This window comes from Microbacterium phyllosphaerae (genome assembly GCF_017876435.1).
In the GTDB taxonomy this organism is placed as follows: Bacteria; Actinomycetota; Actinomycetes; order Actinomycetales; family Microbacteriaceae; genus Microbacterium; species Microbacterium phyllosphaerae.
Genome location: NZ_JAGIOA010000001.1, coordinates 2,727,845 through 2,958,530, shown reverse-complemented (window position 1 = coordinate 2,958,530; position 230,686 = coordinate 2,727,845). Strand labels below are relative to the sequence as shown.

The 230,686-nt window shown below is 67.7% G+C and carries 212 protein-coding genes, 4 tRNA genes and 2 rRNA genes (1 of these 218 only partly in view); 164 read left to right on the top strand and 54 right to left on the bottom strand.

The features are described 5' to 3' along the window. The 19 genes from JOF42_RS13950 to JOF42_RS13860 form a co-directional block, all read left to right on the top strand. Nucleotides 1-2,339, top strand: a 23S ribosomal RNA gene (locus tag JOF42_RS13950); it begins 764 nt to the left of the window's first position. 105 nt (nt 2,340-2,444) lie between these two features. Next, nucleotides 2,445-2,561 (top strand): 5S ribosomal RNA (gene rrf, locus JOF42_RS13945). A gap of 72 nt (nt 2,562-2,633) precedes the next feature. Continuing rightward, on the top strand, nt 2,634-5,009 hold the full coding sequence (locus JOF42_RS17965; RefSeq protein WP_245340810.1) for a hypothetical protein: 2,376 nt from the start codon (nt 2,634-2,636) through the stop codon (nt 5,007-5,009). Beyond that, on the top strand, nt 5,009-6,046 hold the full coding sequence (locus JOF42_RS13935) for an HAD-IIA family hydrolase (RefSeq protein WP_210098383.1): 1,038 nt from the start codon (nt 5,009-5,011) through the stop codon (nt 6,044-6,046). Before JOF42_RS17965 ends, JOF42_RS13935 begins: the two co-directional genes overlap by 1 nt. 63 nt (nt 6,047-6,109) lie before the next feature. Then, nucleotides 6,110-6,286 carry a hypothetical protein gene (locus JOF42_RS13930; protein ID WP_210098382.1) on the top strand — a complete coding sequence of 59 codons (177 nt, stop codon included), beginning with the start codon at nt 6,110-6,112 and terminating at the stop codon, nt 6,284-6,286. After that, nucleotides 6,283-7,080 carry a TlyA family RNA methyltransferase gene (locus JOF42_RS13925; protein WP_210098381.1) on the top strand — a complete coding sequence of 266 codons (798 nt, stop codon included), beginning with the start codon at nt 6,283-6,285 and terminating at the stop codon, nt 7,078-7,080. Before JOF42_RS13930 ends, JOF42_RS13925 begins: the two co-directional genes overlap by 4 nt. Beyond that, nucleotides 7,077-7,991 (top strand): NAD kinase, encoded by a 915-nt coding sequence (locus JOF42_RS13920; protein WP_210098380.1) that lies wholly within the window; start codon nt 7,077-7,079, stop codon nt 7,989-7,991. Before JOF42_RS13925 ends, JOF42_RS13920 begins: the two co-directional genes overlap by 4 nt. Then, entirely contained in the window at nt 7,988-9,679 is a 1,692-nt protein-coding gene (gene recN, locus JOF42_RS13915; RefSeq protein WP_210098379.1) for a DNA repair protein RecN, read from the top strand. Before JOF42_RS13920 ends, recN begins: the two co-directional genes overlap by 4 nt. A gap of 17 nt (nt 9,680-9,696) precedes the next feature. After that, nucleotides 9,697-11,394, top strand: coding sequence for a CTP synthase (gene pyrG / locus JOF42_RS13910; RefSeq protein WP_210098378.1), 1,698 nt, complete (start codon nt 9,697-9,699; stop codon nt 11,392-11,394). Further along, nucleotides 11,387-11,965, top strand: coding sequence for an NUDIX domain-containing protein (locus JOF42_RS13905; RefSeq protein WP_210098377.1), 579 nt, complete (start codon nt 11,387-11,389; stop codon nt 11,963-11,965). Before pyrG ends, JOF42_RS13905 begins: the two co-directional genes overlap by 8 nt. Nucleotides 11,966-11,967: 2 nt before the next feature. Continuing rightward, nucleotides 11,968-12,870 (top strand): site-specific tyrosine recombinase XerD, encoded by a 903-nt coding sequence (gene xerD, locus JOF42_RS13900; RefSeq protein ID WP_210098376.1) that lies wholly within the window; start codon nt 11,968-11,970, stop codon nt 12,868-12,870. A 182-nt stretch (nt 12,871-13,052) separates the two neighbouring features. Beyond that, entirely contained in the window at nt 13,053-13,886 is an 834-nt protein-coding gene (locus tag JOF42_RS13895) for a ParA family protein (protein WP_167948901.1), read from the top strand. Then, complete coding sequence (locus tag JOF42_RS13890) at nt 13,870-14,748, top strand: segregation and condensation protein A (RefSeq protein ID WP_210098375.1); 879 nt, start codon at nt 13,870-13,872, stop codon at nt 14,746-14,748. Before JOF42_RS13895 ends, JOF42_RS13890 begins: the two co-directional genes overlap by 17 nt. Then, nucleotides 14,738-15,340, top strand: coding sequence for an SMC-Scp complex subunit ScpB (gene scpB / locus JOF42_RS13885; protein WP_210098374.1), 603 nt, complete (start codon nt 14,738-14,740; stop codon nt 15,338-15,340). The genes JOF42_RS13890 and scpB overlap by 11 nt, the downstream gene beginning before the upstream one ends. Before the next feature lie 55 nt (nt 15,341-15,395). Further along, a complete protein-coding gene (locus JOF42_RS13880) occupies nt 15,396-16,184 on the top strand; it encodes a pseudouridine synthase (RefSeq protein WP_210098373.1) in 789 nt (262 codons plus the stop codon). Continuing rightward, nucleotides 16,181-17,326 carry a prephenate dehydrogenase gene (locus tag JOF42_RS13875; protein ID WP_210098372.1) on the top strand — a complete coding sequence of 382 codons (1,146 nt, stop codon included), beginning with the start codon at nt 16,181-16,183 and terminating at the stop codon, nt 17,324-17,326. The genes JOF42_RS13880 and JOF42_RS13875 overlap by 4 nt, the downstream gene beginning before the upstream one ends. Next, nucleotides 17,319-17,993 (top strand): (d)CMP kinase, encoded by a 675-nt coding sequence (cmk, locus tag JOF42_RS13870; protein WP_210098371.1) that lies wholly within the window; start codon nt 17,319-17,321, stop codon nt 17,991-17,993. The genes JOF42_RS13875 and cmk overlap by 8 nt, the downstream gene beginning before the upstream one ends. Beyond that, a complete protein-coding gene (gene der / locus JOF42_RS13865) occupies nt 17,986-19,506 on the top strand; it encodes a ribosome biogenesis GTPase Der (protein ID WP_056306901.1) in 1,521 nt (506 codons plus the stop codon). The genes cmk and der overlap by 8 nt, the downstream gene beginning before the upstream one ends. Before the next feature lie 390 nt (nt 19,507-19,896). Then, nucleotides 19,897-20,835, top strand: coding sequence for an NUDIX domain-containing protein (locus JOF42_RS13860; protein WP_210098370.1), 939 nt, complete (start codon nt 19,897-19,899; stop codon nt 20,833-20,835). A 116-nt stretch (nt 20,836-20,951) separates the two neighbouring features. Here the strand turns inward: JOF42_RS13860 and JOF42_RS13855 are convergent, their stop codons facing one another. From JOF42_RS13855 to JOF42_RS13835, 5 genes are read right to left on the bottom strand one after another with little or no spacing between them, the layout of a single operon-like run. Next, nucleotides 20,952-22,406, bottom strand: coding sequence for an HNH endonuclease signature motif containing protein (locus tag JOF42_RS13855; RefSeq protein ID WP_210098369.1), 1,455 nt, complete (start codon nt 22,404-22,406; stop codon nt 20,952-20,954). 38 nt (nt 22,407-22,444) lie between these two features. Next, on the bottom strand, nt 22,445-22,831 hold the full coding sequence (locus JOF42_RS13850; RefSeq protein WP_056516383.1) for an RNA-binding S4 domain-containing protein: 387 nt from the start codon (nt 22,829-22,831) through the stop codon (nt 22,445-22,447). Then, nucleotides 22,831-23,496 carry a lysoplasmalogenase family protein gene (locus tag JOF42_RS13845; RefSeq protein WP_210098368.1) on the bottom strand — a complete coding sequence of 222 codons (666 nt, stop codon included), beginning with the start codon at nt 23,494-23,496 and terminating at the stop codon, nt 22,831-22,833. Before JOF42_RS13845 ends, JOF42_RS13850 begins: the two co-directional genes overlap by 1 nt. A 38-nt stretch (nt 23,497-23,534) precedes the next feature. Next, entirely contained in the window at nt 23,535-23,990 is a 456-nt protein-coding gene (locus JOF42_RS13840) for a hypothetical protein (RefSeq protein ID WP_210098367.1), read from the bottom strand. A 21-nt stretch (nt 23,991-24,011) separates the two neighbouring features. Continuing rightward, nucleotides 24,012-24,596, bottom strand: a complete 585-nt coding sequence (locus JOF42_RS13835; protein WP_210098366.1) for a GNAT family N-acetyltransferase — start codon at nt 24,594-24,596, stop codon at nt 24,012-24,014. Nucleotides 24,597-24,714: 118 nt separating this feature from the next. Here JOF42_RS13835 and JOF42_RS13830 point away from each other — a divergent pair. After that, nucleotides 24,715-24,791: transfer RNA gene (locus JOF42_RS13830), tRNA-Pro, on the top strand. Between the two features lie 75 nt (nt 24,792-24,866). On the opposite strand, the gene JOF42_RS13825 is transcribed toward JOF42_RS13830, so the two are convergent. Further along, nucleotides 24,867-25,142 carry a hypothetical protein gene (locus JOF42_RS13825; protein WP_210098365.1) on the bottom strand — a complete coding sequence of 92 codons (276 nt, stop codon included), beginning with the start codon at nt 25,140-25,142 and terminating at the stop codon, nt 24,867-24,869. 283 nt (nt 25,143-25,425) lie between these two features. Here JOF42_RS13825 and JOF42_RS13820 point away from each other — a divergent pair, with 283 nt between their 5' ends. The 4 genes from JOF42_RS13820 (at nt 25,426) to JOF42_RS13805 (ending at nt 28,415) form a co-directional block, all read left to right on the top strand. Next, nucleotides 25,426-26,214 (top strand): ABC transporter ATP-binding protein, encoded by a 789-nt coding sequence (locus JOF42_RS13820; protein ID WP_210098364.1) that lies wholly within the window; start codon nt 25,426-25,428, stop codon nt 26,212-26,214. Then, nucleotides 26,211-27,494 (top strand): hypothetical protein, encoded by a 1,284-nt coding sequence (locus JOF42_RS13815; protein ID WP_210098363.1) that lies wholly within the window; start codon nt 26,211-26,213, stop codon nt 27,492-27,494. The genes JOF42_RS13820 and JOF42_RS13815 overlap by 4 nt, the downstream gene beginning before the upstream one ends. Beyond that, a complete protein-coding gene (locus tag JOF42_RS13810) occupies nt 27,491-28,153 on the top strand; it encodes a hypothetical protein (protein ID WP_210098362.1) in 663 nt (220 codons plus the stop codon). The genes JOF42_RS13815 and JOF42_RS13810 overlap by 4 nt, the downstream gene beginning before the upstream one ends. Nucleotides 28,154-28,247: 94 nt before the next feature. Next, entirely contained in the window at nt 28,248-28,415 is a 168-nt protein-coding gene (locus tag JOF42_RS13805) for a hypothetical protein (protein ID WP_210098361.1), read from the top strand. A gap of 98 nt (nt 28,416-28,513) precedes the next feature. On the opposite strand, the gene JOF42_RS13800 is transcribed toward JOF42_RS13805, so the two are convergent. Beyond that, nucleotides 28,514-28,978: a MarR family winged helix-turn-helix transcriptional regulator gene (locus JOF42_RS13800; protein ID WP_210098360.1), complete on the bottom strand. Its 465-nt coding sequence runs from the start codon at nt 28,976-28,978 to the stop codon at nt 28,514-28,516. A gap of 95 nt (nt 28,979-29,073) precedes the next feature. Here JOF42_RS13800 and JOF42_RS13795 point away from each other — a divergent pair, with 95 nt between their 5' ends. Continuing rightward, on the top strand, nt 29,074-29,973 hold the full coding sequence (locus tag JOF42_RS13795) for a VOC family protein (protein ID WP_210098359.1): 900 nt from the start codon (nt 29,074-29,076) through the stop codon (nt 29,971-29,973). A 67-nt stretch (nt 29,974-30,040) separates the two neighbouring features. On the opposite strand, the gene JOF42_RS13790 is transcribed toward JOF42_RS13795, so the two are convergent. Together JOF42_RS13790 and JOF42_RS13785 are read right to left on the bottom strand one after the other, a co-directional pair. Further along, on the bottom strand, nt 30,041-31,630 hold the full coding sequence (locus JOF42_RS13790; RefSeq protein ID WP_210098358.1) for an amidohydrolase: 1,590 nt from the start codon (nt 31,628-31,630) through the stop codon (nt 30,041-30,043). After that, on the bottom strand, nt 31,630-32,865 hold the full coding sequence (locus JOF42_RS13785; RefSeq protein WP_210098357.1) for an MFS transporter: 1,236 nt from the start codon (nt 32,863-32,865) through the stop codon (nt 31,630-31,632). Before JOF42_RS13785 ends, JOF42_RS13790 begins: the two co-directional genes overlap by 1 nt. A gap of 183 nt (nt 32,866-33,048) precedes the next feature. Here JOF42_RS13785 and JOF42_RS13780 point away from each other — a divergent pair, with 183 nt between their 5' ends. The 5 genes from JOF42_RS13780 (at nt 33,049) to JOF42_RS13760 (ending at nt 38,195) form a co-directional block, all read left to right on the top strand. Continuing rightward, on the top strand, nt 33,049-33,651 hold the full coding sequence (locus tag JOF42_RS13780; protein ID WP_210098356.1) for a TetR/AcrR family transcriptional regulator C-terminal domain-containing protein: 603 nt from the start codon (nt 33,049-33,051) through the stop codon (nt 33,649-33,651). 254 nt (nt 33,652-33,905) lie between these two features. Further along, a complete protein-coding gene (locus JOF42_RS13775) occupies nt 33,906-35,045 on the top strand; it encodes a glycosyltransferase (protein ID WP_210098355.1) in 1,140 nt (379 codons plus the stop codon). After that, nucleotides 35,042-36,076, top strand: coding sequence for a glycosyltransferase (locus JOF42_RS13770; RefSeq protein ID WP_245340809.1), 1,035 nt, complete (start codon nt 35,042-35,044; stop codon nt 36,074-36,076). The genes JOF42_RS13775 and JOF42_RS13770 overlap by 4 nt, the downstream gene beginning before the upstream one ends. Beyond that, nucleotides 36,064-37,533, top strand: coding sequence for a glycoside hydrolase family 130 protein (locus JOF42_RS13765; RefSeq protein WP_210098354.1), 1,470 nt, complete (start codon nt 36,064-36,066; stop codon nt 37,531-37,533). The genes JOF42_RS13770 and JOF42_RS13765 overlap by 13 nt, the downstream gene beginning before the upstream one ends. Nucleotides 37,534-37,805: 272 nt before the next feature. Next, a complete protein-coding gene (locus JOF42_RS13760; RefSeq protein ID WP_210098353.1) occupies nt 37,806-38,195 on the top strand; it encodes a hypothetical protein in 390 nt (129 codons plus the stop codon). A 27-nt stretch (nt 38,196-38,222) separates the two neighbouring features. On the opposite strand, the gene JOF42_RS13755 is transcribed toward JOF42_RS13760, so the two are convergent. The 3 genes from JOF42_RS13755 to imuA' are packed head-to-tail and all read right to left on the bottom strand — an operon-like array spanning nt 38,223 to nt 44,025. After that, nucleotides 38,223-41,696, bottom strand: coding sequence for an error-prone DNA polymerase (locus JOF42_RS13755; protein WP_210098352.1), 3,474 nt, complete (start codon nt 41,694-41,696; stop codon nt 38,223-38,225). Further along, a complete protein-coding gene (locus JOF42_RS13750) occupies nt 41,696-43,234 on the bottom strand; it encodes a DNA polymerase Y family protein (protein WP_210098351.1) in 1,539 nt (512 codons plus the stop codon). The genes JOF42_RS13755 and JOF42_RS13750 overlap by 1 nt, the downstream gene beginning before the upstream one ends. After that, nucleotides 43,231-44,025, bottom strand: a complete 795-nt coding sequence (gene imuA' / locus JOF42_RS13745) for a DnaE2-dependent mutagenesis accessory factor ImuA' (RefSeq protein ID WP_210098350.1) — start codon at nt 44,023-44,025, stop codon at nt 43,231-43,233. Before imuA' ends, JOF42_RS13750 begins: the two co-directional genes overlap by 4 nt. A 132-nt stretch (nt 44,026-44,157) precedes the next feature. On the opposite strand from imuA', the gene JOF42_RS13740 reads away from it, so the two are divergent. The 5 genes from JOF42_RS13740 to JOF42_RS13720 are packed head-to-tail and all read left to right on the top strand — an operon-like array spanning nt 44,158 to nt 47,438. After that, a complete protein-coding gene (locus tag JOF42_RS13740; RefSeq protein WP_210098349.1) occupies nt 44,158-44,628 on the top strand; it encodes a prepilin peptidase in 471 nt (156 codons plus the stop codon). A 35-nt stretch (nt 44,629-44,663) separates the two neighbouring features. Next, nucleotides 44,664-44,876 carry a hypothetical protein gene (locus tag JOF42_RS13735; RefSeq protein WP_056516419.1) on the top strand — a complete coding sequence of 71 codons (213 nt, stop codon included), beginning with the start codon at nt 44,664-44,666 and terminating at the stop codon, nt 44,874-44,876. Further along, nucleotides 44,869-45,513: a CYTH domain-containing protein gene (locus JOF42_RS13730; protein WP_210098348.1), complete on the top strand. Its 645-nt coding sequence runs from the start codon at nt 44,869-44,871 to the stop codon at nt 45,511-45,513. The genes JOF42_RS13735 and JOF42_RS13730 overlap by 8 nt, the downstream gene beginning before the upstream one ends. A gap of 54 nt (nt 45,514-45,567) precedes the next feature. Next, on the top strand, nt 45,568-46,722 hold the full coding sequence (locus tag JOF42_RS13725) for a type III polyketide synthase (protein WP_210098347.1): 1,155 nt from the start codon (nt 45,568-45,570) through the stop codon (nt 46,720-46,722). Continuing rightward, nucleotides 46,719-47,438 carry a methyltransferase domain-containing protein gene (locus JOF42_RS13720; protein WP_210098346.1) on the top strand — a complete coding sequence of 240 codons (720 nt, stop codon included), beginning with the start codon at nt 46,719-46,721 and terminating at the stop codon, nt 47,436-47,438. Before JOF42_RS13725 ends, JOF42_RS13720 begins: the two co-directional genes overlap by 4 nt. Nucleotides 47,439-47,495: 57 nt before the next feature. Here the strand turns inward: JOF42_RS13720 and lpdA are convergent, their stop codons facing one another. Both lpdA and JOF42_RS13710 read right to left on the bottom strand, forming a co-directional pair. Beyond that, nucleotides 47,496-48,893, bottom strand: coding sequence for a dihydrolipoyl dehydrogenase (gene lpdA, locus JOF42_RS13715; protein WP_210098345.1), 1,398 nt, complete (start codon nt 48,891-48,893; stop codon nt 47,496-47,498). 9 nt (nt 48,894-48,902) lie between these two features. Further along, a complete protein-coding gene (locus JOF42_RS13710) occupies nt 48,903-49,553 on the bottom strand; it encodes a copper resistance CopC family protein (protein ID WP_210098344.1) in 651 nt (216 codons plus the stop codon). 100 nt (nt 49,554-49,653) lie between these two features. On the opposite strand from JOF42_RS13710, the gene JOF42_RS13705 reads away from it, so the two are divergent. The 3 genes from JOF42_RS13705 to JOF42_RS13695 all read left to right on the top strand — a co-directional run bounded on the left by JOF42_RS13705 (nt 49,654) and on the right by JOF42_RS13695 (nt 51,470). Further along, complete coding sequence (locus JOF42_RS13705; RefSeq protein ID WP_210098343.1) at nt 49,654-50,139, top strand: FHA domain-containing protein; 486 nt, start codon at nt 49,654-49,656, stop codon at nt 50,137-50,139. Then, nucleotides 50,139-50,825 (top strand): transcriptional regulator FtsR, encoded by a 687-nt coding sequence (gene ftsR / locus JOF42_RS13700; protein ID WP_210098342.1) that lies wholly within the window; start codon nt 50,139-50,141, stop codon nt 50,823-50,825. The genes JOF42_RS13705 and ftsR overlap by 1 nt, the downstream gene beginning before the upstream one ends. 99 nt (nt 50,826-50,924) lie before the next feature. After that, complete coding sequence (locus tag JOF42_RS13695) at nt 50,925-51,470, top strand: MerR family transcriptional regulator (protein ID WP_210098341.1); 546 nt, start codon at nt 50,925-50,927, stop codon at nt 51,468-51,470. 90 nt (nt 51,471-51,560) lie between these two features. On the opposite strand, the gene JOF42_RS13690 is transcribed toward JOF42_RS13695, so the two are convergent. Next, the gene (locus tag JOF42_RS13690) at nt 51,561-52,373 is read right to left on the bottom strand and encodes a ParA family protein (protein ID WP_210099212.1); all 813 of its coding nucleotides are present in this window, start codon (nt 52,371-52,373) and stop codon (nt 51,561-51,563) included. Nucleotides 52,374-52,466: 93 nt separating this feature from the next. On the opposite strand from JOF42_RS13690, the gene JOF42_RS13685 reads away from it, so the two are divergent. The 3 genes from JOF42_RS13685 (at nt 52,467) to def (ending at nt 58,588) form a co-directional block, all read left to right on the top strand. Next, nucleotides 52,467-55,874, top strand: a complete 3,408-nt coding sequence (locus tag JOF42_RS13685; RefSeq protein ID WP_210098340.1) for a pyruvate carboxylase — start codon at nt 52,467-52,469, stop codon at nt 55,872-55,874. Nucleotides 55,875-55,940: 66 nt separating this feature from the next. Further along, nucleotides 55,941-58,097 carry a nucleotide-binding protein gene (locus tag JOF42_RS13680; RefSeq protein ID WP_210098339.1) on the top strand — a complete coding sequence of 719 codons (2,157 nt, stop codon included), beginning with the start codon at nt 55,941-55,943 and terminating at the stop codon, nt 58,095-58,097. After that, nucleotides 58,097-58,588 carry a peptide deformylase gene (gene def / locus JOF42_RS13675; protein ID WP_210098338.1) on the top strand — a complete coding sequence of 164 codons (492 nt, stop codon included), beginning with the start codon at nt 58,097-58,099 and terminating at the stop codon, nt 58,586-58,588. The genes JOF42_RS13680 and def overlap by 1 nt, the downstream gene beginning before the upstream one ends. A gap of 60 nt (nt 58,589-58,648) precedes the next feature. Here def and JOF42_RS13670 read toward each other — a convergent pair whose 3' ends face one another. Then, nucleotides 58,649-60,481 (bottom strand): AMP-dependent synthetase/ligase, encoded by a 1,833-nt coding sequence (locus JOF42_RS13670; protein WP_210098337.1) that lies wholly within the window; start codon nt 60,479-60,481, stop codon nt 58,649-58,651. 151 nt (nt 60,482-60,632) lie between these two features. On the opposite strand from JOF42_RS13670, the gene JOF42_RS13665 reads away from it, so the two are divergent. Together JOF42_RS13665 and JOF42_RS13660 are read left to right on the top strand one after the other, a co-directional pair. Further along, nucleotides 60,633-61,331: a lysophospholipid acyltransferase family protein gene (locus tag JOF42_RS13665; protein WP_210098336.1), complete on the top strand. Its 699-nt coding sequence runs from the start codon at nt 60,633-60,635 to the stop codon at nt 61,329-61,331. A gap of 37 nt (nt 61,332-61,368) precedes the next feature. Continuing rightward, nucleotides 61,369-62,709, top strand: a complete 1,341-nt coding sequence (locus JOF42_RS13660; protein ID WP_210098335.1) for a class II 3-deoxy-7-phosphoheptulonate synthase — start codon at nt 61,369-61,371, stop codon at nt 62,707-62,709. Nucleotides 62,710-62,828: 119 nt separating this feature from the next. Here JOF42_RS13660 and pknB read toward each other — a convergent pair whose 3' ends face one another. Together pknB and JOF42_RS13650 are read right to left on the bottom strand one after the other, a co-directional pair. Beyond that, nucleotides 62,829-64,775: a Stk1 family PASTA domain-containing Ser/Thr kinase gene (pknB, locus tag JOF42_RS13655; protein WP_210098334.1), complete on the bottom strand. Its 1,947-nt coding sequence runs from the start codon at nt 64,773-64,775 to the stop codon at nt 62,829-62,831. 79 nt (nt 64,776-64,854) lie between these two features. Beyond that, a complete protein-coding gene (locus JOF42_RS13650) occupies nt 64,855-66,042 on the bottom strand; it encodes a LysM peptidoglycan-binding domain-containing protein (RefSeq protein ID WP_210098333.1) in 1,188 nt (395 codons plus the stop codon). 202 nt (nt 66,043-66,244) lie between these two features. Here JOF42_RS13650 and JOF42_RS13645 point away from each other — a divergent pair, with 202 nt between their 5' ends. Continuing rightward, the gene (locus JOF42_RS13645; protein ID WP_343849589.1) at nt 66,245-66,574 is read left to right on the top strand and encodes an Rv2175c family DNA-binding protein; all 330 of its coding nucleotides are present in this window, start codon (nt 66,245-66,247) and stop codon (nt 66,572-66,574) included. Between the two features lie 68 nt (nt 66,575-66,642). Here JOF42_RS13645 and JOF42_RS13640 read toward each other — a convergent pair whose 3' ends face one another. Then, a complete protein-coding gene (locus JOF42_RS13640) occupies nt 66,643-67,743 on the bottom strand; it encodes a polyprenyl synthetase family protein (RefSeq protein ID WP_210098332.1) in 1,101 nt (366 codons plus the stop codon). A gap of 85 nt (nt 67,744-67,828) precedes the next feature. On the opposite strand from JOF42_RS13640, the gene JOF42_RS13635 reads away from it, so the two are divergent. From JOF42_RS13635 to JOF42_RS13515, 25 genes are all read left to right on the top strand, one after another. Continuing rightward, entirely contained in the window at nt 67,829-68,200 is a 372-nt protein-coding gene (locus tag JOF42_RS13635) for a DUF3040 domain-containing protein (RefSeq protein WP_210098331.1), read from the top strand. A 298-nt stretch (nt 68,201-68,498) separates the two neighbouring features. Next, nucleotides 68,499-68,930: a division/cell wall cluster transcriptional repressor MraZ gene (gene mraZ, locus JOF42_RS13630; RefSeq protein WP_210098330.1), complete on the top strand. Its 432-nt coding sequence runs from the start codon at nt 68,499-68,501 to the stop codon at nt 68,928-68,930. A 117-nt stretch (nt 68,931-69,047) separates the two neighbouring features. Further along, complete coding sequence (rsmH, locus tag JOF42_RS13625; RefSeq protein ID WP_210098329.1) at nt 69,048-69,986, top strand: 16S rRNA (cytosine(1402)-N(4))-methyltransferase RsmH; 939 nt, start codon at nt 69,048-69,050, stop codon at nt 69,984-69,986. Further along, nucleotides 69,983-70,558, top strand: coding sequence for a cell division protein FtsL (ftsL, locus tag JOF42_RS13620; protein ID WP_210098328.1), 576 nt, complete (start codon nt 69,983-69,985; stop codon nt 70,556-70,558). Before rsmH ends, ftsL begins: the two co-directional genes overlap by 4 nt. 40 nt (nt 70,559-70,598) lie before the next feature. Next, entirely contained in the window at nt 70,599-72,380 is a 1,782-nt protein-coding gene (locus JOF42_RS13615) for a peptidoglycan D,D-transpeptidase FtsI family protein (protein WP_210098327.1), read from the top strand. A gap of 28 nt (nt 72,381-72,408) precedes the next feature. Next, complete coding sequence (locus JOF42_RS13610; protein ID WP_210098326.1) at nt 72,409-73,821, top strand: UDP-N-acetylmuramoyl-tripeptide--D-alanyl-D-alanine ligase; 1,413 nt, start codon at nt 72,409-72,411, stop codon at nt 73,819-73,821. After that, entirely contained in the window at nt 73,818-74,930 is a 1,113-nt protein-coding gene (gene mraY / locus JOF42_RS13605) for a phospho-N-acetylmuramoyl-pentapeptide-transferase (protein ID WP_210098325.1), read from the top strand. Before JOF42_RS13610 ends, mraY begins: the two co-directional genes overlap by 4 nt. Beyond that, nucleotides 74,920-76,458 carry a UDP-N-acetylmuramoyl-L-alanine--D-glutamate ligase gene (gene murD / locus JOF42_RS13600; protein ID WP_210098324.1) on the top strand — a complete coding sequence of 513 codons (1,539 nt, stop codon included), beginning with the start codon at nt 74,920-74,922 and terminating at the stop codon, nt 76,456-76,458. Before mraY ends, murD begins: the two co-directional genes overlap by 11 nt. Continuing rightward, nucleotides 76,427-77,665, top strand: a complete 1,239-nt coding sequence (gene ftsW, locus JOF42_RS13595; RefSeq protein ID WP_210098323.1) for a putative lipid II flippase FtsW — start codon at nt 76,427-76,429, stop codon at nt 77,663-77,665. Before murD ends, ftsW begins: the two co-directional genes overlap by 32 nt. Continuing rightward, nucleotides 77,662-78,738 carry a UDP-N-acetylglucosamine--N-acetylmuramyl-(pentapeptide) pyrophosphoryl-undecaprenol N-acetylglucosamine transferase gene (locus tag JOF42_RS13590; protein WP_210098322.1) on the top strand — a complete coding sequence of 359 codons (1,077 nt, stop codon included), beginning with the start codon at nt 77,662-77,664 and terminating at the stop codon, nt 78,736-78,738. The genes ftsW and JOF42_RS13590 overlap by 4 nt, the downstream gene beginning before the upstream one ends. 64 nt (nt 78,739-78,802) lie before the next feature. Beyond that, complete coding sequence (murC, locus tag JOF42_RS13585) at nt 78,803-80,200, top strand: UDP-N-acetylmuramate--L-alanine ligase (RefSeq protein ID WP_210098321.1); 1,398 nt, start codon at nt 78,803-78,805, stop codon at nt 80,198-80,200. Nucleotides 80,201-80,524: 324 nt separating this feature from the next. Further along, nucleotides 80,525-81,151: a cell division protein FtsQ/DivIB gene (locus JOF42_RS13580; protein ID WP_307803607.1), complete on the top strand. Its 627-nt coding sequence runs from the start codon at nt 80,525-80,527 to the stop codon at nt 81,149-81,151. 176 nt (nt 81,152-81,327) lie between these two features. Further along, nucleotides 81,328-82,482, top strand: a complete 1,155-nt coding sequence (gene ftsZ, locus JOF42_RS13575) for a cell division protein FtsZ (protein ID WP_210098320.1) — start codon at nt 81,328-81,330, stop codon at nt 82,480-82,482. Then, a complete protein-coding gene (locus JOF42_RS13570) occupies nt 82,479-83,183 on the top strand; it encodes a YggS family pyridoxal phosphate-dependent enzyme (protein ID WP_210098319.1) in 705 nt (234 codons plus the stop codon). The genes ftsZ and JOF42_RS13570 overlap by 4 nt, the downstream gene beginning before the upstream one ends. A 43-nt stretch (nt 83,184-83,226) precedes the next feature. Beyond that, nucleotides 83,227-83,700: a cell division protein SepF gene (locus JOF42_RS13565; RefSeq protein WP_210098318.1), complete on the top strand. Its 474-nt coding sequence runs from the start codon at nt 83,227-83,229 to the stop codon at nt 83,698-83,700. A 3-nt stretch (nt 83,701-83,703) separates the two neighbouring features. Beyond that, complete coding sequence (locus JOF42_RS13560; RefSeq protein WP_259162873.1) at nt 83,704-84,003, top strand: YggT family protein; 300 nt, start codon at nt 83,704-83,706, stop codon at nt 84,001-84,003. 154 nt (nt 84,004-84,157) lie between these two features. After that, nucleotides 84,158-84,754 (top strand): DivIVA domain-containing protein, encoded by a 597-nt coding sequence (locus JOF42_RS13555; RefSeq protein ID WP_210098317.1) that lies wholly within the window; start codon nt 84,158-84,160, stop codon nt 84,752-84,754. Nucleotides 84,755-84,850: 96 nt separating this feature from the next. Beyond that, the gene (gene lspA / locus JOF42_RS13550; protein WP_372443558.1) at nt 84,851-85,405 is read left to right on the top strand and encodes a signal peptidase II; all 555 of its coding nucleotides are present in this window, start codon (nt 84,851-84,853) and stop codon (nt 85,403-85,405) included. Nucleotides 85,406-85,407: 2 nt separating this feature from the next. Further along, nucleotides 85,408-86,328 (top strand): RluA family pseudouridine synthase, encoded by a 921-nt coding sequence (locus JOF42_RS13545; RefSeq protein ID WP_210098316.1) that lies wholly within the window; start codon nt 85,408-85,410, stop codon nt 86,326-86,328. 43 nt (nt 86,329-86,371) lie between these two features. Next, entirely contained in the window at nt 86,372-86,944 is a 573-nt protein-coding gene (locus JOF42_RS13540; RefSeq protein ID WP_210098315.1) for a GNAT family N-acetyltransferase, read from the top strand. A gap of 54 nt (nt 86,945-86,998) precedes the next feature. Next, complete coding sequence (gene dnaE / locus JOF42_RS13535; RefSeq protein ID WP_210098314.1) at nt 86,999-90,517, top strand: DNA polymerase III subunit alpha; 3,519 nt, start codon at nt 86,999-87,001, stop codon at nt 90,515-90,517. A gap of 113 nt (nt 90,518-90,630) precedes the next feature. Beyond that, complete coding sequence (locus JOF42_RS13530; protein ID WP_245340807.1) at nt 90,631-91,953, top strand: hypothetical protein; 1,323 nt, start codon at nt 90,631-90,633, stop codon at nt 91,951-91,953. Then, complete coding sequence (hisD, locus tag JOF42_RS13525; RefSeq protein WP_210099207.1) at nt 91,953-93,260, top strand: histidinol dehydrogenase; 1,308 nt, start codon at nt 91,953-91,955, stop codon at nt 93,258-93,260. Before JOF42_RS13530 ends, hisD begins: the two co-directional genes overlap by 1 nt. Before the next feature lie 10 nt (nt 93,261-93,270). Next, nucleotides 93,271-93,741, top strand: a complete 471-nt coding sequence (nrdR, locus tag JOF42_RS13520; RefSeq protein ID WP_053096729.1) for a transcriptional regulator NrdR — start codon at nt 93,271-93,273, stop codon at nt 93,739-93,741. A 10-nt stretch (nt 93,742-93,751) separates the two neighbouring features. After that, a complete protein-coding gene (locus JOF42_RS13515; protein WP_210098313.1) occupies nt 93,752-94,774 on the top strand; it encodes a quinone-dependent dihydroorotate dehydrogenase in 1,023 nt (340 codons plus the stop codon). A gap of 73 nt (nt 94,775-94,847) precedes the next feature. Here the strand turns inward: JOF42_RS13515 and JOF42_RS13510 are convergent, their stop codons facing one another. Then, nucleotides 94,848-95,435, bottom strand: coding sequence for a DUF3043 domain-containing protein (locus JOF42_RS13510; RefSeq protein WP_210098312.1), 588 nt, complete (start codon nt 95,433-95,435; stop codon nt 94,848-94,850). A 47-nt stretch (nt 95,436-95,482) separates the two neighbouring features. Between JOF42_RS13510 and JOF42_RS13505 the strand changes: the two genes are divergently transcribed. The 5 genes from JOF42_RS13505 (at nt 95,483) to JOF42_RS13485 (ending at nt 100,515) form a co-directional block, all read left to right on the top strand. After that, entirely contained in the window at nt 95,483-96,904 is a 1,422-nt protein-coding gene (locus JOF42_RS13505) for a dipeptidase (protein WP_210098311.1), read from the top strand. 71 nt (nt 96,905-96,975) lie between these two features. Continuing rightward, entirely contained in the window at nt 96,976-97,341 is a 366-nt protein-coding gene (gene erpA / locus JOF42_RS13500; protein ID WP_210098310.1) for an iron-sulfur cluster insertion protein ErpA, read from the top strand. Nucleotides 97,342-97,437: 96 nt separating this feature from the next. Continuing rightward, nucleotides 97,438-98,340: an aa3-type cytochrome oxidase subunit II gene (gene ctaC, locus JOF42_RS13495; protein WP_210098309.1), complete on the top strand. Its 903-nt coding sequence runs from the start codon at nt 97,438-97,440 to the stop codon at nt 98,338-98,340. 3 nt (nt 98,341-98,343) lie between these two features. Further along, entirely contained in the window at nt 98,344-100,077 is a 1,734-nt protein-coding gene (gene ctaD, locus JOF42_RS13490; RefSeq protein ID WP_210098308.1) for an aa3-type cytochrome oxidase subunit I, read from the top strand. A gap of 3 nt (nt 100,078-100,080) precedes the next feature. Continuing rightward, nucleotides 100,081-100,515 carry a cytochrome c oxidase subunit 4 gene (locus JOF42_RS13485; RefSeq protein ID WP_210098307.1) on the top strand — a complete coding sequence of 145 codons (435 nt, stop codon included), beginning with the start codon at nt 100,081-100,083 and terminating at the stop codon, nt 100,513-100,515. Nucleotides 100,516-100,593: 78 nt separating this feature from the next. Here JOF42_RS13485 and JOF42_RS13480 read toward each other — a convergent pair whose 3' ends face one another. The 7 genes from JOF42_RS13480 to ctaE form a co-directional block, all read right to left on the bottom strand. Continuing rightward, nucleotides 100,594-101,013: a rhodanese-like domain-containing protein gene (locus JOF42_RS13480; RefSeq protein ID WP_210098306.1), complete on the bottom strand. Its 420-nt coding sequence runs from the start codon at nt 101,011-101,013 to the stop codon at nt 100,594-100,596. A gap of 81 nt (nt 101,014-101,094) precedes the next feature. Then, nucleotides 101,095-101,601, bottom strand: a complete 507-nt coding sequence (locus tag JOF42_RS13475) for a GNAT family N-acetyltransferase (protein WP_210098305.1) — start codon at nt 101,599-101,601, stop codon at nt 101,095-101,097. Continuing rightward, nucleotides 101,598-102,011, bottom strand: a complete 414-nt coding sequence (locus JOF42_RS13470) for a RidA family protein (RefSeq protein WP_210098304.1) — start codon at nt 102,009-102,011, stop codon at nt 101,598-101,600. Before JOF42_RS13470 ends, JOF42_RS13475 begins: the two co-directional genes overlap by 4 nt. A 97-nt stretch (nt 102,012-102,108) precedes the next feature. After that, complete coding sequence (qcrB, locus tag JOF42_RS13465; RefSeq protein ID WP_210098303.1) at nt 102,109-103,923, bottom strand: cytochrome bc1 complex cytochrome b subunit; 1,815 nt, start codon at nt 103,921-103,923, stop codon at nt 102,109-102,111. Next, nucleotides 103,920-104,996 (bottom strand): cytochrome bc1 complex Rieske iron-sulfur subunit, encoded by a 1,077-nt coding sequence (qcrA, locus tag JOF42_RS13460; RefSeq protein ID WP_210098302.1) that lies wholly within the window; start codon nt 104,994-104,996, stop codon nt 103,920-103,922. The genes qcrB and qcrA overlap by 4 nt, the downstream gene beginning before the upstream one ends. Before the next feature lie 36 nt (nt 104,997-105,032). Next, nucleotides 105,033-105,836: a cytochrome bc1 complex diheme cytochrome c subunit gene (gene qcrC, locus JOF42_RS13455; protein ID WP_210098301.1), complete on the bottom strand. Its 804-nt coding sequence runs from the start codon at nt 105,834-105,836 to the stop codon at nt 105,033-105,035. 20 nt (nt 105,837-105,856) lie between these two features. Further along, a complete protein-coding gene (gene ctaE, locus JOF42_RS13450; protein ID WP_210098300.1) occupies nt 105,857-106,510 on the bottom strand; it encodes an aa3-type cytochrome oxidase subunit III in 654 nt (217 codons plus the stop codon). Nucleotides 106,511-106,702: 192 nt separating this feature from the next. Between ctaE and trpD the strand changes: the two genes are divergently transcribed. Both trpD and JOF42_RS13440 read left to right on the top strand, forming a co-directional pair. After that, a complete protein-coding gene (trpD, locus tag JOF42_RS13445) occupies nt 106,703-107,776 on the top strand; it encodes an anthranilate phosphoribosyltransferase (RefSeq protein WP_210098299.1) in 1,074 nt (357 codons plus the stop codon). Further along, nucleotides 107,776-108,762: a PHP domain-containing protein gene (locus tag JOF42_RS13440; protein WP_210098298.1), complete on the top strand. Its 987-nt coding sequence runs from the start codon at nt 107,776-107,778 to the stop codon at nt 108,760-108,762. The genes trpD and JOF42_RS13440 overlap by 1 nt, the downstream gene beginning before the upstream one ends. 1 nt (nt 108,763) lies before the next feature. Here the strand turns inward: JOF42_RS13440 and JOF42_RS13435 are convergent, their stop codons facing one another. Then, nucleotides 108,764-109,699 (bottom strand): 5'-3' exonuclease, encoded by a 936-nt coding sequence (locus tag JOF42_RS13435; protein WP_210098297.1) that lies wholly within the window; start codon nt 109,697-109,699, stop codon nt 108,764-108,766. A 204-nt stretch (nt 109,700-109,903) separates the two neighbouring features. On the opposite strand from JOF42_RS13435, the gene rpsA reads away from it, so the two are divergent. From rpsA to JOF42_RS13385, 10 genes are all read left to right on the top strand, one after another. Further along, nucleotides 109,904-111,358, top strand: a complete 1,455-nt coding sequence (gene rpsA / locus JOF42_RS13430) for a 30S ribosomal protein S1 (protein WP_053096692.1) — start codon at nt 109,904-109,906, stop codon at nt 111,356-111,358. Between the two features lie 148 nt (nt 111,359-111,506). Then, the gene (locus tag JOF42_RS13425) at nt 111,507-112,361 is read left to right on the top strand and encodes an ABC transporter ATP-binding protein (RefSeq protein ID WP_210098296.1); all 855 of its coding nucleotides are present in this window, start codon (nt 111,507-111,509) and stop codon (nt 112,359-112,361) included. After that, a complete protein-coding gene (locus JOF42_RS13420) occupies nt 112,358-113,401 on the top strand; it encodes an aliphatic sulfonate ABC transporter substrate-binding protein (protein WP_210098295.1) in 1,044 nt (347 codons plus the stop codon). Before JOF42_RS13425 ends, JOF42_RS13420 begins: the two co-directional genes overlap by 4 nt. Continuing rightward, complete coding sequence (locus JOF42_RS13415; RefSeq protein ID WP_210098294.1) at nt 113,398-114,249, top strand: ABC transporter permease; 852 nt, start codon at nt 113,398-113,400, stop codon at nt 114,247-114,249. The genes JOF42_RS13420 and JOF42_RS13415 overlap by 4 nt, the downstream gene beginning before the upstream one ends. Nucleotides 114,250-114,251: 2 nt before the next feature. After that, entirely contained in the window at nt 114,252-116,249 is a 1,998-nt protein-coding gene (gene acs, locus JOF42_RS13410; RefSeq protein ID WP_210098293.1) for an acetate--CoA ligase, read from the top strand. Beyond that, nucleotides 116,249-117,553 carry an O-acetylhomoserine aminocarboxypropyltransferase/cysteine synthase family protein gene (locus tag JOF42_RS13405; protein WP_210098292.1) on the top strand — a complete coding sequence of 435 codons (1,305 nt, stop codon included), beginning with the start codon at nt 116,249-116,251 and terminating at the stop codon, nt 117,551-117,553. Before acs ends, JOF42_RS13405 begins: the two co-directional genes overlap by 1 nt. Further along, nucleotides 117,550-118,134 (top strand): CoA-binding protein, encoded by a 585-nt coding sequence (locus JOF42_RS13400; protein WP_210098291.1) that lies wholly within the window; start codon nt 117,550-117,552, stop codon nt 118,132-118,134. The genes JOF42_RS13405 and JOF42_RS13400 overlap by 4 nt, the downstream gene beginning before the upstream one ends. A gap of 30 nt (nt 118,135-118,164) precedes the next feature. Further along, nucleotides 118,165-118,764 (top strand): dephospho-CoA kinase, encoded by a 600-nt coding sequence (gene coaE / locus JOF42_RS13395; RefSeq protein ID WP_210098290.1) that lies wholly within the window; start codon nt 118,165-118,167, stop codon nt 118,762-118,764. Further along, complete coding sequence (locus tag JOF42_RS13390; protein WP_210098289.1) at nt 118,761-119,975, top strand: MFS transporter; 1,215 nt, start codon at nt 118,761-118,763, stop codon at nt 119,973-119,975. The genes coaE and JOF42_RS13390 overlap by 4 nt, the downstream gene beginning before the upstream one ends. Nucleotides 119,976-120,021: 46 nt before the next feature. Beyond that, nucleotides 120,022-120,813, top strand: coding sequence for a GNAT family N-acetyltransferase (locus tag JOF42_RS13385; RefSeq protein WP_210098288.1), 792 nt, complete (start codon nt 120,022-120,024; stop codon nt 120,811-120,813). On the opposite strand, the gene JOF42_RS13380 is transcribed toward JOF42_RS13385, so the two are convergent. Beyond that, on the bottom strand, nt 120,786-121,406 hold the full coding sequence (locus JOF42_RS13380; RefSeq protein WP_210098287.1) for a DUF4126 domain-containing protein: 621 nt from the start codon (nt 121,404-121,406) through the stop codon (nt 120,786-120,788). The genes JOF42_RS13385 and JOF42_RS13380 overlap by 28 nt on opposite strands. Before the next feature lie 67 nt (nt 121,407-121,473). Here JOF42_RS13380 and uvrB point away from each other — a divergent pair, with 67 nt between their 5' ends. Both uvrB and JOF42_RS13370 read left to right on the top strand, forming a co-directional pair. Next, on the top strand, nt 121,474-123,546 hold the full coding sequence (uvrB, locus tag JOF42_RS13375; RefSeq protein WP_210098286.1) for an excinuclease ABC subunit UvrB: 2,073 nt from the start codon (nt 121,474-121,476) through the stop codon (nt 123,544-123,546). 18 nt (nt 123,547-123,564) lie between these two features. Then, nucleotides 123,565-123,897 carry a TfoX/Sxy family protein gene (locus tag JOF42_RS13370; RefSeq protein ID WP_210098285.1) on the top strand — a complete coding sequence of 111 codons (333 nt, stop codon included), beginning with the start codon at nt 123,565-123,567 and terminating at the stop codon, nt 123,895-123,897. Nucleotides 123,898-123,920: 23 nt separating this feature from the next. Here the strand turns inward: JOF42_RS13370 and JOF42_RS13365 are convergent, their stop codons facing one another. After that, nucleotides 123,921-124,163 carry a hypothetical protein gene (locus JOF42_RS13365; RefSeq protein ID WP_210098284.1) on the bottom strand — a complete coding sequence of 81 codons (243 nt, stop codon included), beginning with the start codon at nt 124,161-124,163 and terminating at the stop codon, nt 123,921-123,923. 44 nt (nt 124,164-124,207) lie between these two features. Between JOF42_RS13365 and JOF42_RS13360 the strand changes: the two genes are divergently transcribed. From JOF42_RS13360 to JOF42_RS13285, 16 genes are all read left to right on the top strand, one after another. Beyond that, nucleotides 124,208-124,651 carry a MarR family winged helix-turn-helix transcriptional regulator gene (locus JOF42_RS13360; protein WP_210098283.1) on the top strand — a complete coding sequence of 148 codons (444 nt, stop codon included), beginning with the start codon at nt 124,208-124,210 and terminating at the stop codon, nt 124,649-124,651. 77 nt (nt 124,652-124,728) lie between these two features. After that, nucleotides 124,729-125,403, top strand: coding sequence for a DUF4129 domain-containing protein (locus JOF42_RS13355; protein ID WP_210098282.1), 675 nt, complete (start codon nt 124,729-124,731; stop codon nt 125,401-125,403). Beyond that, nucleotides 125,400-125,936 carry a hypothetical protein gene (locus JOF42_RS13350; protein ID WP_210098281.1) on the top strand — a complete coding sequence of 179 codons (537 nt, stop codon included), beginning with the start codon at nt 125,400-125,402 and terminating at the stop codon, nt 125,934-125,936. Before JOF42_RS13355 ends, JOF42_RS13350 begins: the two co-directional genes overlap by 4 nt. Before the next feature lies 1 nt (nt 125,937). Then, nucleotides 125,938-126,903 (top strand): AAA family ATPase, encoded by a 966-nt coding sequence (locus tag JOF42_RS13345; protein WP_210098280.1) that lies wholly within the window; start codon nt 125,938-125,940, stop codon nt 126,901-126,903. Further along, entirely contained in the window at nt 126,900-128,159 is a 1,260-nt protein-coding gene (locus JOF42_RS13340; protein ID WP_245340804.1) for a DUF58 domain-containing protein, read from the top strand. Before JOF42_RS13345 ends, JOF42_RS13340 begins: the two co-directional genes overlap by 4 nt. Further along, nucleotides 128,156-128,683 carry a hypothetical protein gene (locus tag JOF42_RS13335; RefSeq protein WP_210098279.1) on the top strand — a complete coding sequence of 176 codons (528 nt, stop codon included), beginning with the start codon at nt 128,156-128,158 and terminating at the stop codon, nt 128,681-128,683. Before JOF42_RS13340 ends, JOF42_RS13335 begins: the two co-directional genes overlap by 4 nt. Nucleotides 128,684-128,747: 64 nt before the next feature. After that, a complete protein-coding gene (gene uvrA, locus JOF42_RS13330) occupies nt 128,748-131,636 on the top strand; it encodes an excinuclease ABC subunit UvrA (protein ID WP_210098278.1) in 2,889 nt (962 codons plus the stop codon). After that, on the top strand, nt 131,636-133,552 hold the full coding sequence (gene uvrC, locus JOF42_RS13325) for an excinuclease ABC subunit UvrC (protein ID WP_210098277.1): 1,917 nt from the start codon (nt 131,636-131,638) through the stop codon (nt 133,550-133,552). Before uvrA ends, uvrC begins: the two co-directional genes overlap by 1 nt. A 30-nt stretch (nt 133,553-133,582) precedes the next feature. Then, the gene (rapZ, locus tag JOF42_RS13320) at nt 133,583-134,455 is read left to right on the top strand and encodes an RNase adapter RapZ (protein WP_210098276.1); all 873 of its coding nucleotides are present in this window, start codon (nt 133,583-133,585) and stop codon (nt 134,453-134,455) included. Nucleotides 134,456-134,523: 68 nt separating this feature from the next. Further along, complete coding sequence (gene whiA / locus JOF42_RS13315; RefSeq protein ID WP_210098275.1) at nt 134,524-135,501, top strand: DNA-binding protein WhiA; 978 nt, start codon at nt 134,524-134,526, stop codon at nt 135,499-135,501. Between the two features lie 186 nt (nt 135,502-135,687). Continuing rightward, nucleotides 135,688-136,314 carry a superoxide dismutase gene (locus JOF42_RS13310; protein WP_056307086.1) on the top strand — a complete coding sequence of 209 codons (627 nt, stop codon included), beginning with the start codon at nt 135,688-135,690 and terminating at the stop codon, nt 136,312-136,314. Nucleotides 136,315-136,429: 115 nt separating this feature from the next. Beyond that, nucleotides 136,430-137,440 carry a type I glyceraldehyde-3-phosphate dehydrogenase gene (gap, locus tag JOF42_RS13305; protein ID WP_053096657.1) on the top strand — a complete coding sequence of 337 codons (1,011 nt, stop codon included), beginning with the start codon at nt 136,430-136,432 and terminating at the stop codon, nt 137,438-137,440. A gap of 10 nt (nt 137,441-137,450) precedes the next feature. Beyond that, the gene (locus JOF42_RS13300) at nt 137,451-138,665 is read left to right on the top strand and encodes a phosphoglycerate kinase (RefSeq protein WP_210098274.1); all 1,215 of its coding nucleotides are present in this window, start codon (nt 137,451-137,453) and stop codon (nt 138,663-138,665) included. Continuing rightward, nucleotides 138,656-139,447, top strand: a complete 792-nt coding sequence (gene tpiA / locus JOF42_RS13295) for a triose-phosphate isomerase (protein WP_210098273.1) — start codon at nt 138,656-138,658, stop codon at nt 139,445-139,447. The genes JOF42_RS13300 and tpiA overlap by 10 nt, the downstream gene beginning before the upstream one ends. A gap of 81 nt (nt 139,448-139,528) precedes the next feature. Further along, nucleotides 139,529-139,777, top strand: a complete 249-nt coding sequence (gene secG, locus JOF42_RS13290; protein ID WP_210098272.1) for a preprotein translocase subunit SecG — start codon at nt 139,529-139,531, stop codon at nt 139,775-139,777. Then, the gene (locus JOF42_RS13285) at nt 139,777-140,130 is read left to right on the top strand and encodes an RNA polymerase-binding protein RbpA (protein ID WP_056307093.1); all 354 of its coding nucleotides are present in this window, start codon (nt 139,777-139,779) and stop codon (nt 140,128-140,130) included. The genes secG and JOF42_RS13285 overlap by 1 nt, the downstream gene beginning before the upstream one ends. A 70-nt stretch (nt 140,131-140,200) precedes the next feature. Here JOF42_RS13285 and JOF42_RS13280 read toward each other — a convergent pair whose 3' ends face one another. Both JOF42_RS13280 and JOF42_RS13275 read right to left on the bottom strand, forming a co-directional pair. Continuing rightward, nucleotides 140,201-141,403 carry a hypothetical protein gene (locus JOF42_RS13280; RefSeq protein ID WP_210098271.1) on the bottom strand — a complete coding sequence of 401 codons (1,203 nt, stop codon included), beginning with the start codon at nt 141,401-141,403 and terminating at the stop codon, nt 140,201-140,203. A 105-nt stretch (nt 141,404-141,508) separates the two neighbouring features. Continuing rightward, nucleotides 141,509-141,579 (bottom strand) — tRNA-Gly (locus tag JOF42_RS13275). A gap of 109 nt (nt 141,580-141,688) precedes the next feature. Between JOF42_RS13275 and JOF42_RS13270 the strand changes: the two genes are divergently transcribed. The 11 genes from JOF42_RS13270 to JOF42_RS13220 all read left to right on the top strand — a co-directional run bounded on the left by JOF42_RS13270 (nt 141,689) and on the right by JOF42_RS13220 (nt 151,622). Further along, nucleotides 141,689-141,762 (top strand) — tRNA-Pro (locus JOF42_RS13270). 62 nt (nt 141,763-141,824) lie between these two features. Beyond that, nucleotides 141,825-143,345 carry a trigger factor gene (gene tig, locus JOF42_RS13265; protein ID WP_210098270.1) on the top strand — a complete coding sequence of 507 codons (1,521 nt, stop codon included), beginning with the start codon at nt 141,825-141,827 and terminating at the stop codon, nt 143,343-143,345. An 81-nt stretch (nt 143,346-143,426) separates the two neighbouring features. Further along, nucleotides 143,427-143,924 (top strand): tetratricopeptide repeat protein, encoded by a 498-nt coding sequence (locus tag JOF42_RS13260; RefSeq protein WP_210098269.1) that lies wholly within the window; start codon nt 143,427-143,429, stop codon nt 143,922-143,924. An 81-nt stretch (nt 143,925-144,005) separates the two neighbouring features. Then, nucleotides 144,006-144,602, top strand: coding sequence for an ATP-dependent Clp protease proteolytic subunit (locus tag JOF42_RS13255; RefSeq protein ID WP_194763381.1), 597 nt, complete (start codon nt 144,006-144,008; stop codon nt 144,600-144,602). 20 nt (nt 144,603-144,622) lie between these two features. After that, on the top strand, nt 144,623-145,264 hold the full coding sequence (locus JOF42_RS13250; protein ID WP_210098268.1) for an ATP-dependent Clp protease proteolytic subunit: 642 nt from the start codon (nt 144,623-144,625) through the stop codon (nt 145,262-145,264). Between the two features lie 157 nt (nt 145,265-145,421). Further along, nucleotides 145,422-146,357, top strand: coding sequence for a sugar-binding transcriptional regulator (locus JOF42_RS13245; protein ID WP_210098267.1), 936 nt, complete (start codon nt 145,422-145,424; stop codon nt 146,355-146,357). Beyond that, entirely contained in the window at nt 146,354-147,355 is a 1,002-nt protein-coding gene (gene deoC / locus JOF42_RS13240; RefSeq protein ID WP_210098266.1) for a deoxyribose-phosphate aldolase, read from the top strand. Before JOF42_RS13245 ends, deoC begins: the two co-directional genes overlap by 4 nt. An 11-nt stretch (nt 147,356-147,366) precedes the next feature. Beyond that, nucleotides 147,367-148,809 carry an aldehyde dehydrogenase family protein gene (locus tag JOF42_RS13235; RefSeq protein WP_210098265.1) on the top strand — a complete coding sequence of 481 codons (1,443 nt, stop codon included), beginning with the start codon at nt 147,367-147,369 and terminating at the stop codon, nt 148,807-148,809. Continuing rightward, nucleotides 148,806-149,657, top strand: a complete 852-nt coding sequence (locus tag JOF42_RS13230) for an aldehyde dehydrogenase family protein (protein WP_210098264.1) — start codon at nt 148,806-148,808, stop codon at nt 149,655-149,657. The genes JOF42_RS13235 and JOF42_RS13230 overlap by 4 nt, the downstream gene beginning before the upstream one ends. 163 nt (nt 149,658-149,820) lie before the next feature. Further along, nucleotides 149,821-151,089, top strand: a complete 1,269-nt coding sequence (gene clpX, locus JOF42_RS13225; protein WP_210098263.1) for an ATP-dependent Clp protease ATP-binding subunit ClpX — start codon at nt 149,821-149,823, stop codon at nt 151,087-151,089. Continuing rightward, nucleotides 151,086-151,622, top strand: a complete 537-nt coding sequence (locus JOF42_RS13220) for an NUDIX hydrolase (RefSeq protein WP_210098262.1) — start codon at nt 151,086-151,088, stop codon at nt 151,620-151,622. Before clpX ends, JOF42_RS13220 begins: the two co-directional genes overlap by 4 nt. Before the next feature lie 26 nt (nt 151,623-151,648). Here JOF42_RS13220 and JOF42_RS13215 read toward each other — a convergent pair whose 3' ends face one another. After that, nucleotides 151,649-153,700, bottom strand: a complete 2,052-nt coding sequence (locus tag JOF42_RS13215) for a M3 family metallopeptidase (protein ID WP_210098261.1) — start codon at nt 153,698-153,700, stop codon at nt 151,649-151,651. Then, nucleotides 153,697-154,605, bottom strand: coding sequence for a LysR family transcriptional regulator (locus JOF42_RS13210; protein WP_210098260.1), 909 nt, complete (start codon nt 154,603-154,605; stop codon nt 153,697-153,699). Before JOF42_RS13210 ends, JOF42_RS13215 begins: the two co-directional genes overlap by 4 nt. 81 nt (nt 154,606-154,686) lie before the next feature. Here JOF42_RS13210 and tdh point away from each other — a divergent pair, with 81 nt between their 5' ends. The 4 genes from tdh (at nt 154,687) to JOF42_RS13190 (ending at nt 157,820) form a co-directional block, all read left to right on the top strand. Further along, on the top strand, nt 154,687-155,730 hold the full coding sequence (gene tdh, locus JOF42_RS13205) for an L-threonine 3-dehydrogenase (RefSeq protein ID WP_210098259.1): 1,044 nt from the start codon (nt 154,687-154,689) through the stop codon (nt 155,728-155,730). Then, nucleotides 155,730-156,908, top strand: coding sequence for a glycine C-acetyltransferase (locus tag JOF42_RS13200; RefSeq protein WP_210098258.1), 1,179 nt, complete (start codon nt 155,730-155,732; stop codon nt 156,906-156,908). The genes tdh and JOF42_RS13200 overlap by 1 nt, the downstream gene beginning before the upstream one ends. Before the next feature lie 73 nt (nt 156,909-156,981). After that, the gene (locus tag JOF42_RS13195) at nt 156,982-157,605 is read left to right on the top strand and encodes an ArsR/SmtB family transcription factor (protein ID WP_210098257.1); all 624 of its coding nucleotides are present in this window, start codon (nt 156,982-156,984) and stop codon (nt 157,603-157,605) included. Further along, nucleotides 157,602-157,820, top strand: a complete 219-nt coding sequence (locus tag JOF42_RS13190; protein WP_210098256.1) for a hypothetical protein — start codon at nt 157,602-157,604, stop codon at nt 157,818-157,820. The genes JOF42_RS13195 and JOF42_RS13190 overlap by 4 nt, the downstream gene beginning before the upstream one ends. Nucleotides 157,821-157,895: 75 nt before the next feature. On the opposite strand, the gene JOF42_RS13185 is transcribed toward JOF42_RS13190, so the two are convergent. After that, complete coding sequence (locus JOF42_RS13185) at nt 157,896-158,111, bottom strand: hypothetical protein (protein WP_210098255.1); 216 nt, start codon at nt 158,109-158,111, stop codon at nt 157,896-157,898. After that, nucleotides 158,111-160,705 (bottom strand): valine--tRNA ligase, encoded by a 2,595-nt coding sequence (gene valS, locus JOF42_RS13180; RefSeq protein ID WP_210098254.1) that lies wholly within the window; start codon nt 160,703-160,705, stop codon nt 158,111-158,113. The genes JOF42_RS13185 and valS overlap by 1 nt, the downstream gene beginning before the upstream one ends. 205 nt (nt 160,706-160,910) lie before the next feature. On the opposite strand from valS, the gene JOF42_RS13175 reads away from it, so the two are divergent. The 4 genes from JOF42_RS13175 (at nt 160,911) to JOF42_RS13160 (ending at nt 165,886) form a co-directional block, all read left to right on the top strand. Further along, the gene (locus JOF42_RS13175) at nt 160,911-162,527 is read left to right on the top strand and encodes an ABC transporter substrate-binding protein (protein WP_210098253.1); all 1,617 of its coding nucleotides are present in this window, start codon (nt 160,911-160,913) and stop codon (nt 162,525-162,527) included. Between the two features lie 103 nt (nt 162,528-162,630). Beyond that, a complete protein-coding gene (locus tag JOF42_RS13170) occupies nt 162,631-163,572 on the top strand; it encodes an ABC transporter permease (protein ID WP_210098252.1) in 942 nt (313 codons plus the stop codon). Next, on the top strand, nt 163,569-164,381 hold the full coding sequence (locus JOF42_RS13165; RefSeq protein ID WP_210098251.1) for an ABC transporter permease: 813 nt from the start codon (nt 163,569-163,571) through the stop codon (nt 164,379-164,381). The genes JOF42_RS13170 and JOF42_RS13165 overlap by 4 nt, the downstream gene beginning before the upstream one ends. Then, a complete protein-coding gene (locus JOF42_RS13160; RefSeq protein WP_210098250.1) occupies nt 164,378-165,886 on the top strand; it encodes a dipeptide ABC transporter ATP-binding protein in 1,509 nt (502 codons plus the stop codon). The genes JOF42_RS13165 and JOF42_RS13160 overlap by 4 nt, the downstream gene beginning before the upstream one ends. Here the strand turns inward: JOF42_RS13160 and JOF42_RS13155 are convergent. Beyond that, entirely contained in the window at nt 165,876-166,526 is a 651-nt protein-coding gene (locus JOF42_RS13155) for a pentapeptide repeat-containing protein (protein ID WP_210098249.1), read from the bottom strand. The two genes, JOF42_RS13160 and JOF42_RS13155, sit on opposite strands and share 11 nt — an antisense overlap. Before the next feature lie 272 nt (nt 166,527-166,798). On the opposite strand from JOF42_RS13155, the gene JOF42_RS13150 reads away from it, so the two are divergent. The 8 genes from JOF42_RS13150 to ndk all read left to right on the top strand — a co-directional run bounded on the left by JOF42_RS13150 (nt 166,799) and on the right by ndk (nt 177,648). Next, entirely contained in the window at nt 166,799-168,034 is a 1,236-nt protein-coding gene (locus JOF42_RS13150) for a DUF1611 domain-containing protein (RefSeq protein WP_210098248.1), read from the top strand. Continuing rightward, nucleotides 168,031-169,803 (top strand): ABC transporter transmembrane domain-containing protein, encoded by a 1,773-nt coding sequence (locus tag JOF42_RS13145; RefSeq protein WP_210098247.1) that lies wholly within the window; start codon nt 168,031-168,033, stop codon nt 169,801-169,803. The genes JOF42_RS13150 and JOF42_RS13145 overlap by 4 nt, the downstream gene beginning before the upstream one ends. Next, nucleotides 169,782-170,936 (top strand): CapA family protein, encoded by a 1,155-nt coding sequence (locus JOF42_RS13140; protein ID WP_210098246.1) that lies wholly within the window; start codon nt 169,782-169,784, stop codon nt 170,934-170,936. Before JOF42_RS13145 ends, JOF42_RS13140 begins: the two co-directional genes overlap by 22 nt. A gap of 29 nt (nt 170,937-170,965) precedes the next feature. Beyond that, nucleotides 170,966-171,835 carry a hypothetical protein gene (locus JOF42_RS13135; RefSeq protein ID WP_210098245.1) on the top strand — a complete coding sequence of 290 codons (870 nt, stop codon included), beginning with the start codon at nt 170,966-170,968 and terminating at the stop codon, nt 171,833-171,835. Between the two features lie 261 nt (nt 171,836-172,096). Continuing rightward, a complete protein-coding gene (gene ileS / locus JOF42_RS13130) occupies nt 172,097-175,462 on the top strand; it encodes an isoleucine--tRNA ligase (RefSeq protein ID WP_210098244.1) in 3,366 nt (1,121 codons plus the stop codon). Continuing rightward, nucleotides 175,459-176,811 carry a bifunctional folylpolyglutamate synthase/dihydrofolate synthase gene (locus tag JOF42_RS13125; protein ID WP_210098243.1) on the top strand — a complete coding sequence of 451 codons (1,353 nt, stop codon included), beginning with the start codon at nt 175,459-175,461 and terminating at the stop codon, nt 176,809-176,811. Before ileS ends, JOF42_RS13125 begins: the two co-directional genes overlap by 4 nt. Further along, the gene (locus tag JOF42_RS13120; RefSeq protein ID WP_210098242.1) at nt 176,799-177,230 is read left to right on the top strand and encodes a DUF4233 domain-containing protein; all 432 of its coding nucleotides are present in this window, start codon (nt 176,799-176,801) and stop codon (nt 177,228-177,230) included. The genes JOF42_RS13125 and JOF42_RS13120 overlap by 13 nt, the downstream gene beginning before the upstream one ends. A 1-nt stretch (nt 177,231) precedes the next feature. Next, complete coding sequence (gene ndk / locus JOF42_RS13115) at nt 177,232-177,648, top strand: nucleoside-diphosphate kinase (protein WP_045254652.1); 417 nt, start codon at nt 177,232-177,234, stop codon at nt 177,646-177,648. A gap of 70 nt (nt 177,649-177,718) precedes the next feature. On the opposite strand, the gene JOF42_RS13110 is transcribed toward ndk, so the two are convergent. Continuing rightward, nucleotides 177,719-178,336 carry a vitamin K epoxide reductase family protein gene (locus JOF42_RS13110; protein WP_210098241.1) on the bottom strand — a complete coding sequence of 206 codons (618 nt, stop codon included), beginning with the start codon at nt 178,334-178,336 and terminating at the stop codon, nt 177,719-177,721. A 283-nt stretch (nt 178,337-178,619) separates the two neighbouring features. On the opposite strand from JOF42_RS13110, the gene JOF42_RS13105 reads away from it, so the two are divergent. Next, complete coding sequence (locus JOF42_RS13105) at nt 178,620-181,181, top strand: Rne/Rng family ribonuclease (protein ID WP_210098240.1); 2,562 nt, start codon at nt 178,620-178,622, stop codon at nt 181,179-181,181. Here JOF42_RS13105 and JOF42_RS13100 read toward each other — a convergent pair. Beyond that, nucleotides 181,146-181,412, bottom strand: coding sequence for a DUF4031 domain-containing protein (locus tag JOF42_RS13100; protein WP_210098239.1), 267 nt, complete (start codon nt 181,410-181,412; stop codon nt 181,146-181,148). The two genes, JOF42_RS13105 and JOF42_RS13100, sit on opposite strands and share 36 nt — an antisense overlap. 213 nt (nt 181,413-181,625) lie before the next feature. On the opposite strand from JOF42_RS13100, the gene rplU reads away from it, so the two are divergent. The 11 genes from rplU (at nt 181,626) to JOF42_RS13045 (ending at nt 189,533) form a co-directional block, all read left to right on the top strand. Then, nucleotides 181,626-181,934, top strand: coding sequence for a 50S ribosomal protein L21 (gene rplU, locus JOF42_RS13095; protein WP_028501602.1), 309 nt, complete (start codon nt 181,626-181,628; stop codon nt 181,932-181,934). Between the two features lie 19 nt (nt 181,935-181,953). Next, a complete protein-coding gene (rpmA, locus tag JOF42_RS13090) occupies nt 181,954-182,211 on the top strand; it encodes a 50S ribosomal protein L27 (RefSeq protein WP_028501603.1) in 258 nt (85 codons plus the stop codon). A 110-nt stretch (nt 182,212-182,321) separates the two neighbouring features. After that, complete coding sequence (gene obgE / locus JOF42_RS13085; protein ID WP_210098238.1) at nt 182,322-183,824, top strand: GTPase ObgE; 1,503 nt, start codon at nt 182,322-182,324, stop codon at nt 183,822-183,824. After that, a complete protein-coding gene (gene proB, locus JOF42_RS13080) occupies nt 183,821-184,606 on the top strand; it encodes a glutamate 5-kinase (RefSeq protein WP_210098237.1) in 786 nt (261 codons plus the stop codon). The genes obgE and proB overlap by 4 nt, the downstream gene beginning before the upstream one ends. A gap of 9 nt (nt 184,607-184,615) precedes the next feature. Next, the gene (locus JOF42_RS13075) at nt 184,616-185,869 is read left to right on the top strand and encodes a glutamate-5-semialdehyde dehydrogenase (protein ID WP_210098236.1); all 1,254 of its coding nucleotides are present in this window, start codon (nt 184,616-184,618) and stop codon (nt 185,867-185,869) included. Nucleotides 185,870-185,935: 66 nt separating this feature from the next. Beyond that, nucleotides 185,936-186,160 carry a hypothetical protein gene (locus JOF42_RS13070; protein WP_210098235.1) on the top strand — a complete coding sequence of 75 codons (225 nt, stop codon included), beginning with the start codon at nt 185,936-185,938 and terminating at the stop codon, nt 186,158-186,160. Between the two features lie 6 nt (nt 186,161-186,166). Beyond that, nucleotides 186,167-186,769 carry a nicotinate-nucleotide adenylyltransferase gene (gene nadD, locus JOF42_RS13065; RefSeq protein ID WP_210098234.1) on the top strand — a complete coding sequence of 201 codons (603 nt, stop codon included), beginning with the start codon at nt 186,167-186,169 and terminating at the stop codon, nt 186,767-186,769. Continuing rightward, a complete protein-coding gene (locus JOF42_RS13060; protein ID WP_210098233.1) occupies nt 186,766-188,070 on the top strand; it encodes a hypothetical protein in 1,305 nt (434 codons plus the stop codon). Before nadD ends, JOF42_RS13060 begins: the two co-directional genes overlap by 4 nt. 5 nt (nt 188,071-188,075) lie before the next feature. Beyond that, nucleotides 188,076-188,456: a ribosome silencing factor gene (gene rsfS / locus JOF42_RS13055; RefSeq protein WP_210098232.1), complete on the top strand. Its 381-nt coding sequence runs from the start codon at nt 188,076-188,078 to the stop codon at nt 188,454-188,456. A 1-nt stretch (nt 188,457) separates the two neighbouring features. Further along, entirely contained in the window at nt 188,458-189,150 is a 693-nt protein-coding gene (locus tag JOF42_RS13050) for an SDR family oxidoreductase (RefSeq protein ID WP_210098231.1), read from the top strand. A gap of 101 nt (nt 189,151-189,251) precedes the next feature. Then, the gene (locus tag JOF42_RS13045; RefSeq protein WP_210098230.1) at nt 189,252-189,533 is read left to right on the top strand and encodes a hypothetical protein; all 282 of its coding nucleotides are present in this window, start codon (nt 189,252-189,254) and stop codon (nt 189,531-189,533) included. A gap of 48 nt (nt 189,534-189,581) precedes the next feature. On the opposite strand, the gene JOF42_RS13040 is transcribed toward JOF42_RS13045, so the two are convergent. Further along, nucleotides 189,582-189,761: a hypothetical protein gene (locus JOF42_RS13040; protein WP_210098229.1), complete on the bottom strand. Its 180-nt coding sequence runs from the start codon at nt 189,759-189,761 to the stop codon at nt 189,582-189,584. Between the two features lie 362 nt (nt 189,762-190,123). On the opposite strand from JOF42_RS13040, the gene JOF42_RS13035 reads away from it, so the two are divergent. Then, entirely contained in the window at nt 190,124-192,280 is a 2,157-nt protein-coding gene (locus JOF42_RS13035) for a hypothetical protein (RefSeq protein WP_210098228.1), read from the top strand. 37 nt (nt 192,281-192,317) lie between these two features. Here JOF42_RS13035 and JOF42_RS13030 read toward each other — a convergent pair whose 3' ends face one another. Further along, entirely contained in the window at nt 192,318-193,451 is a 1,134-nt protein-coding gene (locus JOF42_RS13030) for an AI-2E family transporter (protein ID WP_210098227.1), read from the bottom strand. A gap of 293 nt (nt 193,452-193,744) precedes the next feature. Here JOF42_RS13030 and JOF42_RS13025 point away from each other — a divergent pair, with 293 nt between their 5' ends. Beyond that, a complete protein-coding gene (locus JOF42_RS13025) occupies nt 193,745-194,128 on the top strand; it encodes a hypothetical protein (protein WP_210098226.1) in 384 nt (127 codons plus the stop codon). Nucleotides 194,129-194,193: 65 nt separating this feature from the next. Here JOF42_RS13025 and JOF42_RS13020 read toward each other — a convergent pair. Further along, a tRNA-Ala gene (locus JOF42_RS13020) sits at nt 194,194-194,266 on the bottom strand. Nucleotides 194,267-194,404: 138 nt separating this feature from the next. On the opposite strand from JOF42_RS13020, the gene JOF42_RS13015 reads away from it, so the two are divergent. From JOF42_RS13015 to JOF42_RS12995, 5 genes are read left to right on the top strand one after another with little or no spacing between them, the layout of a single operon-like run. Next, complete coding sequence (locus tag JOF42_RS13015) at nt 194,405-195,475, top strand: NAD(P)-binding domain-containing protein (protein ID WP_210098225.1); 1,071 nt, start codon at nt 194,405-194,407, stop codon at nt 195,473-195,475. Nucleotides 195,476-195,528: 53 nt separating this feature from the next. Beyond that, the gene (locus tag JOF42_RS13010; protein ID WP_210098224.1) at nt 195,529-196,320 is read left to right on the top strand and encodes a hypothetical protein; all 792 of its coding nucleotides are present in this window, start codon (nt 195,529-195,531) and stop codon (nt 196,318-196,320) included. Beyond that, nucleotides 196,317-196,844: a hypothetical protein gene (locus JOF42_RS13005; protein ID WP_210098223.1), complete on the top strand. Its 528-nt coding sequence runs from the start codon at nt 196,317-196,319 to the stop codon at nt 196,842-196,844. The genes JOF42_RS13010 and JOF42_RS13005 overlap by 4 nt, the downstream gene beginning before the upstream one ends. Before the next feature lie 44 nt (nt 196,845-196,888). Next, nucleotides 196,889-197,545: an SDR family oxidoreductase gene (locus JOF42_RS13000; protein ID WP_210098222.1), complete on the top strand. Its 657-nt coding sequence runs from the start codon at nt 196,889-196,891 to the stop codon at nt 197,543-197,545. A gap of 4 nt (nt 197,546-197,549) precedes the next feature. Beyond that, a complete protein-coding gene (locus JOF42_RS12995) occupies nt 197,550-198,737 on the top strand; it encodes a glycoside hydrolase family 3 N-terminal domain-containing protein (RefSeq protein ID WP_307803605.1) in 1,188 nt (395 codons plus the stop codon). A gap of 4 nt (nt 198,738-198,741) precedes the next feature. On the opposite strand, the gene JOF42_RS12990 is transcribed toward JOF42_RS12995, so the two are convergent. The 3 genes from JOF42_RS12990 to JOF42_RS12980 are packed head-to-tail and all read right to left on the bottom strand — an operon-like array spanning nt 198,742 to nt 201,320. After that, on the bottom strand, nt 198,742-199,617 hold the full coding sequence (locus tag JOF42_RS12990) for a 3-methyladenine DNA glycosylase (RefSeq protein ID WP_210098221.1): 876 nt from the start codon (nt 199,615-199,617) through the stop codon (nt 198,742-198,744). Nucleotide 199,618: 1 nt separating this feature from the next. Then, nucleotides 199,619-200,644: an App1 family protein phosphatidate phosphatase gene (locus JOF42_RS12985; RefSeq protein WP_210098220.1), complete on the bottom strand. Its 1,026-nt coding sequence runs from the start codon at nt 200,642-200,644 to the stop codon at nt 199,619-199,621. 4 nt (nt 200,645-200,648) lie between these two features. Further along, the gene (locus JOF42_RS12980; protein ID WP_210098219.1) at nt 200,649-201,320 is read right to left on the bottom strand and encodes a DedA family protein; all 672 of its coding nucleotides are present in this window, start codon (nt 201,318-201,320) and stop codon (nt 200,649-200,651) included. A 41-nt stretch (nt 201,321-201,361) separates the two neighbouring features. Here JOF42_RS12980 and JOF42_RS12975 point away from each other — a divergent pair, with 41 nt between their 5' ends. From JOF42_RS12975 to JOF42_RS12965, 3 genes are all read left to right on the top strand, one after another. Continuing rightward, a complete protein-coding gene (locus tag JOF42_RS12975; protein ID WP_210098218.1) occupies nt 201,362-202,684 on the top strand; it encodes an anthranilate synthase component I family protein in 1,323 nt (440 codons plus the stop codon). 32 nt (nt 202,685-202,716) lie between these two features. Beyond that, complete coding sequence (gene leuS, locus JOF42_RS12970) at nt 202,717-205,293, top strand: leucine--tRNA ligase (RefSeq protein ID WP_245341249.1); 2,577 nt, start codon at nt 202,717-202,719, stop codon at nt 205,291-205,293. Nucleotides 205,294-205,413: 120 nt separating this feature from the next. Continuing rightward, nucleotides 205,414-206,019, top strand: a complete 606-nt coding sequence (locus JOF42_RS12965) for a ComEA family DNA-binding protein (RefSeq protein ID WP_210098216.1) — start codon at nt 205,414-205,416, stop codon at nt 206,017-206,019. Nucleotides 206,020-206,068: 49 nt separating this feature from the next. On the opposite strand, the gene JOF42_RS12960 is transcribed toward JOF42_RS12965, so the two are convergent. Both JOF42_RS12960 and JOF42_RS12955 read right to left on the bottom strand, forming a co-directional pair. After that, nucleotides 206,069-207,343 (bottom strand): FAD-dependent oxidoreductase, encoded by a 1,275-nt coding sequence (locus tag JOF42_RS12960; RefSeq protein WP_210098215.1) that lies wholly within the window; start codon nt 207,341-207,343, stop codon nt 206,069-206,071. 134 nt (nt 207,344-207,477) lie between these two features. Beyond that, nucleotides 207,478-208,521 (bottom strand): class I SAM-dependent methyltransferase, encoded by a 1,044-nt coding sequence (locus JOF42_RS12955; protein ID WP_210098214.1) that lies wholly within the window; start codon nt 208,519-208,521, stop codon nt 207,478-207,480. Nucleotides 208,522-208,806: 285 nt separating this feature from the next. Between JOF42_RS12955 and JOF42_RS12950 the strand changes: the two genes are divergently transcribed. Next, nucleotides 208,807-211,098, top strand: coding sequence for a ComEC/Rec2 family competence protein (locus JOF42_RS12950; protein ID WP_210098213.1), 2,292 nt, complete (start codon nt 208,807-208,809; stop codon nt 211,096-211,098). A 40-nt stretch (nt 211,099-211,138) separates the two neighbouring features. After that, entirely contained in the window at nt 211,139-212,176 is a 1,038-nt protein-coding gene (gene holA, locus JOF42_RS12945) for a DNA polymerase III subunit delta (RefSeq protein ID WP_210098212.1), read from the top strand. A 176-nt stretch (nt 212,177-212,352) separates the two neighbouring features. On the opposite strand, the gene rpsT is transcribed toward holA, so the two are convergent. Next, nucleotides 212,353-212,613: a 30S ribosomal protein S20 gene (gene rpsT, locus JOF42_RS12940; RefSeq protein ID WP_053096545.1), complete on the bottom strand. Its 261-nt coding sequence runs from the start codon at nt 212,611-212,613 to the stop codon at nt 212,353-212,355. 145 nt (nt 212,614-212,758) lie between these two features. On the opposite strand from rpsT, the gene JOF42_RS12935 reads away from it, so the two are divergent. Continuing rightward, entirely contained in the window at nt 212,759-214,228 is a 1,470-nt protein-coding gene (locus tag JOF42_RS12935; protein ID WP_307803604.1) for an MFS transporter, read from the top strand. On the opposite strand, the gene JOF42_RS12930 is transcribed toward JOF42_RS12935, so the two are convergent. The 5 genes from JOF42_RS12930 to JOF42_RS12910 all read right to left on the bottom strand — a co-directional run bounded on the left by JOF42_RS12930 (nt 214,146) and on the right by JOF42_RS12910 (nt 220,693). After that, nucleotides 214,146-214,946 carry an alpha/beta fold hydrolase gene (locus tag JOF42_RS12930; protein ID WP_210098211.1) on the bottom strand — a complete coding sequence of 267 codons (801 nt, stop codon included), beginning with the start codon at nt 214,944-214,946 and terminating at the stop codon, nt 214,146-214,148. The two genes, JOF42_RS12935 and JOF42_RS12930, sit on opposite strands and share 83 nt — an antisense overlap. A gap of 85 nt (nt 214,947-215,031) precedes the next feature. Further along, a complete protein-coding gene (locus JOF42_RS12925; protein WP_210098210.1) occupies nt 215,032-216,741 on the bottom strand; it encodes an ABC transporter family substrate-binding protein in 1,710 nt (569 codons plus the stop codon). Nucleotides 216,742-216,858: 117 nt separating this feature from the next. Next, entirely contained in the window at nt 216,859-218,790 is a 1,932-nt protein-coding gene (locus JOF42_RS12920) for an ABC transporter ATP-binding protein (protein ID WP_210098209.1), read from the bottom strand. Beyond that, nucleotides 218,787-219,710, bottom strand: a complete 924-nt coding sequence (locus JOF42_RS12915) for an ABC transporter permease (RefSeq protein WP_210098208.1) — start codon at nt 219,708-219,710, stop codon at nt 218,787-218,789. The genes JOF42_RS12920 and JOF42_RS12915 overlap by 4 nt, the downstream gene beginning before the upstream one ends. Continuing rightward, on the bottom strand, nt 219,710-220,693 hold the full coding sequence (locus tag JOF42_RS12910) for an ABC transporter permease (RefSeq protein WP_210098207.1): 984 nt from the start codon (nt 220,691-220,693) through the stop codon (nt 219,710-219,712). Before JOF42_RS12910 ends, JOF42_RS12915 begins: the two co-directional genes overlap by 1 nt. A 240-nt stretch (nt 220,694-220,933) precedes the next feature. Between JOF42_RS12910 and lepA the strand changes: the two genes are divergently transcribed. The 3 genes from lepA (at nt 220,934) to hemW (ending at nt 224,747) form a co-directional block, all read left to right on the top strand. Continuing rightward, a complete protein-coding gene (lepA, locus tag JOF42_RS12905) occupies nt 220,934-222,787 on the top strand; it encodes a translation elongation factor 4 (protein WP_210098206.1) in 1,854 nt (617 codons plus the stop codon). A gap of 72 nt (nt 222,788-222,859) precedes the next feature. Then, entirely contained in the window at nt 222,860-223,513 is a 654-nt protein-coding gene (locus JOF42_RS12900; RefSeq protein WP_210098205.1) for a DUF1990 domain-containing protein, read from the top strand. A gap of 16 nt (nt 223,514-223,529) precedes the next feature. Beyond that, a complete protein-coding gene (gene hemW / locus JOF42_RS12895; protein WP_210098204.1) occupies nt 223,530-224,747 on the top strand; it encodes a radical SAM family heme chaperone HemW in 1,218 nt (405 codons plus the stop codon). Between the two features lie 13 nt (nt 224,748-224,760). Here hemW and JOF42_RS12890 read toward each other — a convergent pair whose 3' ends face one another. Next, nucleotides 224,761-226,176 (bottom strand): carboxylesterase/lipase family protein, encoded by a 1,416-nt coding sequence (locus JOF42_RS12890; protein ID WP_245340803.1) that lies wholly within the window; start codon nt 226,174-226,176, stop codon nt 224,761-224,763. Between the two features lie 91 nt (nt 226,177-226,267). Here JOF42_RS12890 and hrcA point away from each other — a divergent pair, with 91 nt between their 5' ends. The 5 genes from hrcA to JOF42_RS12865 are packed head-to-tail and all read left to right on the top strand — an operon-like array spanning nt 226,268 to nt 230,681. Next, nucleotides 226,268-227,299, top strand: a complete 1,032-nt coding sequence (gene hrcA, locus JOF42_RS12885) for a heat-inducible transcriptional repressor HrcA (RefSeq protein WP_210098202.1) — start codon at nt 226,268-226,270, stop codon at nt 227,297-227,299. Between the two features lie 40 nt (nt 227,300-227,339). Beyond that, nucleotides 227,340-228,455, top strand: a complete 1,116-nt coding sequence (gene dnaJ / locus JOF42_RS12880) for a molecular chaperone DnaJ (protein WP_210098201.1) — start codon at nt 227,340-227,342, stop codon at nt 228,453-228,455. Nucleotides 228,456-228,469: 14 nt separating this feature from the next. Further along, nucleotides 228,470-229,198 carry a 16S rRNA (uracil(1498)-N(3))-methyltransferase gene (locus JOF42_RS12875; protein ID WP_210098200.1) on the top strand — a complete coding sequence of 243 codons (729 nt, stop codon included), beginning with the start codon at nt 228,470-228,472 and terminating at the stop codon, nt 229,196-229,198. A 45-nt stretch (nt 229,199-229,243) separates the two neighbouring features. Beyond that, entirely contained in the window at nt 229,244-229,591 is a 348-nt protein-coding gene (locus tag JOF42_RS12870) for an HIT domain-containing protein (protein ID WP_210098199.1), read from the top strand. Next, a complete protein-coding gene (locus JOF42_RS12865; protein WP_210098198.1) occupies nt 229,581-230,681 on the top strand; it encodes a PhoH family protein in 1,101 nt (366 codons plus the stop codon). The genes JOF42_RS12870 and JOF42_RS12865 overlap by 11 nt, the downstream gene beginning before the upstream one ends. Nucleotides 230,682-230,686: the final 5 nt, after the last annotated feature.

Below are 230,686 nucleotides of genomic sequence, written 5' to 3'. Positions count from 1 at the left end.
AGCGAAGTGATCTATCCATGGCCAGGTTGAAGCGACGGTAAGACGTCGTGGAGGACCGAACCCACTTAGGTTGAAAACTGAGGGGATGAGCTGTGGATAGGGGTGAAAGGCCAATCAAACTTCGTGATAGCTGGTTCTCTCCGAAATGCATTTAGGTGCAGCGTTGCGTGTTTCTTGCCGGAGGTAGAGCTACTGGATGGCCGATGGGCCCTACAAGGTTACTGACGTCAGCCAAACTCCGAATGCCGGTAAGTGAGAGCGCAGCAGTGAGACTGTGGGGGATAAGCTTCATAGTCGAGAGGGAAACAACCCAGACCACCAACTAAGGTCCCAAAGCGCGTGCTAAGTGGGAAAGGATGTGGAGTTGCCTTGACAACCAGGAGGTTGGCTTAGAAGCAGCCACCCTTGAAAGAGTGCGTAATAGCTCACTGGTCAAGTGATTCCGCGCCGACAATGTAACGGGGCTCAAGCACGCCACCGAAGTTGTGGCATTGACATTATTGGTAGGCCTTCGTGGTCCAGCCGTGTTGATGGGTAGGAGAGCGTCGTGTGGCCAGCGAAGCGGCGGTGTAAACCAGCCGTGGAGGCTACACGAGTGAGAATGCAGGCATGAGTAGCGAAAGACGTGTGAGAAACACGTCCTCCGAAAGACCAAGGGTTCCAGGGTCAAGCTAATCTTCCCTGGGTAAGTCGGGACCTAAGGCGAGGCCGACAGGCGTAGTCGATGGACAACGGGTTGATATTCCCGTACCGGCGAAGAACCGCCCAAGCTAATCCAGTAGTGCTAAGTGTCTGAATCCCAGTGACTGATCCCTTCGGGGTGACGCTCTGGGCCTAGCGCACGACCCCATTCTGGTGCGGTTAGCGTATTAACAGGTGTGACGCAGGAAGGTAGCCCAGCCAGGCGATGGTTGTCCTGGTGCAAGTGCGTAGGCCGAACGGTAGGCAAATCCGCCGTTCACATAGGCTGAGACACGATGCGAATAAAAAGTGGGTGATCCTATGCTGCCAAGAAAAGCATCGACGCGAGGTTCTAGCCGCCCGTACCCCAAACCGACTCAGGTGGTCAGGTAGAGAATACCAAGGAGATCGAGAGAATCGTGGTTAAGGAACTCGGCAAAATGCCCCCGTAACTTCGGGAGAAGGGGGGCCTTCGACGTATTAGGACTTGCTCCGAAAGCGTTTGGAGGCCGCAGAGACTAGTGGGTAGCGACTGTTTACTAAAAACACAGGTCCGTGCCAAGTCGCAAGACGATGTATACGGACTGACGCCTGCCCGGTGCTGGAAGGTTAAGAGGACCGGTTAGCCGCAAGGCGAAGCTGAGAATTTAAGCCCCAGTAAACGGCGGTGGTAACTATAACCATCCTAAGGTAGCGAAATTCCTTGTCGGGTAAGTTCCGACCTGCACGAATGGCGTAACGACTTCCCAACTGTCTCAACCGCGAACTCGGCGAAATTGCATTACGAGTAAAGATGCTCGTTACGCGCAGCAGGACGGAAAGACCCCGTGACCTTTACTACAGCTTGGTATTGGTGTTCGGTGTGGCTTGTGTAGGATAGGTGGGAGACTGTGAAGCATGGACGCCAGTTCATGTGGAGTCATTGTTGAAATACCACTCTGGTCACTCTGGATATCTAACTTCGAACCGTAATCCGGTTCAGGGACAGTGCCTGGTGGGTAGTTTAACTGGGGCGGTTGCCTCCCAAAAAGTAACGGAGGCGCCCAAAGGTTCCCTCAACCTGGTTGGCAATCAGGTGTCGAGTGTAAGTGCACAAGGGAGCTTGACTGTGAGACTGACAGGTCGAGCAGGGACGAAAGTCGGGACTAGTGATCCGGCAGTGGCTTGTGGAAGCGCTGTCGCTCAACGGATAAAAGGTACCTCGGGGATAACAGGCTGATCTTGCCCAAGAGTCCATATCGACGGCATGGTTTGGCACCTCGATGTCGGCTCGTCGCATCCTGGGGCTGGAGTAGGTCCCAAGGGTTGGGCTGTTCGCCCATTAAAGCGGTACGCGAGCTGGGTTTAGAACGTCGTGAGACAGTTCGGTCCCTATCCGCTGCGCGCGTAGGAAATTTGAGAGGATCTGACCCTAGTACGAGAGGACCGGGTTGGACGAACCTCTGGTGTGTCAGTTGTTCCGCCAGGAGCACCGCTGATTAGCTACGTTCGGGATGGATAACCGCTGAAAGCATCTAAGCGGGAAGCCGGCCTCAAGATGAGATTTCCATACCTTCGGGTGAGAGGCTCCCAGCCAGACTACTGGGTTGATAGGCCAGATGTGGAAGTGCAGTAATGCATGCAGCTGACTGGTACTAATAAGCCGATGACTTGATAACACACCGTTTGTTGGTGCTACGCGTCCACTGAGTGGTTCTCGATGTACGGTCGAGAACCGCATGACAATGACTTTGTTATGTGTTTGATTGAAACATCAATAGTGTTTCGGCGGCCATAGCGTGAGGGAAACGCCCGGTTACATTCCGAACCCGGAAGCTAAGCCTCACAGCGCCGATGGTACTGCAGGGGGGACCCTGTGGGAGAGTAGGACACCGCCGGACTTCTTTTAAGCAAATGGCCACCCATCGTTGGGTGGCCATTTTGCGTTTACAGCAACAACAACAGGGAGCATCATGCCGGAAGAGGAAGAGCGCCGTCCGCGTCGCAACGACGACAATGGATCGCGCGGTCACCGACCTTCTGGCGGACGCTCCGAGCAGAACCGCAGCAGCGGTCCGCGCCGAGACGACGCGCCCCGCTCTGGTGGCTACAACCGCGACAACCGTGATGGTGGCGCTCCCCGTTCGGGTGGTTACGACCGTGACAACCGCGATGGTGGCGCCCCTCGTTCGGGTGGTTACAACCGCGACAACCGCGATGGTGGCGCCCCTCGTTCGGGTGGTTACAACCGCGACAACCGTGACGGCGGCGCTCCCCGTTCGGGTGGTTACAACCGCGACAACCGTGACGGCGGCGCCCCTCGCTCGGGCGGTTACAACCGCGACAACCGCGACGGCGGCGCCCCTCGTTCGGGTGGTTACAACCGCGACAACCGTGATGGTGGTGCTCCTCGTTCGGGTGGCTACAACCGTGATGGTGGCGCTCCTCGCTCGGGCGGTTACAACCGCGACAACCGTGACGGCGGTGCTCCTCGCTCGGGCGGTTACAACCGCGACAACCGTGATGGTGGTGCTCCTCGCTCGGGCGGTTACAACCGCGACAACCGTGACGGCGGTGCTCCTCGCTCGGGCGGTTACAACCGCGACAACCGTGACGGCGGTGCTCCCCGTTCGGGTGGCTACAACCGCGACAGTCGCGATGGTGGTGCTCCGCGCACGGGTGGTTACAACCGTGATGGCGGTGCTCCCCGCACAGGTGGCTACAACCGCGACAACCGCGATGGCGGTGCTCCTCGTTCGGGTGGTTACAACCGTGACAACCGTGATGGTGGTGCTCCTCGTTCGGGTGGTTACAACCGTGACAACCGTGATGGTGGCGCTCCCCGTTCGGGTGGTTACAACCGCGACAACCGCGATGGTGGTGCTCCTCGTTCGGGTGGTTACAACCGTGACAACCGCGATGGTGGTGCTCCTCGTTCGGGTGGTTACATCCGTGACAACCGCGATGGTGGTGCTCCTCGTTCGGGTGGTTACAACCGCGATGGTGGTGCTCCCCGCTCGGGCGGCTACAACCGTGACAACCGCGACGGTGGTGCTCCCCGCACGGGTGGCTACAACCGCGACAACCGCGACGACCGTGCGCCCCGTCAGGACCGGGACTCGTCGCGCTCCTACCCGCAGCGCGGGGGTGTGGACCGCGAACGTCCGGTGCAGGCCACGGGCGACCGTCCGCGGTTCAACGACCCGCACATCCCCGACGATGTCACGGCTCGGGACCTGCACACGTCGGCTCGCAACGAGCTGAAGACGCTGAGCAAGGAGAACGCCGACCTCGTCGCACGTCACCTGGCGATGGCATCCCGCCTCATCGATGAGGATCCTGCGCTTGCTCACGAGCACGCTCTCGCTGCATCTCGTCGCGCCGGCCGTATTGCCATCGTCCGTGAGACGCTCGGCATCACCGCGTATGCGACCGAGGATTTTGCTCTCGCCCTGCGTGAGCTCCGCACGTATCGCCGGATCTCCGGCAAGGATGATCAGATCGCTCTGATGGTCGACAGCGAGCGCGGTATCGGTCGCCCCGATCGTGCCCTTGAGACCGGCCGTGCGGTCGACCGCACGGCACTGACGACCCCTGTGCGGGTCTCACTGGCGATCGCCATGTCGGGAGCCCGTCTCGACCAGGGCGACCTCGAACTCGCGCTCGGGGAGCTCGAGATTCCGGAGCTCGATCCCGATCGTGCGTTCGAATGGAGCCCCGCTCTCTTCGCCGCACGCGCCGCCGTGCTCGAGGACCTGGGACGCACCGACGAGGCCGAGTTCTGGGCGCATCGAGCCGAGGTCGCCGCTGAAGCGCTCGGTGTCGACGAAGCCGGTGACGAGGAGATCATCATCGAGGACGGCCTCATCGAGGGCGACTTCGACGACGAAGACCACACGCCGCAGTCCGAAGAAGCCCCCGCTGATGCTGATGCTGATGCTGATGCTGATGCTGATGCTGATGCTGATGCTGATGCTGATGCTGATGCTGATGCTGATGCTGATGCTGATGCTGATGCTGATGCTGATGCTGATGCTGATGCTGATGCTGATGCTGATGCTGATGCTGATGCTGATGCTGATGCTGATGCTGATGCTGATGCTGATGCTGATGCTGATGCTGATGCTGATGCTGATGCTGATGCTGATGCTGATGCTGATGCTGATGCTGACGCTGACGCTGACGCTGACGCTGACGTCGAGCCCGAGCCCGAGCCCGAGCCCGAGCCGTCGATCGACGACGAGGTGCGCGAGCTTCTCGGCGAGACCGAGGATGACGGCGCAGACGAGCAGAACGGCGTCGAGCAGGACGACAAGCGCGCAGCATCCGACTCCTCTGAGGAGGCGTAGTGGGGCTGTTCTCCAAGAAGCCGGCGCTGCGTACGCCCCTCGACGGGGTGGATGCTGTGCTGGCGGATCTGGACGGTGTCGTGTACGCCGGACCGGGTGCGCTGCCGTACGCGGTGGAGAGCCTGAACGCTGCCGCTGCGACCGCTCGTCTCGGGTACATCACGAACAATGCGTCACGCACCGACGCCTCGGTCGCTGAGCACTTGAGCAGCCTCGGACTCGACGTCGCTCCGGCTGACGTCATCACCAGCCCGCAGGCCGCCATGCGCCTGCTCGCGGGGATCGTCCCGCCTCCGGCGACGCTGCTGATCGTCGGGGGAGCGGGGCTCGTGGACGAGGCCGAGAAAGCGGGCTACACGGTGACCCGGAGCGCGGAGGATGCTCCGGATGCCGTCGTGCAGGGCTTCGCCCCCGAGGTCGCCTGGACGGATCTCGCCGAGGCGGCCTTCGCCCTGAAGGTTCCCGAGGAGGAAGGCGGCATCCCTTGGATCGCCACCAACACCGACTGGACGATCCCGCGTGAGCGCGGTGTCGCCCCGGGCAACGGCACGCTCGTGTCGGCCGTGCACACGGCCATCGGGCGTCTCGCGACGGTCGCGGGCAAGCCGGAGACTCCGATCTTCGAGGAGGCGACCGAGCGCTTCGGCGCGAAGAAGCCGCTGTTCATCGGCGACCGTCTCGACACCGACATCCTCGGTGCGGTCCGTGCGGGCATCGACTCGGCGCTGGTGCTCACCGGAATCGATCGCCCCAAGCACGTGCTCGCGGCTCCTGAAGGATCCCGCCCGACGTACATCCTCAGCGACCTTCGCGAGCTGCACGAGCCGTATCCCGAGGTGACGTCGAAGGACGGCATCCATTCGGTCAACGGTGCCGCTGTCCGAGTCGTCGGTGCCGACGTCGAGATCGTCTCCGAGGGCGATTCGCAGATCGATCTGCTGCGCGCCGGTGCGGCCGCGATCTGGGCATCCGGTACCCCGGTCTTCGTGCTGCGTGTTCCCGAGCGACTCTACGACGACCCGTTCCACCGGCCCTGATCGGGTCGCTCCCCGTCGCCGTGGCTCCGACGACGTGTCGGCCCCGCCGCGTACAGTAGAGGCGTGAGCGAAGAGACGACGAACGCACCGACCGACGGTCTGTGGAGTCGCCTGCGCCTGATCGAGGGACAGCCTCTCGCTGCCCGTGCCGGCGCATACTCCGGACTGCACGACGAGCTCTCCCGCCGCCTCGACAGCGGCGCGAAGCTCGACCAGCGCGACGCGCCGGGCACCCGATGACCCGACTCGACGCCGCCCTCGCCGCGCGAGGCCTCGCCCGTTCGCGCACCCACGCAGCCACTCTGATCGCCGAAGGTGTCGTGAGCATCGACGGCCGCCCTGTCGTGAAGGCATCGACGACTGTCGCTGACTCCGCGGAGATCACCGTCGCCGCCACCGATCACTATGTCGGCCGCGCGGCGCACAAGCTCATCGCCGCCCTGGACGACTTCGGCATCGCTGTCGACGGTCGTCTCGCGCTCGACATGGGAGCCTCGACAGGCGGCTTCACGCAGGTTCTCCGCGAGCGCGGGGCCCGACGAGTGCTCGCGGTCGATGTGGGCCACGATCAGATGGCATCCTCCGTCGCCGCCGATCCGGCCGTCGTGCTGGTCGAGGGATACAACGTCCGTCACATGACGCCCGAGAACCTGCAGGACGTGACCGGCGAAGCAGAATCTCCCGACCTCATCGTCGGCGACCTCTCGTTCATCTCGCTCGAACTCGTGCTCCCGGCTGTCGCCGGCGTCGCCGCTCCGGCGGCCGACATCGTCCTGCTGGTGAAGCCGCAGTTCGAGGTGGGACGCACCGCCGTCAAGGGCGGCCTGGTCACCGACCCAGCGACCCGCGCGGATGCCGTGGCGCGCACCGCCTGGAGCGCGTGGGATGCAGGGCTCGGAATGCTCGGCATCCTTCCCTCCCCGATCCTCGGCACCCACGGCAACACGGAGTATCTCCTGCACCTCGCACCGGGGCGGGGCAGCGATCCGTCAGAATGGTCAGACCGCATCAACCTATTGGCAGGGAGACGATGAACGAGCGCAACATCCTGGTCGTCGCCCACGCGGGCCGTGACGACACGGTCGACGCCGCCCGGCGGGTCGTCGAAGCGCTGCGCGGTGCGGGGGCGCGTCCCGTGCTCGCCGCCGACGACAGCACCGACCTGTGCGCGGTCGACCCGGGCTTCGCCGATGTCGACGTGCTCGGCGACACCGTCTCGCAGGATGAGCTCGAGCTCGCCATCGTTCTCGGGGGCGACGGCACCATCCTCCGCGCAGCCGAACTCGTGCGCGGGTGCGCGGCACCGGTGCTCGGGATCAACATGGGCCATGTCGGTTTCCTCGCCGAGATCGATCGGGACGACATGGACGCCGCGGTCCGCCGAGTGATCGACCGCGAGTACGAGGTCGAGGAGCGTCTGGCCCTGTCGGTGCGCGTCAAGGACATCGACGGCGCCGTCGTCTACGAGACCTTCGCGCTGAACGAGGCGACGGTCGAGAAGGCCAGTCGTGAGCGCATGATCGAAGTCGTGCTCGAGATCGACGGACGCCCTCTGTCGAGCTTCGGATGCGACGGCATGGTCGTGTCGACCCCGACAGGCTCCACGGCCTACAACTTCTCGGCAGGCGGACCGGTCATCTGGCCGAGCGTCGAGGCCATCGCGGTCGTGCCGCTCTCGGCCCACGCGCTCTTCGCGAAGCCGCTCGTCGTGAGCCCTGATGCGGCCGTGGCGATCGAGATGCTCGAAGGCACCTCCGGCTCCGGCATCCTCTGGTGCGACGGGCGTCGCTCGCATGACCTGCCGCCGGGGGCGCGTGTGGTCGTGCGTCGATCGTCGCGTCCGGTGCGCCTCGCGCGCCTGCACCCGACGGAGTTCACGGACCGACTCGTGCGCAAATTCCGGCTTCCCGTCGCGGGTTGGCGCGGACAGGGAACGGCCTCGTGATCGAGGAGATGCGGATGCAGGGGCTCGGCGTGATCGCCGACGCCGTGCTGCCCCTCGGTGCCGGGTTCACCGCGATCACCGGTGAGACGGGCGCGGGGAAGACGATGGTGGTGACCGGTCTCGGTCTGCTGCTCGGTCAGCGCGCGGATTCCGGCGCAGTGCGAGCAGGATCCGCTCAGGCGTCGGTCGCGGGTGTCTGGATCGTTCCCGAATCGGGCGGGGTCGCCGACATCGTCGCGGACGCAGGGGGAGAGCTGGAGCCCGCCGGGGGCGGCGCAGCCGAGCTGTACGTGTCTCGCACACTGAGTGCCGAAGGGCGCAGCAGAGCGAGCGTCGGGGGCCGGGCCGCCCCTGCCGGAGTGCTCTCGGCACTGGCGGAAGAGCTCGTGGTCGTCCACGGACAGTCCGAACAGCTGCGACTGCGCTCGTCGGCCGCGCAGCGAGACGCGCTCGATCGCTTCGGTGGAGCGCCGATCGCCCACGCGCTCGAGGCCTACGCTTCGTCTTTCGCGCGCTGGCGTGAACTCGATGCCGAGATCATCGACATCACCGAGAACCGAGATCGTCGGGCCGAGGAGGCGACGCGTCTGCGCGAAGCGCTCGCGCTCATCGAAGCGGCAGCCCCTGAGCCGGGCGAGGACGTCGAGCTGTCCGCCCGGGCCGAGCGACTGGCGAACGCCGAGGAACTCCGTCTCGCCGCCTCGCTGGCCCACGGCGCGCTCTCGAACGAAGAGGGCGAGCCCGACGCATCCGCCCTGATCGCGGAAGCGCGTCGAGCGCTCGAGCGTGTCTCCGACACGTCTCTCACCGAGATCTCCGCCGGCCTCGCCGACATCGGCTACCGCATCGCCGACATCGCGGGCCAGCTGTCGGCCTACCTGGCCGATCTCGACGAGACCGGTCCGCACGAGCTCGCCGCCGTCGAAGAGCGCCGTGCGGCTCTCGGCACGCTGATCCGCGCGCACGGTTCGCTCGACGAGGCGCTGGAACTCTGGCAGACGGGGTCGACTCGTCTCGCCGAACTCGACGACGACGGCGAGCGACTCGATCGCCTCGAAGCCGAGCGCGATGCCGCACGTGCCGAGCTCGACGCGCATGCGCAGTCATTGACGGCAGAGCGCACGGCGGCCGCCGCGAAGCTCGGCGTCGCTGTGAGCGACGAGCTCCATGCGCTCGCGATGCCCGATGCCCGGCTCGAGGTCGCCGTCACCCCCGGTGCGGAGAGCGCGCACGGCCGCGACGATGTCGCGATCCTGCTCGCGCCGCATCCGGGCGCCGAGCCCCGCTCGGTCGGCAAGGGTGCGTCCGGGGGAGAGCTCTCGCGCGTGATGCTCGCGATCGAGGTCGTCATCGCCGGCACCGACCCCGTTCCGACGTTCGTCTTCGACGAGGTCGATGCCGGCATCGGCGGGGCCGCAGCGATCGAGGTCGGGCGACGACTCGCCCGACTCGCCGAGAAGTCGCAGGTCATCGCCGTCACGCATCTCGCGCAGGTCGCGGCGTTCGCCACGAACCACCTGTCGGTCGTCAAATCCAATGACGGAGCCGTCACGGCGTCCAGCGTGCGCCGTCTCGAGGGGGAGGAGCGTGAGGCCGAGATGGCCCGACTGCTCTCCGGACTCACCGATTCGGACGCCGCGATCACCCACGCGAGGGAACTTCTCACCCTCGGCACCTCCACTGACTGATAGGATCGAAGCCCGTGATGAACTCTTCTTCTGCGGGGCCCAAGAACGACACGACCAAGCACATCTTTGTGACGGGTGGTGTCGTTTCGTCTTTGGGTAAGGGGCTCACTGCCGCAAGCCTCGGCAACCTCCTCACAGCACGCGGACTCCGCGTCGTGATGCAGAAGCTCGATCCGTACCTGAACGTCGATCCGGGCACGATGAACCCGTTCCAGCACGGTGAGGTCTTCGTCACGGACGACGGCGCCGAGACCGACCTCGACATCGGACACTACGAGCGCTTCCTCGACATCAACCTGTCGCAGGCCGCCAACGTCACGACCGGCCAGATCTACTCGCAGGTCATCGCCCGCGAGCGCCGCGGCGAGTATCTCGGCGACACCGTGCAGGTCATCCCGCACATCACCGACGAGATCAAGCGGCGTATGCGCCTGCAGGCGACCGAGGACCCCCGCCCCGATGTCATCATCACCGAGGTCGGCGGCACGGTCGGTGACATCGAGTCGCAGCCGTTCCTGGAGGCTGCCCGTCAGCTCCGCCACGAGCTCGGCCGCGACAGCGTGTTCTTCGTGCACGTGTCGCTCGTGCCGTTCATGGGTGCATCCGGTGAGCAGAAGACCAAGCCGACCCAGCACTCGGTCGCAGCGCTGCGCCAGGTCGGCATCCAGCCCGATGCGCTCGTGCTGCGCAGCGACCGTCCGGTCAGCGAGAGCAACCGCAACAAGATCGCGCTCATGTGCGACGTCGATGCCGAGGGCGTCATCAACACGGTCGACCTGCCGAGCATCTACGACATCCCGTCGACGCTCAACGACCAGGGACTCGACTCGTACATCGTCCGCCGCCTCGGTCTCGACCAGAAGGCCGCAGACGAGGTGGACTGGTCGCGGTGGAGCAAGGTGCTGCACGCCGTGCACAACCCCAAGCACGAGGTGACGATCGGCCTGGTCGGGAAGTACATCGACCTCCCCGACGCCTACCTGTCGGTGACCGAGGCGCTCAAGGCCGGCGGCTTCGCCCAGGAGACCAAGGTCAACATCCGCTGGATCCCCTCGGACCGCTGCGAGACCCCCGAGGGTGCGCAGGAGCAGCTCGCCGCGCTCGACGGCATCTGCGTGCCCGGTGGATTCGGCATCCGCGGCATCGAGGGCAAGCTGGGTGCGCTGAAGTTCGCGCGCGAGCAGGGCATCCCGACCCTCGGACTCTGCCTCGGCCTGCAGTGCATGGTCATCGAGTACGCCCGTGACGTCGCCGGCATCGCCGGAGCATCCTCGAGCGAGTTCGACCCCGAGACCACCGAGCCCGTCATCGCGACGATGGCCGAGCAGGTCGAGATCCTCGACGGCGGCGACCTGGGCGGAACCATGCGCCTCGGCCTCTACCAGGCCGCACTCGCCGAAGGATCGCTGGCGCGCGAGCTGTACGGCGCCCCGGAGGCCTCGGAGCGCCACCGCCACCGTTACGAGGTCAACAACGCGTACCGCACGCGTCTCTCCGAGGCCGGGCTCGTCTTCTCAGGGCTGAACCCCGAACTCGACCTGGTCGAGTACGTCGAGCTGCCGCGCGACGTGCACCCGTACTACATCGCCACGCAGGCCCACCCCGAGCTCCGCTCGCGTCCGACCGATCCGCACCCGCTGTTCCGCGGTCTGGTGGGCGCCGCGATCGAGCGTCACCGGTCGAGCGAGCTGTTCGACGTCGAAGCCGATGCCTGAGTTCGACGACCTTCGCGACGAGCCCTTCGAACCCGAGGTGCTCAGCAGCGAGATCGCGTTCGCAGGGGCTGTGTGGGACGTCCGTGACGACCGCGTGCGCTATGGCGACGGAGAGATCCGTCGTCAGTACGTCGCGCACACCGGCGCCGTCGCGATCCTCGCGCTCGACGCTGACGGGCGGGTGCTGCTGATCCAGCAGTACCGGCACCCGATCCGTCACCGCGACTGGGAGCTTCCGGCCGGTCTGCTCGACGTCGCGGGGGAGGAGCCCGTCGAGGCTGCCCGTCGCGAGCTCGCCGAGGAGGCCGACCTGGTCGCCGCGCACTGGGAGCCGTTGGTGTCGTCGTGGACGACGCCCGGCGGCAACGACGAGGCGATCCATGTGTTTCTCGCGACCGGCATCTCGACCGCGCCCGCTGCGCACGCGCGCGAAGACGAAGAGGCCGACATCCGCGTCGAGTGGGTTCCGCTCGACGCGGCGGTCCGCGCTGTCCTCGACGGACGGATGCGCAACGGCATCCTGAGCATCGGCGTGCTCGCGGCCGCGCAGAGGCTGCGCGACCGAGGCTGAGCATGCAGCTCGATCGTGCGTTGGACACGTATCTGCGCCACGTCACGATCGAGCGCGGTCTCAGCGAGCACACGATCTCGGCCTACCGCCGCGACCTCGGCGGCTACCTGGAGTGGTTGGCGGACGAGGGGATCGTCGACACCGCCGAGATCACATCGGCGGTGGTGGGGCGCTTCATCGCGGATCGTTCCTCTGCCGACCCGAAGCCGGCTGCCACGAGCCTGGCCCGCTTGCAGTCGTCTGTGCGGGGCTGGCACCGATTCCTCGCGCGCGAAGGCATCGAGGACGACGATCCCAGCGGCCGTCTGCGACCGCCCAAAGCGCCCCGGCGGCTGCCGAAGGCGCTGACCATCGACCAGGTGGAGCGGCTGCTGGCCGCGCCCTCGGCCGACGACCCCATCGGCATCCGCGACCGTGCACTGCTCGAGCTGCTCTACGCGACGGGCGCGCGAGTGTCGGAAGCCGTGGGGCTCGACGTCGACGACCTCGCCCATGGCGATGTGCTGAGGCTTCGGGGCAAGGGCTCGAAGGAGCGCATCGTCCCGATCGGATCGTTCGCCCGCACAGCAGTGGATGCGTATCTCACCCGGGTGCGACCGGGGCTCGCGGCGAAGGGTCGGGCATCCGCTCGGCTGTTCCTCGGCGCGAGGGGTGCGCCGCTGTCGAGACAGAGCGCCTGGCTCGTGATCCGCGCGGCTGCCGAGCATGCGCAGATCACCGCCGAGGTGTCGCCGCACACGCTGCGCCACTCGTTCGCGACGCACCTGCTTCAGGGCGGAGCCGACGTTCGCGTCGTGCAGGAGCTGCTCGGACACGCGTCGGTGGCGACGACCCAGATCTACACGCACGTGTCGGTCGACACCCTGCGCGACATCTACGCGACCTCCCATCCGCGCGCCCGGTGAAGCGCCCTCGGTGACGCCCGCCACGCGCGGGCAGCACGGCGAAAACCCGGGATCGCCGGGGGCGAGACGTCGATCGCCCCGGGCGATCGCTAGAATCGACCAAGCACGAAGGAGCAGGAGAATCGGTGGCTGAGAACGCGGCGAAGTCCAGGGCGAAGACGTCGAAGACCGACGACACACCCATGGGACCCACCGGGCGTCCCTATCACGGCTTCGCGACCCCGGAACCGCTCGCCTCGCACGGCCCCGCTCGCATCATCGCCCTGTGCAACCAGAAGGGCGGCGTCGGCAAGACGACGACGTCGATCAACCTCGCGGCGGCGCTGGCCGAATACGGCCGCAAGGTGCTGGCCGTCGACTTCGACCCCCAGGGTGCGCTGTCCGCAGGTCTCGGAATCCAGACGCATGACGTCCCGACGATCTACGACCTGCTGCTCGACACCAAGCGCGACGCACACGACGCGATCGTGCACTCCAATGTCGAGGGCCTCGACGTGATGCCCGCGAACATCGACCTGTCTGCTGCCGAGGTGCACCTCGTCAACGAGGTCGCCCGCGAGACGATCCTCGCCCGTGTGCTCCGCCAGGTCGCGGGGGAGTACGACGTCATCCTCATCGACTGCCAGCCGTCGCTGGGGCTGCTGACCGTGAACGCCCTGACCGCGGCGCACGGCGTGATCATCCCGCTGGAGTGCGAGTTCTTCGCCCTGCGCGGTGTGGCCCTGCTGATCGAGACCATCGACAAGGTGCGCGACCGACTGAACCCGTCGATCACGATGGACGGACTCCTCGCCACGATGTACGACCCGCGCACGCTGCACTCCCGTGAGGTGCTCGAGCGTGTGGTCGAGGCATTCGGCGACGATGTGCTCGAGACCGTCATCGGTCGCACGGTGAAGTTCCCCGACGCATCCGTCTCCGGCGTGCCCATCACAGAGTTCGCTCCGGAGCACGCCGCCGCCCAGGCCTACCTGCGGCTGGCGCGGGAGCTGGTCGCCCGTGGCGCCGTCGCCTGAGATCGAGCCGTCCGAATCACCGGCTGAGGCCGCGACGCCGGCTGAGCCCGAAGAGACCGACGCCGATTCGGCGATCGCCGACCCGGGATTCCGGGTCTCCCTGTCGAACTTCGACGGACCGTTCGACCTGCTGCTGAATCTGATCTCGAAGCACGAGATGGACATCACCGAGGTGTCGCTGAGTGCGGTCACGAACGAATTCATCGCGTACCTCAAGGAGCTCGACGACGACAAGGAGCTCGACCAGGCGTCGGAGTTCCTCGTCGTCGCCGCCACCCTGCTCGACATGAAGGTGGCCGGCCTCCTGCCGCAGGGAGAGTTGGTGGATGCTGAGGCCGTGGCGCTGCTGGAAGCCCGCGATCTGCTGTTCGCGCGCCTCCTTCAGTACCGCGCGTTCAAAGAGGTCTCAGCGTGGTTCGCCCGGTGCCTGCAGCGTGAGGACCGGCGTCACGTGCGCGCGGTCCGTCTCGATGAGAAGCATCGCAAGAAGACCCCCGAACTCGTCTGGTCGCTCAGCGCCGACGACTTCGCGGCACTGGCGCTCCTCGCGTTCGCTCCGAAGGAGATCCCGCACGTGGGTCTCGATCACCTGCATGCGCCGCTCGTCAGCATCCGCGAGCAGGCGGCGATCGTCGTGACGCTGCTCCGTGCCGCCGAGTCGGTGAGCTTCCGCGAGCTGGTCGCGGGAGTGACGGAGCCGGGGATCGTCGTCGCGCGATTCATCTCTGTGCTGGAGCTGTACCGCCACGCGGCGCTCTCCTTCGAACAACTGGAACCGCTCGGCGAGCTGACGCTGCGCTGGGCCGCCGACCACTGGTCGGACGAGACACTGGCATCCCTGGGAGCCGACTATGACCGATGACGTGACAGAGACCACGACCGACGAGGTCACCCTCGAATCGCCTCTTTCCGAACGGATCGAGGCGATCCTGCTGATCATCGACGAGCCGATCGGTCTCGTGGCCCTCGCTGCGGCTGTCGGCTCGCCCGTCGCGGCCGTGCGGCAGACCATCGAGACGCTCGTGGACGACTACGACGGCAGGGGAGCGGGCCCTCGACGCGGCTTCGAGCTCCGCGAGGTGGGTGGCGGCTGGCGTCTCTACGTGCGCGAGGACCACGATGACGTCGTCGCCGAGTTCGTCGGCGGACAGGCGCCTGCGCGGCTCTCGCAGGCAGCGCTCGAGACGCTCGCGGTGATCGCCTACAAGCAGCCGGTCACACGCAGTCAGGTCGCCTCGATCCGCGCCGTGAACGTCGACTCGGTCGTGCGCACGCTGCTCGCTCGGGGGCTCATCACCGAGCTCTTCGCGGACTCCGAGACCGGTGCGATCAACTACGGCACCACCGACGCGCTCCTGCAGCACCTGGGCATCAACTCACTCGACGATCTGCCCCCGATCTCGCCTCTGCTCGACGACGGCGCAGACGGCTTCGACGAGGGCACGATCCGATGACGTCGGTTCGGCCCGAGGGCGCACACAGTTTCAACTTCGACGAAAGGACCATCCGATGAGCGGCTTCGAGACACCAGAGGGCATCCGCCTCCAGAAGGTGCTGTCCGCAGCGGGCGTCGCGTCGCGCCGCGTGATCGAGCAGTACATCGTCGAGGGGCGCATCCGCGTCAACGGCGTGACCGTCACCGAGCTCGGCCGCCGCGTCGACCCCGAGACCGACCTCATCGACGTCGACGGCACCGCCGTGCAGCTCGACGTCTCGAAGCGCTACGTGATGCTCAACAAGCCCACGGGTGTGGTCAGCAGCCTGAACGACGAGAACGGTCGCCCCGACCTTCGGCGCTTCACCGACGACTACGAGGAGCGCCTCTACAACGTCGGGCGACTGGATGCCGAGACCAGTGGCCTGCTCATACTGACGAACGACGGCGACCTCGCCCACGTGCTCGCGCACCCGTCGTTCGGTGTCACCAAGGTGTACATCGCCAAGGTCGAGGGTGAGGTGACGGCGCAGACGATCTCGAAGCTCACCAAGGGGATCGAGCTCGAGGACGGACCGATCTCCGCCGACAAGGCGCGCCTGCTCGACACCTCTCGCGGGTCGAGCCTCGTCGAGCTGACGCTGCACTCCGGCCGCAACCGCATCGTGCGCAGGATGCTGGCCGCAGTCGGCCATCCGGTCACCGAGCTCGTGCGTCGGCAGTTCGGTCCGCTGCACCTGGGAACCCTCCCGGTTGGGAAGACGCGCGAACTGACTAAAATCGAATTGGGCGCGCTGTTGACTCTGTCGCGCCGTGATTCCGGTGTCGCCGCGGCGCCAGGCGAGCAGCAGGAGAACGAGTGACCGATACGACGAGTGCGCCCACGGGGGCCCGGAGTTCCGTCGCGCCGCGAACCGCGGCCAGGCTCTCCGGTACCGTGCGCGTCGTCGGTGCCGGTCTGCTCGGTGCGAGCATCGGACACGCGCTCCGCGCCAAGGGCGTCGACGTCGTGCTCGCCGACACCTCACCCGCTCAGCTGCGCCTCGCGATCGACTACGGCGCGGGTCGCGCCGTAGCCGACGATGATGCGCCCGCGCTCGTCGTGGTCGCCGTGCCGCCGGACGTCACCGCCGACGTCATCGAGGCCGAACTGACCCGCTTCCCCGATGCGGTCGTCACCGACGTCGCGAGCGTGAAACTCGAGCCGTTCCGCACCCTGCGCGACCGTGGTGTCGACATCACGCGCTATATCGGCTCGCATCCGCTGGCCGGGCGTGAGCGCGGCGGGGCGATCTCCGCACGCGCCGACCTGTTCATCGGTCGCCCGTGGGTCGTCTGCCGTGATGAGGAGACCCGCGCGGCCGACCTCGCGCTCGTCGAGGCGCTCGCTCTCGACGTCGGCGCGATGCCGCTCGAGATGACCCCCGAGGAGCACGACCGATCGGTCGCACTGACCTCGCACGTTCCCCAGGTCGTCGCGAGCCTCCTCGCCGGCCGGCTCGCCGTGGCCGACGAGGGCGCGCTGCGCCTCTCGGGTCAGGGAGTCCGCGACACGACGCGCATCGCGGCATCCGCCCCCGAGCTGTGGGTGCAGATCCTCGGCGCGAATGCCCAGCCGGTGGTCGAGATCCTCGACGCCTTGGCGGCCGACCTTCGTGATGTCTCGGATGCGCTGCGCGCGCCGGAGGCGCCCGGAGCCCGACGCGTGGTCGCGGAGACCATCCGACAGGGCAACGACGGCGTCGAACGCCTGCCGGGCAAGCACGGGCAGAACCAGAGATTCGAGACCCTCGTCGTCATGATCGACGACACCGCCGGGCAGCTCGGTCGCCTCTTCGGCGAACTGGGAGAGCTCGGCGTGAACGTCGAGGACCTCCGCCTCGAGCACTCGCCGGGAGCGCAGTTCGGTCTGGCCGAGATCAGCGTCGACCCCGCGGCATTGCACGGGGCAATCACCGGACTCCAGGAACGCGGCTGGCGGATTGCAGGTACGACCAATGACTGACTTCATCGCCATCGACGGACCCGCCGGTTCCGGCAAGTCCAGTGTGTCCAAGGCCGTCGCCCGTCGGCTCGGCTTCGGCTACCTCGACACCGGTTCGGCGTATCGCGCGCTCGCCTGGCATGTTCTCGACCGGGGAGCGGACACGGCGGATGCCGATGCCGTCCTCTCCGCGGTCGCGGAGTTCCCGGTGCGGCTCGGCCTCGACCCCGACGACCGGACCGTGCAGGTCGGCGACGTGGACGTCACGGATGCGATCCGTGAGCCCTCCGTATCGGGTGCCGTGAGCGGTGTGGCGCGTGTGCCCGAGGTGCGCGAGCAGGTCAATCGACTGTTCCGCTCCCTCGTCGCCGACGCGCCGTACCCGGCCGTGGTCGTCGAAGGGCGTGACATCACGACCGTCGTCGCACCGGATGCGCCGGTGCGCATCCTTCTCACGGCCGCGCCCGAGGTGCGCGCCGCCCGTCGCGCCGGCGAGCTCGCCGGCGAGAACGCCGAGGCCGTCGCCGCAGCACTGCACAAGCGCGATGCATCCGACAGCGCCGTCGTCGACTTCCTGAACGCCGCAGAGGGCGTCGAGGTCGTCGATTCGACGGAGCTCGATTTCACACAGACCATCGACGCCGTCCTCACGGTGATCGAACGAATCCGAGGAGTACACCATGGCTGACGACGAATACGAAGGCGGCCCCGACCAGCTCGCCGAGAAGATGGAGCAGCTCGACGAGCAGCTCGCCGAAGCGCGCGCCGAGACGCTGCGCGCGGGTCTCGCCGACTACGACCTGGACGATGAGGATGCAGCCCTCCTCGCCGGGATCACGATGGGCGAGGACGGGATCCAGTTCTTCCCCGCACTGCCGGTCGTGGCGATCGTCGGTCGACCGAACGTCGGCAAGTCCGCGCTGGTCAACCGCATCCTCGGCCGCCGTGAGGCCGTCGTCGAGGACACCCCCGGTGTGACCCGCGACCGCGTGACGTACAAGGCCGAGTGGGCGGACCGTCGTTTCTCGCTCGTCGACACCGGCGGCTGGGAGCCCGATGCCCGCGGCATCGATCGCTCCGTCGCCGCGCAGGCCGAGGTCGCGATCGATCTCGCCGATGTCGTGCTGTTCGTCGTCGACGCGATGGTCGGCGCCACGTCGACCGATGAGCACGTCGTGAAGCTGCTGCGCAAGAGCGGCAAGCCCGTCTTCCTCGTCGCGAACAAGATCGACGACGCCCGCCAGGAGCCCGAGGCTGCGGCTCTCTGGAACCTCGGACTCGGCGAACCGCACCCGGTCTCGGCCATCCACGGTCGTGGAGTCGCCGACCTGCTCGACGCTCTGCTGAAGACGCTCCCGGATGTTTCTGCGGTCGCGAAGGCGGAGATCGGCGGCCCGCGTCGCGTCGCGATCCTCGGCCGCCCGAACGTCGGCAAGTCCTCGCTGCTCAACAAGGCAGCAGGCGAGGAGCGCGTCGTCGTGAACGACCTCGCGGGTACGACTCGTGACCCGGTCGACGAGATCGTCGAGCTCGGCGGCAAGCTGTGGCGTCTGGTCGACACCGCCGGCATCCGTCGTCGTGTGCACATGGCGCAGGGCGCCGACTTCTACGCATCGCTGCGCACTTCGGCCGCTCTCGAGAAGGCTGAGGTCGCCGTCGTCGTCCTCGACGTCTCCGAGACGATCAGCGAGCAGGACGTGCGCATCATCGATCTCGTGCTCGAGTCCGGTCGCTCGCTCGTGCTCGCGTTCAACAAGTGGGACCGCCTGAACGACGACGACCTCGAGAACGCCGACCGCCGACGCTACCTCGAGCGTGAGATCGAGCAGGACCTCGCGCACGTCGCCTGGGCTCCTCGTGTGAACATCTCGGCCAAGACCGGTCGTCACCTCGACAAGCTGGTGCCTGCGCTCGAGACGGCTCTCGAGAACTGGGACCGTCGCATCCCGACGGGCAAGTTCAACGCCTTCCTCGCCGAGCTCGTCGCCGAGCACCCGCACCCGCTGCGTGGAGGCAAGCAGCCGCGCATCCTGTTCGGCACCCAGGCGTCGACGCGTCCGCCGACGTTCGTGCTGTTCACGACCGGGTTCCTCGACCCGGGATACCGTCGATTCATCCAGCGTCGCCTTCGCGAGCTGTACGAGTTCGACGGAACCCCGATCGTCATCAACATGCGAGTCCGCGAGAAGCGCCAGCGCTGAGTCGCAAGAACTGCCCCCGTGCGTGAATCGCACGGGGGCAGTTTTGTCTCGGGGGCAGTTTCGTCTCCGGGGGCAGTTTCGTCTCCGGGGGCAGTTTCGTCTCCGGGGGCAGTTTCGTCTCCGGGGGCAGTTTTGTCTCGTCGGTTCGTCGGTTCGTCGGTTCGTGGCTCATGGCTCGTGGCTCGTGGCTCGTGGCTCGTGGCTCGTGGCTCATGGCTCATGGCTCCTGGGTGCCTGGGTGCCTGGGTGCCTGGGCTCGTCGTCTCGTGGGTTCGTGGGGTTCTGCGTTCGGTGCCGACGCTGCGCATGCCCCCTGCGAGCGAGCGCCCGCTGTTCCCGTCTGTGTCTCCAGCGGATGCCGATACCGGAATGCTGTGACAGGCTGAAGGGGTGACTGTCGTACCTCCCTCTGCCGGTGAACCTCGTCGCCCTGATGGGCCGCGGAACCCTGGTGATGCCTGGGTGATCGCGCCGTCGGGGGAGAAGTACTGGGGGCGTTTCGGTGCCGCAGGTCTGCTCGCCTTCGATCCCGAACGAGGCATCCTGCTGCAGCACCGTGTCTCGTGGAGCCACTTCGGCGGAACCTGGGGTCTGCCGGGCGGTGCTCTGCACGCGGGCGAGAGAGCGATCGTGGGCGCAGTGCGCGAAGCGCAGGAGGAAGCAGGCGTCCCGGACGGCTCTGTCCGACCCCGCTTCACGAGCGTGCTCGATCTGGATGTGTGGTCGTACACGACCGTGATCGCCGATGTGGTGCGGCCGTTCGAACCGGTGATCAGCGACCCGGAGAGCGTGGCTCTCGAGTGGGTGCCGGTGGATGAGGTCGACTCGAGGCCGCTGCATCCAGGATTCGGCAGCGCTTGGCCTGTTCTGCGGGAACTGCTCGACGTGCGGCCGTCGCTGGTCGTGGATGGCGCGAACGTCGTCGGCTCGGTGCCTGACGGATGGTGGAAGGACCGTGCCGGTGCCGCCACGCGTCTCGCCTCGCGCCTGGACGGGCTCTCGGTGTCTGCGGCTGACCTCGGTGTCGGGGGAACGACCTGGTTTCCGGAGATCGCTCTCGTGGTGGAAGGGCAGGCACGAGGGATCACGGCTCCCTCGTCGGACGCCGATGCGGAAGCCCCCGAACTTCTCCCTGCAGGCGGTGTCTCGATCGTGCGCGCCGAGGCAGCGGGCGACGATGCGATCGTCACAGAGGTCGAGCGACGGGCGCGTGCGGGACAGCATGTCGTGGCCGTCACGAGTGACCGCGAGCTGCAGAGTCGCGTCGAGGCGGCAGGCGCCGCGCAGATCCACTCGGCCGGCTGGCTGCTGGACGTGCTGCCGCAGTAGTCGTCGCCGAATCGGGCGCAGACACTGACGTGGCGCGACGCCTGCCTCTTCGGGCACGGGCCACGGGCCACGGGCCACGGTCCACGGTCCACGGGCACGGGCGCGAGGCGCAGTTCTCAGACGAACATGACTCGTCGACGCGGTGGATCGGCGTAGCTTCGGCCGAGTGGACTCGTCCACGTGACCGCGCCGTCGGGAGTCTGCCGGGCCGTCCACCGGTACCGTTCGTCGATGTCGGGGTGCTTGAGCGAGTGATGCGTGGTGCAGAAGTGGCTGAGATTGTCGATGCGTGTCCGCCCACCGCGCGCATGGTCGTGGTTGTGGTCGATCTCGCATCGGTGCACCGGCATCCTGCATCCGGGGAACCTGCAGTGTTCATCTCGCGCTCGAAGGAAGCGTTTCATCTGTTCGGTGGGGGAGTACGAGTCCGTCTCGGTGACCAGGCCGGTCGCGTCGACGAACAGGCGCGCCCATCCCTTGCACCGCCCCGCGAGTCCGCGTGCGACATCGGGGTCGAGTGGTCCATGACCGTCGAGTTCAGCCGGGCGGTCGTCGCCTCCGGCGAGAGTACTCGCGGCGACGGTGACCTGGATGCGGGCGGAGATGTTCTCGAGCCCGGTACCGTTCGCTTCACTCGGGTCGGCGGTGAGCAGCAGGTCGGCGAGCAGATCGGCGCGGATCTGATCCAACGTGCGGGTGTCGCCGGAGAGATGCTCGATATCGGGGCTGGTCGGATCGGTCATCGGATCGATCAGACCGGCGAGCGGGTCGATGACGAAGGTGCCGTCGGCAGCGATGACCCCGGCGTCGAAGTAGGCGCCGTAGCGCGGATCCTCGGGGGAGAGGTCAGAGAGGCGGAGCGAGTCCGCGGTGTCGTCGAGCGGTTCGAGGATCGGCTCCCGCTCGTCGCGAGTGCGAACGATGTGCCGTGCCATCTGCGTGAGTCGATCAGAGATCGCCACGGCGACCCACTCGGGCAGAATCGCGGTGAGGGCCGCCAGGCCGTCGCCCACCGATCTGACGGTGACGCAGCGTTCGGAGGCCGCGCGCCGCTGAGTCTCGACGACCGTCTCGCCCACGAGGCCCGCCGCGACCTTGCGAGCGTGGGGCTTCGTGCGCGAAGCCGTGTCGTGTTCAGCGACCACGAGTACTGCGGCCTCGTAGAGGCCCATCGTCGCGGCATCCACACGTCCGTCTCGGATCGCGTCGTCGACGATCTCGCTGGCTCGCACGATCTCACGGACATGGTGTGCACTGATGGCGCCCGAAGCAAAGGATGCCTGCACAGCGGGGAGCGCCCGTGACAGGGTGCGGGCGTCGGTGAAGGCGTATTCGATCGACCCCTTCGGAATGTGCCCAGCGGCGGAGTACTCCGCGATCATCGAGCGATAGATCGCCTCTCGGTGCCGAGGGCTCTCGGAGACGTCGCTGTCGTGCACGCCTATGCGCTCGACGAGGAGCGCGTATGACTCGGCCTCGAGCGCAGCGATCTGACGTCGCTTGTCGACCCATTCATCGAGCAGGCGACAGCGCTCCTCGAGGTCGAGGTCGAGGTCGGTACAATGAGCCATGCGCTCATTTTAGAACATATGTTCTAACGGCTCCAGGGTTATCCGTGGAATATGCCGTCATCCTCCGCGCTGCGCCCGCGCAGCCGGTCGATGTCCCGTCGCTCGCGTTTCGTGGGCCTGCCAGCCCCTCGATCGCGCAGTCCGAGGGCTGCCTGTGGCTCGCGCTCCGGGGTGCGGTCCTCGTAGGCCAGGGCAGCGAGCGGAGCGCCGACGCGCTTGACGAGCAATTGGCGGACGAAGAGGATCCGATCGAAGCCGGCGATGCGGACGCGCAGTTCGTCACCGATGCGGATGTGCTGTGCGGCCTTGACCTTGTCGCCGTTGACGCGTACATGCCCCGCTCGGCATGCAGTGGTGGCGGCCGAACGCGTCTTGTAGACGCGGATCGCCCAGAGCCAGCTGTCGACCCGTGCGGCATCAGCCATCAGACGCCTCGCTTTCTGAGTGCGATCAGCGCGCCTGCGATGATCAGTCCCTGCCCGATCGTATAGGTCGCCATGATCGCGGGGTTGCTCCAGTCGGGGAGCGAATCAGGGAGGAACAGGCGGAGAGCCAGCAGCGTGTCACTGGCGAGGAAGAACGCGCCGCCGACGGCGACGAACGGGTGGCACCGGGTCGAGAGTGCGGCGGTCGCACCGAGGATGAGTCCGTAGACCGCGACGGCGATGAGCAGGCCGCCCGTGTGCGGGCCGAGGAAGGTGAGCATCGCGACCCACCATCCGGCGTAGATGAGCGCCCACCATGGCATCCGTCGCACGCGAAGGTGACGGATGAACAGAGCGATGTATGCCAGATGCGCGATACCGAAGAAGAGGAGCATGAGCGGCACTTCGGGAGCGTCGGGGAAGAGTGCTCCCGCGCTGTCGCCGAGCCAGGAGAACACGATCGCCGCAAGGAGCAGCGCCAGAGCGGCACGTGAGCGGATGGCGCGCGCTGACACGAGCACGGGGATCGCGAGGAGCGGCGTCAGCAGGAGCTTGCTCGGACCTGCTGCGGGACTCTCGAGAGCGAGCAACGCCACATGGATCGCCGACACCGTGATGTACGGAATGAAGGTCCACAGAGGAGGGGTGGGCGGGCGGCGCTGCATCCCCCCATCGTATGGCGGGCGGCGCGGACGCCTATCCGTCAGGACTCGACGGTCACCTGTGCGATCTGTCCGTCGGTGCCGAGATGCACTGCGGGCCAGTAGCCGTCGGGGAAATGCTCGCCGCAGGAGTCGATGAAGTGCAGCACGATCGTTCCGTCGGCGGATGCCTCGAGCGTCTCGAGGGTGAGATCGGATGCGGCGTCGTCGAGCTCGTGCTGCTCCGGTGTGCCCGTGCTGAACGCCGTGACGATGGTGTCGGATGCGAGGCGTCGGAGAACCGAGAGAGCGGCGATGGTCTCGTGGACATGGGGGAGCAGGGCGCTCGCCTCGTCCGTATTCGTGCCTTCGACCATGAGGTCGAGGGGGGCGCCGTGGGCGACCGTTCCGCCGGCATACCAGTCGTGAGTGAGCACAGTGCCGTCGGACAGCTCGGTCGTCGCGCGGGTGAGCGTGCCGAGCTCGGGGTCGTCGATGGTCGGATGCTCGTCGCTCATGTTTCCTACGCTAGCGCCCGCTCACGCGGACAGGTCCAACGCGACGAGGGTTCGGCCGGGCTTCATCTCGGTCTGCTCTGCGAACCCAGCGGCCAGGAACGTGCCCAGCGTGCCGTGGAAGAGATCGTTGGTGTGCTTCTTCTCGCCGCGGGTGTCGACCGGGTACCCCTCGATGAGTCGCGCGCCGGATGCTCGCGCGAAATCGACCGCGGCACGCAGCAACTCGTGGTTGAGCCCCGCCCCTCGATGCTCGCGACGGACGACGAAACACGTCACTGCCCAGACCGAGACGTCGTCGAACGGCTCGGAGGTGGCGGCGGCGATCATGCGGGTGCGCGGAATCCGCGCCTGCCTCGAGCGTGGTCCGATGCGGATCCACCCCGCGGCCTCGCCATCCACGTAGGCGATCAGGCCCGGCGGCGGACCATCGGCGATTTCGTCGCGCAGCATCTCCGTTCGCTGCGGGTTCGTCGTCTCATTCCAGTCCTTGTTGCTCAGCATCGGCCAGATGCACTGACAGCTGGCGCCGTCGCCGCCGCCGGTGAGCGCATGCTGCACGTCATCCCATCGAGCGGTCGTCGCCACCTCTGTCGTGATCGTCACCATGCATGCGACGGTACGCCGGGCCTCCGACACCCCGCAACGCCCGGCGGTCGCTCGGTTCGCGGAGCGCGCGCGAGTGGGGCTAAGATAGGGGAGTTGCCTGCGCGAGAGTGCAGAACAACGGGCTGTGGCGCAGCTTGGTAGCGCACTTGACTGGGGGTCAAGGGGTCGCAGGTTCAAATCCTGTCAGCCCGACCACAAAGCCCCGGAGAACCGCAGAAGCACGCGGAACTCCGGGGCTTCTTTCTTGCGATCTCGGGTCTGCCGGCTCGCCTAGACGTGCTTTACGGTCAGCATCCGCCAGCCATCCGGCACCTTCGCCTCGAGCGAGGCCATGTCGTCGGCCTCGATCTGCTGCACACCGTCGACGCGTGTGAACGTTCCGGTCGCTTTCATCTTCGCCTCGCCCTTGAGCATCCGCACCGGCGCGGATGCCAGGACGAATCCGGGCTGTCGGTGCTGCTCGAGCTCCACCAGAACCTCGGCGAGCGTCGCGCCGACGACCTCTACGGTGTTGGTCTCGACTGGGCGGATCAGAGCGATGAGCATCAGGCCAGCTTATGTCGCGGATTCCACACAGCGACGTGCCCCACGGGCGTCGTCCTCAACTCAGCCTTGTAGCGAGATGAGGGGAACGCGGGTCGCGCACGATACTCGCCGACCGGGCAGGTGGCCGTCGCGAAGCAGTCGAATACCAGCCGCTCAGCGCCTGGTCTGTACGTGAAATCCCTTACAGACACCAGATGCCACTCATGTCACGGTGGAGCATGCAGAGGCAGACTCTGCACGGCCGTATGGAGTGGAAATGATGGTTCGGGCGAGTTGTCGATCTGTGACTGAGACTCAGAGCGAGGGAATCGCGGTGTCCGGGGTGACCGTGCAGTATCGGTCGAAGCCCGAGCCTGCTCTCGCCGACGTCTCGTTCCGGGTCGATAAGGGTGTCACCTCTCTCGTCGGGCGGAACGGATCGGGCAAGTCCACGATGATCCGCATCCTCTCCTCGTTGCACCAGCGCTACGACGGAGATGTCAGGATCCTCGGGTACGACCCGCAGTCTCGCGACGGACGATCTCAGATACGTGCCCGGTCTGGGTACCTGCCGCAGAGCTTCACATTCACGCCCTCCCTCACAGTGACGGAGTTCGTCGCCTATTGCGCATGGCTCAAGGGCATCCCCCGAGCGGAACGCGCAGCGAAGGTCGACGCAGCCGTGGTCAGCGTCGAACTGCGCCGCGAGCGAGACACGAAACTGGGGGCGCTCTCGGGAGGGATGCTTCGACGTGCGGGGATAGCCCAGGCCATCGTCAACGACCCATCGGTGCTGATACTGGATGAACCTGCATCCGGACTGGACCCCGAGCAGCGCATCACGCTCCGGAACCTCATCACGGCTCTCGGCCACGACCGCACAGTGCTGACCAGCACTCATCTCATCGATGAAGCGGCGCAACACTCCGACCGGATCCTGTTGCTGGCTGAGGGGCGTGTCGCGTTTCAGGGAACCCCCGCCGCCTTGGTCGCGCTGGCGGTGCCGGACGCACCCGGAGACACTCCGGTCGAACGGGCGTACACCCGGCTGCACATGAGGCCTCCTGCTTCACGCGTCGAGGGCGAGCGATGAGCCCGTATCTCTTGCACCTTCGCCGCTCGGTGCTCATCTTCGTCGCGCCAGCCCTCGCCGTTGCCGGCACGATGGTCGCGTGGAGCGCCGTGTATCCCTCCGTATCGTCGTCCGCGAACATCGCCAATGTGGTCGTGTCGACGGGGGGTGTCCTGGCGCCGATCCTCGCCGGCTTCGCCGCGTGGGACGGGCTTCGTGAGAGGCGACACGGCGGAGGGCCGATCCTGGAGGTGGCGGTTCAGCCGACGTCACGGATCGTGCTCCTTCAGACGGCGGCCGGCCTGACCCACTCCGTCTCGATATACATCGTGATCATCGCCGTCCTCCACGTGCGCGCGTACCTGCTCGGCCCGGTGGGGGCGCCACTGTGGGTGAATCTCGCGATATCGCTCCTCAGCCTCTGCGTCGCGACCGCGATCGGGTATCTCATAGCAGGGCTGATGAAACACTGGTTCGCTGTCGTCGCAGCCTCTCTGATTCCCACATTGCTCTTCGGCCATGCGCTGATCGGGCAAGGAGGGGGTTTCGAGCAGAGTCTCATCCCCTTCGGAGATCGAGCAGGGGGAGACTTCCTCGATCCGAACGTCCCGTTCTTCTGGGGACAGCTTCTCGTGGTCGGCGGTGTTCTCCTGCTCGCTCTCGGCGGGGTCGCGGCCAGCTCTCATCGAGACCGGTCCTGGGGAGTTGCTGTCATGGTCTGCGCGGTCGCGGCGGGTGCTTCCGGGATATGGACGGTCGGGAGCCAGCATCACCGATGGGGAATTCCCGTCGATGACGCCCAAGATCGCCTCATCCAGCTCGAGTCAGAGGACCACGGTCTCACCCTGTCGGTCCTCCCCACCTATCTGCCAGTCCGGGCCGAGCTCCTGAAGAGGTGGGCTCGGGTGCAACGTATCCTCGCCGATACCCCTGCGGCTTTCACCGAACTCCGTCAGCTCTCCGACTCGCACCCCCAGCCATCGAAAGACGCCGGGTCGCTGACGCTCATCTACCTGAATCCGTCCAGCGGCACTGTCGCCGAGAACTCGGTCCTCGAGTCTCTTGTCGATGTGCACACGACGAGTTGCGAAGCCTCGCGGACGTTCGAGACCGCGCTCGTGGAGCTCTGGCTTGCGGGCGACGGGGCCGAGACAGGCGCACAGCTGATGCCGGAACACGCGGCAGCACTCGCCGCTCTGCGGGAGCTGGACGAGGATGAAGCTCAGGCCTGGATGTCGACGCGCTTCGAGAAGTTCGCCGACTGCGGGGTCGTCCTCGCGGACTTTCCGGCTCGAGGATGAGGTTCTATTTCCGGACGCGCCATACTCTCGCTGCGGTCGTCGCGGGAACCGGTATCGAAGCCGCGCTTCTTCTCCTGGGCCGCCCGCTCGTGATCCATCACCACTCGGGTGTCGTCACTTTCACGGTGGCGACCCCACTGCAGATCCTCGTCGTCGGCGCGCTGGCTCTCGGGCTCAGCAGCAGGACCGAACAGTTCGAGTTCGCGGGGGTGCGATCCCTCTCCGGTCTTCGCCTGGCGAATGCGTGCCTTCTGATCTTCGTCGGTGCGACGGCGTCGAGCGCAGTGTCGATGCTCGCCAATGCGATGAGCGGTGAGCCGGTGACCGTCGGGGTGTTCGCCCCGCTGCGCGCATTCCTGGGCCTTTTCGGTGTGGCGCTCGGAGTGATCACGTTCACGGATATGCGGCTGGGCGCGCTCTGTGCGTTGCCGCTCGTCTTCCTGCCTGCCGCATTCGATATGAGGGGTACCATGGTCGGCGAAACCGCCGGATTCGTGCTCGCGGACGAACAGGATGCTCCGTGGGTGTCGGTGTGCGTACTTCTCACTCTCGGTCTGATCCTCTATGTCTTCGGGTACTCCGAGCGCGCCTCGCCGTCCATGAACCGACGCAGCATCGTCGACAGTCGCGGCCGTCACCGAATGAAGGCGGTCCGATGAAGGAGCTGCCCGCGACGGATCCCCGTTCGAGTCAACCCCCTGAGTGGATCCACATCGCGCGCGTAACGTCGCCGTTCCGATAGAGGAGATGACGATGAGCGATCTGCAGAACACGCACGGATCCACCAGTGCCCAGGAGGAGGCCGACACGGCCTCGGGCGGAGCCCCCGATGAGGGCGACTCGAAGAGCACCGAGGAGCTCCTCGAGGACGAGACGACCGACGACGACGGCAAGCCCCTCGAGAACCCGTCCGGCGGCTGACTCGAGCCCGAGCGTCAGAGACGAGGACCCCATCCGGCCACAGGCTCGGGTGGGGTCTTCGCCTGCAACACTGCGTCCGTCCAGCCGATGCTCGACGATCACCGCGGCACTGGGGAACGATGCTCTCCATCCGTGAGGCGCCCGGTGATCGCAGTCGTGATCTCAGCGAGTGATTCGAGCTGCGCCGGCGTCAGTGCATCGATCACGAGCCGTCGGGCCGTGTCGATGTGACCGGGCATCGCGTGGATCAGCTCTCGTCGCCCCTCGGCGGTGAGGCGGACGTTCGTCGCGCGTCCGTCTTCGGGGCTGGGGAAGCGATCGACGATGCCGCGCGTCGCGAGCCGGCTGCAGACGTGGGAGAGCCGGGGGAGCGTGGCGTTCGTCGACGCGGCGAGCTCGGTCATCCGCAGGGTGTTCTCGGGTGCGAAGCGCAGAGCTGTGAGCACCATGAACTCGAAGTGCGTCAGGTGCGCATCCCGCTGCAACTGCGAGTCGAGCGCCGCCGGAAGCAGCTGCGACACGGCGATCAGACCGAGCCATGCCTCGGACTCACGCTCATCCATGCGAGGAACCTGGAATACCATGGCCTCATCGTACGTTAGTTGTAGCAACAATCAACTGTGACAACAGCCCGATGCCGGGCAGAACGGAGCCGATCATGACAGCGACGATCGACGCCTGGCGCGCCCCCGCAGTCTCCACCACAGGGGCCGCGCCCGACGGTGCGCGCATGAATGCGGTAGAGCTGCTGGTCCGCGACCTCGACACGATGACGGCCTACTACCAGGAGGCCGTGACCCTCGACATCCTCGACCAGTCCGGTGCGACCGCGACCCTCGGTCGTGCCGGCGAACCGATCATGCGTCTTCGCCAGGAGAAGGACCTCCCGACGGCGGATCCACGCGCCGCTGGGCTCTACCACACGGCGATCCTGTTCCAGGATGAGTCACGGCTGGCGGCCGCGCTGCTGTCGGTGGCCCAGCGCGCCCCGCAGACCTTCACGGGTTCCGCGGACCACCTCGTCAGCGAGGCGTTCTACTTCACCGACCCCGAAGGCAACGGGCTCGAGCTCTACCACGACCGTCCGCGCGAGCACTGGCAGGTCGCGCCGGACGGCTCGGTGCACATGGACTCCCTCGCACTCGATCCGAATCAGTTCCTCAGGCAGTGGCTCGCGCCGGATGCTGACGGCGACGGCCAGACGGCGACGATCGGCCACGTGCACCTTCAGGTCGGCGACATCCCGACGGCCCGCCGGTTCTACTCCGACATCCTCGGATTCGACGTGACTGCGGCTCTCGGGAACTCGGCTCTCTTCGTGTCCGCGGGCGGATATCACCACCACATCGGCATGAACACCTGGCAGAGCGCCGGAGCAGGACCGCGTGCGGCCTCGCTCGGGCTCGGCGACGTGCGCGTGACCGTGCCGACCCGTTCCGACATCGAGGAACTCGCCGACCGCCTCTCGTTCCACGGCATCGATTCCGAGGACGACGGGCGCACGCTGAGGCTGAGCGATCCGTGGGGCACGCGGCTGGCGCTCACCCCGGACAACTGACCGGAGCCGATCGCGGACGGACGGGAGAAGCCGCAGCCCGACCGGCCGCGGCTTCTCCTCGTCGTCGTCAGGCCTCGTGCACCGTGCGGCCGGCGATCACCGTCCGCACGACCCGCGCCGTGAGCAGCGACCCGTTGCCCTCCGCGAACGGATCGGTGTCGAGCACCGCGAAGTCGGCGGCCTGACCGACCGCGATGCGGCCGCGCCAGGAGCCGTCGCCGATCGACGCCGCCGCATCCCTCGTGGCATGTGCGATCGCGCGCTCCAGGGGCAGCGCGAACTGCGGGTGCACCGCCGGCACCTCGGGATCCAGAGCGGATGCCCGCGTCGCGGCGACATACATGTTCGCGAGTGCCTGGTGCGGGGCGGTCGGCGCATCGGTCGAGAACGCCAGCAGCGCTCCGGCTTCCTCGTACTCCGGCCAGGCGAACGCACGATCTGCGCGCTCGTCGCCGAGCTGGGCGGCCCAGTTCGCGAAGATCGCGGGGTCCGCATGCACCGGCTGCATGGATGCCGTCACGCCGAGGCGTGCCATGCGCGCGGCCGTTCCGGGAGCCGCATACTCGAGGTGTTCGATCCGGTGACGGCGCGGACGATCGCCGTTGACCAGGATCGCGTGCTCGATCGCATCCAGCGCGAGAGTGCTCGCCTCGTCGCCGATCGCGTGCAGCGCGACCTGGAGGCCGGCGGCATCCGCGGCGGCGACCACCGGAAGCAGGCGCTCGATCGGCCAGATCGGAGCCGCGTTCCTGCCGTCGGCGTACGGCGCTCGCATCGCGGCGGTGCACGCGTCGATCGTGCCGTCGAGGACGAGCTTGATGCCGATCACGTCGACACCGTTCGTGTCGGTGCCGGCGAGCTCAGCCGCTTCGGCGACCTGAGCCAGGTTGGCCTCGTCATCGCCGGTGTTCGCAATGAACCAGTGTGCGGCGATCCGCAGCGGCATCCCGCCCTGTTCCGCCGCTCGTCCGAGCGCGTCCAGGGCGAGACGGTCGAACGCCATGTCCACGGCGCCGGTGACCCCCGACGCGAGGTAGGCCTCGACGACCCGCGCGACGGCGGCATCCCGCTGCTCGTCCGTGGTCACGGCGTCACGGTGGGCCCAGGCGTGCTGCTGCGCCGCGGTCTCGTAGAGCATTCCGGTCGCTTCGCCGTCGGCATCCCTCTCGATGCGTCCGCCGATCGGATCCGGAGTCTCGGGGGTGATTCCAAGCGCGACCAGCGCGGCCGAGTTGACCCAGCAGGAGTGGTAGTCGTTCGCGTCGAGATACACGGGGACGTCGGAGACGACGGCGTCGATCATCGCTGCCGTCGGGGTGCCTCCCGGCACCGCATCGAACAGCCATCCACGTCCGCGCAGCTCGCCCTCGGCGGTCTCGCGTGCGTGGGCGAGACGCTCCTGGATCTCTTCGAGCGAGCCCGCATCGGTGAGCCCCACCTGTCCGAGCGCCTCGCCCATCATGAGCAGATGGGTGTGCGCGTCGGTGAAGCCGGGGAGCACGGTGCGGCCGCCCAGATCCACGATCTCGTCGACAGCGGGAGCGTCTGACTCGGCGCCGACGAAGAGGAAAGACTCGTCCTCGACGACCACGGCATCGGTCCACGCCACGTCATCGGCGGTGAAGAAGCGGGCGTTGCGGAACAGGGTGCGGGGCATCAGTCGGACTCCGGGGTGGTGATGGCACGCTCGAGGCGTGTGGAGAGAAGCGCGATCGCGCTCGCGGGTACGGCGAGGACGAAGCTCGCGATGCCGAGGGCGACGGCGAAGCCCTGGAATCCGAGCACGCTCACGAGTGCAGCGCCGATCACAGGAGTGAGTGCCGAGCCCACCAGGTAGACGGCGAGAAGGGGTCCCGACCAGCGCCCGTCTGCGTCGAGCGCCGCCGAGGTCGAGACGAAGTACATGAACGCGATCGCGTAGACGGTGTTCCAGGCGATGAAGACGACGATGAATCCGGTGGGGTCGGTCGTGAAGCCTTCGACGATCTTGAGGACGCCGCCGGTGGCCAGAAGCACCGCGAGCGGCACCGCGCGTCCCAGGCGTGATCCGACGATCATCAGCAGGAGCGAGCCGATCAGGCCGCCGGCAGTGGCGCCGCTCAGCGCGATGCCCAGCCCTTCGGGGGTCAGGCCGGTCTGCTCCGCGCCCATCACTCCGGCCATGGCCCAGAGCGAATCCTCACTAGCGGCCCACAGTGCGAACACGACAAGCAGGCCGAAGCCCGCGACCGTGACCGTGCGCGACCGCGCGGGGGCGAGTCGGACCGTTCCGGTCGGCGGCACCTCGATCGGCATCGCCTCGGCGACTGCTGCGGCGGCCCGAGGGTCGACCACGGGTGCGGCGGGCAGCCACGCCGAGACGATGAGCCCGACGATGCTGAACAGTGCCAGCGCGCCGAAGACGTCGATCGGCGCCAGACCGACGAGGGGTATCACCGCCAGGACGATCGTGATCACGCCGCGGTTCGCGAGGCCGTTGAACCCGGCGACGCGGTCGGGATTGCGGAAGGCGGCGAGGGCTGCTCCGGATGCCGCGACGGCGCCGCCCGCGCCCGCACCGCCGAGGAGCAACCCCGGAAGCATGAGCGTAGGCACCAGTGCGGCGGTGGCGAATCCGAGCGTCGCGACCGCGAGTCCCGCCCGGGCCACAGCGAGTCGGCGAGCGCCGGCGCACAGCGGCGCGATGGCGAGACCGGTCACCGCGGTGAGCAGCAGGGTCGCGGTGACGAGCCAGCTCGCGGCGAGCACGTCGATGCCCAGACCGGTCTGCGCGGCGGTGATCATGTAGGGCGAGAGATTGACTCCGAGATAGCCGGCGATGCCGATCGTGAACGTCGCGGTGGCGGAGGGCAGTCGGAGAGGGACTCGGGTGCTGAGGTCTAGAGCGGTCATGGTTCTCCCACGGAGAGGGGCACGGCGATGTGCGCGGAGGTGGTGCCGGAGGTGCGTCGGGTGGGGCACGTCTTCATAAACGAATGGTGTTCGTCAACGAATGGTGTTCACTATTATGCACAGGAGGGATGCCGTGGGGAAGACCTTTCTCGCGGACCCTCGCAAGCAGAGAGCGAGCATGCGATGCCCAGGCCGTCGAGTCCCCTCCTGTCGCCGGAGATCATCGGCGCGGCCGGCCTCGAACTGTCGAGGGCCGGCGAGCCCTTCGGGGTGAATGCCATCGCTCGCCATCTCGGCGTGCGTCCGTCGTCGCTCTACAACCACGTCGACGGCATGGACGGCATCATCGAACTCATGCGCGGCAAGCTCGTCGAGGACTATCGGGTCGAACCCCACGGTGAGGCCTGGGATCGGTTCCTGGAAGAGCTGCTCCGAAAGCAACGGCACATGTACGCCGATCATCCGGCTCTCGTCCCCCTGCTGATCGGCAAGACCATCACCCACCCCGCGGTGATCACGGCTTACGACGACCTCGCGACGGTGCTGGTCGAGGGCGGCTTCCCCGAAGACGAGGTGCTCACGGTGATCGCGATCATCGACGCATTCGCGATCGGCTTCGGACTCGACCTGGCCTCGCCCGACGAGGTGTGGGAGCCGGGGGAGGGCACGCGCACGCTCGGTCGGGTGCTCGACGGCGCGGAGCGGGGGACAGCCAGGGCCGACCGCACGTTCGAGCTCGGGGTCGGTCTGCTTCTCGACTCGTTGCGTGCGCGGCTCGCTCACTGACTCCCGAGCCGGGCCGCACGCGACGAGCGTCCGGCGCCCGTTCGCCGCCGCGCACCCCTCGGGCGAACCCATGGGCGGCCCGGACGCGCGGTAACAGGCGTACTCTGAGGACAACAGCGTCGGCAGCCTGCACAGCGGGTCGTTGGTCGATGACCGGATCCCCCTCGGGTGATTCCGCGGGAGGTGCCGATCGGCAGACGTCTCGTCGTAGGACCGGGTCAGTACCCGATCCACCGCGGATGGGATGCGCACCAATGACGCTTTTCGGTTTTCTGAGTACCTACCCGCCGACGCGCTGCGGCCTTGCGACGTTCACCGCCGCACTCGCGACGGCCGTCGCGTCGAATGGCGTGGACGAGTGCCTGGTGGTGCGGGTGGACGACGGGGTGCCCGCCGGCCCGTCGGCCACGACTGCGCGACTGCGGGTCGTGCCCGAGATGCTGAAACCCGGTTCGGCCGCGGATCGCGAAGCCGCTCTCGCAGCCCTCGATGCCTGCGACGTCGTGGTGATCCAACACGAGTACGGGATCTACGGCGGTCCGGACGGTGAGGAGATCGTCGATCTGCTCGAGCGGCTGCGGACGCCCCGCATCGTGGTCATGCACACCGTGCTCCCGTCACCGACCGCTCACCAGCGGAGCGTGACGGCACGCATCATCGAGAACTCCGACGTCATCGTGGCGATGACCTCGACGGCCGCATCCCTCCTCTCGCACGAGTACGGCGTGCCAGATGAGCGACTGCGCATGATCCCCCACGGCGTCGATGAGTGGAGGGTGCCCGTGTCCTCGGCCCATTCCAGCCGACCGGTGCTCCTCACCTGGGGTCTGCTCGGGCCGGGCAAAGGCATCGAATGGGTGATCAGGGCGCTCGCGACGATGAAGGAGCTGACTCCACAGCCGGTGTATCGGGTGCTCGGGCAGACGCATCCCAAGGTCGTGCGGGAGGACGGCGAACGCTATCGGCGCTCGCTGTGGGCTCTCGCAGACGAGCTCGGTGTCGGCGGTGCCGTCGAGATCGACCCGCGCTATCTCGAGATGGATGAGCTCGCCGAGCAGGTCGCGGCGGCAGACATCGTCGTGCTTCCCTACGATTCCCACGACCAGGCCACGTCCGGCGTCCTGGTCGAGGCGATGGCCGCGGGCAAGCTGGTGGTCGCCACGCGGTTCCCCCATGCGATCGAGATGCTCGCCGGGGGAGGCGGAGCGCTCGTCGCTCACCAGGATCCGGACGCGATCGCGTCTGCCGTCCGCGGCCTCCTCGAAGACCCTCGCCTCGCCATGGACGCCGCCGCGAGATCTCGCGATCTGACATCCGTCACCGGGTGGAACAGCATCGCCGACCGGTATCGAGCTCTCGCCGCCGAGCTGTCGATGGCCGGCAGCAGACGATGAAGGACGTGCAGGCTGCGGTCATCGCGCCGATGACGTTCGCGCATCTCGTCGCGATGACGACGCCCTTCGGTCTGCACGAGCATGCGGAGTTCCACACGCCGCGGGCGGAGCTCGGCTACTGCACCGATGACGTCGCCCGAGCGCTCACCGTCGTCGTGCGCGAGTCGCAGCGCTCGGCGGAGCTCGAAGGGCTCGAATCCGTGTACCTGGGCTTCCTCGAGCGCGCGGTGTCAGTGCGTGGAGCGGTGCACAACAGGATGTCGGCGGCAGGCGTGTGGACCGACGAGCCGACGACCGACGACTGGTGGGGTCGAGCGATCGCCGGTCTCGGCGCTGCGGTGAGGTATTCGCACGACGCCGGACATCGCGCCAGGGCGCTTCGCGCATTTCTACGAGCCGCCACACGGTCCTCGATCGATGTCCGCGCCAGCGCCTTTGCGGCGATCGGAGCCGCCGACGTGCTGAAGGCCCGACCGGACGCGACACCGGCGCGGATGCTCCTCATCCAATGCCTCTCGCGTATTCCCCGTGTCGACGATGAAGGTCGCGGCTGGCCGGAACCCAGGCTGCGCTACGCCAACGCCGCTCTGTGCGACGCGTTGATCGTGGGCGGTGACGTGCTCGGATGGCGTGCCAACGCAGCGGATGGACTCAGGATGCTCGAGGGCCTGCTCAGCGTCGAGACGGATCCGCGGGGGCACCTGTCGGTGACGGGTTCTTCGGGGCGGGGCACGGGAGAGGCAGGGCCGCAGTGGGATCAGCAGCCGATCGAGCCGGCCGCGATCGCTGACGCGTGCGCGCACGCGCTGGAGGTCACCGGCGACCGTCGATGGGCGGGTGAAGTGCTGAGGGCCTGGGCCTGGTTCGAGGGCGACAACGACAACGGCATCCCGATGTTCGATGAGGTCCGGGGCGGTGGCTACGACGGTCTCGTCCCCGGTGGGCGAAACGAGAACTGCGGGGCCGAGTCCACGCTCGCGTCGATCAGGACGAATCAGAACGCACGGATGGCCGGGCGGTGGATCTCGTGAGCGCGCTGGCCGTCGATGCGGGCGTCGAGCTGGTGGCGCAGCACGAGCGTGTCGTCGCTCGACTCTTCCTGCCGGGGGAGAGCACCCCGGGCGGTGACTCCCGCACCGAAGCGGTGCTGCGCCGCGTCCTGGGCATGCGGCCCGACGCGCTCGCGGTGGAGGCCCGCTCGATCCGTGAGCGGTTCGTGCCGAGGCACATCGACCTGATCGAGACGCTGAACGCGAACGCGCGACTCGTGCTTCCCGCAGGTGCGCCGGACCTCGACGACGATACCGCGGTCGTGGTCGGCGCGGTGTTCTCGAGCGAGTTCGCGGTCGAGGGGGCGGCACTGTGCAACCCGAGCACTGTCGCGCACCCCGACCAGGGGGATGTGGGCCCAGGGGAGCTGCGTCTGCTCCTGAGCGTGCGGTCGATCGGCGAGGGGCACATCTCATCGATCCAGTTCTGCGAGGCGATCGTGGGACCGGGCCCCACCTGGCGATTCCTCCCGCGAGAGCCGCGGCTCGCGGTCGCGGACATCGGTGTGGCGGCCTGGGATCGTGACCATTTCGAGCGCGCGCTGCTGCACGGCGGAGGTTCCGGCGAGATGGTCCGCGCGGTGGTCCAGATGCTCCCGCCGACCTTCTCGGCGGCCGAGTTCGCGGTGGTGGTGCAGGATCTGCGCCCGCCGCTGCTGCACCAGGACGGTGCCCGCGAGCAGATCGAGAGCATGCGCGTGATCGCTGACTCCGCCTACCGGGCCGAGTTCGCTCCGACGAGCGCGGTGAGCGCACGCGTGCTTCTTCCGACGGCGGACGAGGAGCGGCGAGGGATGGAAGATGTCCGTCTCGTCGAGGTCGACGGAGCGGACGGAGGGGATGGGCCGAGGTACCGCGGGACGTACACCGCCTATGACGGGCGCTCCATCGCGTCTCGCATGATCACGACCGACGACTTCCGGAGCTTCGAGATCCACAGACTCACGGGGCGCCCGAGCCTGACCAAGGGCATGGCGCTCTTTCCCCGCTTGATCGACGGGGAGTGGGCGGCACTCAGCCGGACCGACGGCGAGTCGACAGGTCTCACCCGCTCACGCGATGGGGTGGACTGGGGTCGCGAGGAGCCGGTCCAGCGCCCGAACGCCCTCTGGGAGGTGGTGCAGACCGGTAACTGCGGACCGCCGCTGGAGACGGACGAAGGATGGCTGGTACTCACGCACGGAGTCGGCCCCATGCGTTCGTACAGCATCGGCGCCCTCCTGCTCGATCTCGACGACCCGTCGCAGGTCATCGGCATGCTGGATCGCCCCCTGATCGAGCCCTTCGGGGCCATCGGAGGGTATGTGCCGAACGTGGCGTACAGCTGTGGAGGGATCATCCACGACGGGACCCTGTGGATCCCGCACGGTGTGGCCGACCAGAGCATCAGAGTGGCGTCCGTCGACCTCGCGCGACTGCTATCCGAGTTGGTCCACTAGCAGATCGGGACTGGTTGCCCTCCCGAGTCATCCAAACCCCAATTTGGATCGCTCGAGAGGGCTCACCGTCCTTCCCGGACGGCAGGGGAGGCGGCGAAGTCTCTCGCTGCTCTCTCGACTGATCTCCCCAGATATTCAGCCGGTAGCCCCCGCTACTCATTGCAGAATATCGCTTAATCGTCTTGTCCGCCATTTGGGGGACAAAGAAATCTACGAATGTTTCTTCCGAATCCGGGGCTTGCCGCGAGAACGTCCACTCATAGAGTGGGTCCATGGACAGAAAGCTCGTGGTCAACGCGCACCTCGCCATCGCTCACGGACACCGCGTCGAGGTGACGGAGCACGTCGACGAGACGACCGGGGAGTCCCTGATCGGATCCGTGATCGACCTCGACACGGGCATTCGGTACAGACGTGTCGATGTGTCGCGAGGTGAGAGCATCCGCTGGCTCGGCCGTGTCATCGACTGCACGGTGGCGATCGGTGGTCCGAGTGCGCGCACGGTGCTCACGGTCGACGTGGACGGTGACGGACGCGGGGCGACCAGTGCTCGAACGGCTCTGCGCGGGGCCGATGCCGCCGTCGATGCGGCCAAAGCAGAAGCAGACCGCTGGGGTGGCGGCGACCGTGAGCCTGAACCGGAGCCCGAGCGCTTCTGGTGAGGTGTACACGTTCGCGGTGAGTCGCACTCATCGGAAGTCCCGCGAACGGTGGGTGACTCCGGTGCGGAGATCTTCGAAGGCGTCGGCGAGGACGTTCACGACTCCCTCCGCGGAGCGCTCGAGGATGCCGCGGATGATGAGCGCGGGCGAATCGCGGGCCACCCGGTGGTAGCGGCTCCACACTCCTGTCGAGCAGATGACGTTGACCAGCCCGCTTTCGTCCTCGAGGTTGAGGAAGGTGACGCCCGCTGCGGTCGCGGGACGCTGTCGGTGCGTCACGAGGCCGGCGACCTCGATACGTCGCCCGGTCTCGTGGCTCTGCAGGTCTGCGGAGGTGAGCACGCCCCGTTCGCGCAGAAGCGCGCGGAAGTGCGCCATCGGATGATCGTCGGTCGAGACGCCGGTCGCCCAGAGATCGGCGGAGAGTCGTTCGTAGCTGGACTGGTCTGTGAACAGTGGCGGCTGCACGGCGACGGTCGTTCCCGGCAGGAACCGCGAACGATCTTCGGCGGCTGCACCGGACAGCCAGATCGCCTCCCGACGCTGGAGCCCGAGGCACTCGAAGGCTCCGGCGGTCGCGAGCGCCTCCAGCTGCGCCGCCGTGGCATCCGTCCGCCGCACCAGATCGTTCAGGTCACGGAAGAGACCGCCCGTCTCACGTTCGGCGACGATCCGCTCTGCCAGAGGCAGGCCGATGCCGCGTACTCCGCTGAGGCCCAACCGCACCGCATACCCGCCGTCTCTGCGGTGCGCCGCTGATTCGTCGGGCAATGATCGGTCGAAACGCGGCACACGGGGTTGCTGGGGATCGGTGCAGGAGTCCAGACCTGTCGGCATCCGAAGAGGCGCTCCCTCGAGCGGCTCCAGGATCTCGGTCGCCCCTGACGCGTGCAGATCGGGGCGACGCACATCCACCCCGTGCCGCCGCGCGTCGGCGGTCAGCGTCGATGCGGAGTAGAAGCCCATCGGCTGCGACCGCAGCAGACCCGCGAGGAAAGCCGCCGGGTAGTGCAGCTTGAGCCACGAGCTGGCATAGACGAGGAGCGCGAACGACAGCGAGTGCGATTCTGCGAACCCGAAGTTCGAGAACGCCTGGATCTGTGCGTAGATACGGTCTGACTGCTCGGCGGAGAGGCCACGCCTGGTCATTCCCGCATAGAGCTTGTCACGGACCTTCTCGATCTTCTCGAGTCCTCGTTTCGAACCCATCGCGCGACGCAGCAGGTCGGCCTCGTCGGCGGTGCAGTCTCCGATGGCCGTCGCCATCTGGATCAGCTGCTCCTGGAAGATCGGGATGCCCAGCGTCCGCTCGAGGATCGGCTTGAGATCGTCATGCGGATAGGGGATCTCGAGCACGACAGGCTCTTCGCCCCTCGCGGCTCTGCCGCGGTTCTCCTCGTCGAGTGCGTCCTTCGCCATCTTGCGGCGGACGAACGGATGCACCGCCCCGCCCTGGATGGGGCCGGGGCGGATGAGTGCGATCTGGATGGCGAGATCGTAGAAGGCCCGCGGCTGCAGGCGGGGGAGCAGACCGATCTGCGCACGCGACTCGACCTGGAAGACCCCGATCGAGTCGGCGCGGCAGAGCATGTCATAGACGGCCGGCTCTTCTTTCGGGAGGGTCTCGAGCGTCCACCGCTCGCCCGTGGCGTCGTGGATGAGGTCGAAGCAGTGCTGGAGAGCCGCGAGCATGCCGAGACCGAGCAGATCGAACTTGACGAGCCCCATCCAGGCCGCATCGTCTTTGTCCCACTGGATGACGGTGCGGTTCTCCATGCGCGCATGCTCGACCGGAACGACCTCGCCCACGGGTCTCGCCGTGAGCACCATGCCCCCGGAGTGGATGCCGAGATGCCGGGGTGCCTTCAGCAGCTCACCGGCATAGTCGAGCACCTTCGCGGGGATGTCGTGGTCGTCCGCGGCCTCGAGGCCGGCGCTCCAGCCGTCGACCTGACGTGACCAGGCGTCCTGTTGCCCGGGAGAGTGGCCGAGCGCTCTCGCCATGTCGCGCACGGCGTTCTTCGGGCGGTACTGGATGACGTTCGCCACCTGAGCCGCACGTTCCCTCCCGTACTGGCGATACACCCATTGGATGATCTCCTCTCGGCGATCGGAGTCGAAGTCCACATCGATGTCTGGCTCCTCCTGGCGGGTGGTCGCGAGGAAGCGCTCGAAGGGCAGGCGGTAGAGGATCGGATCGACGGCGGTGATCCCGAGCAGATAGCAGACCGCGCTCGCCGCGGCTGAACCGCGGCCCTGGCAGAGGATGCCCCGACGTCGTGCTTCTGCGACGATGCCGTGCACGATGAGGAAATAGCCGGGGAAGTCCTTCTCCTCGATGACGTCGAGTTCGCGTCCGATCCGGCGGCGTCCGTCGTCATCGAGACGCGGATACTTCGTCGGCACGGCTTCCCACACCAGATGGCGCAGCCAGCTCATCGGGGTGTGCCCATCGGGGACCTCCTGCTTCGGCAGCGCAGGGCGCGCGCTGCGGAGGGAGAAGGCGGAGGCTGCGGCGAGCTCCAGGCCGTACGAGATCGCACCGGGGTGGCGCCGGAAGCGCGCGGCCATCTCCGCGCCGCTGCGAAGGTGCGCGCCTCCGTGTGCGGGGAGCCAGCCGTCGAGGTCGTCCATACTGCGCACGGCGCGCACCGCTGCGACCGCCTCGGCGAGCGATGCATGTTCTGGGGCGGCGTAGTGCACGTTGTTCGTCGCCACCACGGGAAGCCGCATCCGTCTGGCGAGGTCTGCGAGAGCGTCATTGCGCCGGGAGTCCTGCGGGTCGCCGTGGTCGAAGAGCTCGACGGCGACATGATCCTGACCGAACAGATCGACCAGGCGGCGCAACGGCGTGTGCGCGTCACCCGCCTCGAGGCCTCGGCGGACCCCGCCCTTGCGGCACCCGGTGAGGATCGTCCAGTGCCCGTCTGCGGCGGAGGCCAGCTCGTCGAGATCGTAGACGGGGCGGCCCTTCTCGCCGCCACGCAGATGAGCGGCCGTCATGGCACCGGAGAGGCGGTGATAGCCCTCCAGGCCGTCGGCGAGCACGAGCAGATGGTCTCCGATCGGATCGGGCGCGCCCCGCTGCGGTGCGTCGAGTCCGAGCGAGAGCTCAGCGCCGTACACGGTCTGCACCTTCACGTCCATCAGTTCCGCGACCTCGGCGAAGCGGGCAGCCCCGTAGAAGCCGTCGTGGTCTGTGAGTGCCAGAGCGGTCAGTCCCAGTCGCTCGGCCTCGGCGAGCAGATCTTCGGGAGAGGACGCTCCGTCGAGGAAGGAGTACGACGAATGCGCATGCAGCTCGGCGTAGGGGACGGAGCCCTCCGGTCTGTCGACTGCTGTCGGAGGGGTCCTCTTCCGGCGGGTGCTGACGGGGCCGGGGTCGGGTCGGGTGCCCGGTCGCGTGTCGGGTGGTGTCCCGCCGGTCGGATAGGGCGACTCCTCGCCGCTGAGGGTGCGCTCCAGCTCGTTCCAGGACAGGGGAGGGTTGTGCCAGCCCATCAGCGATACCGCCCTTCCGCCCACCAGCGGTCGCCGGTGCAGAAGACCAACCAGGCCCGATCGTGGTCGTCGACGATCTGCAGGCGGTGCCCTCGCTTGCCGCCTGTGGAATCCCACCGACGCTCGTGGATCGGCCAGGGGCCGGCCCAGGCCTGTACGTCGTCGCCGTCGATGCGTGCCGGGGCGGCGGAAAGGGAACCTCGGTCGTCGACGAGGATCGGCTCGCCGCCGGGAGCGAGCACGCCGATCGGTCGAGGGGGACGGAACACCTCGGCGGGGAGCGGATCCGGGAGGCTCCCCGGCCAGGGGCGCTCGGGGTCACGAGGAGCGACCGCGCGTTCCCCCCAGGGAGTGAGCACCTGCCGGTCGGCGAGCCACCGGCCTCCGGAGAGTGCCGCGGTGACGACTCCCTCGTGGCCGAGCATCGTCTGCACCCGCGAGATGGCGTGATGCAGACGTTCGTCTGTGCCCGAACCGAAGAGGCCGGGCTGGTGGTGTGCGGCGTCATCGACTGCGACAGGGACGATCCGCACCATCTCGATGCCGCCGAAGGCCCGCGCTTCATCGATCGGCTCCTTGGCGGACTGCGCCCCCAGCGCCTCGAGCTGCCAGCGCACCCTGTCGACGAGGTCTGCGGCGTCGAAGCAGGTCGGGTGCAGCCAGGGGCGGGAGAACACCGAGCCGTTGTCGTCGATCAGATCGATGCGCACCTCGGTGCACACGACCGAGGCATCGCCGAGAGCGAGCATCACCGCGTCGGCCGTCTGCCGAACCGCGAAAGCCACCTGATCTGCTCCGGCCAAAGCAGGCTCGAACTCGACGGAGCGCACGAGCTCGGGGTCGGGCGGACGCGGCACCACGGCACGGGAATCGGCCCCGGCGGAGAGAGCGTGCAGGCGTGCCCCGCGCTCGCCGAAGCGATCACGCACCTCGATCTCGTCGAGGTCGGCGAACTCGCCGAGCGTGCGCACCCCCAGCCGGATCAGGAGACCGGTGAGCTGTTCGTCGCGCAGCACGCTCACCGGCAGCGGGGCGAGGAACTCCTTCGAGAGCCCAGCGGGTACGACGGTGCAGGGCGTGCGCCCTCGGGCGGCGAGCTCTGCCGTGAAAGGGCCGTCGGCGATGCCCACGCGCACCTCGGGGAAACCGGCCTCGGTGAGGATTCCGATCAGGGCTCGACCGGCTTCGGCCTCGCCGTCGTGATACCGCGAGATGCCCCGTGCGCGCACCGCGGCGAGGCCGGGACGCAGCAGAGCCGCGCCGGGGGCGTGCTTCTCGATGAGCTGGAGCACCGGGAGGAAGGCGCGCTCGTCACGGGCAGCATCGTGCGGAAGGACTCGCAGCGATGAGATGTGCCCCTGCGCGACGCGACGGCGCTGCCCCGCGCGCACGCCGTGCTCTCTCGCCGAAGCGGTGCAGGCGATGACGGTGTTCGCCTGCACGAGCGCCGTCGGCGGATGCGGTGGGGGTCCTCCCAATGCTGCGCGCAGCGGCCAATCGGGCAACCACAGGACCAGGACGCGAAGGGGCTCGGTCATCCCGCGGCCGCCAGAGGTGGGTAGTCGAGTCTGGCGGCACCCGAGTCACGCAGGCCGGGCAGCGCGGAGAGCTCCGTGGGAGCCTCGTGGGTCTTCTCGGTGGGCAGCTCCTCGACCGCGCCGTGAGCGCCGGGAAGACGTACGCGGACGCTCGCCGGCAGAGGGGTGTGCTTCGTCCTCGCGGTCACGGTCGCGGTGGAGCCTTCTATCAGGCCCCATCCCTCGCCGATCCCGAGCCACTGCTGGTCGTGGAGCCGGATCGAGCCCTCGCTCTGCGGCCACGCGCCCGACACCGAGGATTCGGCGACGAGGAGTGTGCTCCCGCGATCACGGAGACGAGCGCTCAGCCGGGACACGTCGGCATCGCGCGCCCGGCCGCCCGGCTGCACGGCGATCAGCGGGACGACCTCGGCGAGGGCGGATGTCGCAGCGAGCCAGCGGTCTCCTGGTTCGGGGACGAGGATCAGTCGGGCGAGTTCGATGCCGAAGGCGGCCGCCGCTTCGACGCCCAGCGTGGGCATACCGACCACGGCGCACCAGTGACCCTTGCGGGAGGCCGCGGAGAGCAGGGCGAGGACGAGGATGGGCGAAGGAGACACCGTGTAGGCGGTGCCGGTCTGCAAGCCCTCTTCAGGGAGCAGGGAGGAGAACGCGGCGTCGAGGGGGAGCAGTGGATGCTCGCTGCGCCTGCGCTGCATCCGGCTGATCTCACGGCGCAGCCGAAGCACCTCTCCGGCGCGTGAGTCGCCAGCCGGAGAGAGCGCGGTCACCGCATCGAGCCCGATCCCCATACATCCATCCTCGAAGATATGTACTAATAAAGCAACTGGAGATGATCACGATAGTTCGAACCTCCGACATGGCGATGGGCGGTTATCCACACCTGCCCGACAGGCGGCTCCACGCTCTCTTAGCCTTCCTGGATGGAACCCCGCGCCGTGCTCGTCCTGATCGTGCATCTGGCCCTGTTCGTGGTCGGCTGCCGGCTCGTGGTCATCGACATCCACAGCCACCGGCTGCCGGACAGGATCGTGCTCCCCACCCTCGCGGCCCTTCTCGTCCTCACGGCAGTCGACGCTCTCGTCTCGGGTGAGAGCGCCGGGCTGACCGGGGCGGCCCTCGGGATGGCGATACTCGGCGGCTTCTACGCGGCACTCCGTCTGCTCAGCCGGGAGGGCATGGGCGGGGGAGACGTGAAGCTCGCCGCCGTCATCGGGCTGGTGCTCGGCTGGCACGGCTGGCAGGCGCTCGCCGTGGGCGCGGCCTCCGCCTTCGTCCTCGGTGCGCTGCACGCACTGGCGCTGATGGCATCACGCAGGGCGGACGGATCGACGCGCATCGCGTTCGGCCCGTGGATGATCACGGGCGCCCTGATCGGGATCATCGTGGGATGAACCCGATGCCGCGGCGACGGGGATAGGGTGAGCACATGGCACTCGCACGACTTCACGGCGGCCCGCTCGACGGGCAGATCATTCCTCTCGGCGACGCGGACGACAAGCTGATCGTCCCCTACAGCGAGACCCAGGTGGTGTACAACCGACGCGGCGAGGAGCAGAACACCGGCGACGCCGACGGCCCCACCGAGATCGACTACTGGTTCGACGAGTCCCTCGAGGACCTCACCCTCACGGATGACTGAGAGCGGCACTCCTTCGCAGCCCGGCTCCGAACCGACCAGGGTCGTCGAGGTCGAGCGCAAGTACGACGTCGACGGGGCCACGCCCCTCCCCGAGTGGGGCGGGCTGCCCGGCGTCGATGCGGTGTCCGGGGGCGAGATGCGCGAGCTCGACGCCCGCTACCTCGACACCGATGACGCAGAGCTGTCGCGCGCCGGAGTGGCGCTTCGTCGTCGCACCGGCGGCCCGGATGCCGGATGGCACATCAAGGGACCCCGCGAGGGCGACGGACGTCTCGAGATCGGCTGGCCGCTGGGTGACGACGACAGCATCCCGGATGCGGTGATCGAGACCCTCTCCCGATGGACGACGGGACGGCTGACGCCACTCGCGCGCATCGAGAACGACCGCACGGCCTACCTGCTCTCCGGTGCCGACGGGGTGATCGCCGAGTTCGTCGACGATCGAGTCCGCGCGACGGACCTCCGGCAGGACGTCCGGCGTGAATGGCGCGAGTGGGAGTTCGAGCTCGGTCCAGCCGCTCCGGCGGATGCGGCAGGGCGTGAGGCTCTGTTCGCCGCCGTCGAGGCGGCGATCTTCGCCGTCGGCGGGCGCGAGGCGTCATCAGGCTCGAAGCTCGCCCGTGCTCTCGGTTTCTGACACACGGCGCAAGCCCCTTCCGCCTCGCCGCGCGATCGTGCTTGAGTGACTGACATGAGCCGTTCCGCCGTCCTCCGCTCGCTGCAGACGATCGTCCCCGACACCGTCATCGAGCAGAGCGAGGTGCGCGACATCTTCGCCTCGCAGCCGGATGTCGGAAGGCTCGCGCAGAGGATCATCGGAGCCTCCTTCAACGGCTCCGGAATCGACTCCCGTCATACCGTCATCGGAGAGCTCTCGTCCGCCGCGCGCACCGACGAGCCGGTCTTCTTCGATCGGGAGTCGGGTCTTCTCCGGTCTCCCGGCACCAAGGTGCGCAACGATCTCTACGTGCGAGAGGCGTCGCGTCTCTTCGTCGAGGTGGCGCGCCGCGCACTGGATGCCGATCCCGACATCGTCGCCGCCGACATCACCCACGTCATCACGGCATCGTGCACGGGATTCCATGCGCCCGGCCCGGAGTACGAGATCGTGCGGGGGCTGGGGCTCTCGGACGGTGTGCAGCGCTATCACCTGGGCTTCATGGGCTGTTACGCCTCGATGCCGGCGCTCCGCGCCGCCAGCCAGTTCTGCGCGGCAGATCCCGACGCCGTGGTCCTGGTCGTCAGCGTCGAGCTGTGCACGGTGCACCTGAGATCGACGGAGGATCCCGACCTGATCGTCGCGAATTCCCTCTTCGCCGACGGGGCGGCCGCGGGGATCGTCACGGCTCGTGATCTTCCGACTCCGACGCCGGGGGTCCGCCTCGACGGCTTCCACACGGCGATCGCCGCCGAGGGTGAGCCCGACATGGCCTGGACGATCGGCGACCACGGGTTCGAGATGATCCTGTCGACCAGGGTTCCCCAGATCATCGGCGAGACCATCATCGGCGCGATCCGCCCGCTCTACGCCCGTGAGGGAGAGCTCGCCGCGGCCTTCGACGAGGGGCGGGTGGGGGATCGGGTGGAACACTGGGCCATTCATCCGGGCGGCAGGAGCATCCTCGATCGGGTGCAGGAGCGCCTGCACCTCACGGATGCCCAGCTGCATCCCGCCCGCGAGACCCTGCGCGTGAACGGCAACATGTCGAGTGCGACGATCCTGTTCGTCATCAAGCGGATCCTCGACGACGGGGCATCGGACGGCTCACGGGTCGCCGCGATGGCCTTCGGCCCCGGACTGACGGCGGAGAGCGCCCTGATGACCGTCGCCACCGCCGCCGCATGAGCCATGACCTCTCGACTCGCGCATCCGATGCGCGTGAGCTCATGGACGACCCCGATGCGGATATCGCCATGCTCGAGCGCACCTACGAGCGTTTCCGACTCGTGAATGCCCTGGTGTCCGGTCCTGGCGTGCTCTACCGTCGTGACATCCGCCCGCGCGCCCGGCGCGGCACCCTCCGCATCCTCGACATCGGGGCCGGAGGCGGCGACGTCTGCCGGATGATCGCGTCGAGGCTGCGGCGAGACGGACTGACCGCCGAGATCACTGCGCTCGATGCGGACGACCGCGCGATCCGGTGGGCCTCCGACCACGACAGAGGATCTGGCGTCCGCTACCGCTGCGCCCTGTCGGGGGACCTCGTCGCGGAGGGAGAGAAGTACGACGTCGTCTTCTCGAACCATGTGCTGCATCACCTCACCGAATCGGAGCTGCAGAGCCTGCTGCTCGACTCTCGGCGACTCGTGGCCGAGGGTGGGCTCGTGGTGCATCGCGACATCGCCCGAAGCAGAGCCGCGTATGCGCTGTACGGCGCGGTGACCTGGCTCTTCTCCGGCACGCTCTTCCGAGGATCCTTCATCCGCGAGGACGGACTCATCAGCATCCGCCGTTCGTACACGCCGAAGGAGCTCGCATCGATCGCACCGTCAGGGTGGTCCGTGCGATTCGGTCTTCCTTCGCGGCTGGAGCTGAGAAGAGACGGCTCCGACCTGCCGTGACGCACGAAGGCCCGGTCACGCGTGAGCGTGCCGGGCCTTCGTGCTGATCCGGTGGGATCAGAAGTTGATCATGTGACCCGCGAGGCCGTGGAAGCCCTCCTGCAGTGCCTCCGACAGCGTCGGGTGCGTGTGCACGTTGCGCGCGAGTTCAAGCGCCGTGAGGTCCCACTTCTGGGCCAGCGTCAGCTCGGGAAGGAGCTCCGAGACGTCGGGACCGATCATGTGGGCGCCGATGAGCTCGAGGTGCTCGGCGTCGGCGATCAGCTTGATGAAGCCGACGGGCTCGCCGAGTCCGTGCGCCTTGCCGTTCGCCATGAACGGGAACGTCGCGACCTTGATCTCGCGCCCCTCGTCCTTGGCCTGCTGCTCGGTGAGGCCGAACGAGGCGACCTGCGGCGAGCAGAAGGTCGCGCGGGGCATCATGCGGTAGTCGCCGAGCGTCTGGGTCTCCGCGCCGCCGATGGTCTCGGCCGCGACGACACCCTGCGCCTCTGCGACGTGCGCGAGCTGCAGCTTGGCCGTGACATCGCCGATGGCGTAGATGCCCTCGACGTTGGTGCGCATGTGGTCGTCGATGTCGATCGCACCGCGCTCGGTGAGCTTCACTCCGGTGGCCTCGAGTCCGAAGCCCTCGATGTTCGGGGCGAAGCCGACCGACATGAGCACCTTGTCGGCCTCGATCGACGACTGCTGCCCGTCCTTGCCGGTGTACGAGACGGTGACCGACGAGCCGTTGTCGACGACGGACTCGACCTTGGTGGAGGTGAGGATGTCGACGCCGTAGTTCTTGTACTGCTTGGCGATCTCCTTCGACACATCGGCATCCTCGTTGGGAAGTGCGCGGTCGAGGAACTCGATGATCGTGACCTTGACGCCGTAGTTCGTCATCACGTAGGCGAATTCCATGCCGATGGCGCCGGCACCGACGATGACGATCGACTTCGGCAGCTCGCGCGAGAGGATCTGCTCCTCGTACGTCACGACGTTGTCGCTGAGCTGGACGCCCGGGAGCAGTCGCACCTTCGATCCGGTCGCGATGATCGCGTTGTCGAAGGTGACCTCTTCGGTCGAACCGTCGGCCTTGGCGACAGAGATCGCCTTCGGGCCGGTGAAGGTGCCGCGACCGTCGTACTCGGTCACCTTGTTCTTCTTCATCAGGAAGTGGATGCCCTTGACGCGACCGTCTGCGACGACACGGCTGCGGTCGAACGCCTTGCCGTAGTCGATCGTGAACTCACCCGAGATGCCGAAGAAGTCGGCCTTGTGGTTGAGCGTGTGTGCGAGCTCCGCGTTCTTCAGAAGAGCCTTGGAGGGGATGCAGCCGACGTTGAGGCACACACCACCCCAGTACTTCTCTTCGATGATGGCGGTGGACAGACCGAGCTGCGCGCTGCGAACCGCAGCGACGTATCCGCCAGGACCTGCACCGAGGATGACGACATCGTAGTGTGGCATGCCTTAAGCCTATCGCTCCGAGGGGGCGCCGGAATCGGCGGGAGCACTGCCGCTGCGCCCGCGGGTCACGAGCCAGACGACGATGCCGAGGATCACCAGCACTCCCGCGATCCCGAGCACCCAGATCATGGTCGTCGCGGGAGACGAGTCGCTCTCTTCCGGCGCGGGGGTGACGTCGGTTCCGGGCCCGGCGGTCGCAGCGGGAGTCGGCTCCGCAGTCGTGGGTGACGCCGTCGGCTCGGCGGTGGCGGTGCTCTCGGTGGCGTTCGCGACCGTGAAGTCGAACTCGCCGGAGGTGGGGTGGCCGTCGCTCGAGACGACCTTCCAGACCACGTGATAGGCACCCGCCGGCGCCTCGGACACGAGGGGCTGGGTGACGACGGCGCCGTTCAGGGTCGGTGCGCCGTCGATGACGGAGTCGCCCTCGGGATCCGTGACGACGATCTCGGTCGCGCCTTCGCCGTCGATCAGCTTCGCGCTGAAGGTCAGGGTGAGCTCGGCGGGAAGGATGTCGACCGTGCTGTCCGCCTCGGGCGACGACGCGAGCAGGCTGTCGTGAGCGGATGCCGACAACGGCGCGAACAGGACGAGGAACGCGGTGAGAAGGGCTGCCGCGAGGGCGGTCGGGGCTGCGGGGAGGCGGCGAGCTGTGGTTTTCACATGCCCAGCCTATGAAGCATCGGTATGCGATGGCTGAGTGTGAGGGGGAGCTCCCGCGAGGGGCCGCGGATCAGTTAGTCTGGAGGACTAGGAGGGCATAGTGACAGACAGCCAGAGCCGATCGGGCGGAGACGCCGCGATCCATCGTCCCGTCGAGCAGAGACACGACGTGACGCAGACGTTCGGGCATGACTCGGACCTTTCCTTCGTGCCTTTCGGCGTGGAGCTCACCGACGTGGAGCAGAGCGCCATCGCGGCCCTTCCCTCCGGTTCCGCACTGCTTCTGGTGCGCTCCGGAGCGCTCGCGGGTGCACGCTACCTGCTCGACACGGACGTGACGACCGTAGGGCGCCACCCGGAGGCGGACATCTTCTTCGACGACGTGACGGTGTCGCGTCGTCACGCCGAAGTGACCCGCACGGGCTCGACCTTCGAGATCATCGACCAGCGTTCGCTCAACGGAACGTATGTGAACGGTGAGCGCGTCGACCGCAGTGCGCTGGTCGACGGCACCGAGCTTCGCGTCGGCAAGTTCCGACTGAACTTCTTCGCCTCCCCGGTCGATCGCGTCGCGGCGACCGACTGATGGCGGCTTCCCCCGCCCGCGAACGTTCGGCGTCCGCGGGTCTTCTGAGCATCGGTCAGGTCCTGGCGCGACTCACGCCGGAATTTCCCGAGCTCACCTCCAGCAAGCTCCGCTTCCTGGAGGTCCAGGGGATCGTCACTCCTTCGCGCACCGAGTCGGGATACCGCAAGTTCTCGCAGGCCGACATCGAGCGACTGCGCCTCGGCCTCACGCTGCAGCGCGATCACTATCTCCCTCTCAGCGTCATCCGCGAGCAGCTCGACGAAGCGGAGGCGAACGGCGAATCGACCGCACTCGTGCCGCCGCCGTCGATCACGCCGACGCCGCGCCGCTACCGTCGCAGTGAGCTGCTCTCTGCTGCCGGTGCGGGGCCACAGCTTCTCAACGACGCGATCAGTACCGGCGTGATCGTCGCCCAGGAGAGCTACCCGGAATCCACGGTCACTCTGCTGAGGGGCTTGGTCGCACTCGACCGCCACGGCATCGAACCTCGGCACCTGCGCTCGCTGCGGCAGGGGGCCGAGCGCGAGGTCGCGCTGATCGAATCCGCGATGTCGTCGTTGCTGCGCCGAACGGATGCCGCATCGCGGGCGAAGGCGAGCGACATGGCTCCGAACCTCGCCTCGAAGATCGATGAAGTGCGTTCGCTCTTCGTCAAAGACGCGCTCGCACGGTTGCTTTCGTAACGAACTGATTGCGACACACCTTCGGCGCGGTGCGGATGTCATTGCCGGTGCCGGAGGCCTGCTCTAGCGTGGAGGTAACAGCTCCAGGGAGGATTTCAGATGAATGCGGATGAGCGTGCAGGCGACCCGCGGTTCGTACCCGAACTCCTCTTCACGGACGGTCTTCCGGCCATGGACGACGAGGTCGGCTACCGCGGTGCCGTGGCTGCTCGTGCAGCGGGCATCACCTACCGTCAGCTGGACTACTGGGCCCGCACCGAGCTGGTGGAGCCCACCGTGCGCGGCGCCAGCGGCTCGGGGTCGCAGCGGCTGTACGGCTTCCGCGACATCCTCGTCCTCAAGCTCGTGAAGAGTCTGCTCGACACCGGGATCTCACTGCAGCAGATCCGCACGGCCGTCGACGAGCTCCGCCGAGCCGGCATCCGCGATCTCGCAGGAACCACGCTCATGAGCGACGGAGCATCCGTCTATCTCTGCACCTCGAACGACGAGGTCATCGACCTCGTGAGTCGTGGCCAGGGCGTGTTCGGCATCGCCGTCGGAAAGGTGCTCCGCGAGGTGGAGTCCACGCTGGTCGCATTCGATGCTACGGCCCCCGACCCCGTCGACGAGCTGTCCGCGCGCCGCTCCAAGCGATCCGCCTGAGCATCCGCGGCCGCGAGCCGCACCCCAGACCCCAGACGAAGAAACGGCCACCCTCGCGAGAGGATGGCCGTTCTGCTGTCTGCGGGGCGGTCAGGCCTGTGCGCCCGAGTCCGCGACCTGGATGCGACCGGTGCGGATGATCCGGTCGAGCAGCTGGTCGAAGTCGGAGGCGAGTTCCTGTGCCGAGTCTCCGGGCCAGATGTGCAGCGGCTTCGCCGCGCCCTGAGCCTGCTGCAGCGATGTGCGCTCGGGCAGCTGCGGAGAGAGGACGAGCGGGCCGAACATGTCGCGCAGTTCTTTGATGCGGAACTGGTGCTCGATCGACTGCGGTCGCACACGGTTCACGACGATGCCGAGCGGCTGCAGGCGAGGGGAGAGGCCTCGGCGGATCTCCTCGATCGCGCGAAGTGCGCGGTCGGCTGCGGCGACGGAGAAGAGTCCCGGTTCGGTCACGACCATGACGCGGTCGCTGGCCGCCCACGCGGTGCGCGTGAGGGCGTTGAGCGACGGCGCGCAGTCGACGAGGACCAGGTCGTAGTCGGCTTCGACCGCTGCCAGCGCCTCTTCGAGCTTCCAGACGTCGCGGACGCTCGGGTGCGGGCCGTCGAAGTTGATCGCGGACGGGCTGCCGATCAGCACATCGATGGTTCCGGGGTGCACCTTCGCCCAGCCGCTCGAGGTGATCGCCTGACGGACGACCTTCTCCTTCGGGTTCGCCAGGACATCGGCGATGTTGAGCCGGCCGGCCACCTGGATGTCCATGCCAGTGGACACATCGGACTGCGGGTCGAGGTCGACGACGAGCGTTCGGACACCACGGGCGAAGGCCGCTGAGGCCAAGCCGAGGGTCACGGTCGTCTTGCCGACGCCTCCCTTGAGAGAGCTGACGCTGAGTACGTGCACGAACACCACGTTACCTTCCCCTAGGCTGGGTGCACACTCAGCCCCGCCCCATGCGCGACGAATCAGGCGTGCATCGAGCCCCCAGAGGTGTGCATGTTCCAGAAGATCCTTGTGGCGAACCGCGGCGAGATCGCGATCCGTGCCTTCCGTGCGGCTTTCGAAGTCGGGGCGAGAACGGTCGCGGTCTTCCCGCACGAAGACCGTGGATCGGTCCATCGGCTCAAAGCCGATGAGGCGTACGAGATCGGCGAACGGGGTCATCCGGTCCGCGCCTACCTCGACGTCGACGAGATCATCCGGGTCGCGAAGGATGCGGGTGCCGACGCGATCTACCCGGGGTACGGGTTCCTCTCCGAGAACCCGGAGCTCGCCGAGAAGGCGGCCGCGAACGGCATCGTCTTCATCGGTCCGCCCGCGAAGGTCCTCGAGATGGCGGGCAACAAGGTCGAGGCCAAGCGTCATGCGATCGAGGCCGGGGTCCCCGTGCTCCGGTCGACCGAGGCATCCGATGACGTCGACGCGCTCGTCGCCCAGTCCGCCGAGATCGGCTTCCCCCTGTTCGCCAAGGCCGTCGCGGGTGGCGGCGGCCGCGGCATGCGCCGCGTCGAGAGCGCTGCCGAACTCGCCCCCGCTCTCGCCGAGGCCATGCGCGAGGCGGCCAGCGCGTTCGGCGATCCGCGGATGTTCCTGGAGCAGGCGGTGCTGCGTCCGCGCCACATCGAGGTGCAGATCCTCGCCGACAAGTCGGGCGAGATTGTGCATCTCTTCGAGCGCGACTGCTCGGTGCAGCGCCGTCACCAGAAGGTGGTCGAGATCGCACCGGCCCCGAACCTCGACGACAGCATCCGCACCGCGCTGCACGGATACGCCGTCGCCTTCGCCCGGTCTATCGGATACGAGAACGCCGGCACGGTGGAGTTCCTGCTGGAGACGGCGGGGGAGCGCACCGGTGAGGTCGTCTTCATCGAGATGAACCCGCGCATCCAGGTCGAGCACACCGTCACCGAAGAGGTGACCGACGTCGACCTCGTTCAGAGCCAGATGCGCATCGCGGCCGGTCAGACGCTCGCCGAGCTGGGTCTCGAGCAGCAGAACCTGCACGTGCGGGGCGCCGCGCTGCAGTGCCGTATCACGACTGAGGACCCCACGCAGGGGTTCCGTCCGGACACCGGCAAGATCACCACCTACCGTTCGCCCGGCGGCGCCGGGATCCGGCTCGACGGCGGCACGGTGCATCAGGGTGCGCAGATCAGCCCGCACTTCGACTCGATGCTGGCGAAGCTGACCTGCCGCGGCCGCGACTTCCCGGCGGCTGTGGCACGGGCGAGGCGTGCGTTGGCCGAGTTCCGCATCCGCGGCGTCTCGACGAACATCCCCTTCCTCCAGGCACTGCTGGACGACGACGCGTTCATCGCCGGCGACGTGAGCACGTCGTTCATCGACGAGCGCCCGGATCTGCTCCGCGGGCGCGAGTCGAAGGACCGTGGCACGAGGATCCTGAACTGGCTCGTCGACGTCACGGTCAACAAGCCGCACGGCACGCACCCGGGCTCGATCGATCCCCGGGCGAAGCTGCCGAAGATCGACCTCGCGGCCGAGCCCGCGGCGGGTTCGCGCCAGCGGCTCCTCGAGCTCGGCCCCGAGGGCTTCGCCAAGAGCCTGCGAGCGCAGAGCGCCCTCGCGATCACGGACACGACCTTCCGGGACGCGCACCAGTCGCTGCTCGCGACACGGGTGCGCACGCGAGACCTCGTGGCCGTCGCGCCGCACATCGCCCGGCTGACGCCGGGACTTCTCTCCGTCGAAGCCTGGGGCGGTGCGACCTACGACGTCGCGCTCCGATTCCTCGGAGAGGACCCCTGGGAGCGGCTCGACAAGCTCCGAGCAGCGCTCCCGAACGTCGCGATCCAGATGCTGCTCCGCGGGCGCAACACGGTGGGCTACACCCCGTACCCGACGGCGGTGACCGAGGCCTTCGTGCAGGAGGCGGCCGCCAGCGGCGTCGACATCTTCCGGATCTTCGACGCGCTCAACGACGTCGAGCAGATGCGCCCCGCGATCGAAGCGGTCCGCAACACCGGCACGGCGGTCGCCGAGGTGGCGCTCTGCTACACGGGTGACCTGCTCAACCCGGCCGAGGACCTCTACACGCTCGACTACTACCTGCGCCTCGCCGAGCAGATCGTGGCGGCCGGTGCCCACATCATCGCCATCAAGGACATGGCAGGACTGCTGCGCCCCGCCGCGGCCGCGAAGCTCGTCACGGCTCTGCGCGAGCGGTTCGACCTCCCCGTGCATCTGCACACGCATGACACCCCCGGTGGGCAGCTCGCGACGCTTCTCGCGGCAAGCGCCGCGGGAGTGGACGCCGTGGATGCGGCATCCGCGCCGCTCTCGGGGACCACGAGCCAGCCGTCGCTGTCGTCGCTCGTCGCCGCGCTTGCGCACACCGACCGCGACAGCGGCATCGATCTCGGCAACGTCTCCGACCTCGAGCCGTACTGGGAGGCGGTGCGCCGTGTCTACGCGCCGTTCGAATCCGGCCTGCCGGGTCCCACAGGACGCGTCTACCACCATGAGATCCCGGGCGGTCAGCTCTCGAACCTCCGGCAGCAGGCCAAGGCGCTCGGGCTGGCGGACGACTTCGAGCTCATCGAGGACATGTATGCCGCGGCCGACCGCATCCTCGGTCGAGTGCCCAAGGTGACCCCGTCGTCGAAGGTCGTCGGCGATCTCGCTCTGCACCTCGCGGCCGTGAAAGCCGACCCCGCGGATTTCGAGGCCAACCCCGGCAAGTACGACGTCCCGGATTCCGTCGTGGGGTTCATGGCGGGTGAGCTCGGTGACCTCCCCGGCGGGTGGCCGGAGCCGTTCCGGACCAAGGTGCTGGCCGGTCGTGCCGTCCGCACAGGGGTCACCGAGATCTCGGCGGAGGACGAGGCGGCGCTGGCGGGCGACAGCGCGACGCGACGTGCGCGACTGAACACGCTGCTGTTCCCTGCGCCGATGCGCGAGTTCACGCAGATGCGGGAGCAGTTCGGCGATCTCTCGGTGCTGGACACCAGCGACTACCTGTACGGACTCGTGCAGGGTCAGGAGCACCTCGTCGAGATCGACCGAGGAGTCCAGCTGTTCGTCGGGCTCGAGGCCATCGGCGATGCTGACGACAAGGGCATGCGCACGGTCATGACCACTCTCAACGGTCAACTGCGACCGGTGTTCGTGCGCGATCGCGCGGTGGCTGTCGACGCCCACGAGGTCGAGAAGGCCGACACTTCGGTGCCGGGCCAGGTCGCGGCGCCGTTCTCGGGAGTGGTGACGCTCAAGGTCGAGATCGGCGCCTCCGTGCGTGCTGGCGAGCCGGTCGCGTCGATCGAGGCCATGAAGATGGAGGCGGCCATCACCGCCTCGGTCGACGGTGTCGTCGAACGGCTCGCCATCGGTGCCACCCAGCAGGTCGAAGCAGGAGATCTTTTGGTCGTCATCAGCCCGGCGCACTAATCTTGTGCGGGCGAGGCCGCGCTCGACGCAGCGCACCCGAGGCCCGCACAAGCTTGGAGCGACAACGTGACCCCGAAGAAAGTGGCAGGAACGCCGGACGAGGAGTCCAGAGGGGTGCTCGACGACGCCGCATCCCTGGACACCTCGGGAATCGGCATCCTCGGCAACACGGCTCAGGTGAGCGTCGTGTTCCCGAAGGACGACGAGGACGAGCTCGAGGACGACGGCATCGTCGACGGTGAGGTCGTCGCCGACCTCATCATCGACGAGCCGGTCGCCGCGGCCAAGGCGGCAGCCGACACTGCCGCCGCGATCGAGACCTCGCAGCCATCACTGGGTTCTGCCCCGATGATCATCGAGCTCCCCGCAGAGCCCATTGAGGCCGCATCGGTGGAGGATGCTGTCGCCGAGCCGGAGTCCGGCACCGACGAGGTGCCCGACGCCGCGGCTGAGGCCGAGGTCGATGTCGATGCCTCGATCGCACCGGCCGCAGAGTCCGAACTCGACGCCGCAGCTGAGCCCGAGCCTGAGCCCGAGCCTGAGCCCGAGCCTGAGGTCGAGCCCGAGCCCGAGCCCGAGCCTGAGGTCGATGTCGATGCCTCGATCGCACCGGCCGCAGAGTCCGAACTCGACGCCGCAGCTGAGCCCGAGCCTGAGCCCGAGCCTGAGCCCGAGCCTGAGGTCGAGCCCGAGCCCGAGCCTGAGGTCGAGGTCGAGGCTGAGGCTGAGGCTGAAGTCGAAACTGAATCCGAGCCCGACCCCGAGCCCGAGCCCGAGCGCGATGTCGAGCCTGTGGTCGCAGTCGAGCCCGAGCCCGAGCGCGATGTCGAGCCTGCGGTCGAAGTCGAGCCCGAGCCTGAGGACACTGCCGAGCCCGTGCCCGTGCCCGAGCCCGAGCCGGAGGCATCGCCCGCGCCTAAGCCTGTGATCGAGCCCGCGATCGCGCAGAAGCCTGCGCCCGAGAAGCAGACTTCCGCTCCGGAAGCGTCCGAGCCCGTCACCTCGCCCGCTCCTGCGGTGCGACCGTCGCCCACGTCCCCGTCGACCGACACTGTCGCGGCGCAGGCCGCGGCAGCCGCAGCGTTCGTCGCCAAGGCGCGCGCCGACGTCGAGGCGGGCCCCACGTCGCGGAGGTCGGCAGCGGCATCGCTCGCTCAGAAGGAGAGCCCGTCAGTGGACGCATCGAAGCCCAAGACCGTCGCCACTCAGGCGACCCGAGCGGGTCGCGCCGAGGTGCAGCTCGCCGCGAAGCGACTTGACGATCTCGGCGACTCTTCGCGCGAGAGCGCCGACCTGCTCACCGCGGATCGGCTGCTCGACCCGCATCGACTCACGAAGCCGGAGCCGGAGGGCGCGTGGAGTCATTTCCTCTACACGATCTCCGGCCGGAGGATCAACATCGGAGACGGTCGCCGTGCGCGTGAGCGCAAGGCGCTGAGCGCGCGGATCGCCGCGCCGATCGTCGGCGGGGCGCGGTTCGTCCCCGTCCTCTCGCGCAAGGGCGGTGTGGGCAAGACGACCATCACGGCGTTGCTCGGCATGGCTCTCGCTGACGCGCGCGATGACCGCGTGATCGCCGTGGACGCCAACCCCGACCGCGGCACCCTCGCCGATCGCGTCGTGCGCCCGCATCACAACAAGTCCGTGCGCGACCTCGTGCGCATCCACGACGAGGTCAAGGGCTATCACGACATCTCCGCGATCGTCGCACGCGATGCCACTCGCCTCGACGTGCTCGCCTCGGATTCGGATCCACGGATCGCCGAGGCCTTCAGCGACGACGACTACCGTGACGTGGCCGGTGTCGCTGCCCACTACTACTCGCTCGTGCTCACCGACACCGGAACGGGCATCGTCCATTCGGTGATGTCGGCGACGCTCGACCTCGCCGATCAGATCGTGATCGTGTCGGGGCTCAGCGTCGATGAGGCGCGTCTCGCGTCCGAGACGTTGACCTGGCTGGAGAGCAACGGGTATGCCGAGCAGGCTCGTGATGCGGTGGTCGTGCTGAACCAGTCGACACCCGGTGCACCGCTGGTGCGTCTCAACGAACTCGAGACCCATTTCCGCACACGCGCGAAGAAGGTGGTGCGGATGCCGTACGACGCCCAGATCGCCGGTGGCGGAACCATCGTGTTCGCGAACCTTCAGCCCGAGACGCGGGTCGCAGCTCGTGAGCTCGCCGCGCTTCTGGTCGAGGGACTCCGGGCGAAGGGAGCCTGATGTCCATCCGTGAGATCCGGGTCTTCGGAGACCCCGTGCTCCGCACCGTCTGCACACCGATCGACCAGATCGATGACGGAGTGCGCGCTCTCGTCGCCGACCTCATCGACACCGTGGAGGTGCCGGGGCGTGCCGGTGTCGCGGCTCCGCAGATCGGCGTCGCCGTTCGGGCGTTCAGCTACAACATCGACGGCGACATCGGCTACGTGCTCAACCCGGTGCTGACCGAGGTCCGCGGCGAGCCCGTGCCGACGGGGGAGGGGTGCCTGTCTGTTCCCGGTCTCTGGCACGATGCGCTTCGCCACCCGTGGGCGCGCGTCGAGGGCATCGATCTCGACGGCGAGCCCGTGGTACTCGAGGGCGACGGTCTTCTGGCGCAGGCGCTGCAGCACGAGACGGATCACCTCGACGGCAAGCTGTACCTGACCCGCCTCGACGCCGAGACCCGCAAGCGCGCGATGCGCGAGGTGCGCGAGAGCTCCTGGTTCTGACTCGCACCTGTATATGAGAAGGGCCCCGCCGAAGCGGGGCCCTTCTCATATACAGGGGCCTCAGCCCCCGATGGCGACGTTGGTCGTCGAAACGGGCTCGTCGTAGATCGCGGCCACCTCGTCGGCGAAGTCGCTCATGATCACGTTCCGCTTGATGGACAGCTTGGGGGTGAGGTGACCCGATGCCTCAGTCCACTCGCTGTCGAGGATCGTGAACTTCCGGATGGACTCGGCGCGCGAGACGCGAGCATTGGCAGCATCCACCGCCTTCTGGATCTCCGCACGTACCGCGTCGTTCTTCGCGGCCACGGCGAGCGACATGTCCTTGTCGAGACCGGCGTTCGCGAGCCAGGTGGGAAGCATCTCGGAGTCGAGCGTGATCAGCGCCGAGATGAACGGGCGCTGGTCGCCCACGACGACGACCTGACCGATGATCGGGTTGGCTCGGATCGGGTCCTCGAGTGCGGCGGGCGCGACGTTCTTGCCGCCGGCCGTGACGATGATCTCCTTCTTGCGGCCGGTGATCGTGAGGAAGCCCTCGGAGTCGAAGTTGCCGATGTCTCCGGTGTGGAACCAGCCGCCCTCGCTGAATGCCTCGGCCGTGGCCTCGGGGTTGTTCCAGTACTCCTTGAAGACGTTGACGCCTCGGACCTCGATCTCGCCGTCATCCGCGAGTCGTACGCCGACGCCGGGGAGAGCGGGGCCGACTGTGCCGATCTTCGACTTGTCGGCGAGGTTCACCGTGGCCGGAGCCGTGGTCTCGGTGAGACCGTAGCCCTCGAGGATCACGACGCCGAGGCTGTGGAAGAAGTGACCGAGTCGCGCGCCGAGCGGAGCGGATCCCGAGACGGCGTAGACGATCCTGCCGCCCATCGCTTCGCGCAGCTTGCTGTAGACGAGCTTGTTGAACAGGGCGAACTTGAGCCGGGTCCCGAACGGGACGCTCTTTCCCGCTTCGAGCAGCTTGGAGTGCTCGATGGCGACGTCCGCCGCCGCCCGGAAGATCTTGCCCTTGCCGCCGGCCTCGGCCTTCTGCTCGGCCGAGTTGTAGACCTTCTCGAACACGCGCGGCACGGCGAGGAGGAAGGTCGGCTTGAAGGACCCGAGTGCCGGCAGCAGCTGTCGGGTGTCGGGCTGGTGCCCGGTGCGGACGCCCGCGTGGATGTTCAGGATCGAGATGAAACGAGCGAAGACGTGCGCAGTCGTGATGAACAGCAGGGTCGAGGATCCGGGGGTCTGGACGACCGCGTCCAACGCCTTGGCCGAGTTGCGCGAGAGCTCGACGAAGTTGCTGTGCGTGAGCACGCAGCCCTTGGGGCGACCCGTCGACCCGGACGTGTAGATGAGCGTCGCGATGTCGGATCCGACGGCGATGTTGCGGAGACGCTCGATCTCGGCGTCGGTCACCGACTTTCCCTGGGCGGTCAGCGTGTCGATGGCCCCGAGGTGAAGCTGCCAGACCTCGCGGAGCAGGGGGAGGTCGCCGCGGACCTCGTCGAGCCGAGCGAAGTGCTCGGGGGACTCGACCATGACGGCGATCGCGCCGGAGTCTTCGAGGATCCACTGGATCTGCGACGGTGAGCTGGTCTCGTAGATCGGGACCATCACCGCGCCGGCGTAGAAGAGCGCGAAGTCGACCAGGGTCCACTCGTAGGTGGTGCGGGCGAGGAAGCCCACCTTCTCGCCCGGCTGGATGCCGGCAGCGACGAAGCCCTTCGCGAGCGCGATCACCGCGGTCTGGAAATCGGCGGCGGAGATGTCACGCCATCCGTCTCCGTCGGGAACCGCGAACAGAGGACGATCCGGCGTGGCCTCGACGCGCTTCGCCAGCAGGTCGGCGATGTTCGCATCGGGATCGGCGGGGACGACGGCGGGGACTTCAAACTGGACCACGGCAGCTCCTTCGGTACCGGTCGGGCACTGGGTTGCACACGAGTCTAGGGCATGACACCCGGTCGCACTTCTGATGAGACTCAGTCGCCAAATCATCTGCGATCAGCAGTGGCGCTGGTGGATGCCGGTCGCGGCGCTAGACTTCACCTCGATGTTCTACTGGCTGATGAAGTACGTCGCGATCGGCCCCGTGGTGAAGGCCGTCTTCCGACCATGGGTGGTCGGTCGTGCGAACATCCCCGCGAACGGTGCGGCGATCCTCGCCAGCAACCACCTCTCGTTCGCCGACTCGATCTTCCTCCCGCTGATGATCGACCGTCCGATGTCGTTCCTCGCGAAGAGCGACTATTTCACCGGACGAGGGCTCAAGGGCTGGGCCACCAAGTTCTTCATGAAGGCCACCGGGCAGATCCCCATCGATCGCTCGGGCGGCAAGGCCTCGGAGGCGTCGTTGAACACCGGGTTGCAGGTGCTGGGACGAGGCGATCTGCTCGGGATCTACCCCGAGGGAACCCGCAGCCCCGACGGACGTCTCTACCGCGGCCGTACCGGCATCGCGCGCATGGCGATGGAAGCGAAGGTTCCGGTCATCCCGGTGATCATGGTCGACACCGACACGGCGATGCCGATCGGGCAGCGTCTGCCGCGTGTGGTGCGCGTCGGGATCGTCATCGGAGAGCCTCTGGACTTCTCGCGATACGCGGGCATGGAGAACGACCGGTACATCCTCCGATCCGTCACGGACGAGATCATGGTCGCGCTGCAGCGACTGGGAGAACAACAGTACGACGACGTCTACGCGTCGACCGTGAAGGACCGCCTGCCTGCCCGCGTCACAGAGCGCTCCTGAGGCATCTCGCCTCCGCCGCGCGCACTAGGCTGGTCTCATGCTCCAGCACCACATCGACGCGCTTGACGCGTGGCGCTCGCTCCCGATCAAGCAGCAGCCTCAGTGGCCCGACGCCGAGCGCGTCTCCGAGGTCTCGTCGCAGATCGCAGCGCTTCCGCCCCTGGTGTTCGCCGGCGAGGTCGACAACCTCCGCGACCGTCTCGCGCGCGCAGCATCCGGGCGGGCTTTCCTGCTCCAGGGTGGCGACTGCGCAGAGACGTTCGCCGGCGCCACCGCCGATCAGATCCGCAACCGGATCAAGACCGTCCTGCAGATGGCGGTCGTGCTGACGTATGGCGCCTCGATGCCCGTCGTGAAGATGGGCCGCATGGCCGGTCAGTTCGCCAAGCCGCGTTCGAGCGACACCGAGACCCGCGGCGACGTCACCCTGCCCGCCTACCGCGGCGACATCGTGAACGGGTACGACTTCACCGAGGGCTCGCGCCGTGCCGACCCGGGTCGTCTGCTTCAGGGGTACCACACGGCAGCGTCGACGCTGAACCTCATCCGCGCGTTCACGCAGGGTGGATTCGCAGACCTGCGCGAGGTGCACTCGTGGAACAAAGGCTTCGCGCAGAACCCGGCGAACCAGCGCTACGAGCGCATGGCCGCCGAGATCGACCGCGCCATCAAGTTCATGGAGGCGGCCGGCGCCGACTTCGACGAGCTCACCCGCGTCGAGTTCTTCACGGGCCACGAGGGCCTGCTGATGGACTACGAGCGCCCGATGACCCGCATCGACTCCCGCACGGACACGCCGTTCAACACCTCGGCGCACTTCCTGTGGATCGGGGAGCGCACCCGCGAGCTCGACGGCGCGCACATCGACTACTTCTCGAAGATCCGCAACCCCATCGGCGTCAAGCTCGGTCCGACCACGACGCCCGAGACGGCGCTGGCCCTGATCGACAAGCTCGACCCGAACCGCGAGCCCGGACGACTGACGTTCATCACGCGCATGGGAGCGGGCAAGATCCGCGACGCTCTGCCGCCGCTGCTCGAGGCCGTCCGCGACTCGGGTGCGCAGCCGCTGTGGGTCACCGACCCGATGCACGGCAACGGCATCACGACCCCCACGGGTTACAAGACGCGTCGCTTCGACGATGTCGTCGACGAGGTGCGCGGCTTCTTCGAGGCGCATCGCGCCGCAGGGACGTTCCCCGGCGGCATCCATGTCGAGCTCACCGGTGACGACGTCACCGAGTGCCTCGGCGGATCCGAGCACATCGACGAGGCCGCCCTCGCGACCCGCTACGAGAGCCTCTGCGACCCGCGTCTGAACCACATGCAGTCGCTCGAGCTGGCCTTCCTCGTGGCTGAGGAGCTCGAGAAGCGCTGATCGCAGACACCGACACGAAGAACCGCCCTCCCGTTCCTGGGAGGGCGGTTCTTTCGTCTGTCGACGTGGTCTGACGGCAGCGGCGTCGGCCTGTGGCCGGCAACGTCAGCAGCGGGTCGTCATCCGCTGAGCTGGATGGAGAGCTGCACCGTTCCGCCCCGAGGCAGCTGCTTGTCGGAGCCCGGATCCTGTGCGGTGACCTTGGCCATCTCGCCGAAGCCGGGGAGATCGCCCCACGCGGCGTAGCTGGCGGTGAAACCGGCATCCTCGAGGACCTGCTTCGCCTCGACCAGCGTCCTCCCCGTCACATCGGGAACGTCGTAGAGCTGCGGACCCTTCGAGACGATGAGCTGCACGGTCTCTCCCGGGCGCCAGTTGCCCTTCTCCGGGCGGTCCGCGACGCCGAGGACCAGATCCTTGTCCATCGACTCGCTGTAGTCGTAGAGGAGTTCGTCCGAGACCTTGAGCTGCTTGTCGGTCAGGGTGTTCTTCGCCTGGTCCACCGAGAGCCCGGTGACATCGGGGAAGGCACCTGCCGAGACGTAGAGCTCGACGGTGTCGTCTTCGAGCAGCTCGCATCCCTCGGCGCATGCGTACGCCTCGCCGCCGTCGCGAGGCGTCACGAAGGCGTTGATGACTCTGCCCGCGTCGGCGTCGGAGAAGAGCACGAGCGGCGTCTCGGTGACGTTGACCTTGATGTCGGCCAGGTAGTCGCGGGCCTCCTGCTCGGTCTTTCCGTTCAGGGTCTCGGCGGTGTGCGATGCGGGTCCGGTGGAGATGTAGACCGTGACCTCCGCGCCCTTGTCGAGGCGCTCGCCCTCATCCGGGTCTGTGCGGATCGTTTCGTCTCGCGCGACGTCGATCGAGTTCTCCTCGCCGCGCACAGGCGCGAAGCCTTCTGCGGTGAGGGCTGCGGCAGCATCGTCGTACGACAGTCCTGCGACGCTCGGCACGGCCACGAGGGAGCCGGGTCCTGATCCGAACCACCACCCCACGCCTCCGGCGACGGTCGCGAGAAGCAGTACCAGCGTCAGCAGGAATGCTCCGCGTGCGCGCCGCCGTGATGATCGGCGGCGGAGGAGTGTGGCATTGTCGATCGCGGCGGGAGCAGGCGCCGTCGGGTCGGCGATCACCATCGTGCTCGGCATGACCTTCGTCAGATCGGCTGAGTCGGCCTGCGAGCGCTGCGATGTGGTGGCTGCCGCGACGGCGGGAGCGATGCCGAGACCTCGTTCGATCTCGCGGAGACGATCGAGCATCTGCCCGGCGTCGTCCGGACGCTCGTCCGGGGACTTCTCGGTGGCCCACAGCACGAGTTCGTCGAGTTGCTCCGGCACTCCGGGGTTTCGCACGCTCGGGCGCGGCACGGACTCGGTCGCATGTTGGAATGCGATCTGCATCGGCTGTTCGCCCTTGTAGGGCTGCTCGCCCACGAGCATCTCGTACAGCATGATCCCGAGCGCGTAGATGTCGCTCCGGGCGTCCGCGGTGCCCCGTGTGACGAGTTCGGGGGCGAGATAGGCGATCGTGCCGAGCAGCTGCTGCCCGGTCGCCGTGTTCGCGGTGGTGGCGCGCGCGAGACCGAAGTCCCCGATCTTGATGCGACCGTCCTCGGCCAAAAGCACGTTCTCGGGCTTGACGTCGCGGTGCACGATTCCGGCACGGTGGGCGGCGGAGAGTCCGGCGAGGATGGCATCCATGATCGTGATGGTCTGCGGGATCGTGAGCCGCTTCTGCTCGCGCAGCAGCTCTCGCAGCGTGATCCCCGGGAGGTACTCCATCACCAGGTAGGCGAGTTCGCCGTCCTGACCCTGATCGAACACGTTGACGACGTGGGGATCGGCGAGACGAGCGGCGGCGCGCGCCTCCTGGATGAAGCGGCTCTGGAAGGCCGAGTCGTCGCTGAGGTGCGCATGCATGACCTTGAGCGCGATGCGTCGTTCGAGGCGCAGGTCGGTCGCGACGTAGACGGTGGCCATGCCTCCGCGGGCGATTCTGGCTCGCACCCGGTACCGACCGTCGACAAGCCGCCCGATGAGGGGGTCGGCCTGCTGATTGGTCGTCACGTCAAGATTCTATGGAGAACTGCCTGAAAGCTCGGGGAGCGGCTCGCCCCTCGACCCTGCGGGTTTGCCCGGAAGCGGGTCAACCGTGGATGCCGAGCCACTGGTATGCCTGGGTCTCCCACTGGCCGTATCGCTCGGGGTAGGCCGAGATCTGCACCGCCTGGGCGGCATCGGTGAAGCGTTTGCCCTCCCAGCCTGCGATGTCGAGAAGCCCTCGGGAGGTCTGCCCGTTCGGGTCGGAGGCGCCGCCGTAGAACACCCGCGTGCTCCGCTCGGCGTCGATCGCCTGCTCGGGTGTGCCCCATCCCATGCTCGGACGCTGCTGGAACAACCCGAGCGAATCCCGATCGCCCCACGTCACGTTGCGCATGCTGGACTCGACCATCGCGGTGGCCAGCGCGATGGCGACGGCCCTGTCGGATGCTCCGAGCTCGCGACCGATGCGGATGATGAGCGACGCGTTTCCCGCCTGCTCGGCATCGAGGGTGGCGAAGAGCTGCGGTGGCGGTGTCTTCGCGGCCGAGGCCGGCGTGGACGCCGGGGCAGGGGTCGGGGCGGAGACCGTGATCTTCTGCCCCGGATAGATGATCGATCCTGCCGCGAGGCCGTTCAGAGAATAGAGCTTCGACACGGTGGTGCCGTACTTCTGTGCGATTCCGAACAGTGTGTCGCCGGCGGTGACAGCGTGGGTCTTGCCTCCCGTCGTGACGGGAGGGGGAGATGCCGGAGCGACGGATGCGGCGGGTGCCGCCGACGTGCCGGAGACGGCCAGCTTCTGGCCGGGGTAGATGACGGATGCCCGGCTGAGGCCGTTCGCCGCCAGGACCTTGTCGACAGTGGTGCCGTACTTCTTCGCGATCGCGAAGATCGTGTCTCCCGCGACGACGACGTGGGTCGTGCTCGACGGTGCTTTCGGGGGAGCGACGGGGGTGACGGGTGCGGAGGCTCCAGAGAGCGACAGCTTCTGCCCCGGGTAGATCACCGAACGCCAGGTCAGACCGTTCCAGGTGAGCACGTCGACCGTGCGCAGCCCGAATCGGTTCGCGATGGACGAGATCGTGTCACCGGGTCGAACGGTGTAAGCGACCGGCGTGGCCTGTGCCGCGACGTCCCGGGTCGGCACAGCCTGCAGGCGTTCGACGGGTGGGGTGACGGCGTCAGCGGACGCGGGAGCGATGGCGATCGCACCGGTCAGTGTTCCCAGAACGGCGGCGGGTACCCCCAGCTGGAGATAGCGCGTCCGGCGCGCGACAGCATGCGTTCTCAAGGTGATCCCCCTTGTTCGGCGTCTGCCCACGCTGACACGTATGTATACGGAAGTCAACAGAAGTGACGCATGTGACTGGAGTGATCGCGGGCTCGGAAATGCGACCGACGCGCAGAGATGAGATAGTTGCAACGTGTCTGTGCCGTCTGAAAGCAAGTCCTCCGAAACCCCGCAGTCCGAGACCCAGGGGTCCGAGAACAGCGTGACCGCCACCGAATGGCTGGCGATGCCCGATCTCGTCGACGTCCTCGACGAGTCGCTCGGTCGCGTACGCCGGCTGATCGACGAGCACTACCTCATCGGCTCGCGCCGCTCCGGAGTCTTCGCCGTCCCCTCGGTGTTCATCGTCGACGGCCACCCGCTGTCGTCGCTGCGCGGAACGATCATCGTTCTGCAGGATGCCGGATTCACCGACGACGAGGTCATCGACTGGCTGCTCGCCGCCGACGAGGAACTGGGCCGCTCGCCCATCGACGCTCTCCTCGCCGGACATAAGAGCGCGGTCCGCCGCGTCGCCCGCACGCTCGCCTGACGGACGCTCGTCCGACCTGCGTCGCGCGGACTCGAGCAGAGTCGGCGCCGACGCGATGGGCTGCGCTGTCAGGCCGTCCGGACGGTCGCCGCGCGTGCGAGATCGCGCAGGCCGCCGACGGCGGCGTTGTCGAGCTTCGCGCCTGACAGTGCTCGGTCGGCTTCGACGGCGTACGCGTCGATCATGCTCTCGACGCGCTCGAGCGCGCCGGAGCCCGAGATCGTCGCCTGCAGGAACGCGACCTGCTCGGCGGTGAGGTCGGGGTCGCCGAGCATCTCGTCGAACAGGTTCCTGGCCGACGTGTCGAGCGTCTGCCTGGTGAGCGCCACCAGCACTGTGCGCTTGCCCTCGCGCAGATCGTCGCCCGCGGGCTTCCCGGTGACGGCAGCGTCGCCGTAGACGCCCAGCACGTCGTCGCGGAGCTGGAACGCCATTCCCACGGGGTGCCCGAACCGGCGCAGGTCCGTGATCTGATCCGCATCGCCGTCCGCGATCGACGCCCCGAGGACGAGCGGCTGCTCGATGCTGTACCTGGCGGACTTGAGCGACACGACTCGAAGAGCTCGCTCGACGTGCGAGTCGGTCGCATGAACGCTCCAGGCGGATTCCTCGGCGATGTCGAGGTACTGCCCCACCGTGACGTCGCGGCGCATCCGGCCGTACTCGCGACGGACGGCGCCCGCATGGGGGAGTGCGGCGATCGCCTCCTCGAGCAGGTCGTCGCTCCAGGCCACCAGCAGGTCGCCGAGGAGGATCGCCGACGACCGCCCGAACGCTGCGGCATCGCCCTGCCATCCGGACTCTCGGTGGGTGCTCTCGAGCTCGCGATGCGCAGCCGGACGACCGCGGCGGGTGTCGGAGTTGTCGATGAGGTCGTCGTGCACGAGCGCGGCGGACTGGAAGATCTCCAGCGCTGCACAGACGTCCCAGAGTGCAGTGGTCTCCTGCGCGTCGCGGTCGCGGAACCGCGCGACTGCCTGCCACCCGGCGTGGCAGAACCTGGCACGCAGGCGCTTGCCTCCGACCAGGGTGCCGGCGGCGGAGTCGACGAGGCCCGAGGCATCGGGTCCGTACTCGACCGCCTCGCTCCTCATCCGCTCGAGGAACAGCTGCAGGCGCGCGGCGACGGCGTCGGGGACGAGTGTGGGGGACGGCACGACTCCCAGCATACGTAAAGCCAACAGAGGGTCGAACGGCTAGCCCAGACCCGCATACCGCGCGTAGAATGGACGGACGATACCCGAGGGGGACGAAATGCCACTCTCCGAACAGGAGCAGCGTCTGCTCGACGAGATGGAACGCCATCTCCTCCACAACGACGCCGATGTCGTCAGTGCGCCGTCAGGCGATCGAGCACTCAGCTACCGCAATCTCGTGTACGGGGCGTTGCTGCTCCTCGCCGGTGTGGGTGGGCTCATCGTCGGTGTGGTACTCGGTGATGTCTGGGGCGTCGTCGTCGGCGTCATCGGATTCGCCGCGATGCTCGGTGGCGTGATGCTGGCCGTCACCCCGGTGCGCAAGCCCGTCTCCGCGATTCCCCGTGAGCGGGCGCCCAAGCAGCACAGTTCCGCATCCTTCATGGATCGCATGAACGACAGGTGGGATCGCCGCCAAGACGGTCACTGACCGACAACACTTCTTCTTCGAAGGCCCGGATGCTCTGAGCATCCGGGCCTTCGTCGTTTCACGCCGCGATCGAGGGTGAGGATCGGCTCTGCGCTCCCCGGTGAGCTCTTTCCGCCGTTGGCGCTCCACCGCCCTCCACCTGCCCTCCACTCCTCTCCACCGCGTAATCACGCGGATGTTCGGGGAGCCCGCATCAATCCAGGGCGCTCTCCCCTGGATTGACCGTAGGTTTGTGGAGGAAAGTGGAGTAAAGTGGGGCGCACCTCGAGTTGGCCGGACGTAGAGGGGGTGATGGCTGATGTTGCTGGGAACGCATTCTCCGAAGTTGGACGACAAGGGACGGGTCATCCTTCCCGCGAAGTTCCGCGAAGACCTCGGTGGCGGCATCGTCGTCACGCGAGGGCAGGAACGCTGCCTCTACGTCTTCAGTACGGCCGAATTCGAGCTGATGCACGAGCGGATCCGTCAGGCGCCGCTCGCGAACAAGCAGGCGCGTGACTTCATGCGTCTGTTTCTCTCCGGTGCGAGTGCGGAGATGCCCGACAGCCAGAACCGCATCACCATCCCCGTGCACCTTCGCCAGTACGCGGGCCTGCAGAAGGAACTCATCGTCACAGGTGTCGGCGCCCACGCCGAGATCTGGGATGCAGAGAGCTGGAACACGTACCTCGCGGCCGGCGAGGAGACATATGCCGATCTCGAGCAGGAGGTGATTCCGGGACTGTTCTGACCACGGCTGTGATGCCCCGCCGCTCCTGCCCCGACACACTTCCCCGGTGCCGGGTCGAGAAGCGGAGGGGGATCAGGGCCCTGGTCTCCGACACACAGAGGTCACCCGAGAAAGATCATGAACCTCCGCGACATCCACACCCCCGTCCTGCTCGACCGCTGCGTCGAGCTGCTCGCTCCGGCACTCCAGGCCGACGGAGCGGTGCTCGTCGATGCCACCCTCGGCATGGGCGGCCACTCCGAGGCGCTTCTCGAGCGGTTCCCGAACATCCGCCTCGTCGGTCTCGACCGAGACACCGACGCCCTGCGCATCGCGGGGGAGCGGCTGGCACGGTTCAAGGACCGGGTCACTCTCGTGCACACCGTGTATGACGAGATCGGGCTGCACGCACAGGGAGCCGCAGGCATCCTGTTCGACCTCGGTGTCTCATCGCTTCAGCTTGACGAAGCCGACCGCGGCTTCGCGTACTCGAAGGATGCCCCGCTCGACATGCGCATGGACCAGACGAAGGGCGTCACCGCCGCGGAGGTCATCGCCACGTACAACGAGGGGAACCTCCGCCGCATCTTCGAGCGCTACGGCGAGGAGAAGCTCGCGGGTCGCTACGCACGGTTCATCATCGCCGCGCGCGAGAAGCAGCCGATCACCCGCTCGGGCGAACTCGTCGAGATCCTCATCGCCGCCACACCCGCCGCTGCGCAGCGCGCAGGACACCCCGCCAAGCGCGTCTTCCAGGCGCTGCGCATCGAGGTGAACGCCGAGCTCAACGTGCTGGCGGATGCGATTCCGTCGGCGATGGACGCACTCTCCGTTGGCGGACGCATCGTGGTGATGTCGTACCAGTCGCTCGAGGACCGGCTCGTGAAGCAGGCATTCGCCGCGGGAGCAGCATCCACCGCTCCGAGAGGTCTTCCGGTCGAGCTGCCCGAGCACGCACCGCGTTTCCGCATCATCACCAAGGGCGCCGAGCTCGCCGACGACGACGAACGCGCGAGGAACCCGCGGGCCATACCGGTGCGTCTGCGCGCCGCAGAGAAGGTGCGGGACACCCCATGAGCCTGAACGCCACAGCACGCAAGCCCCAGGCGCTGCCCGAGGCGCCGGTACGCGAACCACGCCGGCGCCTGCAGCCCGTCACAGCGACCCCGGTGCGCCGCAAGCCCAAGCTCGCATACGCAGTCATGGCCGTCGCGGGCGCCATGGCGATCGGGGCCGTGCAGATCGGCCTGTCGCTCGCGATCACGCAGGACTCCTTCACGCTCGCGAGTCTCTCGTCGCAGCAGCACGAGCTCGACCTCCAGACGAACGCCCTTCAGGAAGACCTGACCGGTATCAGCTCCCCCCAGTCCCTCGCCACCGGCGCCGCGGCACTCGGGATGGTCGTGGCCGGCTCGCCCGCCTACCTGCGTCTCAGCGACGGCGCGGTGTTCGGACAGGGCACGGGAGCCGTGGGAACCTCCACGGTCGACCCGAACGGAGCGGGCGCCGTGAGCAACGCCCTGCTCAACGATGTGCCGGTGAATGCGTCGACCGAAGACGACGCCGCGCCCGATGGCACGGCGGGGCAGACCGCGCAGGATCTGCCGCCGGCCATCACCGACGGCCTGCCGAGTCCCAGCACCCGCTAGCTGAATTCCACCGACCATCACGATCTGACGGAGAGAGTCCATGACGACACGAGCCACCCGGACACCCCGGCGACGCACGGTCGTCGCGCTCGCGGTGATCCTGTCGATCCTCGCGGCGTTCGTCGTCCGTCTCATCGACATCCAGGTGGTGAAGGCCGACGAGCACGTCGCCCAGTCGCTCGAGTTCATCGCGGAGGGCACTCCCATCGCGGGACAGCGGGGGGCGGTCGTCGACTCGGACGGGGCGGTCCTCGCCGAGAGCGTGAACGTCTATGACGCGCAGCTCAGCCCGCAGGTCATCCGCATCCTGGAAGAGAACGAGAAGAACCCTCCCACGCTTCCGTGGGCGGAGGCATCGACCCGGATCGCCGAGATCATGGGGCTGGATGCCGACAAGCTGCGCTCCGACGTCGCGGCGGCCCTCGCCGAGAACCCCGACACGCAGTACTTCCCCCTGGTCAAGGGGCTCAGCACCGAGCAGTACATCGAGCTGCGGAACCTCAAGGTCTCGTCGTATCTCCAGATGACGGCGCGCGAGGTCCGGGTCTACCCGAACGGCGCTGTGGCGGGAAACCTTCTGGGCTACCTCAACGGCACCGGCGATGCGAAGGCCGGCGTCGAGAAGATGGACGACAAGTGCCTCGCTCCGACCGACGGCGAGGAGTCGTACCGCACGGGCAAGGACGGCGTGGTTATCCCCGGCAGCGAGAGCCGGGTCGACGCCGTCGACGGCGGCACCGTGCAGCTGACGATCAACAGCGACCTGCAGTGGTACATGCAGCAGATGATCGCCGAGGAGGCGCAGACGCAGGGCGCGAAGGGCGGCACCGTCACGGTGGTCGAGGTCGGCACGGGCAAGATCCGCGCGGCAGCCGAATGGCCGACCATGGACCCCAACGACCTGGATGCCTCATCGTCCGACACCTGGGGGAGCAAGCTCTTCACCTATCCGTTCGAACCGGGCTCGACCTTCAAGCCGATCACGGCCGCGGCGATCATGGAGAACGCCGGCGTCACGATGACGAGCCCGACCGTCTCCGCGTCATCGCACGAGAAGTTCGAGAACGGCGCCGTGATCAACGACGCGTTCGTGCACCCCACCTTCGAGTACACGCTCGCCGGCGCGCTCATCGACTCCTCGAACGTCGCCCTGTCGAAGTTCGGGACCATGGTCAGCCCCGACACCCGATACGACTACCTGCAGCGCTTCGGCGTCGGCGAGCAGACCATCGGATTCCCGGACGAGGCGAGCGGTCTGCTGCACCCCACGAAGGACTGGGACAACCAGTCGCTGTACACGACCACCTTCGGTCAGTACTTCACGGTGACAGCCCCGCAGCTCGCGGGCGCCTACCAGGCGATCGCGAACGGCGGCGAGAAGATCGGCCTGTCGCTGATCGAATCGTGCACGACGCCGGACGGCACCGTGGTGACGCCCGACGCGCCGGAGCGCGAGCAGGTCATCAAGACGCAGACCGCCGCGGACATCACCAGGATGCTCGAGAACGTCGCCGTGCAGGGCGGCAATGCCGACCGGATCAAGGTTCCCGGGTACCGGGTCACCAGCAAGACCGGTACCGCGCAGATCCCCGACGGCAAGGGCGGATACAAGTCCGGCGTGTACTACACGAGCATGGTGGGCTTCGCGCCGGTCGACGACCCCCAGTACGTCGTCGTGGTCACTCTCGACGAGCCGACTAGAATTACATCGTCTGCCGCCACCGCATCGGCCTTCCAGAAGGCGATGACCCAGACCATGAAGACCTATCGCGTGATGCCGTCCTCCACCCCGATGGACGCGCTGCTTCCCAAGTTCGAATAGACGGCGCCCTGCCGCGCCTGGAGACGTCATGATCGCCCTGTCGCTTGCTGAGATCGCCGCCGTCCTCGGGGGTGATCTCCGCCTCGCCGGTCCTTCCACGGCCGACACCGTCGTCGACGGGGTGGTCGACACCGATTCGCGGAACATGGCGCCGGGATCGATCTTCGTCGCCAAGCCCGGCGCCGAGACCGACGGGCACCGCTTCGTCGGCTCCGCCCTCGCGGCGGGTGCCGCGCTCGCGATCGTGGAGCATCCGGTCGACGACGAGATCACCCAGATCGTCGTCCCCGACGCCGTCGGCGCCCTCGCCGATCTCGCCCGCGAGGTCGTCGCACGCGTGCGCGCCGCGGGAGATCTCCAGATCGTCGGCATCACCGGCTCGAACGGCAAGACGACCACGAAGAACTTCCTCGCGCGCATCCTCTCGGATGAGGGCGAGACGGTCGCACCGATCAACTCGTACAACAACGAGGTCGGCGCTCCCGTGACGATGCTCCGCATCACGCACGACACGCGCTTCCTGGTCAGCGAGTTCGGCGCCGACGGGCCGGGGAGCATCGCCCGACTCGCCGGGCTCGTCGAACCGGACATCGCCGTGGTGCTGATGGTCGGCATGGCGCACGCCGGCGGTTTCGGCGGGATCGAGGCGACCGCCAGAGCCAAGTCCGAGCTCGTCGCCGCGGCGACGCCCTCGGGGACCGCCGTGCTCAACGTCGACGACTCCCGTGTCGCCGCCATGCGCGAGCTCGCCGTCTCCCGCGGCATGCAGGTCGTCGGCTTCGGTCAGAGCGACTCGGCCGATGTGCGCGCTCATGACCTCGAGGTCACCGCGTCCGGCACGTCGTGCGTCATCGAGGCGGCGGGGGAGCGCATCCCGCTCCGGCTGCAGGTCCTCGGCGCGCATCACATCGGCAACGCCCTGGCGGCCATCGCCGCGGCACGGGTGCTGGGAGTCTCCACGGCTGACGCGGTCGCGCGTCTCGAGACCGTCGAGATCGCCGAGCGCTGGCGCATGCAGCCGATGGGCAACGATCGGGTGCGCATCATCAACGACGCGTACAACGCGAGCCCCGACTCGATGGCCGCCGCGCTGCGCACCCTCGCCCAGATCACCGGCCCCGACGAGCGCACCGTGGCCGTGCTCGGCGCGATGAGCGAACTCGGCGAGACCGCCGGCGAGGAGCACGACCGCATCGGCCTGCTCGCGGTGCGGCTGAACATCCAGCGCATCGTGGTGGTCGGTCCGGAGGCGCGCCGCCTCTTCATCTCCGCGATCGGCGAGGGATCCTGGGACAGCGAGGCGGTCTTCTTCCCCGACCAGGATGCTGCCTACGATTACCTGCGCACCGAGCTCCGCGACGGCGATCGCGTGCTCGTCAAGTCATCCAATTCCGTAGGCCTCCGGCATCTCGGCGATCGTCTGGGAGAATTGTTCTCGTGAGATCCCTCATCATGGCGGCTGCGATATCGCTCGCCTTCACACTCTTCCTGACACCCGTCTTCCTCCGGCTCTTCCGGAAGTGGGGCTGGGGTCAGGTCATCCGCACCCCCGAGGCGATCGAGAATCCGAGCCACGAGGCGAAGCGGGGCACACCGACCATGGGCGGCGTGATCTTCATCGTCGGCACGATGGTCGGGTACTTCACGGCCACCTACGTCGGCGGCGGTGTCCCTTCGACATCCGCACTCCTGGTCATCTGGCTGATGGTCGGTTTCGGGGCCGTCGGCTTCATCGACGACTACATGAAGGTCCGCAGTCAGCGCAGTCTCGGTCTCTCGGGCTGGCGCAAGATCATCGGTCAGCTGCTGGTGATCATCCCCTTCGGGATCGTCGCCCTGAACTTCCCGAACGCGTACGACCAGACACCGGCATCCGGGTCGATCTCGCTCTTCCGCGACATCCCCTGGCTGAACCTGTTCGCCTTCTCCGTCGTCCTGGGGTGGGCGCTCTACCTGCTCTGGATCTCGGTGATCGGCGTCGCGACGTCGAACAGTGTCAACCTCACCGACGGACTCGACGGCCTCGCGGCCGGAGCCGGCGTGATCGTGGTGGGTGCGTACAGCCTGATCGCCTTCTGGCAGTTCAAGCAGTCGTGCGTCGGCGAAGGCGTCGAGAAGGCGGCGATCGGCGGATGCTACGAGGTCCGCGATCCGTTCAGCCTGGCGATCATCGCCGCATCGTTCGCCGCCAGCCTCATCGGCTTCCTGTGGTGGAACGCGCCGAAGGCCAAGGTCTTCATGGGCGACGTCGGCTCGATGGCGATCGGCGGTGTGATCACCGCCATGGCGATCCTCACCCGCACGGAGCTGCTGCTCTTCGTGATCGCGGGCGTGTTCGTCCTCGCGTCGGGATCCGTGATCCTGCAGCGCGCCTACTTCAAGGTCACCCGTGGCAAGCGACTGTTCCTGATGAGTCCGTTCCATCATCATCTCGAGATGCGCGGATGGTCCGAGGTGACGATCGTCGTGCGGATGTGGATCATCGCGGGTCTGCTCGCGGTATCCGCGGTCGGTCTGTTCTACGTCGAATGGCTGACGCGTGTCAGCTGAGTCCAGGCTCGCGACGCTGACCAGCTGGCACTCCGACTGGTCGGGCCTCCGGGTCGCCGTGCTCGGGCTGTCGATGACCGGATTCTCGGTGGCCGACACACTCGCCGAACTCGGTGCGGATGTGCTCGTGCTCAGCGAATCGGCCGAGGAGGAGTACGCCACGCTGCTCCCCGTGATCGGCGCGCGTCTCGAGCTCGGGTCGCTCGCAGAGGTCCCCGAGGCCCTGAGCGGCTTCGCGCCCGAGGTCGTCATCGCGTCCCCGGGGTTCTCGCCGTCTCATCCGGTGATCCGGTGGGCGCAGCAGTCCGGCATCGCGATCTGGGGCGACATCGAACTCGCCTGGCGGGTGCGCGACAAGGTGACCAGGGCCGACGGCACGCCCGCGGATTGGGTGCTCATCACCGGGACGAACGGCAAGACCACCACCACTCAGCTCACCGCGTCCCTGCTCGTCGAAGGCGGACTGCGCGCTGCACCCTGCGGCAACATCGGCGTGCCGGTCCTCGACGCGATCCGTGACCCCGCCGGTTTCGACGTGCTCGTCGTCGAACTCTCCAGCCACCAGCTCTGGTACCTCGGGCAGTCGAGCGCCGAGGGCGAGCTGTATCCGTACGCCTCGGTGTGCCTGAACCTCGCCGACGATCACCTGGTCTGGCACGGCAGCGCCCAGGCGTACCGCGACGCGAAGGCGCTCGTCTACCGCAACACACGCGTCGCCTGCGTCTACAACAAGGCCGACGAGGCCACCAGGATCATGGTCGAGGAGGCCGAGGTCGTCGATGGCGCCCGTGCGATCGGCTTCGATCTCGGCATCCCCGGTCCGAGTGACCTCGGCGTGGTCGAAGGACTGCTGGTCGATCGCGCGTTCCTCGACGACCGGGCGACCAGCGCGCTGGAGCTGACGACCCTGGCCGACCTCGAGCGGGTCGGTCTCGCGGCCCCGCACATCGTGCAGAACATCCTCGCCGCCAGCGCACTCGCGCGCTCGCTCGGTGTGGAGCCGGAGGCCCTCCACGAGGCGCTTCAGTCGTTCCGCCTCGACGAGCACCGCATCCAGGTCATCGCCCGCCACGACGGCATCACGTGGGTGGACGACTCCAAGGCGACGAACCCGCACGCTGCGGCCTCGTCGCTGCGCGCCTACCCCGGAGCGGTCTGGGTCGTCGGCGGAGATCTGAAGGGCGTCGACATCGCGGACCTCGTCGCGTCGGTCGGTACGACGGCGAGTGCAGCCGTCATCATCGGCGTCGAACGAGCGTCGGTCGTCGCGGCATTCGAGCGACACGCGCCGGGGGTGCCGGTGTTCGAGGTGGATGCTGGCGAGACTGGACACGTCATGAATCGCGTCGTGGAGATCGCCGCGGGGATCGTCGAAGGCGAGGGCACAGTTCTGCTGGCCCCCGCAGCGGCATCCTTCGATCAGTTCTCCAGCTACGCGGATCGCGGACACCGCTTCGCCGAGGCGGTGCGGGACTGGATAGACCGGGGGAGCGCCGATGACGCAGGTCGCACGCCCCCCGAAGTCTGAGTCCGCACGGAGCGCATCCGGCGGTCTCGCCGCGCGGGTCTCCCTCGGGCGGCGGTTCACCCCCGTCTCGACCGAGTTCCTGATGATCGCATCGGCAGCGCTGATGCTGACGATCTTCGGCCTCGTGATGGTCCTCTCGGCGACCAGCGCCTCGGCGGTCTCCGCCGGCAAGAACCCCATGGACGGTGCTCTCCGTCAGGGGATCTTCGCTGTGCTCGGCATCCCGCTGATGTTCCTGATCTCGAGGCTGCCGATCCGGTTCCTCAAGCGCATGGCGTGGCCCGCCTTGTTCGGTTCCGTCGCCCTGCAGCTGCTCGTGTTCACGCCGCTGGGCATCGCAGACGGCGGCAACCGCAACTGGATCATGGTCGCGGGGTTCACCCTGCAGCCCTCCGAGTTCCTCAAGTTGGCGCTCGCGGTCTGGATCGGCTTCGTGCTGATGCGCAAGCACACGATGCTCGGCACGTGGCACCAGGTCTTCATCCCCGTCGTGCCCGTGTCTGCGCTGGCGATCGGCACCGTGCTCGCCGGTAAAGACCTCGGTACGGCGATGGTGCTCGTGCTGGTCATGCTGGGGTGCCTCTTCTTCTCCGGCGTGAAGCTTCGGCTGTTCATCATCCCGGTGTTCCTCGGTGTCATGTCGGTGCTGGCGCTCGCGCTGACCAGCGAGGACCGGATGCGTCGCATCACCGCCGTGTGCTCCGACATGAGCGACTACGAGAAGAACTGCTACCAGTCGATCCATGGCATCTGGGGCATGGCCTCCGGGGGCATCTTCGGCGTCGGCCTCGGCAACTCGCAGGAGAAGTACGGCTGGCTCCCCGCCGCCGGGAACGACTTCATCTTCGCCATCGTCGGCGAGGAGCTCGGACTCATCGGCTGCATCGTCGTGCTGGCTCTGTTCACCCTCTTCACGGTCGGCGCGTTCCACATCATCCGCAAGACCGACGACCCGTTCATCCGCGTCGCCGCGGGCGGTATCACCGTGTGGATCACCGGTCAGGCGGTCTTCAACATCGGCGTCGTGATCGGTCTGTTCCCCGTGATGGGCGTCCCGCTTCCCTTCATGTCGCAGGGCGGCACCGCACTGCTCGCCGTGCTCATCGCCTGCGGCGTGCTGCTGTCCTTCGCGCGCACCATTCCCGCGCCCGAGGCGCGTGCGGCTGAACGGGGCAACACGGCAGGGCGGGGTAAGGTCACACGGTGACCACGTACCTTCTCGCCGGCGGTGGAACCGCCGGTCACGTCAACCCCCTGCTCGCCGTCGCCGACGGGCTCCGCGCCCGCGACGCAGACGCCCCCGTCCTGGTCCTGGGAACGGCGGAGGGACTCGAGTCGCGACTCGTCCCCGCTCGGGGCTACGAGCTCCTCATCGTCGACAAAGTGCCTTTCCCTCGTCGTCCGAACGGCCAGGCGGCAGCCTTCCCCGCGCGGTTCCGCCGAGCCATCGCCCAGGTGCGCGCGCACATCCGTGACCACGGAGTCGATGTCGTCGTCGGTTTCGGCGGCTATGCCTCCGCTCCCGCCTACGTCGCCGCCCGTCGTGAGGGCATCCCCTTCGTCGTGCACGAGGCGAACGCGAAGCCCGGCCTCGCCAACGTGCTGGGTGCCCGACGTGCCGCAGCGACCGGTGTCGCGTTCGGCGGCACGAAGCTGCGTGGAGGCGAGGTCGTCGGAATGCCGCTTCGACGCGAGGTCATCGAGCTCGACCGCGCCGCGGCGCGCGACGAGGCTGCGTCGTACTTCGGCCTCGATGCGGCGCGGCCCGTTCTTCTGGTCTTCGGCGGATCGCTCGGGGCGCAGCGGCTGAACGAAGCCCTGGCCGACTCGTGGGGCGACATCCTCGCCGCGGACTGGCAGCTCCTGCACGTCACGGGGGAGCGCAGCGACCTCGCCGACCCCGAGGTTCCCGGCTACGCCCTGCGCCGCTACGTCGACCGGATGGACCTCGCCTTCGCGCTGGCCGACCTCATCGTGTCGCGATCCGGTGCGGCGACGGTCAGCGAGATCAGCGCCCTCGGCATCCCGGCTCTGTACGTGCCGTATTCGGTCGGGAACGGCGAGCAGCGACTCAATGCCGCCTCCGCCGTCGCGGCAGGAGCTGCTCGGCTGCTCGACGATGCGACGTTCGACGGCGACGCCGTGCGGAAGATCGTCATCCCCGTGCTCAAGGATCCGCAGCGAATCGCCGAGATGGCGGCCGCGGCCGAGAAGGTCGGCACCAGGAGCGGGACCGAGAATGTCATCGCCCTGGTGGATCGCGCCCTCGGACTCGTCTGACTCCGCCGTAGACACGGCCCCGCGACGCCGAAACGTCCTCACCGAAAAGTAGACTGAACCCGACATGATCAGACCTGACCTCTCCCTTCCGATCCCCGAGTCGATCTCCTCCGCGCACTTCATCGGCATCGGCGGATCCGGCATGAGCGGCCTCGCGAAGATGTTCCTCGACGCCGGCATCCGAGTGTCCGGAAGCGATCGGGCAGACAGCGACAACCTGCGCGCACTCGCTGCGGCGGGAGCAACCGTGCACGTCGGACACGACGCCGCCCACCTCGGTGACGCCGACACGGTGGTGCACACCGGTGCGATCTGGCCCGAGAACCCCGAGTTCGTCACGGCGAAGGAACGGGGACTCCATGTCATCCATCGTTCGCAGGCGCTGCACTGGCTGATCGGCTCCCGCCGACTCGTCTCGGTCGCCGGCGCTCATGGCAAGACGACGTCGACCGGAATGATCGTCACCGCGCTGCAGGCGCTGGGAGCCGATCCGAACTTCGTCAACGGCGGCGTGATCGAGCAGCTCGGCGTCTCGAGCGCCACGGGCACCGGCGAGCTCTTCGTGATCGAGGCCGACGAGTCCGACGGCACGTTCCTTCTCTACGACACGGCGATCGCGCTCATCACCAATGTCGACCCCGATCACCTCGATCACTACGGGTCGGACGAGGCGTTCCACGACGCGTTCGTGCGCTTCGCCGACGCCGCCTCCGAGGCCGTCGTCATCTCGAGCGACGATCCCGGCGCGCTGCGCGTCGGAGCCGGTCTGTCGCACCCGAACGTCATCACCTTCGGCCAGGCAGAGGATGCCGACGTGCGGGTGACCGACATCGTCGCGGCCGGTCCCGTGTCGGCGACGATCAGCCGTGGCGCCGAGAGCGTGCGCCTGCAGCTCGCCGTTCCCGGTGTGCACAACGCGATCAATGCGGCCGGGGCGATCACCGTCCTGCTCTCCGTCGGCTTCGGCCTGGTCGAGTCGGCGCGCGCCGTCGAAGGATTCGCCGGAACCGTGCGTCGACTCGAGCAGCACGGCGTCGCGCGTGGAGTCACCGTGTACGACGACTACTCGCACCACCCGACCGAGGTGCGCGCCGCGCTCGAGGCGATGCGGTCGATCGCCGGCTCCGGCAGGATCATCGCGATCCAGCAGCCGCACACCTACTCGCGCACGCAGCACATGTTCCAGGAGTTCGCCGACGTCCTCGAGACGTTCGCGGATCACACGGTCGTGCTCGACGTCTACGGCGCCCGCGAGGATCCGGTTCCCGGGGTCACCGGAGAGCTCGTCAGCGGGGCCTTCCGTGATCCTTCGCACGTGCACTTCGTCGCGGACTGGCAGCAGGCCGCCGACTACACCGCGTCGGTCGCTCGGGACGGCGACTTCGTCGTCACGCTCGGGTGCGGGAACGTCTACCAGATCATCCCGCAGGTGCTCGAATCGCTGCGCACGACAGAGGTCTAGCAGATGCGACGTCCGCCTCCGCTCCCCACGCCTCCCGCGGGCGACGTGGGGGAGAGGGGCGAACCTGCGCGACGAACCGGTCGTCGGGAGAGGTCGCCGATCGGCGACGGCGGGTCAGGGGCGCCATCCGCTCCCCGCACGCCTCCCGTCGCGACGGAGGATCCCCGCGGAGAAGGGACTGATGGTGGGGAGCACCCCACGTCGACCCGCGATGTCTGGCGCGCGGCGCGCGCGAGGCGCAAGGCCCTTCGGGCCGAGATCCGGCGGTTCACCCAGCGGTCGCGTCGGCGGCGGATCGTCTGGCTCAGTGCGATCGGAGCTCTGGTGCTGCTGATCGGCGGAACCGTCGTGGCCGCGTACAGCCCGCTGTTCGCCGTCGAGAAGATCACGGTGGTCGGCGCGACCACTCTCGATCCGGCGACCGTCGAGGCGGCGCTGGCCGATCAGATCGGCACACCGCTCGCCGCCATCGATTCGAGCGAGGTCAAGGCGTCGCTGCTGGCATTCCCCCTGATCGAGACGTATGCGCTCGAAGCGAAACCGCCGCACGAGTTGACGGTACGGGTCGTCGAGCGGACCCCTGTCGGCGTCCTCCGGTCGGATGCGGGGTACACGCTCGTCGACGCTGCGGGCGTCGCTCTCGCGACCACGTCGGATCAGCCTGCCGGGCAGCCTCTGCTCGACATCGAGGGAGGCACCGACTCGGCCGCGTTCGAGAGCGCAGGCCTCGTCGTCCGGTCGGTGCCGGCCGATCTGCGCGCCGCGCTCACAGGGGTCAGCGCGACGTCCGCGGATGACGTGACGCTGACGCTGAACACCGGGCTGACCGTCGTGTGGGGCAGCGCAGAAGACTCTCCGCTGAAGGGTGAGGTGCTCGCGAAGACGCTGATCCGCAGCCCGAACGCCTCGTCGATCGACGTCACATCGCCGCATGCGGTGGTCGTCGGCTGAGGTTTCGACGGCAAACGGGCGACACGCCCGTGTCGCTGCGTGTGCGCGGGGGCGTGACGCTTACCTTCGAACAAGAGAAACCAATACCGGGAAATACTTTACACCTCTAGTTGAGGTTTAAGGTTCAACCCGCGGGATCTCGCCCAAAGACAGGCTCGACTATTCGGAGGCCGGCCATGAGCCAGAACCAGAACTACCTCGCCGTGATCAAGGTCGTCGGCGTCGGCGGTGGCGGCGTCAACGCCGTCAACCGCATGATCGATCTCGGTCTCCGCGGAGTCGAGTTCATCGCCGTGAACACCGACGCCCAGGCGCTGCTGATGAGCGACGCCGACGTGAAGCTCGATGTGGGCCGTGAGCTCACTCGCGGCCTCGGCGCAGGAGCCGATCCCGAGGTCGGTCGCCGCGCCGCCGAGGACCACGCCGAAGAGATCGAGCAGGCGCTCACCGGCGCCGACATGGTGTTCGTGACCGCAGGTGAGGGTGGCGGAACCGGAACCGGTGGAGCCCCCGTCGTCGCGCGCATCGCCAAGTCGATCGGCGCCCTGACGATCGGTGTCGTCACCAAGCCGTTCTCGTTCGAGGGCCGTCGCCGCCAGAGCCAGGCCGAAGCCGGCGTCGTGAAGCTCAAGGAAGAGGTCGACACGCTCATCGTGGTGCCGAACGACCGCCTGCTCGAGATCAGCGACCGTGGCATCTCGATGATCGAGGCCTTCGCCACCGCCGACCAGGTGCTCCTCGCCGGTGTGCAGGGCATCACCGACCTCATCACGACTCCCGGTCTCATCAACCTCGACTTCGCGGACGTCAAGTCCGTCATGCAGGGAGCCGGGTCGGCTCTCATGGGCATCGGATCCGCGCGCGGGGCCGACCGTGCGATCAAAGCCGCCGAACTGGCAGTCGAGTCTCCGTTGCTCGAGGCGAGCATCGAAGGCGCGCACGGAGTCCTGCTCTCGATCCAGGGTGGCTCGAACCTCGGGATCTTCGAGATCCACGATGCTGCGGACCTCGTCAAGGAGGCCGCACACCCCGAGGCCAACATCATCTTCGGTACGGTCATCGACGACACGCTCGGCGACGAGGTGCGCGTCACGGTGATCGCCGCGGGCTTCGACAGTGGCGAGCCCTCGCTGCGTCTCGACCCGATGGTCGTCACGCGCCCCGCCGCTGCGAGCACGCTTCCCGAGGTGACGCTGACGAACGACGACCAGAGCAAGCCCTCGACTGAGTCCGTCGAGGCGGAGAAGGCGCCTCAGCAGCGCGTCCCCGCCACGAGCATCGAGCCCGCGTTCGCGGATGACGACATCGACATCCCCGAATTCCTGAAGTGACCCTCGCGCAGGGCCGACAGGAATCGAGTCTGGCCGAGCGGCTGTCGGCGATCGACGCACGGATCGCCGACGCCGCCCGTCTGGCCGGTCGCGACCCTGCGGAGATCACCCGGATCGTGGTGACGAAGTTCCACCCGGCATCCCTCGTCCGCGACCTGCACGCCCTCGGCGTGCGAGAAGTCGGCGAGAACCGCCAGCAGGAGCTCACGTCGAAGACCGGCGAACTCGAGGACCTCGAGCTGCGCTGGCATTTCATCGGGCAGGCGCAGACCAACAAGGCGTCCGCGATCCGCCGGAGCGCGGATGCCGTGCATTCGGTCGACCGCGACAGGCTCGCGGATGCCCTGCACAGGGCCGCTGAGGGAGACGACGTCCTCGACGTCCTCGTCCAGGTGAACCTGACGGCGGATCACGGGCGTGGGGGCGTGGCTCCCGACGATGCGCGGTCGCTCGCCGAGCACATCATGTCTCTGCCGTCCCTGCGCCTTCGAGGCGTGATGGCGGTCGCTCCGCTCGACGAGGAGCCCGCATCGGCGTTCGCCCGGCTGCACGCGATCGCCGAGAGCGTGCGTGAGGTCGAGCCCGCAGCCGACTGGATCTCCGCAGGGATGACCGGCGACTTCGTCGAAGCGATCAGCGCCGGCGCGACACACCTGCGGATCGGTTCCGCAATCACGGGCCCCCGACCCGACCGGGGTTAACCTGTGAACAGACCAACCCGACTCGTTCGAACCGGAGGACACGATGGGTAACCCGCTGAAGAAGACCATGGTGTATCTCGGCCTCGCCGACGAGGAAGAGGTCTACGAGGAGCAGGCTCCCGTTCGCGCACATCGCGAGCGTGACCGCGACCGTGACCGTGAAGAGCCGGCTCCGGCCCCCGTCACCCCGCTTCGGCGCCCCGTCGCCGTGCGTCAGCCCGCAGGAGGGGCCGTGAACGAGATCCTCACCGTGCACCCGAAGCAGTACCGCGATGCTCAGCTCATCGCGGAGAGCTTCCGCGAGGGTGTGCCGGTCATCATCAACCTCTCGCAGATGAGCGACGCGGATGCTCGCCGTCTGATCGACTTCGCCTCGGGTCTCTCGCTGGGTCTGTACGGCCGCATCGAGCGCGTCACCTCGAAGGTGTTCCTGCTCTCGCCGGAGAACATCGCGGTGTCCGGCCACGGGGGAATCGCGCACGCAGACGCTGAGTCTGCGGGCTTCGACCAGTCGTAGACCGTGGGGATCGTCGTCTCCATCATCGCCAGCATCGTCCATCTGGCGCTTCTGCTGTACCTCCTGGTGCTCTTCGCACGCCTGATCCTGGGGTACATCCCGCTCTTCAACAGGGAATGGCGCCCCAAGGGGGCCGGCCTCGTCGCTGCCGAGCTCGTCTACACCATCACCGACCCACCCGTCCGGTTCTTCCGGCGGATCATCCCGCCGCTGCGGATCGGTGGGTTGTCTCTGGATTTCGGGTTCTCCATCACGATCCTGATCGTGCTCATCCTGATGAGCGTCGTCCGCAACTTCATCTGAGATCTGGCCGACTTCGGTGCCGTGGAGTGTCGCGGCGTCGCGGGTGACAGGCTCGGGGACTATGCTTGGCTCCCAGGTGCGCGCCCCGGGTTCGCGCCAGATCACGACCACGCCATTCTCGAAACTGGCAACCGAACTCATCGAAGGAGCCACCATGGCACTTACCCCGGATGACGTCGTCACCAAGCAGTTCCAGCACGTCCGCTTCAAGGACGGCTTCGACCCGGACGAGGTCGACGACTTCCTCGACGAGATCGTCATCGAGTGGCGCAAGGCCCTCGAAGAGAACGTCGAACTCAAGGCCAAGCTCGCCGCGTTCGAGTCCGGCGATGCGCCGGTCGCTCCCGCGGCTCCCGCCGCTGAGGCGCCCGCACCGGTCGTCGAGGAGGCTCCCGCCCCCGTCGAGCCCGCCCCGTCGGGTTCTGCGACCGCCACCGCAGGCATCATCGAACTCGCGCAGCGTCTGCACGACGAGCACGTCGCCGAGGGCGAGGCCAAGCGCGCTCAGCTCATCGCCGACGCCGAGGGCGAGGTCAACCGCATCCGCACCGAGGCCGAGGCCAAGCAGCGCGAGGAGTCGGCACGACTCGAGCGCGAGCGCAACACCCTCGAGGCTCGCATCACCGAACTCCGCAACTTCGAGCGCGACTACCGCTCGCAGCTGCGCGGTTACATCGAGGGTCAGCTCCGCGACCTCGACGAGAAGTCGGCGTCGACGGACTCGACCCCGGTCTCCGCGATCGGACTGTAGGTCGTCCCTTTGCCAGGACGCCCTGCCCTTCGTCGGTCGGCGGCTGGCGCGATCGTTGCGATTCTCGCAGCGCTCGTGCTGGCCGCCGATCAGTTTGTGAAGTATCTCACCACCGAGAACCTGCCTCTGCAGGAGCCCGTCCCGGTGCTCGGTGAGTTCCTTCAGCTGTACTACGTCCGCAATCCCGGCGCCGCATTCTCGCTCGGATCCGATGTCACGTGGATCTTCACGATCGCGCTTGCCGTCGTCGCCGGAGTGATCGTCTGGAAGGCCCTCGGACTCCGTTCACGGCTGTGGGCCGTCGTGCTCGGGTGCCTGCTGGGCGGAGTGCTCGGAAACCTCACGGATCGTCTCTTCCGCGACCCCGGCTTCCCCATGGGTCACGTCGTCGACATGATCTCGATGCCCTGGATGATGCCGGCGATCTTCAACGTGGCAGACATCTTCATCGTCACCGGGATGATCTCGGTGGCGCTGCTCGTCGTGTTCGGGCTGCGATTCGACGGCACGCGCGAGCGCGATCATGCTCCCGTGGAGACCGATGAGGAAGCCGAGGCCGCTGCCGTGGCCGAAGACGCAGAGTCGGAATCGGCTTCGGGCAGCGGAGAGGCATCCCCGGATGCCTCTGCCGCAGCGTCCGAGGGTCGCTGAGCGTGGAGTTCCGTTCCCTGCCCGTCCCGGACGGGTTGGAGGGCACTCGCGTCGACGCGGCTCTCGCCAAGATGCTCGGCTTCTCGCGGACGTTCGCGGCTGATGTCGCGGCCGCCGGAGGGGTGCGTCTCGACGGAGTGACCCTCGACAAGTCCGATCGCCTGAGAGGCGGTGGATGGCTCGAGGTGGAGTGGCAGCCGAAAGAGGAGCCGCGAATCATTCCGATCGCCGTTCCCGAGCTCGGGATCGTCTACGACGATGACGACATCGTCGTCGTCGACAAGCCGACAGGAGTCGCCGCGCACCCGTCGCTCGGCTGGGAGGGCCCCACGGTCGTGGGTGCGCTCGCAGCGGCCGGGTTCCGCGTGGCGACCAGCGGTGCGCCGGAGCGCCAGGGGGTCGTGCATCGTCTCGATGTGGGCACGAGCGGGCTCATGGTCGTCGCCAAGAGCGAGTCGGCGTACACGGCGCTCAAGCACGCGTTCAAGGAGCGCACGGTCGAGAAGATCTACCACGCGGTCGTCCAGGGGCACCCGGACCCGTTGACGGGGACCATCGACGCGCCGATCGGTCGGCATCCGAACCACTCGTGGAAGTTCGCAGTCGTCCCCGACGGTAAACCGTCGGTCACGCACTACGAGACGCTCGAGGCTTTCCCCGGAGCCTCGCTGCTCGAGATCCATCTCGAGACCGGTCGCACACACCAGATCCGCGTGCACATGGCGGCACTCCGTCATCCGTGCGCCGGGGACCCGCTCTACGGCGCGGACCCCACACTGTCGGCGAAGCTCGGTCTCACCCGCCAGTGGCTGCATGCGCACAAGCTTGCGTTCTCGCACCCGGCGACGGGGGAGTGGGTGCAGTTCGAGTCTGCCTATCCGGCCGACTTCGAGCACGCTCTGGAGATCCTGCGCGGGGAGTGAATCGGCAGGACCCGATGTCCGCGGTGTGGGTCAGACTGAACCCATGAGCATCGAGGTGCGACCTGCGACCGAGTTCGACGACGTGGCCGCGCTCGTCGGCCCGAAGAAGCCGACGTCGAACGTGTGCTTCTGCCTGAGCTATCGGATCGGCAGCAAGGAGAACGACGAGCTGCGCGGGTCCCAGCGGGCCGACCGAGTGCGCGAGCTCTGCCACCAGGATCCTCCGCCGGGCGTGATCGCCTATCTCGACGACGAACCCGTGGGATGGGCGGCGGTGCATCCGAGGAGCGAGACGAGTTTCGCCCGCAACCGGCTGATCCCGCACATCGACGACCTCGACGTCTGGTCGCTGTGGTGCATCCGCATTCGGCCGGGCTTCCGGAAGCAGGGGATCTCGCATGCGCTGATCGACGGCGCCGTCGCGCACGCGAAGAAGCGCGGGGCGCCTGCGATCGAGGGGTACCCGGTCGACAATCGCGGCGAGAAGGTGAACCTCACGATGGCGTACGTCGGCACCAGGCGTCTGTTCGAGAAGGCAGGATTCGAGAAGGCTGCCGTGACGGGGTCCATTCTCGACGGGTTCCCCCGTGTGCTGATGCGCCTCGATCTGCGATGACTCGGGGGCCCGACCCGACCTGCGATGTCGGAAGCCGAAAGTAGAATCGAACTCATGGCATCCGACTCCTTCGTCCACCTGCACGTGCACAGCGAGTACTCGATGCTCGACGGGGCGGCGAAGATCGCGGCCATGACCCAGGCCGCCGCCGACTACGACATGCCGGCGATCGCGGTGACCGATCACGGCAACACGTTCGCGGCTTTCGAGTTCTACAAGGCGGCGAACGCCGCGGGGGTCAAGCCGATCATCGGGCTCGAGGCGTACGTTACCCCTGGTACCCATCGCAGCGACAAGTCGCGAGTGCAGTGGGGTTCTCCCGATCAGAAGAGCGACGACGTGTCGGGCTCGGGCGCGTACACCCACATGACGATGTGGAGCGAGAGCACGCAGGGGATGCACAACCTGTTCCGGCTCAGCTCTCTGTCGAGCATGGAGGGCTACTACTTCAAGCCCCGCATGGACCGCGAGCTCCTGCAGACCTACGGCAAGGGGCTCATCGCCACCACCGGATGCCCGTCCGGCGAGATCCAGACGCGTCTACGTCTCGGTCAGTACGACGCGGCACGCGCGGCGGCCGCGGAGTTCCAGGACCTGTTCGGCAAGGAGAACTACTTCGCCGAGATCATGGACCACGGCCTCTCCATCGAGCGTCGGGTCATGACCGATCTGATCCGCCTCGCCAAAGACCTGAACATCCCGCTCGTCGGCACCAACGACTCGCACTACACGCACCAGCACGAGGCCGATGCTCACGAGGCCCTGCTGTGCGTGCAGTCCGGCTCGACCCTCGACGACCCGAACCGCTTCAAGTTCGACGGCGACGGGTACTACATCAAGACGGCCGCCGAGATGCGGCAGCTGTTCCGCGACCACCCCGAGGCGTGCGACAACACGCTGCTCATCGCCGAGCGATGCGAGGTCGAGTTCAACACCGCGGCGAACTACATGCCGCGCTTCCCCGTGCCCGACGGTGAGACCGAGGACAGCTGGCTCATCAAGGAGGTCGAGGCGGGTCTGCACTACCGCTACCCCGGCGGCATCCCCGACAAGGTGCGCAAGCAGGCCGAGTACGAGACCGGGATCATCCTGCAGATGGGGTTCCCCGGCTACTTCCTCGTCGTCGCCGACTTCATCAACTGGGCCAAGGACAACGGCATCCGCGTCGGTCCCGGGCGTGGGTCCGGTGCCGGATCGATGGTCGCCTACGCCATGAAGATCACCGACCTCGACCCCCTCGAGCACGGCCTCATCTTCGAGCGGTTCCTCAACCCCGATCGCGTCTCGATGCCCGACTTCGACGTCGACTTCGATGACCGTCGCCGTGGCGAGGTCATCGAGTACGTGACCAGGAAGTACGGGTCCGAGCGCGTCGCACAGATCGTCACCTACGGCACGATCAAGTCGAAGCAGGCGCTGAAGGATGCAGGGCGAGTGCTCGGCTTCCCGTTCAGCATGGGCGAGCGACTCACCAAGGCGATGCCGCCGCCCGTCATGGGCAAGGACATGCCGCTCGACGGCATGTTCGACTCCGCCCACCCCCGCTTCAAGGAGGCGAGCGAGTTCCGTGCGCTGATCGAGACCGACCCCGAGGCGAAGACGGTCTTCGACCGCGCTCTCGGTCTCGAAGGCCTGAAGCGTCAGTGGGGCGTTCACGCCGCCGGCGTGATCATGTCGTCCGAGCCGCTGATCGACATCATCCCGATCATGCGCCGCGAGCAGGACGGGCAGATCGTCACGCAGTTCGACTACCCGTCGTGCGAGTCTCTCGGTCTGATCAAGATGGACTTCCTGGGGCTGCGAAACCTCACGATCATCTCCGACGCGCTCGACAACATCCGCACGAACCGGGGAGAGGAGCTCGATCTCGAGCATCTCGAGCTCGACGACCGCGGCGCGTACGAGCTGCTCGGGCGGGGTGAGTCGCTCGGGGTGTTCCAGCTCGACGGCGGCCCGATGCGAGCACTCATGCGTCTCATGCGCCCGGACAACTTCGGCGACATCTCGGCGCTCATCGCGCTGTACCGACCCGGCCCCATGGGTGCGAACTCTCACACGAACTACGCGCTGCGCAAGAACGGGCAGCAGCCGATCACACCGATCCACCCGGAGTTCACCGATTCGCTCGCCGACATCCTCGACGAGTCTTACGGCCTGATCATCTATCAGGAGCAGGTCATGGCCATCGCCCAGCGCGTGGCCGGATTCTCGCTCGGTCAGGCGGACATCCTCCGCCGAGCGATGGGTAAGAAGAAGAAGTCCGAGCTCGACAAGCAGTTCGAGGGCTTCCAAGCGGGTATGCACGCGAACGGCTACTCCGACGGCGCCGTCAACGCGATCTGGGAGATCCTGCTCCCGTTCTCGGACTACGCGTTCAACAAAGCGCACTCTGCCGCGTACGGCGTCGTGTCGTACTGGACCGCGTACCTCAAAGCCCACTATCCGGCCGAGTACATGGCCGCCCTGCTCACCAGTGTCGGCGACTCGAAAGACAAGATGGCGCTGTACCTGAACGAGTGCCGCCGCATGGGCATCAAGGTGCTGCCGCCCGACGTCTCCGAGTCGATCAAGTACTTCGCGGCCGTCGGCGACGACATCCGCTTCGGACTCGGTGCCGTCCGCAACGTCGGCAGCAACGTGGTCGAAGGAATCATCGCGGCGCGCAAGGACGAGCGATTCACCTCCTTCCATCACTTCCTCGACAAGGTGCCGCTGCACGTGTCGAACAAGCGCACGGTCGAGTCGCTCATCAAGGCCGGCGCGTTCGACTCGATGGGGGACTCCCGTCGAGCGCTGCTGGAAGTACATGAGGACGCTGTCGAGGCAGCTGTCGATCGCAAGCGGAACGAGGCGCAGGGCGCGATCGGCTTCGACTTCGACAGCCTGTACGACGACATGGAGGAGGCGGCGCCTGCGAAGGTGCCGGCGCGCCCCGAGTGGACCAAGAAGGACAAGCTCGCCTTCGAGCGCGAGATGCTCGGGCTCTACGTCTCGGACCACCCTCTCGCCGGCCTCGAGGTGCCGCTGGCGAAGCACGCATCGATCTCGATCCACAACCTCATCAACTCCGATGACATGCAGGACGGCGACCAGGTCACGGTTGCCGGTCTCGTGACGAGTGTTCAGCATCGTGTCGCGAAGGCCAGCGGAAACCCGTACGGCATGATCACGGTCGAGGACTTCAACGGTGAGGTGACGGTCATGTTCATGGGCAAGACCTACACCGAGTTCCAGCACATCCTGCAGCAGGACTCGATCCTGGCCGTGCGCGGTCGAGTGTCGAAGCGAGATGACGGACTCAATCTCCATGCGCAGTCAGCGTTCGCCCCCGACGTCGGTTCCTTCGATGCCGCGGGCCCGCTCGCACTCGTGCTCGCCGAGCAGAGAGCGACCGAGAAGGTCATGAACGAGCTCGCCGAGGTGTTGCGTCGTCACAACGGAGACACCGAGGTGGTGCTGCGGGTGCACCGAGGCGGTACGGCGAAGGTGTTCGACGTACCGATGCCCGTGAAGGTCTCCGCCGATCTCTTCGGCGATCTCAAGTCGCTCCTCGGTCCGAGCTGCCTCGGCTGACGATCGTCGTACACGAGTCGCCCGATGACGTCCTCTCGGACGCACCGGGTAGGATCATGACCCGTTCGGGTGCAGTGCGTCAGAAGCTCTGCACCGTGGCGAAAGGACCCCCCATGAGCACGGAATCCCCCTTCCTGAACAGCGACGCCTCGTCTGCGGATGACACGTCCCCGGACTCGGAGTCCTCTGTCGACGAGGTCTTCTCCGACGACGACGGCGTCCTGTATGACGACGAGGTGACGCCGGAGTTCGGCATCCTCGGGTTCACCCTGCGAGAGCTCCTCATCGTGGGTGTCTGGCTCGTCGCTTTCGTCGCCTCGTTCTTCCCGTATGTCGGCGACACCTCGATCTGGGGCACCGGCATCCAGTGGGTGCTGCCGATCGGTGTGCCGACCGTCGCGGTCTTCCTGGTGGTGCTTCGTCGTTTCTCCCCGGAGGGGATCCGCCGGGTGGGTTCCCTGGGTATCGACCAGTTCGCCTCCGTCGCCTTCTCCGTCGCTGCCGTGTTCTGGCTCGGGGCTCTCTGGAGCGCCGTCGTGTTCGCGATCGACTTCGGCACGTTCGGTCTGTACTGGAACGGGATCGTCCAGCTCATCGCATCGCTCGCGCTCGTCGTTCTCACGGTCTTCGCGCCCCTGATCCCGGGGGTCAAGGAGGACTTCCACGGGCGACTCGTCACCCTCGCGCACCGCAACGCGAACCCCGTGCGTCCGGTCATCGCCCGTCCGCGCCCGGAGCCGGCCACGGATGCCGTCGCGACTCCCGCCGCCGGCTCAGACGACTCCGCCGAGCCCACGCAGGACGAGCCTGCACAGGACGAACTCACGCAGAATGAGCCTGCGCAGACGGCGCAGCAGGCGCCTGCCCCGTACGTCGAATCGACGCCGCACACGACGACGCAGGCCTACCCCGCTGAGGGGCTCGATGTGGAGCTGTCAGGACAGCACGCCACCGACGAGGTGGCTCGCCTCGATCTGGCCGAGCAGGTTCCGCTCGTCGCGCACGCGTCCGGTGGTGGCACGGGCACCGAGCAGCCGGCATCCGACGAGGACTACGCTCCGACGTACTCGCGCAGCACCTGGGGTCAGGAGCCCGAGATCGTCTCCGACACGGGCAGCATCGAGTCGCTCCTCGGTGCGACCGCGCAGGATGTCTCCGCTCCCGAGACCAGGGCGTTCGCCGCCGTCGACGCCGACGCGGATGACGATTCCCACGAGACGGCCGCGCACGACGCGGGTCTGTCGGCCGGGCAGCCGTTCTGGATCCTCGCGCCGACCGAGCGCGACGTGCACGACGAGCGCGGCGAGGCGATCTTCCAGGTCGGGCCCAGCGCCTGGGCTCTCGTCATCGAAGATCGTGGCGGCGCGTATGTCGTCCGACACGATGACGGTCGAATCGGCTACCTGCACGACATCGCAGACATCACGAAGGGCTGATCTTGCGCACGATCGATCTGCGGGGGCGCGAGCTCTCGCCCGCCGACATGCTCGCGGCAGTGCCGCGGGCCACTCAGGCACGCGCCGAGGCCCTCGACACCGCGGCACGAATCGTCGAGGACGTCCGTGACCGCGGCGAAGAGGCGCTGCGTGAGCAGGCCGAGCGCTTCGACCACGTCTCCGGACATGACCTCCGAGTGCCGGCAGGGCACATCGCCGAGGCCCTCGAGGTGCTGCACCCCGACGTGCGGGTCGCTCTCGAAGAAGCGATCCGTCGAGTGCGCATCGCTTCGGCCGCGCAGGTGCCGGAACCGAGCGTCACCGAGATCGGCCCGGGGGCGACGATCCGGCAGCGTTGGCAGCCCGTGCACCGCGCGGGTGTCTACATCCCCGGGGGCAAGGCCGTCTACCCGTCGAGCGTCATCATGAACGTCGTCCCGGCACAGGTCGCGGGAGTCGAGCAGATCGCCCTCGCATCTCCTCCGCAGCACGACCAGGGCGGACGCGTCCACCCGACGATCCTGGCTGCGGCCGGTCTCCTCGGCATCACCGAGGTGTACGCGATGGGCGGCGCAGGGGCCATCGGGGCCTTCGCGCACGGCGTCGCCGACATCGGCCTGGATCCCGTGGATGTGCTGTCGGGGCCGGGGAACAACTACGTCGCCTCGGCGAAGAGAGCGGTGGCCGGAGTCGTCGGTACGGACTCGGAGGCGGGCGCCACAGAGATCCTCGTCGTCGCGGACTCGACGGCGGATGCGCGTCTGGTCGCCGCCGACCTCGTCAGCCAGGCGGAGCACGACGAGCAGGCGTCCGCCGTCCTCGTCACCGATTCCGAGGATCTCGCGGACCGCGTGGCAGCCGAGGTCGCACGGCAGGCGTCGTCCACCCGTCACGCCGTTCGCGTCGAGGCCGCTCTGGGCGGCCCGCAGTCCGCGATCGTTCTCGTCGACGACCGCGCGATGGCGACCGCGTTCAGCAACGCGTATGCACCGGAGCACCTGGAGCTGCACCTCGAGGATGCGGAGTCGGCCGCGGAGTCCTTCACCAGCGCGGGCGCCGTGTTCGTGGGCGATCACACGCCCGTGAGCCTCGGGGACTACATGGCGGGAAGCAATCACGTTCTGCCCACCGGGGGACAGGCGCGCTATGCGCCCGGCCTCGGTGCGTACACCTTCCTGCGCCCCCAGCAGGTGATCTCGTATGATCGCGCCGCCCTCGCCGAAGTCCGTGCAGGAGTCGTCGCGCTCGCCAACACCGAGGTGCTTCCCGCGCACGGTGAGGCGATCGAGGCTCGATTCACGGCGTAGGATCGGTCAGATGCACTGCCCCTTCTGCCGTCATTCGGACTCTCGGGTCATCGATTCCCGCACCAGCGACGACGGCCTGTCGATCCGCAGGCGACGACAGTGTCCCGAGTGCGGTGGTCGGTTCACGACGACCGAGACCGCGAGCCTCAACGTCATCAAGCGGTCAGGCGTGATGGAGCCGTTCAGTCGAGAGAAGGTCATCTCAGGCGTGCGCAAGGCCTGCCAGGGCCGCCCCGTCACCGAAGCAGATCTCGCCGTCCTCGCCCAGCGCGTCGAGGAGGCGGTGCGGCAGACAGGCGTCTCGCAGCTCGACACGAACGAGATCGGGCTCGCGATCCTCGGCCCGCTCCGCGATCTCGACGAGGTCGCCTACCTGCGGTTCGCCAGTGTGTATCAGGCCTTCGATTCCCTCGAGGACTTCGAGAGCGCGATCACCGATCTCCGCGCCGACCACGTGAAGCCGGAGCCCGCCGACCGGTAATCTGGCAGGGATGTATCCGCTGCTCTTTCGCGCTGTCCTGTCGCGCTTCGACCCCGAGTTCGCCCATCATGCCGGGATGGCGGTGATCCGCGTCCTCGGAGCGCCCCCGTTCTCCTGGGCGACACGCGCGCTCACGAAGCCTGATCCGTCGCTGCGCGTGGAAGCGCTCGGCGTGACCTTCTCCTCGCCGTTCGGCATCGCCGCGGGGTTCGACAAGAACGCCGTCGGTGTGCGCGGGCTCGCCGCCCTCGGTTTCGGACACGTCGAGGTCGGAACCGTCACGGCGGTCCCGCAGGAGGGCAACCCCAAGCCGCGGCTCTTCCGTCTGATCGCCGACCGCGCGGTCATCAACCGCATGGGCTTCAACAACGAAGGTGCGGATGCTGCGGCGAAGCGACTCGCGAAGCTGCGTCGAGGGGCCCCTGACACGGTGATCGGGGTGAACATCGGCAAGAGCCGCGTCGTCGACGTCGAGAACGCGACGGCCGACTACGTGGCGTCGGCAACCAGACTCGCACCGCTCGCCGACTACCTGGCGGTGAACGTCTCCTCCCCGAACACGCCCGGGCTCCGCGGCCTCCAGGCCGTGGAGACACTGGCGCCGCTGCTGCGGGCCGTGCGGGCCGCATCGGGGACGACACCGCTGCTCGTCAAGATCGCCCCCGATCTCCCGGACGAGGAGATCACCGCCATCGCGGAGCTCGCAGTGGCCGAGGGGCTTGCGGGGATCATCGCGCACAACACGACGATCAGCCGAGAGGGCCTCACCACGGACGCCGTGACAGTCGAGGAGGCGGGGGCAGGCGGACTGTCCGGTGCCCCGCTCAAGGAGCGCTCGATGCAGGTGCTCCGTCTCGTGCGCACCGCAGTGCCCGCGGACTTCTGCGTGATCGCGGTCGGAGGAGTGGAGACGCCCGCCGACGTCCAGGAGAGACTCGCGGCAGGGGCGACCCTGGTGCAGGGGTACACGGCCTTCCTCTATCGCGGCCCGTTCTGGGGTCGTGAGATCAACCGGGGTCTTGTCGGCCGCTGACATCGACCGCATACGCAGAAGAGGCGTCTCGAGCTCATCGGAGCTGGAGACGCCTCTTGCGTGAGTCGAGTCGTCAGGCGGGGTAGTCGCCGCGCTTGACCTGAGCCTTGGGCAGGCGCATGAAGCGCATCTGCAGGGAACGCATCGCGGCGTACCAGCCGAGGCCGCGCTCCATGCGCTCCTGGCCGAACTTCGCCGCGACCTTGCGCTTCACGCGGAAGCCGAGGAGCACCATGCCGCCGATCGCGAGGATGAGGTACGCCATCATGACCAGGTACGCCCAGCCGGCGATCGCGAATCCGCCGATCGCGAGGTTGGCGGGGAGCAGCGAGATGAGGATCACGAGCACCATGACACCCATCACGAACTCTGCCGGGTGCCAGCCCGCATCCACGTAGTCGCGCACCCAGCGGCGCTGCGGACCCTTGTCGCGGGCCGGGAGGTACTTCTCCTCACCGGCAGCCAGACCGGCCTGCGCGCGGTTGCGGCGCTCGTTGAGCTCGGCGCGCGCGGCGGCCTTGGCCTCCTTGGTGTTCGCGACCAGGGGGCGTCGGCGCGCGGCCTCCTGTTCAGCCCGGGTCGGCGTCGCGCGTCCCTTGCCCGAGGCCGGAGTCTCGGAGGGGTCGTCGTTCGTCGGAGGGGAGACAGGGGAAGTGGCCACGAGGTTCCTCGGTTCGATGAAAAGCGGATCACCTTAAGATTACTCGCATGACATCTCCTGCCCAGCCCGGTGACCAGAATCCGTCCAGCGATCGCGAGCCCGCAGTCCTCGAGGCGGCGTCGACAGGTTTCCCCGCGGCCCTGAGCGACCTCGGCCGGCTCGTCCGCATCCCCGGCATGGCCTGGCCGGCTTTCGATCAGACGCAGCTCGAGCGCAGCGCCGAAGCCGTCGCCGCTCTCGCCACCGACACCGGCGTGTTCGACGAGGTCCGCATCCTGCGTGCGGCGATCCCCGGCACCGACGAGCACGGGCAGCCTGCCGTGCTCGCGACGCGCGCGGCCCGCAACGGCAAGCCCACCATCCTGCTCTACGCGCACCACGACGTGCAGCCCCCCGGAGACGACGCGCTGTGGGAGACTCCGCCGTTCGAGCCGACCGTGCGCGATGGTCGCCTGTACGGACGCGGTGCAGCCGACGACAAGGCCGGCATCATGGCCCACATCGCCTCGATCCGAGCGGTCGCCGAGGTCATCGGCGATGATCTCGAACTGGGGATCGCGATGTTCATCGAGGGCGAGGAGGAGTACGGCTCCCGTTCGTTCGCGCAGTTCCTCTCGGACAACAAGGACGCCCTGCGAGCGGACGCGATCGTGGTCGCCGACTCGGGCAACTGGGACTCGGTCACGCCCGGGCTGACGGTGTCGCTCCGCGGCAACGCACGTTTCACCGTGCGTGTGCGCACCCTCGACCACGCGTCGCACTCGGGCATGTTCGGGGGAGCGGTGCCCGACGCGATGATGGCGACGGTCAAGATGCTCTCCACTCTCTGGAACGAGGACGGCTCGGTCGCGGTCGCGGGGATGACGGAGCGGGATGCCTCCACTCCCGAGTACAGCGAGGACACCCTCCGCGATGAGGCGGGTCTTCTCCCCGGCACCTCTCCGATCGGCGACGGCACCATCCTCAGCCGGATCTGGAACAAGCCGTCGGTCACGGTCATCGGCATCGATGCGACGAGCGTCGAGGCGGCGTCGAACACGCTCCTCCCCGAGGTCACGGTCGTCGTGAGCGCTCGTGTCGCCCCCGGGCAGTCCGGCGAAGAGGCGTATGCCGCCCTTGAAGCGCACCTGCGCGCTCACGCCCCGTTCGGTGCGGAGCTCACCTTCTCCGACGTCGACCTGGGCAACGGCTTCCTCGTCGACACCAGCGGATGGGCTGTCGCCCTCACGCGTGACGCGATGCGCGACGGCTACGGGGTCGCTCCGGTCGACCTCGGCGTCGGCGGCTCGATCCCGTTCATCGCCGACCTCGTGCGGGAGTTCCCGTCCGCGCAGATCCTGGTCACCGGCGTCGAGGACCCGCACTCGAGGGCGCACAGCCCCAACGAATCGCTGCACCTCGACACGTTCCGCCATGCGGTGGTCACCGAGGCGCTTCTGCTCTCGCGGATGAACGACATCCGCATCTGAGCCCTTTCCTCCGGCCGGAGGGTAAAATCGAGTCACCAGCCGTGCGAGCGCGGCCCGTCACAAGGAGCGACATGAGCGACACCACACTGACTGCAGCAGAGACCACCCAGGCGCACGGCGTGAAGCTGACCGACGCCGCGGCGACCAAGGTGAAGAACCTCCTCGAGCAGGAGGGCCGCGACGACCTTCGTCTGCGCGTCGCCGTCCAGCCCGGCGGATGCTCCGGCCTGATTTACCAGCTGTACTTCGACGAGCGATTCCTCGAAGACGACGTGACCGTCGACTTCGACGGCGTCGAGGTCATCATCGACAACATGAGCGTCCCGTACCTCGACGGCGCATCGATCGACTTCAAGGACACGATCTCGGAGCAGGGCTTCACGATCGACAACCCCAATGCCGCGGGCAGCTGCGCCTGCGGAGACAGCTTCCACTGATCCGGACCCCCTCGCCAACCTGCGTGGTTGGCATGAATCAGGTGTGAGGTTGCCCTAGACTTGGGTGTGCCCTGTCCGCAATCTGAAAGGTGCATCGTGCCCTCGAAACGCCGCCTTCGTTGGGCCGCTCTTCCTCTGGGAGTAGTGGCAGCCGTGGCCCTGGCGGGATGTACTGCCACTGAGCTGAACGGTTACCTCCCGGGCTTCGTGGAGGGTGAGCCCGCGGCCACCAACCAGACCGAGCGCGTCTCGTCGCTCTGGGTCAACTCGTGGATCGTCCTGCTCGCCGTCGGCGTGATCACCTGGGGCCTGATGGCCTGGGCCGCGATCGCCTACCGTCGCCGCAAGGGGCAGACGGGCCTGCCGGTGCAGATGCGCTACAACATGCCGATCGAGATCTTCTACACGATCGTGCCGCTCATCCTCGTCCTGGGAATGTTCTTCTTCACCGCACGCGACCAGAGCGCGATCGAGGCGAAGTGGGATGAGCCCGACGTCGAGATCACGGCGATCGCCAAGCAGTGGGCGTGGGACTTCCAGTACGACGGCGAGAAGGAGGACAACTCCGACGCCGTCTGGACCATGGGTATCCAGGCTCAGCCCGATGCTGCAGGCAACATCGACCAGGAGCAGCTGCCGACCCTGGTGCTGCCGGTGGACCAGAAGGTCACGATCAACCTGCAGTCCCGTGACGTCATCCACTCGTTCTGGATCATCGACTTCCTCTACAAGAAGGACATGTACATCGGGAAGGACAACTCCTGGTCCTTCATCCCGACGCGTGTCGGCGAGTACGCCGGCAAGTGCGCCGAGCTCTGTGGCGAGTACCACTCGATGATGCTCTTCAACGTCAAGGTCGTCGAGCAGGACGAGTACGACGCCTACCTCCAGTCGCTCGAGGAGGAAGGCAACACGGGAGACATCACGGACGCCTACGACCGTCTGTCGAACTACCCGGGCACCACCGCACCGACCGACTCCGAGGAAGGAGAGGAGTAAGCCATGTCGACAACTGAAGCCCCCCGCACCGACGAGGCCCCCCGCTCCCGTCCCACTGCTCTTCCCGCTCGCCAGGCTGCTCTCATGAGCTCCTCGCGGGTCGAGCAGAAGGGCAACATCGTCGTCAAGTGGATCACCTCCACCGACCACAAGACGATCGGGTACATGTACCTCATCGCCTCGGTGCTGTTCTTCCTGCTCGGTGGCGTGATGGCCCTCGTCATCCGCGCAGAGCTGTTCGCGCCCGGGATGCAGATCATCCCGACGAAGGAGCAGTACAACCAGCTCTTCACGATGCACGGCACGATCATGCTGCTGATGTTCGCGACTCCGCTCTTCGCCGGATTCGCGAACGCCATCCTGCCGCTGCAGATCGGCGCACCTGACGTCGCCTTCCCGCGTCTCAACGCGTTCGCCTTCTGGCTCTTCCTGTTCGGCTCGACCATCGCGGTCGCCGGATTCCTCACCCCGCAGGGCGCGGCCTCGTTCGGCTGGTTCGCCTACCAGCCGCTCGCCAGTGCCTCGTTCACGCCCGGTGCGGGTGGAAACCTGTGGATGGTCGGACTCGGAATCTCCGGTTTCGGAACGATCCTCGGCGCCGTGAACTTCATCACGACCATCATCACGATGCGTGCGCCCGGTATGACCATGTGGCGCATGCCGATCTTCTCGTGGAACACGCTCATCACGAGCCTCCTCGTCCTGATGGCGTTCCCGGTGCTCGCGGCTGCGATCTTCGCCGCCGCCGCAGACCGCATCCTCGGTGCGCACATCTACGACCCGGCCAACGGCGGTGTCCTGCTCTGGCAGCACCTCTTCTGGTTCTTCGGTCACCCTGAGGTGTACATCATCGCCCTGCCGTTCTTCGGCATCGTCTCGGAGATCTTCCCGGTCTTCAGCCGCAAGCCGATCTTCGGTTACAAGACGCTCGTCTACGCGACGATCGCCATCGCCGCGCTCTCGGTCGCGGTGTGGGCTCACCACATGTACGTCACCGGTTCCGTGCTGCTGCCGTTCTTCGCCCTGATGACGATGCTCATCGCGGTGCCGACCGGTGTGAAGATCTTCAACTGGATCGGGACGCTCTGGCGAGGGTCCGTCACGTTCGAGACGCCCATGGTGTTCGCGCTCGGCTTCCTCGTGTCGTTCGTCTTCGGTGGTCTCACCGGCGTGATCCTCGCGGCCCCGCCGCTGGACTTCGCCCTCTCCGATTCGTACTTCGTCGTGGCGCACTTCCACTACGTGGTCTTCGGTACCGTGGTCTTCGCGATGTTCGCCGGCTTCTACTTCTGGTGGCCGAAGTGGACCGGTCGCATGCTCAACGAGCGTCTCGGCTACGTGCACTTCTGGATGCTGTTCATCGGCTTCCACATGACCTTCCTCATCCAGCACTGGCTGGGCGTCGACGGCATGGTGCGTCGCTATGCGGACTACTCCGCGGCTGACGGCTGGACCTGGCAGAACCAGGTCTCCACGATCGGTGCGATCATCCTCGGTGCGTCGATGCTGCCGTTCTTCCTGAACGTCTGGATCACCGCGCGCAAGGCACCCAAGGTCACGGTCAACGACCCGTGGGGTTACGGCGCCTCGCTCGAGTGGGCGACGTCGTGCCCGCCGCCGCGACACAACTTCACGTCGATCCCGCGTATCCGCAGCGAGCGTCCCGCATTCGACCTGAACCACCCGGAGGCAGCGGAGTTCACGCCTGCCGTTCCCGGCGAGCGAGAGGGTCACTGAGCCATGCGCGACAACGTCATTCTGTGGTGGGTCCTGACCGCCTTCTTCGCGCTGGTGGGCGTCGTCTACACCGGCTGGCACATTCTCGCGACGCCGGCGGACAACTTCGCCGCGCGGATCGAGTGGGTCGGAACCGTGGCGCTCTTCTTCGCCGCTTTCATGGGTGCGATGGTGGCCTTCTACCTCGACCGCACTCACAAGGCGCAGAACGGTGAGCTGCCGGAAGACATCCTGACCAGCGACATCGATGACGGTGACCCCGAGCTCGGTGAGTTCAGCCCGTGGTCCTGGTGGCCGCTGGTGCTGGCAGCCTCCGCCGGCGTCTTCGTCGTCGGACTCGCCGTCGGTCACTTCCTGCTTCCGATCGGTATCGCGATCTTCGTCGTGGCGATCGTCGGCTGGGTCTACGAGTACTACCGCGGCAACTTCGCCCGCTGAGCATCACGAAGAAGGCCCCTGGGATTCGTCCCAGGGGCCTTCTTCGTGCGCGAGCTCGGCGCTGTGAACCAACCCGCCCTATGCCCGTGTGCGCACGCGCGCGATGCCCGTGAGGGGGTCGACGGGGCGGCGGTGCACGCCGTCCGCGTCCTCGACGGGATAGCCCTCGCGTACCCAGTACTCGAAGCCTCCGATCATCTCCCGCACGTCGTATCCGAGCGTGGCGAACTCCAGCGCCCCCTTGGCTCCGGCGTTACACCCGGGACTCCAGCAGTACACGACGACCGTCGAGCCGACGGGGATCTCTTCGGGTGCGCGGGTGGCGATCTCGCTGTAATGCATGTGGATGGCGCCTGAGACGCGTCCCTGGGCCCAAGCCTCGCCCGAGCGCACGTCGACGACCACGAGGGCCTCTCCGGCCTTGAGAGCGGCGTGGACGTCGCTGGCGTCGGTCTCGTAGGCGAGTTTGGCGGCGTAGTACTCGGCGCGATCGATCATGTCGTCAGCCTACGGATCGGCCGGTGGACATGCCCTCGTCATCCGGACGCGGATGCACCGGATTCCGCCAGAGTGGATCCCTCAGAGCTCGACGGTCATCTGCACGCGACGACCGTAGCGGTCGAGCGAGAGCGATGCCTCCGTGTCGACGAGGCCGCGCTGAAACGGAGTCTCCGGGATGCTCTCCAGGAACCCGCACGAAGAGTAGAACGGCGCATTCCAGGGGATCTCGGCGTACGTCCGCAGCGTCATGCGCGTGTATCCCCGTTCGCGTGCCTCATCGAGAGCAGCACTGACGAGTCGGCGCCCGTAGCCCTGGCGTCCGGACGCAGGGAGGACGGAGAGCTGCTCGAGGTGGGCGTGGCCGTCGGCGTCCAGAACGTGGACGAAACCGACGGGGGAGGTGTCGCTGGGGTCTTCGAGCACGAAGACGAAACCGGGAGCGCTCAGTCTCCCGGCACCGTCGCCGGCAGGCGGCCATTCCGGTGCGCCGAGACTCTCGATCAGCAAGGCGTCCGCATGTGTCTCGATGGCGTGGAGGGCTTCCGCGTCCTCCGACACGGCCGGACGGATGACGACGTCGCTCATCGTGCCTCCTCCGAGATCGCGGCGACGGCTTCGATCTCGACCAATTGCTGATCGTATCCGAGCACCGTCACTCCGAGGAGGGTGCTCGGTACGTCGTGGTCTCCGAAGGCCGCGTGTACGACGTCCCAGGCCGCCACCAGGTCCTTCTGCGTCGACGAAGCCACCAGCACGCGTGTGCTGATGACATCGGTGAGCGTCGCGCCGCTGGCGTGCAGCGCGGTCTGCAACGTCTCGACGCAGCGGGCTGCCTGTGCGGCATAGTCGCCGGGAGCCGTGGTGCTGCCATCGTCTTCGAGGGGACACGCACCGGCGAGGAAGATGAGTCGGGATCCGACTGGAGCTGTGGCCGCATAGGCGTAGGGTGCAGCGGCGAGGTCGGCGGAACGGATGAGGTGGACTGCGGAGCTCATGCCACGATCCTTCCATGACGACATGAGAGGCTCCCGGATGCACGACGAAGGCCCTGTCCGAAACGGACAGGGCCTTCGTCGTGGGGGAGCGGTGAACCTACTCGCCGTCCTCAGACTTCTTCTTGCGAGGCTTCTTCACCGGCTCGGTCGCGATGACCGTGCTGGGGGTGTTCGGCGTCTCGTCGACGTGCGTCTCGCTGACGGTGAGCGGTGCGTCGGGGAAACCCGCGCGCTCGTGAGCGCCCTGGATCTCCGCCGCCTCGGTCTCGTCGTTGTGCGCCTCGACATGGTGCTGGTGAGCATCCGCAGCCTCGACCTCTGCCTGCGTGAGCGGGGCGAGGCGGTCCTCGAAGAACCACCGGGAGATCGACGAACGCAGGTTCTCGGTCCACGAGATGCGACCCTTCGCGTTCGGGCGCACCACCAGCGGTTCGTATCCGTCGACGTCGATCAGCTTCCAGCGGTCGTACGTGTCGACCGGCTGGTGCACCTCGATGAACTCGCCGCCGGGGAGGCGGACGATGCGGCCCGACTCGAAACCGTGCAGGACGATCTCGCGGTCCTTCTTCTGCAGGGCGATGGCGATGCGCTTCGCCACGAAGTATCCGAGCACCGGTCCGACGAACAGCAGGGCTTGGAGCGTGTGGATGACACCCTCCATCGTGAGCATGAAGTGCGTCGCGATGAGGTCGGAGGATGCGGCAGCCCACAGCACCGCGTAGAAGATGACGCCGGCCACGCCGATGGCGGTGCGGGTCGCCGCGTTGCGCGGACGCTGAGCGATGTGGTGCTCGCGCTTGTCGCCCGTGATCCACGCCTCGATGAAGGGGTAGATCGCGACGAGCACGATGAAGAGTCCGAGCACGATCACCGGCAGCAGGATTCCGAACGACCAGGTGCGGTCGAGGAAGACGACGTCGAGGTTCGACGGAGCGAGTCGCAGAGCGCCGTCGGCGAATCCGATGTACCAGTCAGGCTGAGTACCGGCGGAGACGGGGGACGGGTCGTACGGGCCGTAGTTCCAGATCGGGTTGATCTGGAAGAACGTCGCGATCAGCACGATCGTGCCGAAGACGATGAACAGGTAGCCGCCCATCTTCGACATGTAGACCGGCATCATCGGGTAGCCCACGACGTTGTCGTTCGTGCGGCCGGGGCCGGCGAACTGCGTGTGCTTGTTGACGATCATGAGCATCAGGTGCACCACGATCAGACCGATGACCAGCAGCGGCAGCAGCAGGATGTGCAGCGTGTAGAGGCGGCCGACGATGTCGGTGCCGGGGAACTCGCCGCCGAAGAGGAGGAACGAGATCCAGGTGCCGACGAGCGGGAAGCCCTTGATCATGCCGTCGATGATGCGCAGGCCGTTGCCCGAGAGCAGGTCGTCAGGCAGCGAGTAGCCGGTGAAGCCCTCGGCCATGGCGAGGATGAAGAGCACGAAGCCGATCACCCAGTTGAGCTCACGGGGCTTGCGGAACGCGCCCGTGAAGAAGACGCGCAGCATGTGCACGCCGATGCCGGCGACGAAGACGAGCGCGGCCCAGTGGTGGATCTGGCGGACCAGGAGACCACCGCGGAGGTCGAACGAGATGTGCAGGGACGACTCGAGGGCGGCCGACATCTCGATACCGCGCATCGGGGCGTACGCACCGGTGTAGTGCGTCTCGACCATGGATGCCTGGAAGAAGAACGTCAGGAAGGTTCCCGAGAGGAACACGACCACGAAGCTCCACAGCGCGATCTCGCCCAGCATGAACGACCAGTGGTCCGGGAAGATCTTGCGTCCGAGCTCCTTGACGAAACCGGAGATGCTGGTGCGCTCATCGATGTAGTTCGACGCGGCGCCGACGAATCGGCCGCCGAGAGGCGCCTTGTTGTCCTTGTCCTCTTTGGACAGCGTTGCGGTGCTCAATGGCGCTCCCAGAAGCTCGGGCCGACGGGCTCGGTGAAGTCACTGCGTGCGACGAGGTAGCCCTCGTCGTCGACGGTGATGGGCAGCTGCGGCAGCGGACGTGCGGCAGGTCCGAAGATGACCTTGGCGTGATCCGTGACGTCGAACTGCGACTGGTGGCAGGGGCAGAGGAGGTGGTGGGTCTGCTGCTCGTACAGCGCCACAGGGCAGCCGACGTGGGTGCAGACCTTCGAGTACGCGACGATGCCGTCGTACGACCAGTCCTTGCGGTCCTCGGCCTCGGTCAGCTGCTCGGGGCGAAGGCGCATCATCAGGACGATGGCCTTGGCCTTCTCCTCGAGGTAGCCGTCGTGGTGGCTGAGGTCGGCGAGGTCTTCCGGGATCACGTGGAACGCGGAGCCGAGGGTCACGTCCGCCGCGCGGATGGGCGTTCCGTCGGGGTCGCGGACCAGTCGCTGGCCCTTCTCCCACATGGTGTGCTTCAGCAGCGCCACCGGGTCGCCCGCGGTGGGGTCGTCGGGGGTGCTGTGCGGGGCCAGCCCGCGGAAGAGCGTCACGCCGGGGATGATCGAGGCCACGATCGCCGCGAACAGCGAGTTGCGGATCATCGTGCGGCGACCGAAGCCGGACTCCTCGTTCGCGGTCGCGAACGCCTCGACGACGGCTTCACGGGTCGAGTCCTTGCCACGGGTGGGGTGGCGGTGCTCGATGTGCTCCTTGTCGCTCATCAGCGCCTTGGACCAGTGGATCGCGCCGATGCCGATCGACAGCAGTGCCAGAGCGATGCCCAGACCGATGAAGAGGTTGTTCTGGCGGATGTCGATGAGCGCACCGCTCTCGATGGGGAACAGCATGTAGGCGGCGACCGCCCAGATGCTTCCTGCCAGCGAGAGGTAGAACAGGGTGTAGACCGTGCGCTCCGCAGCCTTCTCGGCGCGCGGGTCCTTGTCGGTCATCCGCTCGCGATGCGGCGGCAAACCGGGGTTCTGCACGGGATCGCTGACTGCGACACCCAGCCCCGGAGAGGGCTGGTAGGCCCTGTCAAGAGCCTGCGAGTCGTCGTCGTGTGCCATGGTGCTCCTCGTACGTTCCTCTTCGATGATTAAGCGTCAGTTGGACTTCGCCGTGATCCACACGGTGATGGCGACGAGTGCGCCGATTCCGAAGATCCAGACGAACAGTCCCTCGGAGACAGGGCCGAGCGAACCGAGCGAGAATCCGCCGATCTGCACGGACTGCTGCTGGAAGAGCAGAGCCGAGATGATGTCGCGCTTGTCCTCGTCCGACAGGTTCATGTCGCCGAAGACGGGCATGTTCTGGGGACCGGTGACCATGGCCGCGTACATGTGCAGTGCGCTGGTCTCGGTCAGTGCCGGGGCGTACTTGCCCTCGGTGAGTGCTCCACCTGCCGCAGCCACGTTGTGGCACATCGCGCAGTTGACGCGGAACAGCTCGGCTCCGTGGGCGACGTCACCCTCGCCGTCGAGGATGCGGTCCTCGGGGAAGGTCGGGCCGGGGGCCTCGGACTGCACGTACGACGAGATCGCCAGGATCTGGTCCTCGGTGAACTGCGGCGTCTTCTGCGGTGCCTGCGGGCCCTGCATCTGCAGCGGCATACGACCGGTCGACAGCTGGAACTCGGTCGCGAGTTCGCCCACGCCGTAGAGGCTCGGGCCGTTCGCGGTTCCCTGCAGATCGAGACCGTGGCAGGTGGCGCAGTTCGCCGTGAACAGCTTCTCGCCGTCCTCGACGGTGAGCGTGCTCGCCGCGGTGGTCTGGGTGTCCGTCGCAGCGAAGGCCGCCGACGTTCCGGCATACACCGCGCCGGTGATCATGAGGCCTGCTCCGATGAGGGCCGCAGCAGCCAGGGGACTGCGACGACCGTTGGAACGGCGCTTCTTCTCTCGTGCCATCTCGGGGATCAGCTCCGCTCTTATTTCAGGAAGTAGATAACGACGAACAGCACGATCCAGACGACGTCGACGAAGTGCCAGTAGTAGGACACCACGATCGAGGAGGTCGCCTCCTTGTGCCGGAAATTCTTGACGGCGTATGCGCGTCCGATGACGAGCAGGAACGCGATGAGGCCGCCGGTCACGTGCAGGGCGTGGAAGCCGGTGGTGATGTAGAACGCGGAGGCGTAGGAGTCAGCGCTGATCGGCATGCCTTCAGCGACGAGCTGTGCGTACTCCCAGACCTGACCCGACACGAAGATCGCTCCGAGTGCGAAGGTGAGGAAGAACCACTCGACCATGCCCCAACCGAACAGGCGACGACGGCCTGCGCCGTTCTTCTGTCCCTTGGCGAGGCGGTACGGCTGCAGGTCCTCGGCCGCGAACACGCCCATCTGGCACGTGAAGGAGGAGAGCACCAGGATCGCCGTGTTCACGAACGCGAACGGGACGTTAAGCAGTTCGGTGCGGTCGGCCCAGAGCTCGGGGGAGGTGCTGCGGAGCGTGAAGTAGATCGCGAAGAGTCCCGCGAAGAACATCACCTCGCTGCCGAGCCACACAATGGTGCCGACAGCTACCGGGTTGGGGCGCTTGATCGTTCTTGCCGCCGGGGCATACGTCGCTGAGGTCGTCACCCTTCCATTATGGCCGATCCTCGGGTGTGATTCTCGCACCGGAGGGCTCCAATTCGCTGTCATGCGACTTAGGCGACCCTAAGAAAACACTGCGAATCCTCGGTGAATCCGCGGGAAACGGGGGATGCCGCGGGCGGTGGCGATCTCGACGAAGACTCTGCACGTTTTCCCGACGCCGATAGGATCGCACACATGGCTGATTCCCTGACCTGGTCCGACGTGCTCACCACCCTCCTGGAGCGTCGCGACCTCAGCGTCTGGGAGTCCACCTGGGCGATGCGTCAGATCATGCGGGGCGATGTGACGGAGGCGCAGCTCGCGGGCTTCCTCGTCGCGCTGCGCGCCAAGGGAGAGACGATCGACGAGATCGTCGGCTTCCGCGACGCCATCCTCGAAGCCGCCGTACCCCTGCCCGTATCGCCGAACGTGCTCGACATCGTCGGCACGGGAGGCGACCGCATCGGAACCGTGAACGTGTCGACCACGGCGGCCGTGATCATCGGCGCCACCGGCGTCCCCGTCGTCAAGCACGGCAACAGGGCGGCGAGTTCGGCCTCCGGATCGTCCGACGTCCTGAGCGCGCTCGGTCTCGAGCTCACCCTCGATCCCGCGGCGGTGTCGTCGATCCTCGACCGCACCGGGATCACCTTCGCCTGGGCCGGCGCCTTCCATCCCGGCTTCAAGCACGCGGGTGCCGTTCGCGCGGAGCTCGGCGTCCCCACCGTCTTCAACATGCTCGGGCCGCTCTGCAACCCCGCTCGCGCCGAGGCCAACGCGGTGGGGGTGGCGCAGCTGGAACGCGTGCCCCTCATCACCGGCGTCTTCCGTACGCGCGGGGCGACCGCGCTCGTCTTCCGTGGCGATGACGGTCTGGACGAGCTCACGACGACCGGCCACAGTCGCATCTGGGAGGTCACCCGCGGTGACATCCACGAGCACGACCTCGATCCGCGTGACCTCGGAATCCCGATCGCCGACCTCGCCGATCTGATCGGCGGCACGCCCGACCACAATGCGGACGTGCTCCGCAGGACGCTCGCCGGCGAGAAGGGGGCGGTGCGAGACATCGTGCTCCTCAACGCAGCGGCCGGCATCGTCGCCTTCGAGCTGTCGCAGGACGCGACCCAGGTGCAGCGGCCGATCCTCGAGAGGCTGCGCGAGGGACACGAGCGCGCCGCCGCAGCGGTGGACGACGGTCGTGCGGCCGCGAAGCTCGACGAGTGGATCGGCGTCAGCCGAGAACTGGCCACAGCCCAGGCGATGTGATGGATCCCGTCGCCGCTCTTCTCGAGATCGCCTCTCTGCTCGAGCGCGAGCGGGCGTCGCGATATCGCGCGAAGGCGTTCCGCCAGGCGGCTGCAGCACTCGAGCAGCTGCCTGAGGATGTCCGCACCGATCCCACGCGCCTGCGCGCCGCGAAGGGGATCGGGGAATCGACCTTCGGTGTCATCCGTCAGGCGCAGGCGGGTGAGGTCCCGGACTACCTCGTCGAGCTCCGTGGCGACGTCGAGCCGGAGCGGGTGTCGGAACTGCGTTCGGCGCTGCGCGGCGACCTCCACGCGCACACGGACTGGTCGGACGGGACGACGTCGATCGCGGTCATGGCCGCCGCCGCGCGGGCGCTCGGGCACGAGTATCAGGCGATCACCGACCACTCGCCGCGCCTCCGGGTGGCCCGTGGGCTCTCCGCCGAGAGGCTCCGCGAACAGATCCCCCTCGTGCGGGCAGAGTCGGGCGAGGGATTCACGCTGCTCGCGGGCATCGAGGTCGACATCCTCGAAGACGGAGCGCTCGATCAGGGGGACTCGCTGCTCGGTGAGCTCGACATCGTCGTGGCATCCGTGCATTCGAAACTGCGCATGGATGCGAGGCCGATGACGGCTCGGATGATCGCGGCCGTCTCCCATCCGCGGGTGAACGTGCTCGGCCATTGCACCGGACGGCTCGTGCAGGGGGAGCGCGGTACGCGTTCCGAGTCGCAGTTCGACGCCGCCGCGGTGTTCGCGGCGTGCGCCGAGAACGGCGTCGCGGTCGAGATCAACTCGCGCCCGGAGCGCCAGGATCCGCCCGACGAGCTGATCGCGATCGCGCTGGAGGCGGGCTGCCTCTTCTCCATCGACTCGGACGCCCACGCGCCGGGTCAGCTGTCACTTCTCGACCACGGCGCCGAGCGCGCCGAGCGTGCGGGCGTGCCGGCCTCCCGGATCATCACCACGTGGGGGCTCGAACGGCTTCTCGCCTGGTCGAGCTGACTCAGTCCCCGACCGTCGCGACGGCGGCGACCGCACGGGCCATCGACGACCCGAGGTTCCATTTCTCCGCGAGCGCTGTCGCCTCGTCGACCTCGGCCGGATCGAGCGGGCGGAGCGGTTCCGCCGGCGCGATGATGTCGAGGTCCGTGGCCACCGCGACCACGGTGGGAGCGACGTCGAGATAGTCCGCTGCGGCGAGGACCTTGGCCCGTACGCCTGCGCTCATCCCCTCACCCGCCTCGGCGGCCGCTCGGATGCCGACGAGATCGCCGTGCGTCTGCAGGAGGGTCGCCGCGGTCTTCTCGCCGACCCCGGCGACGCCGGGCAGACCGTCGGACGCATCACCGCGCATCGTGGCGAAGTCGGCGTACTGGCCGGGCAGCACGCCGTACTTGGCGACGACCACGGCATCCGTCACGATCTCGAGGTTGCTCATGCCCCTCGCGGTGTAGACGACGCGCACATCCCTCGCGTCGTCGACGAGCTGGAAGAGGTCGCGATCGCCCGTGACGATGTCGACGGGCATGGTCGCGTGCGTGGCGAGGGTGCCGATGACGTCGTCGGCCTCGTGCTCGGCCACGCCGATGATCGGGATGCCGAGGAGGCCGAGCGTCTGGCGGATCAGCGGGATCTGCGCTTCGAGGGGGTCGGGCACCTCTTCGACGTCGGGCCCGGCCGCCACGACCTCGACCACACGATGCGCCTTGTAGCTCGGGATCAGGTCGACGCGCCACTGCGGGCGCCAGTCGTCGTCCCAGCAGGCGATCACGTGCGTCGGTTCGTAGAGGGTGATGAGCTTCGCGATGATGTCGAGCAGGCCGCGCGCCGCGTTGATGGGGGAGCCGTCCGGAGCCGTCACCTTGTCGGGAACGCCGTAGAAGGCACGGAAGTAGAGGCTGGCGGTGTCGAGCAGAAGGAGCTTGTCGGCGCGTGGCATGCCCACAGTCTGTCAGCGTGGGGGCATCGCGCGATATTGCATCCTTCGAGCAGCCCCGAGATCTGATAGCCTTGACTGTCACTCGTGGCGTGCCTATGCATGCCCGGGTGGCAGAAACCAAATCAATCGCTGCAGAGCTCGTGATCGGCCGTGCGCGGCCGGAGCCTTCAGCCCGAGTCTCCATTCACAAGGACAACCCACTACATGACTACCGCAACGACCGCCCCGGCCACCAAGCAGGTCGCCATCAACGACATCGGATCTGCTGAGGACTTCCTGGCCGCGGTCGAGAAGACCCTGAAGTTCTTCAACGACGGCGACATCATCGAAGGAACGATCGTCAAGATCGACCGCGATGAGGTCCTGCTCGATGTCGGATACAAGACCGAGGGTGTCATCCCCTCGCGCGAGCTCTCGATCAAGCACGACGTCGACCCCAACGAGGTCGTCAAGGTCGGCGACGAGGTCGAGGCCCTGGTTCTCCAGAAGGAGGACAAGGAAGGCCGTCTGATCCTCTCCAAGAAGCGTGCTCAGTACGAGCGTGCCTGGGGAGACGTCGAGAAGATCAAGGAGAACGACGGCGTCGTCACCGGTACGGTCATCGAGGTCGTCAAGGGTGGACTCATCGTCGACATCGGCCTCCGTGGCTTCCTGCCGGCTTCGCTCATCGAGCTGCGCCGCGTCCGCGACCTCACGCCGTACCTCGGCCAGGAGATCGAGGCCAAGATCCTCGAGCTCGACAAGAACCGCAACAACGTCGTGCTCAGCCGCCGTGCGCTGCTCGAGCAGACGCAGTCGGAGTCGCGCACCACGTTCCTGAACAACCTGCACAAGGGTCAGGTCCGCAAGGGTGTCGTGTCGTCGATCGTCAACTTCGGTGCGTTCGTCGACCTGGGCGGCGTGGACGGCCTCGTGCACGTCTCCGAGCTGTCCTGGAAGCACATCGAGCACGCCTCCGAGGTCGTCGAGGTGGGCCAGGAGGTCACCGTCGAGATCCTCGAGGTCGACCTCGACCGCGAGCGCGTCTCCCTGTCGCTGAAGGCGACGCAGGAGGACCCGTGGCAGGTCTTCGCCCGTACCCACGCGATCGGTCAGGTCACGCCGGGTAAGGTCACCAAGCTCGTTCCGTTCGGTGCGTTCGTTCGCGTCGCAGACGGCATCGAGGGCCTCGTCCACATCTCCGAGCTCTCCAGCAAGCACGTCGAGCTGGCCGAGCAGGTCGTGTCGGTCGGCGAAGAGGTCTTCGTCAAGGTCATCGACATCGACCTCGAGCGTCGCCGCATCTCGCTCTCGCTGAAGCAGGCGAACGAGGCCGTCGACGTCAACGGCACCGAGTTCGACCCGGCCCTCTACGGCATGCTCGCCGAGTACGACGAGGCCGGCGAGTACAAGTACCCGGAGGGCTTCGACCCCGAGACCGGTGCGTGGAAGGAAGGCTTCGACACCCAGCGCGAGGCATGGGAGCAGGAGTACGCTGCAGCCCAGGCTCGCTGGGAGGCCCACAAGGCTCAGGTTGCCAAGGCAGCCGAGGCCGAGGCGGCCGCTGGCGACGACTTCGGTGGCCAGGTCTTCTCGAGCGAGGCCGCAGGCGCGGGCACGCTCGCTGATGACGAGGCACTCGCGGCACTCCGCGAGAAGCTCTCGGGCGGCAACGCGTAAGCGTCACGCTTTCTGGAACGGGCCGTCATCCTTCGGGATGGCGGCCCGTTCCGCGTATCCGCCCCGTGTCGACGAGGTGTCGACGGCTGCATGACCGAACATTACGTCCGCATTCGTCACATTTCTGCGGGTTGGACAGCATGGGGGTATGACCTCCCTGCTCTCCGCGCCGTCCACGGCACGCGGCCCGGCGATCGCCGGCACCGCCCAGCCCGTGCGCCTGCACGGGGTGGAGCGGAGCTTCCCCGTCACCCGTGGCCGCCGGGACGTCCTCCGCGGAGTCGACGTCGACGTCGCCGCCGGCGAGATCGTCGCGATCGTCGGGCCGTCCGGATGCGGGAAGTCGACGCTCCTGCGTCTGGTGGGCGGACTGGATGCGCCGACGAGCGGCCGCATCCTGCTCGATGACTCCGCTGTCGCCGATGTCGATGAGCGCACCGCGATCGCGTTCCAGGAGCCGCGGCTCCTGCCGTGGCGCACGATCGCGCAGAACGTCGAGCTCGGGCTTCCGCGCGGCACCGCTCGACGCGAGGGGCGTGAGCGTGTGCGGGAGCTGCTCGAGCTGGTCGGTCTCGGCCAGGCCGCAGATCAGCGTCCGCGTGAAGTGTCGGGTGGAATGGCACAGCGCGCCTCTCTGGCCCGGGCGCTCGCCCGCAACCCCGGTGTGCTCCTGCTCGACGAGCCCTTCGGAGCGCTCGATGCCCTGACCCGCCTGCGGATGCACGACCTCCTCCTGAAGATCCACGCCGCCGAGCCCACGACCGTCCTCCTCGTCACCCATGACGTCGAAGAGGCCCTCTACCTGGCCGATCGCGTGCTGCTGCTGCGCACGCTCGTCGGCGACGCCGAGACGGATGCGCCCTCCATCGTGCGCACGATCACCGTTCCCGGTATCCGCCCCCGTGACCGCGCCGATCGCGGTCTCGCTGACCTCCGCGCCGAGCTGCTTGAAGGACTCGGCGTCGACACCCACCACAGCACCGCCACCGAGGAGACCCGATGAGCACCATCACCCGCCGAATCATCCCCGCGATCGCCGTCGCCGGGACGATGATGCTCGTCGCGACCGGCTGCGTCGCCGGTGAGAACGCCACGGCCTCCGACGCGAAGGACGACGCCGCGTCGACCGGGGAGTGGTCGTCCGACACGCTGTCGATCGACTTCGCCACGTACAACCCTCTCAGCCTCGTGATCCGCGACCAGGGCATCCTCGAGGAGATCCTGGGCGACGACGTCGAGGTCGAGTGGGTGCAGTCCGCCGGATCCAACAAGGCGAACGAGTTGCTGCGCTCCGGCTCGATCGACGTGGGCTCGACCGCAGGTTCTGCCGCGCTCCTCGCTCGCGCGAACGGCTCTCCGATTCAGGTCATCGACATCTTCTCTCAGCCCGAGTGGTCGGCGATCGTCGTCGGTCCCGACAGCGACATCACCTCCGTCGAGGACCTCGCGGGCAAGTCGGTCGCCGCGACCAAGGGCACTGACCCGTACTTCTTCCTGCTGCAGTCGCTCGAGGAGGCCGGTCTCTCGGTCGACGACGTCGAGGTGCAGAACCTCCAGCACGCGGACGGGCGCGCCGCGCTCGACGGCGGCTCGGTCGACGCCTGGGCCGGACTCGACCCGATCATGGCCGCGGCCGAGGTGGAGTCGGGTGACCAGCTCATCTACCGCAACGTCGACTTCAACACCTACGGGTTCCTGAACGCGACCGAGGACTTCATCGAGAACCACGCCGATCTCGCCCAGGCGGTGGTGGACGCCTACGAGAAGGCGCGCGACTGGGCTCTCGAGAACCCGGACGAGACCGCGGCGCTGCTCGCCGAGGTGGCCGGCATCGACGTCGAGGTCGCCAAGACCGTGATCACCGAGCGCTCGAACCTCGACGTGAGCGGGATCCCCGGTGACGATCAGGTCGCCGTGCTCGAGAAGATCGCGCCCGTGCTCGCCGACTCCGGTGACGTGCAGGGCGGCAAGGATTCGGTCGACAAGGCGCTCGACTCGATCGTGAACGCGACGTTCGCCGAGAAGGCGGTCGGGGGCGAGTGACCGACCAGGTGGTGGTCCCCGCCGACGCGCGTGAGGCGCTCGACGCCGCTCGAGGTGTCCGTCGGCGGCCCGAGGTGGGCGCGCGGCATGCGTGGGACCGTCCGGCAGTGCGGATCGCCGGCGGGTTCCTGCTGCCTGTCCTCATCCTCATCGCGTGGCAGGTCGTGACGACCACCGGAGCCGTCGCGCCCTACCTGCTGCCGTCTCCGGAATCCGTCTTCGCTGCCGGTGTCGAGCTGGCCGAGCGGGGGCTGCTCTGGACGCACATCGCGATCTCGGTGCAGCGCGTGCTGCTCGGCTTCGCGATCGGATCAGTGATCGGACTCGCGATCGCGGGGATCGTCGGGCTCTCGAGGATCGGCGACGTGCTGCTCAGCCCGACGCTCTCGGCAGTCCGTGCGGTCCCGTCCCTGGCCTGGGTGCCGCTGCTCATTCTCTGGATGCAGATCGGTGAGGAGTCGAAGGTGACGCTGATCGCGATCGGCGCCTTCTTCCCCGTCTACACCACGGTCGCGTCGGCGCTCCGCCATGTCGATCCGCTGCTGGTCGAGGCCGGGCGGTCGTTCAGCCTGCGCGGCTGGTCGCTGTTCCGCACCGTGCAACTGCCCGCAGTCGTGCCGTCGGTGATCGCCGGCCTCCGACTCGCGCTCGCACAGGCGTGGCTGTTCCTGGTCGCAGCAGAGCTCATCGCGTCGTCGATGGGACTCGGGTTCCTGCTCACCGATTCTCAGAGCAACGGACGCGTCGACCGCATCCTGCTCTCGATCGTCCTGCTCGCGCTCCTCGGGACGATCACGAACGCGCTTCTCGTTCTGGTCGAGAAGTACCTGCTCCGACGGTGGGTGTGATCATGACGGAAGCCCGGCTGCACGAGACCCGCACCTATCCGGCGCCCGCAGGGTTCGCCGCGACGGCGAACGTGACCGAAGAGGCCTATGCGCGGGCGGCCTCGGACCCGACCCTCTTCTGGGAGCAGGCGGCCGAGCGGCTCGACTGGGCCGAGTCCTGGCATACGGCTCACGAATGGGAACCGCCCGTGGCAGATGCCGTTCCCGCTGCGCGCTGGTTCGTCGGCGGCCGCCTCAACGTCGCGTACAACTGCGTCGACCGCCATGTCGAGGCCGGCCGCGGTGACAAGGTCGCCCTGCACTTCGAGGGCGAGCCGGGCGACCGCATCGCCGTGACGTACTCCGACCTCCAGGAGAGGGTGTCGCGCGCGGCGAACGCGCTCATAGCACTCGGCATCCGACCCGGTGATCGCGTCGTCGTCTACCTTCCTGTGCTGATCGAGACGGTCGTGATCACGCTCGCGTGCGCTCGCATCGGAGCCGTGCACTCGCTGGTGTTCGGCGGGTTCTCCGCCGAGGCCGTGCGGTTCCGACTCGCCGACACCGGAGCCAAGCTGCTCGTGACGAGCGACGGCCAGTTCCGCCGCGGCACTGCCACCGAGGTCAAGTCGACGGCCGACATCGCGGCTGCGGATCTCCCCGACCTCGAGCACGTGCTCGTGCTCCGGCGCACCGGCCAGGAGGTCCCCTGGACCGAGGGACGCGACGTGTGGTGGCACGACGTCGTCGACACCGCCTCGTCCGAGCACGTGGCAGAAGCGTTCGATTCCGAGCATCCGCTCTTCATCATCTACACGTCGGGCACCACCGGGAAGCCGAAGGGACTCGTCCACACCTCCGGCGGCTACCTCACGCACGCGAGCTGGGCGCACTGGGCCCATTTCGACGCGAAGCCCGACGACGTCCACTGGTGCACGGCGGACCTCGCCTGGGTGACGGCCCACACGTACGAGATCTACGGTCCGCTCTCGAACGGGCTGACGCAGGTCATCTACGAGGGGACGCCGGACACTCCGAACCGAGAGCGGCATCTCGAGATCATCGAGCGCTACGGCGTGACCGTGTACTACACCGCGCCCACGCTCATCCGGACCTTCATGACCTGGTTCGGCACCGAGCTGCCGCAGGGGCACGACCTGTCATCGCTGCGCCTGCTCGGAACGGTCGGGGAGGCGATCAACCCTGAGGCGTGGATCTGGTTCCGCCGCAACTTCGGGCGCGACGAGCTCCCGGTGGTCGACACCTGGTGGCAGTCCGAGACCGGGGCGGCGATGATCGCACCGCTTCCCGGCGTCACGACGCTCAAGCCAGGATCAGCGTCCGTGCCGCTGCCGGGCATCGATGCGACGGTGGTCGATGTGAACGGCGATGAGGTCGCGCCCGGAAGATCCGGCACGCTCGTCGTGCGACGTCCATGGCCGGGGATGGCCCGCACCGTGTGGGGGAACCCGCAGCGCTACCGCGACGCGTACTGGGCGGCGTACGCCGGACACGGCGAGCACGGCGGATACTACGTCGCCGGTGACGGGGCCACCCGAGACGCCGACGGATACATCTGGATCCTCGGCCGACTCGACGACGTCGTGAATGTGTCCGGTCACAGGCTCTCGACCATCGAGATCGAATCGGCCCTCGTGGCGCACGACACGGTCGGAGAGGCCGGAACCGCAGGCGTCGCCGACGCGGTCACCGGGCAGGCGGTGGTCGCCTTCGTCACCGCGTCCGGACGCTCGGAGGTCTCGACCTCGGAGCTGCGGGGCCAGGTCGCCACGGCGATCGGACCTGTCGCCAAGCCGAAACACATCGTCGTGGTGCCCGACCTGCCCAAGACCCGCTCCGGCAAGATCATGCGGCGACTGCTCGCGCAGCTCTGGGAAGCCGAGCAGGACCGACGAGCAGGACGCGCACCCGCACCCCTCGGGGACACGACATCTCTGCAGAACCCGTGGGCCGTCGACGACATCGCCGCCGTGCTCGAGAACGCTGAACTGAGGACATGATGACGGAAGAACACCGCTTCGGATTTCGCACGAGGGCGCTCCATGCCGGCGGCACTCCTGACGCCGCCACCGGCGCACGCGCCGTGCCGATCTACCAGACGACGTCCTTCGTCTTCGAGGATGCGACGGATGCCGGCAACCTCTTCGCGCTGCAGAAGTACGGCAACATCTACTCCCGCATCGGCAACCCCACCGTCGCCGCACTCGAGGAGCGTCTGGCCTCGCTCGAGGGCGGGATCGGCGCCGTCGCGACCGCATCCGGCATGAGCGCGGAGTTCATCACCTTCGCCGCGCTCGTCGGAGCCGGCGACCATGTGGTGGCCTCCGCCCAGCTCTACGGCGGCACGGTGACCCAGCTCGACGTGACGCTTCGCCGTTTCGGCGTCGAGACCACGTTCGTCCCCTCCACCGACCCCGCAGACTACGCGGCGGCGATCCGCCCCGAGACCAAGGTCGTCTACGTGGAGATGATCGGCAATCCGTCCGGCGAGATCGCCGACATCGATGGTCTCGCAGAGGTCGCCCACGCTGCGGGCGTGCCGCTCGTCGTCGACGCGACACTGGCCACCCCGTACCTCGCGCGTCCGCTCGAGCACGGCGCCGACATCGTCATCCACTCGGTGACCAAGTTCCTCGGCGGTCATGGGACGACCCTCGGGGGAGTCGTGATCGAGAAGGGCACGTTCGACTGGGGCAACGGGCGGTTCCCGCAGATGACCGAGCCTGTCGAGTCCTACGGCGGGATCAAGTGGTGGGACAACTTCGGCGAGTACGGGTTCCTCACCAAGCTCCGCACCGAGCAGCTGCGTGACATCGGGCCCGCGTTGAGTCCGCAGTCCGCCTTCAACCTCCTGCAGGGCGTCGAGACGCTTCCGCAGCGCATCGACGCCCATCTCGCCAACGCGCGCATCGTCGCGGACTGGCTGGCGTCCGACCCTCGCGTGGAATACGTGACCTGGGCGGGGCTCGAGGGGCATCCGCACCATGAGCGGGCCGCCAAGTATCTGCCGCTCGGACCGGGGTCGGTCTTCGCCTTCGGGGTCAAGGCCGACGACGGTCGCGCGGCGGGGGAGACCCTGATCGAGAACCTCCAGCTGGCATCGCACCTGGCCAACATCGGTGACGCGCGCACGCTCGTCATCCACCCGGCATCCACCACGCATCGGCAGCTGACGGAGTCTCAGCTCGCGGCAGCCGGCGTCCGTTCGGACCTCATCCGCATCTCGGTGGGCCTCGAAGACGCGGACGACATCATCTGGGACCTCGACCAGGCACTCAGCACGGCGACGGGAGCGAACCGATGAGCGGCACCGACATCGCGGCGGGGGACGCCTGCGCCGTGCCCACGCCTCAGGATGCCGTGGCGTGCGCGCTGCCCGCCGCCGCCTCGCTGCATCCTGAGCGCACATGGCAGGGCCCGAACCAGCAGCAGCGCTTCGGCATCCTGCGACGCGCGAAGTCCGTCGCGATCGTCGGCGCATCGAACAACCCGGCCCGCGCGTCGTACTTCGTCGCAACCTACCTGCTCTCGAGCACCGCGTACGACGTGTACCTCGTCAATCCGCGCGAATCGTCGATCCTCGGCCAACCCGTCTACGCATCGCTCGCCGACCTCCCCGTCGTCCCCGACATCGTCGACGTGTTCCGTCGGCACGAGGATCTGCCGGGTGTCGCGCAGGAGGCGATCGACGTCGGCGCGCAGACGCTGTGGCTGCAGCTCGGCTCCTGGAACGAGGGGGCGGCTGCTCTCGCCGAGGATGCGGGACTCTCCGTGGTGATGGATCGCTGCATCAAGATCGAGCACGCTCGGTTCCACGGCGGACTGCACCTGGCGGGGTTCGACACGGGTGTCATCAGCTCCCGTCGGCAGCTGCTCGGGCGCTGAGCCGGCCGGGCCGAAGCCTAGACTGGCCGCATGGCTCTCATCGCGCTCACCGGCGGCATCGCCTCCGGGAAGTCGACCATCGCACGACGGCTGGCGGAGAGGGGAGCCGTCATCGTCGACGCCGATCAGATCGTGCGCGACGTACAGGGTCCCGGGAGTCCGGTGCTCGCCGCGATCGGGGAGGCCTTCGGTGCGGAGATCATCGCCGCCGACGGATCACTCGATCGCGCAGCGCTGGGAGCGAAGGTCTTCGGGCACCCGGAGCAGCTCGCGCGGCTGAACGCGATCGTGCATCCCGCGGTCCGAATCGAATCACAGCGTCGGTTCGACGAGGCGGCTGCCGCCCACTCCGACGCGGTGGTCGTCTACGACGTGCCGCTGCTCGTCGAGGCACGGGTCGACGATCCCTGGGACCTGATCGTCGTCGCACACGCGCCCGTAGAAGAACGCAGACGTCGGCTGGTGGAGCTGCGCGGTATGCCCGAGAGGGCCGCGCAGGAGCGGATCGACGCGCAGGTCTCCGATGAGCGACGCCTGGCCATCGCGGACGTGGTCATCGACACGTCCGGATCGCTCGAGCAGACGCTCGCACAGGCGGATGCTCTCTGGGAGCGGATCAGCACGTCGTGACCTTCACGGGTCACGCCCCCGGATCACCCGCCTACCGACGGTTGATCGTCGGGCTGTTCTTCGCCGGGATCGCGACATTCGCGCAGCTCTATTCGCCCCAGGCCGTGCTGCCGCAGCTGTCGATCGACCTGGGCATCTCGCCGGCGAGCGCCGCTCTGAGCGTGTCCGCGGCGACGCTCGGTCTGGCCGCCGCCGTCATCCCGTGGTCGATGGTGGCCGACCGCATCGGGCGCGTGCAGGCGATGGCGATCGGCGTGCTCACCGCGACCGCGCTGGGGCTCCTCGCGCCGCTCAGCACCGGCTTGGAGATGCTGTTGAGCCTCCGCCTTCTCGAGGGAGTCGCGCTCGGGGCGGTGCCTGCGGTCGCGTTGGCGTACCTGAGCGAAGAGGTCAGCCCGCGGAATGCCGCCGCGGCGGCAGGGAGCTACATCGCCGGGACGACGGTGGGCGGGCTGCTCGGACGGATCGTGTCCGGCATCGTCGGCGAGCAGACGGGATGGCGGGAGGGTATGTGGACGGTCGCGGGGGTGTGCGCGCTGGCGGCCGTGCTGTTCCTCTGGCTGACGCCGAAGGCGCAGGGTTTCGTGCCCGGACGATTCCGCGACCACGCCGGACCGGGGATCCTCACGCGCCTGCTGACGCCCCTGCGCTCGGGGCGTCAGCTCGCGCTGTATGCCCAGGGCTTCCTGCTCATGGGCGCGTTCGTGGCCGTCTACAACTACCTCGGATTCCACCTCGCCGAGCCGCCCTTCACGCTTCCGGCCTGGGTGGTGACACTGCTCTTCCTCGCCTACCTCGCCGGCACCGTCTCGTCGCCCTGGGCCGGTTCTCTGGCCGCGCGTTTCGGGCGATACCCGGTGCTGCTGGGCGCGATCGCGGTGATGGCAGCGGGTGCGGCCGCGATGTGGGCGCACGCCACTCCGATCGTGCTGCTCGGGCTGCTTCTCTTCACCGGGGGCTTCTTCGGGGCGCACGCGGTGGCATCGGGGTGGGCGCCGGTGGCGGCAGGACCCGACAGCAGAGCACAGGCATCCTCGCTCTATTACTTCGGTTACTACGCGGGATCGAGCCTGTTCGGCTGGGCGCTCGGCATCGTGTTCGGCCAGGTGGACTGGGTGTGGTTCATCGTTGCGATCCTCGCGATGTGCGCCCTCGCGGCGGCCTCGGCTGTCGCGAAGCTGCGCGGATCGCCCGATGACGGTCTCTCCTGAGCGACGATCGACCGCTCGTGACCGGTGTCACTGCGAGGATGGACGCATGCGACTGAATCTCCTCGCCGCCTACGACGCACAGCTTCGGACCGATGCGGAGACCGCTCAAGCACTGTCTGTCTCATCGATGGGACCCATCCGTCTCGCGGTCTTCCCCGGCGGACGCGGGTTCGTGTCGTACGCGAACCTGGACGGAGCGGATGCCGCGCGGGTGGCCGAGCTCGTCGACGCGGCGATCGCGCACTTCCTCGGCATTCCGGGCATCGCGAGCGTGGAGTGGAAGACCCGTGGCCATGACCGTGCCCCCGGGCTGCACGATGCGCTCATCGCACGAGGGTTCGTGCCCGAGGACACCGAGTCGATCATGATCGGGGAGGCTGCACTGCTCGCCGAGGAGGTCGCGGTTCCTGACGGAGTGGAGCTGCGCCGTGCACGCACCGAGGCGGAGGTGCTGGCCATGGAGGAGATGCAGGGCACCGTCTTCGAGGACCCGCACTGGCGTGCGCGGGCCGAGACGACTCTGCAACGCGTCCGTTCGGACGATTCGGTGGAGTTGTGGATCGCAGTGTCGGACGGCGCGGTGATCAGCGCGGGACGCCTCGAGCCGGTGGCGGGGACCGACTTCGCGGGATTGTGGGGTGGTGCGACGCTGCCGTCGTGGCGAGGGCGCGGGATCTATCGCGCACTCACCGCACAGCGTGCGCGGTCGGCGCTCGCTCGAGGCAAGCGCTATCTCCAGTCCGACTCGACGGAGTTCTCCCGACCCATCCTCGAACGTGCAGGACTGATGATGGTGTCGACCACGACTCCCTACGTCTGGACGCCCGCGACAGAGTGATCCGCCCGACGTGCGCGCCGGCGTCGAGCGCGTCGCCGCAGGAGCACGATCACCGCGACGACGAGTCCGACGAGCATCATCGCCGCCAGCACCGGCACGATGATCGCTGCGGCGGCGAGGGCGAAGGACGCCCCGTCTTCGACGCTGCTGAGCACCGGTGCGGCCAGACCGCCGGTGGTCGTGTTCGCAGCCACGCGAGCCGTGGCCTTGACCACATGCACGACCAGGGCGATCGCGATGCCTGTGACGACGGGAACCCAGGTGTTGTCGGTGAAGAACGCCGCGGGGTCGTCGACGGCGATCGTCTGGGCGCCGGACCCCGCCCCGAACGCGATGCCTCCTGCGGCGGGGCGCAGGATGCTCTGGATCACGTCGTTCACCGAGTCGACCGCGGGGATCTTGTCGGCGACGATCTCGAGGAGCAGCAGGACGCCCACGACCCACAGCGCGATGTCGCTCGACAGCCAGGACCACGCCGAAGGAAGCGTCATGGCCGGCAGCAGCCGGTCGGCGAGCCCGAGGAGGAACAGCGGCATCCAGGCGTTCAGACCTGCGGAGGCCGCGAGGCTGGTGCCGATGATGAACTCGATCACGCCCCCACTCTAGGTGCAGCATCGGACGCGCGACCCCGGTGTCGGTGGCCCGGCATACGCTGGAGGTATGCAACCCACGCGCAGTGTCCGTCCCTTCGAGGTCATCAGCGAATACGCGCCGGCCGGCGACCAGCCGAAGGCGATCGCAGAACTCGCATCGCGCATCAACGCCGGCGAGACCGACATCGTGCTGCTCGGCGCCACCGGTACCGGAAAGTCGGCGACCACCGCCTGGCTGGTCGAGCAGGTGCAGCGTCCGACCCTCGTGCTCGCGCACAACAAGACGCTCGCGGCCCAGCTCGCCAACGAGTTCCGTGAGCTGATGCCCAACAACGCGGTCGAGTACTTCGTCTCCTACTACGACTACTACCAGCCCGAGGCGTACGTCCCGCAGACGGACACCTTCATCGAGAAGGATTCGTCGATCAACTCCGAGGTCGAGCGTCTTCGTCACTCGACGACGAACTCGTTGCTCAGTCGCCGCGACGTGATCGTCGTCTCCACCGTGTCGTGCATCTACGGTCTCGGCGCGCCGGAGGAGTACCTTCGTGCCATGGTCGCCCTCCAGGTGGGGGAGCGGTACGACAGGGATGCCCTCATCCGGCAGTTCATCGCGATGCAGTACAACCGCAACGACGTCGACTTCTCGCGCGGCAACTTCCGCGTGCGCGGCGACACGATCGAGATCATTCCGGTCTACGAGGAGCATGCGATCCGCATCGAGCTGTTCGGTGACGAGATCGAGGCGCTCTACTCCCTGCATCCGCTCACCGGTGAGGTCATCGAGAAGCTCGATGCCGTTCCGATCTTCCCCGCCTCGCACTACGTCGCGGGCACCGACGTCATCCAGCGTTCGATCGGAACGATCGAGCACGAGCTCGAAGAGCGCCTCAAGGAGTTCGAGCGTCAGGGAAAGCTTCTCGAGGCTCAGCGTCTGCGCATGCGCACCACGTTCGACCTCGAGATGCTTCAGCAACTGGGCTTCTGCTCGGGAATCGAGAACTACTCCCGGCATATGGACGGCCGTCAGCCCGGCGAGCCGCCGCACACGCTGCTCGACTTCTTCCCCGACGACTTCATGCTCGTGATCGACGAGTCCCACGTCACGGTGCCGCAGATCGGTGCGATGTACGAGGGCGACGCGTCGCGCAAGCGCACGCTCGTGGAACACGGATTCCGTCTGCCGAGCGCGATGGACAACCGTCCGCTCCGCTGGGACGAGTTCAAGAACCGCATCGGTCAGACCGTCTATCTGTCGGCGACGCCAGGCAAGTACGAGATGGGTATCGCCGACGGTGTGGTCGAGCAGATCATTCGCCCGACGGGCCTCGTGGATCCGCACATCATCGTGAAGCCGTCCAAGGGGCAGATCGACGATCTCCTCGAAGAGATCCGGGTCCGCGTGGGGCGTGACGAGCGCGTGCTCGTCACGACGCTCACGAAGAAGATGTCCGAAGAGCTCACCGACTTCCTCGGAGAGCACGGCGTGCGGGTGCGGTATCTCCACTCCGATGTCGACACGCTCCGCCGTGTCGAGCTGCTCAGCGAGCTGCGTGCCGGTGTCTACGACGTGCTCGTCGGCATCAACCTGCTCCGCGAGGGGCTGGATCTTCCGGAGGTCTCGTTGGTCGCGATCCTCGACGCCGACAAAGAGGGCTTCCTGCGCTCCGGCACGTCGCTGATCCAGACGATCGGTCGAGCGGCGCGAAACGTGTCGGGTGAAGTGCACATGTACGCCGACAAGATCACCGACTCGATGGCCAAGGCCATCGAGGAGACCGACCGTCGTCGTGAGAAGCAGGTGGCCTACAACCTCGAGCACGGCATCGACCCGCAACCGCTGCGCAAGCGGATCGCCGACATCACCGAGGTGCTCGCTCGAGAGGGTGCCGATACGGCCGAGATGATGTCCGGACGTGGGCGTGCGACAGGCAAGGGCAAGTCGCCGACACCCAATCTGCGACGTACGGGAATCGCTGCGGAGGGCGCCCAGCAGCTCGAAGCGGTCATCCAGGACCTCTCGGATCAGATGCTCGCGGCCGCGGCCGAGCTCAAGTTCGAACTCGCCGGGCGGTTGCGCGACGAGGTGCAGGACATGAAGAAGGAGCTGCGTGCCATGGAGAAGGCCGGGCACGCCTGATCTCAGGAGGAGACGACGATGGACGCGTCAGGAGACGAGCTCGCCGATCGTGTACGCGCACTGCTGACCCTCGACGGTGACGTCGAGGAGAAGCGGATGTTCGGCACCCGCGCGTTCCTCCTCGACGGACACATCCTGGTCGGAGCCCGCAACGGAGGCGTGCTCCTCGTTCGGGTCGACGAAGAGCACGGCGCCGCCCTCGTCACCAGGCCGGGCGTCCAGACGGCGGTGATGGGCCCGCGGACGATGGGGACGGGATGGCTCGATGTGTCGCCGGCTGTGTTGGCCGCTGACGACGATCTCGCATTCTGGCTCGACGTCGCACGCGAGGACGCGAGACGCGACGGCTGAGACTCCGGCGACGATCGCGGATCTCAGGGGCAGTGGACGAGCGTCTTCGGACCCGACCGGTCGATCTCATGGTCGCTCATGGGGGATCCGCACAGAGGGCAGGCACGTTCCGCTCGCTCGGAGGCGGTCGGCGGCGGCGTCTTCTCGTAGGGCCCGACCGATGCAGGACCGGCCAGGCGGATCAGGTTCGAGTTGATCCAGGAATAGAGGCCACCTGCCTCGCGGATCCGCGAGCGAAGGGGAGGACGATCACCGGAGCGTGTCATGTTGCTTAGTGTACTAACTATTAGTGTCGTTGTATAGTCGAGCCGTGACCGCTACGGATGATCTGCTCAAGCTGGACAACCAGCTCTGCTTCGCCCTGGTGACCGCGGCGCGCAACGTCGTCGCCATCTATCGGCCGATCCTCGAGCCGCTCGGGCTCACGCATCCGCAGTATCTCGTGATGCTCGCGCTCTGGGAGCGCGCTCCACGCCCGCTCAACGACCTCGCGGCCGACCTCGCTCTCGAGCCGGCCACCGCATCGCCGCTGGTGAAGCGTCTCGAGGCCGACGGGCTGGTCGCCCGGCAGCGCAGCTCGGAGGACGAGCGTCGCCTCGACATCACCCTCACGGATGCCGGCCGCGCGCTCCGTGAGCGTGCCCTGGATGTTCCTCGCCAGGTCATGGCGGCCGTGGGCATGGATCTCGCGCAGATCGCGACGCTGCGCGACGGGTTGTCGGCTTTCGCGGGTCGCCGCCCGACCTCGGAGTGACCGAGTCGTAGGGTGTGGGCATGCCGAGTGACCGCCCGACACGTGATGCGCGTCGAGGCGTTCATCGGCTCGGAATCGTGAGCGCCGTCGCCGCACTCTTCCTCATCGTGATGATCGCCGCCGCGATTCAGGGAACCCCGACATTCCGTCCGTCCGAGCCCGCGCCGCTTGCCTCGTCGGAGCCGGCCCCGACGACGATCCCCGGAGAGACGGGGCTCCCGGAGGAGATCGAGATCGATCCCACGAGTGCGGCGGTGGTGCAGGCGTTCGCAGTGATCCTGATGCTCCTCGTGGTCGCCGGCGTCATCGTGCTCCTCGTGATCATCGCTCGGGCGCTGCTGCGGGCCTGGCGGAACAGGCCCACAGGGCTCCGTGATGGAGCCGAGGTCGCTGCCGAGGTCGCCGAAGTGACCGCGGTACCCGAGCCGGAGGTGGCCGTCGACGCCGTCCGACGTGGTATCGCCGGGGCGCTGCAGGCGATCGACGACCGCGCGCTGCCGACAGACGCCGTCATCGCCGCCTGGGTCGGCCTCGAAGAGAGCGCGGCGGATGCGGGGGCGAGCCGTGCGCCGAGCGAGACTCCTGCGGAGTTCGCGCTCCGGATCATCACGCGGCGCTCCGGGATCGAGGACGAGGCCTCCGAGTTGCTGACGCTGTTCGAGCGGGTGCGCTTCGGCTCCCACGTGGCCACCGAGTCGGAGAGGCACGCCGCACGTGCTGCTCTCCGCCGGATCGACGAGGTGTGGCGATGACTCGGGGGCGCACCGTCGCCGCCGTCGTGGCCGCGGTGGTCGCTGCGCTGGTGCTCACCGGGTTCGGCTTCACCTGGCCGTTCGTGATCGGGTGGGGTCTTCTCGTGGGCGCGCTTTCGCTCCTCGCGCAGCTCGCGGTTCCCCTCGAACCCAGCGCCGATGCCCCGCACATCCCGGTGGAGCCCGACCGCAGGCCGACGGAGATATCCCGGCTGGCCTGGGCGCTGAACACCCACACCGGGCTCGCCGGCCCGCAGATCACACGCCGCGTCCGGGAAGCTCTTCGGCACCGCCTCCGGCGCCGAGGAGCAGACCCGGCGGACCCGGCGGCACGATCGCAGGTCATCGACCTGATCGGCCCCGACCTGTGGGATCGATTGCAAGGCCCGGGGACCACCATCGTCGACATCGAGCGCGCGCTCGAGGCGATCGACGCCCTCAGCCCGGGGTCGTCCGCAGAGAGCACGACGACACCGGATGCACCGACCTCACCCACCGGCCGCGCGCCACTGTTCCCGAGACACAGGAGATGACATGACGACATCCACCGAGATCGCCGAGGCCGGCGATCGAATCCTCGCCGCCGTGCGCACTGTCGTCGTCGGAATGGACGATCCGCTCGAGATCGCGCTCGCCTCGATCCTGGCCGGGGGACACGTGCTCTTCGAGGACGTGCCCGGCCTCGGCAAGACGCTCGCGGCACGCAGCCTCGCCTCGGCGCTGGGGCTGTCCTTCCGTCGGCTGCAGTGCACCCCGGACATGCTGCCGGGCGATGTCACCGGGTCCTACGTGTACGCGCCCGACTCTTCGGACTTCGTCTTCCGGCCGGGGCCGATCTTCACCGGTCTCCTCCTGGCCGACGAGATCAACCGCACGACGCCGAAGACGCAGTCGGCGATGCTCGAGGCGATGGCCGAGCGACAGGTCACCGTCGAGGGCAACAGCTTCCCCCTGCCCGCGCCGTTCCATGTGATCGCGACCTCGAACCCCATCGAGTACGAGGGCACATATGCTCTCCCCGAGGCACAGCTCGACAGGTTCATGGTCAGGCTCTCCGTCGGGTATCCGGATGTGTCCGGGGAGGCGCAGATCCTGCAGAACCGCGTCAGCCGGCGCCAGGAGGCCGCGCACGTCGCCGCCGTCATCGATGCGGAGCGTCTGGTCGAGCTCCAGGCCGTCGTGGAGGCCATCCATGTCGATGAGGACATAGCGCGCTACTGCGTCGAGATCGCACGTGCGACGCGCACGGCGTCGAACGTGGAGGTCGGTGCCTCGCCGCGCGGCTCGCTCAGCCTGTTGCTGCTCGGTCGCGCCCTGGCCGCGCTGGACGGCCGAGACTTCGTGCGCCCGGACGACATCAAGCGGATCGCCGTACCCGTGCTCGCCCATCGCCTCACGCTGACGCCGCAGGCCTGGGCGCAGGGCGCATCGGCCGCCGATGTCGTGAGCGCGGTCGTCGGCCAGGTGCCTGTGCCTCCGACCGTGAAGGAGCGCGTATGACGAGACCATCGACGCACGGTCGTTGGAGCCCCGCGCTGACCGTCGCGATCGCCGGCGCGATCGTGCTCGCCGTCATCGGGCTCCTCTTCTCGCGTCCTGACGTCGTAGCCATGGGGCTTCCCGTCGCGCTGTGGAGTGCTCTCGCCCTCGGGCGGGGAACCTCGGGTCTCCGCACCGAGCCGAGCGTCGCCGCGCTCTCCCGCACCGACGGCGAACTTCACACCGAGATCTCGGTCGAGAGCGCCGCTGAGATGGTGGAGCTGCTCGTCGTGCAATCCGAGCGCAGGAGCCGACGTGCGATCGTTCCCGGCTCCGATGCCACGGTCCTCGCACGCAGCCGCGTCCTCCATTCGGGCCCTGCACTCCCGGTGCAGGTCTCGACGCGCGGCCTCGCCCTCGACGGGGCGGTCCTCTCGGTGCCGTCCGCGATCGTCCGCAGCGCGCGCCAGGTCGCGCCGACGCCCAGGAGGGTCGGGATGCTGCCGCTGCCGAAGCGGTTGACCGGTCTTCACGGCTCGCACGAGGGACGGCGGCCGGGGCAGGGCGGCGACTTCCGGGACATCCATGCCTTCGTGCCCGGAGATGAACTGCGTCGCGTCGACTGGCGCGCGACTGCGCGGATGGCGCGGAGACCGGGCGATCTGCTCGTGCGGCGCACCCACACGCTTAGCGACGCGTCCGTCGTGATCGCGATGGACACGTCGGAGGACCTCGGCGAGGTCGTCGCATCGTGGGGGAGTGGAGACTTCGAGCGCAGCGGTGTGACCTCGCTCGACAATGCCCGCGAAGCCGCTCGCGGGCTCGCCGGAGCCGCCATCGATGCGGGCGACCGTGTCGCCCTGCACGTCCTGGTGCATGGCGGGCGTTCCCTGCGCAGCGGTGGGGGCTCCCGTCATCTCGCACGACTCGAGGCGGCGATAGCGGCGACGGGGCAGGCGCGCGACGATGCGGCCTTCCGCAGGACCCCGCATGTCCCGCACGGCTCGGTCGTCCTCGTCCTGTCCACGTTCTTCCAGGGAGCCGCCGCGCAGACCGCGCTGATGTGGCGGGCGAGCGGTCACCGGGTCGTCGCGATCGACGTCCTGCCCCGGCTCGACCGTGCTCGCCTCAGTCGCCCTCAGCTCATCGGTCTGCGGACGGTGCTGGCGGAGAGGGAGAACGTGTTCGCCGACCTGCACGGTGCGGGCGTCGACGTGGTGGCATGGGCAGACGACCCGTCCTCCGCACTGCGTGAGCTCGCGAGGGCCAGACGATGAGAGCGCCGAACGACGTGCTGCAGACCGCGCCGGCTGTCTCGTGGATCGCGGTGCGGATCGTGTTGATCGCCGTGGTCTCGGTCGGGGCGTTCGCGCTCAACCCGCTCGTCGGGTGGCAGTGGGTCGCCGTCATCCTGGCGATCGTCGCCGCGGTCTTCCCGCAGACCTTCGCCGCGTGGGGCGGGGTGGCGTGCATCGTGATCGGGATGCTCGTGTCCGAGCCGGACCTCGGTCGGGCGATGCTCGCGGTGCTCGTCGTGCACGCGATCCACGTCCTGACCTCGCTGACGCTGGTGATCTCGCGCGGTTCACGGGTCGTGCTGGCCGCACTGCGCCCGACGGCGGCGCGCTTCGTCCTGGTGCAGGCGATCGCCCAGTCGCTGACGGTCGTCGTCATGCTCGGCGCCGACGGGGCCGGGGGGAGCGTTCCGTGGGCGGTCGTCGCCGGCGCGGTCGCTGTGGTCTCGGCCGCGGTGCTGCTGCTGGTGAACGCGAATCGGAGCACGTCGGCAGAGCGCCGATGAGGGTGAGCACCTTCCTGTGAGCCCTCACGGAGCCAATGTCCGTGGCCCCTCGTAGACTTGATCAGTGCCTATCGTCCCGGTTGCAACCCCAGGAAAACTCAGTGTCCGCGGTGCCCGCGTCCACAACCTCAAGAACGTCGACATCGACATCCCACGCGACTCGCTCGTCGTGTTCACCGGCCTGTCCGGATCGGGAAAGTCCAGCCTCGCGTTCGACACGATCTTCGCCGAAGGGCAGCGTCGCTACGTCGAGTCGCTGAGCGCCTACGCGCGCCAGTTCCTCGGCCAGGTCGACCGACCGGACGTCGACTTCATCGAGGGGCTGAGTCCCGCGGTGTCGATCGACCAGAAGTCGACCAACCGCAACCCGCGGTCGACGGTCGGCACGATCACCGAGATCTACGACTACATGCGCCTTCTCTGGGCCCGCATCGGCATCCCGCACTGCCCCGAGTGCGGTGAGCGCATCCAGCGCCAGACCGTGCAGCAGATCGCCGACCAGCTCATGGAGCTGCCGGAGCGCACCCGCTACCAGATCGTCGCGCCCATCGTCTCGCAGAAGAAGGGCGAGTTCGTCGACCTCTTCCGTGAGCTCGGAGCCAAGGGGTACTCGCGTGCGATCGTCGACGGCGACCTGATCCAGCTCGCCGAGCCGCCCACGCTCAAGAAGAGCTACAAGCACGACATCGCCGTCGTCGTCGACCGTCTCGTCGCGGCCGACGACATCCTCGGTCGTGTCACCGACTCGGTCGAGACCGCACTCGGCCTGGCCGGTGGCGTCGTGCAGGTGAACTTCGTCGACGAAGACGGCGACGACGCCTGGCAGTCGTTCTCCGAGAAGCTCGCATGTCCGAACGGTCACGCGCTCTCCCTCACCGAGATCGAACCGCGCACCTTCTCGTTCAACGCGCCGTTCGGTGCCTGCCCCGCCTGTTCAGGACTCGGCACGCGCATGTCGGTCGACATCGATCTGATGCTCGGCGATGAGGAGCTCTCCATCCGCGAGGGCGCGATCGTGCCCTGGACCACCCAGGGCAAGGGCCTCTTCCAGTACTACGAGCGACTGCTCGAGGGACTGGCCGACGACCTCAACTTCTCGCTCGACACTCCGTGGCAGGACCTCAGGGTCGATGTGCAGGACGCGATCCTCCGCGGCGACAACTATAAGGTCACCGTCAAGTTCAAGAACCGCTACGGGCGCGAGATGCGCTACGCGTCGGGCTTCGAGGGCGTCGTCCCCTACATCGAGCGTCAGTACGCGCAGGCCGAATCCGACACGCAGCGCTCGCGCTGGGGCGAGTACCTCCGCGAGGTGCCGTGTCCGGTCTGCGACGGCAACAGGCTCAAGCCCGAGGTGCTCGCGGTGCAGGTGCACGGCCACTCGATCGCCGAGGTGTCGCACCTCAGCCTCGCCGACGCCCGCTCCTTCATGGAGACACTGACCCTCACCGATCGCGAGGCGAAGATCGCGGCGCAGGTTCTGCGCGAGATCCGTCTCCGACTCGACTTCCTGCTCCAGGTCGGTCTCTCGTACCTCAACCTCAGCCGTTCCGCCGGCTCGCTCTCGGGCGGTGAGGCACAGCGCATCCGTCTGGCCACGCAGATCGGATCCGGACTCACCGGTGTGCTGTATGTGCTCGACGAGCCCTCGATCGGTCTGCACCAGCGCGACAACCGCCGTCTGATCGACACTCTGCTCAAGCTCCGCGATCTGGGCAACACGCTCATCGTCGTCGAGCACGACGAGGAGACCATCGAAGCGGCCGACTGGGTCGTCGACATCGGACCGGGCGCCGGCGTGAACGGCGGCGAGGTCGTGCACTCGGGGCCGTATTCGGCTCTCCTGAACGAGCCTGATTCGATGACGGGGGAGTACCTCTCGGGGGCTCGCGAGATCCCGACGCCGACGAAGCGACGCAAGCTCGACAAGAAGCGCAAGATCAGCGTCGTCGGGGCTCGTGAGAACAACCTCAAGAACGTGAGCGTCGACTTCCCGCTCGGTGTCCTGACGGCTGTCACCGGTGTCTCCGGATCAGGCAAGTCCTCTCTGGTCAACGACATCCTGTATCAGGTGCTGGCCTCGCGGCTCAACGGAGCACGCACGGTTCCCGGCAAGCACACCCGTGTCTCGGGACTCGACAACCTCGACAAGGTCGTGCACGTCGATCAGGCGCCGATCGGTCGCACACCGCGGTCCAACCCGGCGACCTACACGGGCGTCTTCGACAGGATCCGGTCCCTGTTCAGCGAGACCCCCGAGGCGAAGGTGCGCGGCTACCAGCCGGGTCGGTTCAGCTTCAACGTCAAGGGCGGGCGCTGCGACGCGTGCTCGGGCGACGGCACGATCAAGATCGAGATGAACTTCCTCCCCGACGTGTACGTCGACTGCGAGGTGTGCCACGGCAAGCGCTACAACCGCGACACCCTCTCGGTGCACTACAAGGGCAAGAACATCGCCGAGGTGCTCGAGATGCCGATCGCGGAGGCCGCGGAGTTCTTCGAGCCCATCCAGGCCATCCACCGCTACATGAAGACGCTCGTCGATGTCGGCCTCGGGTACGTGCGCCTCGGCCAGTCCGCGACGACGCTCTCGGGCGGCGAGGCGCAGCGCGTCAAGCTCGCCACCGAGCTCCAGCGTCGCAGCAACGGACGCAGCATCTACGTCCTCGATGAGCCGACCACCGGTCTGCACTTCGAAGACGTGCGCAAGCTGCTCGAGGTGCTCAACGGCCTCGTCGACAAGGGCAACACGGTGATCGTGATCGAGCACAATCTCGACGTGATCAAGTCGGCGGACTGGGTCATCGACCTCGGACCCGAGGGCGGATCCGGCGGCGGCGAGATCCTGGCGACCGGAACCCCCGAGCACATCGCGCGGGTCGAGGACAGCCACACCGGCCAGTTCCTCGCCGAGATCCTGGGTGAGGGGCGCGCCGCGAAGAAGGCCAGCTGATGGCCGACGTGCTGCCGTACAAACCGAGAGCCGGCGAGATTCCGACCAACCCCGGCGTGTACCGGTTCCGCGACGCCGACGGTCGTGTGCTGTACGTGGGCAAGGCCAAGAACCTGCGTCAACGCCTGTCGAACTACTTCGCGCCACTGCGTACCCTGCACGAGCGCACCCGGCGGATGGTGACGACGGCATCGTCGGTGGAGTGGACGGTCGTGTCGACGGACGTCGACTCGCTGCAGCTGGAGTACATGTGGATCAAGGAGTTCGATCCGCCTTTCAACGTGCGGTATAAGGACGACAAGTCCTACCCCTTCATGGCGGTCACGCTCGGTGACGAGGCTCCTCGAGTGATCGTGACCCGGAACCGCAAGATCCCGGGCGCGCGGTACTTCGGTCCGTACCCCAAGGTCTGGGCGGTGCACGAGACGATCGACCTGATGGTCAAGGCGTTCCCCATCCGCACCTGCAGCGACTCGAGCTACAAGCGGGCGATGCAGACGGGGAGGCCTTGCTTCCCCGGGCAGATCGGCAAATGCGGCGGGCCGTGCTCGATGACCGTCACGATCGAAGAGCACCGGGCGATGGTCGACGATTTCGTCGCCTTCATGGCGGGCGGCGACGAGCGGTTCACCCGAGAGCTGACCACACGGATGCTGGCGGCATCCGCGGCGATGGACTACGAGGCCGCGGCCAAGTACCGCGACAAGCTCTCGGCGATCGAGGCCGTGCTCGGCAAGAGCGCGCTGGTGCTGGCGACCGACGAGGACGCGGATCTGTTCGGCATCGCGGAAGACGAGCTCGCCGCCGCCGTGCAGCACTTCGTGATCCGCGGCGGGCGCGTGCGCGGTGTCCGTGCCATGACCATCGAGAAGGAGATCGACATCTCCAGCGCCGATCTCGTCGACCAGGTGCTGCAGCGCGCCTACGGCGATGCGCAGGACGTGCCTCGGCGCATCCTCGTGCCGTCGCTTCCCGACGACGCGGCCGAACTCGAGGTGTGGTTGAGGGAGCGGCGGGGGAAGAAGGTCGAGATCGCGGTCGCCCAGCGCGGTCAGCGCGCCGACCTCATGCGCACCGCGACACTGAACGCTCAACAGGCCCTGATCCGGTACAAGACCAGGCGCACCAGCGATTACGTCGCGCGCACCCAGGCATTGACCGATCTGCAGGATGCGCTGGGGATGACCGAGGCGCCCCTGCGCATCGAGTGCTTCGACATCTCGCACCTCGGCGGCACCAACGTGGTCGCCTCGATGGTCGTCTTCGAAGACGGCCTTCCGCGGAAAGACCAGTACCGGTCGTTCAACATCCCCGAGACGACCGATGACACCGATTCGATGTACCAGGTGCTGCGTCGACGCCTGGCCTACCTCGATCGCCCGGAAGAGGCCGAAGAGCCTGCAGCGGTGGCGGCTGTCGCCGGGGAGACGGGCGACGGCCTCGAAGACGTCGTCGTCGAGGTCAAGCGCAAGCCGCGGTTCGCGTATCCGCCCCAGCTGTTGCTCGTCGACGGTGGTCAGCCGCAGGTCGAGGCGGCAGCGCGGGCCCTCCGCGATGCCGGGCACACCGAGATCGCGGTGTGCGGCATCGCGAAGAGACTCGAGGAGATCTGGCTGCCGGGTGAGGACTTCCCGGTGATCCTCCCGCGCACCAGTGAGTCGCTCTACCTGCTCCAGCGGCTGCGCGACGAGGCTCACCGCTTCGCGATCACGCATCAGCGCAAGCGGCGCAGGAACGACATCTCCTCGGTTCTGTCGGAGGTCCCGGGGCTCGGCGCATCCCGCATCAAGGTCCTTCTCAAGCACTTCGGCTCGGTCACCGCGCTCCGGGCTGCGGCGCCCGGAGAGATCGAGGAGGTGCAGGGGATCGGCCCCGTGCTCGCGCAGAACATCCATACGCATCTCTCCACTCGCTAGGCTGGTGCGTGCGGGGGAGAAGGAGTAACCATGGCTGACGGGGACAAGGGCGAGTTCCTCATCGTCACGGGCATGTCGGGCGCCGGGCGCACGACTGTCGCCAACGCACTCGAGGACCTCGGCTGGTATGTCGTCGACAACCTGCCACCACAGATCCTCCGTCCGCTGCTCGACCTCACCGACATGGGCGGCAACGCGCTGCCCAAGGTCGCCGCCGTGGTCGACGTGCGCGGACGCAACCTGTTCGACGACTTCCCCGGAGTCGCGCGTGCGCTGCGGTCACGAGGGTCCGTCCGAGTGCTTTTCCTCGACGCGTCCGACGACGTCCTCGTGCGGCGGTTCGAGTCGGTGCGTCGGCCGCATCCGCTGCAGGGCGACGGCACACTCCTCGACGGCATCCGCATCGAGCGTCAGAAGCTCGCGCCGATCCGCGAGTCCGCCGACCTCGTGATCGACACCTCGGCCCTCAACATCCACCAGTTGGCCACGCAGGTCTCGGAGCTCTTCTCGGAGGAGGGGGCTGCTCGGCACCGCGTGACCCTGATGAGCTTCGGGTTCAAGTACGGCCTGCCGACCGACGTCGACCTGGTCGCCGACATGCGCTTCCTGCCGAACCCGTTCTGGAACGAGGAGCTGCGCGGCCTCACAGGCAAGGACGAACCCGTCAGGGACTACGTGCTGTCGCGCGAGGGGGCAGCCGAGTTCCTCGACGCGTACACGGCGGCGCTCACCCCGGTGCTCGAGGGGTACCAGCGCGAGAACAAGAGCCACTCGACGGTCGCGATCGGCTGCACGGGCGGCAAGCACCGCTCCGTCGCCATGGTCGAGGAGCTGGCGCGTCGACTGGCCGCCGTCCCCGGCGTCGCGGTCAACGTGCGTCATCGGGACCTCGGCAGGGAATAGCAGGAGCCTCCGTCAGAGTAGGCTGGAGGTTTGCGTCGCGATCCGGCGCGTGAGCGTAGAGGAGTGTCGTGGCACTAACCACCGACGTCAAGGCTGAGCTGGTCAGCATCCGTAATGCACCCCCGACGGTGCGTGTCGCGGAGGTCACCTCGATCCTCCGGTTCGCCGGCGGACTGCACTCCATCGCCGGGCGGGTCGCCGTCGAGGCGGAGGTGGATGCCGAGATCCTCGCGCAGCGTGTCGCGCGCGACCTCGCGGAGATCTACGGTGTTCGGCCCGAGATCGCTCAGGTGCAGTCCAGCACCGCGAACGACGGTGCCCGCTGGGCTGTCAGGGTCATCGCGTCGGGCGAGACGCTCGCCCGTCAGACCGGTCTGCTCGACCAGCGTCGTCGCCCCGTGCGCGGGCTTCCCAACCGTCTCACGACCGGATCTCGTGCCGAGATCGCGGGGCTCTGGCGCGGCGCGTTCCTCGCCGCGGGAACCCTCAGTGAGCCGGGCCGATCGGCCATGCTCGAGGTCGCCTGCCCGTCGTCCGAAGCCGCCATGGCCCTCGTGGGCGCCGCGCACCGACTCGGCGTGGCCGCGAAGGCACGCGAGGTTCGCGGTATGCCGCGCGTCGTGGTTCGTGAGGGGGAGGCCATCCGCACCATCCTCAGCGAGATGGGCGCGCAGAAGACCGCCGTCACGTGGGAGGAGATGCGCCAGCGTCGCGAGGTGCGTGCGGGCGTGAACCGACTCGTGAACTTCGACGACGCCAACCTGCGTCGCTCCGCGCAGGCAGCCGTCGCCGCGTGCGCCCGCGTCGAGCGAGCGCTCGAGATCCTCGCCGACGATGTTCCCGATCACCTGAAGGTCGCGGGTGAGCTCCGACTCGCGCACCGCGACGCGAGCCTCGACGAGCTCGGCCATCACGCCGACCCGCCCATGACGAAGGACGCCGTCGCCGGACGCATCCGCCGTCTTCTCGCCATGGCCGACAAGCGTGCGCAGCAGGAGGGCATCCCCGGGACCGAGGCCGCCGTTCCCGCCGGACTCGACGTCTGAGACGTCCACCGACACCAGCGAGGCGATCCCTGTCAAGGGGTCGCCTCGCTTCGTCACATAGGGGAAGGATCAGGGTCGGCGACGCGTTGTCGTCACTAGGATGAGTTAAGTCCGCTCTACGCCGCACCTCGGCGGCGCAGAGGATCGGCAAGCGCCGCGGCGCGGCGCGGATTGGATGAAAGCGACATGGCGATTTACACGCTCCCCGACCTTCCCTACGACTTCGCAGCCCTCGAGCCGCACATCAGCGGCAAGATCATGGAGCTGCACCATGACAAGCACCACGCGACGTATGTCGCCGGCGCGAACACCGCTCTCGAGCAGCTCGCCGAGGCCCGTGACAGCGGCAACCTCGCCAACGTGAACAAGCTCGAGAAGGACCTCGCGTTCAACCTCGGCGGCCACGTCAACCACTCGATCTTCTGGACGAACCTCTCGCCGACCGGCGGCGGACAGCCCGAGGGCGAGCTCAAGGCCGCGATCGACGAGTTCTTCGGATCGTTCGAGAAGTTCCAGGCGCACTTCACCGCCAACGCCCTCGGCATCCAGGGTTCCGGCTGGTCGGTGCTGAGCTGGGACTCGATCGGTCAGCGCCTGATCATCCAGCAGCTCTTCGACCAGCAGTCGAACACCGCCGCAGGCACGGTTCCGCTGTTCCAGCTCGACATGTGGGAGCACGCCTTCTACCTCGACTACCTCAACGTGAAGGCCGACTACGTGAAGGCCGCGTGGAACATCGCCAACTGGGAGAACGTCGCCCAGCGCTTCGAGGCAGCCCGCGAGAAGACGAACGGCCTGCTGGTACTGTCGTAATCGGGTCGCGTCCCGACGGGCCAAGTCTCGTCGGGACGCCATCTCAGCCAAAAACCCCCGCGCATCGCGCACGCACGATTGCTGCGCACCGCGCACGAGAAACAGGGAGACCTGAGTGTCTGTCAAGATCGGTATCAACGGCTTCGGCCGTATCGGACGCAACTACTTCCGCGCGGCTCTCGCGCAGGGAGCGGACATCGAGATCGTCGCTGTCAACGACCTCACCGACAACAAGACCCTTGCCCACCTTCTGAAGTACGACTCCGTGGGCGGCGTCCTCGATGCTGACATCAGCTACGACGACGAGAGCATCACGGTCAACGGCAAGGCGATCAAGGCGTTCGCAGAGCGCGACCCCGCCGGCCTCCCGTGGGGCGAGCTGGGCGTCGACATCGTCATCGAGTCGACCGGCTTCTTCACCAAGGCCGAGCTCGCCAAGAAGCACATCGAGGCAGGCGCCAAGAAGGTGCTCATCTCGGCACCGGGAACCGGCGTCGACGGCACGTTCGTCATGGGCGTGAACGAGGACACGTACAACCCGGAGACCGATCACATCATCTCCAACGCCTCCTGCACGACCAACTGCCTCGCACCGCTGGCACAGGTCTTCAACGACGCGTTCGGCATCGACCGCGGATTCATGATGACGGCTCACGCCTACACCGCAGACCAGAACCTGCAGGACGGCCCGCACAGCGACCTGCGCCGTGCACGCGCCGCCGCGATCAACATCACCCCGGCGTCGACCGGTGCCGCCAAGGCGATCGGCGAGGTCCTGCCCGAGCTCCAGGGCAAGCTCTCGGGCTCGTCGTACCGCGTTCCGGTTCCCACCGGCTCGATCGTCGACCTCACGCTGATCACCGACCGCGAGAACCTCACGGTCGAAGAGGTCAACGAGGCGTACAAGAAGGCCGCTGCCGACGGTCGCCTCGCCGGCTTCCTGCAGTACAACGAAGACCAGATCGTCTCGAGCGACATCGTGCACAACCCGCACTCGTCGATCTTCGACGCCACGCTGACGAACGTCAGCGGCAACCTGGTCAAGGTCTCCAGCTGGTACGACAACGAGTGGGGCTACTCCAACCGTCTCGTCGACCTGACCGAGTACGTGGCAGAGCGTCTCTGAGACTCGTCCCATGACTCTGCGCACCCTGGATTCACTGGGTTCGCTCGAGGGCAAGCGTGTCATCGTCCGTTGTGATCTCAACGTCCCCCTGCGGGATGGGATCATCACGGACGATGGCCGTGTCCGCGCCTCGTTGCCTACCCTCAACGCACTGATCAACGCGGGCGCCCGCGTCGTCGTGTGCTCGCACCTCGGTCGCCCCGACGGTGCGCCCGACCCGCAGTACAGCCTCGCACCGGTCGCCCAGCGACTGTCCGAGCTGCTCGGCAAGCCGGTCGCGTTCGCGCGCGACACCGTCGGCGAGTCGGCGCAGGAGGCCGTGGCCTCGCTCGAGGACGGCGGCATCGTCGTCATCGAGAACCTGCGGTTCAACCCGGGGGAGACCTCGAAGGACGACGCCGAGCGCGGCGCCTTCGCGGCTCAGCTCGCAGAGCTCGGCGACGTGCTGGTCTCCGACGGATTCGGTGTCGTGCACCGCAAGCAGGCGAGCGTCTACGACCTCGCCGAGCTGCTGCCGTCCGCTGCCGGTCTGCTCATCGCAGCGGAGCTCGACGTCCTCGACCGTCTCACCGAGAACCCCGAGCGCCCGTACGCGGTCGTGCTCGGCGGCTCGAAGGTGAGCGACAAGCTCGGTGTGATCTCGCACCTGCTCCCGCGTGTCGACCGCATCCTCGTCGGCGGCGGCATGCTGTTCACCTTCCTGAAGGCACAGGGCCACGCCGTGGCATCCAGCCTGCTCGAAGAGGACCAGCTCGAGACCGTCCGCGGCTACATCGCCGAGGCTGAGAAGCGCGGCGTGGAGCTCGTGCTCCCGACCGATGTCGTGGTCGCATCCTCGTTCTCGGCTGATGCCGAACACGAGGTCACGGCGGCCGACGCGATCGAGAGCACCGCGTTCGGCTCTGCAGGCATCGGCCTCGACATCGGACCCGAGACCGCTGCTCGATTCGCCGAGGTCATCCGCGGCTCGAAGACGGTGTTCTGGAACGGGCCCATGGGCGTGTTCGAGTTCCCGGCATTCGCGGGCGGAACCAAGGCCGTCGCGCAGGCGCTCACCGAGGTCGACGGACTCAGCGTCGTCGGCGGCGGCGATTCCGCCGCGGCGGTGCGTCAGCTCGGCTTCACCGACGACCAGTTCGGTCACATCTCGACCGGCGGCGGCGCCAGCCTCGAGTTCCTTGAGGGCAAGAAACTACCCGGCCTGGAGGTGCTCGGATGGGCCTGAACGCCCGTACCCCGCTGATCGCGGGAAACTGGAAGATGAATCTCGACCACCTGCAGGCGGTCGCGTTCGTGCAGAAGCTGCACTGGACGCTGAAGGACGCCAAGCACGAGGACGGCTCGGTCGAGGTCGCGGTCTTCCCGCCCTTCACCGACATCCGCAGTGTGCAGACGCTGATCGACGCGGACAAGATCCCGTTCGCCCTGGGCGCGCAGGACATCTCGGCACACGACTCCGGTGCGTACACCGGTGAGGTGTCGGGCGCGTTCCTCGCGAAGCTCGACGCGAAGTACGTCATCATCGGCCACTCGGAGCGCCGCGAATACCACGCGGAGTCCGACGAGGTCGTGGCGGCGAAGACGAAGGCCGCGCTCAAGAACGGTCTTTCGCCGGTGATCTGCGTGGGCGAGACCGCGGAGGACCTGGAGAAGTTCGGCGCCAGCGCCGTGCCCGCCGGTCAGCTCGAGGCAGCCCTGCAGGGCCTGTCGAAGGACGCGGACATCGTCGTGGCGTACGAGCCTGTCTGGGCCATCGGCTCCGGCCAGGCGGCGACGCCGCAGCAGGCGCAGGACGTCTGCGCCGCGCTGCGCACCGTCATTGCCAAGGTGCTGGGTGACGACGCCGCGGCGCGCACCCGGATCCTCTACGGCGGATCGGTCAAGGCGGCGAACATCGCCAGCTTCATGCGCGAGCCCGATGTCGACGGCGCACTCGTCGGAGGCGCGAGCCTCGTGGTCGACGAATTCGCCGCGATCATCCGCTTCGAGAAGCACGTCGGCGTCTGAGTGTGGCGGGGCTCCGGCCCCGCCACACCGTATACTTGACCGTTACCGGGGCAGTCGTGCCCCAGCGAAAGGCTCTTCCTCGTGGAAATTCTCGAGTTCGTCCTGCAGGTGGTGCTGGGCATAACCAGCGTCCTGCTGACTCTCCTCATCCTGCTCCACAAGGGTCGCGGTGGCGGCCTGTCCGACATGTTCGGTGGCGGAATGTCGTCGGCCGTCGGCTCGTCCGGCCTCGCAGAGCGCAACCTCAACCGTTTCACCGTCGTCCTCGCTCTCGCGTGGTTCGTGTCGATCGTGGCGCTCGGTCTCATCACGAAATTCGAGGTCATCTGATGGCTACCGGCGGAAACGCGATCCGCGGAACCCGCGTCGGTTCCGGCCCCATGGGCGAGCAGGACCACGGCTACCACGCCGACCGCATCGCGGTGTCCTACTGGGACGGCCTCGGCAACGAGACGGTCCGCTACTTCGCGGCGGGTCTTCCTGAAGAGGAGATCCCCGAGACGATCGACCACCCGCAGTCGGGTCTCCCCGCCGGGCGTGACAAGGCGAACCCGCCCGCGCTCGCGAAGGCGGAGCCCTACAAGACGCACCTCGCATACGTGAAGGAGCGTCGCACCGACGAGGAAGCAGTCCAGCTCCTCGAGGATGCGCTGACCCAGCTGCGTGAGCGCCGGGGTCAGTGACCTCGGTCTGACTTCACGAGAGAAGCCGTCGCGATCCGATCGCGGCGGCTTCTCTGTTCTCGCGCGACTCTCAGCGGCATCCGCTCGCGGCATCGATGTACGACTGCGGCGGGTAGCCGTACGCCCACACGCCGTTCGCGTCGTCGGAGAACCCCATGCTGATGGCCCACGCGGTCGCCCACTTCTCGATGCTGTCCTGCGTCGACGAGTCGTACATGTCCTCGCACTTGACGCTGATCGCATGACCGACCTCGTGCGCGACGAGGGCCTTGCTGCGGTCGGAAGGCCACTGCTCGGCGACGGAGTTCGAGAGCTCGATCACCGCGCGGTCGGGTTCGTCCCACCACCAGGTCGTCAGGCCGCCCATGCTGCCGTTGGAACCGGCGCCGTTGACGATCGGGTTCCAGTCGAATTCCATCAGCACGCCGGGGGCGAGGGAGCGGGCGAACGCTTCGATCTCGAGCCGCACGCTCTTCAGCGGACCGGACTTCTCCGACAGCTCGGCCTTCTCGGAGGCGATCACCTGGCTCGCGGCATCCTGGAGTGCGATGAAGGAGGTCACGGCGGTGTCGTCGAGGGCCGAAGCGCCTGCGGCGGTCGTCGCCGCGTCACGCAGCGCGATGACGGCGTCGTTCCCGGCCGAGATGTGCGCCTGCTCGAAGGACGCCGCAGCACTGGCGGCGGAGCCGAGGAACGCGACGCCGGCATCCGTCAGCTGCGTCTCGGCGCTCGTGAGCTCGGGGGACTCCTTCGACAACTCGGTGTCGAGGTCATCGAGGCCTTCGATGTCCTGGCGGAGGCCCTCCGACGCCCCGAACAGCTCCCAGAAGAAGACGGGCTTGGTGTCGGCCTCGGGCAGCGCGGCACCGACGACCTCCTCGGCGGATGCCCTGGCATCGCCCGCCTCGTCGACGGATGCCGTCAGCTCGTCCTTCGCCGCGCTGTCGGCGAGCACACCGGAATCGCTGTCGAGCAGGCGCACGGCGGTGTCGGAGGTCGCGACGAGCTCGCCGACGGAACGCGTCACCTCCGTCACGGTGGCCTGCGTCGCATCGAGCGTGCTGTCGAACTCGTCGCGCGTGTCGTCGTATCCGAGGCTCGCCGTGATCTGCAGCGCACCCACGGTGGCGACGGCGACAAGGGCACCCGTGACCCAGAGGACGAGTCCGGTTCCCCTTCTTCGCGGTTCGACCGTCGCAGTCGCACTGGCGAAGCGCGCCGGGAGCGCATGCCCGCCGGGCGTGGAGAGGGCGACGCCTGTGGGGTCGGACATGCGGTGGGAACCTCCGGAGGGAACCTGCGTATCTCGACTCTGCCAGATGCATCCCGATACCGGGAAAAGTCGAAGGCCCCCGCATCTGCGGGGGCCTTCGGAGTGAGGGGCTGACGAGAATCGAACTCGCATCATCTGTTTGGAAGACAGAGGCTTTACCACTAAGCTACAGCCCCGTTGTCGACGGGAACCTCTCGGTGTGAACCGACTCTTCGATCATAGCGGACTGACGGAGGTGCTCACGTCCGTTAGACTCGGTGGGGCTGAATCTGCATGCGGATTCCCCGGGGCGTAGCTCAGTTTGGTAGAGCGCCCGCTTTGGGAGCGGGAGGTCGCAGGTTCAACTCCTGTCGCCCCGACACGGCTTCAACGGCCTGACAGCCGCGATTCAGCGCGGAAATCACAAGGAGAGCACACCAGAATGGCGAACAGCACCGTCGAGAAGCTGACCCCGACCCGGGTCAAGCTCAGCATCACGGTCACCCCCGACGACCTCAAGCCCAGCATCGCGCACGCCTACGAGCACATCGCTCAGGACGTACAGATCCCCGGCTTCCGCAAGGGCAAGGTCCCCGCTCCGATCATCGACCAGCGCATCGGTCGTGGCGCGGTCATCGAGCACGCGGTCAACGAGGGCCTCGACAAGTTCTTCCGCGACGCGACCGTCGAGCACAAGCTCCGCGTCGTCGGTCGCCCGGCTGCCGACATCACGCAGTGGCCGAACGAGAAGGACTTCTCGGGCGACCTGCTCGTCGACATCGAGGTGGACGTCCGTCCCGACATCGAGATCCCCGCGTACGACGGAATCACCCTGACGGTCGATGCCGTCGAGGCTGACGATGCCGCGCTCGACGCCGAGCTCGAGAACCTGCGCGCGCGCTTCGGCACGCTCGTCCCCGTCGACCGCCCCGCAGCGAAGGGTGACTTCGTCGAGCTCGACCTCGTCGCCACCATCGACGGCGCCGAGATCGACCGCGCCGAGGGTGTCTCGTACGAGGTCGGCTCCGGCGAGCTCCTCGAGGGCATCGATGACGCGATCGAGTCGCTCACCGCCGGCGAGGACACCACGTTCCGTTCGGCACTCGTGGGCGGCGACCACGCCGGCTCCGAGGCAGAGGTCTCCGTGACCGTCAAGGCCGTCAAGGAGCGTGAGCTTCCTGAGGCCGACGACGACTTCGCGCAGATCGCCAGCGAGTTCGACACGATCGCCGAGCTCCGCGCGAGCCTCGCCGAGCGCGTCTCGCAGCAGGGCGTCTTCACGCAGGGCTCCGCCGCGCGCGACAAGCTCGTCGAGACGCTGCTCGAGCAGATCGACATCCCGGTTCCGCCGAAGCTCATCGAGGACGAGGTGCACAACCACCTCGAGGGTGAGAACCGCCTCGAGGACGACGAGCACCGCGCCGAGGTGACCGAGGCCAGCGAGAAGCAGTTCCGCACGCAGGTGCTGCTCGACACGATCGCCGAGCAGGCCGACGTGCAGGTCTCGCAGGAGGAGCTCTCGCAGTACCTCATCCAGTCCGCATCGCAGTACGGCATGGCTCCCCAGGAGTTCGTCGAGGCACTGCAGTCGTCGAACCAGCTTCCCGCGCTCGTCGGCGAGGTCGCCCGTAACAAGGCTCTCGCGATCGCGCTCGGCAAGGTCAAGGTCGTCGACACGAACGGCAAGACCGTCGATCTGTCGGACTTCATCGTGACCGACGACGAGGCCGAGACCGAGGCCGCCGCCGAGGAGAAGCCGGCCAAGAAGGCTCCCGCGAAGAAGGCCGCCGCCAAGAAGGCCGACGACGCCGAGGGCGCTGAGAAGCCGGCCGCGAAGAAGCCTGCTGCCAAGAAGGCTCCGGCCAAGAAGGCGGATGACGCCGAGGCTGCCGAGAAGCCGGCCGCGAAGAAGCCCGCTGCCAAGAAGGCTCCGGCCAAGAAGGCAGCCGACAAGGCTGAGTGATCGAACACGATCAGTGTGAAAGGGGCGGATGCTGCGGCATCCGCCCCTTTCTCGTGAATGGCCGGAATGAGGAGTGAGCACATGACGAAGACCTGGGATGAGCGCATCGACGAGGTGTGGGCCGACGCGTCGGGGGAGGAGGTCGGCGACGACACCATCGCGCGGATCGATGCCCTCGCCGCAGAGCGCGGCCCGGACGATGCGCGTGCGCAGTTCGAGCGGGCCGGCGCCAGAGACTCCGCCGGTCGCCCGGCGGAAGCGGTCGAGCTGTACCGGCGCGCACTCGCTCTGGGCCTCGACGACGAGCACCGCCCGCAGTGCGTGATCCAGTTGGCCAGCTCGCTGCGCAATCTGGGCGACTACGACGAGGCCCTGTCGGTGATCCGCGCCGAGGAAGCGCTGTCGTCGGACGGCCCGTATCGGGATGCCGTGGCCACCGTCCACGCGCTGATCCTGGCGAGCGCGGGGCGACCGGCGCACGGTCTGTCGGTGGCGCTGCTGGCTCTCGTCCCGCACCTTCCGCGATACCACCGCTCGATGACCGCGTACGCCCACGAGATCGCGGAACTCGACGCCTGATATGCCGACGGCGAACACGGCCTGGGCGCTGCGTTGTCGCCGGTAGATTCGAATCACTGAAACACGGAATCAGGAGCTGACATGGCTGCAGAACCCCTCCTCGCTACGAGCGTCTTCGACAGGCTGTTGAAGGACCGCATCATCTGGCTGGGATCGGAGGTGCGCGACGAGAACGCCAATGAGATCTGCGCGAAGATCCTCCTTCTCGCCGCAGAGGACTCCGAGAAGGACATCTACCTCTACATCAACTCGCCCGGCGGATCGATCACCGCCGGTATGGCGATCTACGACACGATGCAGTTCGTGCCGAACGACATCGTCACCGTCGGAATCGGCATGGCCGCATCGATGGGCCAGCTGCTGCTGACCGCGGGCACGAAGGGCAAGCGTTACATCACGCCCAACGCCCGCGTGCTGCTGCACCAGCCGCACGGTGGCTTCGGCGGAACCTCGAGCGACATCCAGACGCAGGCGCAGCTCATCACCTCGATGAAGAACCGCCTCGCCGAGATCACCGCCTCGCAGACCGGCAAGTCGGTCGAGCAGATCAACGCCGACGGTGACCGCGACCGCTGGTTCACCGCCGACGAGGCGCTCGAGTACGGCTTCGTCGACCACATCCGCGACTCGGCCACCGACGTCGTCGGTGGCGGCGGAACCGACCAGGACACCAAGTAACGGAAAGCGAAAGGACTCTCATGTACACACCCACCTTCCGCTCTGCCGGCGATCTGCCCTCCAGCCGCTACGTGCTTCCTCAGTTCGAGGAGCGCACCGCGTACGGCTTCAAGCGCCAGGACCCGTACAACAAGCTGTTCGAAGATCGAGTGATCTTCCTCGGCGTCCAGGTCGACGACGCGTCGGCCGACGACGTGATGGCCCAGCTCCTGGTGCTCGAGAGCCAGGACTCCGAGCGCGACATCACGATGTACATCAACTCGCCCGGTGGCTCGTTCACCGCGATGACGGCGATCTACGACACGATGCAGTACGTCGCGCCGCAGATCCAGACCGTCGTGCTCGGCCAGGCGGCGTCCGCCGCATCCGTGCTGCTCGCGGCCGGCCACCCCGGCAAGCGGCTCGCTCTGCCCAACGCCCGTGTGCTCATGCACCAGCCGGCGATGGGCGAGGCCGGACACGGTCAGGCATCCGACATCGAGATCCAGGCGGCGGAGATCCTCCGCATGCGCACCTGGCTCGAGGAGGCCATGGCCCGCCACACCGGCAAGCCGGTCGAGCAGGTCAACCGCGACATCGACCGCGACAAGATCCTGTCCGCCGCCGAGGCGCTGGACTACGGCATCGTCGACCAGGTGCTCACGTCGCGCAAGCGCATGTGACATACCGCGGTTCAGAAAGGACGTCGGCCCCTCGGGGTCGGCGTCCTTTCTCGTGTGCACGGCGGATGTGCATCCGGTCAGCGGCTAAGTGCGCATATGAGCACGCAGGTGCGCGAACGGTGATCGAGTCGTACACTGGAGTCGGAAGGAGGATGCCGTGGAAGAAGAACTCACCATGGTCCGCGTCGCCGAGCTGTACTACGACGAAGACAAGACTCAAGACGAGATCGGTGCCCTCCTCAAGCTCTCCCGCTGGAAGGTGGGGCGCCTGCTGACTCAGGCGCGTGAGCGCGGCATCGTCCGGATCGAGATCGTGCATCCGCGCGCGCGGCGTCTCGGGCTCGAGCGTCAGCTCGTCGAGCGCCACGGGCTCAAGGCCGCGGTCGTCGTTCCGGCTCCCGACGGTGACGACGGAACCCTCGAACGTGTCGCGCAGGCAGCCGCCGACTTCCTCACCGCCATGCGCCCGGTGCCGCGCACCCTCGGCGTCAGCTGGGGGCGCACGCTCCGCGCCGTCGCGGAATCGCTGCCCGACGGGTGGGCGACCGGCGTCACGGTCGTGCAGCTCAACGGGGGAGTGAGCCTCAATCGTCGCTCCGGTGGGGCTGCCGGCCTCGCCGTCACGATCGCCCAGCGCGCATCCGGCCATGTCTCCCTTCTGCCGAGCCCCGCGATCCTCGAACGAGTGGAGACCAAGCAGGCGATCGAGGCCGACCGCACCGTCGCGGCCGTCCTCGAAGAGGCAGCCGAAGCGCAGGCGTTCCTGTTCACGGCAGGGCCGTGCGACGCCACCTCTGCCCATGTCGAGAACGGCTACCTCTCGGCATCCGACGTCGAGGAGCTCGCCCGCCGCGGCGCCGTGGGCGACGTTCTCGGGCGTTACATCGACGCCGATGGCAACATCGTCGACCCGCAGCTGGATGCCCGGACGGTCGGAGTCGACCTGGGCAGACTGCGCGCCGCGAAGCGCTCGATCTTCGTCACCGCCGGTGACGCCAAGCATGACATCGCGCGCACGGTCGTGACCAGCGGCCTGTGCACCGTCCTGGTGACAGATGAGACCACAGCACGAGCATTGTTGGAGGAACAATGACGACCCAAGAACTCAGCCGCAGGGCGGCGGTGGACGTCCTCGGCGGTGAGCCGGATGACGCCACGCTCCGCCGCTTCCTGCACGGACTCCCCGGCGTCGACGCCGTCGGGCTCGAGCAGCGCGCTGCCGGCCTCGGCACGCGATCGATCAAGACGACATCGAAGGCCTGGGCCCTCGACACGATCATCAAGCTGATCGACCTCACCACCCTCGAGGGCTCGGACACGCCGGGCAAGGTGCGGTCGCTCGTCGCGAAGGCCAAGAACCCGGATGCGGCAGACCCGTCGACCCCCAAGGTCGCCGCCGTCTGCGTGTACGGCGACATGGTCGGCGACGCCGTCGAGGCGCTCGGCGCCCTGCACGGCGACCCCGATGACGGACTGATCTCGGTCGCGGCCGTCGCCACGGCCTTCCCGAGCGGGCGCTCCTCTCTTGCGATCAAGCTCGCCGACACGGCCGAGGCCGTCGCCGCAGGTGCCGATGAGATCGACATGGTCATCGACCGCGGAGCGTTCCTCTCCGGCCGGTACGGACTCGTGTACGACCAGATCGCCCAGGTGAAGGAGGCGTGCCGCCGTGCGGACGGCTCGTACGCGTCGCTCAAGGTCATCCTCGAGACCGGCGAGCTGAACACGTACGACAACATCAAGCGCGCGTCCTGGCTCGGCATCCTCGCCGGCGGCGACTTCATCAAGACGTCCACCGGCAAGGTGCAGCCCGCAGCCACCCTGCCGACGACGCTGCTCATGCTCGAGACGGTACGCGACTGGCACCGGGGCACGGGTCAGCGGATCGGCGTGAAGCCGGCCGGTGGCATCCGTGCATCGAAGGACGCGGTCAAGTACCTCGTCACCGTGGCTGAGACCGTGGGTGAGGAGTGGCTCCAGCCGCACCTCTTCCGCTTCGGCGCCTCGAGCCTGCTGAACGACGTGCTGCTGCAGCGCCAGAAGCTCACCACCGGCCACTACTCCGGCCCCGACTACGTCACGATCGACTAGGAGCCCCGAATATGTCATTCCTGGAATACGCTCCGGCACCGGAGTCGAAGGCCGTCCTGAACCTCAAGGACAGCTACGGGCTGTTCATCGACGGCGAGTTCGTCGACGGTTCGGGCTCGAGCTTCACCACCATCTCTCCCGCCGACGAGACCCGTATCGCCGAGATCGCGTCGGCGTCCGATGAGGACGTCGATCGTGCCGTCGCCGCCGCCCGTCGCGCGTACGACAAGACGTGGTCGAAGATGAGCGGTCGCGATCGGGGCAAGTACCTGTTCCGCATCGCGCGCCTCGTGCAGGAGCGCGCTCGTGAGCTCGCGGTCGCCGAGAGCCTCGACAACGGCAAGCCGATCAAGGAGAGCCGCGACGTCGACGTTCCCCTCGTCGCCTCCTGGTTCTTCTACTATGCGGGCTGGGCAGACAAGCTCGATCACGCCGGACTCGGCGCGAACCCGCGCTCGCTCGGCGTCGCGGGCCAGGTCATCCCCTGGAACTTCCCGCTGCTCATGCTCGCGTGGAAGGTCGCTCCTGCTCTTGCCGCCGGCAACACCGTCGTGCTCAAGCCCGCCGAGACCACGCCCCTCACGGCGCTGATCTTCGCGGAGATCCTGCAGCAGGCCGATCTCCCCGCAGGTGTCGTCAACATCGTCACGGGCGCCGGCGCCACGGGAGCCGCTCTCGTGCGCCACCCCGACGTCGACAAGGTGGCCTTCACCGGTTCGACCGGAGTCGGCCGTGACATCGCCCGCGCAGTCGCCGGCACCGGCAAGAAGCTCACGCTCGAGCTCGGCGGCAAGGCCGCGAACATCGTCTTCGACGACGCTCCGATGGAGCAGGCCGTCGAGGGCATCGTGAACGGCATCTTCTTCAACCAGGGGCATGTGTGCTGCGCCGGTAGCCGCCTGCTCGTGCAGGAGTCGATCCACGACGAGGTCATCGACCGGCTGAAGAGCCGCCTGTCGACGCTCCGTCTCGGCGACCCGCTCGACAAGAACACCGACATCGGTGCGATCAACTCGGCGGCCCAACTGGCTCGGATCCGGGAGCTCAGCGACATCGGCGAGGCCGAGGGTGCCGAGCGCTGGACCGCGGACTGCGCGATTCCCGACAAGGGATTCTGGTTCGCTCCTACGATCTTCACCGGTGTCGAGGCATCGCATCGCATCGCCCGCGACGAGGTCTTCGGGCCTGTCCTGTCGGTGCTGACGTTCCGTACGCCGGCTGAGGCGATCGCGAAGGCGAACAACACCCCGTACGGTCTCTCCGCCGGGATCTGGTCCGACAAGGGATCGCGCATCCTCGCCGTCGCCGACCGTCTTCGCGCGGGCGTCATCTGGGCGAACACGTTCAACCGATTCGACCCGTCGAGCCCGTTCGGCGGATACAAGGAGTCCGGATACGGCCGCGAGGGCGGGCGTCAGGGTCTCACCGCATACCTGAAGGGGGCATCCGCATGAGCAAGCGATTGACCGTTCCGAAGACGTACAAGCTCGCCATCGGAGGCGCGTTCCCCCGCAGCGAGTCTGGGCGCACCTACGAGGTGCTCTCGGCGAAGGGCGCGTTCCTCGCGAACGCCGCTCAGGGATCCCGCAAGGATGCCCGCGATGCCGTCGTGGCCGCTCGCTCGGCCGTGAAGGGCTGGTCGGGCGCGACCGCCTACAACCGCGGACAGGTGCTCTACCGGGTCGCCGAGGTGCTCGAGGGGCGTCGCGCGCAGTTCATCGACGAGATCTCCGCGCAGGAGGGTGTCTCGGCCTCCGCCGCGGCAGCGCAGGTCGACGAGGCGATCGATCTCTGGGTCTGGTACGCGGGTTGGTGCGACAAGTACGCGCAGGTCGCCGGCAACGCCAACCCGGTCTCGGGTCCGTACTTCAACATCTCGGTCCCCGAGCCGACGGGAGTCGTCGCGATCGTGGCACCGCAGGACTCCGCGCTCCTCGGTCTGGTGTCGGTCGTCGCGCCCGCCCTCGTGGCGGGTAACGCGGTCGTCGTGATCGCGAGCGAGCGGCATCCGCTCTCGGCCATCAGCCTCGCCGAGGTGCTCGCGACGAGCGACGTGCCGGGGGGAGTGGTGAACGTCCTCACCGGGTCGCCGGCCGAGATGGCACCGTGGCTCGCCTCGCACCAGGACGTCAACGCCCTCGATCTGGCGGGTGCGGGCGATCTCGAATGGATCGACCTGCAGATCGCCGCCGCCGAGACGCTGAAGCGCGTCCTCGCACCCGGCGAGGTCGTCGCGTCGCCCGAGCGCATCGGCGCCTTCACCGAGGTCAAGACGGTCTGGCACACGAAGAGCATGGTCTGATCCGAACACCTCGGAGGCCCGTCCCGCGCAACGCTCGGGGCGGGCCTTCCGTGTACCGGTCGATACGGACTCGAGATGTCCTCCGACGCGCCAATGCGTCCCGGTGTCGGGTGCAGCGGTTAGGCTCAGTAGACGATCTCTGGATCCCCCTAGGAGGACGCGCATGGCCCGTATCGGTGAAAGCGCTGACCTGTTCAAGTGCTCGTTCTGCGGAAAGAGCCAGAAGCAGGTGCAGCAGCTCATCGCTGGCCCCGGTGTGTACATCTGCGACGAGTGCGTCGAGCTGTGCAACGAGATCATCGAGGAGCGGATGGCAGAGTCGTCCGCCGAGGGTGGCGCAGACTTCGAACTGCCCAAGCCCCGCGAGATCTTCTCCTTCCTCGAGGAGTACGTCGTCGGTCAGGAACCCGCGAAGAAGGCTCTGGCCGTCGCGGTGTACAACCACTACAAGCGCATCCGGGCGCACGGCACGCTGCAGACGGCCGAGCAGAAGGCCGAGAGCATCGAGATCGCCAAGAGCAACATCCTGCTCATCGGTCCGACCGGTTGCGGCAAGACCTATCTGGCCCAGACGCTCGCGAAGCGCCTCAACGTGCCGTTCGCCGTCGCCGACGCCACGGCGCTGACCGAGGCGGGCTACGTCGGTGAGGACGTCGAGAACATCCTGCTCAAGCTGATCCAGGCGGCGGACTACGACGTCAAGCGTGCCGAGCAGGGCATCATCTACATCGATGAGGTCGACAAGATCGCGCGCAAAGCTGAGAACCCGTCGATCACGCGCGACGTCTCGGGCGAGGGCGTGCAGCAGGCGCTGCTCAAGATCATCGAGGGCACGGTCGCGTCGGTGCCGCCTCAGGGCGGACGCAAGCACCCGCATCAGGAGTTCCTGCAGATCGACACGTCGAACGTGCTGTTCATCGTCGCCGGCGCATTCGCAGGCCTCGAGGACATCGTGTCGGCGCGTGTCGGCAAGCACGGCATCGGCTTCGGTGCACCGCTGCATGACAAGGGCAAGGACCTCGACCTGTTCAGCGAGGTGCTCCCCGAGGACCTGCACAAGTTCGGTCTGATCCCCGAGTTCATCGGTCGACTGCCCGTGGTCACCTCGGTCTCGCCGCTCGACCAGGATGCGCTCATCGACATCCTCACCGGCCCCCGCAACGCGCTCGTCAAGCAGTACCAGCGCATGTTCGAGCTCGACGGCGTGCAGCTCGAGTTCGAGGAGGACGCTCTTCGGTCCATCGCCGACCTCGCGGTCGAGCGCAAGACCGGTGCGCGCGGACTCCGCGCCATCCTCGAAGACGTTCTCGGCCCGATCATGTTCGAGATCCCCTCCGCCGAAGACGTCGCGAAGGTCATCGTGACCCGAGCCGCCGTCGACGAGGGCGCCCCTCCCACGATCGTGATGGAGCGCAAGCGCAAGAGCGCGTGAGTTCGACTCCGGCGCCCTGGCGGGTCGACGACAGCGAGACCGTCGTCGCCGACCGCTGGATACGCGTGCGCGCCGACGACTGCCGCGATGCGGACGATCGTCGGATCGCGCCCTACTACGTGCTCGAGTACGGAGACTGGATCTCAGTGCTCGCGCTGAATGCCGACGGCCACGCGATCGTCGTCGAGGAGTACCGTCACGGAGCGGGGATCGTCGCTGTGGGCACGATCGGAGGCGGCATGGAATCCGGCGAGGCTCCGATCGACGCGGCGGCTCGGGAGCTTCGCGAGGAGACGGGGTACGAAGCGGGCGAGATCGTCGAACTCGGATCCACCTGGGCGAACTTCGGCAACCACACCAATCGCGTGCATCACTTCCTCGCGCGCGACTGCGTCCGCGTCGCCGAGCAGGAGCTCGACGACAGCGAGGCGATCGCCGTGCACGTCGTGTCGCTCGACGGCCTCGGCGATCACCTCGCGCAGAGCTACCACCAGCTCACCTGGTACAAGGCGATGGAACTGCTCGACCGCTGAGATGAGCGGGAGCCCGGAGGATCCGCTCAGGTATCCAGTCCTCGCCGCGTCAGCAGCGGTGCGATCTCGGCGTCACGCCCGCGGAAGTCGCGGTAGGCGTCGAGCGGGTCCTTCGAGCCGCCCACGCCGAGGAGGCGTGCACGGAACCGATCGCCGTTCTCGCGTGTGAGGCCGCCGTTCTCGCGGAACCAGTCCACGGTGTCGGCGTCGAGCACCTCACTCCAGATGTACGAGTAGTACCCGGCGCTGTACCCGCCCGAGAACACGTGCGCGAAGTAGGTCGACGAGTAGCGCGTCGGCACCACCGGGTCATCGAGGCCGATGTCGGCGAGCGCCGCAGCCTCGAATGCGGCGACGTCGGCGACCTCGGCATCCGAACCAACTCGGTGCCATGCCTGATCGAGCCAGGCGGCCGCGAGGTACTCGCTGGTGTCGTGCCCCTGGTTGAAGGTCTCTGTCGCGCGCAGGCGCTCGAGGATCGCCGGGTCGAGTGCCTCACCGGTCTCATGGTGCCGGGCGTAGTTGTCGAGGACCTCGGGCCAGAGGATCCACATCTCGTTCACCTGGCTGGGGAATTCGACGAAGTCGCGGAAGACGTTGGTGCCGGCGAAGTGCGGATAGGTCACCACGGCGAAGAGGCCGTGCAGGGCGTGCCCGAACTCGTGGAAGAGCGTGGTGACCTCGTCGAGAGTCAGCAGGGTCGGTTCGCCGTCACCGGGGAGTGGGACATTGAGGTTGTTCACCACGACCGGCCGCGTGTCGCGAAGACGCGACTGGCTCACGATCGGGTTCATCCATGCGCCCCCGCGCTTGGAGTCGCGCGTGTAGAGGTCGAGCACGTACAGCCCGAGCTCGGTGCCGTCGGCGTTGTGCACCTCGAACACGCGCGCGCCCGGGTGATAGGCCACCAGGTCGTGCCGTTCGCTGAAGGTGACGCCGTAGAGCTGCGTGGCGGCGAAGAAGACACCGTCCTGCAGCACTCGCTCGGCCTCGAACCAGGGGCGCAGGGCGCTCGTGTCGATGTCGTATCGTGCGGTGCGCACCTTCTCGGTGAAGAACGCCCAGTCATGCGCCTCGACAGGGAAGGGCGCACTCTCCGTCTCATCGACGATGGCCTGCAGGGCTTCCCGCTCAGCGCGGGCGTTGCGCGCCGAGGGAGCGGCGAGCTCGCGCAGCATCAGCTCGACCGCCTCGGGGGTCCCCGCCGTCTCGTCGGCCGTGACGTAGGCCGCGTGCGAGGTGTAGCCGAGAAGCTCAGCGCGCTCTGCACGGAGTCGCACGATCTCACGCAGCACCGGGCGGTTGTCGTTCGCGTTGTCTCGTGATCCCCTGGCTCGAGAGGCGGCCATGATCCGCCGGCGCGCGTCGCGATCACGGAGCTGCGCCAGGTAGGGGTGCCCCGTGAACAGCGGGAGCGAGATCACGTACCTGCCGTCGAGACCGCGCTCCTCGGCGGAGCGGGAAGCGGCAGAGAGCTCACCCGAGCTGAGACCCGCGAGCTCGTCGGCGGAGTCGAAGACGACAGCGAGGTCGTTGGTGTCGTTCAGCAGATTGCGCTCGAAGGTGTTGTTCAGCGTCGAGAGCTGCTGGTTGAGCTGCGTGAGGCGGGCCTTCGCGCCGTCGTCGAGGGCGGCTCCTGCATGCGTCATCTCGCGGTGGTGTCGTTCGACCAGGTAACGCTGCTCATCATCGAGGTCGAGATCCGCGAGCTGTGCGTACACCTGCTGCACGCGCCAGTAGAGGGCGCCGTCGAGCGTGATCGCATCCTGGTGCGCGGCCATCAGAGGGGCGAGCTGCTCGTCGATCTTCTGGATCTCGGCGGTCGCATCCGCCGAGGTCACGGTGTAGAAGGCATGCGCCACACGGTCGAGAAGTTCGCCCGCGCGCTCGAGCGCCTCGATCGTGTTCTCGAAGGTGGGCATGGAGCGCACCATCGTGATCCGCGAGACCTCCCGGAGGTGCTCGTCGAAGGCGGCCTCGAAGGCGGGCAGATAGTGCTCGGGCCTGATGGCGGCGAAGTCGGGAAGACCGTAGGGGAGCGTGGACGGCTGGAGCAGCGGGTTCGAGGCGTCGGTCATCCTCTGAGCCTAGCCATGACCCGCTGCAGGGCCTCGACGACGAGGCGCACGGACTGCCGCCTCAGGTTCTCGGGCCGGGCGAGCACATCGATCATCCGGTGGGTGCTGACGCCACGCAGCGGCAGTCGGACGATGTCGCGGTCGTCGACGGTGCGGGTCGTGTAGCGCGGCAGCATCCCCAGAACCCCTCCTGCGGCGACGACCGCCGCGACAGCCCCGTAGTCGTTGACACGGTGGCGGATCTCGACGGGGCGTCCGGCGACGGCCGAGACGGCGCGCAGCACGTCGTCGGGGGAGTAGCCCACGCGACTCGTGACCCATGGGCTGTCGACGACGTCGAAGGACGTCACCTGTCCGCGCGAGGCGAGGGGGTGGGCTGCCGCGACGGCGACGTCGAGCGGCTCGCGCACGAGCGCCAGGCTGCGCACGCCGTCCGTCGGCCACGGTGGGGAGTGCTCCATGCGATGTGCGAGCACCAGGTCGTATCGGGCGGTGAGTGCGGGGAATTCGCTCTGCGCCACGTCCTCATCGGTGAGTCGCACGTGAGGAGCCGCGTCTGCGGAGTCGAGCTCACGGATCAGAGAGCCGAAAAGCGCCTGCCCGACGCTGTGGAATCCGCTGATCGTGACGATGCCGGTGCTGTCGCCTTCGAAGTCGTCGAGCGCGCTCCGCGCTGCCGCCATGGCATCGATCGCCTCGGCGCCGGCCGTGGCCAGCACCTCTCCCGCGGCGGTCAGCATCAGGCGACGGCCGTCCTTGCGAGTGAGCGGCGTGCGGAAGCTCCGCTGCAGAGCCGCCAGGTGCTGCGACACGGCGGATGGAGTGACGCCGAGGTTCTCGGCGACGGCGGCGACGCTGCCGAGGGCGCCGAGCTCTCTGAGGATCTGCAGCTGATGGAGTTCCATTCGGAAAGGTTAGCTCCCACTACATGATCGGTGCAGCATTCTGCGATTGTTCTACATCGTCGGATGCGGTGTGATCGTCGTATGAAGGCATTGTTCAAAGCCGAACGCGCAGCCGGTCTCGCGCTGGTCGATCGTCCTGAGCCCACAGCGGCGGCGGATGAGGTCGTGATCCGCGTCCTGCGCACAGGGATCTGCGGCACCGACCTGCACATCCGTCGCTGGGACGACTGGGCGGCATCCGCGATCGACGCGCCCCTCATCCCCGGACACGAGTTCTACGGCGAGGTCGTCGAGGTGGGTCCGCTCGTGCACGACATCGCTGTGGGTGACCGCGTGTCGGGTGAAGGTCACATCGTGTGCGGCACGTGTCGCAACTGTCGAGCCGGGCGGCGGCAGATGTGCATCCGCACGATCGGCCTCGGGCTCCAGCGCGACGGTGCGTTCGCCGAGTTCCTCGCCCTGCCTGCGACCAATGTCTGGGTGCATCACGCCGATGTCACCCCCGAGCTCGGGGCGATCTTCGATCCGCTCGGCAACGCCGTGCACACGGCACTCACCTTCCCCCTCGTCGGCGAGGACGTGCTCGTGACGGGATGCGGGCCGATCGGTCTGATGGCGATCGCCGTCGCCCGGCATGCCGGAGCCCGCTTCATCGCGGCGACCGACGTGAGCGCGCCGCGTCTCGAGATGGCCCGGCTGATGGGCGCGGACGAAGTCGTCGATGTCTCGGTCCGTGACATCCGTGACGCCCAGCACTGCCTCGGACTCCGCGAGGGCTTCGACATCGGTTTCGAGATGAGCGGGGCGCCGTCGGCGCTGCCGGCCATGATCGACAACATGAACCATGGCGGCCGGATCGCGATGCTCGGGCTGCCCAGTACGGGGTTCGACATCGACTGGGGCAAGCTCGTCACCCACATGCTGACGATCAAGGGCATCTACGGACGCGAGATGTTCGAGACGTGGAACGCCATGGGTGCGATGCTGCAGACCAGCGCGACGCTGCGCGACTCGATCGGACGGGTGATCGCCGACGTGATCCCCGCCAGGGATTGGGAGCAGGGCTTCGCCGCGGCAGAGTCCGCAGGCACGGGAAAGATCATCCTCGACTGGACGGAGCTGTGATGTACGGGACATTCCGGAAGCATGTGGCGGGCGAGCTCGGCGGCATCGAGGCCGCGGGGCTCACGAAGCGCGAGCGCGGCATCCGCGGACCGCAGAGCGCTGAGATCACGGCAGACGGCGCAGAGGTGCTCAACTTCTGCGCCAACAACTACCTGGGGCTCGCGGATGACCCGCGAATCCTCGAGTCCGCGACCGCGGCGCTGCAGGAATGGGGCTACGGACTCGCGAGCGTCCGCTTCATCTGCGGCACCCAGGAGCAGCACCTGGAGCTGGAGCGCAGGCTCGCGGGGTTCCTCGGAACGGATGACGCGATCCTGTACTCGTCGTGTTTCGACGCCAACGGGGGCGTCTTCGAGACGCTCTTCGGCGCCGAGGACGCGATCATCTCGGACGAGCTCAACCACGCGTCGATCATCGACGGGATCCGTCTCTCCAAGGCCCGTCGGCTGCGGTACCGGAACCGCGACATGGCGGACCTCGAAGAGCAGCTGCAGGCGGCATCCGATGCCCGTTTCCGGGTGGTCGTCACGGACGGGGTCTTCTCGATGGACGGCTACATCGCACCGCTCGCCGAGATCTGCGACCTGGCGGAGCGTTACGACGCCCTCGTCTTCGTCGACGACTCGCACGCCGTCGGGTTCGTGGGCGAGAACGGCCGGGGCACTCCTGAGCTCTGCGGCGTCGCCGATCGTGTCGACATCTACACGGGCACGTTCGGGAAGGCGCTGGGTGGAGCATCCGGCGGCTACGTCGCTTCGCACGCCGACATCGTCGCCCTGCTGCGTCAGCGCTCGCGTCCGTATCTGTTCTCGAACACGCTCGCACCGGCCATCGTGGCCGGCACCCTGACGGCTCTCGACCTGGTCGAGGGGTCGGCCGATCTCCGTGCGCGTCTGCGCGACAACGCCGCCCTGTTCCGGGAGCGGATGACGGCGGAGGGCTTCGACCTGCTGCCGGGGGAGCATCCGATCGTTCCGGTCATGTTCGGCGACGCGGGTCTCACAGCACGCATCGCGACCGAGATGCAGGTGCAGGGCATCTACGTGACCGCATTCAGCTTCCCGGTCGTTCCCCGCGGGCTGGCGCGGATCCGTGTGCAGCTGTCGGCGGCGCACACACCCGAGCAGATCGAACGCTGCGTGGCGGCGTTCGTCACTGCGAGAGCCACCGTGAGCTGACCTCGAGCCTGGCAAAGAGTTCTTTGCAAAAGAAAGCTTGCAAATAACTCTTTGCAAGCGTATCTTTGCATGCATGGCAGACGAAGAGCAGCTACGACGACTCGACTCAGGGGCGCTCAAGGCGCTGGCGCACCCGCTGCGCGTGCGGATCTTCGATCTGCTGAGCGCTCACGGGCCGCAGACGGCGAGTTCGCTCGCCTCGATGCTGGGGGAGACCTCCGGTTCCACGAGCTACCACCTGCGCACCCTCTCGGCCCACGACCTGATCCACGAGGTCGAAGGACGAGGTACGGCGCGGGAGCGATGGTGGGAGCTCCCCCAGGGGCGCATCGACATCCCCGGTCCGAGCCAGAGCATGTCGCCGGCCAACCGCGCAGCCGCGCAGATCGTGTCGTCGGAGTTCTTCCGGCTGCGGCACGAGACCCTGATGTCGTACGTGAACCGCCCCGACATCGAGGTGCCGGAGGGGTGGAAGGATGCGGGCCTGATCGCCACGACCCTCCTCGAGATGACTCCTTCGCAGATGGAGGATCTCAAAGACGAGCTCATGGCCGTCATCGACAGTGCGGTCGCGCGGTATCGAGGCCAGACCGGGCCGGACGTGCGTCGCGTATCGATGCGCACCGAGCTCTTCGATCTTCCGTCGACGGGGCCTGTGCTCTCCGACGCCACCGACTCGAACGAGGAGGAGTCATGACCAGCGCGACCATCCAGCTCGTCGCCCCGACTCAGGCGGAGCGGAAGCTCCTTGGCTTCGCCGATCTGCTCACCGCCTTCGTCGAACGTCGCATCGCACGTCGGGCAGAGAAGCGGGTGCTCGCGCTCGACCTCCTGCGTGAACAGCAGACCAGGCGCCAGGATCCGCGGGCGGTCGATCACATGCTCGCGCAGGTCGGGCTCTCGCGGCGCTGAGGCGCTGAGGCGCTCCGATCGCAGCGAAGCCCCCTGCCGCAGGCGCGGACAGGGGGCTTCGTCGTCTGAGTCGGATCAGTCCTCGAACGGGCGGGCGATCACGTCGCCGGAGCCCGTCTGCACGACTTCCCAGCCCGCATCGAGCTCGGCGATCGCGCGGCCCTCGAGCCAGGTGAGGGTCCAGTGCCCCGTGAGACCGCGCGATTCGACCTCGGCGATGGCCGGCCGGAGCGCGGCGGGAACGGATGCCGGCGGCTCGGAGCCGGTGGCCCACCGCGTGCCCAGCTGCATCAGGCGCCCTCGACCGGCGCGAGCTCGATCGCGGTGACCGCGAACTCGTCGGCCTCGGTGAACTCGAGGTCGGCGATGCGTCCCACGGCCCGGAGGTCGTCGGCTGCGGCGCGGAGTGCCTCGAGCTTGGCGGCGGGAGCCGCGATCGCAGCCCGCGACACCGGCGTCTTCTGGGAGGCCTTCGCCTCCGTCTTGGCGCGGCGGATGCCGATCAGCGCTTCGCTCGCGGCCGACAGCACCGCGGTGTCGCCCTCGATGCCGAGTGCCTCGGGCCACGCCGCGGTGTGCACCGAGCCCTCTTCGAACCACGACCACACCTCTTCGGTCGCGAACGAGATGATCGGGGCGAGCAGGCGCAGCAGGGTCGACAGCGCCAGACGCAGCGCGAGCGCGGCGGATGCCTGGCCCACGTCGTTCTGGTTGTAGGCACGCTCCTTGACGAGCTCGAGGTAGTCGTCGCAGAAGGTCCAGAAGAACGCCTCGGTGACCTCGAGCGCCTTGGCCTGATCGTAGTTCTCGAAGGCTCTGGTGGCCTCGGCGACCACGGCGTCGAGCCCGGTCAGCATCGAGGCGTCGAGCGCATGCGTCACCTGCGCACCCTCGGGCACGGGGAACGACAGCACGAACTTCGCGGCGTTCAGCACCTTGATCGCCAGGCGGCGGCCGATCTTGACCTGCGTCGGGTTCTGCGGGTCGAAGGCGGCATCCATGCCCAGGCGGCTCGAGGCGGCCCAGTAGCGCACCGCATCCGATCCGTGGGTCTCGAGGATGTCCGCCGGGGTGACGACGTTGCCCTTGGACTTCGACATCTTCTTGCGGTCGGGGTCGACGATGAAGCCCGAGATCGCGGCATTGCGCCACGGCGAACGACCGTCCTCGAGAGTCGAACGCAGCATCGTCGAGAAGAGCCAGGTGCGGATGATGTCCTGACCCTGCGGACGCAGGTCGAACGGAGCCGTGAGGTTCCACAGCTCCTCGTCGCGCTGCCATCCGCCGGCGAGCTGCGGGGTGAGGGAGGAGGTCGCCCAGGTGTCGAGGATGTCCGCTTCGGCCTCGAAGCCGCCTGCCGCGCCGCGCTGGTCTTCGGTGTAGCCCGCGGGCACATCGGTCGTCGGATCGATCGGCAGCGACGCGTGATCGGGGGCGAGCACGCGGTCGTAGTCGCGATCGCCGTTCTCGTCGAGGCCGTACCAGAGCGGGATCGGCACGCCGAAGAAGCGCTGACGTGAGACGAGCCAGTCGCCGGTCAGGCCGCCGACCCAGTTCTCGTAGCGCACGCGCATGAAGTCCGGGTGCCAGGCGAGCTCGGTGCCGTGCTCGAGCAGCTCATCGCGGAGCTTCGCGTCGCGGGCGCCGTTGCGGATGTACCACTGTCGCGTCGACACGATCTCGAGCGGGCGGTCGCCCTTCTCGAAGAACTTCACCGCGTGGTTGAACGGCTTGCCGACCGCTGTCATGTCGCCGGTCTCCTGCAGCTTCTCGACGATCGCCTTGCGAGCCGAGAAAACGGTCTTGCCGGCGAGCTCGGCCTCGTACCAGGCGATGGCCTCGGCGCTGGCGACGATCGACGGTGCGGTGGGCAGGAAGCGTCCGTCCAGGCCGATCGTCGTCATGTTGGGCAGGTCGCCGCCGTCGACGGTGCGCAGCTCGCGCCACCAGATGATGTCCGTCACGTCGCCGAAGGTGCAGACCATGGCGGCGCCCGTGCCCTTGTCGGGCTGTGCGAGGTGGTGTCCGTGGATCTCGATCTCGGCGCCGAAGAACGGGGTGCGCACCGTGGTGCCGATCAGGTGCTTGTGCGGCCCCTCGGGGTGCGTCACGATCGCGACGCAGGCGGGGAGCAGCTCCGGGCGGGTCGTCTCGATCGTGATCGAGCCCGAGCCGTCCGCGAAGGGGAAGTCGATGGTGTGGTACGCGGCCTGCTGATCGCGGTCCTCGAGCTCCGCCTGCGCGATGGCCGAGCGGAAGTCGATGTCCCACAGCGTCGGCGCGAGCGACTGGTAGGCCTCGCCGCGCTCGAGGTTGCGCAGGAACGCGAGCTGGCTCTGACGGATCGTGTCGTCGGAGATCGTGCGGTACGTCTGCGTCCAGTCGACGCTGAGTCCGAGCTGGCGGAAGAGGGCCTCGAACTGCTTCTCGTCCTCGATGGTCAGGCGCTCGCAGAGCTCGATGAAGTTGCGGCGGCTGATCGGCACCTGGTCGGCCGCGCGGCTGGACTTGTTGTCTCCGCCCTCGAAAGGCGGGGTGAAGTCGGTCTGATACGGGAGCGTCGGGTCGCAGCGCACGCCGTAGTAGTTCTGCACGCGGCGCTCGGTGGGCAGACCGTTGTCGTCCCAGCCCATCGGGTAGAACACGTTCTTGCCGCGCATGCGCTCGAAGCGCGCCTTGACGTCGGTGTGCGTGTACGAGAACACGTGTCCGATGTGCAGGCTTCCGGATGCCGTCGGCGGGGGAGTGTCGATCGAGTAGACGCCGTCACGGCCGGACTGTGCGGCGCGGAGGCGGTCGAAGAGGTACGTGCCCTGCTCGGACCATGACTCACCCCACTTCGCTTCGAGGCCTTCGAGTGCGGGCTTGTCGGGAATCACGGACATGGAGGTCTCCTCGAGCGATGTGTGCGGCACTGTGTGAGCGTGCCTGAGTGTGGGTTGTGCCCCACAGTCTAATCGCCCCGCACGGGTGCGGAGTCTCGCCACCCAGGAGACGGGCGCTCGAGTCGCCGTGGTGGATCTAGAATTGGATCGAGTCCAAGAACTGATGCATCCGCGTCGTCTCCCGCATTCCCTCCCGAGGAACAGCATGCCCATCTCCTTCCTGCGCCGCGCGATCCCGCTCGGTGCCACCGTCGTCGTGAGCGCACTCCTGCTCAGCTCCTGCGCGACACCCGCATCCGATTCCGAGTCCGAGGGCGGCGAACTCGTCTGGTCGATCGAGGGCGCGAACCTCTCGGCAGGGCACATGGATCCGCAGGTGAGCCAGCTCGACGTCTCGGGCATGGTGCAGCGCGCGGTGCTCGACTCCCTCGTGTTCCAGGAGGACGACGGATCGTTCGTGCCCTGGCTCGCGAAGGACTGGAAGGTCTCGGACGACAGCACCGAGTACACGTTCATGCTGCGTGACGACGTCACGTTCACCGACGGCGAGCCGTTCGACGCCGAAGCGGTAAAGGCGAACTTCGACCGCATCGTCGACCCCGAGACGGAGTCGGCGCAGGCGGCGTCGATGCTGGGTGCCGACTTCTACGAGGGCACCGAGGTCGTCGACGAGTACACGGTGAAGGTCAGTTTCACCCAGCCGTACGCGCCGTTCCTGCAGGCGGCCAGCACACCTCAGCTCGGCTTCTACTCACCGGCGGTCCTCGCGGAATCCGCCGACCAGCTGAAGGCCGGAGGGCCCGGCATCACGGTCGGCACCGGCCCGTACGAACTGACCGAGTACACGCCCGATCAGGAACTCGTCTACACGAGCAACGACGACTACGCCTGGGGTCCGCACGGCGAGAAGGCGCCGAAGGTCGAGACTCTGCGTGTCGAGATCCAGCCGGAGGCCTCCGTGCGCACGGGCGTCGTGCAGAGCGGCGAGGCGGATCTGGCCAGCAACATCCCGCCGAACCTCGCCGGCGACCTCGGCGACGGCATCACGGTCGATTCGATCGAGTACCCGGGTCTGCCGTACTCGCTGTACCTCAACGAGAAGTACGGGGTGTTCGCCGACGAGAAGGTGCGTCAGGCCTTCGCCCGAGGCATCGACGTCGACGCGGCCGTCGAGGAGATCTTCTTCGGACAGTTCCCGCGGGCGTGGAGCGTGCTCGGATCGACGACCCCCGGCTACGACGCCTCGCTCGAGGGCACGTGGGCTTTCGATCAGGATGCGGCGAACGCGCTGCTCGACGAGGCGGGCTGGACCGAGCGCGACAGCGACGGCATCCGCATGAAGGACGGGAAGCGCCTGTCGGCCCGGTGGATCGCCTGGACCCCTGTGCCGGACGACCGTGCGGCTCTGGCGAACGCGATCCAGTCCGACCTCAAGGGGATCGGCTTCGAGGTCGTCCGCGAGGTGCTGGAGCCCGGAGCGTACAACGAGCAGTACGGTCCGAAGACCTTCGACCTGACCGACTGGGGATTCTCCGGCGTCGACCCTGACTTCCTCCGCGCGCACCTGCACACCGACGGATTCCAGAATGCGTCGCAGGTCACGGACCCCGAGATCGACACGCTGCTCGACCAGGCCGTCGCCTCCAGCGACCAGGACGAGCGCAACGGCATCTACACGCAGCTGCAGGAATGGAACGCAGAGTACACCGCGATCGTCCCGCTCTACAGCCCGTCGGCCATCACGGCCGTCGGCGAGCGCGTCAGCGGGCTCGACTACGACCTCTACGGACGTCCGCTCTTCTACGACGTGAGCGTCGGCTGACCCCTGAGCCGTCGAGCGCCCTTCGGCATATCGCTGCGGTATCGTTCGTGAGCGAGCGCCGCGAGCCGGAGGGCGCTCAGGAACCGTCGAGAGGGCGCCCACGGTGAAGGCAGCGTTCCTCCGCATCGCCGGTCTTCTGGCATCGGTCGTGATCGTGCTCTGGGGTGCGGCGACGCTCGTCTTCCTGGCATTCCGCATCGTCCCCGGTGATCCGGTCTCGGTGATGCTCGGCCCTCAGGCGCAGGTCAGTGAAGCCGTGAAAGACGGCATCCGTGCCGAGCTCGGGCTCGACCGCCCCCCGCTCGAGCAGTATCTGACGTTCATCGGTCAGCTCGCCCGGGGAGACCTGGGGGAGTCGTACCAGCTGCGGATGCCGGTGACCGAGGTCATCGGACGTCAGCTCGGGGCGACGCTGCAGCTCTCGGCGCTGGCCCTGGTGATCGCGGTGCTGCTCGCGCTCGCCGTCGCCCTGCTCGTGCGCGGTCAGGTCGGACGAGCCGTCGCCTCGGGCGTCGAGCTCGTCATCCTGTCATCGCCCGTGTTCTGGATCGGCCTCATCCTGCTCAGCGTCTTCGCGTTCGGGCTCGGCTGGTTCCCCGTCTCGGGCGCCCGGAATCCGGCGACGATCGTGCTGCCGGCCATCACCCTCGCGCTGCCCGTCGCGGCGCTGCTCAGCCAGGTGCTGCGTGACGGGCTCGTGCAGGCCGAACGGATGCCGTTCGCCGAGACCGTCCGGGCCCGAGGCGCAGGTCCGACGTGGTTCACCCTGCGTCACGGGCTGCGACACGGCGCGGCGAGCGCGGTGACCCTTGCGGCCTACCTGACCGGGTCGGTGCTCGGAGGAGCCGTGCTCGTCGAGACCGTGTTCGCCCGTGCAGGTCTCGGACGCGTCACCCTCGCCGCCATCACCAACCGCGACCTGCCGGTGATCACCGGCATCATCCTGCTCAGCGCCATCGTCTTCGTGACCGTGAACCTCGTGATCGAGCTGCTGCATCCGCTCATCGATCCGCGTCTGCGCGCCGAACGCGGAGGGCCCCGATGAACCGCGCGCAGGCCGTGCTGCTCTGGTGTGCGGTGGCCGTGCTCGTGGTGCTGGCATTCGCCGCAGCCTTCCCCGGAGTCCTCGCCACCCACGATCCGCTCCAGACGGATGTCCGCTCGGGTCTGCTGCCGCCGAGCGCCGAGCACCTCTTCGGGACCGACCAGAGCGGCCGCGACGTGTACTCGCGGGTGGTCCATGGAGCCGGGCGCTCGATCGGCATCGGTCTGCTCGCGACCGCCATCGCGGTCGCGGTGGGACTGCTCGTGGGTGCCCTCGCGGGACTCGCGCCGCGCGGGGTCGATGCGGCGCTGATGCGCGTGAACGACGTGCTCATGGCGTTCCCCGAGTTCCTGGTCGCGCTCGTGGTCGTCGCCGTGCTCGGGCCGGGGCCGGTCAACATCGCGATCGCGGTGACGCTCGCCGCCGTGCCCGTCTACATACGCCTCGCCCGGGTGCAGACCCGTACGCTCCGCAGCGCCGAGCATGTCGAGGCGGCACGCATCCTCGGGGTGCCTCCCGTGCCCGCATTCGTCAGGCACGTGGTGCCCGGGGTGCTCGGCTCACTGAGCGTGCTCGCGACGATCGGCATCGGATCGAGCATCCTCGCCGCGGCCGGACTCAGCTTCCTCGGTCTCGGTCCGTCGGAGCCGACTCCCGAGTGGGGACTCATGCTGGCTGGCGGCCGCAACGTGCTGGGTCAGGCCTGGTGGATCGCGGTCTTCCCCGGCATCGCGATCACCCTGACCGTGATCTCCGCCACGATCGTCGGACGTGTCCTGCGTGCCAGGGCAGAGGGGCGGACGTCATGACAGCTGCTCTGGAGGTGCAGGGTCTGCGCATCGACTTCGGCGGAGCGCCCGTCGTCGACGGAGTCTCGATGTCCGTGGCACGCGGAGAATGCGTCGCGATCGTGGGCGAATCGGGAGCGGGCAAGTCGCTCACGGCCCGCGCGCTGCTGGGGCTGACTCCCGCGAACGCTCGCGTGCGGTTCGACCGGCTCGTCGTCGACGGCACGGATGTCGCGGGATTCGGGGAGCGGCGCTGGCGTTCGCTGCGCGGCGCAGGCATCGCCCTCGTCTCTCAGGATGCTCTGGTGTCGCTCGACCCCCTGCAGCGGGTGGGCTCGGAGATCGCCGAGCCGTTGCGCATCCACGGCGTCGTGTCCGGCCGCGCGGCGCTGCGCGAACGGGTGCAGGAGATGCTGCACCGGGTCTGGATGCCGGATGCGGTGCGCCGGGCGCGGCAGTATCCGCACGAGCTCTCGGGTGGCCTCCGTCAGCGGGCGCTCATCGCCTCGGCGATCGCGGCCGAGCCGGCCGTCCTCATCGCGGACGAGCCGACCACGGCGCTCGACGCCACCGTTCAGGCTCGGATCCTCTCGCTGCTCCGCGACATCGCGGATGCGGGCACCGCGATCGTGTTCATCAGTCATGACTTCGCAGCCGTCCGTCGGATCGCCGACCGCGTGCTCGTGATGCGCGACGGCGTGGTCGTCGAGTCAGGGCCGGTGGCGGAGGTGCTGGAATCGCCCCGGCACGAGTACACCCGGCAGCTGATCGCGGCGACCGTTCACGAGCCTCGGGTGTCGTCGGCAGAGGCAGTGTCGCCTCTGCTCGTCGCCACGGGGGCGACCAAGACGTTCGGCGCACTCGCAGCGGTGCGCGAGGCGTCCTTCGCCGTGCACGAGGGGAGGACTCTCGGCATCGTCGGGGAGTCGGGTTCGGGCAAGACGACGCTTGCGCGCATGATCGTCGGCGTCGAGCGACCCGACGACGGAGCGCTGCGCTGGATCGGGGAGCGCCGCGTGCAGCTCGTGCACCAGAATCCGCTCGGCGCCTTCGACCCTCGATGGACCATCGGGCGATCGCTCAGGGAGGCGCTCGCCGCGGGCGGCGTGCCCCGGGCGCGGCGTGCAGCGCGCGTGGTCCAGCTTCTCGCCGAGGTCGATCTCGACCCGGTGCTGGCGACCCGTCGGCCCCTCGCCCTGTCGGGCGGGCAGCGTCAGCGCGCCGCGATCGCGCGGGCGTTGGCGGCCGAGCCCGAGGTGCTGGTGCTGGACGAACCGGTGTCGGCTCTGGATCCCTCGGTGCGCGAACGCGTGCTCCACCTGCTGCTCCGACTGCAGCGCGAGCGTCGGCTGACCATGATCTTCGTCTCGCACGATCTCGACGTCGTCGGCGCCGTCGCGGACGAGGTCCTCGTGATGCAGGACGGCGTCATCGTCGAGCAGGGCGCGGTCGCAGACGTCTTCGCATCGCCGCAGCATCCGTTCACGCAGGAGCTGCTGGAGGCGAACGGGTCCGTCAGTCCCTAACCTGGATGCCGATTCCGGCGGCGAGCACCGGTGCGAGCTGCTGCACCTGGAAGCTGCTCAGAGTCGTACCGCGGAGGCTGTTCGCATCGAGGAATGCCGACGCGTCGAGCCCGCGGAGGTCGACATGCGCGGCGCGCATGCCGCGTGAGTCCACCTCGTCGGTGCGGGTGTCGGTGAAGCGGACGCGGGTGAGCTCCGCCTGGGGCATGTCGATCGTCCGGATACTGCACGCGGTGATCTCGATATCGGTCGCCCGCACCCCGCCGAGGTTGAGGTAGTCGATCCGCACATCGCGGAGCTCCAGCTCGTCGATGCGCGCACCGCTGAGATCGAGCGTGCCGATGCGGCCGCCGCTGATGCGGACGCGGCGCACTCCCGCATCCCTCATCCGCATCGAGGCCACGCGGAGGCCCGTCATGTCGACGTCGATGAGGGTGGCGCCGGTCAGATCGACGCTGTCGGCGTCGGCCGTGACCGTGCATTGCTCGAGTGACGCGTGGGCGAGGTCTGCGGCGACCTCGATGTCGAGCCGTGCCGCGAGGAGATCGGCGCTGCGCCGCGCGGTCGCGGACTCGAACTCGCGAGGAAGGTCGGGGGGCGAGACGCGGGGAGCCGCGGGGGATTCGGGGGAGCGTGCCATGCTTCGAGAGTAGGGTTTCTCGGTCCTGAAGCAGAATTCCGGTATCACCTGGCGGTTTCGGATGCTTTCGTCGACTCGACCCGTCGTGGTCCGGGTAGTGTTACTGGCCAATCTGGGGATATGGGGGAGTGGCGGCTGGGGCATGCCACTCCGACGCCGATCGTGTGCATCCTCCCGCTTTTCGGGGGATGGCTCGACACGGCAGCGGGACGGGTGCGTTCATCGCGCCCGAATGTGAACGACCCATCTCCTCGAAAATCTGAGGGGACACAATGAAGCGCGAGACCTGGGTGCGGATGCTTCCGCACGAGATGCGCATCGCCGCGAAGCAGTCGTTCTCGACTCGACGTGTGCCACTCGAGTCGATGCGGACCCTGGTCGGGGGCGCGGTCCGTCCGCGCTCCGGCGACGTCGTCATCGCGCGGATCGAGAGACTCGGCCACCACCGGCACATCGAGCAGCCGCACGGTCGTCGCAGCCTGCTGCACGTCGGTGATCTGATCATCGTCGCGTACGCCGACCGCTATGCGACAGACCAGTTCGAGTCGTATGTTCCGCGGCATCTGGGCCCGGTCAACCTCGTCGCCAGCGGGGGAATAGCCTCCGCGGCGATCTCGCGGAGCAGATCAGTGCGTCCCGCGACGGACATCGTTCCCATCGGACTGATCGGCGACGAGGCGGGCCGCCCGCTCAACGTGGCGGACTTCCGGCTGCCGACGCTGGCGCCGCCTGCCGAGCGTCCGCGCACGATCGGCGTCCTCGGCACGTCGATGAACGCCGGCAAGACGACGACGATCCATTACATGGCACACGGGCTGTCCAAGGTCGGTATGCGCCCGGGTGTCACGAAGGTGACGGGAACGGGATCGGGCAACGACTACTGGGTCATGCTCGATGCCGGTGCGCACATGATGCTCGACTTCACGGACGCGGGCCTGGCATCGTCTTTCCGCCAGCCCACATCCGTGCTCGAGGAGGTCATGTCGCAACTGGTCGCGAACCTGTCGCTCGGCGGAAGCGGAGTGAACTTCGTGGAGATCGCCGACGGGGTGTTCCAACGCGACAATCGAAGCCTGCTGGAGTCGGCGGTCGTGCACGATCTCATCGACTGCGTCGTTCTCGCCGCATCCGATGCGATGGGCGCGGCTCAGGGACTCCGGTCCTTGACCGATCACGGATTCGACGTCGTCGCGCTGTCGGGGACCATGACGAAGTCGCCGTTGGCGATGCAGGAGGCCGCTGAAGAGCTGGACCTGCCGATCTGGGGTCTTCCGGAGCTGGAGAACGCCGAGCTCATCGCACCGGTGTTGGGTATCGACCCGACCATGCTGCGTGCGCCGGTTCCGCCGCCCCAGCCCGCGTGGCCGATCGACCTGGCGGGGCTGGAGCCCCTCGCCGAGACCCGGCTCGCGACGTCCACGGTCGAACTCGCAGGTCGACGCGGCGGATTCCGTGACTCGACTGAGCTGATCGAACAGGTGCGGGCATCGTCGATGGTGCTCTCGTGACCCCGCAGATCGACGACCTCGACGGCGACCCGCGCGACCCGTCCCGCGGCGACCTCCGGCGCCTCCTCCGTGTGCGGCGCCGCGATCTCGTCGTGGTCGCCCTGCTCGGTATTCTCCAGGCGGCACTGATCATCGATTTCATGCTGCTGGCACGTCTGGTGATCGATCAGCTGGTCCCGTCCGGCGTCGGCGAAGCCGCCGACTCGACGTACCGGCAGACCCTCTGGTTCTGTCTGCTCCTCGCCGTCCTGGCCGTGGTGATGGGAGCCGCCCGTTCCTGGGAGTTCACGTGGGCGGAGCGCGCGGGATACGAAGTGGTCCGGAAGCTGCGGATGGAGATGTACGGGCACCTGCAGCGGATGCGTCCGGAGCACCTGCGGCATCGTGCCCGTGGTGGACTGCTGCTGCGTCTCACCGGCGATCTGTCGATGCTGCGTATGTGGTTGAGTCGGGGTCTTCTCGAGGGGCTGTCGGCCAGCATCGTTCTGATCGCGGCCCTCGGAGTCCTCGTGTGGATGGACGTGTGGCTCGCGCTCGCGGTCGTCTGCGTGCTGGCATCCGGTGCCGCACTGTCACTCGGGCTCGGGCGTGCGATGCGCGATGCCACTCGTTCGATGCGTCGACGACGATCTGCGTTGATGAGCAACGTCGACGAGCAGATCAACGCCCTTCGCGTCAGTCAGGTCTCGGGGCGGGTACAGAGCGAATTCCGTCGGCTGTCGCGACAGAACGACGCGCTGACCGTCTCACTGTCGCGAGTCGCGGGGCTTCGGGGGAGACTGCGCGGAATCGCCGCCGCGATCTCGCTGGTGAGTGTGGTCGCGGTGCTCACTGTCGGCGTCATCCAGGTCCATCGCGGAGCGACGAGCGTCGGCGTCGTCGTCGTCGGAGCGCTTCTCGCCCGCTATCTCGCACGCCCCGTGCGCACCCTCGGTCTCGCGCACGACTACTGGCACCGCGGTGTCGTCTCCCGGCAGAAGGTCGTGGAGTTCCTCGGGAGCTCCAGTCGCCGGGTCGAGGAGGAGGCGCAGGCGCCGCTCGTCGTCAAGGGCGGTCGCATCGAGTTCGTCGACGTCGAGGTTCCCGGTGCGCTGAGCGGATTCACGGCGGTCGCGGACCGCGGCGAGTTCGTCGCGATCACCGGTGCATCGGGCACCGGGAAGTCCGCGGTGCTCGACGTGCTCACCAGGATGGCGGAGCCGACCCGGGGGAGCATCCTCATCGACGGTCAGCTCCTGTCTGACACGTCTCCGTCGTCGATCGGTGCGATGGTGGGCGTCGCGAGTCCCGACCTCCCGCTGCTGCGAGGCACCGTGCTGCGCAATCTGACGTACGCGGATCGCCAGGCGCGGCCCGGCGAGGTGCAGAGGATCGTGAAGGCTCTGGGGCTCGATGAATCCTTGGCGCGGAACGACGATCCGGGCGTCATGGGCTGGGTCATGGAGGGCGGCGCGAATCTGACCACGGGCGACCGCCAACTCATCGCGCTGGCCAGGGCGATGGTCGGCACCCCACGGATCCTTCTCCTCGACGAGCCGCTCGCCGGGATGGATGCCGATGCGCGGTCCCGCGCGAGGGAGGCGATCCTCCGTCATCGCGGCACGGTGCTGATGGTCACGCAGGATCCCGACGCGCTCGCACTGGCCGACTCCGTCTGGGTGATGTCCCCGGGTGGCGCCGTGACGGCGCTCACCGGGGAGGAGTACCGAGACCACGTCTGGCGGAACCGGAACACGAGGAGCAAGAGATGGACGGCGAGCGCACGATGACACCTCCGCAGAGGACCCGCCGACGGCGCGCGGGGAGAAACCTGAGACGCGACCGACGCTGGATCGGAGCGAGCCTCGTCGTGGCGGTCGGGTCTGCAGCCCTTCTCGGCAGCCAACTCGCCTTCGCCACGCCGGAACCGCCGCCCGTGGTCGCGGCATCGGCACCGGCGCTGTCAGACGGCGTCCTCGATCTCGGATTCGCCGGAGACACGATGTTCGGTGACGGTTCGGCCGAGAAGCTCGCGGCGTCGGGACCGATGCCCCTGCTGGCCGGGGTCGCGCCCATTCTCGACGACTTCGACTACACCATCGTCAACGCGGAGGTCCCGTTCACGACGATCCAGACCCCGGCGAACCCCGGAGCGAAGTACACCTATGCCAGCGATCCCAGCGATCTCGCCGCCCTGCGTGAGATCGGCGTCGATGCGCTGAACCTCGGCAACAATCACGCGATGGACCGCGGCGGCGAGGGGTTGGCCGACACGATTCGCTATGCGGAGAGCGACGGACTCGCCGCGTTCGGCGCGGGGGCGACCAGAGCCGACGCATCCATGCCCCTCGTGGTGCGCTCCGCGCAGCTCGATGTGGCCGTGGTGTCGTTCGGCGAGGACTTCGGAGCACTCCATCGCAGCACCGACACGACACCGGGGATGCTGCCGCTCCGATTGGATCGCGTCGAGCAGGCGATGCGGTCGGCGCGCGACAACGGTGCAGACAAGGTGGTGGCTTTCGTGCACTGGGGGAACAACTACGAAGACGTCAACGCGCAGCAGCGATACTGGGCCGGCGTGTTCTCGGATGCGGGATACGACGCCGTGATCGGCAGTGGATCCCACACCCTCCAGGAGGTCGAGGTTCTCGACGGGATGCCCGTCGTGTACGGCATGGGTAACTTCGTGTTCGGCGCACCCGGTCGCTTCGCCGCCTACGGCAAGCCGGGCCTGGGGGCTGTCGTCGGTCTGCGCTGGAACCACGGAGGCACGGGCACTGTCAGCGTTCGCGTGATCGCTACCGACAACAAGATCGTCGACTACGTGGCGAGGCCCGTGCCCGAGTCCGACCTCTCCACGGCCCGGGCCATCATCGGGGATGCGGTGACGTGGCACGGCGACGTCGCGACGCTCCGCTTCTGATGCGTCGAAGCTGGGGGATCCTGATCATCATGTCCATCGTCCTGTCCGCTGCGCTCGCCGCCTGTTCGCCGATCCCGCCGGTCTCCGGACTCCTCGGCAGCGGCAAGTACGTTCTCCGGGTCGAGGGTCGTGAGCCGATCCCCGTCTACTACGTCACGGGCGCACGTGCGACCGAGCAGGCGACGATCATCGTCGTCATGCACGGGGTCGAGCGCAATGCTGCGGACTACCGGAACACGTGGACCGAGCTCGTGCGCGACCGCGACGTGGTGGTGGTGGCGCCGCAGTTCAGTGATGACGAGTTCCCCGACGCGGAGAACTACAACCTCGGCGGTCTCGCCGATGCCGAGGGATCGAATGACGACGACTCTCGCGTCCTCGACGGCGCCTACGGATACATCGAGCCGCTGTTCGAGGATGCCCGTGACCGGATCGGAGGCGGGCAGAGCGGCTTCTCGATGTTCGGCCACTCCGCGGGTGCCCAGTTCGTGCACCGCTACGTGGAGTTCGTCCCCCACGCTCCCGTCGACGTGGCCGTGGCGGCGAATGCGGGGTGGTACACCATGCCGGATGACTCCGCACGGTTCCCGTTCGGACTCGACGGTCCCGACGCACCGGACTTCGATGCGACCGCCGCGTTCGGCCGCCAGCTGATCGTGCTGCTCGGGACCGACGACGTCGGAACGAAGAACCTGAGGCGGGATCCCGACGCCAGCGCCCAGGGAGACACGCGGCTCGAGCGCGGTCGGGAGTTCTTCGACCGATCGATGCGCGCGGCCGAGCAGGACGGCGTGGCGTTCCGGTGGGAGCTGCACGAGGTCCCCGGGGTCGACCATGACCAGGTCGCGATGGCCGCCGCCGCGGTGCACTACCTCCTCGACCGTGGGCGGGCGCGCTGAACGGCGACGGACGAGAGGCTCCGGTTGGCGCGTACAATGGAGTCACGAGCTGTGATCCGACATCACCGGGGAGCTCTCGGAAGAACGGTCGCCTCGCACGGGGCGACTCACTAGAACCGAGCGGGGCAGGCCCGTCACAGCCGCAGTGAGAGTGGCTCCGCCGTGAGGCGCGGCACGCGAGGTGGTACCGCGGTTCCCCGGAACGACAGTCCGGACGGATCGTCCTCGCAGCAGCATCCGCCACGACTCCTGCGAGACGACATGACCTACCCGCGTTCCTCCTTCGGCCCCGCCGCCGACCAGGCTGCCTCCGTCGCCCCGAGCCCTCGGTTCCCCGAGATCGAGCGCGACGTGCTCGACTTCTGGGAGACCGACCAGACGTTCCGTGCCTCGATCGAGCAGCGCGAGGGCGATGACGAGTGGGTCTTCTACGACGGCCCCCCTTTCGCCAACGGCCTGCCGCACTACGGGCACCTGCTCACGGGCTATGCCAAGGACGTGTTCCCGCGTTTCCAGACCATGATCGGCAAGAAGGTCGATCGCGTCTTCGGCTGGGACACCCACGGTCTGCCCGCCGAGCTCGAGGCCATGAAGCAGCTCGGCATCACCGAGAAGAGCGAGATCGAGGCCATGGGCATCGACGTCTTCAACGCGAAGGCGAAGGACTCGGTGCTCAAATACACGCACGAGTGGCAGGACTACGTCACGCGTCAGGCCCGCTGGGTCGACTTCGAGCGTGGGTACAAGACGCTCGACCTCGGGTACATGGAGAGCGTGCTCTGGGCGTTCAAGACCCTGTTCGACAAGGGCCTCGCTTACGAGGGATACCGTGTGCTGCCGTACTGCTGGCGTGACGAGACCCCGCTGTCGGCGCACGAGCTGCGCATGGATGACGACGTCTACCAGAACCGCCAGGACCCTTCGGTCACCGTCACCTTCCCGCTGACCGGCGCCAAGGCCGAGGCGCTCGGACTCACCGCCGTGCGCGCCCTCGCCTGGACGACGACCCCGTGGACCCTGCCGACCAACCTCGCGCTCGCCGTCGGACCCGACATCGACTACGTCGTGCTCCCGGCAGGTCCGAACGGAGCCGCCGACGTGCACGCGGCTGCCGGAACCACGGAGGCCGCGATCGAGGCCTCCGCGCACCGGTACCTGCTCGCCCGCGAGCTTCTGGGCGGCTACGTCAAGGACCTCGGATACGAGAACCTCGACGACGCGCTCGCCGCAGTCGACGCGACCGTCAGAGGCGCCGACCTGCAGGATGTCACCTACGACCGTCTCTTCGACTACTACGCCGACACCGAGACCTACGGCACCGAGAACGCCTGGCGCATCCTCGTCGACGACTACGTCACCGTCAGCGACGGCACGGGCATCGTCCACCAGGCGCCCGCCTACGGTGAGGACGACCAGCGGGTGGCCGGTGCCGCCGGCATCCCCACGATCCTGTCGCTGGACGACGGCGGCAGGTTCCTCCCCAACGTGACCGACGTCGCCGGCCAGCTCTGGATGGACGCGAACACGCCGCTCATCCGTCTGCTCCGCGCCGAGGGTCGCCTGCTGCGCGAGCAGAGCTACGTGCACTCGTACCCGCACTGCTGGCGCTGCCGGAACCCCCTGATCTACAAGGCGGTGTCGAGCTGGTTCATCCGTGTCACCGACATCAAGGACGACCTGCTCGCGAACAACGAGCAGATCACCTGGGTGCCCGAGAACGTCAAGCACGGCCAGTTCGGCAAGTGGCTCGAGGGTGCACGCGACTGGTCGATCAGCCGCAACCGCTATTGGGGATCGCCGATCCCGATCTGGAAGAGCGACGACCCCGAGTACCCGCGCGTCGACGCGTACGGCTCGCTGGAGGAGATGGAGCGCGACTTCGGCACGCTGCCGCGCAACCCCGAGGGCGAGATCGACCTGCACCGTCCGTACATCGACGACCTCACCCGGCCGAACCCCGACGACCCGACCGGCAAGAGCACCATGCGCCGGATCGAAGACGTCTTCGACGTGTGGTTCGACTCGGGCTCGATGCCGTACGCGCAGGTGCACTACCCGTTCGAGAACCAGGAGTGGTTCGACTCGCACGCACCCGCCGACTTCATCGTCGAGTACATCGGTCAGACGCGCGGCTGGTTCTACGTCATGCACGTGCTGTCGACCGCGCTGTTCGACCGCCCGGCGTTCACCGGCGTGAGCTGCCACGGCATCGTCCTCGGCAACGACGGCTACAAGATGTCGAAGTCGCTCCGCAACTATCCCGATGTCTCCGAGGTGCTCGACCGCGACGGTTCCGACGCGATGCGCTGGTTCCTCATGTCGAGCTCCGTGCTCCGCGGAGGCAACCTCGCGGTGACCGAGGAGGGCATCCGCTCGGGCGTCCGCGAATTCCTCCTCCCGCTGTGGAACTCGTGGTACTTCTTCGCGACCTACGCGAACGCGGCGAAGCCCGGCGGCTACGAGGCGACCTGGCGCACGGACTCGACCGACGTTCTCGACCGCTACATCCTGGCTCGTCTCGGCGACCTCGTGCGCGACGTCCGGGCCGACCTCGAAGGGCTCGATTCGACGACCGCCTCGGCGCGTCTGCGCGACTTCGCCGAGGTGCTCACCAACTGGTACATCCGCCGCTCGCGCGATCGGTTCTGGGAAGGCTCGTCCACCGACGCGTTCGACACGCTCTACACGGTGCTCGAGACGCTGACCCGCGTCGCCGCTCCGCTCGTGCCGCTCATCAGTGAGCGCGTGTGGCAGGGGCTCACGGGCGGACGCAGCGTGCACCTGCAGGACTGGCCGGACGACACCGCGTTCCCCGCGGCCGACGAGATCCGCGACGCGATGGATGCCGTCCGCGAGCTGTCGAGTGTCGGCAACGCGCTGCGCAAGAAGGAGAAGCTGCGCGTGCGCCTGCCTCTCGCCCGGCTCACCGTCGTGTCGCCGCTGGCGGCCACGCTCGGTCAGTTCGAGGACATCCTGCGCGAGGAGCTCAACGTCAAGTCCGTCGAGCTGGTCGCGCAGTCCGAGACGACCGCGGCGGATTACGGCATCAGCCACCGGCTCAGCGTGAACGCGCGTGCTGCGGGGCCTCGTCTCGGCAAGAACGTGCAGACCGTCATCAAGGCGGCGAAGGCGGGCGACTGGTCGGAGACCGACGGCGTCGTCGTCGCGGGCGGCATCGCGCTCGAGCCGTCGGAGTACGAGCTCGCACTCGAGACCACCGGGCGTCCGGAGGGCGAAGCACTCGCTCTCGTGCCGACGGGCGGCGTCGTGCTGCTCGACACGCAGACCACGCCGGAGCTCGAAGCCGAGGGGCTCGCGAGAGACATCATCCGCGCCGTGCAGGACACTCGCAAGAACGCGGGCTTCGACGTCAGCGACCGGATCCAGCTGGTGCTGACCTTCCAGGACGCGCAGGATGCGCAGTACGTCGCGTCGGCGTTCGACACGGCCGACGTCGCGGGCGAGACCCTGGCGCGGGAGTTCGCCGTGCGCTCGGCCACGGAGACTCACGTGGAATCGGGAGAGCACGCGGCGGCCGCCGAGTTCGAGGCGGTCATCCCGAAGGGCACGTACGCGAACAGCGGCGACTTCACGGTCGCCGTGCGCCGGATCGGGGTGTCCGCATGAGCGCGCGGGACAGGGCGGATGCCGTCTACGAGACCCTGCTGAGTCGCGCAGGGGAGCGGTGGGTGCAGCCCCGCAAGGAACGCACCGCGCGGATCCTCGCCTTCCTCGACGATCCGCAGCGCACCTACCGCGTCGTGCACATCACGGGAACCAACGGCAAGACGTCGACGGCCCGGATGATCGAGAGCCTGCTCCGTGCGCACGGTCTGCGCACCGGACTGTTCACGAGCCCGCACCTCGAGCGCTTCACCGAGCGCATCATGATCGACGGACAGCCGATCGAGGATGCCGCGGTCGCCGACGCGTGGGACGAGATCGAGCCCTTCGTCGGGATCGTGGATGCCGAGCTGGAGGCCGCGGGAGAGGAGCCGCTCACGTTCTTCGAGCTGCTCACCGTGCTGGCCTTCGTCGCGGTGGCTGATGCTCCGGTCGACGTGCTCGTGCTCGAGGTGGGCATGGGCGGCGAGTGGGACTCGACGAACACGGCCGACGGTGATGTCGCGGTCTTCGCGCCGATCGACATCGATCATGCCGATCGCCTGGGCAGTACGATCGCCGAGATCGCCACGGTCAAGGCCGGGATCATCAAGGAGGGTGCGGCCATCGTCTCGGCGCAGCAGCCCACCGAGGCGGCTGAGGTGCTCCGGCGCGTCGCCACGGAGAAGAACGCCACGATCGCCTTCGAGGGTGACGAGTTCGGTCTCACCGACCAGAAGCTCGCGGTCGGTGGGCAGCTCATCTCGATCCGCGGACTCGCGGGGGAGTACCTCGAGGAGTACCTGCCGCAGTACGGCGCCCACCAGGGCCACAATGCCGCCCTGGCCGTCGCAGCGGTCGAGTCGCTCATCGGTGGTGGGCAGCAGCGGATCGCCGCCGACATCGTCTCGGAAGGGCTGCAGGGCGCGACATCTCCCGGTCGCCTGCAGCTGCTCGGCATCGCCCCCACGGTGATCGTCGATGCCGCGCACAACCCGCACGGTGCCGCCGCGCTCGCCCAGGCGATGGACGACAGCTTCGACTTCGACGAGTGGGGCGTCGTGCTCGGGGTTCTCGCCGACAAGGATGCGGCGGGCATCGTGGCGCAGCTCGCCCCGGCCGCCGCGCACGTGTTCGCGACCGCGCCGGACTCCGACCGCGCGAGCGACGCCGATGCGATCGCCGACCTCGTCGAGGCCACGGGCAATCGTGCCACCGTGCACGCGACGCTCGCCGATGCTGCAGACGCGGCACGCGAGTGGGCGGCATCCTCCGATCGCCGCGCCGTGGTCATCGCAGGATCGGTCGTCCTGGCCGGCGAGGCGATCGCGCTGTCGGAGGAAGAGGACTGGAAGTCGGGGTGGCACGCGTGAGTGCCGATGCCGCATCGGCGAGACCGCCCCGCGCTCCGAGGCCGCCGCGCACTCTGGTGCAGAAGCTCGCGCCGATCGTGCTGGGATTCGAGTCGATCGTCGTGTTCCTCGCCGGTCTCACGGTCTTCGGGCTGAAGACGCTGCCACCCGGCATCCCCCAGTGGTGGGGGATCGTCGGCGGTGGTGTGGTCGGACTCGCGTGCCTCGTCGTGGCGGGCATGATCACGAAGCCCTGGGCGATCACGGCCGGATGGGTGATCCAGGCGATCATCGCCGTCGCCGCCGTCCTGGTTCCGGCCATCCTGCTCGTCGTCGTGATTTTCGGCGGCATGTGGGGGTATGCGACGATCATGGGGGCTCGATTGGACGCACGACGTCCGGCCGGGCCCACGACCGAGACTCAGACAGAGAGTGAATGACATGGCCACCGAAGAAACCCTCGTCCTCGTCAAGCCCGACGGTGTCGCGCGCGGCCTCACCGGAGCGATCCTGGCGCGCATCGAGTCGAAGGGCTACGCGCTCGTCGACATCCGTCTGGTCGAGCCCGACCGCGACCTCCTCGCAGAGCACTACGCCGAGCACGAGGGAAAGCCGTTCTACGAGCCGCTCCTCGAGTTCATGCTCTCGGGCCCGTCCGTGGCGATCCGCCTCGCGGGCAACCGTGTGATCGAGGGGTTCCGCTCGCTCGCGGGCACCACCGACCCGACGACCGCGGCACCCGGCACGATCCGCGGCGACTTCGGCCGCGACTGGGGCCTCAAGGTCCAGCAGAACCTCGTGCACGGCTCGGACAGCCCCGAGTCGGCCGCACGCGAGCTCGGCATCTGGTTCGACTGAGCGTCCGTTTCACGACGAAGCCCGCCGCACGATCTCGTGCGGCGGGCTTCGTCGTTCGGGGAGCGTCGGATCAGAAGATGATGCGCGCCATCTCGCCGAGGAAGTCGAGGCCCTGCAGTTGAGCCATCATGATGATGACGGCGTACGCGAGGATCGTGGCGAGCGGAACCCAGACCATGAGCTTGTCCGCGCGCTCCTGAGCCTTCTCGCTCTTCGTGAAGGTGCCGTTGCGGGTCAGATGCAGCATGGTCGCGAAGAACGTCGGGATCGTGACCGCCCAGGTGACCATGCACCAGGGGCACAGCACACCGAGGTTCTGGGCGTAGAGGCTCTGGTCGATCAGCCAGCAGACCAGTCCGAACGCGAACGTGATGCCGGCGCCGAAGGCAGCCCAGAACCAGCGGGGGAAGCGGGCACCGGCGAGGATGGCCACACCGACCACGAGGGGCGCGATCCATCCGGAGAGCCCCATCAGCGGGTTCGGGAATCCGAACACCTCGCCCTGCCAGGAGCCGAGGTTCTTGCTGCACTGGATGAACGGACTGACGTCACAGGCGAGTGCATCGGTCGGATTCTCGAGAAGCACGAACTTCTCGACCGTGAGCTGGAAGGCGGCGAACCAGCCGACGACGCTCGCGATGATCAGCCAGACGGCATAGACGACGGGGCGGGTGCGCTGCTCGCTCATATGTGGATTATCCCAGTGATCACTATGGATCGGGCGTGAGGCGGGCCGGAGAAAACGACGCGAGCATGCGCCGATGCCGCGAACCGGCCCACTTGGTGCGATAATGGCCTGTGATGCATCGCTCGACCTTGTCGTTGTGGGCGTCGACGCAGACTTCGGGGCCGTATGCCCCTCGTGACCAGAGCCATGAGCCGGTCACACACTGAATGAGTTCGCGGCACCTGTAGGCGCCGCATGAGATTTAGCGGAACACGAAGTGTCCGCCACGAGGAGCACGCCAGAGATGGCCGAAGACAACAATGACTACGACGCACCTACCCTCGATTTCTCTACGGATGCCGACGCATCCGCAGAGGTAGTCGCCGACGCTCCGGAGGCTGACGGCACGCCCGACGCTCCGGAGAGCGGTGAGGTCGAGGCATCCACGGAGGACGCACCCGTCGAGGCTGCCCCTGCGGAGGAGGCTGCTCCTGCTGAGGAGGCTGCTCCTGCTGAGGAGGCTGCTCCCGCGGACGCACCGGTCGAGGCGGAGGCCGCCACGGCCGAGTCCGACGACGAGAAGCCTGCTGACGAGAAGCCTGCCGACGAGAAGCCTGCCGACGAGAAGCCTGCCGACGAGAAGCCTGCTGACGAGAAGCCTGCCGACGAGGCGCCTGCCGACGAGAAGCCCGCCGCGGCACCCGCGCCTGAGGCGCCTCAGCCGATCACGGCCGTGTCTCTGGGACTGCTCCCCGAGGTCTTCGTCTCGCAGGTCTCCACCCAGCTCCACTTCTACGCACCCGAGGTCGTGCCGCTCCCGGCCCGTCCGGGTCGCGAGCGCGTGTTCGACCGCATCGCCGAGCGCGAACCTGACGACTCTGCATCCGGTCGTCGTGGCCGTCGCCGTCGTGGCGGCTCCGATGATCTGGACCAGCGCGACCAGCGCGAGCCGCGCGACCAGCGTGACGAGCCGCGCCAGCCGCGCCAGCGCGTCGTCGAGTACATCACCGAGCCGAAGGCGATCAAGGGCTCCACCCGCCTCGAGGCCAAGAAGCAGCGCCGTCGTGACGGTCGCGACGCCGGTCGTCGTCGTCCGGTCGTGACCGAGGCCGAATTCCTGGCTCGTCGTGAGTCGGTCGACCGCAAGATGGTCGTCCGGTCGAAGAACGGTCGCACGCAGATCGGCGTCCTCGAAGACGGCGTGCTCGTCGAGCACTACGTCGCCCGCAATCAGGACGCGTCGCTGATCGGCAACGTCTACCTCGGCCGTGTGCAGAACGTCCTCCCGAGCATGGAGGCCGCGTTCGTCGACATCGGTCGCGGTCGCAACGCCGTGCTGTACTCGGGCGAGGTCGACTGGGACGGTGTCGAGACCGGCAACCAGCCCCGTCGTATCGAGCTCGCGCTCAAGGCCGGAGATCGCGTCCTCGTGCAGGTCACGAAGGACCCGGTGGGCCACAAGGGTGCTCGTCTGACCAGCCAGATCTCGCTCCCGGGCCGCTACCTCGTGTACGTGCCCGGTGGTTCCATGAACGGCATCAGCCGCAAGCTCCCCGACAACGAGCGCACGCGCCTGAAGCGCATCCTCAAGGAGGTCCTGCCCGAGTCCTCGGGCGTGATCGTCCGCACGGCGGCCGAGGGCGCCACCGAAGACCAGCTGACGCGCGACGTGCAGCGACTGACGTCGCAGTGGGAGCACATCCGCAAGCAGGTCGAGAACCAGCAGGCGCCTGCGCTGCTGCACGCCGAGCCCGACCTGCTGGTCAAGATCGTCCGTGACGTCTTCAACGAGGACTTCACGAAGATGCTCATCCAGGGCGAAGAGTCGCAGCGCACGATCCGCGCCTACCTCGAGAGCGTCGCGCCCGACCTGCTCGAGCGCGTGGAGTCGTATGAAGACGAGGCCGATCCGTTCGATGCGTTCCGCATCACGGAGCAGATCGAGAAGGCGCTCGACCGCAAGGTCTGGTTGCCCTCGGGTGGGTCCCTGGTCATCGACCGCACCGAGGCCATGACGGTCGTCGACGTCAACACCGGAAAGTTCGTCGGCTCGGGGGGAAACCTCGAAGAGACCGTCACCAAGAACAACCTCGAAGCGGCGGAGGAGATCGTCCGCCAGCTGCGACTGCGCGACATCGGTGGCATCATCGTCGTCGACTTCATCGACATGGTGCTCGAGTCCAACCGCGATCTCGTACTCCGTCGCCTGATCGAGTGCCTGAGCCGCGACCGGACGAAGCACCAGGTCGCCGAGGTCACCTCGCTCGGCCTCGTGCAGATGACCCGCAAGAAGCTCGGACTCGGCCTGCTCGAGACGTTCAGCGAGGCCTGCGACGTCTGCGCCGGTCGCGGCGTCATCGTGCATCACGACCCCGTCGTGAAGCACCGTGCCAGCAGCAACGGCAACGGCAACAGCAACGGCGGCTCCTCGTCGAACCGTCGTCAGCGCGGGGGCAACGGGCAGAACCAGAACCAGAGCCAGAACCAGGCGGCGGCGTCGGTGACGACCCACAGCATCCCCGAGGGGGCGAAGTCCGCACTCGCCCAGATCGCGGCGTCCACACGCACGCCGAACGCCGAGGATCCTGCTGCGGATGCCGCGGCACCCGCCACGGAGCAGGCGGAGACTCCTGTCGTTCAGGAGCGTGCCAAGAAGCCCCGCAAGAAGCGCGGAGCCGACCGCAAGTCTCCGAAGTCGCCGGCCGAAGCGCTGCTCGACTCGGTCCTCGACGCTCTTCCCGAGCCGAAGGCTCCCGGTCAGGGGCGAGGTCGTCGCCGTGTCTCGACGGCGGCTCTCACGGGCACTCCGGTGTCCGTGAACTCCGAGCCGTCAGCGCCTGTCGCGGGCGGGGATGCGCAGTCCTGACGCGATCAGCCTCCGGACCAGCTCTTTGCCGTCGACGTGTCGTGCGCCGGCGGCGATGAGCCGGGGGACGAGCTCTTCCGGCACGTCGTAGTGGTCGAGGTCGAAGGCGCGCGCAGGCACGTCGTGAGACCTCGCGAAGGCGTGGAGTTCGTCCAGGTTGTCGTCGCTGACGAGGTGAGCCCACAGGCGCCCGTGCGCGGGCCAACGGGGGTCATCGACGAGAACGGTCATCTCGTCAGCCTATGGCCGGACACACCGGGCGGCACGTTTTGCCTCCGTGTCCTGCTTCCGGTAAAGTAGTCCCTTGGTGCGTATGCCGCGTCGTCCTGGACGGTCGAGGCGGAGAGTCTTGCGTTCGTACCCGTCGCCCCCCGCGACGCATGCAAGCAACAGTCTTCCCGTGAGATCTCGGAGCCGCGAGCTCCCCAACGAAACAGGTATGAAGTGGTTTACGCAGTAGTGCGCGCCGGTGGGCGGCAGGAGAAGGTCGAGGTCGGCACGATCGTTCAGCTCGACCGTGTCAAGGCTGCCCAGGGCGAGAAGATCGAGCTGGCCGCAGTGCTGCTCGTCGACGGCGCCACGGTGACCACCGACGCTGATTCGCTGGCGAAGGTCAAGGTCACGGCAGAGGTCATCGGCAACCTCCGCGGCCCGAAGATCATCATCCAGAAGTACAAGAACAAGACCGGCTACAAGAAGCGCCAGGGCCACCGTCAGGAGCTCACGCGCGTCAAGATCACCGGCATCAAGTAAAGACCGAGGAGACCAGGACATGGCACATAAAAAGGGCGCAAGCTCCACCCGTAACGGTCGTGACTCCAACGCTCAGCGACTTGGCGTCAAGCGCTTCGGTGGACAGCAGGTTCTCGCCGGCGAGATCATCGTCCGCCAGCGTGGCACGCACTTCCACCCCGGTGTGAACGTCGGCCGTGGCGGAGACGACACGCTGTTCGCTCTGGCCGCAGGCGCGGTCCAGTTCGGCGCGAAGGGCGGCCGCAAGGTCGTCAACATCGTCGCCGCTGCTGAGTGATCACAGCACGACAGTAGACATCCGATTCGGGGCGGGCTTCGGCCCGTCCCGAATTGCTGTATCAGGCCCGGACTCTGTCTCGGGCCGAAATCATCATTGAGGAGTGGGACATGGTCAGTTTCGTCGACACCGTGACGTTGCATCTGCGCGCGGGTAAGGGCGGCAACGGCTGTGTCTCGGTGCACCGCGAGAAGTTCAAGCCGCTCGGCGGCCCGGACGGCGGCAACGGCGGTGACGGCGGCGACGTCGTCCTCGTCGCCGACACGCAGACGGGAACGCTCCTGTCGTACCACCACTCGCCGCACCGCAGCTCAGGCAACGGCGGCCCCGGCATGGGCGACCACCGCGCCGGATTCATGGGGGAGGACCTCGAGCTTCCCGTGCCCGTCGGCACGGTGGTGAAGAACCCGGCAGGCGAAGTCCTGATCGACATGATCGAGCCCGGCGAGCGTTTCGTCGTCGCAAAGGGGGGCTACGGCGGCCTCGGCAACGCGGCTCTCGCCACCCCGAAGCGCAAGGCGCCCGGTTTCGCGCTGCTCGGCACCCCCGGTACCGAGGGTGACGTCATCCTCGAGCTCAAGACCGTCGCCGACGTGGCCCTGGTCGGCTACCCGTCGGCAGGAAAGTCGAGCCTGATCGGTGCGATCTCGGCAGCGCGTCCGAAGATCGCCGACTACCCGTTCACCACGCTCCACCCGAACCTCGGAGTCGTGCAGGCGGGCGAGTCCCGGTACACGGTCGCAGACGTCCCCGGTCTGATCGAGGGAGCCAGCGAGGGCCGTGGGCTCGGTCTGGAATTCCTCCGTCACGTCGAGCGCTGCACGGCACTGCTGCACGTGCTCGACTGCGCGACCCTCGAACCCGGGCGCGACCCGATCTCCGATCTCGACGTGATCCTCGCCGAGCTCGCCGCATACGAGGTGCCCGAGGGCCAGACTCCGCTGCTCGAGCGCCCTCAGCTCATCGCACTGAACAAGATCGACGTGCCTGAGGCCCGCGACCTCGCCGACCTCGTGCGCCCCGACCTCGAGGCGCGCGGCTTCCGCGTGTTCGACATCTCCACCGTCTCGCACGAGGGACTGCGTCCTCTGACCTTCGCGCTCGGCGAGATCGTCGACGCGCACCGCGCTGAGCTCGCGGCCAACGAGACGCCGCGCGAGCGTGTCGTCCTCCGCCCGAGGGGTCCCAAGAAGGGCTTCGAGATCCGTGTCGAGGGCGGCACCTACGGCAACCTCTACCGCATCCTCGGCGAGAAGCCGGTGCGCTGGGTCCAGCAGACGGACTTCCAGAACGAGGAGGCCGTCGGATTCCTCGCCGACCGTCTCGAGAAGCTCGGTGTCGAGGACGAGCTGTTCCGCCTCGGTGCGGTGCAGGGATCGACCGTGGTGATCGGCGAGGGCGACAGCATCGTCTTCGACTGGGAGCCGACCATGACCTCGGCTGCCGAGCTCATGACCGCTCCTCGAGGCACCGACCCCCGTCTGGCGCCGAACAGCCGTCGCACCACCTCCGAGCGTCGCGAGACCTACTACGAGCGTATGGATGCCAAGGCCGAGGCGCGTGCCGAGGTCGAGGCGCAGAGACTCGCGGCGTATCGCGAGGACGGCGAGTGACCGCTCGCACCAGGGCGGACCTCGCCACCGCCTCGCGCATCGTCGTGAAGGTGGGATCGTCCTCGATCAGCGGAGATTCGTCCTGGCGCATCCCCGTGCTGGTGGAGGCGCTGGCCGCCGCACATGCGCGCGGAGCCGAGGTCATCCTGGTGTCATCCGGTGCGATCGCCACCGGAATCCCCTTCCTGCGCCTGGACGCGCGGCCCACCGACCTCGCCACGCAGCAGGCCGCGGCAGCCGTCGGGCAGAACATCCTGGTCTACCGCTACCAGGAGTCTCTTCGTCCCTTCGACATCGTCGCCGGCCAGGTGCTGCTCACGACAGGCGATCTCGAGAACCCGACCTCGCGTTCCAATGCGCGCCGGGCGATGGAGCGCCTGCTCGGTCTGCGCATCCTTCCCATCGTGAACGAGAACGACACCGTCGCCACTCAGGAGATCCGCTTCGGCGACAACGACCGCCTCGGGGCGCTCGTCGCACAGCTCATCGAGGCCGACGCGCTGGTGCTGCTCAGCGACATCGAGTCGCTCTACACGAAGCCGCCGTCCGATCCGACGGCTGAGCCGATCGACGTGGTCGCGCCGGATGCCGATCTGTCCGGCCTCGAGTTCGGATCCACCGTCGTCAACAGTGTCGGCACCGGGGGAGCGGCGACGAAGGTCTCCGCCGCGCGCCTCGCCGCGGCATCCGGAATCGGAGTTCTCGTGACGAGTGCAGACCTGGTCGACCAGGCGCTCTCGGGTGCCGAAATAGGGACCTGGTTCGAGCCCGCGCTCTCCTAGACTGGGCGGATGACCGACCAGACCCCGCAGGTGCGCCTGGAGCGCGCTAAAGAGGCGTCCCGCGCCACCGCCGCCCTGACCAGCGACGACAAGGCCCGCGTCCTCGAGGCGATCGCCTCCGCCCTGGAGCAGAACGCGGGCAGGATCATCGAGGCCAACGGTCTCGACATCGCCCGCGGGCAGGCCGACGGCATCGGTGAGTCGCTGATCGATCGGCTTCGTCTCGACGAGAAGCGCGTCTCGGCACTCGCCTCGGCGGTCCGTGACGTCGCTGGGTTGCCGGACCCGGTCGGACGCGTCGTCGGCGGACACCGGATGCCGAACGGCGTCTCCCTCGAGCAGGTCAGGGTGCCGTTCGGAGTGGTCGGGGCGATCTACGAGGCGCGTCCGAATGTCACCGTCGACATCGCCGCGCTCGCGCTGCGTTCGGGCAACGCGGTCGTTCTTCGCGGCGGCAGCGCGGCACGCGACTCCAACACGGTGCTCGTGCAGGTCATGCGCGACGCCCTCGAGAGCGCAGGGGTCACACCCGAGGCCGTGCAGACCGTGGACGACTTCGGGCGAGACGGCGCCAAGGCGCTCATGCAGGGCCGTGGCTTCATCGACGTCCTCGTCCCTCGGGGCAGCGCAGGGCTCATCGAGACCGTGGTCACGGAATCGACGGTCCCCGTGATCGAGACCGGCGCGGGCAACGTGCACATCGTGCTCGATGAGAGCGCACCCGAGGACTGGGCGCGCGACATCGTCGTGAACGCGAAGGTGCAGCGACCCAGCGTCTGCAATGCGGTCGAGACGGTCCTGGTGCTGCGCCAGGCCGCTCCGAGGCTCGTGCCGCTGGTCGCGAGCGCGCTGCAGAGCGAGGGTGTGGCGATCCACGGCGACGACATGGTCGCCGGTCTCGTCTCGAACGTGATCCCCGCGACCGAGGAGGACTGGGCGACGGAGTACCTGAGCCTCGACATCGCGATGAAGGTCGTCGACACGCTCGACGACGCGATCGGTCACATTCGTCGCTACAGCACGGGGCACACCGAGTCGATCGTGACCACGGATACTCGCAATGCGGAGCGATTCCTCGCCGAGGTCGACTCGGCGGTGGTGATGGTGAACACCTCGACACGCTTCACCGACGGCGGTGAGTTCGGCTTCGGTGCCGAGGTCGGCATCTCGACCCAGAAGCTGCATGCGCGAGGGCCCATGGGGCTTTCCGAGCTGACCAGCACGAAATGGCTGGCGCGTGGGTCGGGGCAGACCCGCGGCTGAGGGCTAGACTAGGGGGCGCTGTGGCTCCCTGCGAGTCATGCCCGCCAGCCACGAAACGGAGTCAGGATGAACCTCGTCGCACAGATCGCGATGGCCGCTGCCGAAACCGAGCATCACGGCAATGTCCAGCTCGAGACGCTGATCTTCGGCGTGATCGCGATCATCGTGTTCGCATTCCTCGGCCTGGTCACGCTGTCGTACAAGAACGTCGCCAACCGCCACTCCGCCAAGGCCGATGCCTGGGCGGCGAAGCACGGCAAGGACGGCCACGAGGCAGGGCACGGCCACTAGGCCCCTATGGACGACACGACCTCGCGTCCCCCGCGCATCGGTGTGATGGGCGGCACCTTCGACCCCATCCACCATGGGCACCTGGTCGCCGCCAGCGAGGTCGCTCACTCCTTCGACCTCGACGAGGTCGTCTTCGTCCCCACCGGACGTCCGTGGCAGAAGCCCGAGGTCACGCCCAGCGAACACCGGTATCTCATGACCGTGATCGCGACCGCGTCCAACCCCCAGTTCACCGTCAGCAGGGTCGACATCGACCGCGAAGGCCCGACGTACACGATCGACACGCTTCGTGATCTGAAGGAGAAGCGTCCGGATGCCGAGCTCTTCTTCATCACCGGAGCCGACGCCGTAGCGCAAATTCTCAGTTGGAGGGACCATGATGAACTGTGGGAGTTGGCCCACTTCGTCGCGGTCTCGCGCCCAGGACACGTTCTGAGCACCGACGGCCTCCCGAGCGACAACGTCAGCCAGCTGGAGGTGCCGGCGCTGTCCATCTCGTCGACGGCCTGCCGTGTGCGTGTCCGTGACGATGAGCCGGTCTGGTACCTCGTCCCCGACGGAGTCGTTCAATACATCGCGAAGCATCATCTGTATCGGAGCAAGGCATGAGTACATCGGATCGGCAGGATCAGGGTCCGCTGACGCGAAAGCAGCTGCGTGAGATCCGGCTGACCGGTTCCACGCCGGTCATCACCCCGGAGGAGGCGGCTGCTGCCGCCGTCGCGGCACCGCCCGCGCCCCCGCTGCCGAGTGCGGTCGACGAGGCGAGTACGGTCGAGGAGGCCGAGCAGGTCGAGTCCGCACCCGCACCGGCTGCCCCGTCCTCTGAGGCGGAGCCGGAAGACGAGTCCGGTGCCGTACCCCTCACTCGCCGACAGGTCCGTGAGCGCGAACTCGCCAAGACAGGATCCGTCGCGATCGATGGCGGAGAGCACGACGACAGCTCAGCGGACGAAGACGCTCCGTTCGCTGAGAAGACGGGTGAGGGTGCTCCGTCCGACGACGCGCCCGTCGAAGCCGCCGCTTCCGCAGACCCGGTGCTGGACACTCCCGCGCTCGTCACTGCGATTCCCTCCTTCACGCCGCCCGTCCCGTCCGACGATGCCGATGATGATGTCGACGACGAGATCGCGCACGCTCCGGTGAGCGCCGCGACGGGTGTCGAGACCACGGGCGACATTCCCCTCGCATCTGCTCCTCTCGACGACGATGGCGTTCCTGCATCCGAGGGTCCCGCCGAGTCCGAGCCCGCGGTCGATGCGGACTCCGATGAGGACCCTGCGGCCTCGGTCGCGGAGCTCGGCATCGAAGTCGACGCTGTCGAAGACCGCGACGAGATCGACCCCGACGATGTCCTCGCCGACGTCGATGCCTCCGACGACGACGACCTCTCTGCGGAGACGAACCCCACGGTGAACCCCGCGTTCGGACAGGGGCTGCTCAGCGATGCGGCCGACGCGACGAAGCCCTTCACTCCGTCGTTCGACGAGTTGCTGACGGTCGGGGATTCGACCGGTTCGCAGCACCTCGCTCCGAGCACCCTGATCTTCAATCCGTCTCCCGGAGACGGGTCGCTGTCGGGCCCCGTCGCTTCGACGGGTGAGATCCTCGTGACCGGCTCGTACGAGCTGCCCAAGGGGCTCGGTTCACAGGGCCACGCCCACGGTACGACCGACGGCAAGGACGTCGACGCCGTGCTCATCGACGGCGAGCTGCCTGCGGCATCGTCGCCGACCCCGATCGCCGCCAGCTCGGCCGTCAGCACCATCAAGCCCGCGGGCGAGGTCATCCGCCCGCCCGCCCCCGAAAAGGGCAACAAGCTCATGCTCATCCTCGCGATCGTGGCGGGTGGTCTTGCGCTCGCACTGGGCGTCGCCCTGATCGTGGCCTTCACCGGAAATGTGTTCTGAATCTGATGCAGTCACCTGAAAACGCCGTAGAGATGCTGCAGCTCGCAGCAGACGCAGCCGTCTCGAAGGGCGGTGAGGATCTCGTCGCGCTGAACGTGTCGGAGCCCCTGCCGCTCGTCGACATCTTCCTCCTCATCACCGGAAACAGCGAGCGCAACGTCGCCGCCATCGCCGATGAGATCGAAGACAAGCTGATCGAAGCCGGGCACAAGCGTGTGCGCCGCGAGGGACGCGCGGAGGCCCGCTGGGTGCTCCTCGACTTCGGCGACCTGATCGTGCACGTCTTCCACCAGGAGGAGCGGGTCTACTACGGACTCGAGCGCCTGTGGAAGGACTGCCCCGTGGTCCCGTTCGAGCTCGCCGACTCCGCCGCAGACCGCGGCTGACATGAGTGTCCACCTGATCACCGGTGCCGGATCCGGCATCGGCGCGGTACTCGCGCGTCGCCTGCTCGACCGGGGTGATCAGGTCGTGGTCCTCGCGCGCGATGCGGGCCGGGCCAAGGAGATCACGGCCTCGCTGCCCGGTTCGTCGGCGATCGTCGGCGACCTCGCCCAGCCGGGACGTCTCTCGTGGGCGCTGTCCAAGCAGACGGCACTTCCCGAGCGCATCGATTCACTCGTGCACGCTGCGGGCGTCGTCGATCTCGGCTCGGTGGCCGACCTGCCGGCCAACCTGTGGGAACGCCAGCTCGCGGTGAACCTCGTGGGTCCTGCCGAACTCACTCGGCTGCTGCTGCCCGTGCTGCGTGTCTCGCGGGGCCGGGTGGTGTTCGTGAACTCGGGTGCCGGTCTGCACGCGCACGCGGGCTGGTCGGCCTACGCGGCATCCAAGCACGGTCTCAAGGCGCTCGCGGACTCGCTGCGCGCCGAGGAGGCCGAGCACGGCGTGCGGGTCACCTCGATCTATCCGGGGCGCACGGCGACTCCCATGCAGGAGCGCGTGCATCAGCAGGAAGGGCGGGAGTACGACCCTGCGCGCTTCATCTCGCCGGATTCGGTCGTGACCACCATCCTGACCGCGCTGGATCTGCCCGATGATGCCGCTCTCACCGACCTGACGATCCGCCCGACCGGCTGACCCCCAGGCCGACTCCGCCTTCCGACCCTGTCAAGGGGGTATCCGCCAGAGCGTCCGCGATGGATGATCTGCTGGGGAGAGAAGTCTTGGAGGGCTGTTGAATGTCTGGAGATCCAGAGCCTGGTTACGTACTGCGACCGATCACTGCCTCGGATTGGGTGATCAACGACCAGCGGTACGACGCCGATGATCCACGGCATGTCGTGGCCTGCGTCTACGACGCGGACGGCGGGGTCGAGGTCGTGTGGCTTCGTGACCTCCAGCTCGAGACGCGCTACCAGACGGCGTCGGAGGTGCTTGCGGCAGTCGCACAGGCCAAGGATCCGAGCAGGGCGACGAGGCCCATCGTCATCCCCTCGCGTCCTCCGTTGCTCGCGAACTGAGCCGATCGTGCGGCGGAGCCGCTGTCGTGGACTCCGCCGCACGAACGGTCAGACGGCGTCGTCTTCTGCGGGGCGTTCCGCAGCCAGACGGTCGGCCTCCGCCCCGTCGATCTGATCGGCGTCGACGTCCGTGTCGAGGACGGATTCGCCGTCGACCTCGCGCTCGGGAACGCCTGTGGGATCACCGTCGTCAGGCAGAGGGATCAGCGGTGGGGTCGGTGTGGACATGATGGACTCCTCTCGTGTCATCGTGGCGGCAGATTATTGGTGCTGTCCGCCGGCCGGGAGTGGGTTGACCGCTGCACCTCGGCAGAGTAGCGGTGAGGATCGGCGTCAGCGATGCGCACGCGTTCGAACGACGATGCAGCGAAGCCGCGTGCGACGGCGGGCCTCCTGGACTCGGCCACCACCCCAAATCTGGATGACTCGTCGCGGCGCTCGTCAGCGCGCTGCCGCGCGAACCCCTCGTGTGGGGACTTCTCTCCATCGCAGCGCGCGTGCGCACTCGGTAGGGTTTCGATGGCGTGCCGATCGGGTGACCGGCGCGGACGAACGGGGGAGATGTGCACGCTTCGGTGACGGCTCGAAAGATGTACGGACCGCCGAGGGCCATCGCTCTCGCGTTCGGGAGGCCCGAGCCGACGATCGCCTACGCGACACCACTCGTGATCGTCTGGATCGTCGCCGCGTCGGTCCTGATGACGGTGCTCTCCGGCGATCTGGCGATCGTCAACAGCGAGGTGGTCCCGCTCCGAGCAGGCCCCGGTGTCACGATCGGTGTCGCGATCCTGGCCCTCGCGGTGGCGGTCGCCCACGGTTTCGGCATCACCGCCGCGACGCTCGCCATCATCGCGGCATCCGATGGGCGGCCGATGACCGTCCGCGAGGCATGGCGTGGGGCGTTGCGGCGCCCGGCAAGCGTGACGCTCGCCGGGGTGGTCCCTCTCGTCCTCGCGGCGATCGTTCTGGTCGTGACGTCCTTGGCGGCGATCCTGCCGGTCATCGGTATCGCGGCGGGCATCGTCCTGCTCATCGTCGGGATCGTCCTCGCTCCGCTGCTGCTCGCCTGGCCGATGCTGGTGACACGCAGGAAGACGCTTCCCTCGGCACTCGCATGGGGATGGCGATCGCCTCGCATCTTCCTCGGTCAGTTGGCCGAGCCGCTCGGCAATCCGCGGCTCGCGATCGTCGTCACGATCGTCCTCACCGGTGCTGTCACGCTCGCGGTGAGCTGGCTGGCCGGCCTGCTTCCCTCGGGGTGGTGGACACCATTCGTCGGCGTCGTGCTCGCGCTGGTGCCGGCATCGCTCGTTCAGCTGCTTCTGGCCGCCGTGGCGGTGCGTGGCGCCGCCCTCCGCGTCGACGAGCCGCTCCTGGCTGCGACGGACGACGTCGAGGTCGCTCCTCTCGAGCGCCGTCGGGGCGCCCTCATCGGTGTCGCAGTGCTCGCCGTGCCCGCGGTCGTGGCTGCTCTGCTCGTTGCCGTGAACCCGTGGCACGTTCCGGCGTACGCCGCTGCCGATGTGCATCGCGTGTGGACCTCGTCTCAGATCGTGCCGTGGCAGGACGGAACCGTCGTGCTGTCCCGGCTGGGTGGCGAGGACTCCTTCGCGAGGGTGTGCGCCGGTAGCGGCTGCGGATCGGAGCACGAGATGCTTTCGATCCTCCCGACGGCCATCGCTCCTGCTGCAGACGGCGGGGTGCTCTCGGCTTCCTGGTATCCGATCGAAGGTGCCGACGACGGATCGGGAACCTTCGAGCTGCGCGTGACGCACAGCTCCCCGGAGTCGCTGGCGACCTGGTCTGAGCCGCTGGGAGAAGACGCGACCGACACCGAGAGATTCGATGCCTGGTCGGGATTCCCCGGGGACGAGCGCGTGCTCGGGGCGCTCGACTCGAGTTTCCGACCCGCGACGTCGGTCTTCGACCGAAGCAACCAGAGCCTGATGGCCGTGGCGATCGATTCGAGCGGAGACGTCCCGGTGATCGCCTCGATAGTGCGACCGTCGGACTCTCGCACGGCGACCCTCGCCCTCGACTTCTGCACGGATGCCGACTGCACGGCGAGCGAGCGCACGACGCAGACGGTGCAGTGGGCCTCATGGAGCACCAACTCCACGACACTCGACGTCGTCTCGACCGACGACGGCGGTGCGGCCGTCGTGACTCTCACCGATCGGGGTGAGGACGACGAAGACATCCCTCTCCGGGTGATGACCGCCACTGCCGGTGGCGACTGGACGACAGAGGTGCTCGACGCTGACGTCGCCGGCGAGGCTGTCACGGACCTCGACCAGACACACGGAGCGCAGATTGCGATCGGTGCCGACGGGCTGCCCATGGTGCTGTTCCGTGCCGTCGACCACTCGACGCTGCGGCTCTTCTCCTGTGCGGACGCATCGTGCTCGACGGCAGGGGTCACCGACATCCCCGCTGACACCGACCTGCTGCACACGCCCGCTCTGGCGATCGACTCGACCGGGCGTCCGCTCATCGGAACGATCGACAGCGCGGTGAATGTCGCCCTGATCTCGTGCGGTGACGCGGCGTGCGAATCCCGCACGAGCGCGCCCGTGCTGGCTGCCGCGCCGACCGACGGCGGCTTCTCCGACGCTCTCGCCCTCGCGGTCGACGACGATGATCGTCCGCTCATCGCGGTCGGTCTGCGACGTGCGGGTTCGGAGGCGAAGGCCACCGACAGCGGGACGATCGTGGCCTGCACCGCCGCACGTTGCGGCGTCGAGTAGTCGGACGGCGGCGTCAGAACGCTTCAGGAGAAGCGCCTCAGACCTCTTCGGGGCGCTTCTTGCGGAAGGGGCGGGCTGGCGTGTGCGGACCGTCCCAGACCGTGATGATCCCCCAGGCGACGGCGGCGATCGGCACCGAGAGCACGGCCCCCACGATGCCGCCGAGGATCGTGCCCGTGGTCAGCGCGAGCAGGATGACGAGGGCGTGGAGTTTGAGCGACCGCGCCATCACGACGGGCTGCAAGAAGTTGCCCTCGAGCTGGTTCACGAGCACCACGATTCCGACGACGATGAGGGCGGCGACCGGACCATGCGTGACCAGTGCCACGAGGGCGGCGAGGATTCCGGCAGCCGTCGCCCCCACGAGGGGGATGAACGCCGTCAGGAAGACGATGACGGCGAGGGGGAGGGCCAAGGGGATCTGCAGGATCGCGAGACCGACGCCGATGCCGATGGCGTCCGCCGCGGCGACGATGGACGTTCCGCGGATGTACCCGCCGAACACGTCGACCGTCTTGTCACCGATGCGGCGCGCCCGCTCGTAGTTCGTGCCGGTGAAGGGGCGCAGCAGGAACTCCCAGATGCGGGGTCCGTCCTTCAGGAAGAAGAAGAGCACCACGATCATCAGGGCGAGGCCCGTGAAGAAGCTCGCGGTGGCGGAGACTCCTGCGAGAGCTCCACGGCCGAAGGAAGCGCTGGTGAGGAAGTCTCCGGCACTCGCCCACACGTCATCGAGATCGATCGCGTCGATGTCGAACGGCAGGGTGTTGAGCCAGGCCGTGACCTGGGTGATTCCGTCGGTGGCGGAGTCGACGAGGTCATCCCACTGCGAACGGACCGTGAGGACGATCACCCAGACGATGCCGCCGAGGATGGCGAGGATGCCGATGAGGGAGATCCACGTCGCGAGGATCGACGGAACGCCCCGGCGCCGCATGAAGGAGACGAGCGGATGGATCGCCGACGCGAGGATCAGGGCGATCGTCACCGGGATGAACACCAGCGACAGCTGTGTGATCCCCAGGACGGCGACGGCCACGAGGGCCAGCACCGCGAGCGTCTGCAGGCTTCGGGTCGCGGCGAGACCGAGCCCCCGTGACCAGAGACCGGGATCGCGGGGTGACGCGCCGGCGTCGGCAAAGGGCTCCGGTCGTCGAAATAGTCCCAGCACGCGTGATCTCCCGCTCTTCAGGATCGCTCTTCCAGCGATCGATGGCGTCGTCTGTCTACCGGGCCCGCCAGAGGAAGACAAGCCCCTGGCGAACGGCCACGGACTCAGTCTGCGGGATGCGGCGAACCGCGCCGCGAGCGACGCCGCTGTATGGCGCAACTCAAGGGTTCTTTGCGTGCCGACGCGGGATCGTATCGGCCCGTCGCGTAACAGAAACCGCGTTCGCGAGTCTCTTAGGTAAAGGCGGGACGGCGCGGTCGTGCGGGTATCGCCGGATGAGAGGAGCGCTGCCGATGGGTGCGCTGACACGGACGCGTCTGCGTCACCGGTTCCGGGCGGAGAACATGATGCAGGCGGCGGTCCTGGACTTCGCCGTGGTCGGCTTGCCGACTGGCCCTCTCGTCGCTCGAATCGAGGTGGGGGCGCAAGGGACCTTAACCGCGCACCTCGATGTCGCCGGTCGGACGCTGCGCGTGTGCGCCGAGCAGCATCACCGGCTGGCCGTCGCTGTCGCGTCGTTCCTCCAGGAGGGGGAGTTCCTGCGCGGCAACAGTTGGCCATCGATTCCCGGACTCGGTCTGCTGCGCCCGATGGTGCAGGGCGACCGCGCAGTGTGGGCGCTTCCCGACGGTTCCGTCCTGTGCGAGATCGGCAACCTCTTCGAGCCGACCCCATAGTCGGTCGCGGACGCGGGAGTGCGGCAGAAAACAAGAAAACCCGCGATCTCTCGCGGGTTTCATTGTGGACCTGAGGGGATTCGAACCCCTGACCCCCTGCATGCCATGCAGGTGCGCTACCAACTGCGCCACAGGCCCAGAACTGCTTCCTCACTGCTCGAAGCAACTTGAATAGAGTACTACACGGACCGCGGGCAACACCAATCGGGCCGGGGCTCCCGGGCGCGTCGTCGCGCGCTCAGGAACAACCACAGGTCCGAAGGCGTTGACATCACCGTGAGCATCCTGGACAGCGTCGTGATCGGCGCCGGTCAGGCCGGTCTGTCGGCCTCGTACCATCTGACCCGTCTCGGCATCTCCCACGTGGTCCTCGATTCCGACGCCGCAGCCGGGGGAGCGTGGCGGCACCGGTGGGACGCGCTCACCATGCGCGATGTGCACGGCGTGGCCGAACTTCCGGATGACACGCCTCCTCCGCGCGACGGGCAGCGAGCCAATATGGCCGTTCCGGCATACTTCGCGGCCTACGAGAAGGCGCACAGACTCCCGGTCGTCCGCCCTGTGCGGGTCGATCGAGTGGAGGACGATGACGGCATCCTCGTGGTGCACGCGGGAGACCGCCAGTGGCGGGCACGCACCCTCGTGAACGCGACCGGCACCTGGACGCATCCGTTTCTCCCGCACTACCCGGGGATGGAGACGTTCGTCGGCGAGCAGCTGCACACGGTCGACTACCCGGGGCCGGAGCACTTCCTCGGCAAGAGGGTGCTCGTCGTCGGTGGGGGAGCCTCGGCCGTGCAGTTCCTCGGAGCACTCACCCCGCTCACGGACACGATCTGGGCGACCCGCACAGAGCCTGTGTGGCGGAACGACGACTTCACGCCCGAAGCGGGAGCCGCGGCGGTCGCTCTCGTCGAGCAGCGGGTGGCGCGGGGTCTTCCTCCGCAGAGCGTCGTGAGCGTGACGGGGCTGATGCTGCGTCCGCAGGAGCGCGAGGCCGAGCGGCTGGGGGCCTACGCCGCACGGCGGCCCATGTTCGCGCGCATCGAGCCCGACGGCGTCTGCTGGGTGGACGGGTCTTTCGAACGCGTCGACGTGATCCTGTGGGCGACCGGGTTCCGCCCTGCGATCGCCCATCTCGCGCCGCTGCACCTGCGCAGCGCGGCCGGCGGCATCCAGCTCGACCGCAACGGCCGCGGGACGACCGCGGTGCAGGATCCTCGCATCCAGCTCGTCGGCTACGGTCCCTCGGCGAGCACGATCGGCGCCAACAGAGCGGGGCGATCGGCGGCGAAGGGCGTGCAGCGGGCGCTATCCGTGGCACCCGTTCCGCGTCCCGTGAGCTGACAGATTCCGCATTCCTTCACGGCCAGGCGTTACAACGTCGCTACGCTGAGGGCATGATCCGCATCGTCGTCCTGGTCATCTGGCTGCTGCTGTCGGCGTGGCTCGTCATCTGGACCGGCGAGGGACTGTTCGGCATCGATCAGCGCGAGTCGATTCTGCCGTTCTCCGGGGAGGACACTCTGGGTGGGCCGATCTTCATCGGGGTCGCCTGGGGACTGATCCTGACCTTCGGCGGCACCATGTCGGGCCTCGGTCGCCGTAAGAAGGTCCGAGGTGAGTCGCAGATCGGCGTGGGGCGCATCGTCGAGATCTCCCGCACGGGCCTCTCGGTCAACGACGTGCCGCAGTACGACCTGTTCGTCCGGGTCACACCGAAAGCAGGGGAGGATTTCGTCGGCCAGCTGCGGATGCTGGTCGACCCCAGCGATCTCGCGTCGCTGCAGACCGGACAGCCGATCCCGGTGAGGTACAGCGTCACGGATCAGGACACGGTTGAGCTCGCGGACATCACCGACCCGACGGTTCGCGATGCCGTGCTGCAGTGGCGCATCGATCGGGGGTTGATCGATCCTCGACTCGTGAAGGCTCGTACGACCGGAACCCAGGTACCGGCGTCCGTGCTCGCCGTGCGCCCGACGGGGCGTCGTCTGGAGGGTCAGAGCGAACTCGAGCTCACCGTGCTCATGGCCCCGGAGGGCGCCTCGACGTGGGAGACCGACACGACGGTGTTCGCGTACCCCGAGGCGATCTCGCGATTCCAGGTCGGGGCGCCGATCTGGGCGTTCTACCGCCGGGAGGATCCTCAGACCGTGGCCGTCACGATCGAGAAGGAGACCGGACGATGAACGCCATCGACACCCTGATCTGGCTGATCGACTTCCCTGCCTCCCACGGGTACGCGATGGTGTTCATCGCGGGCTTCTCGATCCTCGGTCTGTTCGCGATGTCGATGTCGGGCGCAGCTCCCGGAGTCTCCCTGCGACGCGTCCGCGAACGCGAAGGGCTGCTGCCCGGCGACGTCACCACGCCCGGCCGGACAGTGGGCGCCATCCGACGCAACGTGTTCCGCATCCTCGCCGTCCTCATGGTGGCGAACCTCGTGATCGGCATCCTCAGCCTCATCGGCGTCCCGGTCACGCGCGCGTACATCCACGAGCACGGTCAGCCGACGACCGGCACCGTCGACGGCGACTGGGTGACGTTCACGACGTCGAGCGGCGTCGAGTACACGATCGAGAGCAACTTCTTCACGCCTGCCGTGTACCCCGATCGTGACGCCTATCTGCCGTACGGTGAGCCGGTCGTCGTCCGCTACCTCCCTGATCACCCGCAGGCCTTCGTGATCGACAGCTCGCCCGGCCCTCGCTGACCCGATCCCGAGCCGGCGTCGGTAGAGGCGCGTAGGGTGAAGACATGTCGCGAATCATCGTCTTCGGCGGCCACGGCCGCATCGCTCTGCTCCTCGCTCCTCTGCTCCTCGCCCGCGGTGATGAGGTCACGTCGGTCATCCGCAACCCGGATCACGTCGCCGAGGTCGAGAAGACCGGAGCCCGCGCGTTGGTCTCAGATGTCGAGACCCTCGGCACGGCCGAGCTCGCGGAGATCATCCGCGGGCACGACGCCGTGGTGTGGTCTGCAGGGGCCGGTGGCGGATCCGCGGAGCGCACCTATGCGGTCGATCGCGACGCCGCGATCCGCACGATGGATGCTGCGGTGGATGCGGGCACGAAACGCTACGTGATGGTGTCGTGGATCGGCTCGAAGGCCGATCACGGCGTGCCGGAGGATGCCGACTTCTTCCCCTACGCGGACGCGAAGTGGGCGGCCGACGAGCACCTTCGAGGTACCGAGCTCGACGGAACAATCCTCGGCCCTGGAACCCTCACCTTCGACGAGCCGACCGGCCGCATCGTCCTCGATCCTGAGGGCAAGGGCGAGGTCTCGCGCGCCGATGTCGCTGCGGTGATCGCAGAGACCCTCTCCGTCCCGTCGACCTTCGGCCGCACGATCCGGTTCGGAAACGGCGCGGACGACACCGCTGTGCCGATCGTCGACGCCCTCAGCGCCTGAGGCCGTGTTCCGGCGTCGTGCCTGGGCGGTCGCAGCGGCCGTGGTCGTAGGGCTATCCGCACTGAACGTCTCCGCGACGGCATCCGCTCACCAGACGGAGGGCGCGCCTGCGACGATCGCCGCCGCAGACCCGCCAGGTCCCCATGGTCGTGCCGAGGCACTGGTGGCGGAGATGACGACAGCCGAACAGGCGGCGAGCATCGTGATGGGGCACATCCCGACGACCGACACCACGGCCCTGAGCGCTTACATGGCGCAGGGGCTCGGCGGCTTCATCCTGATGGGGGCGAACATCCCGGCGACGGACGCCGAACTCCTCGCACTCACCGCGTCTCTGACGGTCGACGCCGAGATTCCTCCGCTCATCGCGATCGACCAGGAGGGTGGCATCGTCTCTCGCCTCCCGGGTGACACCTACGCGGCCTCGACGACGTTGAAGAGCCGACCGGTGGCCGACACGTCGGCGGCGTTCTCCGCCAGGGCAGCACTGGTCGCGAAGATGGGCATCGGCGTCGACTTCGGCACGGTTGCCGATGTGACGGCCGATCCCGCGTCCTTCATCTACGGCAGGGCCCTGGGCACCGATCCGACGTCATCGGCGGATCGGGTCGAGGCCGCCACGATCGCGCAGGAGCAGGTCGTCGCGTCGACGCTCAAGCACTTTCCGGGGCACGGTGCCGCCCCCGGTGACTCGCACCATGCGATCCCGACGACAGACGAGACGCTCGAGGAGTGGCGGGCGAGCGATGCGGTGCCGTTCGTCGCCGGAATCGATGTGGGAGCCTCGCTGCTGATGTTCGGTCATCTGGCCTACACAGCGGTCGACTCCGCGCCGGCATCGCTCTCGGCCCGCTGGCACGAGATCGCCCGCGAGGAGCTGGGATTCGACGGAGTGATCGTCACCGACGACCTCGGGATGCTGCAGTCCTCGGGGCTTCCGGAGTACTCCGACCCGGTGGTGAATGCCGTCACCGCGGTCGTCGCCGGGAGCGACCTCGTGCTCATGATCGCCGGGTCGACTGCGGACACCGCGTCAGAGATCGTCGCGGGGATCACCGCGGCCGTCGACGCCGGCACGCTCCCCGCCGAGCGACTCGCCGACGCCGCCACGAGGGTCATGTCCCTGCGTCTGCAGTCCACCGCGTCGAGCGCCCAGTGGTCGCTGTGTGCGGAGTGTGAGCCGGCCGGCTGACGTCTCAGGCGCTGAGGGACACGGAGCGCGCGGACCCGAGCCACGCCTGCAGCAGTTCGCCGCGAAGACGGGTGCCGCGGTCGGCGAAGACGCGCTGCTGACTCACGTACTCGGCTTTGCCCTCGGCCGTCTCGATCGGCACAGGGACGACGTCCCATGCGGAGAGGTCATAGGGCGCTGCCTGCATGTCGAGCAGTCGGATGTCGCGGGCGAGCTCGAAAGCGTCGAGCAGCAGTTCGCCGGGTACGAGGGGGCCGAGCTTCAGTGCCCACTTGTACAGGTCCATGCCGGCGTGCAGGCAGCCGGGCTGCTCGAACAGGGACTGATCGTCGCGTGTCAGCTCGGTGCGGTTGCGGGGCACGGCCTCAGGGGTGAAGAAGCGGAAGGCGTCGAAGTGCGTGCAGCGGAGGTCATGGTTCTCGACCACCGCGTCGGTCCCGGCCTGTCCGAGGCGGAGGGGGACGGGATGCCGGTGCTCGTCGGCGTGATAGACCATGGCCCACTCGTGCAGGCCGAAGCACCCGAACTGCCCCGGGCGTGAGGCGGTGCGACGCAGCATCCGTTCGATGAGCGCAGCGAGCTCCGACTTCTCACCGGCGAATGTCGCGGCGTCGGGGACGGCGCTGTGCTCGCTCGACCCGGGTGAGTACCAGCGCCAGCTCAGCCGCTCGGGGGCCTCCTCGAGCTCCACGCCCGCACCGGGATGCCACCGACGCAGCTGGGCAGGCTTGTAGCTGTAGTAGGTGAAGAGGAAGTCCCAGACGGGGTGCTTCTCGCGTCGGGACGCCCTCTCCCGGTGTGCGGCGGTGAGGGCATCCGCTCGTTCCTGGTGCGCGCGCTCGCGCTCCAGCCAGACGCGCCGGGAGAGGGATGCGGTCATGTCAGCGGAGGATGCCGGCTTCGCCGAGGAGATCGCGCAGGCCCGCGCCGTCTTCGGCGCTCACCCAGGGGGCGACGTCTTCGGAGTGCGGCTCGTGACCCGCGCGTCCACCGGCGAGCACGGCCTCTGCGGGCAGAAGGCGACGGATCGCGACACCGGCCACGGAGCCGGGGTGCTCGTCCATGAACTCCGAGTAGATCGATTCGTCGTGCTGGCCGTCGTCTCCGATGAGCAGCCACTTGACGTGCGGGAACTCCGTCGCCAGGCGACGCAGGTTGGTGAGCTTGTGCTCGCGTCCGCTGCGGAACCAGCGGTCGTGCGTGGGACCCCAGTCGGTGAGGAGCATGGAACCTGCGGGGAACAGATGGCGCCCGAGGAAGCGTCGAAGTGTCGGCGCGACGTTCCAGGCCCCCGTCGACAGGTAGATCATCGGCGCACCGGGGTACTCCCGCAGGACCTGGTCGAGAAGCACGGCCATGCCGGGGACGGGGATGCGTGCATGCTCGTCGACGACGAAGGAATTCCAGGCGGCGATGAACGGCCGGGGAAGAGCCGTTACCATGACCGTGTCGTCGACGTCGGAGACGACGCCGAAATGAGTCGACTCGGCGACGATGAACGCCGTGGCCTCGACCGGAGGCTGTCCTTCGACGGAGAACGTGAACGTCTGCCACCCCGGCTCGAGCTCCACGTGCACGACGGAATCGATCACACCGCCGCGGTCGGCGACGACATGGTGCACCGAATCGCCGATCTGCACGGCGACCTTCGCGAAGCTCACGGGGATCCCGACGAAGCTCCGCCAGCCGCGCACACTCGCCGGCTCTCCGTCCTTCGTGCTGCGCTGGGGCGGAACGATCAGCACTCGCCCGACGACGCGCACCCATCCGGGTCCGCCGTAACCGGGGAACGGGAGGATGGTCGCGGTGCGACCGCGACGGCGCGCTCGTCCCTCACGCCACACGTGGAGGCGGTGTTCGAGACGCGCGAACCAGTGGATCCGCGGCGCCGGGGGTGACGAAGCCATTGCTTCAGTCTTTCACGTCGGTCGAGTCCTTCGCGTCGGAGATGTCGAGGTGACGAGCCTCGAGCCGCGAGATGACCTTCTTGATGACGAAGACCGCGATCAGGAACAGGGCGATGATGCCGACGAAGAGGTACCCCGCGTAGTGCACCTTGTCGGCGAGCTCGTCGAAGCTGCCGGCGGCGAGCGAGGTGATGCTCACGTAGGCGGTGGCCCAGAGCAGACAGGCGGGAGCCGTCCAGGCGAGGAAGCGGCGGTAGGAGTAATGGCTCATCCCGACCGTGAGGGGGACCAGCGAGTGCAGCACGGGGAGGAAGCGCGAGAGGAAGATGGCGATACCGCCCCGGCGGGCGAGATACCGTTCCGCACGCACCCAGTTCTCTTCGCCGACTCGACGCCCGACCCAGGACGCGCGGATGTGGGGGCCGATCCAGCGGCCCAGCCAGAAGCCGATGCTCTCGCCGATCAGCGCACCCACCACGACGGCGATGACCATCGCCACCGCCTGCGGCACGCTCGTGATGCCGATCGACGCGACGAGGACGACCGTGTCACCCGGGAACACCAGGCCGATCAGGACGCTGGTCTCCAGCAACACCGCGAGCCCGGCCACGAGAGTCCGAGCGACCGGGTCGATCGACCGCATGAAGTCGATCAGCCACGGCACCAAGTCGTCCACCCCTTGAGAATACGGCAGGCACCGCCGCCTAGGCTGAGAACGTGCCCGAACGCCTGAGCACCCGCGTCCTGGAGGACGGGGTGAACCCTGCAGCGCTCTTCCTCGCGCTCGAGCGCGAGGAACCCGACGTCTTCTGGCTCGACGCCGGTGCCTCCGCGGCCGAGGGCTGGAGCTTCATCGGTACGGGAGAGCCCGCCACGTTCCCCGCTCACGTCAGGCTGGATGCATCGGCGATGCGGGTCGACCCCTCACAGCCTCCGCTGCGGGATGGCTGGGTGGGGTGGTACGACTACGAGACGGGCGCCCGCGCCGCAGGTGCCCCGGTGTCCGAGTCGGAAGAGCCTGGCGGTGGGGCATGGCTGCGCACCACCCGCTTCGCCGCCGTAGACCACACGACGGGGCGTGTCTGGGTAGCGGCACCGGAGGCCGACCTGGACGCGTGGGCTGTCTTCGTGGCGGACAGGGGATCTGCCGACATCGGCGAAGCGCCCGCGCTCGCCGCAGAGCCGAGCCGTGCCGCGGCCCGCCACACGCCCGACGACTACGGGGCCCTCATCGAACGGTGTCGTGACCTGATCAGAGCGGGGATCGCCTACCAGCTGTGTCTGACCACCCGCTTCACGGTTCCGGGGGAGCACGATCCCGTGTCGGTCTACCGTCGGCTGCGATCCGCCACCCCCGCCCATCACGGAGGCTTCGTACGGATCGGTGGCCGTTCCCTCCTCAGCGCGAGCCCTGAGCAGTTCCTCCACGCCGAAGGCGGAGTCATCCGCACCCGCCCCATCAAGGGAACGCGCCCGCGCAGCCAGGACCCGGTGCAGGATGCCGCGCTCGCCGCAGAGCTCGCGACCGACGTCAAGGAACGCGCCGAGAACGTCATGATCGTCGACCTCATGCGCAACGACCTGTCGCAGGTGTGCGAACCGGGGTCGATCCGCGTCGACGCCCTGTGGGCGGTCGAGAGCTATCCGGCGGTGCACCAGCTCGTCAGCACGGTGAGCGGTGAAGCCGCCGTCGGCACCACTGCCGGCGCGCTCTTCGACGCATCCTTCCCCGCCGGGAGTATGACCGGCGCCCCGAAGCTGTCGGCGATGACGCGACTGCACGAGCTGGAGGGTGGGCCCCGCGGGGTCTATGCCGGATGCTTCGGATACATCGGCGACGACGGCTCGCTCGACCTGGCGATGGTCATCCGCAGCATCGTCATCGACCACGAGCGCGCAGTGGTCGGAGCGGGTGGGGGCATCACATGGCGCTCCGTCGCGGCATCCGAGGTCGCCGAGGTCGCGACCAAAGCGCGGGCGCCCCTTGCAGCGCTCGGTGCGGAAATGCCTGCGGCCTGGGCTTCCGATATCCTGAACTGATCCCCTTTCCCTTCAGATTGGTCGTGCGTTCGTTGTCTGAGAACCTGTCCACCTCTCCCGTCGACGAGGAGACCTCCTCGGCGCACGCTATCCAGGCCAAGTGGCAGAAGTACTGGGCGGAGAACGAGACGTTCCTCACCGGCGGCGACGACGACACGCGGCCCCGCCGCTACGTGCTGGCGATGTTCCCGTACCCCTCGGGTGACCTGCACATGGGACACGCCGAGAACTACCTCTATTCCGACATCGTGGCTCGCTTCTGGCGTCACCGAGGGCACAACGTGCTCAACCCGATCGGCTGGGACTCGTTCGGTCTGCCGGCCGAGAACGCGGCCATCCGCCAGGGAGCCGACCCGCGTGAGTGGACCTACCAGAACATCGCCCAGCAGAAGCGGGCGTTCCAGAACTACGGCGTCTCGTTCGACTGGTCGCGCGTGCTGCACACGTCCGACCCGGAGTACTACCGCTGGAACCAGTGGCTGTTCCTGAAGCTGCACGAGCGCGGCCTGGCGTATCGCAAGAAGAGCGCTGTCAACTGGTGCCCGAACGACCAGACGGTGCTCGCGAACGAGCAGGTCGTCGACGGACGCTGCGATCGCTGCGGTGCCGAGGTCGTGAAGAAGAAGCTGACCCAGTGGTACTTCAAGATCACGGACTACGCCGACCGACTGCTCGACGACCTGAACCAGCTTGAGGGCTTCTGGCCGCACAAGGTGCTGCAGATGCAGCGCAACTGGATCGGCCGTTCGATCGGCGCCGACGTCGACTTCCGCATCGAGGGTCGCGACGAGCCGGTCACCGTGTTCTCGACCCGTCCGGACACGCTGCACGGCGCGACGTTCTTCGTCGTCGCACCCGACTCCGACCTGGCGAGCGAGCTCGCCGCGGATGCTCCTGCTGAGGTGCGCGAGCGCTTCGCAAAGTACCTGGGTGACGTGCAGAAGACGACCGACGTCGACCGTCAGGCGACCGATCGTCCGAAGACCGGTGTCTTCCTGGAGCGATACGCGATCAACCCCGTCAACGGCGAGAAGCTGCCGGTGTGGGCTGCGGATTACGTGCTGGCGGACTACGGTCACGGTGCGGTCATGGCCGTGCCAGCGCACGACCAGCGCGACCTCGACTTCGCCCGTGCCTTCGATCTGCCGGTCAAGGTCGTCGTCGACACGACGGCGCCGGTCACCGGCGCGATGCCGGTCATCGAGGTCGATGACGAGGGCGTGCCGATCGACACGGGTGCCGCTCTCGACGAGCAGAACCCCGCATCCACCGGCATCGCTCTGACGGGTGAGGGCCGGATGATCAACTCCGGACCCCTGAACGGTCTGTCCAAGCGCAACGCGATCGCCCGTGCGATCGAGCAGCTCGAAGCGTCGGGAACGGGTCGTGCGGCGAAGAACTATCGCCTCCGCGACTGGCTGATCTCGCGCCAGCGCTTCTGGGGCACGCCCATCCCGATGCTGCACGCCGAGGACGGCCGGATCATCCCGGTGCCCGAGGATCAGCTGCCGGTGAAGCTGCCCAGCGTCGAGGGACTCGACCTGAAGCCCAAGGGCTCGTCGCCTCTGGGCGCGGCCGAGAGCTGGGTGCGCACGGTCGACGCCGCGAGCGGCGACCCCGTGCTGCGTGACCCCGACACCATGGACACGTTCGTGGACAGCTCGTGGTATTTCCTGCGCTTCCTCTCGCCGAACAGCGACACGGTGGCGTTCGATCCGGCTCAGGCAGCCCGCTGGTCGCCCGTCGACTCGTACATCGGTGGGGTCGAGCACGCGATCCTGCACCTGCTCTACGCGCGCTTCATCACCAAGGTCCTCTTCGACATGGGCCTGATCGACTTCACCGAGCCGTTCTCGAACCTGATCAACCAGGGTATGGTGCTGCTCGACGGCGCGAAGATGTCGAAGAGCAAGGGCAACCTCGTGCTCTTCGAAGAGGAGCTCGACGCGTACGGCGCCGACGCGCTGCGCGTGGGCCTCGCCTTCGCCGGCCCGGTGGAAGACGACAAGGACTGGGCGGACGTCTCGACGACCGGTGCCCAGAAGTTCCTCGCCCGAGCCCTCCGCATCGCGAACGAGGTCTCCTCGCCCGTCGACGTGGTGTTCGCCGGCGGTGACGCCGCGCTGCGCCGCGCTACGCACAAGCTGCTCGCCGATGCGCCCGCGCTGGTCGAGCAGACGAAGTTCAACGTGCTCGTCGCCCGTCTGATGGAGCTGGTGAACGTCACCCGCAAGACCATCGACGGCGCGGCAGGCGCAGCGGACCCGGCGGTCCGTGAGGCCGCTGAGACGATCGCCGTGATGCTCGACCTGATCGCACCGCACACGGCGGAGGAGATCTGGGAGATCCTCGGCCACGAGCCGTCCGTCGGCCTCGTCACCTGGCGCTCGGCTGACCCGGCACTCCTCGTCGAGGACACGGTGACGGCCGTCGTGCAGGTGGGCGGCAAGGTCCGCGCCCAGCTCGAGGTGCCCGCGCGCATCGGTGAGGCCGAGCTCGAGGCGCTGGCACGCGCCGACGAGCGCGTCATCCGCTCGATCGGCGACCGCGAGATCATCAAGGTGGTCGTGCGCGCCCCCAAGATCGTCAGCATCGTCGTCAAGGGCTGACCGCCCGCGTCGTCGACGAACGACGCACCGGCTCTGCACATCCGGCCGCCCTGCGGGGGTTCTCCCCGCCGGGCGGCCGGACGCATGAGGGGCGTGCGATCGCTCGCCTAGCGTGGCGGGATGCCCGATTCTCCGCCTCCGCCGACGTCTTCGCCGCGCCGGTTACGGCTGAGCATCGGAGCGGCGATCGTTCTGGCGCTGGTCGTGCTGTCGGCGGCCGTCGGACTCGGGCTGATGAGAGGACAGGCGGCGCCGACCGAATCGGTGCCGCTGGCGACGGATGCTTCGGCTGACGGCGGGGGCACCACGGGCGAGCTCTACGTGCATGTGCTCGGTGCTGTCGAGCATCCAGGCCTCTACGTCCTCGACCTCGATGCGCGACTCGTCGATGCGGTGGCGGCCGCCGGTGGTACCACCGACGACGCAGACCTCGCCGCGATCAACCTCGCGCGCGTGCTCGAGGACGGCGAACAGATCATCGTGCCGACCGTCGGGGCGGCGGCGGACGGCCCGGGGGCTGTGGCGCCTTCGGACGACCGTATCGACCTGAATGCGGCGGACCAGGCCGCACTCGAGACGCTGCCGCGCATCGGTCCTGCGCTTGCGGAGCGGATCATCGCCTGGCGCGACGAGAACGGACGATTCCAGTCCGTCGACGACCTGCTGGCCGTCCCGGGGATAGGGGAGAAGCTGCTCGCCGGCATCCGCGACGGTGTGCGGGTGTGAGGCGCGACCTGCGGGGCCCTGTCCAGGCGTCTTCGCGAGCGGGGCGTCGTCAGCCGAGAGCCGACGTGCCGCTGCTCGACAAGCGTGCGTCAGTGAGGATCGCGTGCGCGGCGCGTTCGCCAGACGTGAGCGCACCTTGAATAGAGGCGGTGCCTCGATGGTCCCCTGCGATGTACAGACGCTCGGCATAGCGTGGCGATCGCGGGGCACCGAGAGGCGCCGGTTGAGCCGGGAGCGCATGGGGGATGTCGTCGCGCCGCATCAACTCCCACGCGCTGATGTCCGCACCCCAGATCTCCCTCAGATGGCGGCGGACGTCGACCTCCGCGGCGGGGTCGCCACCGCGCGGGAGAAGGCACGTCGCGGCGATGAGGTGACGCCCGGCCGGCGCGTACGAGGGCACAGTGTGCGTCATCACGACGGTGTTCACGACGGGGCCTCGGCCTCGGCCGTCGACGGTCAGCAGCGCGGATCCGGTCGGTGGTTCGGCAGCAGCGAACCACCATGTCTGCAGGCCGTTCGTCGTCGGCGCGGGGAGCCCCGTGAGACCGGCGGCATCGCCGGGGCCGACCGCGACGACCACCCGGGATGCGGCGACGGAGTCGCCGTCGCTCAGCTCCACCCTGATGCTCTCTCCGAGCGCTGTCATGCGTTCCGCACGGGCGCCGAGACGGATCTCGGTTCCCGCCGTCCGCGCATGCGCGGCAAGCTGCTCGGGGACCGCAGCGATCCCCTGTGCCGGCAGGCCGGGGCGACCGAGCGCGAAGTACCGCACAAGCAGCCGGGCGAATGCGTTCGACGTCTCTCCTCGGTCCTCCGCCAGGACCCCGGCGAGGAACGGCTCGAGCACCGCGGTGCGGAGCGGGCCGCGCAGCCCCGCGGCCTCCCACCCTTCGCGCAGGGAGACATCGTTCCGCGCAAGACGCGCGAGCGGACGCACGAACGCCGGCGCGGCCCAGCGGGCCAGCGCGACGGCATCCCGACCGCTCACCAGGCCGCTGCGCAGCGACGCGGCGATCGACGACGGGTACCGAAGCGGATGTCTCAGCTCGGCCATCCCGTCCGTCGTGCGCACACGCACACCCACCGGGAAGCTCCCCAGCGCGAGTGCGTCGAGATCGATGCTGCGCCGCACCGCAGGGTAGGCCGGATTGAGCACCTGAAATCCGCGATCCAGACGGAAGCCGTCCACGATGTCGGTGCGCTGGCGTCCTCCGACCGTTTCCGCAGCCTCGAGGACGACGACATCGAGCCCGCGCGCGGAGAGCAGCCCGGCACAGCGGAGCCCCGCCAGACCGGCGCCGACGACGATCACGTCATGCATTCGCGACGACCTCTCCTCGGCGGATCGCCGCAGCGCGCCGGCCGATCGACGCGATCACCAGATTGCGCAGCGTCCGCTCCATGGCACCAGCGTACGACGGGATGCCGGGGAGCGGACGCTCGGGGGCGGGCGCCCTACTCCGTCGACATGCAGGCCGAGGTGAGCGTCATCCGGACGAGTCCGTCGATGCTCGTCGTATCGCGGATGGTCATGCGTGCCACGGGGGCTGTCTCGCTGTACCTGATGTCATCCTGCATCGCTCTGTCCGACTCGTACCCGGCGTCGTCCCAGACACCGAGGATCTGCGTGACCGATCTCGCGTTGTCGTCTGTGCGGAAGGCGATGTCCACGTGGCGCTGCATGCCCGGTCCCTCGGCGCAGGAGACGGGATCCGGTGTCGTCGCCGATGCATCGAGCGGGGCACCCGCGGCATCGATGGGAGTCCCCACTGTCGCGGCGAACGAGTCGTCGAGGAGCCGACGGATCTCCGCGTCCACCTCGGTCGGTGTGAGAACCTCCACCGGCTCGGTCGGCTCCGAGGTCTCCGGACGAGCGCTCAGGCTGGTGTTCGCGTACCCGCAGCTCGGCCGGCGGTCAGCGATCACCGGGAGCTCGAGTGTGACGCGGCTGCCGGTCGGATTCGGTCGGTACTCCACGATCAGTGCCGTGCCGTCCACAGTCGCTCCATAATCGCCCGCGGCGAACGGCTGATGCGCGTTGTTCCCCGAGGTCCGCGCCATCGGTGAGGCGACGATCGGACCGTCCTGCCGGTAGACCGTTCCCCTCGATCCCATCAGCAGCGAACGCTCGACCACGACGTATCCGGTGTCGCAGCCATCGTCGGTCAGTGTCGTCATCGTGACGTCGACGCTCCACAGCGTGGAGAATCCCGCTCCGAGGACAGCGACGGCCGCGCCGAGGATCCCGAGGATCTTGAACGGCAACATCCAGGTCGGTGACGAGACGCTCACCAAGCCCATCACGAGCGCGACGGACGCGATGAGCACGGCTGCGCTGAGGAGGATCTGGTCGTCGAGCGGCCCGATGAGTACGGACGCGGTGCGCGCGGAGAACCAGTCGACGGCGATGACCGCCAGCGCGACCACGGTCGCACATGCGAACATCCAGCCCGCGATCCGGACCAGCCGTCGCTGGGGGCGGTCAGAGATCTGCATCACCTCCGAAGCCTACGGTGCACGCAGCTCCGTCGACGCCGTACTCAGCAGTCTCTCGGCCAGCACGTCTCGGGTCCACCTGCGGGTGTCGAGCAGCTGGAAAGGTGCAGCGCTCGTGGTGGCGCGCTCCGATTCTGCACATCGGGAGGCGCAGAACGTCTGTCCACAGTCGGTGGGTCTCTGTCGGGGAGACCGCTGCGGGCGCCCTTAGGTTGCCCTGATGCGAGGGTCCGCGAAGAGTACGAGCGTCCGATGGGTGCTCGTCGTGATGCCTGACGGCGTGCGCGGGTGAGGCGGGATCTGCGGCTTCTGCCCGTCGCTGGGGGAGTGTGGGCGGCCGCGCTGCTGTGCGTGTTCATCCCTGTCGCGGCGGGATGGTGCGCGCTTGCGGGTGGGGTCGGTGCGGTCATCGTGTGTGCGGTCGCGCTGAGACGTGCAGACCGTGCGGCGTCGCGTGCCGCGCTGGTGGTCGTCATGCTCGCGGCGGTCGCGGCGGTCTCGCTCGCTGCGATGTCGTCGCTGCCGGGGCGGGAGGGGGCGGCATCCTGGGATGGGCGCGTGGTCGAGGCGACGGGGGAGGTCACCTCGTCGGCGTCGATCGGGCGGGACGGGCGCCTCTGGATGGAGGTGCAGGTCACGGGGCTCGGATCGCCGGGTGCGGTGCGGGCGGCGTCGGCGCCCGTGCGCATCGGCATCGATCCGGCTGACGGCTTCGACCTCGGCGCGACGGTGAGCGTCACGGGCGAGGCCGAGGCGACAGAACCGGGGGAGCGGGCGGCGCTCGTGGTGTTCGCGAGCACCGCGAGCGTCGAGACACCCGCGTCGGGGGTGTTCGCGGTGGCGGCAGATGTCCGGAGCGCATTCATCGCGCGCTCATCGCGGCTCCCCGAGCCGGGTGCAGGGCTCCTGCCCGGGCTGGCCGTCGGCGACACCCGAGCGGTGCCCGCGGAGCTGAACGACGACATGCGCACCAGCGGGCTCAGCCATCTGACCGCGGTCTCCGGCGCCAACTGCGCGATCGTCGTCGGAGCCGCGTTCTGGCTCGCAGGTCTGTGCGGGGCGGGCCGGGTACTCCGGGTCATCTCCGCCGCCCTCGTGCTCGCCGGATTCGTCGTGCTCGTCACCCCGGAGCCGAGCGTGATCCGTGCCGCGGTGATGGCAGGGGTGACGATGCTGTCATTGCTTCTCGGGCGTCCGAGTGCAGGAGCGGGGATGCTCGCGCTCAGCGCCGTCGGCATCCTGATCGCCGACCCCTGGCTTGCGTCGACGCCGGGATTCGCTCTGTCGGTCGCCGCATCGGGAGCGCTGATCATGCTCGCTCCCTCTCTGACGCGCGGTCTCGGGCGCTGGATGCCACAGCCGCTGGCTCTCGCGATCGCCGTGCCGACGGCCGCGCAGCTCGTGTGCGGTCCGGTGATCGCCCTGTTCGCCGAGCAGCAGTCGATGGTCGGACTCGTGGCGAACCTCCTGGCGGCGCCGGCCGCCCCGATCGCCACGATCATCGGGCTGCTCGCGTGCCTCGCGGCGCCGGTGCCCGCCATCGCCGATCTCCTGGCGGCATCCGCGTGGCTTCCCGCCGCATGGATCGCCGAGACCGCGACCATCACCGCACGGCTCCCGTTCGCGCAGCTCGTGATGCAACCGGGGATACCGAGTGCGTTCCTCGTCGCTCTCGTGAGTGCCGCGATCGGTGTCGTCCTGGTCGACGGATTCCGTCGGAGGGCGATCATCCGGGTCGGGGCGGGAGCGGTTCTCGCGGTCGTGCTCGCGCTGGGCGGTGCCCATGTGGTCCTCAGCGGCCCGCTCGCGAGTGCGACCAGCCCGAACGGCTGGTCGATCGCCGCGTGCGACATCGGCCAGGGCGACGCGCTTCTCATCCGCTCGGAGGGGCGGATCGCCCTGATCGACACCGGCCCGGATCCCGCGCCCCTCGCGGCCTGTCTGCGGGCGCTCGGCATCGATCACATCGATCTGCTGGTGCTCACGCACTTCGATCTCGATCACGTGGGTGGTGTGGAGGCGGTCCAGGGGAGAGTCGGTTCGGTCCTTCACGGCCCCACCGCAGAGGGCGGAGACGAGCGGATGCTGCAGCGCCTCGCCGACGGAGGGGCGACGCTCTCTCCGGCGTGGGCAGGTCAGCGAGGCGACCTCGGTGCAGCATCCTGGCAGGTGCTGTGGCCGCAGCGGAGGTCGACGGCGTTCCCGCCGGGGAACGATCTCAGCGTCGTTCTCGAGGTCGGCGGCGGCGATGTCCCGCGATCCCTCTTCCTCGGGGATCTGTCGGCCGAGGGGCAGCGAATGCTGGAGCGCACCGCGCACATCCGGGGCCGGTACGCGGTGGTCAAAGTCGCCCATCACGGGAGCGCCGACCAGGATGCCCAGCTCTACGCCGATCTGCATCCGCTCGTGGCGCTGTTCAGCGTCGGGGTCGACAATGACTACGGCCATCCTCGCGAGGAGACTCTCGCCTCGCTCGCGGCCACGGGCGCCCGTGTGCTGCGCACAGACCGACAGGGGCGGCTCCTCGTCGGTCTGCACGACGGAGAACTGCAGCTGTGGACCGAGAAGCAGCCGCCATGACCGCGAGATCGACGTCGGTGGCCCCCAGTAGGCTGAGTGCATGGCTGTTTCTCGTACCCCCTCCCGCGGCGGTGCCAAGGCGGCCAAGATCGCGCAGGTCTCCTGGCGAGAGCCGCGTCCGGCGCCCGTCGTGCTCGTCTTCGGTCCCGAAGAGGTCTGCGCCGAGCGAGCGATCGCCGGCGTCCGCGACTACCTGCGCGCCGAAGATCCGGCTCTCGAGGTCACCGATGTCCGCGCCGACGACTACGCGCCGGGCACCCTCCTCTCGCTCACGTCGCCGTCCCTCTTCGGAGAGCCGCGTCTCGTGCGTGTCTCGGGAGTGGAGAAGTGCTCGGATGCCTTCCTGCAGGAGGCCGTGTCGTACCTCGATCACCCGCAGGAGGGCGCGACCGTCATCCTTCGGCATACCGGTGCCAGCGTCCGCGGCAAGAAGCTGCTCGATGCGCTGCGCGCCGGCACCGGCGACGGCATCGAGATCCCGTGTCCCGCGATCAAGCGCGACAGTGATCGTGTCGACTTCGCGGCGGGGGAGTTCAAGGCTGCCAAGAAGCGCATCGCACCCCCTGCGCTGCGCGCTCTGGTGTCGGCCTTCGCCGACGACCTGACAGAGCTCGCGGCCGCCTGCCAGCAGCTGATCGGCGACGTCGAGGGCGACATCACCGAAGACGTCGTCACCAAGTACTACGGCGGTCGTGTCGAGGTGTCGGCGTTCGTCGTCGCCGACACGGCCATCGCCGGGCGTTACGGCGAAGCTCTGGTCGCATTGCGCCACGCGCTCGCCTCCGGTGCTGATCCCGTTCCCATGGTCGCCGCTTTCGCGATGAAGCTGCGCACCATGGCCAGGGTCGCCGGAAACCGCGAGCCCAGTCGTCAGCTCGCTCAGCGACTCGGGATGAAGGACTGGCAGGTCGATCGCGCGAAGCGTGATCTCGCCGGATGGAACGAGCGGTCCCTCGGTATGGCGATCCAGGCGACTGCGCGCGCCGACGCCGAGGTCAAGGGTGCATCGCGTGATCCGGTCTTCGCTCTCGAGCGCATGCTCACGGTGATCGCCACTCGGCAGCCGTTCGGCGAGTGATCTCGCCGCCGCATCAGCGGCACCGTTCGCGGAGTGTGTCTCGCGTCGCCTTTCGACCTGGGCTCGCCGAGACGTCACCGACCGGCGTGCGACACGAACGCTGACTGGTCGAGCGTACGAAAGAGCCCGCCCCGCGAACGGGACGGGCTCTTGTCACACCCTCAAGCGGGATCGGCTCAGAGAGCGGAAACCTGCTTGGCGATGGAGGACTTGCGGTTCGCAGCCTGGTTCTGGTGGATGACACCCTTGCTGACGGCCTTGTCGAGCTTGCGGGAAGCAGCCTTCAGAGCAGCCTCGGCTGCAGCCTTGTCACCGGAGACGACAGCGGCGCGGGTCGCGCGGATGTGCGTCTTCAGCTCGCTCTTCACGGCCTTGTTGCGCTCGTGAGCCTTGTCGTTGGTCTTGTTGCGCTTGATCTGCGACTTGATGTTTGCCACGTGTGGACGCTTTCTGTACGGAGTTGTTAGGAATGCCGGCAGAAGAAGAGGGCTTCCACGCGGCGGTCGTGAGGGAAGAACCCACACGCAAGCCAAGAACCAACTCTACCAGCATCCGGGCTGTTCGCCCTAAACGGCACCTCGGGTGTGCGAGACGACCGGACGACACGGTCACCGAGATGGACACTCGGTCGCGCGCCGAGTGGCACTGGGTGCACAATCATCAGTATCCCGACATCCTCGTCGTGACGCCGACGTCAAGGAGCGACATGAGCCCTGCCCTCCCGCCCCGTTCTCTCTTCGCCGCGAAGATCCCTCCGGCGGCGAAGCGGTGAGCGTCCTGAAGCGGGTCGGCGCCCGATGGATGACGGTGTTCACCCTCGCATGGCTGGCGATCTGGACCGTGCAGCTGACTCCGGTGCAGCTGCTGCTGCCTCTGCAGCTCAACACCTCGGATGACGACTGGATCAGCGGGGTCGTGTCGTCCGGTTTCGTGCTCGGTATCGGAGGACTGGCGGGAATCATCGCCGGCCCAGTCGCGGGCGCGCTCTCCGATCGTGCGGGCATCGGACGGCGACGGCGCCGCCCCTGGGCGATCGGCGGGGCCATCCTCACGGCGGTGTTCCTCGTCGTCACGGGGTTCAGCGAGGGGCCGTGGGCCGTCGGAGGAGCGTGGGTCGGCGTGACGATCGGCGTGGCCGTGTCGTCCGCCGCGTTCACCGCCCTGATCGCCGACCAGCTTCCCGCGACCCAGCGTGGAGCGGCGTCCGCAGCCGTGGGCTCGAGCCAGGCGGTGGGGATCGTGCTCGGCGTCGGACTGGTCGTTCTCCTCGGCCTCGGGATCCGCGACGGCTATCTCCTGCTCGCCGCGCTGATCGCCGTGATCGGTACGGGAGCGGCGTTGATCCTGCCCGACCCGCCCGCGCCCGTCGAGCCCGCGCCGGTCGCACAGGCATCCGTCATGAACGACCGACGGCTCCTGGCATCGTTCCGAGACCGCGATTTCGCCTGGATGCTGTGGGGACGCCTGGTCACCAACATCGGCAATGCGCTCGGCACCGCGCTGTTCCTCTTCTTCCTGCTCCATGGGCTGCACCAGGAGTCGGTCGTGGCTCAGGACAACCTGCTCCTGCTGATCGTCGTCTACACGCTGTTCGTCGTGCTCGCGTCAGTGCTGACCGGCATCGTGTCGGACCGCACGGGCAACCGTCGCACGCTCACGATCCTCGCGACACTGGTGCAGGCGGCCTCGGGTGTCGTGATCGCCGTCGTGCCCACGTTCGAGGCGACGATGATCGCCGCCGCACTCATGGGTCTCGGCTACGGCGCGTTCTCGACCGTCGGCCTGGCGTTCGCCGCCGACCTGCTGCCCGACGAGAAGGACCACGCGCGCGATCTCGGGATCGTCAATGTGACGGCGGCGCTCGGTCAGCTGATCGGTCCTGTGCTCGGCGCGGGCCTCGTGGCCCTCGTCGGCGGGTTCTGGCTCGTGTTCGTGGCCGCCGCCGTGCTGTCGCTCGTCGGCGGCGCGCTCACGGCTCTGGCGAGGCAGCCTGCTCGTCCGAGCCAGGACCGGGATCTGTCCCAGGACCACGCTCAGCCGCAGGAGCCGTGAGCCCGGCGTCGATCGTCGCGACGGCCAGCCGGATGACGGCATTGAAGACCTGCGGGCGCATCGCGGTGACGAGGTGCGTCGTTCGGGGCACGACGATGAGCTCGGCGTGCGGGGCGAACCGCTGGAACAGCGCCTCGTTCACGCGCAGCTGATCCCACTGGCCGTTGACGAACCAGAGCGGCACCCGGATGCGGGCGACGGCCGTCGCGAGGTCGAGCGCTGAGAGGTTGCGCAGTGCGGTGTCCTGCGTGTCCAGTGCATAGCCGCCTGCCGCAAAGTCGGATCGCGTGTCCGCGGGGATCGTGGCCTCGAGGATCCGCTCGGTGAGCCACATGCCGCGGTCCGGCAGGCGATCCACGGCCCTCGCTATCGCACGGTAGGCCGCGAGCCCGGCGCCCCGGGGGAGCGACGTGCACGACGCCGCGATGAGACCTGCGACCGGCGGCGTCTGCGCGCCCCCGACGTACGCGAGCGAGAGCAGGCCGCCCATCGAATGCCCGACGAGCAGCACGGGTCCTCGCGTCGCGGCGTCTCGGACCGCCGCATCGATCGTATGCAGCGCCTCGTGCAGCGTGAAGTCCTCCGCCATCCGCGTCCCGTGACCGGGGAGGTCGACGGCGGTGGCGGCGATGCCCTGCTCCTCGAGGAATGCGAGCTGCGACCGCCACATGGTCGCAGACGTGCGGATGCCGTGCACGAAGACGATCTGGACGCTCACGCGTTCAGCATAGAGAAAGCGGGGCCGGTGGATGAACCACCGACCCCGCTTCACGAAGAACTGATCGAGTCAGCCTTCGCAGGAATTACTTCTCGTATCCCACGTTCTCCACCGGCGTGATGCCGAAGAGGTCGAGACCCACGTAGGGCTCGGGCGTGAGGTTGGCGAGGCCTTCCTTGACGGTCCAGATCTCCGGGCCGTTGAGGACCGGGATGATACCCCAGGTCTTCGCGAAGATCTCGGACTCCATCTCCATGGCCTTCTTGGTCTGCTCGACCGGGTCGGAGATCGTCTCCAGCTCCTCGTGGATCATCTTGTCGATCTCCGGCGTGCCGGTGCCCGACAGGTTCAGGCCGCTGTCCGAGCAGTACAGCTGGCAGAACCAGGCGGCACCGAACGGGTCGGACGACGTGAAGTTGAGGAAGAAGATGTCACCGTTCTGCGTGGTGTAGTCCTCGGCGAAGTCGGCAGACGGACGCGTGTCGATCGTGACCTCGACGCCGATCTCCTTCAGCTGCTGCTGCACGGCCAGCGAACGGGCGCGTGCGGTCTCAGTGTCGGAGTGGACCGGGAAGACGAGCGACAGACGCACGCCGTCCTTCTCGCGGACGCCGTCAGAACCGGCGACCCAGCCGGCGTCATCGAGGAGCTTGTTGGCGCCTTCGGTGTCGCCGTCCTTGCGACCGGCCTCTTCCAGAGCGTTCACGTAGTCGGGCTGGAACGAGAACAGCGTGAGCGAACCCGCGGGCTCCTCGGTGTAGTTCAGGCCGTTGAAGACGATGTCCTTGACCTGCTCGATGTTGATCGCCTCGAAGACAGCCTTGCGCACGTCGAGCTCCGCCAGAGCGGGGTTCGCCGAGTTGAGCGTGAAGATCGCGTTCGCGGTCGCCTGACCCTTGTAGGTCTTGACGCCGTCGAGACCCTCGACCTGAGCGAGAAGCTCGGCGCTGCCGGTCTCGGCCATGTCGACCTCGCCGTTGCGGAGAGCGTTGACCGCAGCGGTCGGCTCCATCTGGATGAAGGTCACCTTGTCGAGCAGCGGAGCGTTGCCCCACCACTTCTCGTTCGGGACGAGAGTGACGACGCCGCCGGTCTTGTCGAAGTCCTCGACCGTGTAGGGGCCTGCGGCCCATTCCGGGTGCCAGTCACCGAGGAACGCGGTGTTGAACAGCTCCGGGGTGTTGACCGCGGGGTGAAGCAGCTGCGAGTAGACCATCTCGGGCCAGGCGAACTCGCCCTTGAAGGTGACGATGACGTCGCGGTCGTTCTCGCCGGCCTCGACGGACTCGATCTCCTTCCAGCCATCGGTGGCGTTGGGCTGGTACGCCTCGTTCGTGCCGTTGTTGGCTTCCCAGGTGGCCTTGAACGCGGTGACGTCGATCGGGGTGCCGTCGTTCCAGACAGCCTTCTCGTTCACCTTGAAGTGCAGGACGGTCTTGCCGTCTTCGACACCGAAGGAGTAGTCGTCGAGGTAGGCGTCGTTCTTCTTGACAGTGCCGTCAGGATCCATGAGCAGGATCTGCGGGCGGAACCACGTGCCGATCTGGGTGACGCGGGCGTCGCCGTCGCTGTGGAAGTAGTTCAGCTGCTCGGCGATGTTCGAGACGGGGATGCGGAGTTCGCCACCCTCTGCGAGGTTCTCACGGGGCTGCGGGTTGTAGTCCGCGCCTTCGACCGTCTGAGGCGTGTCGCCGTTGCCGTTGCCGCTGTCGCCTGCCGGTGCACACCCGCTCATGACGAGTGCGAAGGCGGCGCCGAGAGCAGCGATGCCCATCAGCTTCTGATGCCGTTTCATGGTACTCCTTAGTGCCTGTCGGCCTTACTTGGGATAGGGGCAGACTAACCCCGCATCTCGCGGGCGAAACCCCTGCGACACGGAACCGTTATCGGACCGTGCACATCGGCGCACAGGTCAGCCGGCCGCCACGGCCTCGGCGTCGAAACCCTCCACGGGGAGGATGATGCGCTCGCGAGTGCGCTCGATGTCGGGATCCGGGATCGGGATCGCCGACAGCAGCGCCTTCGTGTAGGGATGCTGCGGATCGTCGAACACCTGATCGACGTCGCCGTGCTCGACGAAGGAGCCCTTGTACATGACCGCGACGCGATCGGCGATGTGCCGGACCACGGACAGATCGTGCGCGACGAAGAGGTACGACAGGCCGAGCTTGGCCTTGAGCTCGTCGAGGAGGTTGATCACGCCGGCCTGGATCGAGACATCCAGAGCAGACACCGGCTCGTCGAGGACCACGATCTTCGGGTTGGTCGACAGCGCGCGGGCGATGCCGATGCGCTGACGCTGGCCACCCGAGAATGCCTGCGGGAATCGATCGCTGTGCGCCGGGTCGAGACCGACGAGCCCCATGAGCTCCTCGACGCGGTCGAACACGTCGTCCTTGCTCATCCCGATCGCGAACATCGGCTCAGCGATGATGTCCCAGACCGTCATGCGGGGGTCGAGCGCGCCCATCGGATCCTGGAAGACGATCTGCAGGTCGCGGCGGAGCTTGCGTTCCTCCGCGCGGTTCTTGATGTCGGCGACACTGGTGCCGCCGATCCTGATGTCGCCGTCCTCCTGCGCCACGAGATCCATGATCTGCAGCAGAGTCGTCGTCTTGCCGCTGCCGGACTCTCCGACGATCGCGAGGGTCTCTCCCTGGCGGATGTCGAAGCTGATGCCCTTGACCGCGTGGACCTCGCCGACCTTGCGCTTGAACACCGCGCCCTTCATGAGGGGGAACGACTTGTTCAGGTTGACGGCCTCGAGGGTGATCGGGCGATCCTCGCGCGGCACCTTGGCCAGGGTGCTCTCGGGGATCTCGGGGATCGGGAACACCGGCAGGCCGCCGATCTTGCCGTCGTCGTCGATGTCGTTCGCACGGATGCAGGCGACCGAGTGATCGGTGTGACCGCTCGTGGTGACGGGCAGCAGGTCCGGTTCGCGCTCACGGCACGCGTCGATCGCGATCGGGCAACGAGCGGCGAACGGGCATGCATCCGGCAGGTTGATCAGGAGAGGCGGATTTCCCTTGATCGGGATCAGCGGGACCTTCTCGGACTTGTCGACGCGGGGGATGGCTCCGAGGAGCCCGATCGAGTAGGGCATCCGGGTGCGGTAGAAGAGCTCGCGCACCGGTGCCTGCTCGACGGGCTTGCCCGCGTACATCACCAGGACGTCGTCGGCGGTCTTCGCGACCACGCCCATGTCGTGCGTGATGATGATCATCGCCGCGCCGGTCTCCTCCTGCGCCTTCTCCATCAGCTCGAGGATCTGGGCCTGGATGGTGACGTCGAGCGCGGTCGTCGGCTCGTCGGCGATGATCAGCTTGGGGTTGTTGGCCATCGCGATCGCGATCACGACGCGCTGGCGCATACCGCCGGAGAACTCGTGCGGGAACGCCTTCATGCGGCGCTCCGCCTCGGGGATGCCGACGAGGTTCAGCAGCTCGACGGAGCGATCCCAGGCCTCCTTCTTCGAGAGCTTGCGGTGCACGGTGAGCGCCTCGATGAGCTGGTCGCCGATCGTGAACACCGGCGTGAGCGAGGTGAGCGGGTCCTGGAAGACCATCGCCATGCCGTTGCCGCGGATCACCGACAGCTGCTTGTCGGACTTGCCGAGCAGCTCCTGGCCGTCGTAGACGATGGATCCGGTGACCTTGGCGTTGTCGTCGAGCAGACCCATGATCGCGAGCGACGTGACGGACTTGCCCGAACCGGACTCGCCCACGATGCCGAGGGTCTTGCCCTCCTCGAGGTCGAACGAGACGCCACGGACGGCGTCGACACGCCCCGCTTCGGACGGGAAGCTGACCTTGAGGTCTCGGACGGAGAGAACAGTACTCATGCGCGACCTCCAGCCGCCGAGGTCGGATCGAGGGCGTCACGCAGACCGTCGGCGATGAGTGCCATCGAGACGGTGAGCAGGGTCAGCGCCGCCGCGGGGAAGTAGAACAGCCACGGCGCGCTGACGAGCGTGCTCGAGCCGTAGCCGATCAGCGCACCGAGCGACACGTCGGGCAGCTTCACACCGAATCCGAGGAACGACAGCGCGGTCTCGGTCAGCACGGCCGAGACGACACCGAGGGTGAAGTTGATCACGAGCAGCGAACCGATGTTCGGCAGCATGTGGCGGATCACGATGCGCATGCCCGACAGGCCTGCGTAGCGTGCGGCGTGGACGTACTCGCGCTCACGGATCGAGAGTGAGAGCGTCCAGATGATGCGGGCGGGGAAGAACCAGCCCACGATGAAGATCATCACGAGAGAGATGACGAGCCAGTTTCCACCGGCGTCGTTCGAGATCATCGCGAGGATGAGGAAGTTCGGGACGACCATCATGAAGTGGATGATCGCCAGCATGATCCGCTCGTACCGACCGCCGAAGTAGGCGGCCGTCGCTCCGATGAGCGCTGACACGACCGTGGTGCCGATCGCGACCAGAGCGGCGATCATCATGGACCGCTGCAGGCCGACGGCGACCTGGGCGAAGTTGTCGTTTCCCGATCCGTTGGTGCCGAACCAGTGATCGGCCGACGGCGCCTGACGCAGCGCGAGGAAGTCCAGGTCCGTGTGCGAGTACGGGGCGATGAGGGGCCCGACGATCGCGAAGACGACGAGCAGTGCCAGGATGACGACGCCGATCACCGCGCCGCGGTTGCGCATGAACCGACGCGTGTAGAGCGTCAGCATGGAGGTGCGCTTGCGGTTCTTCGGTGTCTCGGGGACGGCGATCTCGGGGGAGACCCCGATGGATTCCAGGGACATCAGCTCACCCGCACTCTCGGATCGAGGACGACCACCGCGACATCGGCGAGGATGGCGCCGATCGCGGTCATCAGGGCGCCGAATGCCGCGACCGCGACGACGCCGTGGACGTCGTTGTTGTTCAGTGTGTCGAGGAAGTACTTGCCCATACCGTTCCAGTTGAAGATGCGCTCGGTGATGACCGCGCCGGTGAACACGAGTGGGATCGTGAAGGCGACCTGCGTGGCCACGGGGATCAGCGACGTCCGGAGAGCGTGCTTGCGGATCGCCTGCTGCTTGGTCAGCCCCTTGGCCCGTGCTGTGCGCACGTAGTCGGCCTTGATGTTGTCGAGCAGCAGCGAGCGCTGCAGGAAGTGGATCGATGCGTATCCCGTGAGCACGAGGCCGAGAGTGGGCAACGTCAGATGTTGCAACACGTCGAGAAGGACCGGGAAGAAGCCCTCGACGCCTTGGCTGGAAGAGCCGGTCACGTAGAACACCGTGGTTCCGACCGCGTTGTTGAAGTTGATCGCGAGGAGCACCAGGGCGAAACCTGCGACAACGGTCGGGATGTTCATCGTGATGATGCTCGTGCCCTGGCCGATGCGGTCGGCGAGCTTGTACTGGCGAGACGCCGTGTAGACGCCCAGCGCGATGCCGAGGATCGTCGTGATGATGGTTGCTCCGAGAACCAGTTCGGCGCTGACCCAGACCCGGTAGGCGACCTGCTCGTTGACGGATTCGCCGGTGGGACCGAGGCCCCAGTCCCAGCGGAAGATGATTCCCGAGAACCAGGTCCACCACCGCTCGATGAGAGGGACCGACTCGCTGAGGTTGCGAGGACGCAGAAGATTGTCGATCTGCTCGGCGGAGAGCGGGGGGCGCCGTCCGACGTAGTTGTTCTCCGGGTCGAGGTACAGCCACGCGAGGAAGTAGGTGATGTTCGTCGCGATGACGATCATCAGCACCCATCCCAGCAGGCGGCGCAACAGATACTTGATCAAGGTGATGATTCTTTCTCTTTTACAGACGCGCGCGGGATCCGCCGACGCAACGCTGAGCCGGGAAGACAGTCAATCACCATCAGCCGATCTGCGCGACACGACGCCTGCACTTGGTCTGTGACGGAGTCTTATCGCTCACGGGATCCGGTGTCACGGATTGCTCCCGGGCAACCTCGGCAGAATATCACCGGATCGAGCGAATCGGGCATTAGCGGTGCCTCACCGTAGAATCATCTGGACATGTCACCACGCGCCCTCACCCCTCTTCAGCCTGCCGCGACACCTGCGAAGCAGATCCGCAATTTCTGCATCATCGCGCACATCGATCACGGCAAGTCGACCCTCGCCGACCGCATGCTCCAGATCACCGGCGTGGTCTCGGACCGTGACATGCGCGCCCAGTACCTCGACCGCATGGACATCGAGCGCGAGCGCGGCATCACCATCAAGAGCCAGGCCGTGCGGATGCCGTGGGAGATCGAGGGGGAGACCTTCGCTCTCAACATGATCGACACTCCCGGCCACGTCGACTTCACGTACGAGGTGTCCCGGTCGCTCGCGGCGTGCGAGGGAGCGATCCTGCTCGTCGACGCGGCACAGGGCATCGAGGCCCAGACGCTGGCGAACCTGTACCTCGCTCTCGAGAACGACCTGCACATCATCCCGGTCCTGAACAAGATCGATCTGCCGGCGGCCGACCCCGAGAAGTACGCGAAGGAGCTGGCATCCCTCATCGGCGGCAAGCCCGAAGACGTGCTGCGCGTCTCGGGGAAGACCGGTGCAGGGGTCGAGGAGTTGCTCGACCGCCTGGTCAAGGAGATCCCGGCACCTGTCGGCGACGCCGACGCGCCTGCCCGAGCCATGATCTTCGACTCCGTCTATGACGCCTACCGCGGTGTCGTCACCTACGTCCGCATGATCGACGGCAGCCTGTCGCCCCGCGAGCGCATCCAGATGATGTCCACGGGGGCGACGCACGAGGCGCTCGAGGTCGGCGTGTCGAGTCCGGAGCCGGTGCCCACCAAGGGGCTGGGCGTCGGCGAGGTCGGCTACCTCATCACCGGCGTGAAGGACGTGCGGCTCTCCAAGGTCGGCGACACCGTCACGACGGCGCGCAGGCCCGCGACCGAGGCACTCGCCGGCTACACCGATCCCAAGCCGATGGTGTTCTCGGGGGTCTATCCGATCGACGGCAGCGACTACGCGGAGCTCCGCGAGGCGCTCGACAAGCTCAAGCTCTCCGATGCCTCACTGCAGTACGAGCCTGAGACCTCGGTCGCCCTCGGTTTCGGCTTCCGCTGCGGGTTCCTCGGGCTCCTCCACCTCGAGATCATCACCGAGCGCCTCGAGCGCGAGTTCGGTCTCGACCTCATCACCACCGCTCCCAGCGTGATCTACGAGGTCCTCACCAGCGACACCGGCGAGACCGTGACGGTGACCAACCCGAGCGAGTACCCCGACGGTCGCATCGGCTCGGTGTCCGAGCCGATGGTGAAGACGGCGATCCTGCTGCCGAAGGACTACGTGGGCACGGTCATGGAGCTCTGCCAGTCGCGCCGCGGAGCACTGCTGGGCATGGAGTACTTCTCCGAGGAGCGCGTCGAGCTGCGCTACATGATGCCGCTCGGTGAGATCGTCTTCGACTTCTTCGACCAGCTCAAGTCCAAGACCCAGGGCTATGCCTCGCTCGACTACGAGCCCGCCGGACAGCAGGAGGCGGATCTGGTCAAGGTCGACATCCTGCTGCAGGGCGACAAGGTCGACGCGTTCAGCTCGATCGTGCACCGCGACAAGGCCTACGCCTACGGCACGCTGATGACGGAGCGACTGCGCAAGCTGATCCCTCGCCAGAACTTCGAAGTGCCGATCCAGGCCGCCATCGGCGCCAGGATCATCGCCCGCGAGACGATCAGGGCGCTGCGCAAGGACGTGCTCGCCAAGTGCTACGGCGGTGACATCAGCCGCAAGCGCAAGCTCCTCGAGAAGCAGAAAGAGGGCAAGAAGCGCATGAAGATGGTGGGCCGCGTCGAGGTTCCCCAAGAGGCGTTCATCGCCGCGCTCTCGGGAGATGTCGAGGGCAAGGAAAAGAAGTAGCAGCCGTCGGGTCGGGTCGTTCCCGGCGCGTACAGGGTGATCGTCCAGGGAACGGGAAGTAGGCTCGAAATCATGCGGCGCGGGACTTTCCGAGACGACACGGTGGACTATGCGGCCGTGGGTGCGACCCACGCGCCCGATCTGATGCAGTACCCGCCGGAGCGCAGCATCCCGGCGGAGAACTCCTGGCGGATCGGCAGCGGCATCGAACGCTTCCAATCCGCCGGTGAATCGCTCCTGACCTGGACGGCGCAACGCGCCTCGGGTCTGACAGTCGAGGATGTCCGCCCGGCACCGGGCCCCGCGTACGCCGGCGTGAGCTTCGATGCGGAGGGCACGCCCATCGCCCCGAGCAAGAACGACGTCGAGCAGCGTTTCGACGCCGAGGGCACGCCCTTCGCAGGACCGGGGATGACCCTGCGCTTGCACGGGCGTGTGAGCGGGATGCGCGCGGATGCCGAACTTCGTGTGATCTCGGTGACCGAGGAGAAGCGCCGCATCGGTTTCGTGCTCGGCACCGTCGGCGGCTCCGTCGTGCGCGGTGAGGAATCCTTCGACATCGACTGGCGTGAGGACAACGACGAGGTGTGGTTCTCGGTGCGCGCCTTCGATGCGCCGAACTCCCTGCTGTACCGCTTCGTCCCCGCGCTCGTGAAGCGCCGTCGCCGGGAGCTGTTCGCACGCTACCTGCGCGCGATCTCGCCGCTCTACGCGACTCCGGTCTGATGGCCGCAGTTCTCTGATGGCCGGTCCCCTTCCCCTGGGCGATCCGGCACCGGCAGACGGACGCCTTCCGTCCGATCTCGCGATCGACCCGGCTGTGCCGTTCTCGGCCTATCTGCACGTCCCCTTCTGCCGGGTGCGCTGCGGCTACTGCGATTTCAACACCTACACGTCCGGCGAGCTTCGCGGCGCGAAGCAGGAGGACTACGCCTCGACCCTGATCACCGAGATCGACCTGGCGAAGCGCGTTCTCGCGGATGCGGGCGCGCTGCGACCGATGGACACCGTGTTCTTCGGCGGAGGCACCCCGACGCTGCTCCCTGCGGGGGACCTCGCTCGGATGCTCGGGGCCGCGACCGACGCGTTCGGCCTGGTGGCCGGCGCCGAGGTCACGGTCGAGGCCAACCCCGACACCGTGACGCCCGCGGTCGCCCGCACACTCGCGGACGCCGGTGTGACCCGACTGTCGATCGGCATGCAGTCGGCGGTGCCGCACGTGCTTGCGGCGCTGGATCGCACCCATCGCCCCGAGAACGTGACGACGGCGGTCGCCGCAGCGAAGGACGCAGGCCTCGCCGTGAGCGTCGACCTCATCTACGGCGCCCCCGGTGAGTCGCTCGGCGATTGGGAGGCATCGCTCGATGCGGCGCTCGCACTCGAGTCGGACCACATCTCGGCGTACGCGCTGATCATCGAGGACGGCACGAAGCTCGCGCGGCAGATCCGCCGTGGCGAGGTGCCGACGCCGGACGACGACCTGCAGGCAGACATGTACGAGCTCGCCGATGCGCGTCTCGCAGCGGCGGGCTTCGACTGGTACGAAATCAGCAACTGGTCGCGCACTGTGGAACAGCGCTCGCGACACAACCTCGCGTACTGGCGGGGGAGTGACTGGTGGGGCTTCGGCCCCGGCGCGCACAGCCACGTCGCAGGGCTCCGGTGGTGGAACGTGAAGCACCCGGCCGCCTACGCGCAGCGTCTCGCCGCCGAGGAGTCGCCGGCCGCCGGAACCGAGCGTCCCGATGCGGAATCGAGGACTCTCGAGCGGGTCCTGCTGCTGAGCCGCATCCGCGAGGGGATCGCGGTCGCCGACCTGCAACAGGACAAGCGCGCGCGTGTCGCCGGCCTGATCGCGGACGGCCTCGTCGACCCCGCCGCCGCGGTGCGCGGGCGCGTGCAGCTCACGCTTCGTGGACGCCTGCTCGCCGACGCGGTGGTGCGCGAGCTCACGGACTGACCCGCGGCGACCGCTAGGGCAGCATGTCGAGTGCGTCCGTCCGGCGCTGCGTGACGGTGGAGCTCTCGGTGTCGAACAGGCGTGTGATCCTCTCCGTGCCGAAGACCGGCCACCCGGGGTCGCCGGTCTTGATGAACGAGATCCATGCTCTGTGCATCTCGTCCGCGAGTCTCTGCGGAGCATCCTGTCCGGCGAGCCGCTGAGCCTCAGGATCGCCGAGGCGATCGAACACGAAGCCGAGCTCCAGGGCGTGCGCCGCACGCAGGTCGCGGACAGTGCTCTGCCAGGCGAACTCGTAGACGTACGTCGGCGCTGTGCGCGCCCTGGCCAGTCGAGTCAGCGGCGCGCGCAGCATGATGTCCGTGGCGAGCTGGCCGAAGATCTCGCCGGTGGAGGCACCGGGGAAGGTCGATCGATAGGCCGCGACGGCGGCCCGGGGGATCCGCAGGGCGAGCCGCGCGAGCAGCAGCTTCGCCTCGCTGATTCCCGCCAGCGCAGCCGGGGGAAACCAGAGTCGGTATTCATCGGTGTTGCTTCCGATGAGCAGGGGCGTGTCCGTGTCGGCGAGCACCTCGTGGGGCGAGCGAGGCAGCGACTCGGCGTCCACGGCGAACTGGAATCCGGGCGCCCCACCCAGCGGAGACGAGCCGGAGGACTGCCGCCGTCGCGCATGCAGCAGCTTCGCGGGAGATGCCCCGAGGAAGCTCGCGCGGTCGGCCCTGATCCCGAGCCGCTTCGCGAGCTGCGCCGTGACGCGCCCGGCCTTCTTCGCGGTCTGCGCCTCGAGTGGTCCGGATTCGATGATCGCCCGCGCGATGAGCTCTCGCGACGAGTCGACGGCGAGCAGACCGGCGACGATGGCGCCGCCGGCGGATTCGCCCATCACGGTGATCTGCGAGGGATCGCCGCCGAATGACGTGATCTCCTCGTGCACCCAGGCGAGTCCCGCGGCGGCATCCTGGAGTCCCAGATTCCGGGGAGCCCCCGTGAGCACCGAGAAGCCCTCGGATCCCAGGCGGTAGTTGATCGAGGCGAACACGATGCCCGCCCGAGCGAACCCCGATCCGTCGTACAGGGGGAGCGCGGCGGTGCCTCGCTCGAGTGCGCCACCGTGGATCCAGAGGACGACCGGTGCACCGTCGGCGTCGTCCGGAGCCCAGACGTTGACCGAAAGGATCTCGTCTCCGGGGATCTCGACCGAACCGAGCAGATCGCCGATGGCGCCGGGGTACGGATGCTGAGGAGCCGTCGGTCCGAAACTCACGGCGTCGCGAACGCCTTCCCACGCGGGAGCCGACTGAGGAGCCCGGAAGCGGTTGGGCCCGAACGGGGCGGCGGCGTACGGGATTCCGAGGTATCGGTGCACCCCGCCGACAGCCTCGCCGCGCACGATTCCGGTGGACACGGTGACCTGCGGTGCGACACTCATACCCGTCATCGTAGGGGGATCAGCGCGGCGCCCGCCTCGGCGGGTAGAATTGGCACTCGTACCCAGTGAGTGCCAGAGGGAGGGAGTCGTGATGGTCAGTGAAAGAGGCCTCCAGGTTCTCCGCGCGATCGTGCAGGACTACGTCGAGACGCACGAGCCCGTCGGCAGCCGATCCATCGTCGACCGCTACTCGTTCGGGGTCTCGGCTGCGACGATCCGCAACGACATGGCTCTGCTCGAGGACGAAGAGCTGATCGCTGCCCCGCACACGTCTTCGGGCCGGGTCCCGACCGACAAGGGCTACCGCGTCTTCGTCGACCACCTCGCGCAGTTGCGTCCTCTCACGGTCGCGCAGCGCACCGCGATCGAGTCGTTCCTCACGGCGCCGGCCGACCTCGACGACCTGATGGTGCGCACGGTCCGCGTGCTCACTCAGCTCACCGGGCAGGTCGCGCTCGCGCAATACCCGTCGTTCGCGCGCGCGCACCTCACTCACCTCGAACTCGTCGCGCTCTCCGCGAACCGGGTTCTCATCGTGCTCGTCACCGACGCGGGCGGTGTCTCGCAGCGCATGGCGCCGCTGCCGGTCGACGTCGACGAGGCCGACATGGTGCTGCTTCGCGTGCGCCTGTCGGCATTGATCACCGGGAGAGCGGTGAGCGACGCGGCCGAAGGACTGCAGAGCCTGCTCGCCGCCGATGAGCACTCGCATGACGTGGCGCTCCGCGCACTCGCGAGCATCATCATCGACGAACTCGGGGCGTTCCGCCAGGAGCGCCTGGTGATGGCGGGTGCCGCGACCCTCGCCCGACGCGAGCAGGACTTCCGGGGCAGCATCCATCCTCTGCTCGAGGCGATCGAGGAGCAGGTGACTCTGCTGCGCCTGATGAGCGAGATGGAGACCGACGCACATGGCCTCGCGGCCAGCATCGGCACGGAGAACGCGTCGTTCGGCCTCGGTGAGGCGTCGATCGTGGCGAGCAACTACGCCGCGCCCAGCGGCACGGCGCGAGTCGGCGTGATGGGGCCGACGCGCATGGACTATCCGAGCAACCTCGCGGCGGCGCGGGCTGTCGCCCGCTATCTCTCGCGGATGCTCGACGAAGACGAGGCGTCCCGCTGACGCGGGCGCCCAGACGACACATACACGCAGAAGGGCCATTGTGGCAGACCACTACGAGGTACTCGGCGTCTCTCGCGACGCCTCCACCGACGAGATCAAGAAGGCGTACCGACGCCTGGCTCGTCAGCTCCACCCGGACGTGAACCCGGGAGAAGACGCGGCCGAACGGTTCAAGCTCGTCACGCACGCGTACGACGTGCTCAGCGATGACGATTCGCGCCGTCGCTACGACATGGGCGGCGGAGACGGAGCAGCCGGGAACTTCGGCGGCTTCGGCGGTTTCGGCGACATCTTCGAGACGTTCTTCGGCGCGGGTCAGGGTGGCGGCCGAGGAGCGCGCCCGCGTTCGCGTCGTGAGCGCGGCCAAGATGCACTGGTGCGCGTGACCCTCGATCTGGGTGACGTCGTCTTCGGCGCGCACCGCGACATCGAGGTCGACACGGCGGTGCTGTGCGAGATGTGCAACGGCTCGTGCTGTCAGGAGGGCACGTCGCCGGTCACCTGCGACATCTGCGGCGGATCGGGCCACGTGCAGCGCCAGGTGCGTAGCCTGCTCGGCAACGTCGTCACCTCGCAGCCGTGCGGCACCTGCGAGGGCTACGGCACGACCATCCCCTACCCCTGCGGCACGTGCGGCGGCCAGGGCCGCGTGCGTTCGCGTCGCACGGTCTCCCTCGACATCCCGGCCGGCGTCGAGACGGGGCTGCGCCTGCAGCTCCCCGGTTCCGGCGAGGTGGGCAAGGCGGGCGGCCCGAACGGCGATCTGTACGTCGAGGTCACCGTCAACCCGCATCCGTCGTTCAGCCGCGACGGCGACGATCTGCTGGCGACGCTCGAGGTGTCGATGCCCGACGCGATCCTCGGCACCGAGACGACGATCCAGGGTCTCGACGGCGAGGTCGACCTCGAGGTCCGCTCCGGAGTGCAGTCGGGTGACGTCCTCACGATCAAGGGCCGCGGAATCACCCCGCTGCGCGGGACCCAGCGCGGAGATCTCCGGGTCGGCGTGCAGGTGGTCACACCCACGAAGCTCGATTCGGCGCAGCGTGCGCTCATCGAGGACTTCGCGAAGAAGACGAAGGCACCGGGACCCCAGCTCGCTCAGTTCCAGCAGGGACTCTTCTCGAAGCTCCGCGACCGCTTCCGCTCGCACTGATCCGGACGGCGCTGATGGCACTGCACTTCCTTCTCGAGTCCTCGTCGGATGCCACGGTCGGCGACCTCGTGTCGCTCACCGGGGCTGAGGCCAAGCACGCCGCCGTCGTGCGCCGACTTCGCGTCGGCGAGGCGGTGACGGTCGGGGACGGTGCCGGCGTGTGGCTGACCGGCGCCGCTGAGGAGGTCTCACCGTCTCGCGTCGATGTACGCATCTCGGCTCGTGCTGAGGAGCCTGCGCCGAATCCTCGAATGATCCTGGTGCAGGCGCTCGCGAAGGGCGATCGCGACGAGCTCGCGGTGCAGGCGGCCTGCGAGCTGGGCGTCGACGAGATCGTGCCGTGGCAAGCGAGCCGCAGCGTGTCTCGGTGGGAGGGCCCGAAGGCGGTCAAGGGGCGCGAACGCTGGGCGACCATCGTCCGTGAGGCGGCCAAGCAGGCGCATCGTGCGTGGGTGCCCGAGGTCTCGCCTCCGGCGTCGACCGCAGGACTCGCGGCGCGCGCCTCGTCCCAGCGGGTGCTTCTGCTCGACCCGAGCGCGACCACCCGGCTGTCGGAACTCGAGCCGGACGGCCGCGACATCGTCCTCGTGGTCGGGCCGGAGGGTGGGATCTCCGACGACGAACTCGCGAAGCTGTCGGATGCCGGCGCCGAGCGCGTGCTGCTCGGAGACACGGTGCTGCGCACGTCGACTGCAGGTCCGGCCGCGATCGCCGTCCTCTCGGTGGCGCTCGGCCGCTGGTGACCGACGCTTCCGGCCCGGCTCCCTCCCGGTCGGTAGACTGGGAGCATGTCCGACCCCTCGATCTTCACGCGCATCCTGAACGGCGACATCCCGGGTGAGATCCTGCTGGACACCGGGCGGGTGTTCGCGATCCGCGACATCAACCCGCAGGCACCGTTGCACGCGCTGGTGATTCCCAAGACCGAGGAGTACCGCGACGTCACCGAGCTTGCGGAGGGTGACCCGGGCCTTCTGGCAGAGATGGTCGCAGCTGCGAAGCAGCTCGCGTCCGAGCACGCGAACGGCGAGTACCGCCTCATCTTCAACAACGGCGCGAGCGCCGCCCAGTCCGTCTTCCACGTGCACGCCCATGTGCTCGGCAACATCGAGGAGAACAAGCTCGTTGGCTTCTGACGAAAACGCCCCTTCCACCGCATCCGACACGGCCGTCGAGAAGATCTACGCCGACGGTGTCGCCATGGTGCAGCTGCTCGGTCCGCAGGATCGACTGCTCCGGATGCTCGAGAAGGAACACCGGGATGTCCAGGTGCTCGTGCGCGGCAACGAGATCACGCTCACCGGATCGGCTGAGGCCGTCGCGAAGGCGAAGGCCCTCGTCGACGAGCTGATGACCATGACGAAGGCCGGCCACGATCTCGCTCCGAGCGACGTCACGAGCTCGGCACGCCTGCTGCGCAACGACGGCGGCCCGCGCCCGAGCGAGGTGCTCGGCGAGGCGATCCTGTCGACCAGGGGCAAGGTCATCCGCCCCAAGACGCTCGGGCAGAAGGAGTATGTCGACGCGATCGAGGAGAACACGATCGTCTTCGGCATCGGCCCTGCCGGTACGGGAAAGACCTACCTCGCCATGGCGAAGGCCGTGCAGGCGCTGCAGCGCAAAGAGGTCACGCGGATCATCCTGACCCGCCCCGCAGTCGAGGCCGGAGAGCGGCTCGGGTTCCTTCCCGGCACGCTCACCGACAAGATCGACCCGTACCTGCGCCCGCTCTATGACGCGCTGAACGAGATGATGGACCCCGAGATCGTGCCCCGGCTGATGGCCACAGGGACGATCGAGGTCGCACCGCTCGCCTACATGCGCGGCCGCACTCTCAACGACTCGTTCGTGGTGCTCGACGAGGCGCAGAACACGACGCCCGAGCAGATGAAGATGTTCCTGACGCGTCTGGGCTTCGGGTCGAAGATGGTCGTCACCGGCGACATCACGCAGGTCGACCTTCCGCAGGGATCATCGGGGCTCCGGCTCGTGACGCGCGTGCTCGACGGCATCGACGACATCCACTTCGCCCGTCTCACGAGCGAGGACGTGGTGCGCCACTCGCTGGTCGGGCGCATCGTCGACGCATACAGCGAGTACGACGAGCGCCGCACGGCTCAGCGCTTCGAGCGCGAGCAGGCGGCGGAGTTCGCCAACCGCGCCGATCGCCGAGGCGCACAACGACCAGGACCCCGGGACCGGATGCCCAAACGAGGCCTCTCCTGATGAAA

Bases quoted from the DNA above. Each gene is read 5' to 3' on its own strand.
- JOF42_RS17965 (WP_245340810.1), top strand. From the start codon at position 2,634: ATGCCGGAAGAGGAAGAGCGCCGTCCGCGTCGCAACGACGACAATGGA.
- JOF42_RS13925 (WP_210098381.1), top strand. From the start codon at position 6,283: ATGACCCGACTCGACGCCGCCCTCGCCGCGCGAGGCCTCGCCCGTTCG.
- JOF42_RS13920 (WP_210098380.1), top strand. From the start codon at position 7,077: ATGAACGAGCGCAACATCCTGGTCGTCGCCCACGCGGGCCGTGACGAC.
- pyrG (WP_210098378.1), top strand. From the start codon at position 9,697: ATGAACTCTTCTTCTGCGGGGCCCAAGAACGACACGACCAAGCACATC.
- JOF42_RS13905 (WP_210098377.1), top strand. From the start codon at position 11,387: ATGCCTGAGTTCGACGACCTTCGCGACGAGCCCTTCGAACCCGAGGTG.
- xerD (WP_210098376.1), top strand. From the start codon at position 11,968: ATGCAGCTCGATCGTGCGTTGGACACGTATCTGCGCCACGTCACGATC.
- JOF42_RS13895 (WP_167948901.1), top strand. From the start codon at position 13,053: ATGGGACCCACCGGGCGTCCCTATCACGGCTTCGCGACCCCGGAACCG.
- scpB (WP_210098374.1), top strand. From the start codon at position 14,738: ATGACCGATGACGTGACAGAGACCACGACCGACGAGGTCACCCTCGAA.
- JOF42_RS13880 (WP_210098373.1), top strand. From the start codon at position 15,396: ATGAGCGGCTTCGAGACACCAGAGGGCATCCGCCTCCAGAAGGTGCTG.
- cmk (WP_210098371.1), top strand. From the start codon at position 17,319: ATGACTGACTTCATCGCCATCGACGGACCCGCCGGTTCCGGCAAGTCC.
- der (WP_056306901.1), top strand. From the start codon at position 17,986: ATGGCTGACGACGAATACGAAGGCGGCCCCGACCAGCTCGCCGAGAAG.
- JOF42_RS13855 (WP_210098369.1), bottom strand. From the start codon at position 22,406: ATGGCTCATTGTACCGACCTCGACCTCGACCTCGAGGAGCGCTGTCGC.
- JOF42_RS13850 (WP_056516383.1), bottom strand. From the start codon at position 22,831: ATGGCTGATGCCGCACGGGTCGACAGCTGGCTCTGGGCGATCCGCGTC.
- JOF42_RS13845 (WP_210098368.1), bottom strand. From the start codon at position 23,496: ATGCAGCGCCGCCCGCCCACCCCTCCTCTGTGGACCTTCATTCCGTAC.
- JOF42_RS13840 (WP_210098367.1), bottom strand. From the start codon at position 23,990: ATGAGCGACGAGCATCCGACCATCGACGACCCCGAGCTCGGCACGCTC.
- JOF42_RS13835 (WP_210098366.1), bottom strand. From the start codon at position 24,596: ATGGTGACGATCACGACAGAGGTGGCGACGACCGCTCGATGGGATGAC.
- JOF42_RS13825 (WP_210098365.1), bottom strand. From the start codon at position 25,142: ATGCTCATCGCTCTGATCCGCCCAGTCGAGACCAACACCGTAGAGGTC.
- JOF42_RS13815 (WP_210098363.1), top strand. From the start codon at position 26,211: ATGAGCCCGTATCTCTTGCACCTTCGCCGCTCGGTGCTCATCTTCGTC.
- JOF42_RS13810 (WP_210098362.1), top strand. From the start codon at position 27,491: ATGAGGTTCTATTTCCGGACGCGCCATACTCTCGCTGCGGTCGTCGCG.
- JOF42_RS13805 (WP_210098361.1), top strand. From the start codon at position 28,248: ATGAGCGATCTGCAGAACACGCACGGATCCACCAGTGCCCAGGAGGAG.
- JOF42_RS13800 (WP_210098360.1), bottom strand. From the start codon at position 28,978: ATGGATGAGCGTGAGTCCGAGGCATGGCTCGGTCTGATCGCCGTGTCG.
- JOF42_RS13795 (WP_210098359.1), top strand. From the start codon at position 29,074: ATGACAGCGACGATCGACGCCTGGCGCGCCCCCGCAGTCTCCACCACA.
- JOF42_RS13790 (WP_210098358.1), bottom strand. From the start codon at position 31,630: ATGCCCCGCACCCTGTTCCGCAACGCCCGCTTCTTCACCGCCGATGAC.
- JOF42_RS13785 (WP_210098357.1), bottom strand. From the start codon at position 32,865: ATGACCGCTCTAGACCTCAGCACCCGAGTCCCTCTCCGACTGCCCTCC.
- JOF42_RS13780 (WP_210098356.1), top strand. From the start codon at position 33,049: ATGCCCAGGCCGTCGAGTCCCCTCCTGTCGCCGGAGATCATCGGCGCG.
- JOF42_RS13775 (WP_210098355.1), top strand. From the start codon at position 33,906: ATGACGCTTTTCGGTTTTCTGAGTACCTACCCGCCGACGCGCTGCGGC.
- JOF42_RS13770 (WP_245340809.1), top strand. From the start codon at position 35,042: ATGAAGGACGTGCAGGCTGCGGTCATCGCGCCGATGACGTTCGCGCAT.
- JOF42_RS13760 (WP_210098353.1), top strand. From the start codon at position 37,806: ATGGACAGAAAGCTCGTGGTCAACGCGCACCTCGCCATCGCTCACGGA.
- JOF42_RS13755 (WP_210098352.1), bottom strand. From the start codon at position 41,696: ATGGGCTGGCACAACCCTCCCCTGTCCTGGAACGAGCTGGAGCGCACC.
- JOF42_RS13750 (WP_210098351.1), bottom strand. From the start codon at position 43,234: ATGACCGAGCCCCTTCGCGTCCTGGTCCTGTGGTTGCCCGATTGGCCG.
- imuA' (WP_210098350.1), bottom strand. From the start codon at position 44,025: ATGGGGATCGGGCTCGATGCGGTGACCGCGCTCTCTCCGGCTGGCGAC.
- JOF42_RS13740 (WP_210098349.1), top strand. From the start codon at position 44,158: ATGGAACCCCGCGCCGTGCTCGTCCTGATCGTGCATCTGGCCCTGTTC.
- JOF42_RS13735 (WP_056516419.1), top strand. From the start codon at position 44,664: ATGGCACTCGCACGACTTCACGGCGGCCCGCTCGACGGGCAGATCATT.
- JOF42_RS13730 (WP_210098348.1), top strand. From the start codon at position 44,869: ATGACTGAGAGCGGCACTCCTTCGCAGCCCGGCTCCGAACCGACCAGG.
- JOF42_RS13725 (WP_210098347.1), top strand. From the start codon at position 45,568: ATGAGCCGTTCCGCCGTCCTCCGCTCGCTGCAGACGATCGTCCCCGAC.
- JOF42_RS13720 (WP_210098346.1), top strand. From the start codon at position 46,719: ATGAGCCATGACCTCTCGACTCGCGCATCCGATGCGCGTGAGCTCATG.
- lpdA (WP_210098345.1), bottom strand. From the start codon at position 48,893: ATGCCACACTACGATGTCGTCATCCTCGGTGCAGGTCCTGGCGGATAC.
- ftsR (WP_210098342.1), top strand. From the start codon at position 50,139: ATGGCGGCTTCCCCCGCCCGCGAACGTTCGGCGTCCGCGGGTCTTCTG.
- JOF42_RS13695 (WP_210098341.1), top strand. From the start codon at position 50,925: ATGAATGCGGATGAGCGTGCAGGCGACCCGCGGTTCGTACCCGAACTC.
- JOF42_RS13685 (WP_210098340.1), top strand. From the start codon at position 52,467: ATGTTCCAGAAGATCCTTGTGGCGAACCGCGGCGAGATCGCGATCCGT.
- def (WP_210098338.1), top strand. From the start codon at position 58,097: ATGTCCATCCGTGAGATCCGGGTCTTCGGAGACCCCGTGCTCCGCACC.
- JOF42_RS13665 (WP_210098336.1), top strand. From the start codon at position 60,633: ATGTTCTACTGGCTGATGAAGTACGTCGCGATCGGCCCCGTGGTGAAG.
- JOF42_RS13660 (WP_210098335.1), top strand. From the start codon at position 61,369: ATGCTCCAGCACCACATCGACGCGCTTGACGCGTGGCGCTCGCTCCCG.
- JOF42_RS13640 (WP_210098332.1), bottom strand. From the start codon at position 67,743: ATGCTGGGAGTCGTGCCGTCCCCCACACTCGTCCCCGACGCCGTCGCC.
- JOF42_RS13635 (WP_210098331.1), top strand. From the start codon at position 67,829: ATGCCACTCTCCGAACAGGAGCAGCGTCTGCTCGACGAGATGGAACGC.
- mraZ (WP_210098330.1), top strand. From the start codon at position 68,499: ATGTTGCTGGGAACGCATTCTCCGAAGTTGGACGACAAGGGACGGGTC.
- rsmH (WP_210098329.1), top strand. From the start codon at position 69,048: ATGAACCTCCGCGACATCCACACCCCCGTCCTGCTCGACCGCTGCGTC.
- ftsL (WP_210098328.1), top strand. From the start codon at position 69,983: ATGAGCCTGAACGCCACAGCACGCAAGCCCCAGGCGCTGCCCGAGGCG.
- JOF42_RS13615 (WP_210098327.1), top strand. From the start codon at position 70,599: ATGACGACACGAGCCACCCGGACACCCCGGCGACGCACGGTCGTCGCG.
- JOF42_RS13610 (WP_210098326.1), top strand. From the start codon at position 72,409: ATGATCGCCCTGTCGCTTGCTGAGATCGCCGCCGTCCTCGGGGGTGAT.
- ftsW (WP_210098323.1), top strand. From the start codon at position 76,427: ATGACGCAGGTCGCACGCCCCCCGAAGTCTGAGTCCGCACGGAGCGCA.
- murC (WP_210098321.1), top strand. From the start codon at position 78,803: ATGATCAGACCTGACCTCTCCCTTCCGATCCCCGAGTCGATCTCCTCC.
- ftsZ (WP_210098320.1), top strand. From the start codon at position 81,328: ATGAGCCAGAACCAGAACTACCTCGCCGTGATCAAGGTCGTCGGCGTC.
- JOF42_RS13565 (WP_210098318.1), top strand. From the start codon at position 83,227: ATGGGTAACCCGCTGAAGAAGACCATGGTGTATCTCGGCCTCGCCGAC.
- JOF42_RS13555 (WP_210098317.1), top strand. From the start codon at position 84,158: ATGGCACTTACCCCGGATGACGTCGTCACCAAGCAGTTCCAGCACGTC.
- JOF42_RS13540 (WP_210098315.1), top strand. From the start codon at position 86,372: ATGAGCATCGAGGTGCGACCTGCGACCGAGTTCGACGACGTGGCCGCG.
- dnaE (WP_210098314.1), top strand. From the start codon at position 86,999: ATGGCATCCGACTCCTTCGTCCACCTGCACGTGCACAGCGAGTACTCG.
- JOF42_RS13530 (WP_245340807.1), top strand. From the start codon at position 90,631: ATGAGCACGGAATCCCCCTTCCTGAACAGCGACGCCTCGTCTGCGGAT.
- nrdR (WP_053096729.1), top strand. From the start codon at position 93,271: ATGCACTGCCCCTTCTGCCGTCATTCGGACTCTCGGGTCATCGATTCC.
- JOF42_RS13515 (WP_210098313.1), top strand. From the start codon at position 93,752: ATGTATCCGCTGCTCTTTCGCGCTGTCCTGTCGCGCTTCGACCCCGAG.
- JOF42_RS13505 (WP_210098311.1), top strand. From the start codon at position 95,483: ATGACATCTCCTGCCCAGCCCGGTGACCAGAATCCGTCCAGCGATCGC.
- erpA (WP_210098310.1), top strand. From the start codon at position 96,976: ATGAGCGACACCACACTGACTGCAGCAGAGACCACCCAGGCGCACGGC.
- ctaD (WP_210098308.1), top strand. From the start codon at position 98,344: ATGTCGACAACTGAAGCCCCCCGCACCGACGAGGCCCCCCGCTCCCGT.
- JOF42_RS13485 (WP_210098307.1), top strand. From the start codon at position 100,081: ATGCGCGACAACGTCATTCTGTGGTGGGTCCTGACCGCCTTCTTCGCG.
- JOF42_RS13480 (WP_210098306.1), bottom strand. From the start codon at position 101,013: ATGATCGATCGCGCCGAGTACTACGCCGCCAAACTCGCCTACGAGACC.
- JOF42_RS13475 (WP_210098305.1), bottom strand. From the start codon at position 101,601: ATGAGCGACGTCGTCATCCGTCCGGCCGTGTCGGAGGACGCGGAAGCC.
- JOF42_RS13470 (WP_210098304.1), bottom strand. From the start codon at position 102,011: ATGAGCTCCGCAGTCCACCTCATCCGTTCCGCCGACCTCGCCGCTGCA.
- qcrA (WP_210098302.1), bottom strand. From the start codon at position 104,996: ATGGCACACGACGACGACTCGCAGGCTCTTGACAGGGCCTACCAGCCC.
- qcrC (WP_210098301.1), bottom strand. From the start codon at position 105,836: ATGGCACGAGAGAAGAAGCGCCGTTCCAACGGTCGTCGCAGTCCCCTG.
- trpD (WP_210098299.1), top strand. From the start codon at position 106,703: ATGGCTGATTCCCTGACCTGGTCCGACGTGCTCACCACCCTCCTGGAG.
- JOF42_RS13440 (WP_210098298.1), top strand. From the start codon at position 107,776: ATGGATCCCGTCGCCGCTCTTCTCGAGATCGCCTCTCTGCTCGAGCGC.
- JOF42_RS13435 (WP_210098297.1), bottom strand. From the start codon at position 109,699: ATGCCACGCGCCGACAAGCTCCTTCTGCTCGACACCGCCAGCCTCTAC.
- rpsA (WP_053096692.1), top strand. From the start codon at position 109,904: ATGACTACCGCAACGACCGCCCCGGCCACCAAGCAGGTCGCCATCAAC.
- JOF42_RS13425 (WP_210098296.1), top strand. From the start codon at position 111,507: ATGACCTCCCTGCTCTCCGCGCCGTCCACGGCACGCGGCCCGGCGATC.
- JOF42_RS13420 (WP_210098295.1), top strand. From the start codon at position 112,358: ATGAGCACCATCACCCGCCGAATCATCCCCGCGATCGCCGTCGCCGGG.
- acs (WP_210098293.1), top strand. From the start codon at position 114,252: ATGACGGAAGCCCGGCTGCACGAGACCCGCACCTATCCGGCGCCCGCA.
- JOF42_RS13405 (WP_210098292.1), top strand. From the start codon at position 116,249: ATGACGGAAGAACACCGCTTCGGATTTCGCACGAGGGCGCTCCATGCC.
- JOF42_RS13400 (WP_210098291.1), top strand. From the start codon at position 117,550: ATGAGCGGCACCGACATCGCGGCGGGGGACGCCTGCGCCGTGCCCACG.
- coaE (WP_210098290.1), top strand. From the start codon at position 118,165: ATGGCTCTCATCGCGCTCACCGGCGGCATCGCCTCCGGGAAGTCGACC.
- JOF42_RS13385 (WP_210098288.1), top strand. From the start codon at position 120,022: ATGCGACTGAATCTCCTCGCCGCCTACGACGCACAGCTTCGGACCGAT.
- uvrB (WP_210098286.1), top strand. From the start codon at position 121,474: ATGCAACCCACGCGCAGTGTCCGTCCCTTCGAGGTCATCAGCGAATAC.
- JOF42_RS13370 (WP_210098285.1), top strand. From the start codon at position 123,565: ATGGACGCGTCAGGAGACGAGCTCGCCGATCGTGTACGCGCACTGCTG.
- JOF42_RS13365 (WP_210098284.1), bottom strand. From the start codon at position 124,163: ATGACACGCTCCGGTGATCGTCCTCCCCTTCGCTCGCGGATCCGCGAG.
- JOF42_RS13350 (WP_210098281.1), top strand. From the start codon at position 125,400: ATGACTCGGGGGCGCACCGTCGCCGCCGTCGTGGCCGCGGTGGTCGCT.
- JOF42_RS13345 (WP_210098280.1), top strand. From the start codon at position 125,938: ATGACGACATCCACCGAGATCGCCGAGGCCGGCGATCGAATCCTCGCC.
- JOF42_RS13340 (WP_245340804.1), top strand. From the start codon at position 126,900: ATGACGAGACCATCGACGCACGGTCGTTGGAGCCCCGCGCTGACCGTC.
- JOF42_RS13335 (WP_210098279.1), top strand. From the start codon at position 128,156: ATGAGAGCGCCGAACGACGTGCTGCAGACCGCGCCGGCTGTCTCGTGG.
- uvrC (WP_210098277.1), top strand. From the start codon at position 131,636: ATGGCCGACGTGCTGCCGTACAAACCGAGAGCCGGCGAGATTCCGACC.
- rapZ (WP_210098276.1), top strand. From the start codon at position 133,583: ATGGCTGACGGGGACAAGGGCGAGTTCCTCATCGTCACGGGCATGTCG.
- JOF42_RS13310 (WP_056307086.1), top strand. From the start codon at position 135,688: ATGGCGATTTACACGCTCCCCGACCTTCCCTACGACTTCGCAGCCCTC.
- JOF42_RS13300 (WP_210098274.1), top strand. From the start codon at position 137,451: ATGACTCTGCGCACCCTGGATTCACTGGGTTCGCTCGAGGGCAAGCGT.
- tpiA (WP_210098273.1), top strand. From the start codon at position 138,656: ATGGGCCTGAACGCCCGTACCCCGCTGATCGCGGGAAACTGGAAGATG.
- JOF42_RS13285 (WP_056307093.1), top strand. From the start codon at position 139,777: ATGGCTACCGGCGGAAACGCGATCCGCGGAACCCGCGTCGGTTCCGGC.
- JOF42_RS13280 (WP_210098271.1), bottom strand. From the start codon at position 141,403: ATGTCCGACCCCACAGGCGTCGCCCTCTCCACGCCCGGCGGGCATGCG.
- tig (WP_210098270.1), top strand. From the start codon at position 141,825: ATGGCGAACAGCACCGTCGAGAAGCTGACCCCGACCCGGGTCAAGCTC.
- JOF42_RS13260 (WP_210098269.1), top strand. From the start codon at position 143,427: ATGACGAAGACCTGGGATGAGCGCATCGACGAGGTGTGGGCCGACGCG.
- JOF42_RS13255 (WP_194763381.1), top strand. From the start codon at position 144,006: ATGGCTGCAGAACCCCTCCTCGCTACGAGCGTCTTCGACAGGCTGTTG.
- JOF42_RS13250 (WP_210098268.1), top strand. From the start codon at position 144,623: ATGTACACACCCACCTTCCGCTCTGCCGGCGATCTGCCCTCCAGCCGC.
- deoC (WP_210098266.1), top strand. From the start codon at position 146,354: ATGACGACCCAAGAACTCAGCCGCAGGGCGGCGGTGGACGTCCTCGGC.
- JOF42_RS13235 (WP_210098265.1), top strand. From the start codon at position 147,367: ATGTCATTCCTGGAATACGCTCCGGCACCGGAGTCGAAGGCCGTCCTG.
- JOF42_RS13230 (WP_210098264.1), top strand. From the start codon at position 148,806: ATGAGCAAGCGATTGACCGTTCCGAAGACGTACAAGCTCGCCATCGGA.
- clpX (WP_210098263.1), top strand. From the start codon at position 149,821: ATGGCCCGTATCGGTGAAAGCGCTGACCTGTTCAAGTGCTCGTTCTGC.
- JOF42_RS13215 (WP_210098261.1), bottom strand. From the start codon at position 153,700: ATGACCGACGCCTCGAACCCGCTGCTCCAGCCGTCCACGCTCCCCTAC.
- JOF42_RS13210 (WP_210098260.1), bottom strand. From the start codon at position 154,605: ATGGAACTCCATCAGCTGCAGATCCTCAGAGAGCTCGGCGCCCTCGGC.
- tdh (WP_210098259.1), top strand. From the start codon at position 154,687: ATGAAGGCATTGTTCAAAGCCGAACGCGCAGCCGGTCTCGCGCTGGTC.
- JOF42_RS13200 (WP_210098258.1), top strand. From the start codon at position 155,730: ATGTACGGGACATTCCGGAAGCATGTGGCGGGCGAGCTCGGCGGCATC.
- JOF42_RS13195 (WP_210098257.1), top strand. From the start codon at position 156,982: ATGGCAGACGAAGAGCAGCTACGACGACTCGACTCAGGGGCGCTCAAG.
- JOF42_RS13190 (WP_210098256.1), top strand. From the start codon at position 157,602: ATGACCAGCGCGACCATCCAGCTCGTCGCCCCGACTCAGGCGGAGCGG.
- JOF42_RS13185 (WP_210098255.1), bottom strand. From the start codon at position 158,111: ATGCAGCTGGGCACGCGGTGGGCCACCGGCTCCGAGCCGCCGGCATCC.
- valS (WP_210098254.1), bottom strand. From the start codon at position 160,705: ATGTCCGTGATTCCCGACAAGCCCGCACTCGAAGGCCTCGAAGCGAAG.
- JOF42_RS13175 (WP_210098253.1), top strand. From the start codon at position 160,911: ATGCCCATCTCCTTCCTGCGCCGCGCGATCCCGCTCGGTGCCACCGTC.
- JOF42_RS13165 (WP_210098251.1), top strand. From the start codon at position 163,569: ATGAACCGCGCGCAGGCCGTGCTGCTCTGGTGTGCGGTGGCCGTGCTC.
- JOF42_RS13160 (WP_210098250.1), top strand. From the start codon at position 164,378: ATGACAGCTGCTCTGGAGGTGCAGGGTCTGCGCATCGACTTCGGCGGA.
- JOF42_RS13155 (WP_210098249.1), bottom strand. From the start codon at position 166,526: ATGGCACGCTCCCCCGAATCCCCCGCGGCTCCCCGCGTCTCGCCCCCC.
- JOF42_RS13150 (WP_210098248.1), top strand. From the start codon at position 166,799: ATGAAGCGCGAGACCTGGGTGCGGATGCTTCCGCACGAGATGCGCATC.
- JOF42_RS13140 (WP_210098246.1), top strand. From the start codon at position 169,782: ATGGACGGCGAGCGCACGATGACACCTCCGCAGAGGACCCGCCGACGG.
- JOF42_RS13135 (WP_210098245.1), top strand. From the start codon at position 170,966: ATGTCCATCGTCCTGTCCGCTGCGCTCGCCGCCTGTTCGCCGATCCCG.
- ileS (WP_210098244.1), top strand. From the start codon at position 172,097: ATGACCTACCCGCGTTCCTCCTTCGGCCCCGCCGCCGACCAGGCTGCC.
- JOF42_RS13125 (WP_210098243.1), top strand. From the start codon at position 175,459: ATGAGCGCGCGGGACAGGGCGGATGCCGTCTACGAGACCCTGCTGAGT.
- ndk (WP_045254652.1), top strand. From the start codon at position 177,232: ATGGCCACCGAAGAAACCCTCGTCCTCGTCAAGCCCGACGGTGTCGCG.
- JOF42_RS13110 (WP_210098241.1), bottom strand. From the start codon at position 178,336: ATGAGCGAGCAGCGCACCCGCCCCGTCGTCTATGCCGTCTGGCTGATC.
- JOF42_RS13105 (WP_210098240.1), top strand. From the start codon at position 178,620: ATGGCCGAAGACAACAATGACTACGACGCACCTACCCTCGATTTCTCT.
- JOF42_RS13100 (WP_210098239.1), bottom strand. From the start codon at position 181,412: ATGACCGTTCTCGTCGATGACCCCCGTTGGCCCGCGCACGGGCGCCTG.
- rpmA (WP_028501603.1), top strand. From the start codon at position 181,954: ATGGCACATAAAAAGGGCGCAAGCTCCACCCGTAACGGTCGTGACTCC.
- obgE (WP_210098238.1), top strand. From the start codon at position 182,322: ATGGTCAGTTTCGTCGACACCGTGACGTTGCATCTGCGCGCGGGTAAG.
- JOF42_RS13075 (WP_210098236.1), top strand. From the start codon at position 184,616: ATGACCGACCAGACCCCGCAGGTGCGCCTGGAGCGCGCTAAAGAGGCG.
- JOF42_RS13070 (WP_210098235.1), top strand. From the start codon at position 185,936: ATGAACCTCGTCGCACAGATCGCGATGGCCGCTGCCGAAACCGAGCAT.
- nadD (WP_210098234.1), top strand. From the start codon at position 186,167: ATGGACGACACGACCTCGCGTCCCCCGCGCATCGGTGTGATGGGCGGC.
- JOF42_RS13060 (WP_210098233.1), top strand. From the start codon at position 186,766: ATGAGTACATCGGATCGGCAGGATCAGGGTCCGCTGACGCGAAAGCAG.
- rsfS (WP_210098232.1), top strand. From the start codon at position 188,076: ATGCAGTCACCTGAAAACGCCGTAGAGATGCTGCAGCTCGCAGCAGAC.
- JOF42_RS13050 (WP_210098231.1), top strand. From the start codon at position 188,458: ATGAGTGTCCACCTGATCACCGGTGCCGGATCCGGCATCGGCGCGGTA.
- JOF42_RS13045 (WP_210098230.1), top strand. From the start codon at position 189,252: ATGTCTGGAGATCCAGAGCCTGGTTACGTACTGCGACCGATCACTGCC.
- JOF42_RS13040 (WP_210098229.1), bottom strand. From the start codon at position 189,761: ATGTCCACACCGACCCCACCGCTGATCCCTCTGCCTGACGACGGTGAT.
- JOF42_RS13035 (WP_210098228.1), top strand. From the start codon at position 190,124: ATGTACGGACCGCCGAGGGCCATCGCTCTCGCGTTCGGGAGGCCCGAG.
- JOF42_RS13025 (WP_210098226.1), top strand. From the start codon at position 193,745: ATGGGTGCGCTGACACGGACGCGTCTGCGTCACCGGTTCCGGGCGGAG.
- JOF42_RS13010 (WP_210098224.1), top strand. From the start codon at position 195,529: ATGATCCGCATCGTCGTCCTGGTCATCTGGCTGCTGCTGTCGGCGTGG.
- JOF42_RS13005 (WP_210098223.1), top strand. From the start codon at position 196,317: ATGAACGCCATCGACACCCTGATCTGGCTGATCGACTTCCCTGCCTCC.
- JOF42_RS13000 (WP_210098222.1), top strand. From the start codon at position 196,889: ATGTCGCGAATCATCGTCTTCGGCGGCCACGGCCGCATCGCTCTGCTC.
- JOF42_RS12990 (WP_210098221.1), bottom strand. From the start codon at position 199,617: ATGACCGCATCCCTCTCCCGGCGCGTCTGGCTGGAGCGCGAGCGCGCG.
- JOF42_RS12985 (WP_210098220.1), bottom strand. From the start codon at position 200,644: ATGGCTTCGTCACCCCCGGCGCCGCGGATCCACTGGTTCGCGCGTCTC.
- JOF42_RS12965 (WP_210098216.1), top strand. From the start codon at position 205,414: ATGCCCGATTCTCCGCCTCCGCCGACGTCTTCGCCGCGCCGGTTACGG.
- JOF42_RS12960 (WP_210098215.1), bottom strand. From the start codon at position 207,343: ATGCATGACGTGATCGTCGTCGGCGCCGGTCTGGCGGGGCTCCGCTGT.
- holA (WP_210098212.1), top strand. From the start codon at position 211,139: ATGGCTGTTTCTCGTACCCCCTCCCGCGGCGGTGCCAAGGCGGCCAAG.
- JOF42_RS12925 (WP_210098210.1), bottom strand. From the start codon at position 216,741: ATGAAACGGCATCAGAAGCTGATGGGCATCGCTGCTCTCGGCGCCGCC.
- JOF42_RS12920 (WP_210098209.1), bottom strand. From the start codon at position 218,790: ATGAGTACTGTTCTCTCCGTCCGAGACCTCAAGGTCAGCTTCCCGTCC.
- JOF42_RS12915 (WP_210098208.1), bottom strand. From the start codon at position 219,710: ATGTCCCTGGAATCCATCGGGGTCTCCCCCGAGATCGCCGTCCCCGAG.
- lepA (WP_210098206.1), top strand. From the start codon at position 220,934: ATGTCACCACGCGCCCTCACCCCTCTTCAGCCTGCCGCGACACCTGCG.
- JOF42_RS12900 (WP_210098205.1), top strand. From the start codon at position 222,860: ATGCGGCGCGGGACTTTCCGAGACGACACGGTGGACTATGCGGCCGTG.
- hemW (WP_210098204.1), top strand. From the start codon at position 223,530: ATGGCCGGTCCCCTTCCCCTGGGCGATCCGGCACCGGCAGACGGACGC.
- JOF42_RS12890 (WP_245340803.1), bottom strand. From the start codon at position 226,176: ATGAGTGTCGCACCGCAGGTCACCGTGTCCACCGGAATCGTGCGCGGC.
- hrcA (WP_210098202.1), top strand. From the start codon at position 226,268: ATGGTCAGTGAAAGAGGCCTCCAGGTTCTCCGCGCGATCGTGCAGGAC.
- JOF42_RS12875 (WP_210098200.1), top strand. From the start codon at position 228,470: ATGGCACTGCACTTCCTTCTCGAGTCCTCGTCGGATGCCACGGTCGGC.
- JOF42_RS12870 (WP_210098199.1), top strand. From the start codon at position 229,244: ATGTCCGACCCCTCGATCTTCACGCGCATCCTGAACGGCGACATCCCG.